At 74.9% G+C, this 228645-nt stretch carries 216 protein-coding genes, 3 pseudogenes and 1 riboswitch (1 of these 220 cut by a window edge); of the genes and pseudogenes, 74 read left to right on the top strand and 145 right to left on the bottom strand.

What is annotated here, in order from left to right; all coding sequences use genetic code 11:
• Together PSED_RS14675 and PSED_RS14670 are read right to left on the bottom strand one after the other, a co-directional pair.
• A protein-coding gene (locus PSED_RS14675) for a FecCD family ABC transporter permease (protein WP_013675037.1) crosses the window boundary here: on the bottom strand, positions 1-222 show its beginning. The gene continues 882 nt to the left of window position 1, outside the view; 222 of the gene's 1104 nt are visible here — the first part of the coding sequence; its start codon is at positions 220-222; its stop codon lies beyond the left edge, outside the window.
• Entirely contained in the window at positions 219-1262 is a 1044-nt protein-coding gene (locus tag PSED_RS14670; RefSeq protein ID WP_013675036.1) for a FecCD family ABC transporter permease, read from the bottom strand. Before PSED_RS14670 ends, PSED_RS14675 begins: the two co-directional genes overlap by 4 nt.
• Positions 1263-1472: 210 nt before the next feature.
• Between PSED_RS14670 and PSED_RS14665 the strand changes: the two genes are divergently transcribed.
• From PSED_RS14665 to PSED_RS14625, 9 genes are all read left to right on the top strand, one after another.
• Positions 1473-2243, top strand: a complete 771-nt coding sequence (locus PSED_RS14665; RefSeq protein ID WP_013675035.1) for a pyrimidine reductase family protein — start codon at positions 1473-1475, stop codon at positions 2241-2243.
• A 181-nt stretch (positions 2244-2424) separates the two neighbouring features.
• Complete coding sequence (locus PSED_RS14660; RefSeq protein WP_013675034.1) at positions 2425-2940, top strand: Asp23/Gls24 family envelope stress response protein; 516 nt, start codon at positions 2425-2427, stop codon at positions 2938-2940.
• A 17-nt stretch (positions 2941-2957) separates the two neighbouring features.
• The gene (locus tag PSED_RS14655; RefSeq protein WP_193788439.1) at positions 2958-3347 is read left to right on the top strand and encodes a hypothetical protein; all 390 of its coding nucleotides are present in this window, start codon (positions 2958-2960) and stop codon (positions 3345-3347) included.
• Positions 3344-3649, top strand: coding sequence for a hypothetical protein (locus PSED_RS14650; RefSeq protein WP_013675032.1), 306 nt, complete (start codon positions 3344-3346; stop codon positions 3647-3649). The genes PSED_RS14655 and PSED_RS14650 overlap by 4 nt, the downstream gene beginning before the upstream one ends.
• Positions 3646-3825 carry a hypothetical protein gene (locus tag PSED_RS14645; RefSeq protein WP_013675031.1) on the top strand — a complete coding sequence of 60 codons (180 nt, stop codon included), beginning with the start codon at positions 3646-3648 and terminating at the stop codon, positions 3823-3825. Before PSED_RS14650 ends, PSED_RS14645 begins: the two co-directional genes overlap by 4 nt.
• 5 nt (positions 3826-3830) lie before the next feature.
• Positions 3831-4232 (top strand): Asp23/Gls24 family envelope stress response protein, encoded by a 402-nt coding sequence (locus PSED_RS14640; protein WP_013675030.1) that lies wholly within the window; start codon positions 3831-3833, stop codon positions 4230-4232.
• 43 nt (positions 4233-4275) lie between these two features.
• Positions 4276-4830 (top strand): DUF6286 domain-containing protein, encoded by a 555-nt coding sequence (locus PSED_RS14635; protein WP_013675029.1) that lies wholly within the window; start codon positions 4276-4278, stop codon positions 4828-4830.
• On the top strand, positions 4827-5510 hold the full coding sequence (locus PSED_RS14630; RefSeq protein ID WP_013675028.1) for a hypothetical protein: 684 nt from the start codon (positions 4827-4829) through the stop codon (positions 5508-5510). The genes PSED_RS14635 and PSED_RS14630 overlap by 4 nt, the downstream gene beginning before the upstream one ends.
• An 82-nt stretch (positions 5511-5592) precedes the next feature.
• On the top strand, positions 5593-7212 hold the full coding sequence (locus PSED_RS14625; protein WP_013675027.1) for an alpha/beta hydrolase: 1620 nt from the start codon (positions 5593-5595) through the stop codon (positions 7210-7212).
• A gap of 43 nt (positions 7213-7255) precedes the next feature.
• Here the strand turns inward: PSED_RS14625 and PSED_RS14620 are convergent, their stop codons facing one another.
• Positions 7256-7489: a hypothetical protein gene (locus tag PSED_RS14620; RefSeq protein WP_013675026.1), complete on the bottom strand. Its 234-nt coding sequence runs from the start codon at positions 7487-7489 to the stop codon at positions 7256-7258.
• Positions 7490-7639: 150 nt separating this feature from the next.
• A complete protein-coding gene (ligD, locus tag PSED_RS14615; protein ID WP_013675025.1) occupies positions 7640-8680 on the bottom strand; it encodes a non-homologous end-joining DNA ligase in 1041 nt (346 codons plus the stop codon).
• A gap of 84 nt (positions 8681-8764) precedes the next feature.
• Between ligD and PSED_RS14610 the strand changes: the two genes are divergently transcribed.
• Both PSED_RS14610 and msrB read left to right on the top strand, forming a co-directional pair.
• Entirely contained in the window at positions 8765-9076 is a 312-nt protein-coding gene (locus PSED_RS14610) for a hypothetical protein (protein ID WP_013675024.1), read from the top strand.
• Positions 9077-9115: 39 nt separating this feature from the next.
• Positions 9116-9574 carry a peptide-methionine (R)-S-oxide reductase MsrB gene (msrB, locus tag PSED_RS14605; RefSeq protein ID WP_013675023.1) on the top strand — a complete coding sequence of 153 codons (459 nt, stop codon included), beginning with the start codon at positions 9116-9118 and terminating at the stop codon, positions 9572-9574.
• A 40-nt stretch (positions 9575-9614) separates the two neighbouring features.
• Here msrB and PSED_RS14600 read toward each other — a convergent pair whose 3' ends face one another.
• Positions 9615-10016: a DUF5997 family protein gene (locus tag PSED_RS14600; RefSeq protein ID WP_013675022.1), complete on the bottom strand. Its 402-nt coding sequence runs from the start codon at positions 10014-10016 to the stop codon at positions 9615-9617.
• Between the two features lie 43 nt (positions 10017-10059).
• On the opposite strand from PSED_RS14600, the gene PSED_RS14595 reads away from it, so the two are divergent.
• Complete coding sequence (locus PSED_RS14595) at positions 10060-10767, top strand: LysR family substrate-binding domain-containing protein (protein ID WP_013675021.1); 708 nt, start codon at positions 10060-10062, stop codon at positions 10765-10767.
• Positions 10768-10813: 46 nt separating this feature from the next.
• On the opposite strand, the gene hemQ is transcribed toward PSED_RS14595, so the two are convergent.
• The 3 genes from hemQ to hemE all read right to left on the bottom strand — a co-directional run bounded on the left by hemQ (position 10814) and on the right by hemE (position 14111).
• Positions 10814-11509, bottom strand: coding sequence for a hydrogen peroxide-dependent heme synthase (gene hemQ, locus PSED_RS14590; RefSeq protein WP_013675020.1), 696 nt, complete (start codon positions 11507-11509; stop codon positions 10814-10816).
• Positions 11510-11586: 77 nt separating this feature from the next.
• On the bottom strand, positions 11587-13041 hold the full coding sequence (gene hemG, locus PSED_RS14585) for a protoporphyrinogen oxidase (RefSeq protein ID WP_013675019.1): 1455 nt from the start codon (positions 13039-13041) through the stop codon (positions 11587-11589).
• Positions 13041-14111, bottom strand: a complete 1071-nt coding sequence (hemE, locus tag PSED_RS14580) for a uroporphyrinogen decarboxylase (protein ID WP_013675018.1) — start codon at positions 14109-14111, stop codon at positions 13041-13043. The genes hemG and hemE overlap by 1 nt, the downstream gene beginning before the upstream one ends.
• A gap of 97 nt (positions 14112-14208) precedes the next feature.
• On the opposite strand from hemE, the gene PSED_RS14575 reads away from it, so the two are divergent.
• The 3 genes from PSED_RS14575 (at position 14209) to PSED_RS14565 (ending at position 17034) form a co-directional block, all read left to right on the top strand.
• Positions 14209-14802, top strand: a complete 594-nt coding sequence (locus PSED_RS14575) for a DUF3000 domain-containing protein (protein WP_013675017.1) — start codon at positions 14209-14211, stop codon at positions 14800-14802.
• 316 nt (positions 14803-15118) lie between these two features.
• Entirely contained in the window at positions 15119-15772 is a 654-nt protein-coding gene (locus PSED_RS14570) for a response regulator (protein ID WP_147109596.1), read from the top strand.
• A 77-nt stretch (positions 15773-15849) separates the two neighbouring features.
• A complete protein-coding gene (locus PSED_RS14565; RefSeq protein WP_013675015.1) occupies positions 15850-17034 on the top strand; it encodes an HRDC domain-containing protein in 1185 nt (394 codons plus the stop codon).
• 30 nt (positions 17035-17064) lie between these two features.
• Here PSED_RS14565 and PSED_RS14560 read toward each other — a convergent pair whose 3' ends face one another.
• From PSED_RS14560 to PSED_RS14525, 8 genes are all read right to left on the bottom strand, one after another.
• Entirely contained in the window at positions 17065-18246 is a 1182-nt protein-coding gene (locus PSED_RS14560; RefSeq protein WP_013675014.1) for a sensor histidine kinase, read from the bottom strand.
• Positions 18247-18257: 11 nt separating this feature from the next.
• On the bottom strand, positions 18258-18923 hold the full coding sequence (locus PSED_RS14555) for a response regulator transcription factor (protein WP_013675013.1): 666 nt from the start codon (positions 18921-18923) through the stop codon (positions 18258-18260).
• Positions 18923-20962: a 1-deoxy-D-xylulose-5-phosphate synthase gene (dxs, locus tag PSED_RS14550; protein ID WP_041759674.1), complete on the bottom strand. Its 2040-nt coding sequence runs from the start codon at positions 20960-20962 to the stop codon at positions 18923-18925. The genes PSED_RS14555 and dxs overlap by 1 nt, the downstream gene beginning before the upstream one ends.
• A 60-nt stretch (positions 20963-21022) precedes the next feature.
• On the bottom strand, positions 21023-22390 hold the full coding sequence (locus tag PSED_RS14545; RefSeq protein WP_013675011.1) for a GGDEF domain-containing protein: 1368 nt from the start codon (positions 22388-22390) through the stop codon (positions 21023-21025).
• A gap of 155 nt (positions 22391-22545) precedes the next feature.
• A complete protein-coding gene (locus PSED_RS14540; RefSeq protein WP_049803408.1) occupies positions 22546-23832 on the bottom strand; it encodes a GGDEF domain-containing protein in 1287 nt (428 codons plus the stop codon).
• 2089 nt (positions 23833-25921) lie between these two features.
• Positions 25922-27229, bottom strand: a complete 1308-nt coding sequence (locus PSED_RS14535) for an MFS transporter (protein ID WP_013675008.1) — start codon at positions 27227-27229, stop codon at positions 25922-25924.
• A gap of 137 nt (positions 27230-27366) precedes the next feature.
• Positions 27367-27996, bottom strand: a complete 630-nt coding sequence (locus PSED_RS14530) for a histidine phosphatase family protein (RefSeq protein WP_013675007.1) — start codon at positions 27994-27996, stop codon at positions 27367-27369.
• A 1-nt stretch (position 27997) separates the two neighbouring features.
• Positions 27998-28426, bottom strand: coding sequence for an HIT family protein (locus tag PSED_RS14525; protein ID WP_013675006.1), 429 nt, complete (start codon positions 28424-28426; stop codon positions 27998-28000).
• A gap of 59 nt (positions 28427-28485) precedes the next feature.
• On the opposite strand from PSED_RS14525, the gene PSED_RS14520 reads away from it, so the two are divergent.
• The 4 genes from PSED_RS14520 to treZ all read left to right on the top strand — a co-directional run bounded on the left by PSED_RS14520 (position 28486) and on the right by treZ (position 35698).
• Positions 28486-28950 carry a PPOX class F420-dependent oxidoreductase gene (locus PSED_RS14520; protein WP_013675005.1) on the top strand — a complete coding sequence of 155 codons (465 nt, stop codon included), beginning with the start codon at positions 28486-28488 and terminating at the stop codon, positions 28948-28950.
• A 345-nt stretch (positions 28951-29295) separates the two neighbouring features.
• Positions 29296-31479 carry a glycogen debranching protein GlgX gene (gene glgX / locus PSED_RS14515; RefSeq protein ID WP_013675004.1) on the top strand — a complete coding sequence of 728 codons (2184 nt, stop codon included), beginning with the start codon at positions 29296-29298 and terminating at the stop codon, positions 31477-31479.
• Complete coding sequence (treY, locus tag PSED_RS14510; protein ID WP_013675003.1) at positions 31476-33917, top strand: malto-oligosyltrehalose synthase; 2442 nt, start codon at positions 31476-31478, stop codon at positions 33915-33917. Before glgX ends, treY begins: the two co-directional genes overlap by 4 nt.
• Positions 33918-33961: 44 nt before the next feature.
• Positions 33962-35698 carry a malto-oligosyltrehalose trehalohydrolase gene (gene treZ, locus PSED_RS14505; RefSeq protein WP_013675002.1) on the top strand — a complete coding sequence of 579 codons (1737 nt, stop codon included), beginning with the start codon at positions 33962-33964 and terminating at the stop codon, positions 35696-35698.
• Between the two features lie 9 nt (positions 35699-35707).
• Here treZ and PSED_RS14500 read toward each other — a convergent pair whose 3' ends face one another.
• The 3 genes from PSED_RS14500 to PSED_RS14490 all read right to left on the bottom strand — a co-directional run bounded on the left by PSED_RS14500 (position 35708) and on the right by PSED_RS14490 (position 38235).
• Positions 35708-36268: a Uma2 family endonuclease gene (locus PSED_RS14500; protein WP_013675001.1), complete on the bottom strand. Its 561-nt coding sequence runs from the start codon at positions 36266-36268 to the stop codon at positions 35708-35710.
• Positions 36269-36436: 168 nt separating this feature from the next.
• Positions 36437-37036, bottom strand: a complete 600-nt coding sequence (locus PSED_RS14495) for a CAP domain-containing protein (RefSeq protein ID WP_013675000.1) — start codon at positions 37034-37036, stop codon at positions 36437-36439.
• A 212-nt stretch (positions 37037-37248) separates the two neighbouring features.
• On the bottom strand, positions 37249-38235 hold the full coding sequence (locus PSED_RS14490; protein WP_013674999.1) for a malate dehydrogenase: 987 nt from the start codon (positions 38233-38235) through the stop codon (positions 37249-37251).
• Positions 38236-38363: 128 nt separating this feature from the next.
• On the opposite strand from PSED_RS14490, the gene PSED_RS14485 reads away from it, so the two are divergent.
• On the top strand, positions 38364-38885 hold the full coding sequence (locus PSED_RS14485) for a hypothetical protein (RefSeq protein ID WP_013674998.1): 522 nt from the start codon (positions 38364-38366) through the stop codon (positions 38883-38885).
• A 16-nt stretch (positions 38886-38901) separates the two neighbouring features.
• Here PSED_RS14485 and PSED_RS14480 read toward each other — a convergent pair whose 3' ends face one another.
• From PSED_RS14480 to PSED_RS14425, 12 genes are all read right to left on the bottom strand, one after another.
• Positions 38902-39402 (bottom strand): CoA-binding protein, encoded by a 501-nt coding sequence (locus tag PSED_RS14480; protein ID WP_013674997.1) that lies wholly within the window; start codon positions 39400-39402, stop codon positions 38902-38904.
• Positions 39402-40703 (bottom strand): O-acetylhomoserine aminocarboxypropyltransferase/cysteine synthase family protein, encoded by a 1302-nt coding sequence (locus PSED_RS14475; RefSeq protein WP_013674996.1) that lies wholly within the window; start codon positions 40701-40703, stop codon positions 39402-39404. Before PSED_RS14475 ends, PSED_RS14480 begins: the two co-directional genes overlap by 1 nt.
• Before the next feature lie 44 nt (positions 40704-40747).
• Positions 40748-41311 carry an OsmC family protein gene (locus tag PSED_RS14470; protein WP_013674995.1) on the bottom strand — a complete coding sequence of 188 codons (564 nt, stop codon included), beginning with the start codon at positions 41309-41311 and terminating at the stop codon, positions 40748-40750.
• Positions 41312-41497: 186 nt separating this feature from the next.
• The gene (locus PSED_RS14465) at positions 41498-42397 is read right to left on the bottom strand and encodes an acyl-CoA thioesterase (protein WP_013674994.1); all 900 of its coding nucleotides are present in this window, start codon (positions 42395-42397) and stop codon (positions 41498-41500) included.
• Between the two features lie 76 nt (positions 42398-42473).
• Positions 42474-43892, bottom strand: coding sequence for a pyruvate kinase (gene pyk, locus PSED_RS14460; RefSeq protein ID WP_013674993.1), 1419 nt, complete (start codon positions 43890-43892; stop codon positions 42474-42476).
• A 243-nt stretch (positions 43893-44135) separates the two neighbouring features.
• Complete coding sequence (locus PSED_RS14455) at positions 44136-44774, bottom strand: DUF2461 domain-containing protein (protein WP_013674992.1); 639 nt, start codon at positions 44772-44774, stop codon at positions 44136-44138.
• A gap of 4 nt (positions 44775-44778) precedes the next feature.
• On the bottom strand, positions 44779-45837 hold the full coding sequence (gene lgt, locus PSED_RS14450) for a prolipoprotein diacylglyceryl transferase (protein WP_013674991.1): 1059 nt from the start codon (positions 45835-45837) through the stop codon (positions 44779-44781).
• 297 nt (positions 45838-46134) lie between these two features.
• Positions 46135-46932 carry a tryptophan synthase subunit alpha gene (gene trpA, locus PSED_RS14445; RefSeq protein ID WP_013674990.1) on the bottom strand — a complete coding sequence of 266 codons (798 nt, stop codon included), beginning with the start codon at positions 46930-46932 and terminating at the stop codon, positions 46135-46137.
• The gene (gene trpB, locus PSED_RS14440; protein WP_013674989.1) at positions 46929-48227 is read right to left on the bottom strand and encodes a tryptophan synthase subunit beta; all 1299 of its coding nucleotides are present in this window, start codon (positions 48225-48227) and stop codon (positions 46929-46931) included. The genes trpA and trpB overlap by 4 nt, the downstream gene beginning before the upstream one ends.
• Positions 48228-48276: 49 nt before the next feature.
• The gene (trpC, locus tag PSED_RS14435; protein WP_013674988.1) at positions 48277-49116 is read right to left on the bottom strand and encodes an indole-3-glycerol phosphate synthase TrpC; all 840 of its coding nucleotides are present in this window, start codon (positions 49114-49116) and stop codon (positions 48277-48279) included.
• Positions 49117-49165: 49 nt separating this feature from the next.
• The gene (locus PSED_RS14430) at positions 49166-49837 is read right to left on the bottom strand and encodes a Trp biosynthesis-associated membrane protein (protein ID WP_013674987.1); all 672 of its coding nucleotides are present in this window, start codon (positions 49835-49837) and stop codon (positions 49166-49168) included.
• On the bottom strand, positions 49834-51426 hold the full coding sequence (locus PSED_RS14425; RefSeq protein ID WP_013674986.1) for an anthranilate synthase component I: 1593 nt from the start codon (positions 51424-51426) through the stop codon (positions 49834-49836). Before PSED_RS14425 ends, PSED_RS14430 begins: the two co-directional genes overlap by 4 nt.
• Before the next feature lie 80 nt (positions 51427-51506).
• On the opposite strand from PSED_RS14425, the gene PSED_RS14420 reads away from it, so the two are divergent.
• Positions 51507-52118, top strand: a complete 612-nt coding sequence (locus PSED_RS14420; RefSeq protein ID WP_233899405.1) for a TetR/AcrR family transcriptional regulator — start codon at positions 51507-51509, stop codon at positions 52116-52118.
• 29 nt (positions 52119-52147) lie between these two features.
• Here the strand turns inward: PSED_RS14420 and PSED_RS14415 are convergent, their stop codons facing one another.
• Positions 52148-52822, bottom strand: coding sequence for a response regulator transcription factor (locus tag PSED_RS14415; protein ID WP_013674984.1), 675 nt, complete (start codon positions 52820-52822; stop codon positions 52148-52150).
• On the bottom strand, positions 52819-54078 hold the full coding sequence (locus tag PSED_RS14410; RefSeq protein WP_013674983.1) for a sensor histidine kinase: 1260 nt from the start codon (positions 54076-54078) through the stop codon (positions 52819-52821). Before PSED_RS14410 ends, PSED_RS14415 begins: the two co-directional genes overlap by 4 nt.
• Before the next feature lie 107 nt (positions 54079-54185).
• Here PSED_RS14410 and PSED_RS14405 point away from each other — a divergent pair, with 107 nt between their 5' ends.
• Positions 54186-55100, top strand: coding sequence for a hypothetical protein (locus PSED_RS14405; RefSeq protein ID WP_013674982.1), 915 nt, complete (start codon positions 54186-54188; stop codon positions 55098-55100).
• A gap of 109 nt (positions 55101-55209) precedes the next feature.
• Positions 55210-56088, top strand: coding sequence for an oxygenase MpaB family protein (locus PSED_RS14400; protein WP_013674981.1), 879 nt, complete (start codon positions 55210-55212; stop codon positions 56086-56088).
• A 12-nt stretch (positions 56089-56100) separates the two neighbouring features.
• On the opposite strand, the gene hisI is transcribed toward PSED_RS14400, so the two are convergent.
• From hisI to nadA, 12 genes are all read right to left on the bottom strand, one after another.
• A complete protein-coding gene (gene hisI, locus PSED_RS14395) occupies positions 56101-56454 on the bottom strand; it encodes a phosphoribosyl-AMP cyclohydrolase (protein WP_013674980.1) in 354 nt (117 codons plus the stop codon).
• On the bottom strand, positions 56451-57221 hold the full coding sequence (gene hisF / locus PSED_RS14390) for an imidazole glycerol phosphate synthase subunit HisF (protein WP_013674979.1): 771 nt from the start codon (positions 57219-57221) through the stop codon (positions 56451-56453). Before hisF ends, hisI begins: the two co-directional genes overlap by 4 nt.
• On the bottom strand, positions 57221-57988 hold the full coding sequence (gene priA / locus PSED_RS14385) for a bifunctional 1-(5-phosphoribosyl)-5-((5-phosphoribosylamino)methylideneamino)imidazole-4-carboxamide isomerase/phosphoribosylanthranilate isomerase PriA (RefSeq protein ID WP_013674978.1): 768 nt from the start codon (positions 57986-57988) through the stop codon (positions 57221-57223). Before priA ends, hisF begins: the two co-directional genes overlap by 1 nt.
• A 49-nt stretch (positions 57989-58037) precedes the next feature.
• Complete coding sequence (locus tag PSED_RS14380; protein WP_013674977.1) at positions 58038-59072, bottom strand: uroporphyrinogen decarboxylase family protein; 1035 nt, start codon at positions 59070-59072, stop codon at positions 58038-58040.
• An 18-nt stretch (positions 59073-59090) separates the two neighbouring features.
• Positions 59091-59450: a hypothetical protein gene (locus PSED_RS14375; RefSeq protein WP_132975449.1), complete on the bottom strand. Its 360-nt coding sequence runs from the start codon at positions 59448-59450 to the stop codon at positions 59091-59093.
• 5 nt (positions 59451-59455) lie between these two features.
• On the bottom strand, positions 59456-60091 hold the full coding sequence (gene hisH / locus PSED_RS14370) for an imidazole glycerol phosphate synthase subunit HisH (RefSeq protein ID WP_041759668.1): 636 nt from the start codon (positions 60089-60091) through the stop codon (positions 59456-59458).
• A 482-nt stretch (positions 60092-60573) separates the two neighbouring features.
• Positions 60574-61176, bottom strand: coding sequence for an imidazoleglycerol-phosphate dehydratase HisB (gene hisB, locus PSED_RS14365; protein WP_013674974.1), 603 nt, complete (start codon positions 61174-61176; stop codon positions 60574-60576).
• Entirely contained in the window at positions 61173-62312 is a 1140-nt protein-coding gene (locus PSED_RS14360; RefSeq protein WP_013674973.1) for a histidinol-phosphate transaminase, read from the bottom strand. The genes hisB and PSED_RS14360 overlap by 4 nt, the downstream gene beginning before the upstream one ends.
• Positions 62309-63628 (bottom strand): histidinol dehydrogenase, encoded by a 1320-nt coding sequence (gene hisD, locus PSED_RS14355; RefSeq protein ID WP_041761231.1) that lies wholly within the window; start codon positions 63626-63628, stop codon positions 62309-62311. Before hisD ends, PSED_RS14360 begins: the two co-directional genes overlap by 4 nt.
• A gap of 178 nt (positions 63629-63806) precedes the next feature.
• Positions 63807-64700, bottom strand: coding sequence for a carboxylating nicotinate-nucleotide diphosphorylase (gene nadC / locus PSED_RS14350; RefSeq protein ID WP_013674971.1), 894 nt, complete (start codon positions 64698-64700; stop codon positions 63807-63809).
• Complete coding sequence (locus PSED_RS14345) at positions 64697-66400, bottom strand: L-aspartate oxidase (RefSeq protein WP_013674970.1); 1704 nt, start codon at positions 66398-66400, stop codon at positions 64697-64699. The genes nadC and PSED_RS14345 overlap by 4 nt, the downstream gene beginning before the upstream one ends.
• Complete coding sequence (gene nadA / locus PSED_RS14340; protein WP_013674969.1) at positions 66397-67392, bottom strand: quinolinate synthase NadA; 996 nt, start codon at positions 67390-67392, stop codon at positions 66397-66399. The genes PSED_RS14345 and nadA overlap by 4 nt, the downstream gene beginning before the upstream one ends.
• Before the next feature lie 174 nt (positions 67393-67566).
• Here nadA and PSED_RS14335 point away from each other — a divergent pair, with 174 nt between their 5' ends.
• The 3 genes from PSED_RS14335 to PSED_RS35305 are packed head-to-tail and all read left to right on the top strand — an operon-like array spanning position 67567 to position 69136.
• A complete protein-coding gene (locus PSED_RS14335) occupies positions 67567-68277 on the top strand; it encodes an NUDIX hydrolase (protein ID WP_013674968.1) in 711 nt (236 codons plus the stop codon).
• 4 nt (positions 68278-68281) lie between these two features.
• Positions 68282-68956, top strand: coding sequence for an LON peptidase substrate-binding domain-containing protein (locus PSED_RS14330; RefSeq protein ID WP_041759667.1), 675 nt, complete (start codon positions 68282-68284; stop codon positions 68954-68956).
• Between the two features lie 45 nt (positions 68957-69001).
• The gene (locus tag PSED_RS35305) at positions 69002-69136 is read left to right on the top strand and encodes a hypothetical protein (RefSeq protein ID WP_267939123.1); all 135 of its coding nucleotides are present in this window, start codon (positions 69002-69004) and stop codon (positions 69134-69136) included.
• A gap of 36 nt (positions 69137-69172) precedes the next feature.
• Here the strand turns inward: PSED_RS35305 and PSED_RS14325 are convergent, their stop codons facing one another.
• From PSED_RS14325 to PSED_RS14305, 5 genes are all read right to left on the bottom strand, one after another.
• Positions 69173-69712: a type II toxin-antitoxin system PemK/MazF family toxin gene (locus tag PSED_RS14325; RefSeq protein WP_086002805.1), complete on the bottom strand. Its 540-nt coding sequence runs from the start codon at positions 69710-69712 to the stop codon at positions 69173-69175.
• 88 nt (positions 69713-69800) lie between these two features.
• Entirely contained in the window at positions 69801-70019 is a 219-nt protein-coding gene (gene bsaP / locus PSED_RS14320) for a biotin synthase auxiliary protein BsaP (protein ID WP_013674964.1), read from the bottom strand.
• Positions 70016-71077, bottom strand: coding sequence for a biotin synthase BioB (gene bioB / locus PSED_RS14315; protein ID WP_049803406.1), 1062 nt, complete (start codon positions 71075-71077; stop codon positions 70016-70018). The genes bsaP and bioB overlap by 4 nt, the downstream gene beginning before the upstream one ends.
• A complete protein-coding gene (gene bioD, locus PSED_RS14310) occupies positions 71056-71754 on the bottom strand; it encodes a dethiobiotin synthase (RefSeq protein ID WP_013674962.1) in 699 nt (232 codons plus the stop codon). Before bioD ends, bioB begins: the two co-directional genes overlap by 22 nt.
• Entirely contained in the window at positions 71751-72890 is a 1140-nt protein-coding gene (locus tag PSED_RS14305; protein ID WP_013674961.1) for an 8-amino-7-oxononanoate synthase, read from the bottom strand. Before PSED_RS14305 ends, bioD begins: the two co-directional genes overlap by 4 nt.
• 120 nt (positions 72891-73010) lie before the next feature.
• On the opposite strand from PSED_RS14305, the gene PSED_RS14300 reads away from it, so the two are divergent.
• Positions 73011-73790, top strand: coding sequence for a class I SAM-dependent methyltransferase (locus PSED_RS14300; protein ID WP_013674960.1), 780 nt, complete (start codon positions 73011-73013; stop codon positions 73788-73790).
• A 105-nt stretch (positions 73791-73895) separates the two neighbouring features.
• On the opposite strand, the gene PSED_RS14295 is transcribed toward PSED_RS14300, so the two are convergent.
• Entirely contained in the window at positions 73896-75209 is a 1314-nt protein-coding gene (locus PSED_RS14295) for an adenosylmethionine--8-amino-7-oxononanoate transaminase (protein WP_013674959.1), read from the bottom strand.
• 53 nt (positions 75210-75262) lie between these two features.
• On the opposite strand from PSED_RS14295, the gene PSED_RS14290 reads away from it, so the two are divergent.
• From PSED_RS14290 to PSED_RS14270, 5 genes and pseudogenes are all read left to right on the top strand, one after another.
• Positions 75263-76126 carry a PaaX family transcriptional regulator gene (locus PSED_RS14290; RefSeq protein ID WP_041761226.1) on the top strand — a complete coding sequence of 288 codons (864 nt, stop codon included), beginning with the start codon at positions 75263-75265 and terminating at the stop codon, positions 76124-76126.
• Between the two features lie 131 nt (positions 76127-76257).
• Entirely contained in the window at positions 76258-77604 is a 1347-nt protein-coding gene (locus PSED_RS14285; protein ID WP_013674957.1) for an MFS transporter, read from the top strand.
• Between the two features lie 45 nt (positions 77605-77649).
• Positions 77650-78537, top strand: a pseudogene (locus PSED_RS35655) (phenylacetaldoxime dehydratase family protein); the annotation flags it as partial.
• Between the two features lie 47 nt (positions 78538-78584).
• Positions 78585-78905, top strand: a complete 321-nt coding sequence (locus tag PSED_RS14275; RefSeq protein ID WP_049803403.1) for a phenylacetaldoxime dehydratase family protein — start codon at positions 78585-78587, stop codon at positions 78903-78905.
• 10 nt (positions 78906-78915) lie between these two features.
• Positions 78916-79371: an ester cyclase gene (locus PSED_RS14270; protein ID WP_049803402.1), complete on the top strand. Its 456-nt coding sequence runs from the start codon at positions 78916-78918 to the stop codon at positions 79369-79371.
• A 238-nt stretch (positions 79372-79609) separates the two neighbouring features.
• Here PSED_RS14270 and dnaE read toward each other — a convergent pair whose 3' ends face one another.
• The 8 genes from dnaE to PSED_RS14230 form a co-directional block, all read right to left on the bottom strand.
• The gene (dnaE, locus tag PSED_RS14265) at positions 79610-83167 is read right to left on the bottom strand and encodes a DNA polymerase III subunit alpha (protein ID WP_013674955.1); all 3558 of its coding nucleotides are present in this window, start codon (positions 83165-83167) and stop codon (positions 79610-79612) included.
• Between the two features lie 285 nt (positions 83168-83452).
• Positions 83453-84634, bottom strand: a complete 1182-nt coding sequence (locus PSED_RS14260; protein WP_013674954.1) for a glycosyltransferase — start codon at positions 84632-84634, stop codon at positions 83453-83455.
• A 61-nt stretch (positions 84635-84695) separates the two neighbouring features.
• Complete coding sequence (locus PSED_RS14255; protein ID WP_013674953.1) at positions 84696-85649, bottom strand: hypothetical protein; 954 nt, start codon at positions 85647-85649, stop codon at positions 84696-84698.
• The gene (locus PSED_RS14250; RefSeq protein ID WP_013674952.1) at positions 85646-86365 is read right to left on the bottom strand and encodes a DUF998 domain-containing protein; all 720 of its coding nucleotides are present in this window, start codon (positions 86363-86365) and stop codon (positions 85646-85648) included. The genes PSED_RS14255 and PSED_RS14250 overlap by 4 nt, the downstream gene beginning before the upstream one ends.
• 96 nt (positions 86366-86461) lie before the next feature.
• A complete protein-coding gene (locus PSED_RS14245; protein ID WP_013674951.1) occupies positions 86462-87142 on the bottom strand; it encodes a hypothetical protein in 681 nt (226 codons plus the stop codon).
• 10 nt (positions 87143-87152) lie between these two features.
• On the bottom strand, positions 87153-88040 hold the full coding sequence (locus PSED_RS14240; RefSeq protein ID WP_049803676.1) for an RluA family pseudouridine synthase: 888 nt from the start codon (positions 88038-88040) through the stop codon (positions 87153-87155).
• A gap of 169 nt (positions 88041-88209) precedes the next feature.
• On the bottom strand, positions 88210-89727 hold the full coding sequence (locus tag PSED_RS14235) for a potassium/proton antiporter (protein WP_013674949.1): 1518 nt from the start codon (positions 89725-89727) through the stop codon (positions 88210-88212).
• A gap of 98 nt (positions 89728-89825) precedes the next feature.
• Positions 89826-91004, bottom strand: coding sequence for an acyltransferase family protein (locus tag PSED_RS14230; protein ID WP_013674948.1), 1179 nt, complete (start codon positions 91002-91004; stop codon positions 89826-89828).
• A 71-nt stretch (positions 91005-91075) separates the two neighbouring features.
• On the opposite strand from PSED_RS14230, the gene PSED_RS14225 reads away from it, so the two are divergent.
• From PSED_RS14225 to PSED_RS14210, 4 genes are all read left to right on the top strand, one after another.
• On the top strand, positions 91076-91810 hold the full coding sequence (locus PSED_RS14225) for a CPBP family intramembrane glutamic endopeptidase (RefSeq protein ID WP_013674947.1): 735 nt from the start codon (positions 91076-91078) through the stop codon (positions 91808-91810).
• Positions 91811-92057: 247 nt separating this feature from the next.
• Positions 92058-93365 carry a sensor histidine kinase gene (locus PSED_RS14220; RefSeq protein WP_013674946.1) on the top strand — a complete coding sequence of 436 codons (1308 nt, stop codon included), beginning with the start codon at positions 92058-92060 and terminating at the stop codon, positions 93363-93365.
• Complete coding sequence (locus tag PSED_RS14215; protein ID WP_013674945.1) at positions 93362-94036, top strand: response regulator; 675 nt, start codon at positions 93362-93364, stop codon at positions 94034-94036. Before PSED_RS14220 ends, PSED_RS14215 begins: the two co-directional genes overlap by 4 nt.
• Positions 94036-94857 carry a DUF4097 family beta strand repeat-containing protein gene (locus PSED_RS14210; RefSeq protein ID WP_013674944.1) on the top strand — a complete coding sequence of 274 codons (822 nt, stop codon included), beginning with the start codon at positions 94036-94038 and terminating at the stop codon, positions 94855-94857. The genes PSED_RS14215 and PSED_RS14210 overlap by 1 nt, the downstream gene beginning before the upstream one ends.
• 6 nt (positions 94858-94863) lie before the next feature.
• On the opposite strand, the gene PSED_RS14205 is transcribed toward PSED_RS14210, so the two are convergent.
• Positions 94864-95622, bottom strand: coding sequence for a class I SAM-dependent methyltransferase (locus PSED_RS14205; protein ID WP_013674943.1), 759 nt, complete (start codon positions 95620-95622; stop codon positions 94864-94866).
• Entirely contained in the window at positions 95619-96431 is an 813-nt protein-coding gene (locus PSED_RS14200; protein ID WP_013674942.1) for an ABC transporter permease, read from the bottom strand. Before PSED_RS14200 ends, PSED_RS14205 begins: the two co-directional genes overlap by 4 nt.
• A 152-nt stretch (positions 96432-96583) precedes the next feature.
• Between PSED_RS14200 and PSED_RS14195 the strand changes: the two genes are divergently transcribed.
• A complete protein-coding gene (locus PSED_RS14195; protein WP_013674941.1) occupies positions 96584-97213 on the top strand; it encodes a DedA family protein in 630 nt (209 codons plus the stop codon).
• A 200-nt stretch (positions 97214-97413) separates the two neighbouring features.
• On the opposite strand, the gene ileS is transcribed toward PSED_RS14195, so the two are convergent.
• The 19 genes from ileS to mraZ all read right to left on the bottom strand — a co-directional run bounded on the left by ileS (position 97414) and on the right by mraZ (position 124033).
• Entirely contained in the window at positions 97414-100704 is a 3291-nt protein-coding gene (ileS, locus tag PSED_RS14190; protein ID WP_013674940.1) for an isoleucine--tRNA ligase, read from the bottom strand.
• 362 nt (positions 100705-101066) lie between these two features.
• Positions 101067-102809, bottom strand: coding sequence for a hypothetical protein (locus PSED_RS14185; RefSeq protein ID WP_013674939.1), 1743 nt, complete (start codon positions 102807-102809; stop codon positions 101067-101069).
• A gap of 64 nt (positions 102810-102873) precedes the next feature.
• On the bottom strand, positions 102874-103734 hold the full coding sequence (wag31, locus tag PSED_RS14180; protein WP_013674938.1) for a DivIVA-like cell division protein Wag31: 861 nt from the start codon (positions 103732-103734) through the stop codon (positions 102874-102876).
• A gap of 46 nt (positions 103735-103780) precedes the next feature.
• On the bottom strand, positions 103781-104068 hold the full coding sequence (locus tag PSED_RS14175) for a YggT family protein (RefSeq protein ID WP_013674937.1): 288 nt from the start codon (positions 104066-104068) through the stop codon (positions 103781-103783).
• Positions 104069-104071: 3 nt separating this feature from the next.
• Positions 104072-104818 (bottom strand): cell division protein SepF, encoded by a 747-nt coding sequence (locus tag PSED_RS14170; RefSeq protein ID WP_013674936.1) that lies wholly within the window; start codon positions 104816-104818, stop codon positions 104072-104074.
• 54 nt (positions 104819-104872) lie between these two features.
• Positions 104873-105613, bottom strand: coding sequence for a YggS family pyridoxal phosphate-dependent enzyme (locus PSED_RS14165; protein WP_013674935.1), 741 nt, complete (start codon positions 105611-105613; stop codon positions 104873-104875).
• 485 nt (positions 105614-106098) lie between these two features.
• Positions 106099-106818: a peptidoglycan editing factor PgeF gene (gene pgeF / locus PSED_RS14160; protein ID WP_041759661.1), complete on the bottom strand. Its 720-nt coding sequence runs from the start codon at positions 106816-106818 to the stop codon at positions 106099-106101.
• 21 nt (positions 106819-106839) lie between these two features.
• Positions 106840-108288, bottom strand: coding sequence for a cell division protein FtsZ (ftsZ, locus tag PSED_RS14155; protein WP_013674933.1), 1449 nt, complete (start codon positions 108286-108288; stop codon positions 106840-106842).
• A 172-nt stretch (positions 108289-108460) separates the two neighbouring features.
• On the bottom strand, positions 108461-109843 hold the full coding sequence (locus tag PSED_RS14150) for a cell division protein FtsQ/DivIB (RefSeq protein WP_013674932.1): 1383 nt from the start codon (positions 109841-109843) through the stop codon (positions 108461-108463).
• Positions 109840-111270, bottom strand: coding sequence for a UDP-N-acetylmuramate--L-alanine ligase (gene murC / locus PSED_RS14145; RefSeq protein WP_013674931.1), 1431 nt, complete (start codon positions 111268-111270; stop codon positions 109840-109842). The genes PSED_RS14150 and murC overlap by 4 nt, the downstream gene beginning before the upstream one ends.
• Positions 111267-112352: an undecaprenyldiphospho-muramoylpentapeptide beta-N-acetylglucosaminyltransferase gene (murG, locus tag PSED_RS14140; RefSeq protein ID WP_013674930.1), complete on the bottom strand. Its 1086-nt coding sequence runs from the start codon at positions 112350-112352 to the stop codon at positions 111267-111269. Before murG ends, murC begins: the two co-directional genes overlap by 4 nt.
• Complete coding sequence (gene ftsW / locus PSED_RS14135) at positions 112349-113722, bottom strand: putative lipid II flippase FtsW (RefSeq protein ID WP_013674929.1); 1374 nt, start codon at positions 113720-113722, stop codon at positions 112349-112351. Before ftsW ends, murG begins: the two co-directional genes overlap by 4 nt.
• On the bottom strand, positions 113719-115116 hold the full coding sequence (gene murD, locus PSED_RS14130) for a UDP-N-acetylmuramoyl-L-alanine--D-glutamate ligase (RefSeq protein WP_013674928.1): 1398 nt from the start codon (positions 115114-115116) through the stop codon (positions 113719-113721). Before murD ends, ftsW begins: the two co-directional genes overlap by 4 nt.
• Positions 115116-116186 (bottom strand): phospho-N-acetylmuramoyl-pentapeptide-transferase, encoded by a 1071-nt coding sequence (mraY, locus tag PSED_RS14125; protein WP_013674927.1) that lies wholly within the window; start codon positions 116184-116186, stop codon positions 115116-115118. The genes murD and mraY overlap by 1 nt, the downstream gene beginning before the upstream one ends.
• Positions 116183-117649: a UDP-N-acetylmuramoyl-tripeptide--D-alanyl-D-alanine ligase gene (locus PSED_RS14120; RefSeq protein WP_013674926.1), complete on the bottom strand. Its 1467-nt coding sequence runs from the start codon at positions 117647-117649 to the stop codon at positions 116183-116185. Before PSED_RS14120 ends, mraY begins: the two co-directional genes overlap by 4 nt.
• Entirely contained in the window at positions 117646-119202 is a 1557-nt protein-coding gene (locus PSED_RS14115) for a UDP-N-acetylmuramoyl-L-alanyl-D-glutamate--2,6-diaminopimelate ligase (protein ID WP_041759652.1), read from the bottom strand. The genes PSED_RS14120 and PSED_RS14115 overlap by 4 nt, the downstream gene beginning before the upstream one ends.
• A gap of 299 nt (positions 119203-119501) precedes the next feature.
• Complete coding sequence (gene ftsL / locus PSED_RS14110) at positions 119502-122288, bottom strand: cell division protein FtsL (protein ID WP_013674924.1); 2787 nt, start codon at positions 122286-122288, stop codon at positions 119502-119504.
• A gap of 79 nt (positions 122289-122367) precedes the next feature.
• Positions 122368-123348, bottom strand: a complete 981-nt coding sequence (rsmH, locus tag PSED_RS14105; RefSeq protein WP_013674923.1) for a 16S rRNA (cytosine(1402)-N(4))-methyltransferase RsmH — start codon at positions 123346-123348, stop codon at positions 122368-122370.
• 253 nt (positions 123349-123601) lie between these two features.
• Positions 123602-124033, bottom strand: a complete 432-nt coding sequence (mraZ, locus tag PSED_RS14100; protein ID WP_013674922.1) for a division/cell wall cluster transcriptional repressor MraZ — start codon at positions 124031-124033, stop codon at positions 123602-123604.
• A 504-nt stretch (positions 124034-124537) separates the two neighbouring features.
• Between mraZ and PSED_RS14095 the strand changes: the two genes are divergently transcribed.
• Genes PSED_RS14095 through PSED_RS14085 form a run of 3 tightly spaced genes read left to right on the top strand, consistent with a single transcriptional unit; the run spans position 124538 to position 129302 of the window.
• Positions 124538-125503 carry an AAA family ATPase gene (locus tag PSED_RS14095; protein WP_233899453.1) on the top strand — a complete coding sequence of 322 codons (966 nt, stop codon included), beginning with the start codon at positions 124538-124540 and terminating at the stop codon, positions 125501-125503.
• 5 nt (positions 125504-125508) lie between these two features.
• Positions 125509-126807, top strand: a complete 1299-nt coding sequence (locus tag PSED_RS14090; protein ID WP_013674920.1) for a DUF58 domain-containing protein — start codon at positions 125509-125511, stop codon at positions 126805-126807.
• Positions 126804-129302 carry a transglutaminase TgpA family protein gene (locus PSED_RS14085; RefSeq protein WP_013674919.1) on the top strand — a complete coding sequence of 833 codons (2499 nt, stop codon included), beginning with the start codon at positions 126804-126806 and terminating at the stop codon, positions 129300-129302. The genes PSED_RS14090 and PSED_RS14085 overlap by 4 nt, the downstream gene beginning before the upstream one ends.
• On the opposite strand, the gene PSED_RS14080 is transcribed toward PSED_RS14085, so the two are convergent.
• Positions 129253-129642, bottom strand: coding sequence for an SCO2097 family morphological protein (locus PSED_RS14080; RefSeq protein ID WP_013674918.1), 390 nt, complete (start codon positions 129640-129642; stop codon positions 129253-129255). The two genes, PSED_RS14085 and PSED_RS14080, sit on opposite strands and share 50 nt — an antisense overlap.
• Before the next feature lie 379 nt (positions 129643-130021).
• Positions 130022-130786 carry a class I SAM-dependent methyltransferase gene (locus PSED_RS14075; protein ID WP_233899403.1) on the bottom strand — a complete coding sequence of 255 codons (765 nt, stop codon included), beginning with the start codon at positions 130784-130786 and terminating at the stop codon, positions 130022-130024.
• Positions 130787-130829: 43 nt separating this feature from the next.
• Between PSED_RS14075 and PSED_RS14070 the strand changes: the two genes are divergently transcribed.
• Positions 130830-131717, top strand: a complete 888-nt coding sequence (locus PSED_RS14070) for a ParA family protein (protein ID WP_013674916.1) — start codon at positions 130830-130832, stop codon at positions 131715-131717.
• A 2-nt stretch (positions 131718-131719) separates the two neighbouring features.
• On the opposite strand, the gene PSED_RS14065 is transcribed toward PSED_RS14070, so the two are convergent.
• From PSED_RS14065 to PSED_RS14055, 3 genes are read right to left on the bottom strand one after another with little or no spacing between them, the layout of a single operon-like run.
• Positions 131720-132418, bottom strand: a complete 699-nt coding sequence (locus tag PSED_RS14065) for an SAV_6107 family HEPN domain-containing protein (protein ID WP_013674915.1) — start codon at positions 132416-132418, stop codon at positions 131720-131722.
• Positions 132418-132555 (bottom strand): hypothetical protein, encoded by a 138-nt coding sequence (locus tag PSED_RS14060; protein ID WP_013674914.1) that lies wholly within the window; start codon positions 132553-132555, stop codon positions 132418-132420. The genes PSED_RS14065 and PSED_RS14060 overlap by 1 nt, the downstream gene beginning before the upstream one ends.
• The gene (locus PSED_RS14055; protein WP_103384017.1) at positions 132552-132869 is read right to left on the bottom strand and encodes a hypothetical protein; all 318 of its coding nucleotides are present in this window, start codon (positions 132867-132869) and stop codon (positions 132552-132554) included. The genes PSED_RS14060 and PSED_RS14055 overlap by 4 nt, the downstream gene beginning before the upstream one ends.
• Before the next feature lie 393 nt (positions 132870-133262).
• Between PSED_RS14055 and PSED_RS14050 the strand changes: the two genes are divergently transcribed.
• On the top strand, positions 133263-133877 hold the full coding sequence (locus PSED_RS14050) for a GNAT family N-acetyltransferase (RefSeq protein WP_013674911.1): 615 nt from the start codon (positions 133263-133265) through the stop codon (positions 133875-133877).
• 51 nt (positions 133878-133928) lie between these two features.
• Positions 133929-134621: an LppM family (lipo)protein gene (locus tag PSED_RS14045; protein ID WP_013674910.1), complete on the top strand. Its 693-nt coding sequence runs from the start codon at positions 133929-133931 to the stop codon at positions 134619-134621.
• 95 nt (positions 134622-134716) lie between these two features.
• On the opposite strand, the gene PSED_RS14040 is transcribed toward PSED_RS14045, so the two are convergent.
• Positions 134717-135619, bottom strand: a complete 903-nt coding sequence (locus PSED_RS14040) for a methylenetetrahydrofolate reductase (RefSeq protein ID WP_013674909.1) — start codon at positions 135617-135619, stop codon at positions 134717-134719.
• Positions 135620-135774: 155 nt separating this feature from the next.
• Between PSED_RS14040 and PSED_RS14035 the strand changes: the two genes are divergently transcribed.
• The 4 genes from PSED_RS14035 to PSED_RS14020 are packed head-to-tail and all read left to right on the top strand — an operon-like array spanning position 135775 to position 141343.
• The gene (locus PSED_RS14035; protein WP_013674908.1) at positions 135775-136986 is read left to right on the top strand and encodes a polyprenyl synthetase family protein; all 1212 of its coding nucleotides are present in this window, start codon (positions 135775-135777) and stop codon (positions 136984-136986) included.
• The gene (gene crtI, locus PSED_RS14030; RefSeq protein ID WP_013674907.1) at positions 136983-138581 is read left to right on the top strand and encodes a phytoene desaturase family protein; all 1599 of its coding nucleotides are present in this window, start codon (positions 136983-136985) and stop codon (positions 138579-138581) included. The genes PSED_RS14035 and crtI overlap by 4 nt, the downstream gene beginning before the upstream one ends.
• A 28-nt stretch (positions 138582-138609) precedes the next feature.
• On the top strand, positions 138610-140355 hold the full coding sequence (mptB, locus tag PSED_RS14025) for a polyprenol phosphomannose-dependent alpha 1,6 mannosyltransferase MptB (protein ID WP_193788438.1): 1746 nt from the start codon (positions 138610-138612) through the stop codon (positions 140353-140355).
• On the top strand, positions 140333-141343 hold the full coding sequence (locus tag PSED_RS14020; protein ID WP_013674905.1) for a phytoene/squalene synthase family protein: 1011 nt from the start codon (positions 140333-140335) through the stop codon (positions 141341-141343). The genes mptB and PSED_RS14020 overlap by 23 nt, the downstream gene beginning before the upstream one ends.
• On the opposite strand, the gene PSED_RS14015 is transcribed toward PSED_RS14020, so the two are convergent.
• The gene (locus PSED_RS14015) at positions 141312-141677 is read right to left on the bottom strand and encodes an Rv2175c family DNA-binding protein (protein WP_013674904.1); all 366 of its coding nucleotides are present in this window, start codon (positions 141675-141677) and stop codon (positions 141312-141314) included. The two genes, PSED_RS14020 and PSED_RS14015, sit on opposite strands and share 32 nt — an antisense overlap.
• A 142-nt stretch (positions 141678-141819) precedes the next feature.
• Between PSED_RS14015 and pknB the strand changes: the two genes are divergently transcribed.
• Complete coding sequence (pknB, locus tag PSED_RS14010) at positions 141820-143577, top strand: Stk1 family PASTA domain-containing Ser/Thr kinase (RefSeq protein WP_013674903.1); 1758 nt, start codon at positions 141820-141822, stop codon at positions 143575-143577.
• Between the two features lie 31 nt (positions 143578-143608).
• Here pknB and PSED_RS14005 read toward each other — a convergent pair whose 3' ends face one another.
• Entirely contained in the window at positions 143609-144997 is a 1389-nt protein-coding gene (locus PSED_RS14005; protein ID WP_013674902.1) for a class II 3-deoxy-7-phosphoheptulonate synthase, read from the bottom strand.
• A gap of 163 nt (positions 144998-145160) precedes the next feature.
• On the opposite strand from PSED_RS14005, the gene PSED_RS14000 reads away from it, so the two are divergent.
• Positions 145161-145304, top strand: a complete 144-nt coding sequence (locus PSED_RS14000; RefSeq protein ID WP_165965732.1) for a GPGG-motif small membrane protein — start codon at positions 145161-145163, stop codon at positions 145302-145304.
• A gap of 58 nt (positions 145305-145362) precedes the next feature.
• Here PSED_RS14000 and PSED_RS13995 read toward each other — a convergent pair whose 3' ends face one another.
• The 3 genes from PSED_RS13995 to PSED_RS13985 all read right to left on the bottom strand — a co-directional run bounded on the left by PSED_RS13995 (position 145363) and on the right by PSED_RS13985 (position 147868).
• Positions 145363-145851: a polyadenylate-specific 3'-exoribonuclease AS gene (locus tag PSED_RS13995; protein WP_013674900.1), complete on the bottom strand. Its 489-nt coding sequence runs from the start codon at positions 145849-145851 to the stop codon at positions 145363-145365.
• A 264-nt stretch (positions 145852-146115) separates the two neighbouring features.
• Positions 146116-147138: a hypothetical protein gene (locus PSED_RS13990; RefSeq protein ID WP_013674899.1), complete on the bottom strand. Its 1023-nt coding sequence runs from the start codon at positions 147136-147138 to the stop codon at positions 146116-146118.
• A 13-nt stretch (positions 147139-147151) separates the two neighbouring features.
• Complete coding sequence (locus PSED_RS13985; protein ID WP_013674898.1) at positions 147152-147868, bottom strand: lysophospholipid acyltransferase family protein; 717 nt, start codon at positions 147866-147868, stop codon at positions 147152-147154.
• Between the two features lie 239 nt (positions 147869-148107).
• Between PSED_RS13985 and PSED_RS13980 the strand changes: the two genes are divergently transcribed.
• On the top strand, positions 148108-148641 hold the full coding sequence (locus PSED_RS13980; protein WP_013674897.1) for a hypothetical protein: 534 nt from the start codon (positions 148108-148110) through the stop codon (positions 148639-148641).
• Positions 148642-148696: 55 nt separating this feature from the next.
• Here PSED_RS13980 and PSED_RS13975 read toward each other — a convergent pair whose 3' ends face one another.
• From PSED_RS13975 to PSED_RS13950, 6 genes and pseudogenes are all read right to left on the bottom strand, one after another.
• Positions 148697-149695 (bottom strand): ROK family protein, encoded by a 999-nt coding sequence (locus tag PSED_RS13975; RefSeq protein ID WP_013674896.1) that lies wholly within the window; start codon positions 149693-149695, stop codon positions 148697-148699.
• Complete coding sequence (locus PSED_RS13970) at positions 149692-150111, bottom strand: hypothetical protein (RefSeq protein WP_013674895.1); 420 nt, start codon at positions 150109-150111, stop codon at positions 149692-149694. The genes PSED_RS13975 and PSED_RS13970 overlap by 4 nt, the downstream gene beginning before the upstream one ends.
• A complete protein-coding gene (locus PSED_RS13965) occupies positions 150108-151364 on the bottom strand; it encodes an ArsA family ATPase (RefSeq protein ID WP_041759648.1) in 1257 nt (418 codons plus the stop codon). Before PSED_RS13965 ends, PSED_RS13970 begins: the two co-directional genes overlap by 4 nt.
• Before the next feature lie 37 nt (positions 151365-151401).
• Positions 151402-151836, bottom strand: a complete 435-nt coding sequence (locus PSED_RS13960; protein WP_013674893.1) for an SRPBCC family protein — start codon at positions 151834-151836, stop codon at positions 151402-151404.
• A 37-nt stretch (positions 151837-151873) separates the two neighbouring features.
• On the bottom strand, positions 151874-152662 hold the full coding sequence (locus tag PSED_RS13955) for a metallophosphoesterase family protein (protein ID WP_013674892.1): 789 nt from the start codon (positions 152660-152662) through the stop codon (positions 151874-151876).
• Between the two features lie 258 nt (positions 152663-152920).
• Positions 152921-153298 (bottom strand): annotated as a pseudogene (locus tag PSED_RS13950) (polyketide cyclase / dehydrase and lipid transport); the annotation flags it as partial.
• 132 nt (positions 153299-153430) lie between these two features.
• Here PSED_RS13950 and PSED_RS13945 point away from each other — a divergent pair.
• Positions 153431-155242 carry an AMP-dependent synthetase/ligase gene (locus PSED_RS13945; protein WP_013674890.1) on the top strand — a complete coding sequence of 604 codons (1812 nt, stop codon included), beginning with the start codon at positions 153431-153433 and terminating at the stop codon, positions 155240-155242.
• Between the two features lie 41 nt (positions 155243-155283).
• Here PSED_RS13945 and PSED_RS13940 read toward each other — a convergent pair whose 3' ends face one another.
• From PSED_RS13940 to PSED_RS13925, 4 genes are all read right to left on the bottom strand, one after another.
• Entirely contained in the window at positions 155284-156426 is a 1143-nt protein-coding gene (locus tag PSED_RS13940; RefSeq protein WP_041759646.1) for a glycosyltransferase family 4 protein, read from the bottom strand.
• A 175-nt stretch (positions 156427-156601) separates the two neighbouring features.
• A complete protein-coding gene (locus PSED_RS13935) occupies positions 156602-157696 on the bottom strand; it encodes an NlpC/P60 family protein (protein ID WP_013674888.1) in 1095 nt (364 codons plus the stop codon).
• 294 nt (positions 157697-157990) lie between these two features.
• A complete protein-coding gene (locus PSED_RS13930) occupies positions 157991-158248 on the bottom strand; it encodes a hypothetical protein (RefSeq protein ID WP_013674887.1) in 258 nt (85 codons plus the stop codon).
• A 107-nt stretch (positions 158249-158355) separates the two neighbouring features.
• Complete coding sequence (locus tag PSED_RS13925; protein WP_013674886.1) at positions 158356-159753, bottom strand: NYN domain-containing protein; 1398 nt, start codon at positions 159751-159753, stop codon at positions 158356-158358.
• Positions 159754-160135: 382 nt separating this feature from the next.
• Here PSED_RS13925 and PSED_RS13920 point away from each other — a divergent pair, with 382 nt between their 5' ends.
• Together PSED_RS13920 and PSED_RS13915 are read left to right on the top strand one after the other, a co-directional pair.
• Positions 160136-161896, top strand: a complete 1761-nt coding sequence (locus PSED_RS13920) for a DEDD exonuclease domain-containing protein (RefSeq protein WP_013674885.1) — start codon at positions 160136-160138, stop codon at positions 161894-161896.
• Positions 161897-161953: 57 nt separating this feature from the next.
• Positions 161954-162232 carry an Lrp/AsnC family transcriptional regulator gene (locus PSED_RS13915; RefSeq protein ID WP_013674884.1) on the top strand — a complete coding sequence of 93 codons (279 nt, stop codon included), beginning with the start codon at positions 161954-161956 and terminating at the stop codon, positions 162230-162232.
• Positions 162233-162285: 53 nt separating this feature from the next.
• Here the strand turns inward: PSED_RS13915 and trpD are convergent, their stop codons facing one another.
• Positions 162286-163389: an anthranilate phosphoribosyltransferase gene (gene trpD, locus PSED_RS13910; RefSeq protein WP_049803400.1), complete on the bottom strand. Its 1104-nt coding sequence runs from the start codon at positions 163387-163389 to the stop codon at positions 162286-162288.
• A 1-nt stretch (position 163390) separates the two neighbouring features.
• Positions 163391-163840: a DNA-binding response regulator gene (locus PSED_RS13905; RefSeq protein WP_233899402.1), complete on the bottom strand. Its 450-nt coding sequence runs from the start codon at positions 163838-163840 to the stop codon at positions 163391-163393.
• Between the two features lie 207 nt (positions 163841-164047).
• Here PSED_RS13905 and ctaE point away from each other — a divergent pair, with 207 nt between their 5' ends.
• The 4 genes from ctaE to qcrB are packed head-to-tail and all read left to right on the top strand — an operon-like array spanning position 164048 to position 168378.
• Positions 164048-164650, top strand: a complete 603-nt coding sequence (gene ctaE / locus PSED_RS13900; protein ID WP_013674881.1) for an aa3-type cytochrome oxidase subunit III — start codon at positions 164048-164050, stop codon at positions 164648-164650.
• Positions 164651-164702: 52 nt separating this feature from the next.
• Complete coding sequence (qcrC, locus tag PSED_RS13895; protein ID WP_013674880.1) at positions 164703-165563, top strand: cytochrome bc1 complex diheme cytochrome c subunit; 861 nt, start codon at positions 164703-164705, stop codon at positions 165561-165563.
• Complete coding sequence (gene qcrA, locus PSED_RS13890; protein ID WP_013674879.1) at positions 165560-166696, top strand: cytochrome bc1 complex Rieske iron-sulfur subunit; 1137 nt, start codon at positions 165560-165562, stop codon at positions 166694-166696. Before qcrC ends, qcrA begins: the two co-directional genes overlap by 4 nt.
• The gene (gene qcrB, locus PSED_RS13885; protein WP_013674878.1) at positions 166693-168378 is read left to right on the top strand and encodes a cytochrome bc1 complex cytochrome b subunit; all 1686 of its coding nucleotides are present in this window, start codon (positions 166693-166695) and stop codon (positions 168376-168378) included. The genes qcrA and qcrB overlap by 4 nt, the downstream gene beginning before the upstream one ends.
• A gap of 124 nt (positions 168379-168502) precedes the next feature.
• On the opposite strand, the gene PSED_RS13880 is transcribed toward qcrB, so the two are convergent.
• On the bottom strand, positions 168503-169288 hold the full coding sequence (locus tag PSED_RS13880) for a FadR/GntR family transcriptional regulator (protein WP_013674877.1): 786 nt from the start codon (positions 169286-169288) through the stop codon (positions 168503-168505).
• Positions 169289-169639: 351 nt separating this feature from the next.
• Between PSED_RS13880 and PSED_RS13875 the strand changes: the two genes are divergently transcribed.
• Positions 169640-169912: a hypothetical protein gene (locus PSED_RS13875; RefSeq protein WP_013674876.1), complete on the top strand. Its 273-nt coding sequence runs from the start codon at positions 169640-169642 to the stop codon at positions 169910-169912.
• 185 nt (positions 169913-170097) lie between these two features.
• Here PSED_RS13875 and PSED_RS13870 read toward each other — a convergent pair whose 3' ends face one another.
• Together PSED_RS13870 and PSED_RS13865 are read right to left on the bottom strand one after the other, a co-directional pair.
• Complete coding sequence (locus PSED_RS13870; protein WP_013674875.1) at positions 170098-171468, bottom strand: FAD-dependent oxidoreductase; 1371 nt, start codon at positions 171466-171468, stop codon at positions 170098-170100.
• A 107-nt stretch (positions 171469-171575) separates the two neighbouring features.
• Positions 171576-172565 (bottom strand): helix-turn-helix domain-containing protein, encoded by a 990-nt coding sequence (locus PSED_RS13865; RefSeq protein ID WP_013674874.1) that lies wholly within the window; start codon positions 172563-172565, stop codon positions 171576-171578.
• A gap of 84 nt (positions 172566-172649) precedes the next feature.
• Between PSED_RS13865 and PSED_RS13860 the strand changes: the two genes are divergently transcribed.
• A complete protein-coding gene (locus tag PSED_RS13860; RefSeq protein WP_013674873.1) occupies positions 172650-172877 on the top strand; it encodes a hypothetical protein in 228 nt (75 codons plus the stop codon).
• 150 nt (positions 172878-173027) lie between these two features.
• Here PSED_RS13860 and PSED_RS13855 read toward each other — a convergent pair whose 3' ends face one another.
• The 4 genes from PSED_RS13855 to PSED_RS13840 form a co-directional block, all read right to left on the bottom strand.
• The gene (locus PSED_RS13855) at positions 173028-174104 is read right to left on the bottom strand and encodes a winged helix DNA-binding domain-containing protein (RefSeq protein WP_143770480.1); all 1077 of its coding nucleotides are present in this window, start codon (positions 174102-174104) and stop codon (positions 173028-173030) included.
• Between the two features lie 44 nt (positions 174105-174148).
• Complete coding sequence (locus PSED_RS13850; protein ID WP_013674871.1) at positions 174149-174928, bottom strand: IclR family transcriptional regulator domain-containing protein; 780 nt, start codon at positions 174926-174928, stop codon at positions 174149-174151.
• Positions 174925-176067 carry a lyase family protein gene (locus tag PSED_RS13845; protein WP_013674870.1) on the bottom strand — a complete coding sequence of 381 codons (1143 nt, stop codon included), beginning with the start codon at positions 176065-176067 and terminating at the stop codon, positions 174925-174927. Before PSED_RS13845 ends, PSED_RS13850 begins: the two co-directional genes overlap by 4 nt.
• Positions 176068-176128: 61 nt before the next feature.
• On the bottom strand, positions 176129-176503 hold the full coding sequence (locus PSED_RS13840; RefSeq protein ID WP_013674869.1) for a nuclear transport factor 2 family protein: 375 nt from the start codon (positions 176501-176503) through the stop codon (positions 176129-176131).
• Positions 176504-176633: 130 nt separating this feature from the next.
• Here PSED_RS13840 and PSED_RS13835 point away from each other — a divergent pair, with 130 nt between their 5' ends.
• From PSED_RS13835 to PSED_RS13820, 4 genes are all read left to right on the top strand, one after another.
• The gene (locus tag PSED_RS13835; protein ID WP_013674868.1) at positions 176634-177416 is read left to right on the top strand and encodes a helix-turn-helix domain-containing protein; all 783 of its coding nucleotides are present in this window, start codon (positions 176634-176636) and stop codon (positions 177414-177416) included.
• Between the two features lie 42 nt (positions 177417-177458).
• A complete protein-coding gene (locus PSED_RS13830; protein WP_013674867.1) occupies positions 177459-178130 on the top strand; it encodes an HAD hydrolase-like protein in 672 nt (223 codons plus the stop codon).
• A gap of 103 nt (positions 178131-178233) precedes the next feature.
• Positions 178234-179004, top strand: coding sequence for a CoA transferase subunit A (locus PSED_RS13825; protein WP_013674866.1), 771 nt, complete (start codon positions 178234-178236; stop codon positions 179002-179004).
• Positions 179004-179630 carry a CoA transferase subunit B gene (locus PSED_RS13820; RefSeq protein ID WP_013674865.1) on the top strand — a complete coding sequence of 209 codons (627 nt, stop codon included), beginning with the start codon at positions 179004-179006 and terminating at the stop codon, positions 179628-179630. Before PSED_RS13825 ends, PSED_RS13820 begins: the two co-directional genes overlap by 1 nt.
• On the opposite strand, the gene PSED_RS13815 is transcribed toward PSED_RS13820, so the two are convergent.
• Together PSED_RS13815 and PSED_RS13810 are read right to left on the bottom strand one after the other, a co-directional pair.
• Positions 179584-180846 (bottom strand): cytochrome P450 family protein, encoded by a 1263-nt coding sequence (locus PSED_RS13815; RefSeq protein WP_013674864.1) that lies wholly within the window; start codon positions 180844-180846, stop codon positions 179584-179586. The genes PSED_RS13820 and PSED_RS13815 overlap by 47 nt on opposite strands.
• 47 nt (positions 180847-180893) lie before the next feature.
• The gene (locus PSED_RS13810; RefSeq protein WP_041759643.1) at positions 180894-182018 is read right to left on the bottom strand and encodes an NAD(P)/FAD-dependent oxidoreductase; all 1125 of its coding nucleotides are present in this window, start codon (positions 182016-182018) and stop codon (positions 180894-180896) included.
• Positions 182019-182663: 645 nt separating this feature from the next.
• On the opposite strand from PSED_RS13810, the gene PSED_RS13805 reads away from it, so the two are divergent.
• Entirely contained in the window at positions 182664-183413 is a 750-nt protein-coding gene (locus PSED_RS13805; protein WP_013674862.1) for a 4'-phosphopantetheinyl transferase family protein, read from the top strand.
• Between the two features lie 24 nt (positions 183414-183437).
• On the opposite strand, the gene PSED_RS13800 is transcribed toward PSED_RS13805, so the two are convergent.
• The 5 genes from PSED_RS13800 to nhaA form a co-directional block, all read right to left on the bottom strand.
• Positions 183438-184802 carry an FAD-dependent oxidoreductase gene (locus tag PSED_RS13800; RefSeq protein ID WP_013674861.1) on the bottom strand — a complete coding sequence of 455 codons (1365 nt, stop codon included), beginning with the start codon at positions 184800-184802 and terminating at the stop codon, positions 183438-183440.
• Positions 184795-185475 carry a VC0807 family protein gene (locus PSED_RS13795; RefSeq protein WP_013674860.1) on the bottom strand — a complete coding sequence of 227 codons (681 nt, stop codon included), beginning with the start codon at positions 185473-185475 and terminating at the stop codon, positions 184795-184797. The genes PSED_RS13800 and PSED_RS13795 overlap by 8 nt, the downstream gene beginning before the upstream one ends.
• A complete protein-coding gene (locus PSED_RS13790) occupies positions 185472-186074 on the bottom strand; it encodes a TetR/AcrR family transcriptional regulator (RefSeq protein WP_013674859.1) in 603 nt (200 codons plus the stop codon). Before PSED_RS13790 ends, PSED_RS13795 begins: the two co-directional genes overlap by 4 nt.
• Positions 186075-186173: 99 nt before the next feature.
• Complete coding sequence (locus PSED_RS13785) at positions 186174-187412, bottom strand: acyl-CoA dehydrogenase family protein (protein ID WP_013674858.1); 1239 nt, start codon at positions 187410-187412, stop codon at positions 186174-186176.
• Positions 187413-187587: 175 nt separating this feature from the next.
• Positions 187588-188949 carry a Na+/H+ antiporter NhaA gene (nhaA, locus tag PSED_RS13780; RefSeq protein ID WP_233899401.1) on the bottom strand — a complete coding sequence of 454 codons (1362 nt, stop codon included), beginning with the start codon at positions 188947-188949 and terminating at the stop codon, positions 187588-187590.
• A 12-nt stretch (positions 188950-188961) separates the two neighbouring features.
• On the opposite strand from nhaA, the gene PSED_RS13775 reads away from it, so the two are divergent.
• Together PSED_RS13775 and PSED_RS13770 are read left to right on the top strand one after the other, a co-directional pair.
• Positions 188962-189519 (top strand): DsbA family protein, encoded by a 558-nt coding sequence (locus tag PSED_RS13775; protein WP_013674856.1) that lies wholly within the window; start codon positions 188962-188964, stop codon positions 189517-189519.
• An 81-nt stretch (positions 189520-189600) separates the two neighbouring features.
• Positions 189601-190926 carry a DNA polymerase IV gene (locus tag PSED_RS13770; RefSeq protein ID WP_013674855.1) on the top strand — a complete coding sequence of 442 codons (1326 nt, stop codon included), beginning with the start codon at positions 189601-189603 and terminating at the stop codon, positions 190924-190926.
• A 112-nt stretch (positions 190927-191038) separates the two neighbouring features.
• On the opposite strand, the gene cobT is transcribed toward PSED_RS13770, so the two are convergent.
• The 9 genes and pseudogenes from cobT to PSED_RS13730 all read right to left on the bottom strand — a co-directional run bounded on the left by cobT (position 191039) and on the right by PSED_RS13730 (position 201732).
• Positions 191039-192784, bottom strand: a complete 1746-nt coding sequence (gene cobT, locus PSED_RS13765; protein WP_013674854.1) for a nicotinate-nucleotide--dimethylbenzimidazole phosphoribosyltransferase — start codon at positions 192782-192784, stop codon at positions 191039-191041.
• Entirely contained in the window at positions 192781-193257 is a 477-nt protein-coding gene (locus PSED_RS13760; protein ID WP_013674853.1) for a hypothetical protein, read from the bottom strand. The genes cobT and PSED_RS13760 overlap by 4 nt, the downstream gene beginning before the upstream one ends.
• A gap of 34 nt (positions 193258-193291) precedes the next feature.
• Positions 193292-193467, bottom strand: a riboswitch (cobalamin riboswitch).
• Positions 193468-193577: 110 nt separating this feature from the next.
• Positions 193578-194042: pseudogene (locus PSED_RS35650) on the bottom strand (histidine phosphatase family protein); the annotation flags it as partial.
• Positions 194043-194046: 4 nt separating this feature from the next.
• Positions 194047-195258: a uroporphyrinogen-III C-methyltransferase gene (gene cobA / locus PSED_RS13755; RefSeq protein WP_013674852.1), complete on the bottom strand. Its 1212-nt coding sequence runs from the start codon at positions 195256-195258 to the stop codon at positions 194047-194049.
• Between the two features lie 305 nt (positions 195259-195563).
• The gene (locus PSED_RS13750; protein ID WP_013674851.1) at positions 195564-195953 is read right to left on the bottom strand and encodes a cobalamin biosynthesis protein; all 390 of its coding nucleotides are present in this window, start codon (positions 195951-195953) and stop codon (positions 195564-195566) included.
• Complete coding sequence (locus PSED_RS13745) at positions 195953-197290, bottom strand: cobyrinic acid a,c-diamide synthase CobB (protein WP_013674850.1); 1338 nt, start codon at positions 197288-197290, stop codon at positions 195953-195955. The genes PSED_RS13750 and PSED_RS13745 overlap by 1 nt, the downstream gene beginning before the upstream one ends.
• Positions 197291-197297: 7 nt before the next feature.
• A complete protein-coding gene (gene cobO / locus PSED_RS13740) occupies positions 197298-197912 on the bottom strand; it encodes a cob(I)yrinic acid a,c-diamide adenosyltransferase (protein ID WP_013674849.1) in 615 nt (204 codons plus the stop codon).
• A gap of 23 nt (positions 197913-197935) precedes the next feature.
• The gene (locus tag PSED_RS13735; RefSeq protein ID WP_041761174.1) at positions 197936-200185 is read right to left on the bottom strand and encodes a VWA domain-containing protein; all 2250 of its coding nucleotides are present in this window, start codon (positions 200183-200185) and stop codon (positions 197936-197938) included.
• A 14-nt stretch (positions 200186-200199) separates the two neighbouring features.
• A complete protein-coding gene (locus tag PSED_RS13730) occupies positions 200200-201732 on the bottom strand; it encodes a cobyric acid synthase (protein ID WP_041761172.1) in 1533 nt (510 codons plus the stop codon).
• A 157-nt stretch (positions 201733-201889) separates the two neighbouring features.
• Between PSED_RS13730 and PSED_RS13725 the strand changes: the two genes are divergently transcribed.
• A complete protein-coding gene (locus tag PSED_RS13725) occupies positions 201890-202810 on the top strand; it encodes an SURF1 family cytochrome oxidase biogenesis protein (protein ID WP_132975441.1) in 921 nt (306 codons plus the stop codon).
• A gap of 10 nt (positions 202811-202820) precedes the next feature.
• Here the strand turns inward: PSED_RS13725 and PSED_RS13720 are convergent, their stop codons facing one another.
• A complete protein-coding gene (locus PSED_RS13720; protein WP_233899400.1) occupies positions 202821-203789 on the bottom strand; it encodes a cobalamin biosynthesis protein in 969 nt (322 codons plus the stop codon).
• Positions 203790-203871: 82 nt separating this feature from the next.
• On the opposite strand from PSED_RS13720, the gene PSED_RS13715 reads away from it, so the two are divergent.
• A complete protein-coding gene (locus PSED_RS13715; RefSeq protein ID WP_013674844.1) occupies positions 203872-204507 on the top strand; it encodes a flavin reductase family protein in 636 nt (211 codons plus the stop codon).
• Positions 204508-204604: 97 nt separating this feature from the next.
• On the top strand, positions 204605-205054 hold the full coding sequence (locus tag PSED_RS13710; RefSeq protein WP_013674843.1) for a DUF1707 SHOCT-like domain-containing protein: 450 nt from the start codon (positions 204605-204607) through the stop codon (positions 205052-205054).
• A 63-nt stretch (positions 205055-205117) separates the two neighbouring features.
• Here PSED_RS13710 and PSED_RS13705 read toward each other — a convergent pair whose 3' ends face one another.
• Entirely contained in the window at positions 205118-206800 is a 1683-nt protein-coding gene (locus PSED_RS13705; RefSeq protein ID WP_013674842.1) for an AMP-binding protein, read from the bottom strand.
• Positions 206801-207070: 270 nt separating this feature from the next.
• On the opposite strand from PSED_RS13705, the gene PSED_RS13700 reads away from it, so the two are divergent.
• Positions 207071-207598 carry a hypothetical protein gene (locus PSED_RS13700; protein WP_013674841.1) on the top strand — a complete coding sequence of 176 codons (528 nt, stop codon included), beginning with the start codon at positions 207071-207073 and terminating at the stop codon, positions 207596-207598.
• Between the two features lie 143 nt (positions 207599-207741).
• Positions 207742-208152 (top strand): SsgA family sporulation/cell division regulator, encoded by a 411-nt coding sequence (locus PSED_RS13695; RefSeq protein WP_013674840.1) that lies wholly within the window; start codon positions 207742-207744, stop codon positions 208150-208152.
• A 76-nt stretch (positions 208153-208228) separates the two neighbouring features.
• On the opposite strand, the gene katG is transcribed toward PSED_RS13695, so the two are convergent.
• The 3 genes from katG to PSED_RS13680 are packed head-to-tail and all read right to left on the bottom strand — an operon-like array spanning position 208229 to position 211673.
• The gene (gene katG, locus PSED_RS13690) at positions 208229-210556 is read right to left on the bottom strand and encodes a catalase/peroxidase HPI (protein ID WP_013674839.1); all 2328 of its coding nucleotides are present in this window, start codon (positions 210554-210556) and stop codon (positions 208229-208231) included.
• Positions 210553-210993, bottom strand: coding sequence for a Fur family transcriptional regulator (locus tag PSED_RS13685; protein WP_013674838.1), 441 nt, complete (start codon positions 210991-210993; stop codon positions 210553-210555). The genes katG and PSED_RS13685 overlap by 4 nt, the downstream gene beginning before the upstream one ends.
• A 38-nt stretch (positions 210994-211031) precedes the next feature.
• Positions 211032-211673 (bottom strand): DUF5709 domain-containing protein, encoded by a 642-nt coding sequence (locus PSED_RS13680; RefSeq protein ID WP_013674837.1) that lies wholly within the window; start codon positions 211671-211673, stop codon positions 211032-211034.
• 525 nt (positions 211674-212198) lie between these two features.
• Between PSED_RS13680 and PSED_RS13675 the strand changes: the two genes are divergently transcribed.
• Positions 212199-212834, top strand: coding sequence for a TetR/AcrR family transcriptional regulator (locus PSED_RS13675; protein WP_013674836.1), 636 nt, complete (start codon positions 212199-212201; stop codon positions 212832-212834).
• Here the strand turns inward: PSED_RS13675 and PSED_RS13670 are convergent.
• The 13 genes from PSED_RS13670 to PSED_RS13610 form a co-directional block, all read right to left on the bottom strand.
• On the bottom strand, positions 212810-213280 hold the full coding sequence (locus PSED_RS13670; RefSeq protein WP_013674835.1) for an ATP-binding protein: 471 nt from the start codon (positions 213278-213280) through the stop codon (positions 212810-212812). The two genes, PSED_RS13675 and PSED_RS13670, sit on opposite strands and share 25 nt — an antisense overlap.
• A gap of 203 nt (positions 213281-213483) precedes the next feature.
• Positions 213484-214725 carry an Nramp family divalent metal transporter gene (locus tag PSED_RS13665; RefSeq protein WP_041761164.1) on the bottom strand — a complete coding sequence of 414 codons (1242 nt, stop codon included), beginning with the start codon at positions 214723-214725 and terminating at the stop codon, positions 213484-213486.
• A gap of 114 nt (positions 214726-214839) precedes the next feature.
• Positions 214840-215625, bottom strand: a complete 786-nt coding sequence (gene cobF, locus PSED_RS13660) for a precorrin-6A synthase (deacetylating) (protein WP_013674833.1) — start codon at positions 215623-215625, stop codon at positions 214840-214842.
• 75 nt (positions 215626-215700) lie between these two features.
• On the bottom strand, positions 215701-216600 hold the full coding sequence (locus PSED_RS13655) for an aldose 1-epimerase family protein (RefSeq protein WP_013674832.1): 900 nt from the start codon (positions 216598-216600) through the stop codon (positions 215701-215703).
• Between the two features lie 115 nt (positions 216601-216715).
• A complete protein-coding gene (locus PSED_RS13650; protein ID WP_013674831.1) occupies positions 216716-217870 on the bottom strand; it encodes an MFS transporter in 1155 nt (384 codons plus the stop codon).
• 253 nt (positions 217871-218123) lie between these two features.
• On the bottom strand, positions 218124-218846 hold the full coding sequence (locus PSED_RS13645) for a hypothetical protein (protein WP_013674830.1): 723 nt from the start codon (positions 218844-218846) through the stop codon (positions 218124-218126).
• Between the two features lie 152 nt (positions 218847-218998).
• A complete protein-coding gene (gene paaE, locus PSED_RS13640) occupies positions 218999-220093 on the bottom strand; it encodes a 1,2-phenylacetyl-CoA epoxidase subunit PaaE (protein WP_013674829.1) in 1095 nt (364 codons plus the stop codon).
• A 2-nt stretch (positions 220094-220095) separates the two neighbouring features.
• Positions 220096-220605: a 1,2-phenylacetyl-CoA epoxidase subunit PaaD gene (gene paaD, locus PSED_RS13635; protein ID WP_013674828.1), complete on the bottom strand. Its 510-nt coding sequence runs from the start codon at positions 220603-220605 to the stop codon at positions 220096-220098.
• Positions 220599-221513, bottom strand: a complete 915-nt coding sequence (gene paaC, locus PSED_RS13630; protein ID WP_013674827.1) for a 1,2-phenylacetyl-CoA epoxidase subunit PaaC — start codon at positions 221511-221513, stop codon at positions 220599-220601. Before paaC ends, paaD begins: the two co-directional genes overlap by 7 nt.
• Positions 221514-221547: 34 nt before the next feature.
• On the bottom strand, positions 221548-221895 hold the full coding sequence (paaB, locus tag PSED_RS13625) for a 1,2-phenylacetyl-CoA epoxidase subunit PaaB (RefSeq protein ID WP_013674826.1): 348 nt from the start codon (positions 221893-221895) through the stop codon (positions 221548-221550).
• Positions 221892-222851, bottom strand: a complete 960-nt coding sequence (paaA, locus tag PSED_RS13620) for a 1,2-phenylacetyl-CoA epoxidase subunit PaaA (RefSeq protein WP_013674825.1) — start codon at positions 222849-222851, stop codon at positions 221892-221894. Before paaA ends, paaB begins: the two co-directional genes overlap by 4 nt.
• A gap of 133 nt (positions 222852-222984) precedes the next feature.
• Positions 222985-223608: a TetR/AcrR family transcriptional regulator gene (locus PSED_RS13615; protein WP_013674824.1), complete on the bottom strand. Its 624-nt coding sequence runs from the start codon at positions 223606-223608 to the stop codon at positions 222985-222987.
• Entirely contained in the window at positions 223605-224399 is a 795-nt protein-coding gene (locus PSED_RS13610) for an enoyl-CoA hydratase/isomerase family protein (protein ID WP_013674823.1), read from the bottom strand. The genes PSED_RS13615 and PSED_RS13610 overlap by 4 nt, the downstream gene beginning before the upstream one ends.
• A gap of 182 nt (positions 224400-224581) precedes the next feature.
• On the opposite strand from PSED_RS13610, the gene paaZ reads away from it, so the two are divergent.
• Complete coding sequence (gene paaZ, locus PSED_RS13605; protein ID WP_013674822.1) at positions 224582-226639, top strand: phenylacetic acid degradation bifunctional protein PaaZ; 2058 nt, start codon at positions 224582-224584, stop codon at positions 226637-226639.
• A complete protein-coding gene (gene paaK / locus PSED_RS13600; RefSeq protein ID WP_013674821.1) occupies positions 226636-227961 on the top strand; it encodes a phenylacetate--CoA ligase PaaK in 1326 nt (441 codons plus the stop codon). The genes paaZ and paaK overlap by 4 nt, the downstream gene beginning before the upstream one ends.
• A gap of 85 nt (positions 227962-228046) precedes the next feature.
• On the opposite strand, the gene PSED_RS13595 is transcribed toward paaK, so the two are convergent.
• Positions 228047-228619, bottom strand: a complete 573-nt coding sequence (locus PSED_RS13595) for a TetR/AcrR family transcriptional regulator (RefSeq protein ID WP_013674820.1) — start codon at positions 228617-228619, stop codon at positions 228047-228049.
• Between the last annotated feature and the right edge of the window lie 26 nt (positions 228620-228645).

Here is a 228645-nt window from a genome sequence, read left to right as displayed (position 1 = left end):
GCCGCCGCCGAACAGGACGCTCAGCACCTCGCCGACACTGATCGGGAACTCGCCGCGGCCGATGTTGAGCGCCGCCCCGACGACGAGCACCGCGGCCGCCACGACGAGGACGACGACGGTCCGTGGCCGCCACACACCGGAGAACCGGCCGAGCCGCAGCGGGTCGCGCCCCGGGACCAGGCCGGGGGTCCGCCCGCGGGCCTTCTCCACGGTCGCGGTCACAGCTGGGCCAGCTTGCGACGGCGCACGAGCGCGATGAAGAACGGCGCCCCGAGCAGCGCCAGCACGATCCCGACCTGCAGCTCCCCGGGCCGGGCCACCACGCGTCCGACGACGTCGGCGGTCAGCAGCAGGACGGCACCCGAGAGCGCGGAGGCCGGGAGCAGCCAGCGGTGGTCCGGGCCGGTGAACGAGCGCACGACGTGCGGCACGATCAGCCCGAGGAACGCGATCGGCCCGCACGCCGCCGTCGCGGAGCCGGCGAGCAGCGTGATCGCGGCGACGCCGAGGACCCGGGTCCGGCGCACCGAGTGCCCGAGCGAGCGGGCGACGTCGTCGCCGAGCGAGAGCGCGTTGAGCGCGGGAGCCGTCGCCAGCGCGATCAGCGCCCCCGCCAGCAGGAACGGCGCCACCTGGCCCGCGATCGCGGGTTCGCGCCCGGCCAGCGACCCGACGTTCCAGAAGCGGTAGGCGTCGAGCGTGCGGACGTCGGTGAGGATCACCGCGGACGTGAGCCCGAACAGCAGCGCCGAGACCGCCGCGCCGGCGACGGCCAGCGTCACCGGGGTCGCGCCGCCGCGGCGGCCGACCGCGCCGAGCGCGAACACCGCGACGCTCGCCCCGAGGGCGCCCGCGAACGCGAACCACACGTAGCCCGACAGCGAGCTGACGCCGAAGACGTAGATGCCGACGACGACCAGGAACGCGGCACCGGCGTTGACGCCGAGCAGCCCGGGGTCGGCGAGGGGGTTGCGGGTGTGGCCCTGCATGAGCGCGCCCGCCAGCCCCAGGGCCGCACCGGCCAGCAGGCCGAGCACGGTCCGCGGGATGCGCAGCGACCGGATGACGACGTCGTCCTCCGTGCCGGTCGGGGCGATCAGCGCGTGCCACACGTGGTCGAGCGGGATCGCCTTGGCGCCGACGGCGACGCTCGCCAGGCACACGAGGAGGACCAGGCACGCCAACACCAGCAGCCCGGTGAGCCGGCGGCGGCGCGGTGTGCGGGACGGCCGCTGGGCGCGCTCGCGCGCGAGCGTCGTCATCCTCGTCCCATCGCCGTCACGCGGGCCTCTCCCGTCCGTCGCGCCACCCGTCGCCCCATCGGCCCGTCGCGCCCACCATAAGTGAGGGCCGCCTGTGCTCAACAGAGGTGTGGCTATCACACTCCCCGCTTGTACGCATCGCGACGGCCTGGTAGCTCCCGGTCACCGACCCGGCGCGACAGGCCCTGCCCGGGATGCTGGGATGGGCGCGTGCGACGACTGTGGCCGCCAGGGCCGGACCTCGGGGACGATCTCGACGCGGCGCTCCTGCGCCACTACGCCTACCCCGACGGGCTGTCGGCGCCGCGGGTGCGTGTCAACTTCGTCGCGAGCCTCGACGGCGCGGTGAGCGTCGACGGGCTGTCCGGCGGCCTGGGCTCCGCCGCCGACAAGGCCGTGTTCGGCGTGCTGCGCCGGCTCGCCGACGTGGTGCTCGTCGGCGCGGGGACGGTGCGGGCCGAGGGCTACCGCGGCGCGCGGCGGCCCACGGTCGGGCGCGCGCTGCCGCCGCCGATCGCCGTCGTCACCGGGTCGGCCGGTCTCGACCCCGGCGCCCGGCTGTTCACCGACACCGCCGTTGCGCCGATCGTGCTCACCACGGCCGGGGCCCCCGGCGAGCGCCGCGACGCACTGCGCGCCGCGGGTGCCGATGTCGTCGAGCTGCCCGACCTCGCCCCCCCGACCCTGCTGGCCGAGCTCGGTCGCCGTGGGCTGCACCGCGTGCTGTGCGAGGGCGGGCCCGCACTGCACGGTGCGCTCGCCGCGGCCGACGCCGTCGACGAGCTGTGCCTGACGCTCTCCCCCACCCTCGTCGGCGGCGACGCCGGCCGGATCGCGACGGGGCCCTCGACGATGCGCCCCATGTGCCTCGCGGGCGCCCTGCTCGACCCCGGTGCCCTGCTGCTGCACTACGTCCGGCCCGACGACTCCGACGATTTCCCGGACGACGTCCCCATCGACCGATCAGGTGACACCGCGTGAGGCGTGGCCCGCGCCGCGCGTCCGACGGAGGTACGCATGGGGCGAGGCCGGTCATCGGCGCCGCGCCCACCGGGAGCGACACGCAGCACCGACCGACACCGAGTACATCGACACAGAGCACATCGAGACAGAGCACATCGACAGGGCATCGACACCGAGCAACGCCGTGAGGAGAAACGCGATGACAGGCGCAACGCCCGCCGCGGCCGCCACCTCGAGCACCGCCACCACGACCGGGGCCGCAGGCACCACCGGCGTCACCGCCGGGTCCCCTGGCCGGCTGGCCGAGGACAGCGGCCAGGGTCGCACCACGATCGCCGCATCGGTCGTCCAGAAGATCGCCGGGATCGCCGCCCGGGAGATCTCCGGCGTGTACGCGATGGGCGGCGGCGTGTCCCGCGCGTTCGGCGCCATCCGCGAGCGCATCCCCGGCGGCGGCACCGGCGCCGCCAACATCTCCGGCGTCCAGGTCGAGGTCGGCGAGAAGCAGGCCGCCATCGACCTCGACATCATCGTCGAGTACGGGGCGTCGATCGTCGAGCTGGCACGGGCGGTGCGGCGCAACGTGATCACCGCCGTGGAGCGGATGACGGGCCTCGAGGTCATCGAGGTGAACATCGCCGTCAACGACATCCACCTGCCCGAGCTCGACGACGCGGACGACGCCCCGGCGACCGTGACCTCGCGGGTCGAGTGACGGCCCGACCGACCCCGGTGACCGACGCCCGCCCCGTGCCGGACGGCCCCGACGACACGGCCGGCCGCGCCGGACCCGACGACACGGCCGGCCGCACCGGACCCGACGACACGGCCGCGCTCGCCACCGAGCTCGCCCGCGTCGTCGCCGCGCATCCCGCCGTCGTCCGCCTCGACGGCGGGGCGTTCGGCGCGGTCGCGACGTACCTGCCCGGGCGCAGGCTGCTCGGGGTCCGGGTCGGGGCCCCCGGGGAGCCGGTCGAGGTCGGCGTCGTCCTGCGCGCCGACCGGCCGATCCCGCAGACGGTCGCCGAGCTGCGCGAGGCCGTCTCCGCGGTGCGTCCGGGGCCGGTCGACGTCACGGTGGCGGACGTGGTCGTCGAGCCCCCGCGCGGGGCCGGCCGATGACGCCCGAGGAGCGGGCCGCGTTCCGCGCGTTCGTCCGCGAGCACCATCCCGATCGAGGCGGGGACCCGGAGGCGTTCGTCACGGGGCTCGCCGCGCTGCGGGCGGGCGACGCCGGGACCGGCCCGTCCCCGGCGCGGCCGCACGGACCGCCGCCCGACGTCGAGTTCGTCCGCGACCTGCCGCTGCCGACGAAGGTCGCGGTCGCGCTCATCCGCACCGTCCGCCGGCACCGGCGCACCAGGGTCGACCGTGCCGACCGCCCCTCAACCGCAGGCCAGACCATCCACAGGAGTGACCCATGAACGCCACCCAGACCGGCTTGCTGGCGGGGCTCGTCCTCGGCGCCGCGGGCGCGATCGGCGGGTTCGGCGCCTTCCTCATCACCCTCGTCGTCGGTGCGGTCGGGCTCGTCGTCGGGCTGGTGCTCGACGGCAGGCTCGACGTCAGCGGGCTCGTCGGCCGCGGCAAGGACAGGTGACGACGGTGACCGCCGCAGGCACCGTGGCCCCGGCCGCCGGGGAGCCGGTGGGCACCGACGCCGACGAGCGCGGCCGCACCGAGATCGCGCCCAGTGTGCTGCGCAAGATCGTCGAGTACGCCGCCGACCAGGTCCCGGGGACGTTGCGCACCGAGCGCCGGGTCGCCGGCTTCGACGTCGGCGACGCCGGCGCCACCGCGAAGGTCAGCGTCGGCGGGCCCGCCGCGGAGGTCGACGTGCGGCTCGAGCTGGCCCTGCGCTACCCCGGCTCGGTCCGCGGGGTCGTCGACGCCGTGCGGTCGACCGTTGCCGAGGAGCTGGGCCGGCTCGCCGGCTACCGGCTGCGGACGATGGCCGTGACCGTCACCGGGCTGCGCGGACTGCCACCACCGCCGCGGCTTCGCTGATCGGCGGACCGACCCGTCCGCCCGCCTACTTCGAGGAGGTCCGGTGCGCGTTCTGCTGCGCGTGCTCGCGCCACTGCTCGGCCTCGCGTTGGCCGCGGTCGGCGTGCTGGTCGTCGTGGAGGTCGTCGCGGCGTGGATCGGCTCCGCCGGCACCACCGGGTCCGACGGGGTGATCGTCCCCTGGCCTTCCTGGCAGCAGACCCTCGACGGCCTAGTCTGGGCGACCACTCCGGTGCGGATCACCGCGATCGTCGTCGCCGTCGTCGGGCTGTTGCTGCTGCTCGTCGCGCTGGCGGCCCGCCGCCACGACGTACCGCTGCGCCCGCCCGCCCCCGACGTCACCGTGACGACGTCGCCGCAGGCGCTCGCCCGCATGGTCGGACGCCGCGTCCGGGCGGCCGACGCGGTGTCCTCGGCCGCGGTCACCGCGTCGCGGCGCGCGATCAGCGTGCGCGCCCAGGGGTGGGAGCCGACCGACGGCGGCACCGGGCTCGCCGAGTCGGTGCGCGGCGACGTGGAGTCGCTGCTCGACGACCTGCCGCTGGCGAACCGCCCGCGCGTCAGCGTCGCGGTGCGCAGGCAGGCGGGCCCCCGATGACGGCCGCGACGCCCGACCCCGCCGCCACCCCGTCGACGGCGGCGCGCGGCTCGGCGGTGGGGCTGGACACCCCTCCCCCGCAGGCCGGCCGGCATGCACGGCGCGCCGTCGCCCGTTCGGCCGGGCGCGACCGGTGGCTCGTCGGGCTCGTGGGCGTGGTCTTGCTGCTCGCCGGCACCGGCGCCGCGCTGCTCGCCTTCGGGATCTTCGGCACGGGGCGCGCGCAGCGCTCGGTCCTCGACCCGATGATCGTCGACGCGCTGCGCGCCCAGCCGTTGCTCTGGCGCATCGTCGCGATCGTCGGGGGGCTGCTGCTGCTCGTGCTCGGCCTGCTGTGGGCGATCCGGTCGCTCTCGCCGGAACGTCGGCCCGACCTGGCGCTGGACGCCGGCGCCGACACGACGCTCACGGTGACGGCCGCCGCGGTCGCCGACGCCGTCGCCGGCCAGGCCCGCGCGCTGCCCGGCATCTCCAGGGCCCGCGCCCGGATGGTCGGCGACGAGCGCGACCCCGCGCTGCGGCTGACCGTCTGGCTGGCCGAGGACGCCGACGTCGGGGAGGTGTGTCGGCGCATCCCCGAGGAGGTGCTGGCCGCCGCCACCGACGCGTTCGGGGGCCGGGCGCTGCCCGTCGCCGTCCGGATCGAGGCGGACACCGAGGAGGGCCCCCGGGTCCGCTGACGGTGCGGCCCGAGCCGCTCACCCCCGCCTCACCCGTCGTGCGACAGGCTGGGGCCGACGGCGGGGAGAGGGGATCGGGCGCGTGGCACGACCAGGACGACACGCGCGTGGCTCCCGCACCCGGCTCCCGTCGCGGCTGCTCGTCGCCGCCCTGCTCGCCGTCCTCGCCGCGGGCTGCGCCGTGGGCCCGTCGCAGCGCCCGCCGGTCGCCGTGCGGGGCGGCGACGCGATGACCCCACCCGCGCCGCCGACGACGCCCGCGGCTCCGGGTGACCTGCCGCAGCCCGACCCCATGCGGCCGTCGATCCGGTTCGCCGACTGCACCGCCGACACGCTCGCCGCGCTCGGCGACCCCGCACCGGCCGCGGGTGTGCCCCTGCGTGTCGACTGCGGCGCCGTCGACGTCCCGACCGACCCCACGCGCGCCGCCGGCGGGCGCAGCAGGCTCGGCGTCGTCCGGGTGGCCGCGGCCGACGCGCCGCAGGACCGGCCACCCCTCGTCGTCGTGGGCGACAGCGCCACCGACCCGTCCGCCCGGCACGCGGCGCTGCTCGCCACCCAGGTGTCCGCCGCGGTGCTCGGCGGCTACCAGCTCGTCGGTCTCGACCGCCGCGGCGCGGGGTCGGACCTGCTCGACTGCTCCGACGAGGACGCCCGGGTCGGGCTCATCGGCGCGGACCCCGGCATCGGCGCGCCGGGCGCCCCCACCGACCAGGTGCTGGCCTCGGTGCTCGACGACGCGCGCTCGGTCGTCCAGGACTGCTATCTCGACGAGCCCGAGGCCCTCGCGACGTACTCGACGGCGGCCACCGCCTCGGACATCGACCAGCTTCGGCAGCGGCTCGGCGTGACGCGGCTGTCGGCGATCGGGATCGGCGACGGGGCCACCGCGCTGACGCTGTGGGCCAGCGCGCACCCCGACGCCGTCGGCCGGCTCGTGCTCGACGGGCCGTCCGATCCCGGCGCCGTCCAGCCCGACCTCACCGAGGCCAGGGCGGCGGGCGCGGAACAGTCGTTCGACGCGTTCGCGGCCGACTGCACCGCCCGCGGCGCGTGTCCGCTCGGCCCCGACCCGCGCGCGACGGTCTCGGCGCTGGTCTCGCGCCTGGGCGCGCAGCCCGTCCCGGCCGCCGACGGCCGCAGGCTGACCGCCGGGGTGGCGGTGAACGCGCTGCTCGCCGCGGTCGGCGAGCCCCGGTCCTGGCCCGCCCTCACCACCGCGCTCGTCGACGCGGGCCGGGGCGTGCCCGGGGCGATGCTCGCGCTCCTCGACCCGTCGATGGGCCGCGAGGGCCATTTCGACTCCGCGCTCGCCACGCTGTGCAACGACTCCAACCGCCGGCTCACGCCCCTCGACGTCGCCGGCCTCGCGCAGCGCTGGCACGACGCCTACCCGCTGTTCGGCACCACGCTCGCGGCGAGCCTGCTCGCGTGCGCGCCGTGGCCGGCCGGACCGGGCCTGCCCGCACCCGGCGCGGTGCCGGGAGCGCCGCCGCTGCTCGTGCTCGCCGCGGCGCACGACCCGCGGGCGGGGGCCGACTCGGTGCGCCGGGCCGCGGCCGGGCTCGCGACCGCCCGGCTCGTCTCGTGGCAGGGCACCGGAACCGGGTCCTACCCCCGCACCCCGTGCATCAGCGGGGTCGTCGACCGGATGCTGGTGCAGGGACAGCTGCCGCAGGCGAACACCGTGTGCCCGCCCTGACCTGTCCGGGCGGGCCGGGCACGGCGGCGCGGGCGGCTCGGCGTCAGCCGCGCACGGCGCGCAGGGTGCGGTGCCGACCGCCGTACGTGCCGGGGAGCCCGCCGTTGCGGATGTCGCTGGCCTCGTCGGCCATCTCCCGCATCATGCACGGCCAGGCCGCCGAGATGCCCGACGAGTCGCGGCACTCGCGGCACTGGCCCCGGCTGTCGGGAGCGTGCTCGATGAGCGTGCGCTCCAACAGGTCCGGCATCCCGGCCAGTACCGCAACGAGACTCATCGTGCTCCCCTCGGGTCCGGGTCGGCTCCGTGGTCGACCGACTACGTGGGGTAGCAAATTACTCTCCCCCTCGACCCTCCCCGATCCGGGGAACCCCTTGCGGCAGAACACAGCCGACGCGCAGGTCCGGCTGTCCGGAGCAGGCCCCGGTCAGCCCGCCGCGTCCTTCCCGGCACGGGCCCGCGAGGGCTGCACCCGCATCGGTTCGCCCGGCATCTTGGGATACTCGGGCGGGTAGGGCAGCTCGCCGAGGCCGCGGTCCCGCTCGTCGGCGGCGAACCACTCCAGGGCGGTCTCGATGCCCCCGACGGCGTCGTCCATCCCGGCGTGCGGGTCGCCGTCGCGCGCGAGCAGGCCGGGCACCGTCAGCAGGTCGAAGTCCTCCGGCTCGACCGATGGCAGCGCCTCCCACGTCAGCGGCATCGACACCGTCGCCCGTGGCAGCCCGCGCACCGACCAGGCCGACGCGATCGTCCGGTCGCGCGCCGCCTGGTTGTAGTCGAGGAACACGCGCTCACCACGCTCCTCCTTCCACCAGTCGACGGTGGCCTGCTCCGGGATGCGCGCACACACCCGCCGGGCGATCGCGATCACGGCGCGGCGGACCTCGATGAACGACCACTCGGGCCGGATCCGGGCGAAGACGTGGATGCCCCGGCCGCCCGACGTCTTGGGCCACCCGACGAGCCCCGCCTCGTCGAGCACCTCGCGCAGCACCGCCGCCACGGCGACGGCGTCGGCGAAGTCGGTGCCGGGCTGCGGGTCGAGGTCGATGCGCAGCTCGTCGGGCCGGTCGGTGTCGGCCGCGCGCACCGGCCACGGGTGGAAGTCGAGCGTGCCGAGGTTGGCCGCCCACGCGATCACCGCGGGCTCCGACGGGGCGAGCGTGTCGGCCTTGCGCCCGCTGGGGAACGTCACCGTCGCGGTCCGCACCCACGGGGGCGCGCCCTTGGGCAGGCGCTTGGCGAAGAAGGGCTCGCCGTCGACCCCGTCGGGGAAGCGCTTGAGGTTGGTCGGCCGGTTCAGCAGGACGCGCGTCATCGGCTCCGACACGGCCAGGTAGTACTCGACGACCTGCCGCTTCGTGATGCCGCGCGCCGGGAAGTAGACCTTGTCCGGGCTCGACAGGCGCACCTCCCGGTCGCCCTCGGGCCCCGGCACTGTCAGCTGCACCACGGTCTTGGCCGCCATGGTCGCGACGCTACCGCCTCGGCCCGACGCACGGACGCGTCCGCGGAGGGGTTCCGCCGACGACGCGACGGCTACCCTCGGGCGATGGCCGTCCTGGAACCGGAGGCGCCCGACCCCGGCCGCGGGTCGCGGCTGTTCGACGACGAGCTGCTCGGCCTCGACCCCGCCGAGCCCGAGGTGCAGGCGTTCGCCGCCCACCTCGACCGGATGCGCCGGGAGCCGTCCTTCACCGTCGAGGCGTCGCTGACGGGGGTGGGCGACTTCGCCGACGCGGCCAACCGCGCCGAGGGCGGGCGCCGCTGGCTGGCGGTGCTGGTCGTGGTCCTGCTGCTCGCGGGCGTCGTCTACGTCGCCTCGACGATCCTGACCGCCGTCGTGGCGATCGTCGCCGGCTGAGCGCCGCCGCGCGCTTGCCGGAACGGTTAGCGTGGAGGCATGGGTCTGTTCAGCCGTGGCCAGGAGGCCAGCACCGACACCGAGCTCGGCGAGGCGCCGGTCACCAAGACCGACGAGCAGTGGCGCGCCGAGCTCTCCCCCGCCGAGTACCAGGTTCTGCGGCAGGCCGGCACGGAGAGGCCCTTCACCGGCGAGTACACCGACACCAAGACCGTCGGCGTCTACCACTGCCGGGCCTGCGGTGCCGAGCTGTTCCGCAGCGAGACGAAGTTCGAGTCGCACTGCGGCTGGCCGTCGTTCTTCAGCCCGAAGGACTCCGACGCGGTCATCGAACGCGTCGACAACAGCCTCGGCATGCGCCGCGTCGAGGTGCTGTGCGCCAACTGCCACAGCCACCTCGGGCACGTCTTCGAGGGCGAGGGCTACCAGACCCCCACGGACCTGCGCTACTGCATCAACTCGATCTCGCTGACGCTGGAGCCCGACGCCGCCTCCTGAGGCGCCCGCCGGGTCGAGCTCGGCGGCGGGGGCGCGGTGGTCATCCCCTGGCCGGACCGCCCCCGCGCGTCGTGGAGCGCTGCGCCCGCAGCCGGGCCTCCTCGCGCTGGGCCTCGGCCCGGGTGAGGCGCTCGCGGCGCAGCCACTCGGGCTGCTCCTCCTTCAACGCCGCGATCTGGGCGGTGGTGAGCGGCTCGGTGATCTCGGCACGGGCCAGCCCGGAGATCGACACGCCCAACCGGTCAGCGACGACCTGGCGCGGGTGCGGGCCGTTGCGCCGCAGCTCACGCAGCCACTCGGGCGGGTCGGCCTGCAGGGCGTCGAGCTCGTCGCGCGAGACCACTCCGGCGCGGAACTCGTCGGGGGTCGCGTCGAGGTACACGCCCAGCTTCTTCGCCGCCGTGGCGGGCTTCATCGTCTGGGTCGCCCTCTGCCGCGTCATGTGCCCAGGATATCGACGCCGGGTCGGCCGATAGCCTGGGCGGGTGACCGGGCCGAGCGACTCCGCAGTCTTCCGGCTCGGCTACGTCCCGGGCGTCACCCCGGGCAAGTGGGCGCGGATGTGGTCCGAACGCCGGCCCCGTGTCCCCCTGGAGCTGGTCACGACGACCCCGGACGAGGCGGCGACGCTGATCCGCCGCGGCGCGGTGGACGCCGCCGTGCTCCGGCTGCCGGTCGACCGCAGCGGGCTGCACACGATCCCGCTCTACACCGAGACCACCGTTGCCGTCGTCCCGAAGGACCACGTCGTCACGGCGACCGAGGAGGCGACGGTCGCCGACCTGGCCGACGAGATCGTCCTGCACCCGCAGGACGACGTGCTCGACTGGCCCGGTGAGCGGCCGGGGCGGCCCGCGGCGTTCGCCCCCGCGACGACGGCCGAGGCGGTCGAGCTCGTCGCCACGGGAGTCGGCCTGCTGCTCGTCCCGCAGTCGCTGGCCCGCCTGCACCACCGCCGGGACCTCACGTACCGGCCGCTGGCCGACGCGCCGGGGTCGGGCGTCGGCCTCGCCTGGCCGGATGCGGAGAACAGCGAGCTGATGGAGGAGTTCATCGGGATCGTCCGCGGGCGGACGGTCAACAGCTCCCGCACTCCCCGCCCGGACGCGACCCCGGCTCCGGGCGGCCCCGCCCCCGCGAGGAAGAAGGGCGGCCGACACCGGCCGGCCCGCCGCGGGACGCACCGTCGCTAGCAGCCGGCCCACCCACCGAGCCGGCGGAGAAGGGCCGGGCGGCGGACTACGGCAGGCTGCTGACGAGGTCGCCGACCTCGACCCGCGGGCCCGTGTAGAACGGAATCTCCTCGCGGACGTGGCGGCGGGCCTCGGTGGCGCGCAGGTGCCGCATCAGGTCGACGATGCGGTGCAGCTCGTCGGCCTCGAAGGCGAGGATCCACTCGTAGTCGCCCAGTGCGAACGCGGGGACGGTGTTGGCCCGCACGTCGGGGTAGTCCCGCGCCTCCTTGCCGTGGTCGGCGAGCATCTTGCGCCGCTCGTCGTCAGGCAGCAGGTACCAGTCGTAGGACCGGACGAACGGGTAGACGCACACGTAGCGGCGCGCCTCCTCGCCGGCGAGGAACGCCGGGATGTGGCTCTTGTTGAACTCGGCCGGCCGGTGCAACGCGACCTGGCTCCACACCGGCACGGAGGCGCGGCCGAGCGCGGTGGTGCGGCGCAGGTCGGCGTAGGCCGCCTGCAGCGCCTCGACGGTCTCGGCGTGCCACCAGATCATGTAGTCGGCGTCGGCGCGCAGGCCGGCGAGGTCGTACACCCCGCGGACGACGACGCCCTTGCCCGCCAGCGCCTCCACGAACTCGGTCGCCTGGCTCGCGACGGCGCCGCGGTCGTCGCCGAGCTTGCCGGCCTCGACGCGGAACACCGACCACATGGTGTAGCGGATCGTGTCGTTGAGCTGCGCGTAGTCGAGGCGTGCCATGCAGCCGAGTCTACGGAGCCGCCCGCCGCGAGGTGCGAGCGCGGGTGCGGCAGGTCACCGTGACCCGGGCGCGCGGGTCACCGGAGGACGGCGAGCGCGCTCGCGACGTGGTCGGCTGCGGCGCGCGCGGTGCCGATGCAGGCCGGCACCCCGACCCCGTGCAGGGCCGCTCCCGCGACGGCGAGCCGCGGCGCCGCGGCGACGGCGGCCTCGAGCGCGGCGACCGTCCCGACGTGTCCGACGCCGTACTGGGGCAACCCGCCGCCCCAGCGCTGGACGTGGACCGCGACCGGTGCGGCCGTGATCGTGTGCAGCGTGGCGAGGTCGGCGCGCGCCCGGTCGACGAGGGTCTCGTCGTCGACCTGCAGCGTGTGCGCCTCGCCGAACCGGCCGAGGGAGGTGCGCAGCCGGTAGTGCCCGTCGGTGGCGTCGGGGGCGAGATGGCCCCACTTCGTCGACGTGTGGGTCGCCGCCTTGATCGACAGCGGCTCGTCGGCCGCGACGAGGACGCCCGAGGTCGGCGGCAGGGCGGCGACGTCGGCGGCCCGGTAGGCCATCGCGACGACGACCGACGAGGCCAGCTCGATCCGCGCGGCGGCGGCCGCCGCGGCGGGCACGGCCTCGGCGAGCAACCTGCGGACGGCGGGCGCGGGCACGGCGAGCACCACGGCGTCGGCGTCGAGGTACTCGGGGGCGGGGACGGGGCCGAGGACGAGGCGCCACCCGGCCGCCGTCCGCTCGAGGGTGCGGACGGTCGTGTCCAGCCGCAGCTCCGGCCGGGCGGCGGCGGTCAGCGCGTCGAGCAGGACCCGGTAGCCGCCCCGGACCGCGCCGAAGACGGGCCCCGCCGCGACCGACGGGGCCGGCGCGGCGGCGTCCGCCGCCGCGGTCAGCGACGAGGCGCCCGCGTCGAGCGCCGCCGCGAGCGCGGGGACGGTGGCGCGCACGCCGAGCGCGTCGACCCGGCCCGCGTAGACCCCGCCGAGCAGGGGATCGGCGACGCGGTCGGCGATCTCGGGGCCGAACCGCTCGCGGAGCAGCCCGCCGAGGGCGACGTCGGCGCCCGGCCGCCAGTGCAGCGGCCGGTGCGGCTCGGCGGCGACGGCGGCCAGGCCCGCGGCCGACAGCACGCCGTCGAGACGTGCGGCGCTGGTCGGGACGCCCATCAGGGTGCCGGCGGGGAGCGGGCCGGTGCGCCCGCCCGCGCGGATCGACGCCGCGGCCCTGGTCGGGTGCACGACGACGTCGGCGAGCCCGAGCTCGGCGAGCAGTGCCGGCACCTCGGGCCGGCGGGCGAGGAAGGCCTCGGCGCCGACGTCGACGGCCACCCCGGCGAGGTCGACGGTGTGCAGCACGCCCCCGATGCGCCCCGAGCGCTCGCAGACGACGATCCGCGCCGCGTCGCCGAGCAGCGTGCGCAACCGGTGGGCCGTGGCGAGCCCGGAGATGCCCCCGCCGACGACCGCGACGGTCGGGCCGGTGCCCGGCGTCGGGCGGGTGCCGTGCGTCGGGCGCGGGACGTGCTCGGCCATCAGCCGGGCAGCGTGTGCACCAGGTCGACCACGCGCGTCACGACGTCCGGGTCGGTCTCGGGCAGCACACCGTGCCCCAGGTTGAAGACGTGGCCGGACGCGGCCCTGCCCTCGGCGGCGATGCGCCGGACCTCGGCCTCGATCGACACCGGATCGGCGAACAGCACCGCCGGATCGAGGTTGCCCTGCACGGCGTGCCTGCCGCCGGTGCGGCGGACGGCCTCGTCGAGCGGGACGCGCCAGTCGACGCCGATGACGTCCGCGCCCGCGTCGGCCATCGCACCGAGCAGCTCCCCGGTGCCGACACCGAAGTGGATGCGCGGGATCCCGCTGCCCGCGAGCGGTTCGAGGACCGCGGCCGAGTGCGGCATGACGTAGCGGCGGTAGTCGCGCTCGGACAGCGCGCCGGCCCACGAGTCGAAGAGCTGCACGGCGTCGACGCCCGCGTCGACCTGGGCCTGCAGGAACGTCGCGGCGTTCGCGGCGAGCCGGGACAGCAGCGCGTGCCAGACGTCGGGGGCGCTGCGCATGAGCGCCTTGGTGCGTTCGTGGTTGCGGCTCGGTCCGCCCTCGACCAGGTAGGACGCCAGGGTGAACGGCGCCCCGGCGAACCCGATGAGGGGCGTCTCACCCAGCGCGGGCAGCAGCAGCCGGATCGCGTCGACGACGGGCGCGACCTGCTCGGGGTGCAGCCGCGGGAGGGCCTCGACGTCGGCCGCGGTGCGGACCGGCCGCGCGACGACGGGCCCGGTGCCGGCGACGATGTCGACCCCCACGCCCGACAGGTACAGGGGCACGACGATGTCGCTGAACAGGATCGCGGCGTCGACCCCGTGCCGGCGCACCGGCTGCATGGTGATCTCGCACGTGAGCTCCGGGTCCAGGCAGGCCTGGATGATGCCGGTGTCCGCCCGCAGCGCCCGGTACTCGGGCAGCGACCGGCCCGCCTGCCGCATGAACCACACCGGCAGCCGCGCCGGTCGGCCACCGCGCGCGGCGACCAGGAACGGGGCGGCGCGCAGGTCCCGGCGGGTGGCGGGAGGGGCGCTGAGATCGGTGCGGGCACTCATCAGAACCCAATGATCCCACAGCTGGGGGCCGGTCCCCCGATCGGATCCCGGCGCGCCTGCCCCGGCGCGGCGCGGGCGCGACCTAGAGTCCCCGGTCGTGCCCGACACGACCTCTCCACCACCGGAGTTCGGCCGCGCGGTGGCGGCGCTGTCGTCGTACCGACCCCGGCCCGAGCTCGTCGTCCGCCCGCTCGAGGCCCCGCCGCGGCTCGCGCCCTTCTCCTGGGCGTACAGCGTCGAGGCCGACATCGGGCACCGCGGCGACGGGCTCGACGACCTCGACGAGCCCGACACCTCCGGCCGGCTGATCCTGCTGCACGACCCGGCCGGGCAGGACAAGTGGGAGGGGACCTTCCGGCTCGTGTGCTTCGTCCAGGCACGGCTGGAGCCCGAGCAGCTCGGGGACGAGATGCTCCCGGTCATCGCGTGGTCGTGGCTGACCGAGGCACTCGAGGCGGGCGGTGCCGGGCACACGGCACTGGGTGGGACGGTGACGCAGACGTCGTCGGTGCGGTTCGGTGACATCGCCGGGCCGCGGCGCGACGACGACGTCGAGATCCGGGCGTCGTGGACCCCGAACGAGGGGGCCGACACGCTCTCCCGGCACTCCGAGGCCTTCGCGACACTCGTCGCGACCGCCGCCGGGCTGCCACCGGTCGGCGTTCCGCGACTTGCGCGCCGAACGGTATAAGCGCGTGCTCACCAGCGGTTTCATGTCGGGGAGTCGATCGGTCACAGACTGTTGATCACCCGATCGGGTGTACACAGCGCGACAACGCTGTAACTTTCACCCGGAGAAGTTCGATCGGATACACGACGTTAGACCGCTTGGGGGGCTACGCTTCCTCCACGACACCTCCTCGGGCGGTCGGGCGCAACTCTCCGTCGGCCCGAGGATCTGGTGCCGGTCGGGGGGCAACGACCGACTCCAGGGAGGTAAGAACGTGGCCGTTGTGGGCCAGGGCGCACCCATGCGCAGTTCCACCGGAGCTGTGCTGTCGCCTGCCATGGTCCCGCACCCGCGGGAAGAGTTGTTCTCGGTGCTGGTGGTCGACGACCACCCGCTCCTTCGCGAGGCGATCGCAGCGCGGCTGCGGTCGATGGGGGCCGGTACGGTGCACGAGGCCGCCTCGGTGGCCGAGGCACGTGCACGGGCACAGGCGAACGGGCCGTGCGACCTCGCGATCCTCGATCTCGGTCTGCCCGACGGCAGCGGGCTCGACCTCGTGACGGAGCTGCGCGCGCTGGGCTGGAACCGGCTCGTCGTGCTGGCCTCGTCCGACGACCCGTACGCCGTCCGCTCCGCGTTCCAGGCGGGCGCCCAGGCGTATCTGCTCAAGTCGGCCTCGCCGGCCGTCGTGACCGATGGTGTGAAGCGGGTGCTCGACGGCGGCGTCTACGCCGACCCGACGGTCGCGCCGCTGCTCGCCACCGGGACGCGCGTCCCGGGCACCGACAACACCCCGCGCGAGCTCTCGGCGCGCGAGGTGGAGGTGCTGCAGCTGGTCGCGGACGGGCAGTCGAACAAGGAGATCGGTGAGGCCCTCAGCCTGTCGGCGCTGACCGTCAAGAGCCACCTGTCGCGGATCGGCCGCAAGCTCGGTACGGGTGACCGGGCCCAGATGGTGGCGCTGGCGATGCGTGCGGGAGTCATCCGCTGACGACGAACCAACCGAGCGCTCCCCCGCGTCACGGGGCGGACGGCACGACCGACGGGCCAGGTCGACCCGACGGACCGGTGCCGCTGCTGCGCCCTGCCGACGGCCTGCCCGACGTGGTGGCCGACGCCGGGGCGTTGGAGCGCACGGCGGCGGCGTTCGCGGCAGGTTCCGGCCCGGTCGCGGTCGACGCCGAGCGCGCGTCCGGCTTCCGCTACTCCCAGCGGGCATACCTGGTGCAGCTGCGCCGGGCGGGCGCGGGATCGGCGCTGATCGACCCGATCCCGCTGGGTTCCGACCTCTCGGCGCTGTCCCCGGCGCTGACGGGGCCGGAATGGGTGCTGCACGCCGCGTCGCAGGATCTCCCGTGCCTGGCCGAGGTCGGGCTCGCCCCGACCTCGCTGTTCGACACCGAGCTCGCCGGCCGGCTGGCCGGGCTCCCCCGCGTCGGGCTCGGGCCGATGGTCGAACAGCTGCTCGGGCTCGCTCTGGAGAAGGGTCACGGCGCCGCCGACTGGTCCCGGCGGCCGCTGCCCGAGGACTGGCTCGTCTACGCCGCGCTCGACGTCGAGGTGCTCATCGAGCTGCGCGACCTGCTCGCCGGGATGCTCGCCGAGCAGGGCAAGTCGGAGTTCGCCGCGCAGGAGTTCGAGGCCGTCCGCACCGCCGCCGCGCCCGCGCCCCGCGCGGAGCCGTGGCGGCGGACCTCGGGCATCCACAAGGTGCGCAAGCCGCGTGCGCTCGCAGTCGTCCGCGCGCTGTGGGAGGCCCGCGACAAGCTGGCCGCCGAACGCGACATCGCTCCCGGCCGGGTCCTGCCCGACGCCGCGATCGTCGACGCCGCCGTCAACGCACCCGCCACACCGGGCGCGCTGGCGGCGATGCCGGTGTTCCGCGGGCGCTCGCAGCGGCGGCTCACGTCGTACTGGTTCGCCGCGCTGGAGCGGGCCGCCCAATTGCCTGCCGAGGAGCTCCCGCGCGCTACGGTGCCCGGTGACGGTCCGCCGCCGGTCGCGCGATGGTCCGACCGCGACCCCGACGCGGCCGCTCGGCTCTCCGCCGCCCGCAGCGCGTTGGCCGACCTCGCCGAGAAGTGGTCGATCCCGGTGGAGAACCTGCTGCTGCCGGATCTGCTGCGCCGGCTGTGCTGGACCCCGCCCGCCGACGGTGACGTCGCCGCCGCGCTGGCTGCCGGCGGGGCCCGGCCGTGGCAGATCGCCCTGACGGCACCACTGCTGGAGAAGGCCGTCGCCGCGAAGGCGTGACACTCGGCGTGCCGGCCCTCGCACGGACGCTCAGTGTCCGCCCCCCGGCGTGTGGGGGATCCGAACGGTCACCGCGAGCCCGCCGCCGGGCACCGCATCGCCGCGGACGCTGCCCCCGTGCGCCAGCACGACGGCCCGCACGATCGACAGGCCCAGCCCCGCACCCCCGGCGTCGCCGGTGCGGTCGCGCGGGCCGCGGCGGAAGGGCTCGAACAGCTCGGCCACCCGCTCCGGGGCGATGACGTCGCCACCCGAGGCCACCCGCAGCTCCGCCCCGCCCGCGACGGGCCCCGTGCAGACCTCCACCCAACCGCCGGACACGTTGTGCCGCACCGCGTTCTCGAGCAGGTTGCCCGCGACCCGGCCGAGCAGGACCGGATCCCCCGCGGCGGGCGCGGGCGCCGCCGACACCGACATCCGCAGCCCGCGCGCCGCCGCCGCGCCCGACACGGCCGCCACGCTCGACGCGGCCAGCTCGGCCAGGTCGACCGGACGGGCGTCGAGATGTCCGACGGCCTGGGTGCGCGCGAGCAGCAACAGCGCGCCCACGAGCTCGTCGGCGCGGCGGGTGGCGTCGCGGACCACCTCCGCCATGCGGCGCAGCTCGTCGAGGTCCGCGTCGGGGTCGGCCAACGTCACGTCGACCTCCGTGCGCAGCACGGCCAACGGCGTGCGCAGCTCGTGGCTCGCATTGGCGACGAACCGGCGCTGGGCGTCGAACGCCGCCTGCAGCCGGTCGAGCATCGCGTCGAACACCGCGGCCAGCTCGGCGACCTCGCCGCGGGCGTCGCGCAACGCGATCCGTTCGTCGAGCGACTCGGCCGAGAGCCGCCGCGCCGTCGCCGTCACCGCGTGCAGCGGCGCGAGCACCCGGCCCACCAGCACCCACGACACGACGGCCGCCGCGACCACGACCAGCGGGAACGCGATCAGCCCGGCCCGCAGCACCTCCGCACGCGCCGCGGCGCCCACCGCCTGGCCGACCTGCTCGGCGGGCACCTCCACGCCGTCGACGCGTACCGTGCCGCCCTCCGGGAACGCGGGCACCGACGACTGGGCGACCCCGCCGACGAGCCACCAGCCCAGCCACAGCAGCAGCGCACTGACCAGCGCGACGAGCACCGTCGCGAGGACCGTCAGCCGCGGCCGCAGGCCCGGCCCCGGCCGCCGCCCGGGGGTCCCCCGGCCGCCGGGAGGTCGCGCCGCGGCCACCCTCGCCCCGGTCAGCCCGCCGCCGGGACCCGGTAGCCGGCGCCGACGACGGTCTCGATGACCCCCGGCTCCCCCAGCTTCTTGCGCAGCGTCATGACGGTGACGCGCACGGTCGTCGTGAACGGGTCGGCGTTCTCGTCCCACACCCGTTCCAGCAGCTCCTCGCTGGACACGACGGCCCCGCGCGCGCCCATCAGCACCTCGAGGACCCCGAACTCCTTGCGGGTCAGCTCGACGACCTGCTCGGCCCGGCGCACCGTCCGCCGCGCCGGGTCGAGCGCGACGTCACCGGCGACCAGCAACGGCGGCGTCGCGGGCGTCGCCCGCCGGCCGAGCGCCCGGATCCGGGCGACCAGCTCGGGGAAGTCGAACGGCTTGGCCAGGTAGTCGTCGGCGCCGCGGGACAGCCCGTCGACCTTGTCGGCCAGCGACCCGCTGGCGGTGAGCATCAGGACCCGCGTCGGCGCGGCGGAGGCGACGATCTCGTCGCACAGCTCGTCGCCCGACATGCCGGGCAGGTCCCGGTCGAGGACGACGACGTCGTACCGGGTGACCGACGTCTTCTCCTGGCCCTCCAGCCCGTCGTAGGCGAGGTCGACGGCCAGGCCCTCCCGGCGCAGCCCGCGGGCCACGGCGTCGGCCAGGGCCCGCTCGTCCTCGACGATCAGCACGCGCATCAGCGCGCCCGGTCCTCGGAACCGCCGGACGGCGCGTCGTCGCGGGTGGTACCGGGCTCGAGGACGCCGTCGTCGACCGCGCCCTGCACGACGCGGCACCCCGGCAGCGCCGAGGCCCACTCGGTGACCCTGCGGGCCACGTCCTGGACGGTGAGACCCGCGGCGACGAGCACGTCGGACCGGCTGCCGTGGTCGAGGAACTGCTGTGGCAGCGCGAGGTCGCGGCTCGGGACGTCGACCTCGCGCGACCGCAGGAGGTCCGAGAGCGCCGAGCCGAAGCCGCCGTGGCGGCCCGCGTCGCTGACGGTCACGACGAGCTGGTGCGCCGCCGCGAGCTCGACGAGCGCCTCGGGTACCGGCAGCACCCAGCGCGGGTCGACGACCGTGACGCCGATGCCCTGGTGCGACAGCCGCTCCGCGGCGGCCACGCCCAGCTCGGCGAAGGCGCCCACGCAGACCATCAGCACCGTCGGCGCGTCGGCGCCCGCGGCCGGTTCGGCCAGCACGTCGACGGTCCCGATGCCGTCAGCACCGGCGGCGGTCCCGATGCCGTCGGCACCGCCGATCGGGCCGCCGATCCGCCGGACGGCCGGGACCGACTCGACGACCGCGCCCTTGGGGAAGCGCAGGGCCGTCGGGCCGTCGTCGACCGCGACGGCCTCGGCCAGCTCCTCGCGCAGCGTCGCCGCGTCGCGCGGCGCGGCCACCCGGATCCCCGGGACGACGCCCAGCAGCGACAGATCCCACATCCCGTTGTGCGACGGACCGTCGCTGCCGGTGACGCCCGCCCGGTCGAGCACCAGGGTCACGGCGTGCCGGTGCAGCGCGACGTCGAGCAGGAGCTGGTCGAACGCGCGGTTGAGGAACGTCGAGTACAGCGCGACGACGGGGTGCAGCCCGCCGTGGGCGAGCCCCGCCGCCGAGGTCAGCGCGTGCTGCTCGGCGATGCCGACGTCGATGCAGCGCTCGGGGTAGGCCTCCGCGAAGGCCGCGAGACCCACCGGGCCCAGCATCGCCGCCGTGATGGCGACGACGTCGGGGCGTCGCGCACCCAGCGCCACCATCTCCTCGGAGAAGACGCTGGTCCAGCCCGCGGTCTTGGGCCCGGTCGGACGGCCGGTCGCCGGGTCGAACGCCGCGGGACTGTGCATCTGCTCGGCCGCGTCGTTCTCCGCGGGCAGGTACCCGTTGCCCTTGCGGGTCACCGCGTGCACGATCACCGGCCCGCCGAAGCGCCGGGCCCGGCGCAGCGCGGACTCCATCGCGGCGACGTCGTGGCCGTCGATGGGGCCGAAGTACTTGATGCCCAGGTCGGCGAACAGCTCCTGCGGGCTGATCGCGTCCTTCACGCCGGCCTTGAGCGCGTGCAGACCCGCGTAGATCGCCGGTCCGACGACGGGCGTGCCGCGCAGCGCGTGCTTGCCCGCGTCGAGGACCCGCTCGTAGCCGGGCTGCAGCCGCAGCGACGCGAGACGGTCGGCCAGGCCGCCGATCGTGGGGGCGTAGGAGCGGCCGTTGTCGTTGACCACGACGACGACGTTGCGGTCCGGCGCCGCGGCGATGTTGTTCAGCGCCTCCCAGGCCATCCCGCCGGTGAGGGCCCCGTCGCCGATGACGGCGACGACGTGCCGGTTCTCCCCGTTCAGCGCGTAGGCGCGGGCCAGCCCGTCGGCCCAGGACAGCGACGTCGACGCGTGGCTGTTCTCCACGACGTCGTGCTCGCTCTCGCCGCGGTTGGGGTAGCCCGAGAGCCCGCCGGTCATCTTCAGCCGGTCCCAGCCGTCGTGCCGCCCGGTGAGCAGCTTGTGGACGTAGGCCTGGTGGCCGGTGTCCCAGATCAGGGTGTCGCGTGGCGAGTCGAACACCCGGTGCAGGGCGATGGTCAGCTCGATGACGCCCAGGTTGGGTCCCAGGTGCCCCCCGGTGCGGGCCACCGCGGCGACCAGGAAACGACGGATCTCCGCCACGAGCTCGGCCAGCTGGTCCGGACCGAGTCCACGAAGATCGCGAGGGCCGTGGATGGAACGCAACAGGCTCACGCCCCCCACCTTACGGTCGCGGGGGATCATCCGACCGCCACGGTGCGGCGCGTGCCGGACTCACTCGGCGAACGGCCCCCCGGCCCGCGCCGAGGGGCGCGCGGCGACCGGGTCAGGAGCGGGCACGGGCGCGGCCGCGTCGTCGGTGGACCGCCGGGCCTGCGGCACGACCGGCCCCGAGGCGATGCGGACCGTGTTGCGCCCGGCGTCCTTGGCCGCGTACAGCGACTCGTCGGCCACCGCGAGGACCTTCTCCAGCTCCTCGCCGTCCTCCGGGAACATCGCGGCGCCGATGGAGATGCTCAGGCCGTCGACGACGACGGGCCCCGCGGCGGCCGGCACCGGAACGCCCAGGCCCGCGACGCGGGCGCGGATACGCTCGGCGACGGCCAGCACCTCGCGACGACCGGCACCGCCCGCCGTCAGGTCGGTCAGCAGGACGACGAACTCCTCCCCGCCGAAGCGGGCGACGAGGTCGTGCTGGCGGACCTCGGCACGCAGCTCGGCGGCGACGGCGGCCAGCACCGCGTCGCCGACCAGATGGCCGTGCGTGTCGTTGACCGACTTGAAGTGGTCGAGATCGGCGATCAGCACCGCCGCGCCGCGGGACCGGTCCGCGCGCTCCAGCCGTCGGGCCGCCGCCGACCGCCAGGCCGCGGTGTTGAGCAGGCCCGTCTTCTGGTCGGTGGTGGCCGCCTCCTCCAGCTGACGCACCTGCACCGCGCGCTGCAGCACCAGCAACGGCGCGAGCGCGAGGGCGGCCGTCCACCGGTCCGCCGTCAGCACCAGTGCCACCATTGCGCCGAGGCACAGGGTGGCCAGCTCGAGCACGTGGTCGTCGAGGCCGCCGAGCAGGGTGCGCGGCTCCCCGAGGCCTTCGCCGAGGGCCACCGCGCCCACGACGAGCATGTTGTTCACGACGAGGTACACCAGCGCGGCCAGCGCGATCCAGCCGAGTGCGGGCAGCTCGTGGGCGGCGGCACCCGCGGCGCGCGCGGCGAGGACGACGGCGTGCGCCGCCACGGCGGCCAGCACGACCGTCGCGGTGGTGTAGACGAGCCGGTAGAGCGGCACCCGGGCCGGCTTCCACACCCGCAGCCACAGGTGCGCGTAGAGGACGACGACCACTCCCGTCGCGACCGCGGCGGGCAGCAGCAGGGCGGCGGCGAAGGTCCAGACCGAACTGAGGTCGAAGTACGCCGTGGCGGTCACCCGCCGCCGGATCCGCTCGATGCCGGTGGCCGCTTCGATGTGGGCCATCCCCAGCAGCAGGATCCAGCCGCCGAGCGCGAGATCGGCACCCGTGGGGGGCCCCGAGGAGAGCGTGGCCACCGCGAGGCCGATCGCGACCGCCTCCACCGCCACAACGAGGAGGCGGACCCGCGCCGGCTCCGACCAGAAGCTCCAGCGAGCCGTCGATCCGAACACGATCGAGCCTCCCCCCGGCCTCCCCGACCCTCGACGAGGTTCGAGATTAGTGAGCCGGAGAACAACTGTCAGTCGGCAGTCGGTCACTCAACGGGGTGGATTCGGCCGCAGTCCGTGACCAAGGGTCACCCGGACGTCGGACGGTGCACGCAGGGTCAGCTCGCGGCCGGCGGCTCGGCCTCGTCGAGCTCGGAGACCCGCGCCGTCCGGTCGCCCCGGTCGCCGCGGGCGTGGGCACCGAGCCGCACGACGTTGCGGCCGGAGCGCTTGGCGGCGTAGAGCGCCGAGTCGGCCGTCTCGAGCAGCCGGGTCAGGTCGGAGCCGTCGGTCGGGAACGCGGCGCCCCCGATCGACACCGTGAGCCCGGTGATCGTGAGCGGCCCGTCGGGCGTCGGCATCTCGACCGCCATGCCCTCGACGCGGCGGCGGATGCGGTCGGCGACCAGCCGCAGCTCCGCGACCCCGTAGTCGCTGTCGTCGACACCGGGCAGCAGCACGACGAACTCCTCGCCGCCGAACCGGCCGACCAGGTCGTTCTCGCGGACCTCGCTGCGCAGCGTCTCGGCCACCGCGGAGAGCACCTTGTCGCCGGCGAGGTGGCCGTGCCGGTCGTTGACCGACTTGAAGTGGTCGAGGTCGAGGATCAGCAGCGACGCGGCGCCGCCCTGCCGGACGGCCCGGGAGACCTCGCGCTGGGCGTGGGCGTGCCACGCCGCGGCGTTGAGCAGCCCCGTCTTGCCGTCGGTGCTCGCGGCCTCCTCCAGCTGGCGGACCAGGACGGCCCGGTGCAGCACCAGCAGTGCCGGCAGCACGAACACCACGAGCCACGGGTTGAACGCCAGCACGACCGCGGTGAGGCCGCCCAGGCACAGCGTCGCGACCTCGAGCGCGTTCTCGTCCCAGTGGCCCAGGACCATCACGACGGTCGGCTTCGGCGAGCTCACCGCGATCGCGCCCGCGATCAGCCCGCTGTTGATCGTCGTGTACGCCAGCAGGGCGAGGACCAGCGCGAACGGACCGGCGCCCGCGCCCAGTCCGACGTCGCGGGCGTGCGGGACGACATGGCTCACGATCGCGCCCGCCGCCTGGCACGCCAGCACGACCGTCGCGGTGCTGAAGACCTGCCGGTAGACCGGCACCCGAGGCCGCCACGCCCGCCACCACAGGTGCGTGAACACCACGACGGCCACGACCGCGGCCAGCAGCGGCGGCAGCAGGACCGCCCCGGCGAACGTCCAGACCGAACTCAGGTCGACGTGCGGCGTCTCGGTGACGCGGCGGCGGACCCGCTCGGCCCTGACCGCGATCTCGGTGTGCGCGACGCCGAGCAGGGTCAGCGTGAGTGCGTCGATCAACGACCGGGTGGTGATTCCGGGGGCGGTGACGTGGGTGAGCAACAGGCCCAGCGCGGTCAGCTCGACGAGAAACACAGGCAGGATCACCCGAGAGGGCACGCTCCACACGGCCCACCGAGTAATTTTCCAGGGGCCGGGAATTGCTCCTTCCGGAGCACCCCCTGCACCCGCTTTGCTAGCCATTCGTACTCTCAGTCATCCGGACGTCACCGGTCGTGAGAATAGTTGATCCACTCGACGGGTGTCATCGGCGGTGAGCCCAACGGCACATGAGAACGTGCGCGGGGTCACCGAGGGTGGCCGCCGACCCGACGAATGCGAGAGGAGGTGCGCGGTGCGTAACAAGAGCTGGCACTGACGCCCTCGCTCCGGGACGCCTGTTGCACGCCCCGTCCGCCCCGCCACCACGGCGGGCCACGGCCGACGACGTGCGCCGACGAGACCACCCGGACGTACCAACGACGAGGGTCGACCCATTTCCGAGCTTCTCGGCGCTTCTCCGGAATTCCGCTCCGAAGCCGGTTCACGAGTCGACGCACTGCTCCGGATCGGCGAACGCCGCCGTTTTGGCGATCGCATTCCGTGATCAAGAAGGGAATGAGTGCATGCGCACCGACCGCCCCTGCATTTCGCCGGGCCGGCCTGCCGTGTCCGCGCCGTCCTCCGGAGCCGCCCGCACTTGCACAACCGCAACACCACGCGCAGTCACCTCCCCCGTCACTTCCGGAGCCCACATATCCACATCGAACGGAGCAGCACGTGCGCAACAAGAGCTGGTGAGAACCACCCGATCCGACCGCCCTCCAGGAAGGACGTCGCCGTGCGCAACAAGAGCTGGTGACCCGAGCCGCCCAGCCGTCCGCCCACCGAACAGGAGTGCCCGTGCGCAACAAGAGCTGGTGACCGCCCTGACCGCTGACCGACGACCCGGAAGGAGTGCCCGGTGCGCAACAAGTCCTGGTGAGGCACCCGCACACACCACCCGCGACCGAGAGGACGCCCCGTGCGCAACAAGAGCTGGTGACCACCGCCCGACCAGCCGCCGACGGAAGGAGCACGCAGGTGCGCAACAAGAGCTGGTGACCCGCCCCGCCACCCCGCAGGCCCAGGACCCGAGGAGGAGCCCGTGAGCAACAAGAGCTGGTGACGACCGAGGCCACCGCCCGACGACCCGGAAGGAGCACGCAGATGCGCAACAAGTCCTGGTGAGACGCCCACGAAACGCCACCCACGACCGAGAGGACGCCCCGTGCGCAACAAGAGCTGGTGACCACCGAGACCACCCGCCCCACGACCCGGAAGGAGCACGCAGATGCGCAACAAGTCCTGGTGAGACGCCCACGAAACGCCACCCACGACCGAGAGGACGCCCCGTGCGCAACAAGAGCTGGTGACCACCGAGGCCACCCGCCCCACGACCCGGAAGGAGCACGCAGATGCGCAACAAGTCCTGGTGAGACGCCCACGAAACGCCACCCACGACCGAGAGGACGCCCCGTGCGCAACAAGAGCTGGTGACCCGCCCGACCACCCCGCAGGCCCAGGACCCGAGGAGGAGCCCGTGAGCAACAAGAGCTGGTGACCACCGCCCGACCACCCGCCGACGGAAGGAGCACGCAGGTGCGCAACAAGAGCTGGTGACCGACCCCGAACAGGCCCGATCCGAGAGGAGCGCGACGTGCGCAACAAGAGCTGGTGAGCAACGCCCGCCCGACCCGCCGACCCACGAGAGGAGCCCGCAGATGCGCAACAAGTCCTGGTGACCCACCCGAGCAGACCCGTCCGAAAGGAGCGCGACGTGCGCAACAAGTCCTGGTGACCGTCCCGACCGCCGACCCGCGACCCGAAGGAGCTCCGGTGAGCAACAAGTCCTGGTGAACACGCCCCACACGACCCACGACCGAGAGGACGCCCCGTGCGCAACAAGTCCTGGTGAACCCCGTCGCGAAAGTCCGCTCCGGACGACCGACCCCGACCCCGCCCCGAACCACCGCGCCCCGAACCGAGGAGTGACCGTGCGGAACAAGAGCTGGTGACGTGCCGATCCCGACCCTTCCCCCGACGGCGTCCGTGAGGGCCCGTCCCGACGGCCCGACCGGACCGGAGACCGAACCTCCGGACGACCGGACGCCGGACCGGCCCGCTCCCCCGGCGGGCACGACCACCGGACGCCCCGTCAGCCCCCCACCCGGGCCGACCGCCACGCGACGGCCCCACCCACCGCGAGAACGGTCCCGACGGCACCCGCGATCGCGACCGTCATCGCGGGCCCGGTGTGGTCGGCGAGCACACCGCCGAGGAACACCGTCACCCCCTGGGCCGCGAGCAGGCACGACGCCGCGACGCCGACGACGCTGCCGCGCCGGGCGTCGGGGGTGGCCCGCACGAACAGCGCCTGCGCCTGGACCATGAACGCGGTGGACAGGGCGCCGGAGACGACCCACAGGGCGACCGACGCCCACAGCCCCGGTTGGGAGACGCAGGCGATCAGCGGGAAGCCGGCGAGCACGGCGAGCACACCGATCAGCCGGGAGCGCAGCCGCGCCGGGACCAGCCGTTGGAACGCGAAGGCCCCGATCACGCTGCCCGCGGGGTCGGCGGCCATGAGCAGGCCGGTGCCGAAGGGGCTGTTGCCCAGCGCCGACGCGTACGGCGCGGCGATCGCCTCCGGGACGACGTAGACGCTGACCAGCAGCACCAGGCCCAGCAGCGTGCGCCGCGCGGGATCGGCGAGGATCTCGCGGATCGCGGTGATGCCGTCGTGCACCACGGAGCGGGGTCCGGTGCCGTCGTCGGCGGGCGGGACCGGAGCGGGCCGCGACGCGACGCCCAGTCGCAGTACGACCCCCGAGATCAGGAAGCTCACGGCGTTGAGCAGCAGCGCCGTGCGCGGGGGCACCGCGACGAGCAGCGCACCACCACCCGCGAAGGCCGCGAGCTGGACCGCCTGCGCGGTGATCTGGCGGACCGCGAGGCCCCGTTCGTACCGTTCGCCGGGAAGCACGAGCGGCAGCAGGGCGGCCTGGGCCGCGCTGTGCACCGACGACAGCAGCACGACGACGACCAGCACCCCGCAGAGCGCGCCCAACGGCAGCCACGGCACCGCCATGAGGACGACCAGCCCGGCGCGCAGGAGGTCGACCAGCACCATGAGCTCGCGCCTGCGGTAGCGGTCGGCGAGGCCGGCCAGAAGGATGCCGCCGAGCATCGCGGGCAGGAAGGTCAGGGCGTAGACCAGGGCGGACAGTCCCGCCGACGAGGTCTGCGCGTAGACGAGGACGGCGAGCGCGAGCCGCGCGAGCTGGTCGCCGACGGCGGAGACGAGCTCGGCGCCCCACAGGCTGCGGAACTCACGTACCGCGAAGACGGAGCGAGCGTGTCTTCCCGAGGGGGCGGCCTCGGGATCGTCGCCGGCCTGCGGGAGTGCCGCGGCGTCGAGTGGCCGGCGGGCGTCCCCGCCGTCAGCCCCGAGCCGACCGGTCATCGCGACGGCACTCTCCCCCCGGGTCCGGCGCCGCCATGGCGACCGGAGATCGTCGGGCACCGAGCGTATTGACCTGAACGCGGCTGGTCACGACCCTGTGACACCGTCGTGCGGGACGTCACCCGACCGCGCGGCCGTCAACCACGCACGGCGGCGACCTCGGCCAGCAGTGGTGCGACGTGTCCGATCTCGTTGACGCTGCGCACCGTCCGGCGGCCGTCGCGCCCGCACAGGACCCTGGTGATCCCGGTGTAGTCCAGCGGGAACGGCAGCTCCCGTTCGACGCCGAGCAGATGCGCGAGATAGATGTTGATCACGCCGGCGTGGGCGACGACGACGGCGGTCGAGACGCCCTGATGGGCCTCCGCGACCGCCTCGATCGCCGCGACGACGCGGGCGCGGAACGCGGGGACGTCGACGTGCGCGGGCAGCAGCCCGGCGCGCAGCCGCTCCCACGTCGCCGGGTCGAGCCGCGCCATCTCGTGGACCGGCACGTAGTGCGGGTCGTCGACGTCGTACTCGGCGAGGTCGGCGCGGCGCACGGGCTCGAGGCCCAGTGCGGCGGCCAGCGGCGCGAGCGTCTGCACGGCCCGGGTCATCGTGCTGCTGTAGACGCCCTCGACGGGCTCGCCGGCGAGCGCCGTGACTAGGGTGGCGGCCTGCCGGTGGCCGAGCTCGGTGAGGGCGGGGTCGGCGGCTCCCGCGACGTTCACCGTGCCGGGCTGGATCCTGGTCGGCAGGGCGTGGCGGACGAGGACGAGCTGCACGTCAGGCGTCGCGCACGTGGGCGCCGTGACCGGCGTCGCGCAGCGCGGCGCGCAGGGATCCGGCGTGCGCGTCCTGCTCGGTGTCGTCGACCGTCTTGGCGGCGTTCGCGAAGTCGAACGCGGCCATGTCCCACGCGGGGAAGACGTGCACGTGCAGGTGCGGGACCTCGAACCCGGCGACGACCAGTCCGACGCGCGGCGGCGCCCACACCGACTGCACCGCCTGCGCGATCGTGTGGGAGACCTGGGTGAGGTGCGCGACGAGCGCGGGCTCGGCGTCGACCCAGTGGTCGACCTCGGCGCGCGGCACGACCAGCGTGTGCCCGGGCCCGAGCGGGTTGATCGAGAGGAAACCGACGCACGTGTCGTCGGACCAGACGAACCGGGCGGGCAGCTCACCGTCGATGATCTTCGTCAACAGGGTGCTCATCACCGCGGACCCTACCCGTCGGCGCGGCGCGGACCGATGGCGCGGCCTAGGCTCGGCCCATGCCGCGCACCATCGCCACGAACACGAGGGTCGACCTCGACGGCCTGCTCGACTTCGTCCGGCCACGGCACCGGTTCGTCCTGCTCACGACGCGTGTCGACGGGTCCCCGCAGCTCTCGCCGGTGACCGGCGGGGTCGATGCCCAGGGCCGGCTCGTCGTCGCGACCTACCCCGAGCGCGCGAAGTCGGTCAACGTCGCCCGGACCGGCAGGGCCCCGGTCATGGTCCAGTCCGACGAGTTCAACGGCCCGTGGGTGCAGATCGACGGGGACGCCGAGCTGGTGACGCTGCCCGAGGCCGTCGAACCGCTGGTCGACTACTTCCGGGCGGTCGCGGGCGAGCACTCCGACTGGGACGAGTACCGCGCCGCGATGGTCTCCCAGGGCAAGGCGCTGATCCGCGTCACGCCGGTCCGCTGGGGCCCGATCGCCACCGGTGGCTTCCCCGCCCGGCTCGCGGGCTGAGCGTCCCGGCCCGCGTCCGCGCCGGACGGCCGGCACCGGCCCGTCCGCCGCCGCGGCGCGGCCCCGGGCGAGCGCCGCCGGCGCGGACCGTGGCGAGCGCTGCCGCTGCGGCCCGCTCGGTTGCGCGCCTCGCTCGGTTGCGCGCCTCGGCGGACACCGGCTCGGGTGCCGCAGGCGCGGCGCGGTGTCGGTCGACACCGGTAGCGTGTCCGCGGACACCCCGAGCACGCCCCGCCGCCCGGCCGTCGCGCCGGTCACACCCCGCGAGCGGCATGGGACGCCGGGTTTCGGGGCACTTGTCAGTCCGAACCGACAGTCCGGCCGCGGCCGGGGAACGAGGAACTCATGCGGCCGTGGCCCGGTAGCGCCTATCCGTTGGGCGCCAGCTACGACGGCGCCGGGACGAACTTCGCGATCTTCTCGGAGGTCGCCGAGCGCGTCGAGCTGTGCCTGTTCGACCACGACGGCGAGGAGACCCGCGTCCGCCTCACGGAGGTCGACGGGTTCGTCTGGCACTGCTACCTGCCGGGGATCGAGCCCGGCCAGCACTACGGATACCGGATCCACGGCCCGTACGACCCGGCTCGCGGCCTGCGCTGCAACCCCAACAAGCTGCTGATCGACCCGTACGCCAAGGCCGTCGACGGGCCGGTGCGCTGGGACGAGGCCGTGTTCGGCTACCGGTTCGGCGAGCCCGACGAGCGCAACGACAGCGACTCGGCGCCCTTCGTGCCCAAGTCCGTCGTCGTGAACCCGTACTTCGACTGGGGTTCGGACCGGCCGCCGCGGGTGCCCTACCACGAGACGATCGTCTACGAGGCGCACGTCCGCGGGCTGACGATCAACCACCCCGACGTCCCCGAGGAGCTGCGCGGCACCTACGCCGGTCTCGCGCACCCGGCGATGATCGAGCACCTGCAGCTGCTGGGGATCACGGCGGTCGAGCTCATGCCCGTGCACGAGTTCATCACCGACCACCATCTCGAGCAGCGCGGTCTGGCCAACTACTGGGGCTACAACACGATCGCCTTCCTGGCCCCGCACCACGCCTACGCGATGGCCTCGGGCCGCGCCGGCAACCAGGTGCAGGAGTTCAAGGCGATGGTGCGCGACCTGCACGAGGCGGGCATCGAGGTCATCCTCGACGTGGTCTACAACCACACGGCCGAAGGCTCGGACATGGGCCCCACGCTGTCCATGCGGGGTATCGACAACCACGCCTACTACCGGCTCGTCGAGGACGACCAGCGGTACTACATGGACTACACGGGCACCGGGAACTCGCTCAACGTCCGCAACCCGCACACCCTGCAGCTGATCATGGACTCGCTGCGGTACTGGGTGACCGAGATGCACGTCGACGGCTTCCGCTTCGACCTGGCCTCGACGCTGGCGCGCGAGTTCTACGACGTCGACCGGCTGAGCGTGTTCTTCGATCTCGTCCAGCAGGACCCGGTGATCTCGCAGGTCAAGCTCATCGCCGAGCCGTGGGACGTCGGCCCGGGCGGCTACCAGGTCGGCAACTTCCCGCCGCTGTGGACGGAGTGGAACGGCAAGTACCGCGACACCGTCCGCGACTTCTGGCGCGGCGAGCCGGGCACCCTCGGCGAGTTCGCCTCCCGCATGACGGGCAGCTCCGACCTCTACCAGGCCGACGGCCGCCGGCCCTACGCGTCGATCAACTTCGTCACCGCGCACGACGGTTTCACCCTCGCCGACCTGGTCTCCTACAACGACAAGCACAACGAGGCCAACGGCGAGGACGGCAACGACGGCGAGAGCCACAACCGGTCGTGGAACTGCGGCGTCGAGGGCCCGACCGACGACGAGGACGTGCTGGCGCTGCGGGCCCGCCAGCAGCGCAACTTCATCACGACGCTCCTGCTGTCCCAGGGCGTGCCGATGCTGCTACACGGCGACGAGCTCGGGCGGACCCAGGGCGGCAACAACAACGTCTACTGCCAGGACAACGAGACGGCCTGGATGGACTGGTCGCTCGCGGGCAAGAACGCCGCACTGGTCGGCTTCACCGGTGGGGTGGCCGCGCTGCGGCACGCGCACCCGGTGTTCCGCAGGCGGCGGTTCTTCGCCGGCAGGCCGATCCGTCCCCGGCGCTCGCGGGGCACACCCGACGTGCGCACCGCGCTGCCCGACATCGCGTGGTTCGCGCCGTCGGGTGAGGAGATGACCGAGCACGACTGGGACTCCGGCTTCGGCAAGTGCGTCGTCGTGTTCCTCAACGGCGACGGCATCACCGAGGCCGACCACCGCGGCGAGCGTGTCACCGACGACTCGTTCCTGATCATGCTCAACGCGCACTGGGAGGACATCGAGGCGACGCTGCCGCCCGCCGAGTTCGGGACCCGGTGGGCCGTCGTGGTCGACTCGGCCACCGGGGAGGTCACGTCGCTCGCGACGGCGCCCGGCACCGTGGCCGCCCAGCCGGACACCGTCGCGTCCGGCGCCGTGCAGGTCGTCCCGGCCCGGTCGGTGCTGGTGCTGCAGCGGGTCGAGGCGGCCACCCGATGACCTCCTCCTCCGAGTCGCCCGTGTCCGAGTCGCCCGTGTCCGAGTCGCCCGTGTCCGGCCGCCCCGCCCGCCACGTCCCGTCGTCGACCTACCGGCTGCAGTTCTCCGCGCAGCAGACGTTCGCGCACGGGGTCGCGCTGCTCGACTACCTCGACGCGCTCGGCGTCGGCGCGCTCTACGCGTCGCCGCTGCTGGAGTCGGGCGCCGGCTCGAACCACGGCTACGACGTCGTCGACCCGACCCGGGTCTCCGCGGAGCGCGGTGGCGAGCTGGGCCGCAAGGACCTGGTCGCGGCGCTGCGCGAGCGCGGGCTCGGCCTGCTGCTCGACATCGTGCCCAACCACGTGGGCGTCGACGTGCCGCTGGCCAACCCGTGGTGGTGGGACGTGCTGACCCACGGCCGCAGCTCCCGGCACGCGGCGAAGTTCGACGTCGACTGGGACGCCGGCCCCGTCCTGCTGCCCGTGCTCGGCGAGGACGAGAACGAGGCGCTCGACGCGCTGGTCGTGTCGCCGGACCGCACCGAGCTGCGCTACTACGAGCACGCCTTCCCCGTCGCGCCCGGTACCGCCGACGGCACGGCGCGGGAGGTGCACGAGCGCCAGCACTACCGGCTCGTCTCCTGGAAGCGCGGCGCCGCCGAGCTGACCTACCGCCGCTTCTTCGACGTGTCGACGCTGGCCGCCGTCCGCGTCGAGGACCCGGACGTGTTCGAGGCGACGCACGCCGAGGTGCTGCGCTGGGTGGCTGCCGGCGAGGTCGACGGCATCCGGGTCGACCACCCCGACGGGCTGTCGCACCCCGGCGAGTACCTGCAGCGGCTGCGCGCCGCGATCGGGCCCGACCGGTGGCTGCTCGTCGAGAAGATCCTCGGGGTCGGCGAGGAGCTGCCCGCGTCCTGGCCCGTCGACGGCACCACCGGCTACGAGGCGCTGCGTCACATCGGCGGGGTGTTCGTCGATCCCGCGGGTGCGGGTCTGCTCACCCAGTTCACGGCCGAGCACGTCGGGTCGAAGGAGTCGGCGCACAGCGGCGAGCACCGGGCCCGGCGTGAGGTCGCGTCGACGATCCTGGCCGCGGAGGTACGCCGCATCGCAGGGGTCGCCGCCGCGGTGCCGGCCGTCGCCGCCGCGCTCGACGGTGCGCCCGAGGACGCGCTGGGCGACGCGGTCGCCGAACTGCTGTGCGGCTTCCCCGTCTACCGCAGCTACCTGCCCGAGGGCCGCGAGGCGCTCGACACGGCGCTGACCGTCGCGCGCACCCACCGGCCCGACCTCGCGCCGGTGCTGCTGGCGCTGCACGCCGCGATGCTCGCCGACCCGCACGGCGAGCTCACCACCCGCGTGCAGCAGACCTCGGGCATGATCATGGCCAAGGGCGTCGAGGACACCGCGTTCTACCGGTGGAACCGGTTCGTCGCGCTCAACGAGGTGGGCGGCGCCCCCGACCGGTTCGGGGTCTCCCCCGCCGAGTTCCACGCCGCCGCCGCGGCCCGCGAGGCGAGCAGCCCCGCGACGATGACGACCCTCTCGACACACGACACCAAGCGCTCCGAGGACGTGCGCGCCCGGCTCGCGGTGCTCTCGGAGATGCCCGCCGAGTGGATCGACGTGGTCCGGCGCTGGTCGGCGCGCCGCCCGCTGCCCGACCGGTCGCTGGAGCTGCTGGCCTGGCAGTGCCTCGTCGGCGCGTGGCCGATCCCGGCCGACCGGATGGCGGCCTACCTGACGAAGGCGTCGAAGGAGGCCAAGCTCGTCACCAGCCACGTCGAGGCCGTGGCCGAGGTCGACGAGACCGTCGCCGCGTGGGCGGGCGAGGTGCTCTCCGATCCCGACCTGGTCGCCGAGATCGAGGCGTTCGTCGCCCGGATCGAGGGCCCTGGCCGGTCGAACTCACTGGGCCAGAAGCTGCTGCAGCTGGCCGGGCCGGGCGTTCCCGACATCTACCAGGGCACCGAGTTCTTCGAGTACTCCCTCGTCGACCCCGACAACCGCCGTCCCGTGGACTTCGCCGCCCGCCGTGCGACGCTCGGCCGTCTCGACGAGGGCGAGCTGCCCGAGATCGGCCCGGACGGCGCCGCGAAGCTGCTGGTGACCGCCACCGCGGCGCGGTTGCGCCGGTACCGGCCCGAGCTCTTCGCCGGGTACCGGGCGCTGCCGGCCTCGGGACCGGCGGCCGAGCACGCCGTCGCGTTCGCGCGTGGCACGGCCTCGCTGCTCGGGCCGGGCGCGCAGGCCTCGGGGATGGTCGCCGTCGCCACCCGGCTCCCGGTGGGGCTGGCGGCCCGCGGGGGCTGGGGCGACACCGTCCTGCCGTTGCCCGACGGCGCCGACGACTGGCACGACATCCTCACCGACACCCCCGTCGACGGCGCCGCGCCGCGGCTGGGCGACCTGCTGCTGCGCTACCCCGTCGCGCTGCTCGTCCGGCCCGCCTGACCCGTATCCCCGACCGCAGACAGCACCGGAAGGAACCGACGCACGTGGCCGAGTACCGGGTCTGGGCGCCCGAGCAGGAGCAGATGCGCGTCGTCGTCGACGGCGAGCCGCACCCGATGTACCCCAGCCCCGGCGGCTGGTGGCACGTCGAGGTCGAGGGTGCCGGCCACGGGACCGCGTACGCGTTCCTCGTCGGCGACGACGAGACCCCGCTGCCCGATCCGCGCTCCTACTGGCAGCCCGGTGGGGTGCACGCCGCGTCCCGGCGCTACGACCACGACCGGTTCCTGTGGACCGACGGGTCCTGGACCGGCCGGCAGCTGCCCGGGTCGGTGCTCTACGAGTGCCACATCGGGACGTTCACCCCCGAGGGGACGTTCGACTCCGCGATCGAGCGCCTCGACCACCTGGCCGAGCTGGGCGTCGACCTCGTCGAGGTGCTTCCGGTCAACGCCGTCGACGGACCGTGGAACTGGGGCTACGACGGCGTCGGCTGGTACGCCGTCACCGAGAACTACGGCGGCCCCGACGGGTTCAAGCGGTTCGTCGACGCCGCCCACGCCCGCGGCCTCGGCGTCGTGCTCGACGTCGTCTACAACCACCTCGGCCCGTCGGGCGCCTATCTCGACCGGTTCGGGCCGTACTTCGCGGGGAGCAACATCTGGGGCCCGTCACTGAACCTCGACGGCCCGTGGTCCGACGAGGTGCGGCGCTTCGCGATCGACAACGCGCTGATGTGGCTGCGCGACTTCCACGTCGACGGGCTGCGCATCGACGCCGTGCACGCACTGCGCGACACCCGCGCGACGCATCTGCTCGAGCAGCTGGCCGTCGAGGTCGAGTCGCTCTCGACGCACCTCGGTCGGCCGCTCTCGCTGGTCGCGGAGTCCGACCTCAACGATCCGCGGCTGGTCACGGCCCGTGAGGGCGGCGGCTACGGCCTGCACGCCCAGTGGGCCGACGACATCCACCACAGCCTGCACGCCGTCCTCACCGGCGAGTCGCAGGGCTACTACGGCGACTTCGCCGCGGCCGGGCTGACCGGGCTGGGGCACGTGCTGTGCCGGGCGTTCCTGCACGAGGGCACCTGGTCGAGCTTCCGGCGGCGGGCGCACGGCGCACCCGTCGACACCCGGCGCATCCCGGGCCACCGGTTCCTCGCCTACCTGCAGAACCACGACCAGATCGGCAACCGCGCGGCCGGCGACCGGCTCACCCAGTCGCTCACCCCCGGGCTGCTCGCGTGCGGGGCGGCGCTGGTGTTCACCTCGCCGTTCACGCCGATGCTGTTCATGGGCGAGGAGTGGGGCGCCCGCACGCCGTGGCAGTTCTTCTCGCACTTCCCCGACGCCGCGCTGCGCGAGGCCGTACGGGAGGGCCGTACGGCGGAGTTCGCCGAGCACGGCTGGGGTGCGGCGGAGGTGCCCGACCCCAACGCCGAGTCGACGTTCCTCGACTCCAAGCTCGACTGGGACGAGTCCTGCCAGGAGCCGCACGCGACGCTGCTCGCGCTGCACCGGGAGCTGATCGCGCTGCGTCGGCAGTGGCCGGAGCTGTCGGACCCGTGGCTCGACGAGGTCGAGATCGACGTGCACGAGGAGGCGCGCGCGCTGGTCGTGCACCGCGGCCGGATCCGCGTCGTGGTCAACCTCGGGCACGACGACGTGACCCTCGGGCTCGGCGCCCGGGTGTCCCGGATCCTCCTCGCGTCCGAGCCCGCGGCCGCCGAGCAGGACCAGATCATCGTCCCACCGGAGGCGTTCGCGATCGCGCTGCTCTGAGCCCCCGGCTCAGCGGCGGCTCGGCGGGTCCACGAACTCCGCCATGTCGATCTGGGCCACCCACGGGTGCGGGACCTCCGCGTTCTCGCAGGGCACCAGCTCGGTGTCGTAGATGTAGTGCCCGTCGCCGAGGGTCTCGTCGAGACGCAGCGCGACGAGCCGCGGCCCCTGGTCGATCCGCCAGAAGTACGGGATGCCGGCCTCGGCGTAGCGCCACGGCTTGAGGATGCGGTCGGCGTGATGGGTGAGCGGGCCCAGCACCTCGACCACCAGCACGACGCCTGCAGCGTCGAACCCGTTGTCGTGGAAGGGCGTGCCCGCGCGGACGACGAGGAGGTCGGGCACGAAGAAGTTGGCCTCGTCGACGTGCACGCCCGTGCTGTGGTGGATCTCCACACCCTCTGGGGCGCTGACGCCGAGCATCAGGTCGAGCAGCCGCACGTGCCAGATCTGGTCCTCGTCGGGCTCGGGCAGCACCCGGATCTCGCCGTCGTGCAGCTCGCGGATGCGGCCGTCGTCCGGCTCGTGGAGCAGGTCGGCGAGAGTGCTTCGGACGGCGGCTGCGGTCACGGACTGGCCTCCACGTGCTCGGACGAGAACCCCGGTGAATACATGGCAATCCTAACCATCCTCCGCCCCCGGGCAAGGCGGCGCCGATGCCCGCCGTCCGGCGCACACGGCCCGGCACCCTCCCGCACCTGGTGCGGGAGGGTGCCGTCCTGCGGTGTCGGTGCAGGGTCAGTGGTCGCCGAAGACCACGGTGTAGTGGGCGCGGGTACGGGTCTCGCCCTCGTAGGCCATCTGGACCGAGAACGTCGTGGCCTGGGCGTTGAGCAGCCACGCGTTGTGCCCGGGCGAGTTCTTCCACCAGGTCAGCGCGGCCTGCCAGCCGGTGTACGCCTGGCTGCCCGTGCCCCAGTAGTTGATCTCACCGACGAAGCCGGTGTAGCCGGAGCAGAACTGGACGCGCTGGGCGATGCCCATGCCGCGGGTGTCGACGTGGTTCGACGGCGAGAAACCCCGGTTGTAGCTGTCCAGGCTCGCCCACATCGCCGGCCGGGCCAGGGTGCGCGAGTACGCCAGGGAGCGCAGGCCCTTCGAGGCCCGGTAGGAGTTGATGGCGTTGGCGAGGTCCTGCTCCCAGTCCATCTGGTTCAGGGCGAGGCCGTCGACGTAGGACCCGTAGCCACCCCGTCCGCCCGGGTTGTACGCGCAGTCGGCGGGGGCGGCGGAGGCCGCGGGGGCGGCGACGGCGGCGATCCCACCGAGGCTCGCGAGGGACAGCACGCCGGCGGTGGCGAGGCGGACGACGTTGCGGCGGAGGCTGGCGGTTCGCATCGGTTTCTCCCGAGGTGGGGGGCGGTTCCGGTTGGTCCGCCGTTGGGAGAAAGCTTCCGAGATCGAGCACTTCGCGACGATGGTGTGATCCCCAGGCGCACCCCTACTTGATCACGGGGGTGCGCCCCCTTCCGCCGAATGCAGCAACGGCACCTTCCCGCAACCGGGTTGCGGGAAGGTGCCGTTGCTGACGTACGGCAGGCGGACCGGCCTCAGAGCAGGCCGAGGGCCTTCACCGCGTCGCGCTCCTCGACGAGCTCGGCGACGCTCGCGTCGATCCGCTCGCGGGAGAAGTCGTTGATCTCCAGGCCCTGGACGATCTCGTACGCACCGTTCGCCGTCGTGACCGGGAACGACGAGATGATGCCCTCGGCCACGCCGTAGGACCCGTCGGACGGGACGGCCATCGAGGTCCAGTCACCGTCGGCGGTGCCGTTGACCCAGGTGTACACGTGGTCGATCGCCGCCGACGCCGCGGACGCGGCCGACGACGCGCCACGGGCCTCGATGATCGCGGCGCCGCGCTTGGCGACGGTCGGGATGAACGTGTCGCGCAGCCACGACTCCTCGACCTGCTCGGCGGCGATCTTGCCGCCGACCTCCGTGTGGTAGAGGTCGGGGTACTGGGTCGCGGAGTGGTTGCCCCAGATCGTCATCTTCGTGATCTCGGAGACCGGGACCGACAGCTTCGCCGACAGCTGCGAGAGCGCGCGGTTGTGGTCGAGGCGGGTCATCGCGGTGAAGCGCTCCGCCGGGACGTCCGGGGCGGCCGACTTCGCGATGAGCGCGTTGGTGTTCGCCGGGTTGCCGACGACGAGGACCTTGATGTCGTCGGCCGCACCCTCGTTGATCGCCTTGCCCTGCGGCGCGAAGATGCCGCCGTTGGCCTCGAGCAGGTCGCCGCGCTCCATGCCCTTGGTGCGGGGCCGGGCGCCGACGAGCAGCGCGACGTTCGCGCCGTCGAAGGCCTTGGTGGCGTCGTCGAAGATGTCGACGCCGGCGAGCAGCGGGAACGCGCCGTCGGCGAGCTCCATCGCGGTGCCCTCGGCGGCCTTCACGGCCTGCGGGATCTCGAGCAGGTTCAGCTTGACCGGGGTGTCGGGCCCCAGGAGCTGCCCGGACGCGATACGGAAGAGCAGCGCGTAACCGATCTGGCCAGCGGCGCCGGTGACTGTGACGGTGACAGGAGGGGTAGACACGCCCGGGAGGCTAGACCCTCCGCGGGCGTGTGCGCCGCGACGGGGATCACCTGCGACGCACCAGAGGCAGTGACGTCCGTCGGCGGTCGGATCGGCGCCCCGAGCGGCGGCTCGGCTAGCGTCGGGCGATGGCCGACTCCAGCCCCGCCACGCCCCCGCCCGACCCCCGCGACGGGGACGGCGGATCCGCTCCGGACGGGACGGTCGAGCGGGACGACACGGCCGAGCGGAACGGGACCGCGGCGCGGTTCGGCTGGGAGGGTGGCGCGCCCGGGTACACCCCCGTCGATCCCGACCGGCTCGTGCCGCACCAGCCCATGCCCGGCGCCCCGCCCTACCCGGCCGCGGAGGAGCTGCCGCCCCCGCCCGTCGGCGAGCGGGCGGCCGGCACCGGGTTCGGCCGTCCGATGCTCGCCGCGGCGCTGTGGGGCGTGGTGAACGTCGTGCTGGTGCTGCTCGTGTCGGGACCGCCGCCGTCGGGGGCCGCCGGCTGGGCGCTCGGCGGCATGATCGTCGCGTCGGTGCTGGTCGCGGGCATCCTGACCTGGGTGGTCGCCCGGCGGCACGCCTGGCCGTTCTGGGTCCTGCTGCTCGTCACCGGGCTGCTGTTCTGGGTCGTGCGGGTGGCGACGACGGCCGGCGTCGCCTGACCTGCCCGCACTCGGCTCAGGCGGTGCGGCGCCTGCTCGAGATCACCCCGGTGTCGAAACCGGCCAGGTGCAGCCCCCCGTGGAAACGGGCGTGCTCGACCTTGAGGCACCGGTCCATCACGACGGCGAGGCCGGCGGCCTCCGCCTTGCGTGCGAGGTCGGCGTCCCACAGCCCGAACTGCAGCCACCACGTCGACACCCCGTCGCCGAGGGCGAGCGTCTCCTCGAGGACACCCGGCAGGTCGGCGGGCTTGCGGAAGACGTCGACCAGATCGGGCACGACGGGCAGGTCGGCGAGCGTCGGGTAGACCGGCCTGCCGAGGACCTCGGTGGCGAACGGGTTCACGAAGTAGACGTCGTAGCGGGTGCTCGACAGCAGGTACGTCGCGACGAAGTTGCTGGCCCGCGCCGGGTTCGGCGACGCACCCACCATCGCCACGGTGCGCGTGCGGTCGAGGATCCGGCGCCGTTCCGACGCGATCGGGTTGCGCCACTCGGTGCTGCTCACCGGGTCCATCAGTTCTCCTTCACGGCGGCGGCCAGCGCCTGGTCGAGATCCCAGAGGATGTCGTCGGCGTCCTCGATCCCGACGCTGATCCGCACGAGGTCCTCCCCCACGCCCGCGGCGACCAGCTGCTCCGCCGAGAGCTGCTGGTGGGTCGTCGACGCGGGGTGCAGCACGAGCGTCCGGGCGTCGCCGATGTTGGCGAGATGGCTGCACAGCTGCACCGACTCGATGAACCGCTGGCCCGCGGCACGCCCGCCCGCGACCCCGAACGAGAACACCGCGCCCGGGCCCTGCGGCAGGTAGCGCTGCGCGCGCGCGTGGTCGGGATGGCTGGGCAGCCCCGCCCAGCGCACCCACGAGACCCGCGGGTCGGCGTCGAGCCACTCGGCGACGGCGCGCGCGTTGGCGATGTGGGTGTCCATCCGCTGCGGCAGCGTCTCCACGCCCTGGATCAGCAGGAACGCCGAATGCGCCGACAGCGTCGCGCCGACGTCGCGCAGCTGCTCGGCGCGCAGCTTGGTGAGGAAGCCGAACTCCTTGAAGTTGCCCCACCAGTCCAGCCCGCCGTACGACGGGACGGGCGTCGTCATCGACGGGAACTTCCCGTTGCCCCAGTCGAACCGGCCGGACTCGACGACGATGCCGCCCAGCGTCGTGCCGTGGCCGCCGAGGAACTTGGTCGCCGAGTGCAGCACGATGTCGGCGCCGTGCTCGAGCGGCCGACACAGGTACGGGGTGGCCAGGGTCGCGTCGACGATGAGCGGCAACCCCTCGGCGTGCGCGACGTCGGCGAGCCCGGCGATGTCGGCGACCTCGCCGCCGGGGTTGGACACCACCTCGGCGTAGACGAAGCGCGTCCGGTCGGTGATCGCCTTCGCGAAGTCGGCGGGGTCGCCGCCCGCGACGAACGTCGTGTCGACACCGAAGCGGCGCATCGTCACGTCGAGCTGGGTGACGGTGCCGCCGTAGAGCCCGGCCGCCGCGACGACGTGGTCCCCCGCGCCGGCGAGGCAGGCGAACGTCAGGAACTGGGCGGCCTGCCCGCTCGCCGCGGCCACCGCGCCGATCCCGCCCTCGAGCGACGCCATCCGCTCCTCGAGCACCGACACCGTCGGGTTCGCGATCCGGCTGTAGATCAGCCCGTACTTCTGCAGCGCGAACAGGCTGGCCGCGTCGGTGGTGTTCTCGAAGACGAAGCTCGTCGACTGGTAGATCGGGACCGCGCGGGCGCCGGTCTCGGCATCGGGCACCGCGCCGGCGTGCACGGCACGCGTGCGGAAGCCCCAGCGTCGTTCCTGCTGCTCGGTCATGACGTCATCCTGCCCTGGGTGGCAACGGTGCGGCGCACGTGCGGTCAGGCCGTGACGTGTTCGACCGTGACCGGCGTCGGGTTGCGGAACAGGTCGAGCACCGGGCAGTGCTCGTCGACGGCCGCGGCGAGCTCGCGGTAGCGCTCCTCCCCCGCCGGGCCGGACAGCGTCACGACGAGCCGCACGTCGCCGAAGCCGGCACGCCCGGAGTCGTCGATGCCGTAGAAGCGGCGCAGGTCGATGGCGCCCTCGACGTCGACCGACACGTCGTCGAGCGGGATGCCGAGCTTCGCCGCCCACAGCCGGTAGGTGACCACCTGGCACGACAGCAGCGCCGCGAGGGCGGTCTCGACCGGGCTGGGCCCGGCGTCCTGCCCGGCGAGGGCGGGCGGCTCGTCGACGACCAGCTCGTGGCGCCCGATGCGGATGTCGGAGCGCACGCCGTCGCCGCCCACCCCGCTCGCCCGGAACCGGACCGTCGCCCGCTCGGGCTGGGCGCTGAACTTCTCACCGACGACGCCGAGGATCCGGCGCAGGTTCTCGTCGCGTTCGGCACCAGGGGTCGGGGTGGCCGTGGTCGAGGCGGTGGGCGTCGCGGGGGTCGGCATCGTCGCTCCAGGGTGTGCGGGTGACCGGGACGGGCTCAGCGGCGGCCCGGACACGCGCACGAGCAGACGTGCCCGTGGTCGACGTGACGACGACGTACGAGCCGCACCGACGGACGCGACCGGCAGGGCATGATCCAAGTCATACCCGACCCGCCCCGGCCCGGTCCAGGCCCGGGCCGGGTGGCGTCAGCGCCGCGGCAGCCGGGTGAGCCCTTCCTGCGCCGTCGTCGCGACCATCCGCCCGTCGCGGGTGAAGAACCGGCCCGTCGCGAGGCCCCGGCCGCCGGACGCGGCGGGCGACCAGCACTCGTAGAGCAGCCACTCGTCGGCCCGGCACGGCTGGTGGAACCAGATCGCGTGGTCGAGGCTCGCCATCTGCACCTGCGTCGCGCTCAGGTCGTGTCGCGCGACGACCGAGCTCAACAACATCATGTCCGACGCCCACGTCAGCAGGCACGTGTGCAGCAGCGGGTCGTCGGACAGCGTCCCGTCGGCACGCAGCCAGGCCCGCAGCGGCTCCTTCGTCGCGACGCGGTCGGCGGTCCAGACGGGCTCGTCGACGAACCGGATGTCGATCGGGCGTTCCGCGCGGCCGAGCCAGTCCCCACCGTGCCCGGCGGCGCGCCGCGTCCCCAGGTCGGGCAGCGACTCGGGCGCGGGGACGTCGGTGGGCGCAGGCTCGGCGTGCACCAGCCCCTCCTGCGGGACCTGGAACGACGCCGACATCATGAAGATCGCCTCGTCGTCCTGCACGGCGAGCACGCGCCGCGTGGTGAACGAGCGTCCGTCGCGGATCCGCTCGGTGCGGTACTCGATCGGCACCCGCGGGTCGCCGCCCCGGATGAAGTACGAGTGCAGCGAGTGCACCGACCGGCCCGCCGGCACCGTCCGTCCCGCGGCGACGAGCGCCTGCCCCGCCACCTGCCCGCCGTAGACCCGGAACCGCCTGCTCTCCGGGCTCGTCCCGCGGAAGGTGTCCGGGCCGGTCTCGTCGAGGTCGAGCAGCGCGACGAGCTCGTCGACGACGGCCTGCCCGCGGGCGACGCCGTCGGCGGCGACGTCGGGTCGGCGGGGAGCGGCGGTCACGGCCGCATCCTCGCAAACGCGCGCCGCGGCCACGCCGCCGGCTCGCCGCGACTCCGGCCGCGGTGCGACCGTGCGGTCAGATGTCCTCTTCGCCCAGCCGGTGCACCCGGATCGAGTTCGTCGACCCGACGGTCCCGGGCGGGGAGCCCGCGACGATGACCACCAGGTCGCCGGGCTGGAACCGCTCGAGCGCGAGCATCGAGTGGTCGACCTGGCGGACCATCGCGTCGGTCGACTCGACGTAGGGCACCAGGAACGTCTCGACGCCCCACGTCATCGCCAGCTGGCTGCGCACCTCCGGCGTCGGGGTGAAGGCGAGCAGCGGCAGCCGGGTGTGCAGCCGGGCGAGCCGGCGCACCGTGTCGCCGGACTGTGTGAACGCGACCAGCGCCCGGGCCGAGAGCCGCTCCCCGATGTCGCGTGCCGCGTACGACAGCACCCCGCGCTTGGTGCGGGGCACGTGGTTGAGCGGGGGCACCGTCGTCGGGCCGGCCTCGACCGCCTCGATGATCTGCGCCATCGTGCGCACCGACTTGATCGGGTAGCGGCCGACGCTCGTCTCGCCGGACAGCATCACCGCGTCGGCGCCGTCGAGCACCGCGTTGGCGACGTCGGAGGCCTCCGCGCGGGTCGGGCGCGAGTTGGTGATCATCGAGTCGAGCATCTGCGTGGCGACGACCACCGGCTTGGCGTTCTCCCGCGCGATCTGGATCGCCCGCTTCTGCACCAGCGGCACGTTCTCCAGCGGCAGCTCGACGCCCAGGTCACCACGCGCGACCATGATCGCGTCGAAGGCCAGCACGATCGCCTCGAGGTTGTCGACGGCCTCGGGCTTCTCCAGCTTCGCGACGACCGGCAGGCGCCCGCCGTGCTGGTCCATGATCTTGTGGACCTGCTCGATGTCGGCGGGGCTGCGCACGAACGACAGCGCCACGATGTCGACGCGCAGGTCCAGCGCGAACGCGAGGTCGGCCGAGTCCTTCTCGCTCATCGCGGGCACCGACACGTTCATCCCGGGCAGCGAGATGCCCTTGTTGTCGCTGACCGGGCCACCCTCGGTGACCTTGCAGACCACGTCGAGGCCCTCGACGGCGACCACCCGCAGGCCCACCTTGCCGTCGTCGACCAGCAGCCGGTCGCCCGCGCGGGCGTCGGTGGCGAGGCCGCCGTAGGTCGTCGACACCCGGTCGTGCGTGCCGGCGACGTCCTCGACGGTGATCCGGACCTCCTCACCGGTGTGCCACTCGGTGGGGCCGGCGGCGAACCGGCCGAGGCGGATCTTCGGACCCTGGAGGTCGGCCAGCACGCCCACCGCGCGACCCTCCGCGTCCGCGGCCTCGCGGACCATCTCGTAGACCCGCTTGTGGTCCTCGCGGTTGCCGTGGCTGAAGTTGAGCCTTGCGACGTCCATCCCGGCCGCGACCAGCTCCCGGATCCGCTCCGGCGAGGCGGTCGCGGGGCCGATGGTGCAGACGATCTTGGTTCGGCGACTCACACGACACAGCCTAGCCCTCTACTGGAACGATACGGACGCCGGAACCGGAGCGCCGGGTGACGACCCGGGAACGGTCCGGCGACGGAGCGGACACGACCACCCGCGCACCGGTGAATCCCCAGGTCACGCGGGTCCGGTGCGCGTGGGGATCCCGATCGTCGGCGCCGCCGGGTGCCCGTCGCAGCCGGGCCGGGGCGCCGGGCGACACGACCGCCGGGTCGGCGGCTCCGTCACGCAGCCGGTTCAGCGCCGAGGGCGGTCGCTGGGGCCCACGTGGTCGGCCAGCCACTCCGCGAGCGGCCGGGCGGCGCGCCAGACGTCGGCGACGCGGTCGAGGCACGCCGGCTCGTGGAGCACGTCGTCGGGCGGGAAGGTGCGCCAGAGGTGCAACGACTTGTGGCGCAGCAGGTCGATGCGCGGATGGTCGGGCGCGACGCCGCGTGGGGCCCGCGTCAGGGTCTGCCCGCCGACCTCCAGGCCGGCGGCGCGGCCCGCGTCGAGCCGGGCGATCAGATCCGCGCCGCGCCGCTCGTCGTCGACGGCGGTGCGGTACCGCGCGACCTGGTCGGACTCCATCCGGTAGTACCCGGCCGCGACCATCAGCCCGTCGGCGGAGAGCTGCACGTAGTACGGCGGGGTGTAGCCGCCGCAGTGGGTCTTGTAGGGCGTCTTGTCCGCGGAGAACCGCACGTCGCGGTAGGGCCGGAACACTTTCCCGGGACCGCCGAACTCCGGCTCGAGCGCGGCGAGGAGCGCGAGCATCGGCTCCCGGACGTCGCTCTCGTAGACGGCGCGCTGGTCGGTCCAGTAGGCCTTCGAGTTGTCGGCGAGCAGACCGTCGTAGAACTCGACCGCGCCCTCGCCGAAACCCTCGAACGTCATGCCCTCATGATCCCGACTCGCGCGACGACCCGTTGGAGACGGCCTCGGCCCCGCCGCCGGTGGCGTCGGAGCCGGTGGCATCGCCGCCCGAACCCGTACCCGAGACGTCGTCTCGGCGGCGGGAGTCGGAGCGGTCGGGCTCGGCCGCGGTGTCCGACGGCGCCGGGTCGACGGGATCGGCGGCAGCGGGACCGGTCAGCACCTCGCGCGGCCCGCGACGGCGGGCCACGATGACGTAGACGACCGCGCAGACGAACACCACCGCCGCCACGACGACGTTGATCCGGATGCCGCCGAACACCCGCGTCGCCGGATCGGTGCGGAGCAGCTCGATGAAGAAGCGGCCCAACGTGTAGCCCGCGACGTAGAGGCCGAACACGCGGCCGTGGCCGAGCCGGAACCGGCGGTCGGCCCACACGATGACGACGGCCACGAGCCCGTTCCAGATGAGCTCGTAGAGGAACGTGGGCTGCACGATCGCGATCGGCGTCTTGTCGAGCGCGATGCCGCCGAGCGGGTCGGGCAGCCCGGTCGACGGGTCGACCCGGTTGTAGATCTCCAGACCCCACGGCGCGTCGGTCGGGCCGCCGTAGAGCTCCTGGTTGAAGTAGTTGCCCAGCCGGCCGACCGCCTGCGCGACGACGATACCCGGCGCGACCGCGTCGGCGAAGAACGGTAGCGGGATCCCGCGGCGGCGACAGCCGATCCAGGCGCCCACCCCGCCGAGGGCGATCGCCCCCCAGATACCCAGGCCGCCCTGCCAGATCTTCAGCGCGTCGATCGGCGTGCCGCCGGGGCCGAAGTAGGTCTCCCAGTCGGTCGCGACGTGGTACAGCCGGCCGCCGACCAGCCCGAACGGGACCGCGAACACGGCGACGTCGACGACGGTGCCCGGCTTGCCCCCGCGTGCGACGAACCGCCGCTCGCCCCACCAGACCGCGACGATGATGCCCGCGATGATGCACAGCGCGTAGGCCCGGATCGGGAGCGGTCCGAGGTGCCAGACCCCGCGGTCGGGACTGGGGATGAACGCCGGCAGCACGGCCGACAGCGCGAGGCTCACGCCGCCACGGTATCGCTCACGCGTGGCGCGACGTCGCGCCGACCCGCCCCCGCCCGCCTCGCACCCGTTCGTCCCGATCCGGGCCCGGCCGCGGGGCCTGCAACGACGGCCCGTGGGCACGACGGGACGGACCGCGCCGGTCCGGCGTGCCCGCGCGCACCCCTGTCGCCGCCCGCGCACCTGCGACGCCCCGAGCGCAACCTCACCGTCCCCCAGCCGCCAGGAGACAACAGCCAGGTTGCGGCCGGCCCCCCGAGCGCAACCCCACCGCCCGCCGCGGCATGCGGGCGGGTGTGGTCAGGCCGGGGCGGGAACCCCGGCGCGGCGGACGCCGTCGGCCAGCTCGGCGGCGAGGTCATGCACGCCGTCGGTGCCGCGGTCGGTGGCGGCGGAGACGAACGCCGAGCCGACGATCACCGCGTCGGCGAACGACGCCACCTGCGCGGCCTGCTCGCCCGACCGCACCCCCAGACCCACGCCGATCGGCAGCCGCGTGTGCGGCCGGGTGCGCGCGACGATCTCCGGCGCCACGTCGGCCACGCTGTCACGGGCACCGGTCACCCCCATGATCGACGTCGCGTAGACGAAGCCGGTGCAGGCGGCGACGGTCGAGGCGATGCGCTCCTCGGTCGAGGACGGCGCGACCAGGAAGATCCGGTCGAGCCCGTGGGCGGTCGACGCCGCGAGCCACTCGTCGGCCTCGTCGGGGATGAGGTCGGGCGTGATCACGCCGAGCCCGCCCGCGGCGGCGAGGTCGCGCGCGAACGCGTCGACGCCGTACCGCAGCACCGGGTTGTAGTACGTCATGACGACGGCCGAGCCCCCGGCGGCGGCGACGCGCTCGACGACGGTGAAGACGTCGCGCAACCGGACCCCGGCGCGCAGCGCGGTCTCGGCGGCGGCCTGGATCGTCGGTCCGTCCATCACGGGGTCGGAGTACGGGATGCCGACCTCGACGAGGTCGCACCCACCGTCGACCATCGCGCTGATCAGGTCGACCGAGCCGTCGACGGTCGGGAACCCGGCCGGCAGGTAGCCGACGAGCGCGCCACGACCCTGGGCGGCGCAGCGGGTGAACACGTCCGAGACCGTCATGCCCGTCCTCCGTCGGCGATCGCGGTGCCGTCGGCGTCCTCGGCGCTCTCGCCCTCGGCGATCATGCCGAACCACTTCGCGGCGGTGTCGACGTCCTTGTCCCCGCGTCCGGAGACGTTGACCAGGATCGTGGCGTCGGGGCCGAGCTCGCGGCCGAGCCGGACCGCCCCGGCGACGGCGTGCGCCGACTCGATCGCCGGGATGATCCCCTCGGTGCGCGACAGCAGCGCGAACGCCTCCATCGCCTCGGCGTCGGTGACCGGCTGGTACTCGGCACGGCCGATGTCCTTGAGCAGCGCGTGCTCGGGACCGACGCCGGGGTAGTCGAGCCCGGCGGAGATGGAGTAGGACTCCGAGGTCTGGCCGTCCTCGTCCTGCAACAGGTACGACATCGCACCGTGCAGCGCCCCGGGCGAGCCCTCGGCCAGGGTGGCGCCGTGGCGGCCGGTCTCGATCCCGTCGCCGCCCGGCTCGAAACCGATGAGGCGCACCGACGGGTCGTCGATGAACGCGTGGAAGATGCCGATGGCGTTGGATCCGCCGCCGACGCAGGCGGCGACGACGTCGGGCAGCCGACCGGTGCGCTCGAGCACCTGCTCGCGCGCCTCCATGCCGATGACGCGGTGGAAGTCGCGGACCATCACCGGGAACGGGTGCGGCCCGGCGACGGTGCCCAGCAGGTAGTGCGTGGAGTCGACGTTGGTGACCCAGTCGCGCAGCGCCTCGTTGATGGCGTCCTTGAGGGTGCGGGAACCGGTGCGGACCGGGATGACCGTGGCGCCGAGCAGCCGCATCCGGGCGACGTTGAGCGCCTGCCGGGCGGTGTCGACCTCGCCCATGTAGACGACGCACTCGAGGTCGAGCAGCGCGCACGCGGTGGCCGTCGCGACGCCGTGCTGGCCGGCGCCGGTCTCGGCGATGACCCGCTTCTTGCCCATCCGCTTGGTGAGCAGCGCCTGGCCCAGGACATTGTTGATCTTGTGCGAGCCGGTGTGGTTGAGGTCCTCGCGCTTGAGCAGGATCCGGGCGCCGCCGGCGTGCTCGCCGAGCTTGGGCGCATCGGTCAGCGGCGAGGGACGGCCCGTGTAGTCGCGGTGCAGCCGGTCGAGCTCGCCGAGGAACTCGTCGTCGTGGCGGGCCTTCTCGTAGGCCGCGGCCAGCTCGTCGAGGGCGGCGACGAGCGCCTCCGGCACGAACCTGCCGCCGTAGCGGCCGAAGTGGCCGCGCTCGTCGGGCTCGTGTCCCGACCTGTTCGCGACACCGTCGCTGGGCTTCACGCCCGTGCTGCTGGCCACCGCACTCCCTCGAACTCGCTGCAGTACGTACGCCGGCCGGTGTCCCGGCTCAGCGCACCATCCGTGAACACGACGGGTGGAAGCCCGCCGCCACCAGACCACGTACGGCGCCCTCGGGGTCGCCGCTGGTCACCAGACCCTCGCCGACGAGCACCGCATCGGCGCCCCACCCGGCGTAGGTGAGCAGGTCGCCCGGCCCGCGCACGCCCGACTCGGCGACGCGCAGCACGTTGTTGGGCAGGCCCGGCGCGATCCGCCCGAAGATCCCGCGGTCGACCTCGAGCGTGTGCAGGTTGCGGGCGTTGACGCCGATCAGCGTCGCGCCGGCCTCGAGCGCCCGGTCGGCCTCCTCCTCGGTGTGCACCTCGACCAGCGCCGTCATCCCGAGGGACTCGACCCGGTCGAGCAGCGACGCCAGGACGTTCTGCTCCAGCGCCGCGACGATCAGCAGGACCAGGTCCGCGCCGTGCGCCCGCGCCTCGTGCACCTGGTAGGGGCTGACGACGAAGTCCTTGCGCAGGATCGGGATGTCGACGGCCGCGCGGACCGCGTCGAGGTCGGCCAGCGAGCCGCCGAAGCGGCGCTGCTCGGTGAGCACGCTGATCACCCGCGCACCACCGATCTCGTAGCGCCGCGCGAGGTCCGCCGGATCACCGATCGAGGCGAGGTCGCCCTTCGACGGGCTGCGGCGCTTGACCTCGGCGATCACCCCGACGCCGGGGGCGTTCAGGGCGGCCATCACGTCGCGCGCCGGCGGTGCCTCGGCGGCACGTCGCTTGATCTCGGCGAAGTCGACGGCGGCCTCACGGACGGCGAGATCCTCGCGGACACCGGCGACGATCGATTCGAGGACGGTGGGTCCGGAGGTCTGCTTCGTGCGCTCGCCCATGGGGCTGTCTCCCCTTTCGGGTTCGGGCCTTCCAGGCGTCGGAACCATGCTAGTCAGCGCGCTCACCGCCCCCGCGACCAGGCCCGTCACGGGGCTCCGGGGCGCGGTCGACGCGGTCGACGCGGTCGAGGGTCGGGTCCCGGCCCGCGTCGAGCTCCTCCCACGCGGTCCGGTCGGGATCGGCGGAACGCTTCGCGCCGGACGGGTCCGCGGTCGCGTAGCGCGCGCCCATCCGCGGCATCCCCTGCTCGCGCAGCGTCAGCAGCAGCCCCGCGACGACGACGAGCACCGCCCCCACCAGGGCGAACACCGGCGCCGCGGTCGCCGTCACAGCCCCGGACGCGCCCGGCGCGGCGGTCGTCCCGGCGAGGACGGCGAGCCGGGCGGCGTCGGGCGGGGACGTCCATGCCGCCACCACGGTCCAGACCGTCACGAGCGCGACCAGCACCAGCAGCACGCCCAGCACCCGGCGCGCGAGGCCGGAGACCGCGACGGCCGCCGCGATACCGGCGAGGGCGAGGACGGCCAGCGCGGTCGGCACCGGGAGCACCTCTGCGCCGGACACGGCGACGTCGGTGCTGCCGCGCGGGGTCGGCACCGTCGCGGAGAACCACGTCAGCCGGCTCGACGCCCACGCCGCGAGCGCGCCCACCAGCAGCGCGGCCGCGACAACCGCGAGGCGTCGCCGCCCCGCGCGCACCGCTGCGGCGGCCACCGTCACGACGGCCGGGCCTCCCCCGCACCCGCGGCACCCGCGACGACGGCATCGGGTGGGCTCAGGGTCGCGGCCGTGGCGACCGCGGACAGCACCGCGCGCGCCTTGTTCAGGCACTCGGTGTCCTCCGCGACCGGGTCGGAGTCGGCGACGATCCCGCCCCCGGCCTGCACGAACGCCCTTCCGTCGCGCACGACGGCGGTGCGGATCGCGATGGCGGTGTCGGCGTCGCCCGCGAAGTCGAGGTAGCCGATGATGCCGCCGTAGAGGCCGCGGCGCGTCGGCTCGAGCTGCTCGATGATCTGCATCGCGCGCACCTTCGGCGCGCCGGAGAGCGTGCCCGCCGGGAAGCACGCGGTGACCGCGTCGAAGGCGTTGCGGTCGGCGCGCAGGGTGCCGGTCACCGTCGACACCAGGTGCATGACGTGGCTGTAGCGCTCGACGGAGAAGAAGTTGTGCACCTTCACCGTGCCGGGCTCGCAGACGCGGCCGAGGTCGTTGCGGCCGAGGTCGACGAGCATGACGTGCTCGGCACGCTCCTTCTCGTCGGCGCGCAGGTCCTTCTCCAGCAGCGCGTCCTCCTCCTCGGTCGCGCCGCGCCAGCGGGTGCCGGCGATCGGGTGGGTGGTGGCGCGGCCGTCGCGGACCGTCACCAGCGCCTCGGGGCTGGAGCCGACGATCGCGAACGGCGAGCCGCCGGAGGCGTCGTCGAGGTGCAGCAGGTACATGTACGGGCTGGGGTTGGTCGCCCGCAGCACGCGGTACACGTCGAGCGGATCGGACGTGCAGTCCATCTCGAACCGCTGGGAGACGACGATCTGGAACGCCTCGCCCGCCCGGATCTGTTCCTTGGCGACCTCGACGGCCGCGCAGTGCTCCTCCTGGGAGCGACGGCGCAGGAACACCGGCTCGGCGGGCCGGTAGGCCCCGACCGTCGACGGCGCCGGCACGGCGAGCTCGGCGGTCATCCGGTCCAGCCGGGCGACGGCGTCGTCGTAGGCGGCGTCGACGCGCTCGTCGGAGCCGTCCCAGTTGATCGCGTTGGCGATCAGCGTGACCGTGCCCTCGTGGTGGTCGACCGCCGCGAGGTCGGTGGCCAGCAGCATGACCATCTCGGGCAGCCGCAGGTCGTCGACGGTGGTCGGGTCGTCGCCGATGCGTTCGAGGCGGCGCACGACGTCGTAGCCCAGGTACCCGACCATCCCGCCGGTCAGCGGCGGCAGCCCGGGCAGGGCCTCGCTGTGCAGCTCCTCGACGACGGTGCGCAGCGCGGCCAGCGGATCGCCCTCGGTGGGCATCCCGGCGGGCACGTCGCCGGTCCAGTGCAGCCTGCCGTCGACGACGGTGAGCGCCGCCGCACTGCGCGCCCCGACGAACGAGAACCGCGACCAGGAGCGCCCGTTCTCCGCCGACTCGAGCAGGAACGTGCCCGGTCGCGAGCCCGCGAGCTTGCGGTAGACCCCGACGGGGGTCTCGTCGTCGGCGAGCAGCCTGCGGGCGACCGGGATGACCCGGTGCCCCGCGGCGAGCGCGCGGAACTCCTCGCGGGTGGGTGTGACCGAGCCGAGGGGCGGGGCGTCGGTGGCGGTCGGCATCCGGCCATTGTCTCAGGCCGGGTCCGATGTCGGAGCGCGCCGGGTGGGCCGCGGGAGGAGCGGGCGGGGAAGATGGCGGTGTGGCCGAGCCGATCGCCTCCGAGAGCCCCCGCAGGCGCGGGCGTCGACGCGCGGGCGCGGACACCCGCGGCGCCCTGCTCGAGGCCGCACGCGCCGAGTTCGGCGAGCGCGGGTTCGACGGTGCGACGGTGCGCCGCATCGCCGAGCGCGCGGGCGTCGACGCGGCGATGGTCAACCACTGGTTCGGCGGCAAGGAGCAGCTGTTCGTCGCGGCACTCGACTTCCCGATCGACATCGCGACGATCCTCGACCGCGTGCTGCCGGGGCCGCCCGAGGAGCTCGGAGCGCGGATCATCCGGACCTTCCTGGGGGTGTGGGACGCGACCGGCGGGGCCCCGCTGGGGACGCTGATCCGCAGCGTCGCCTCGCACGAGACCGCGGCCGGGATGATGCGCGAGTTCGTCGGGACCGCGCTCGCCCAGCGCCTCGTGCGGCCGGTCGCGCCGGACCGCCACGAGCTGCGGGCGGCGTTGTGCGGCTCGCAGATCATCGGGCTGGGCATGATCCGCTACGTGCTCCGGCTGGAGCCGATCGCGTCGGCGGGTCACGACGAGGTCGTCTCCGCGACCGCTCCGACCCTGCAGCGCTACCTCACCGGCCCGCTCGACTGACCGCCCGGCCGACCACGAGGGCCGGCCGCTCACGGCAGGGGGCGCCGGGGGTCGACGAAGCCCGACTCGAACGCCGCCACGACCGCCTGGGTCCGGTCGCGCACACCGAGCTTGGCGAGCACGTTGCCGACGTGGGTCTTCACCGTCTCGACGCCGAGGACCAGCTCGGCGGCGATCTCGGCGTTGGACAAGCCGCGGGCCATGCCGCGCAACACCTCCGACTCGCGGTCGGTGAGTCCGCGGCCCGCGAGCCGGTCGCCGGTGTCCGGTCCGACGGCGGCGACCAGCTCCCGGACGGCGGCAGGGAACAGCAGCGACTCCCCCGACGCGACGGTGCGCACCGCCGAGACGATGTCGGCCGGCCGGGCCCGCTTGAGCAGGAAGCCCGTCGCCCCGGCGCGCAGCGCCTCGTAGACGTGGCCGTCGTTGCCGAACGTCGTCAGCACGAGCACGCGCGGCGGGTCGGGGCGGGCGAGCAGCGCGCGGGTCGCGGTGATCCCGTCGACGGTGGGCATCCGGACGTCCATCAACACGACGGCGGGGCGCAGCCGGGCGACGAGGCCCGGCACCTCGGCGCCGTCGGCGGCCTCACCCAGCACGCGGATCCCGGGCTCGGAGTCGAGGATCGCGCGCAGGCCGGTCCGGACGAGCTCCTCGTCGTCGACGAGCAGGACGCCGATGGTCGTACCGCCGGTCGCGGTCACGGACCCGATCCTGACGCACCCGACCACGGCAGGCGGGCCGCGACGCGCCAGGCGTCGCCCTCGCGTCCGGCTTCGAGCTCGCCGCGCAGCACCCGCACCCGCTCCGCCATCCCGGCGACGCCGCGCCCACCGCTCGTGCGCTCGACGGTCGACCCCTTGTGCCCCAACGGGTTCTCGACGTCGACGGCCAGCTGCCCGGCGCCCGCGTCGAGGCGGACCGCGACCGGGACCGGCCCGGCGTGGCGTAGCGCGTTGGTGAGCGACTCCTGCACGATCCGGTAGGCCTCCCGCGACACCGCGGCCGGGACGGCGCCGAGATCGCCGCGGACGTCGAGGCGGACGTCGACGCCTGCCGTCCGGGCGCCGTCGAGCAGACCGGGGAGATCGGCCAGGTCGGCGGCGGGCGCCGTCGGCGGGCTCTCGCCCGGCCCGTCGCGCAGGATGCCCAGCACGTGGTCGAGGTCGGCCAATGCGCCGCGGCCGGCGTCGGCGATCGCACCGAGCGCGCGGCGGGCGAACTCGGGGTCGCCGTCGAGGACGCGTGCGGCGGCCTCGGCCTGCAGCGTCGTGACGGTGAGGGCGTGCCCGACGGAGTCGTGCAGCTCGCGCGCGAGCCGGTTGCGGACGGCGAGGTCGTCGGCGACGCGCTGCGCGGCCGCGAGCTCGGCGCGCAGCCGCTCCCGGCGGTCCGGCCCCAGCACCCCGGGCGCGAGCCGGCCCAGCACGGCACCGGTCGCCGACACCGCGTGCGCGAGCAGGACCACCAGCAGCACCCCGGCGACCGGGCACCACGCCGCGGCCGCGCCCACCGGCAGGGGCGCGATGTCGCGCCAGGGGGCCGTGACCAGCGCGATCGCCGTCGGTACGACGACGAGCGTCACCAGCACCGTCACCGCGCCGGCGACGACGTTCAGGGCGAGCCAGCCGGCCGCGCGGCGGCGGGCGGACCAGGTGGTCGGCGCCGCGTCGCGACCGTCGGTGCCGGGGACGGCGGCGTCGAGCAGCGCGCGCGCCGCGGTGACCTCCAACGCGCGGACCCCCGGTGCGAACGCCACCGCGGCGCCCGCCGCCACGGCGAGTGCCAGCAGCACCGTCCCGGAGACGACGTCGAGTCCCCCGGAGCCGATCGCGAGGGCGAAGAGCCAGCCCAGCGCCCCGTACGGCAGCGCGACCACGGCGCCGAGCAGCAGGTGCAGCGCGCGTCGCCACGTCGCCCCGTCGGTGAGCGGGGTGAACAGCAGGCGCAGCCATCCCACGTCCCGATCGTCGCAGAGCCCGCGCCGTACCCGCTCCCCCGCGCGAGGGAGCCGGTTCCACCCGCGGCGGGAGTCGCCCGGACGGCGTGGCGGCGACGGTGGAACCCATGACGACCACGACCTCCCCCGCACGCATCCGCAGCCATCCGGCCGACGGCCCTGCCCGCTCCTGGCCGCGCCCGGGCCACCGGCTGCTCGGCCTCGCCGCAATCGCGGGGACCGTGCCCTACCTCGTGCTCAAGGCGATCTGGCTGACGGGCGGCAGCGCGGGCGTGCACGATCCGACGCTGCTGCACGACGCGTCCCTGACGGTGCTCAACGTCGTGACGGTGGCGCTGGACGCGTGCGTCGTCGCCCTCGCGCTCGCCCTGACCACCCGGCGCGGGCTGCAGGCGCCCGCCGTGGCGCTGCTGCTGCCGACCTGGGTCGGCACCGGGTTCCTCGTCCCGATGGCCGTGTCGATCCTGCCCGCGACGCTGCTGTCGCTGGGGACACCGCCCGAGCCGGGCCTGCTCGCGCCGTGGGTGCAGCCGCTGGTCTACGGCGGGTTCGCCTGGCAGGGCGTGTTCCTCGTCGCCGCGCTCGCCGGGTACGCCCGTCAGCGCTGGGGGGCGCAGCTGCGCCATCCCGTCCGGCGGGCGGCGGCCGTCGAGCCGGTGCTGCGCGTCGTCGCCGGCGGCGCCGCGGTGACCGCCCTGGTCAGCGCCGTGCTGCACGTCGCGACGGGGCTGGTGATCGGCGGTGGCGTCACGATCATGACCGAGAGCGTGAACGCGCTGCTCGCCGTGGCCGGGGCATGGGGGCTGGTCGCGCTGGTCCGCCGCCGCGGGCCGCGCAGGCTCGCCGTCACCGCGGCATGGACGGGGTGCGCTGCGATGTTCTCGTGGGGTCTGTGGTCGACGGTCACGACGATGGGCGCCACCGCCCTGGCCACCGGCGGGGTCCCGGCGGCGGGCCTCGCCGCGGTGACCGGGCTGCTCGCGGGCCTGTCCGGCGCGATCGCGGCACTGCTCGCGCTGTGAGTAGCCCGTGAACGCCATGAGCGGCCGTGCGTGGCGATGGTCGCCATGGCGACCATCGCCACTCACGACCGCCGCGCGCCGGGCACGGTGCCGTGCGCATCATGGAGGCATGGGAGTCGCAGGCCTGCGGGCACGGATCGCGGCCGGGCTGTTCGAGAAGGTCGCCGGGGCCGAGGGCGCGGGGCGCCGCGAACGCATCCACGCCACCCCCGGACCGCGCTGGTTCGCCACGGACCGGCCCATCCGCGCCGTCCACGGCGACGCGGCGATGTTCGTCGGCGGGCTGCGAGCGCTGCTGCTGCAGTCGTTGCACCCCTTGGCGATGGCGGGCGTCGCCGGGCACTCCGGGTTCCGTGGTGACCCATGGGGCCGGTTGGCGCGGACCAGCTACTTCATCGCCTCCACGACGTTCGGCCCCGCCGAGCTGGCCGAGGAGACGATCGCCCGCATCCGGTCGGTGCACGAGCGCGTCCGCGGCACCGCGCCCGACGGGCGCCCGTACGCCGCGTCGGACCCGCACCTGCTGGAATGGGTGCACATCGCCGAGATCGACAGCTTCCTGCGTGCCTACCAGGCCTACGGCTCGGCCCGGCTCGACGCGACGGGGCGCGACGCCTACGTCGCCGACGCCGCCGTCGTCGCCCGCGCGCTCGGGGTCGTCGACCCACCGGAGACCGAGGCCGAGCTGGCGGCGCGGATCGAGGCGTTCCGGCCCGAGCTCGACGGCTCGCCCGCGGCCCGCGACACCGCGCACTTCCTGCTCCGCGAGCCCCCGCTGCCCGGCCCCGCCCGGGTCCCGTACGCGTTGCTCGGCGCCGCCGCCGTCGGACTGCTGCCACCGTGGGCCCGTTCTCCGTTGGCGCTGCCCCACCGGCCCCGGCTCGACCGCACCGTCGTCAGGCTCGGCGGCCGGGCGGTGACGTCGGGAATCCGGTGGGCGATGGCATCCGGGCCGCCCTCGCCCGCGCCCGCCGCCACCGCGCGCTGAGCAGGCCGGTTCTCAGCTCAGGAGATCGGCGTCGAAGCACGTCCGGGTGCCGGTGTGACAGGCCGGGCCCTCCTGGTCGACGACGACGAGCACCGCGTCGCCGTCGCAGTCGAGCCGCACCTCGCGGACGTGCTGGACGTGTCCGGACGTGTCGCCCTTGACCCAGTACTCCTCGCGCGAACGCGACCAGTAGGTGCCGCGGCCCGTGGTCAGGGTGCGGTGCAGGGCCTCGTCGTCCATCCACGCGACCATCAGCACCTCGCCGGTGCCGTGCGCCTGCACGACGGCACACACGAGGCCGTCGGCGTTGCGCTTGAGCCGCCCGGCGATGGCGGGGTCGAGCTCGGAGTCGAGAACGCGGGTCATCGCACTTCCACCGCCCCGGCCCGCAGGCCGTTCTTCACCTCGGAGATGCGCAGCGTCCCGAAGTGGAAGACGCTCGCCGCGAGCACCGCGTCGGCACCCGCGCGCACGGCGGGCAGGAAGTCGTCGACCTTGCCCGCGCCGCCGCTGGCGATCACCGGGACGTCGACGACCTTGCGGACCTGCTCGATCATCTCGATGTCGAACCCGGCGCGGGTGCCGTCGGCGTCCATGGAGTTGAGCAGGATCTCCCCGACGCCCAGTTCCTGGCCCCGCGCCGCCCACTCGACGGCGTCGATGCCGGTGCCGCGGCGGCCGCCGTGGGTCGTCACCTCGAAGCCCGAGGCGGTCGGCGGCCCGTCCTGGACGCGCCGGGCGTCGACCGACAGCACGATGCACTGCGACCCGAACCGGCGCGCACACTCGCCCAGCAGCTCCGGCCGGGCGATGGCGGCGGTGTTGATGCTGACCTTGTCCGCACCGGCGCGCAGCAGCGTGTCGATGTCCTCGGGGGTGCGGACCCCGCCGCCCACGGTGAGCGGGATGAAGACCTGTTCGGCGGTGCGGCGCACCACGTCGAGCATCGTGGCGCGCTCCCCCGACGACGCCGTGACGTCGAGGAACGTCAGCTCGTCGGCACCCTCGGCGTCGTAGACGGCGGCCATCTCGACGGGGTCGCCCGCGTCGCGCAGGTCGGCGAAGTTGACGCCCTTGACGACCCGGCCGGCGTCGACGTCGAGGCAGGGGATGACCCGGACGGCGACGCCCATCAGCCCGCCGCCCGACCCTGCGCGCGCACGGCGGCGACGGCGGCCAGCGCCTCGGGCAGGGTGAACCGGCCCGCGTAGAGCGCCTTGCCGACGATCGAGCCCTCGATGTTCGCGCCGTCGGCCTTGGCCTGCGCGAGGGTGACGAGGTCGGACACCTCGGCGATGCCGCCCGAGGCGATCACCGGCGCCGGGGTGGCGGCGGCGACGTCGCGCAGCAGGTCGACGTTGGGGCCCTTCAACGTGCCGTCCTTGCCGACGTCGGTGACCACGTAGCGGGCGCACCCGTCGCCGTCGAGACGGGCGAGGGCCTCCCAGAGGTCGCCGCCGTCGGTGGTCCAGCCGCGCGCCGCGAGCCGGTGCTGCCCGTCCTTGATCTTGACGTCGAGCCCGACGGCGATCTTGTCGCCGTGCTTCGCGATGGCCGCGGCGCACCAGTCGGGGTTCTCGATCGCCGCGGTGCCGAGGTTGACCCGGGCGCAGCCGGTGGCCAGCGCGCGCTCGAGCGACGCATCGTCGCGGATCCCGCCCGACAGCTCCACCTTGACGTCCAGCCGGCCGACGACCCCCGCGAGCAGGTCGGCGTTGGAGCCGCGGCCGAAGGCGGCGTCGAGGTCGACGAGATGGATCCACTCGGCCCCGTCGCGCTGCCAGGCGAGCGCGGCCTCCAGCGGGTCGCCGTAACCGGTCTCGGTCCCGGCCTCGCCCTGGACGAGGCGGACGGCCTGGCCGTCGGCGACGTCGACGGCGGGCAGCAGCGTGAAGCTCACGCGCCGAGCCTACCGAGGCGGCCTTCCGCAACCGCCGAACGGTCCGCGCTCAGCCCAGCTCCGCGCGCAACAACGCCGCTCCTCCCGCGAGCGAGGCCAGCTTGCCCTCGGCCGAGGCCCGCGGCAGGTACTTCATCCCGCAGTCGGTCGCGAGCACGATCCGCTCGGGTGTGGTGTGCGCGAACGCCCGGCGGCCGCGGGCGGCGACGGTCTCGGGCGACTCGACGGCCGGGTCGGACAGGTCGATGACCCCGAGGACGATCGTCTTGTCCGCGAGGTCGGCGAGCACGCCCAGGTCCAGTCCGGACTGGGCGGTCTCGATGGAGATCTGGTCGGCGCTGCACCCCGCGAGCTCCGGGAGGAACGAGTAGCCCTCGGGCCGCTCGTGGACGATCGCGGCGTAGCCGAAGCAGATGTGCACGGCCGTCGTCCCCTCGACACCGTCGAGCGCGGCATCGAGCGCGGCCAGGCCGTAGGCACGGGCGGCATCGGGGCGGGCCTGCATGTACGGCTCGTCGATCTGCACGACGTCGGCGCCCGCGGCGAAGAGGTCGCGGATCTCGGCGTTGACGGCCGCCGCGTAGCCCATCGCGGCCGCCTCGGCGTCGGGGTAGTGGTCGTTCTGGGCCTGCTGGCTCATCGTGAACGGGCCGGGAACGGTCATCTTGACGGTCCGGTCGGTCGCGGCCCGCAGGAACTGCAGGTGGCGCACCTCGATCGGGGCGGACCGGGCGATCGGCCCGACGATGCGCGGCACCGGGTTCGGGTGGCCCGTGCGGTCGATCGCCGTGCCCGGGTTGTCGACGTCGACCCCGTCGAGGGCCGTCGCGAAGTGGTTGGAGTAGCTCTCCCGGCGGATCTCGCCGTCGGTGAGGATGTCCAGACCCGCCCGCTCCTGCGCCCGGATCGCGAGCAGCGTCGCGTCGTCCTGCGCCTGGGCGAGGAACTCCGGCGCGACCCGCCACAGCTCCTTCGCACGGACCCGCGGTGGCAGTCGGCCCGACAGCTTGTCGCGGTCGATCAGCCAGTCGGGCTGGACGTAGCTGCCGACGAGCGACGTCGGCAGCAGCGGCAACGCACTCACAAGGCCTCCTGGTGACGGTCAGCGGGCAGGTTCCTCCGGGGCGGTCCCACCCTGTCCCTCGGCGCGCAGCGCCGCCCGGCCGCGGGCAGCCGCCCACGCGAGCCCCACGACGAGCCCCACGACGATCAGCAGCACCCAGCCCCACCACGGGATCCCGCCGAGCGCGCTCGCCAGCACACCGGCCAGTGCCGCGCCGACGACGCTGCCCACCGTGCTCGCCGACGACGTGCGCCGCCGGGTGGTCGTGCGGCGCCTCGGCGTCCTGCGGGTGGTCGTGCTGCGGGTTGTCGTGCTGCGGGTGCTCGTCCGCCGGGATTTCGGCGTCGAGGCGCCCGACCGGCTGCTCGTCGAGGCGGGCTTGCGCTTACGGGTCGTCACGGGTGTCAGCCGACGACGTCGCGCAGCCAGTTGGACAGCACCGCCGCGCCCGCGTCACCCGACTTCTCGGGGTGGAACTGGGTCGCGGCGAGCGCCCCGTTCTCGACGGCGGCGACGAAGTCCTCGCCGTGGTGAGCCCACGTGACCAGGGGCGGACGCAGCACGTCCGACTCCTCCAGCTCCCAGCGGCGCACGCCGAAGGAGTGGACGAAGTAGAAGCGGGTGTCGGCGGGCAGCCCGGCGAACAGCACGCTGGCCTCGGGGGCGCGGACGGTGTTCCAACCCATGTGCGGCAACACGTCGGCCTTCAACCGCTCGACGGTGCCCGGCCACTGCCCGCAGCCGTCGGTCTCCTCGCCCCACTCGACGCCACGGTCGAACAGCACCTGCATCCCGACGCAGATGCCCAGCACCGGACGGCCGCCGGCGAGCCGCCGCTCGATGATCCGCGGGCCCCCGACCGAGCGCAGCCCGGTCATGCACGCCGCGAACGCGCCCACCCCCGGCACGACGAGCCCGTCGGCCTCGACCGCCAGGTCGGCGTCGGCGGTCACCGTGACGTCGGCGCCGACACGGCGCAACGCACGCTCGGCGGAGCGCAGGTTGCCCGATCCGTAGTCCAGCACGACGATCCGCGACACCCGGCAAGGATAGACGGGCCCGGCCGCGGCCCCGCACCGCGAGGCCCGCTCCGACCCCGCCCCGCCACAGGTGATCACCGAACGGGGGACGTGGGCGCCGTGGAATGCGCTCGAGTCCCGCACATGCTGATCACGAGTGCGGGGCCGGCCCGCTGATGGCCCTCCGCCGCAGGGCAGCGGGCTCGGGTGATTGCCACGGGGCACGGGGCGCCCGCCACCGCGCGACGGACTCGGCCGAGCGAGCGCACCTGCCCCCGGCCCCACCGAGCCACGGACACGCGCACACACCGATCATCCACGCGGCGACCGACGCAGCCATGAGGAAACCCGCCGTGGGCCGTCGGAGGGCGCCGCACGCAGGTCGATCGCTGAACCGGGGACATGAGCGCACGCAGCTGCGCTCATGTCCCCCGAACGCCGATCACCCGCCGTCGCCCGGGCGCGGGACACCTCAGTACCCGAGCACAGCCGGGCGGGCAGGGTCAGAGCGCGCCCTTCGTCGAGGCGATGCCGGTGATCCGGGCGTCGGGTTCGGTGGCGGCACGCAGCGCGCGCGCGACGGCCTTGAACTCCGCCTCGGTGATGTGGTGGGGGTCGCGACCGTCGAGCACCCGCACGTGCAGCGCGAGGTGCCCGTGGAAGGCCAGCGACTCGAAGACGTGCCGATTGAGCACCGTCGGGTAGTGCCCGCCCACGACGAAGCCGCGCATCATCTCCGGCTCCCCGGTGTGCACGGTGTAGGGCCGCCCCGAGACGTCGACGACGCACTGCGCCAGCGCCTCGTCCATCGGGATCCAGGCGTCGCCGAAGCGGCGGATGCCCTTCTTGTCCCCCAACGCCTGCCGGATCGCCTGGCCCAGCACGATCGCGGTGTCCTCGACGGTGTGGTGCACGTCGATGTGGGTGTCGCCGTCGGCGTGCACGCGCAGGTCGAAGGCGCCGTGCTTGCCGAAGGCGTCGAGCATGTGGTCGAAGAACGGCACGCCGGTGTTCACGTCGGCGGTGCCGGTGCCGTCGAGGTCGATCTCGACGCTGATCTTGGTCTCCTTGGTGGCGCGTTCGACGCGCCCGACCCGTCCGGTCATCGGTCGGTCTCCAGTTCGGTCGTGGCGAGCGCCGTGGCGGCCGCGAGGAAGGCGTCGTTCTCCTCGGGGGTGCCGACGGTGACGCGCAGGTGCGCGGGGATGCCGACGTCGCGGATCAGGACGCCGCGGTCGAGGAACGCCCGCCAGGCGCGCGGCGCGTCGGCGAAGCGGCCGAAGAGCACGAAGTTGGCATCGCTGGGGACGACGGCGAAGCCCCCGGCGGCCAGCGCGGCCATGACCCGGTCGCGCTCGGCCGACAGCAGCGCGACCGAGGCGAGAGTGGCGTCGGCGTGTCTCAGCGCAGCGCGGGCGGCGGCCTGCGAGAGCACCGAGAGGTGGTAGGGCAGGCGCACGAGCTGCAGCGCGTCGACGACGGCGGGCGCGGCCGCGAGATAGCCCAGCCGGCCACCCGCGAAGGCGAACGCCTTGCTCATGGTGCGCGACACGATCAGCTTGTCGCCGTGGGTGTCGAGGAGGCGGATCGCGCTGGGGTGCGAGGAGAACTCGCCGTAGGCCTCGTCGACGACGACGATCCCGGGTGCCGCGTCGACCAGGGACGCGACCTCGTCGGGGTCGAGCGACTGGCCGGTGGGGTTGTTCGGGCTGGTCAGGAACGTGACGTCGGGGGCCCGCTCGGTCAGCACCGCGCGGGCGGCGGCGATGTCGATGCCGAACGTCGCGGTCCGGGGCGCGGGCACCCACTCGGTCTGCGTGCCCGAGGAGATGATCGGGTGCATCGAGTACGACGGTTCGAACCCGACGGCGCGCCGCCCGGGGCCGCCGAAGGCCTGCAGGATCTGCTGGAGGATCTCGTTGGAGCCGTTGGCGGCCCACACGTTGGCCGCGGTGAGCGCGACGCCCGTGCGGCGCGTGAGGTACTCGGCGAGGTCGGTGCGCAGGTCGACCGCATCGCGGTCCGGGTAGCGGTGCAGGTCGACGGCGGCGGCCGCGACCGCGCCCGTGACGTCGGAGACCAGCTCGGCGGGCGGCGGGTACGGGTTCTCGTTGGTGTTGAGCCGCACCGGCACGTCGAGCTGGGGCGCGCCGTAGGGGCTCTTGCCACGCAGGTCGGCACGCAGCGGGAGGTCGTCCAGCCGGACCTCAGCGCCCACCACGGGCTGGGACACCGCGGTCATCGGGCGAACCTGGCCGTGACGGCCTCGCCGTGGGCGGGCAGGTCCTCGGCGACGGCCAGCGTCACGACCTGGTCGGCCACGTCGCGCAGCGCGTCCTCGGTGTACTCGACGACGTGGATGCCGCGCAGGAACGTCTGCACCGACAGCCCGCCCGAGTGCCGGGCGCAGCCGCCGGTGGGCAGCACGTGGTTGGAGCCGGCGCAGTAGTCGCCCAGCGACACCGGCGACCAGGCCCCGACGAAGATCGCGCCGGCGTTGCGGACGCGGGCGGCGACCGCGCGGGCGTCGGCCGTCTGGATCTCCAGGTGCTCGGCGGCGTAGGCGTCGACGACGGCGACCGCGTCGTCGAGGTTCGCGACGAGGATCGTGCCGGACTGGGGGCCCGAGAGCGCGGTGCGGATGCGTTCGGTGTGCTTGGTGGACCCGACCATCGGGACGAGCGCGGCGTCGACGGCGTCGGCGAGCTCCTCCGACGTCGTGACCAGGACGGACGCCGCATTGGGGTCGTGCTCGGCCTGGGAGATCAGGTCCGCGGCGACGTGCACCGGGTCGGCCGTCGCGTCGGCGAGCACGGCGATCTCCGTGGTGCCGGCCTCGGCGTCGATCCCGATCAGGCCGCGCAGCAGTCGCTTCGCGGCGGTGAGGTAGATGTTGCCGGGCCCGGTGACCATGTCGACGGGCTCGAGGTCTCCCCCATCGGTGTCGGTGCCACCGTGGGCGAGCAGCGCGACGCACTGCGCGCCACCGACGGCCCACACCTCGTCGACCCCCAGCAGCGCGGCGGCGGCGAGGATCGTCGGGTGCGGGAGGCCGCCGTTGTCGGCCTGCGGCGGCGACGCGACGACGAGCGACTCGACGCCGGCCGCCTGCGCCGGCACCACGTTCATCACCACCGACGACGGGTAGACCGCGAGCCCGCCCGGCGCGTAGAGGCCGACACGGCGGACCGGTACGAACCGCTCGGTGACCGTCCCGCCCGGCACGACGTTCGTGACGACGTCGGTGCGCCGCTGCTCGGCGTGCACCGTCCGCGCGCGCTCGATCGAGGTCTCCAGCGCCGCGCGGACCGCCGGGTCGAGCGCGTCGAGCGCCGCGGCGAGCGCCTCGGCGGGCACCCGCACGCTCGCGGGGCGGACCTTGTCGAAGCGCTCGGTGTACTCCAGCGCGGCCTCGACGCCGCGGTCGCGGACCGCGTCGACGATGGGCCGGACGATCTCGAGCGCGGCGTCGACGTCGATCGCGGCCCTGGGCACGATCCCCCGCAGGACGGCGGGCCGGGGCAGGGTGTCGTGGCGCAGGTCGAGACGGCGAAGCATGGCCATCAGCGTACGGCCAGGAGGGTGCTGGAGAACTCCGGCCGTAGCGAGCGGCGTCCAGGTGGTGTCATCGCACGGCGGGCGGGTGTGGCGATACCGCTGTGGTGTCGACGCACTCGACCAACGCCGCGAGGGCGCCGCCTGGGCGTCGCGCAGTGCGCCCGAGTTCTCCAGCGCACTACTGACGCAGGTCGAGCCCGAGGTCGAGGGCCGTGACCGAGTGGGTCAGCGCCCCGACGGAGATGAAGTCGACCCCGGTCGCGGCGTAGGCCGCCGCGTCCGCCAGCACGATGCCGCCGGAGGACTCGAGCAGCGTCGGCGACGCCCCGCGCCTGCGCACGGCCTCGGCCGTCTGCGCGGGTGTGAAGTTGTCGAGCAGCACGAGTTCCGCGCCGAGGGCGAGGACGTCGTCGAGCTGGTCGAGGGAGTCGACCTCCACCTCGCAGGGCAGGTCCGGGGCGAGGGCGCGGGCAGCCGCGAGGGCCGCCGACACCGAGCCCGCGGCGGCGACGTGGTTGTCCTTGATCAGGACCGCGTCGCCGAGCCCGAGCCGGTGGTTGACCCCACCCCCGCAGCGGACGGCGTACTTCTCCAGCAGCCGCAGGCCCGGCAGCGTCTTGCGGGTGTCGCGGACGCGGGCAGGGGTGCCGGCGAGCGCGTCGACCCAGGCCCGGGTGGCCGTCGCCACCCCGGAGAGGTGGCACAGCAGGTTGAGCGCGGTGCGCTCGGCCGTCAGCAGCCCACGGACGGGGGCACGGACGACGAGCGCGGGCTCGCCCGCGGTCAACGACGCGCCGTCCTCCAGCGCCGCCATCTCCTCCCACTCACCCCCGAGCACCTCGTCCAGCACCGCCCGCGCGACCGGGAGACCGGCCAGGACTCCGGCGCGCCGCGGGGTGAACTCCCCCACTGCCACCGCGTCGGCCGGGACGGTCGCCGCGGTCGTCGCGTCGGGGCCGTAGCGCAGGTCCTCCTCCAGCGCGGTGCGGACGACGCGCAGCAGGTCGTCGCGGTCGGGAACGCCGATCTCGGTGGTGCCGCCGACGCCGGCGGCCAGCCACCCGGCCGTCATGCCACACCCACCAGCACGCCGCCGCCGACGGCGTCGATGCGCCGGCCGTCGCCGGCTGCGTCGATGCGCCGGCCGTCGCCGGCTGCGTCGATGCGCCGGCCGTCGCCGACGACCGGCCTGCCGTCGCCGTCGAGTGCGACGACGAGGCTCTCGCGCTGCCAGACGTCGTCGCGGTCGGGGAAGTCGGTGCGCACGTGGCAGCCCCTCGTCTCGCGTCGGGTGCCCGCGGCGGCCAGCACGGCCTGCCCGAGCAGGGTGAGCGCGGCGTCCTCGACGCCCGCGCGGTCGACGGGCAGGGCCCGGACGGTGGCGGACTCGATCGCGTCGGACGCCGCGGCGAGCCCGGCGGCGTCGCGGCCGATGCCGGCCGAGGCGCTCATCGCCCGCTGCACGACGCGCCGGTCGGCGACGGGTACCGCGGCCCCCCGCGCGACGGGATCGGTGAGGGCCGCCCGGGGTCCGGCGAGGTCGGCCACGACCGCGCGGACGGCGCGCCCGCCGACGACCAGACCTTCCAGCAAGCTGTTGGACGCCAAGCGGTTCGCCCCGTGCAGCCCGGTCCTCGCCACCTCACCCGCCGCGTACAGGCCGGGGACGGCGGTGCGCCCGTCGACGTCGGCGACGACGCCACCGCACGCGTAGTGCGCGGCGGGCGTCACCGGGATCAGGTCGACGCGGGGGTCGATGCCGGCGTCGCGGCAGGAGGCCGAGACCGTCGGGAAGCGGGCGGCGAAGCCGTCGATCGAGGTGGCGTCGAGCCACACGCAGTCGGTGCCGGTCTGCGCCATCCGGCGGGTGATCGCGGCGGCGACGACGTCACGCGGCGCGAGGTCGGCGAGCGGGTGCACGTCGGTCATGAACCGCACGCCGGCGCGGTCGCGCAGCACCGCTCCCTCGCCGCGGACGGCCTCGGTGACCAGCGGCCGGCGCCCGACGGCCGGCCCCGTGTAGAGCACCGTGGGGTGGAACTGCACGAACTCCAGGTCGGCCGCGGTGGCCCCGGCCCGCAGGGCGAGCGCGATGCCGTCGCCGGTCACGGCCGCGGGGTTGGTCGTGGACGCGAACAGCTGGCCGTAGCCACCGGTGGCGAGCAGCACGGCGGGCGCGCGCAGCAGGCCCGGGCGGCCGTGGTCGTCGGCGACCCACAAGCCGACGACCCGCCCGGTCGCGTCGAGCGCGACGTCGAGGCCGACGTGCCCGGCCAGCAGCGGCAGCCCCGCCACTCCACGAGCGGCCGCGACGAGCGCGCGTTCGACCTCGGCACCCGTCGCGTCGCCGCCGGCGGGCACCACCCGGAAGGCGGTGTGCCCGCCCTCCCGGGTGCGCGCCAACCGACCCGGCCCCCCGGACGGGTCGGCGTCGAAGACCGCGCCACGGGCGCGGAGGTGTGTGAACGCCGCCGGACCCGCCTCGACGATCGCGGCGACGGCACGAGCGTCGTTCAGCCCCGCGCCCGCGGCGAGGGTGTCGGCGACGTGCCGGTCGGTGTCGTCGCCGGGCACGTCACCGAGCACGACGGCGATGCCGCCCTGCGCCCAGCGGGTCGACCCGGCGTCGACCTCGTCCTTGGTGACGACGACGACCCGCAGCCCGGCGGCGACCGCGTCGAGCGCGGCCGTGAGCCCCGCGACGCCGCTGCCGACGACGACGAGGTCGGCCCCCGCCTCCCAGCCCGACGACGTCCGTCCCGACGCGGTCATTCCCCACCGCCGGGGCGGCCGATGGCGATCATCCGCTGCACCGCCTCGCGCCCGCGGGCGGCGAGCTCGGGGTCGACGTGCACCTCGTCGGTGCCCTCGCGCAGCGACCGGACCAGCTTCTCCGGGGTGATCATCTTCATGTAGGGGCACGACGCGCGGTCGTTGACGGCCCGGAAGTCGACCTCCGGAGCGGCCCGCCGCAGCTGGTGCAGCATCCCGACCTCCGTCGCGACCAGCACCGACCTCGCCCCGGTCCGGCGGGCGGCGTCGAGCATGCCGCCGGTCGAGAGGATCTTGACGCGCTCGGCGGGGACCGCGCCCGCCGTCGCCAGGTAGAGCGCCGAGGTGGCGCAGCCGCACTCCGGGTGCACGAAGAGCTCGGCCTCGGGGTCGGCCTGCGCCTTGGCGGTGAGCTCGGCACCGTTGATGCCGGCGTGGACGTGGCACTCCCCCGCCCACACGTGGATGTTGTCGCGACCGGTGACCCGGCGGACGTGCGCGCCGAGGAACTGGTCGGGCAGGAAGAGGATCTCCCGGTCGGCGGGGATCGACTCGACGACCTCGACGGCGTTCGACGACGTGCAGCACACATCGGTCTCGGCCTTCACCGCGGCGGTGGTGTTCACGTAGGAGACGACGACCGCGCCGGGGTGCTCGGCCTTCCAGGCGCGCAGCTCGTCTGCCGTGATCGAGTCGGCGAGCGAGCAGCCGGCGGCCGCGTCGGGGATCAGGACCGTCTTCTCCGGAGCAAGGATCTTGGCGGTCTCGGCCATGAAGTGGACGCCGCAGAAGACGATGGTCTCCGCGTCGGCCGCGGCCGCGATCCGCGAGAGCGCCAGCGAGTCGCCCACGTGGTGGGCCACGTCCTGGATCTCGGGCAGCTGGTAGTTGTGCGCCAGGACGACCGCGTTCCGACGGCGGGCCAGCTCGTGGACCTGCTCGACCCAGTCGGCACCCGTGATGGGCGCGTCGACGGCCTGTGTCGGGCTCATCGGTCACCTCCTCCTGTTTTCGCCTATGAATCGAAAACAAGGGGATCGTAGCAGCCGCCGTCGTCCGCCGGCACCGTCGAGGTGACCAGGGACTCACCTGCCGTTCACGCTCCGGAAACACCGGCCCACCCTGTGACGTCCCGGCCGCCGCGCCGGGCCGCATACGCTGGGCGCATGCCCGGCACGTCAGCGCTCCCCACCTGCCACGAGGTCCTCGCGGCGGTGCTGCAGGTGCGCGAGGGGCGCCTGTGCGTGCTGGCCTGGCAGCGTGCCATCGCGCCCGACGAGGGCCGGTGGGCGTTGCCCGGTGGCCGGCTGGGCGACGAGGAGGACGTCGAGGAGTCGGTGCGCCGCCAGCTCGCCGAGAAGGTCGACCTGCGCGACGTCGCGCACGTCGAGCAGCTGGGCGTCTTCTCCGCGCCGCACCGGGTCCCGGGTGCGCGCGTCGTCGCGACCGCGTTCCTCGGGCTCGTCCCCTCCGACGCCGACCCGGCCGTTCCCGGCGACACGGCCTGGCATCTCGTCGACGCGCTGCCGCCCACCGCCTTCGACCACGCCGAGATCGTCACCGACGCGCTCGACCGGCTGCGCGCCAAGCTCTCCTACACCAACATCGGGTTCGCGCTCGCCCCCGCGGAGTTCACCGTCTCGGCGCTGCGCGAGATCTACGCGGGCGCGCTGGGACACCCGGTCTCGGCGACGAACCTGCAGCGGGTACTCACCCGGCGCGGTCAGCTCGAGCCGACCGGCGCGGTCTGCCCGCCCGGTCCCGCCGGCGGGCGGCCCGCGGCGCTGTTCCGGTTCACCCGCCGCAGCCTGCGCGTCACCGACGCCTTCGCCGTGCTGCGGCCGCCAGGCGAGGGTGGACGGGCCGTCGTACCGTAGTCCGGTGCCGACGACCATTCCGCTGTTCCCGCTGGGGACGGTGCTCATGCCGGGGTCGTCACTGCCGCTGCACATCTTCGAGCCGCGCTACCGCCAGCTGACCGTCGACCTCGTGACGGGCGCGGTGCCGGGCAAGCAGTTCGGCGTCGTCGCCGTGCGGGAGGGCTGGACGCCCGACGCGGACGGCCTGGCCGGGCTGCACGGCGTCGGCTGCACCGCCGAGCTGCTCGACGTGCGACGGCTGCCCGACGGCCGCTACGACATCGTCACCCGTGGCGTGCAACGGTTCCGGCTGCTCGAGCTCGACGACGCGACCAAGCCGTACCTGATGGGCACCGTCGAGTACCTGCCCGACGACGAGCCCTCCCACGCCGAGCTGACGCCGGCGCTGTCGGCGGCCGCCCGGGCCGCGCACCGGCGCTACTGCGCGACGGCGTGGAAGAACGGCGAGTGGTCCGAGCCGGGTGGCGACGTCGACCCGCACCTGCTCCCCCACGTCCTCGCGGCCGACTGCCTGCTGCCCATCACCGACCGGCAGCGGCTGCTGGAGCAGACCTGCCCGACCGAGCGGCTGCGGCTCGTCCGGGCGCTGCTCGCGCGCGAGACCGGGCTGCTGTCCCAGTTGCGCGCCGTCCCCGCGCCGATGACGAGCTTCGCCGTCGAGCACAGTTCGAACTAGCGTCCCCCGGCGACGCGGCCCCACCCGACGTCAGGCGGACCGGGCTTGCCTGCCCAGCGGGGCGAGGGCGTCACCCCGGTCATCACCGAGCTGTCGACGGCGTGCATGCCGACCACCGTCGCCACCGGGAACCGGTCGACCTCGCTGACCGCCGGGAGCAGCACCGCGTCGGTGCCCTGACGGACGCGGCCCGGACCCTGAGCGGGTGGCCGGGTGTCAGTGCCAGCCGTAGCGCGACCGCAGCTCGTCGGCGACGCGGTCGAACCGGTCGCGGTCGAGGATCGCGCCCTCGCGGCGGATGTCGTGCTCGCCGACCTCCAGCACCCGGTCGAGCCGGACGAAGGAGTCGCGCCCCTCGCGGTCCCATGCGCCGGTGCCGATCGACACCCAGCCCGGCTCCCCGTCGCGTTTGTGCTGGCTGGAGAGCATGAGCCCCAGCAGCGCTCCGCCGCCCCGGCCGACGACGAGCAGCGGCCGGTCCTTGCCCTGGCTCGCGTCCTCCTCGAACGGCACCCAGGCCCAGACGATCTCGCCGGGATCTGCGGCACCGTCGAGGTCGGGGGCGTAGGCGATCGTGCGGGCGCGCTCGGCCGTCGGGGCGGTGCGGACGCCGCCGTGTCCCTGCGGGCGCCGGACGGGCTCTCGCGAGGCGGGCGCCGGGGCGGGCCCCGGGCGGGTCTGCTGCTGGTTCGAGCTGCTCAGCAGCTTCAGCCCGACGTCGACGACCTGCTTGAGCAGGTTCCCCCAGTTCGCCATGCGCGACAGCATGTCAGGCCGGCCCGCCCGGCTCTCGCAACCCCTGTGCGTGGCAATGGTCGCCATGGCGACCGTTGCCACGGACGACTCAGGAGTGCGTCTCGCCGTGGCGGCTGCAGCGGGCGGTCCAGCCGAAGGGGTCGACCTGCACGACCATCCGCCGCGCACACTGCGGGCAGAAGCGCGGCGGCTCCAGGGTGCGGCGGGCGGCGCAGCGCTCGTGGCCGGGCTCGGCGGCCGGGGCGCCGCACTGGTCGCAGAACTGGGCCGCGCCGTCGGCCGCAGGCTCCTGCACGGGCGCTGTCACAGGGTCTCGTTCAGTGCCTTGATCGGCATCTGCAGCTCGCCGAGCAGGTCGATGTCGGCCTCGGCGGGGCGTCCGAGCGTCGTCAGGTAGTTGCCGACGATGACGGCGTTGATCCCGCCGAGCAGGCCCTGGCGCGCGCCGAGGTCGCCCAGGGTGATCTCGCGGCCACCCGCGAACCGCAGCACCGTGCGCGGCATGGCGAGCCGGTAGGCGGCGACGGTGCGCAGCGCGTCGGGGCCAGACATCTGCTCCAGGTCGCCGAACGGCGTGCCCGGCCGGGGGTTGAGGAAGTTCAGCGGCACCTCGTCGGGGGTGAGCTCGGCGAGCTGCGCGGCGAACTCCGCACGCTGCTCCAGCGTCTCGCCCATCCCGACGATCCCGCCGCAGCACACCTCCATCCCGGCCTCGCGGACCAGGCGCAGGGTCTCCCAGCGCTCCTCCCACGTGTGCGTCGTCACGACGTTCGGGAAGTACGACCGGGCCGTCTCGAGGTTGTGGTTGTAGCGGTGCACGCCCATCTCGGCGAGCCGGGTCACCTGGTCCGGGGTGAGCATGCCCAGCGAGCAGGCCACGTTGATGTCGACGGCGTCCTTGATCGCGGCGACGCCCGCGGCGACCTGGCCCATCAGCCGCTCGTCGGGCCCGCGGACGGCGGCGACGATGCAGAACTCCGTGGCGCCGGTCTTCGCGGTCTGCTTCGCGGCCTCGACCAGCATGGGGACGTCGAGCCAGGCCGAGCGCACCGGCGAGGCGAACAGCCCCGACTGGGAGCAGAAGTGGCAGTCCTCGGGGCAGCCGCCCGTCTTCAGCGAGATGATGCCCTCGACCTCGACCTCGGGGCCGCACCAGCGCATCCGGACGTCGTGGGCCAGCGCGAGGAGGTCGTCGAGCGACTCGTCGGGCAGCTGCAGGACCTCGAGCACCTGCTCCCGGGTCAGTCCTTCGCCCCGCTCCAGCACCTGCTCCCGGGCCACGGCCAGGATGTCGCTGCGACCCGGGTCGCCGGGACGGTCGGACAACGTCGTCGTCGAGATGCTCACGGTTCCGGAGTGTGCCATTCCCCGCCCAGCCGGGGCCCCAGACTGTGACGGGCGACCGGTGCGAAAGCCTGGGCGTCGAGCGCGCCCGCGCCCTCCGGCAGCGCCCCGACCAGGGGAACCCCGGTGACCTCGGGGAGATCGGCCAGGTTGCAGGTCGTCGCCAGATCGGGCGCGGCCGGCATCGCCCCGACGACGATCCCCGCGCACGCCACCCCGGCGGCCCGCAGCGCGCGGGTCGTCAGCTCGGTGTGGTTGAGGGTCCCGAGCCCCGCGGCGGCGACGACGAGCACCGCCGCACCGAGGCCGGCGGCGACGTCGACGAGGGTGCCCTCGGGGGTGAACCGCACGAGCAGCCCGCCGGCACCCTCGACGAGGACGAGGTCGTGGTCGCGCTCCAGCTCGCGGGCGGCCGCGACCGCGGCGCGCGGGGTCACCGGGTCGAGGCCCGCGCGCCGCGCGGCGGTCAGCGGCGCCAACGGGTCCGGGTAGCGGGCGAGCTCACGGGTCCTGACCGCTCCCCCGGTCAGCCGGGCGACGGCGGCGAGGTCACCGGGCTCGCCCGGGGCCACCCCCGTCTGCGCGGGCTTGAGCACGGCGACCCGCTCCCCGCGCGCCGCGGCGACGGCGGCGACCGCGGCGGTGACGACGGTCTTGCCGACGTCGGTCCCGGTCCCGCTGACGACCAGGACGCTCACGAGGCCGCCAGCACCTGCACCAGCACCCGGCGGGCGAGGTCGAAGTCGGCGTCGGTGAGGTCGGCGCGCGCGGTCAGCCGCAACCGGCTCGTCCCCGCGGGCACCGACGGTGGCCGGAAGCACCCGACCCGTACCCCGAGCTCGGCGCAGCGCTGCGCGGCGGCGAACGCACGCTCGGGCTCCCCCAGCACCACCGGCACGACGGCCGACGGCGGGGCCGCCACCCCCGCGGCGTCGGCGAGCGCGGCCGCGGCGGCGAGGACGGCGGCGGGCAGGCCCGGCTCGTCCTGCAGCACCTGCAGGGCCGCCAGCGCGGCGCCGACGGCCGCGGGCGCCAGACCCGTGTCGAAGATCATCGTGCGGGCGGCGTCGACGAGGTGCTCGACGACCCGGCGCGGCCCGAGCACCGCCCCGCCCTGGCTGCCGAGCGCCTTGGACAGGGTCACCGTGAGCACGACGTCGTCGGCGCCCGCGAGACCCTGCTCGGCGGCCAGCCCGCGGCCCCCGGCCCCGCGCACCCCGAGGCCGTGCGCCTCGTCGACGACGAGCACCGCCCCTCGCGCCCGGCACACCGCATGCAGCTCCGCGAGCGGGCAGAGGGTGCCGTCGGCCGAGGTCACGGCGTCGGTGACGACGAGCGCCCGCGGTTCGGCGCGGGCGGCGAGGGCGGCGTCGACGGCTGCGACGTCGGCGTGCGGGGTCACCACGACCCGGGCCCGGGAGAGCCGGCAGGCGTCGACGATCGAGGCGTGGTTGGCCCCGTCGGACACGACGACCGAGCCCGCGCCCGACAGCGCCGTCACGACCCCGATGTTCGCCGCGTAGCCCGAGGAGAAGACGAGCCCGGCCTGGGTCCCGACGAACGCGGCCAGCGCGTCCTCCAGCTGCGCGTGCAACGTCGTGCTCCCGGTGACCAGGCGCGAGCCCGTGGAACCGGCACCCCACGTGCGCAGCGCGGCGACCCCGGCGTCGACGACGCGCTTGTCTCGGGAGAGCCCGAGGTAGTCGTTGCCCGCGAGGTCGAGCAGGGGTTCCTCGGCCGGGCGGTGGCGCAGCGAGCGGCGCAGACCGGCCGCGCGCCGCCGCGTCGCGGCCTCGTCCAGCCAGTCCAGCGGGTGCTCCGGTGCGGCGTCCACGTCGGCGACCCTATGTGCCCGCCGCCGCCCGGCGCATGTGACGTCCGAGGCGTTCGGGTGGGAGTCATACTCACCGGGTGATCGCCCGCGGGCGGGCCCGGGCGGCGGCGAGGGGGTGCGATGAGCTGGCAGATGGTCGACGAGGGCTGGGGCCGCAGGGCCGTCGACTGGGCGACGCTGGCCGAGCCGCACGCCGTGCGGGAGTACGTGTTCGTGCACCGGCTGCTCGACGTCCGCCCCGGCGTGGACCTGCTCGACGTCGCCTGCGGCGCGGGGCTCGCGCTGGAGCTGGCCGGGATCGCGGGGGCGCGGTGCGCGGGCATCGACGCGTCCCCGCGCCTTGTCGAGGTCGCGCGGCTGCGCAACCCGGGCTGCGACATCCGCGTCGGCGACATGGCCGACTCCGGGTTCGCCGACGCCTCGTTCGACATGGTCACGAGCTTCCGTGGCATCTGGGGCACCACCCCTGGCGCGATCGCCGAGGTCGCCCGGGTGCTGCGCCCCGGCGGCACCGTGGCGCTGACGTTCTGGGGCGACATGGCCGCGACGCCGGGTGGCCGGCTGCTGGCCCCGTTCCGGCTCGCGACGCAGGAGCAGGTCGGTCACCAGTCGGCGATGGTCGCGCTCAAGCAGCCCGGCGCCGCCGCCGCGTTCCTCTCGTCCGCCGGGTTGGAGCCCGGTGAGCTGTTCGAGGTCCCGTTCGTCATGGAGTACGCCGACCCCGAGCACTACATCCGCGGGCTCACCGCCAGCGGCCCGGCCTACGAGGCGATCCAGACCGCGGGCGAGGAGGCCTTCCGGGCCGCCTGTCTGGAGGCGGTGCAGCCGTTCGTGCGCGACGGCTTGCCGATCCGGGCGACGGTCCGGCTCTTCGGGATCGTCGGGACCAAGCCGGCCTGATCCCCCGCGCCGTCGCGCCGACGAGGTCCGGCGCTGATGTCCGCCACTCACCGGACCGGGACTCGCGCAGGTTCGGGCAGGCGGCCGTCGGGCCGTGGCCCCGACTCACCCCGCCGCGGCGGCGGCGCACACGCCCGCGGCGATCGTCGCGATCTCGGCGGGGGTGCAGACGTAGGGCGGCATCGTGTAGACGAGGTCGCGGAACGGGCGCAGCCACACCCCGGCGCCGACCGCCGCGGCGGTGGCGGCGGCCACGTCGACCTCGTGGTCGAGCTGGACGACGCCGATCGCGCCCAGTACGCGCACGTCACGCACTCCCGGCAGGGACCGCGCGGGCGCGAGCCCGGCACGCAGGCCGTCGGCGACGGCGCGCACGCGCCCGCGCCAGTCGCCCTGGCGCAGCAGGTCGACCGACGCCTTCGCCACCGAGCACGCCAGCGGGTTGCCCATGAACGTCGGGCCGTGCATCAGGACGCCGGCCTCGCCGTCGGAGATGCCGCGCGCGACCTCGGGGGTGCACAGCGTCGCCGCCAGGCTGAGGTACCCGCCGGTCAGCGCCTTGCCGACGCACATCACGTCGGGCGCGACGCCCGCGTGCTCGGCGGCGAACAGCTCACCGGTGCGGCCGAACCCGGTCGCGATCTCGTCGAAGACGAGCAGCACGTCGTTGGCCAGGCACAGCTCGCGCAGCACGTGCAGGTACCGCGGATCGTGGAAGCGCATCCCGCCCGCGCCCTGCACGACCGGCTCGACGACGACCGCGGCCAGCTCGTCGGCGTGCGTCTCGACGAGCCGGGCCAACTCGGCGACGTAGCCGGTCTCGAACGCGACCGGCGGCGCCGGGGCGAAGACCTGCTGCGGCAGCACGTCGCGCCACAAGGAGTGCATCCCGCCGTCGGGGTCGCAGACGCTCATGGCACCGAAGGTGTCGCCGTGGTAGCCGCCGCGCCAGGTCATGAGCCGGTGCTTGGCGGGTCGCCCGCGCGAACGCTGGTACTGCAGGCACATCTTGATCGCGACCTCGACCGACACCGAGCCGGAGTCGGAGAAGAACACGTGGGCCAGCTCGCCGGGGGCGATCTCGACGAGTGTGCGCGCGAGCGCGACGGCCGGCGCGTGGGTCAGGCCCCCGAACATGACGTGGCTCATCGTGCCCAGCTGGGCGGTGACGGCGGCGTCGAGCGCGGGGTGGCGGTAGCCGTGGATCGCGGCCCACCACGACGACATCCCGTCGACGACCTCGACCGGCCCACCGGCGGTCGCGAGCCGCAGCCGCACCCCGGTGGCCGACTCGACGACGAGCGGCGCCACCGTCGCCGGCATGGGCGCGTAGGGGTGCCACACGAGGTCCCGGTCGACGGTCGAGAGGTCGAGGGCAGAGGGGGCGACGGGGCCGGTGCCGACGTCGTGAGAGGTCACGGCACACGAGCCTAGTGAGCGACGCGGGCGGGGCCGACTACCCTGCACGGACCATGTCCGTCGCAGCCGAGGAGTCGTCCGGAACCCGTCCGGCGTTGTCCCGTCGTCGTGAGCTGGGTGCGGCGAGCGCGCGGTCGATGCTCCTCACCGTGCTCGGCGAGTTCGTGTTGCCGCGCGAGGAGCCGGTCTGGACGCAGGTGCTGGTCGACGTGCTCGGCCGGCTGGGCATCGAGCAGAAGTCGGCACGGCAGGCGTTGGCGCGCACGGCCGCCGAGGGCCTGCTGACCTCCGACCGCGCGGGCCGCCGGGTCCGCTGGTCGCTGTCCGCGGCGGGCCGCAGGCTGCTCACCGACGGCGCCGCGCGCATCTACGGCTTCGGCACCCCCGGTCCGGAGTGGGACGGGCGCTGGCTCGTACTGCTGGTCAGCGTGCCCGAGTCGCGCCGGCAGCTGCGGCACCGGCTGCGCACGCGGCTGGCCTGGGCCGGGATGGGCTCGCCGTCGGCGGGCGTGTGGATCTCCCCCGACCCCGGCAAGCAGGACGAGGTCGCCGAGGTCGTCCGTGATCTGGGGCTCGACGAGGTGACCAGCTCGTTCGTCGGGCCGTTCGGCGCGATCGGCGAGCAGGCCGCGATGGTCGCCCAGGCGTGGGACCTCGCCGAGCTCGAGTCCGCCTACGAGGAGTTCATCGCCGACTTCGGCGACGACGGCCCGGCGGACCCCGACGCGATCATGGTCCGGCAGATCCAGCTCGTGCACGCGTGGCGCCGCTTCCCGTTCCTCGACCCCAAGCTGCCCGGCGAGCTGCTCCCCCGGGCCTGGGCGGGGGCCAGGGCGGCGGAGCTCTTCGAGTCGCTGCACTCACGCTGGGACGGGCCCGCGACCCGGCACTGGCAGCAGCTCTCGGCACTCGACTGACGCGTTTCGTCAGGAAAGCACGTTTCGCCCGACCTTCCGTTTGACACTCGATCGGGTGGCGCTGAGCCTCGCAGCACCCGGCAGCGCCGCCGTGGCCCTGCCGGCTCGTGACAGCTGATCGGGGAGCTGCGATGACCAGTGCGGACGCCGGCCCGACGACGACAGGGCCCCAGACCCTCCACAGAACGCAGCGACGACGCGCAGTCGTCGCCAGCACCGTCGGTACCACGATCGAGTGGTACGACCTCTTCCTCTACGGAACTGCGGCGGCACTCGTCTTCCCACACGTCTTCTTCCCCGGCTCGGAGCCGTACGCCGGGATCATCGCCTCGTTCGGCACCCAGTTCGTCGGTTTCGCCGCCCGGCCGGTCGGTGCCGCGATCTTCGGCCACTACGGAGATCGGATCGGCCGCAAGGCGACGCTCGTCGTGACCCTCCTGATCATGGGGATCGGCACCGCCCTCATCGGGGTGCTGCCCGGCTACGTCGCGATCGGCGTCGCCGCACCGATCCTGCTCACCGTGCTGCGGCTGCTGCAGGGTGTCGCGGTCGGTGGTGAGTGGGGCGGCTCGGTCCTGCTCGCGATGGAGTGGGGCTCGCAGAAGCGCCGCGGGTTCATGGCCAGCTGGCCGCAGCTCGGCGTGCCGCTGGGGCTGTTGCTGTCCACCGGGATGGTGCAGCTGCTCTCGTCGACGACCGGCGAGTCGTTCACGACGTGGGGCTGGCGCATCCCGTTCCTCGCCAGCATCGTGCTCGTCGGCATCGGGCTCTACGTGCGGCTGCGGGTCCTGGAGTCGCCGGAGTTCACGGCGGTCCGGCAGAAGCAGGCCGTGGCACGCCGGCCGTTGCTCGAGGTCATCCGCACCCAGTGGCGCGACATCCTGCTCGCGGCCTTCGTCCGGATGTCGGAGCAGGCGCCGTTCTACCTGTTCGTCACGTTCGTGCTGACCTACGGCACGAGCAAGCTGAAGCTCGAGCGCAGCGGTCTGCTCAACGCCACCCTCGTGGCCGCGGCGATCGGGCTGGTCAGCGTGCCGCTGTTCGGCTACCTGTCCGACCGGATCGGGCGGAAGCTGATGTACGGCATCGGGGTCGTGGCGACGGGCGCCTTCGCCTTCCCCTACTTCGGGCTGCTCGACTCGAAGATCTCCGGGCTGGTGCTGCTCGCGATCGTCGTCTCGCTGATCTTCCACGACATGCAGTACGGCCCGCAGGCCGCGCTGATCGCGGAGGTGTTCGGCACCAACGTCCGCTACTCCGGGGCCGGGCTGGGCTACCAGCTCGCCTCGGTCATCGCGGGCGGCCCCGCGCCGCTGATCGCCGCGGCCATCCTGGCGAGCACCGGGTCGAGCACCGGAATCTCCTGGTACATCGTCGGCTGCGCGGTGGTGTCGATGATCGCGCTGGTCCTCATGCCCGCCGCGGGCGCCACCCGCACACCGGCGCCGGCAGCGCAGGCGGCGACCACGAAGACCTGACGCCGCGACCGCCGTCAGGCGGGCCACCTCCCTCTCCAATGTACGATGTGTCGACAACTATCGACATATGACTCGGACGTGGCTAAGGTCTGCTCGGGGGTGCCGACCCGGCGAGAGCATCCGGTTTCGGCCCCGGGCCACGAGACATCCGACGATCGACGCTCCGACCGCATCGGCGCACGGCACCGTCACCGACCCGCCGTGTGCCGATCCGGCCCGGCTGCGCGACGCGGAGGAGCCCGGCCGCGAGCCCGTCGCGGCCGTCAGAGGGAGGTAGCAATGTCAGACGAGGTCGAAGGTCCCGGCCGGGTCGTCACCTATCCCGCCGGGATGACGACGATGGTCTTCGCCATGTTCGGTGTGCAGTCGGTCGACGACACCCACACCGAACCGTTCGTGGCCGCCCTGCGGCAGCTGTTCGCCGGTGCGCACGGACCTCGCTCCGTCGAGCGCTGCCACCATCACGACGACGTGTCGGGCCACAACACGATCCTCATGGCGTATTGGACCGACCTCGGCGAAGCGACGGCGTTCCTCGAGTCCGCCCCCTTCAGCACCTGGTGGGAGGCACGTCCCACCGACGACGACAGGGCCGGTTACTGGCGCGAGATCCTCACCCCGCAGGTCGGCCGGTTCCACTACTTCGGCGTCGGCCCGCATCGCGTCGGCGCGACGGCAGTCCTGCCGGTCTCCGGCACCGACAAGTTCGGCTACTGGGGCGGCTACCGCGACCGGATGGCCGACTCGCCCGCCGACCCCTTCGACAGCCCGTTGGCCGAGCTGCCCACCCGCGGTCCGACGGTGAGTACCCGGGGCCGCCGCGTCACCGTCGACGCGCCGCACAACCTGTGCTTCGTCCGAGAGGGAGCCGACACGAGCCACATCACCTCCCACGAAGAACAGCAGGTGTGGGACGAGCTGCTGGAGCCGGCGAGCAAGAAGTGGATCACCTATCTGGCCGAGAACCCGCGCACCAGCGGGTGCGCAGCCATCGTCGACACCGTCGAACAGGATCTGAGACGGGTGCCGACCTGCGCAAGGCCAGCCAGCTCGCGTACTTCCTCACCCTCGGCCACCTCGAGCACGCGGCACGCACTCAGCCCTCGCACCTTGCGCTCTACAACACCTTCATGGGCGCGGCCACCGACCTCGCGGACGAGGGCATCGAGATGGGCCTGTTCATCTGGGCCGAGGCGCACATCCTGCGTGCCGGCGAGCTGCGGGCCGAGTACGTCAACTGTCATCCCCGTACCGGGTTGCTGCCCTTCTTCGCCCGGGCCGCCGAGCCGGTGTCGGTCTAGGAGGAGCCCGATGTCCGCGTTCGCCCACAAAGCGCTGCTCTGCTCCCTCTACGACCAGGTGGTCAACTCCGGACGGCTCGACCGACTGCCGGAGTTCGTCGCCCCCGACTTCGTCGGCCACCTCAGCGGGCACGACGAGCCCGTCCGGGGTCCCGACGCGTTGCGAGACGTGATCGTGGGCCTGCGAGCCGCCTTCCCCGACCTCAATACCGCGATCGAGGGAGGCTGGCTGTTGCACGAGCTCGACACCCACGCCGTCGGCAAGGGCCGCACGGTCGACCGGCTCGCCGCCCGCGTCGTGCTGCGCGGCACGCACACGCGGCCGTGGCACGGTGCTGAGCCGACGATGCAGGAGGCCACGTGGTCCGAGGCTGTGTTCGCACACGTCGCCGACGGCCGGCTGGCCGGGCTCGTCACCGTCGCCGAGTGCGTGTCCCGGCCCGCCTATGCCGGGGCCGCTGGATGACCGCCACCGGGTGACCCGTCGCCCGGGTGACTACCCGTCGGCACGGTGACCGCCGCCGGGTGACCACCGCCGGGGACGCCGAGTGCCGGCCTCGGACACGGAGGGCCCCGACGACCGTTCGCGCATCCGCTGGTCCGGGCGTCGGGCGGGCCGCGTCGGCGCCGGCAACCGGGCGAGAACGTCGACCTCCCACGGCTCGTGCCCGGCGTCGGCCACGCCGGGACGAGCCCGGGGGCGCTCAGCCGCCGAGGCAGCCCGGTCCGAGCAGCGCCTTGAGGTCGCCCATCAGCGCGGAGCTCGCGGTGACGCGCAGCGCGTCGTCGAGCCGCAGGACAGTGGTGCGGGTGCCGTTGACCAGGCTCAGGTGCACCGGCCGCGAGCCGGGGTGACTGGAGAGCACGTCCTTGAGCTTGGCGACGACGGGCGGCGTGCACCGGGTGGCCGCGAGGCTCACCGCGACCGGCGAGGAGTTCTCCTCCCCCGCCGCGGCCAGGTCGGGCACCGCGAGGTCGTTGGCGATGAGCGAGACCCGGTCGTCGCGCTTGGAGACGCGGGCCTTGACCAGCACGATCGCGTCCTCGGCCACGTCGATCCCGACGACCTGGTAGCAGCGCGGGAAGAACAGCACCTCGATGCCACCGGCGAGGTCCTCGATCTGCGCCGACGCCCAGGGCTCGCCGTTCTTGTTCACCCTCCGGTTGACGCCCGCGAGGATGCCGCCGACGGTGACCTGCGCGCCGTCGCCGACCGTGCCGTCGAGGATGTTCTGGATCGGGGTGTCGGCCTTCGCCGCCAGCACCCCCTCGACGCCGTGCAGCGGATGCCCCGACACGTAGAGCCCGAGCATCTCGCGTTCGACGGCGAGCCGGTGCTTGGTGTCCCACTCGTCGGTGGGGACCTTGACGTCGAAAATCCCGGCCAGCGCGGGGTCGGAGTCGTCGCCGTCGCCGCCGTCCATCGAGCCGAAGAGGTCGAACTGGCCCATCGACGCGGCCTTCTTCGTGCTCATCACGGCGTCGATCGCGTCGGCGTGGACGAGCAGCAGGCCCTTGCGGGAGTGCCCCAGCGAGTCGAACGCGCCCGCCTTGATCAGCGACTCGATGACCTTCTTGTTGCAGACGACCGCGTCGACCTTGCGCAGGAAGTCGGAGAAGTCGCTGAACGCGCCCTTCTCCTTGCGGGCCGCCACGATCGCGTCGACGACGTTGAAGCCGACGTTGCGGATCGCGCCGAGGCCGAACCGGATGTCGTCGCCGACGGGGGCGAAGTTGCGCACCGACTCGTTGACGTCGGGCGGCAGCACGGTGATGCCCATGCGGCGGCACTCGGCCAGGTAGACGGCGGCCTTGTCCTTGTCGTCGCGGACGGACGTGAGCACCGCGGCCATGTACTCGGCCGGGTAGTTGGCCTTGAGGTAGGCCGTCCAGTAGGACACGACGCCGTACGCGGCGGAGTGCGCACGGTTGAAGGCGTAGTCGGAGAACGGCAGCAGGATGTCCCACAGCGTCTTGACCGCGTCCGCGGAGTAGCCGTGGTCCTTCATGCCCTGGGCGAAACCCTCGTACTCCTTGTCGAGGATCTCCTTCTTCTTCTTGCCCATGGCCCGGCGCAGCAGGTCGGCCTTGCCGAGGGTGTAGCCCGCGAGCTTCTGGGCGATCGCCATGACCTGTTCCTGGTAGACGATCAGGCCGTAGGTCTCGCCCAGGATGTCCTTGAGCGGCTCGGCCAGCTCCGGGTGGATCGGAGTGACCTCCTGCCGCTTGTTCTTGCGGTCGGCGTAGTCGTTGTGCGCGTTGGCACCCATCGGGCCGGGCCGGTACAGCGCGCCGACGGCGGAGATGTCGTCGAACTCGGTGGGGGCCATGCGGCGCAACAGGTCGCGCATCGGGCCGCCGTCGAGCTGGAACACCCCGAGGGTGTCGCCCCGGGCGAGCAGGTCGTAGGTCTTCGGGTCGTCGAGCTCGACGTCCTCGATGACCAGCGGCGGTTTGCCGTTGAGCTCGATGTTCTCCAGCGCGTCGTCGATGATCGTGAGGTTGCGCAGGCCGAGGAAGTCCATCTTGAGCAGCCCGAGCGTCTCGCAGGCGCCCATGTCGAACTGCGTGATGATCGCGCCGTCGGCCTCGCGGCGCTGGATCGGGATGACGTCGAGCAGCGGCTTGCTGGACATGATCACGCCCGCCGCGTGCACGCCCCACTGCCGCTTGAGGCCCTCGAGCCCGCGTGCGGTGTCGATGATCTCGCGGACCTGCGGGTCGGCCTCGTAGAGCGCGCGGACCTCGGTGGCCTCGGAGTAGCGCTTGTGCCCCGGGTCGAAGATGCCCGACAGCGGGATGTCCTTGCCCATGATGGCGGGCGGCATGGCCTTGGTGATCCGGTCGGCCACCGAGTAGCCGGGCTGGCCGAAGAGCACGCGCGCCGAGTCCTTGATCGCGGCCTTCGCCTTGATCGTGGAGTAGGTGATGATCTGCGCGATCCGGTCCTCGCCGTACTTCTCCGTGGTGTAGCGGATCATCTCGCCGCGCCGACGTTCGTCGAAGTCCATGTCGATGTCGGGCATCGAGATGCGCTCGGGGTTGAGGAAGCGCTCGAAGATCAGCTTGTGCTTGATCGGGTCGAGGTCGGTGATCCCGAGGACGTAGGCGACGAGCGAGCCGGCGGCCGAGCCACGCCCGGGCCCGCACCGGATGCCGACCTTCTTGGCGTGCTGGATGAGGTCCGCGGTGACGATGAAGTAGCCGGGGAAGCCCATCTGGATGATGACCGACAGCTCGTACTCGGCCTGCTTGCGGTACTGCTCGGTGACGCCGTTCGGGAAGCGCCGGTGCAGCCCCTTCTCGACCTCCTTGACCAGCCACGACTCCTCCGTCTCCCCCTCGGGGACGGGCGCGCGCGGCATCAGGTCCTGGCCCTCGGTGAACGAGACGTCGACGCGCTCGGCGATCAGCAGCGTGTTGTCGCAGGCCTCGGGGTGGATCGGGTCCCACTGGGCGCGCATCTCGGCGGCGGACTTGAGGTAGAAGTCCTGCGCGTCGAACTTGAAGCGGTTGGGGTCGGCGAGGGTCTTGCCCGTCTGCACGCACAGGAGCACCTCGTGCGGCTTGGTGTCCTCGGCGTAGGTGTAGTGCAGGTCGTTCGTCGCGAGGCCCGGCAGCCCGAGCTCCTTCTTGAGCCGGAACAGGTCCTCCTGGACCCGCTTCTCGATCTCGATGCCGTGGTCCATCAGCTCGCAGTAGAAGTTGTCCCTGCCGAAGATGTCCCGGTAGTCGCTCGCGGCCTGGCACGCGTCGTCGTAGCGGTCCTGCTGCAGCAGGCGCGCGACCTCGCCCGACGGGCAGCCCGTCGTCGCGATGATCCCCTTGCCGTAGGTCTCCAGCAGCTCGCGGTCCATGCGGGGCTTGTAGTAGTAGCCCTCGAGGCTGGCCAGCGACGACAGCCGGAAGAGGTTGTGCATCCCCTCGGTGTTCTCGGCCAGCAACGTCATGTGGGTGTACATCTCACCCGGGTTGTCGTCGCTGACCGTCTGCCCGCCGAGCGTGGCGCGCTTGCGTTCGTGGCGGCTGCCCGGCGACAGGTAGCCCTCCATGCCGATGATCGGCTTGACCCCGGCGGCCTTGGCCTTGCGCCAGAACTCGTAGGCGCCGTAGACGTTGCCGTGGTCGGTCATCGCCAGCGCCGGCATGCCCATCTTCGCCGACTCGCGGAACAGGTCGTCGAGCCGCGCGGCCCCGTCGAGCATCGAGAACTCGGTGTGGGTGTGCAGGTGGACGAAGCTGTCCGTGCTGGCGGCTGTCATGGGGACCCGTCTGCTCCGTCCTCGCGCCGGGGAGCGCGGTGCCGTCGGGCGCCCTCGGGGCGCGTGCCGTGATGCCGTGCGATGACCTCCCGCCGGCGTGCCGGGGCGACCGGTGGAAGGGCTTCAGATTAGCCCCGCGCACCGACGGTTCCGGCCACCCCCGGCGCCGTGGCGGGTATCCCCTGCTGGCGGCCCCGGCCCGCGTGTCGGGGGCGGGCGCCGGCCCCGCACGGCCCCGTCACGGCACCCGGCACGACGCCGTCGGAGCGCCCGTCACCACGCCCGTCACGCCGCCCGGACCGGCATCTCGACGCGCCCGGCGGCCCGCGCGTAGACCTCCTCGAAGCGGTCGAGCGTGGCGTCCAGCGCGTGCCCGGCGACGATCTCGCGGCTCGCCGCGCCCATCCGCGCCCGCGTCGCCGGGTCGGCCAGCAGCGCACCCAGGGCGGCGGCCAGCCCCTCGACGTCACCGGGGGTGTAGAGCCAGCCGTTGCGCCCGGGCCGGACCAGGTGCGGCAGCGCCATCGCGTCGGCGGCGACGACGGGCTTGCCCGCGGACATCGCCTCCAGCGTCACCAAGCTCTGCAGCTCGGCGATCCCCGGCATCGCGAACACCGTGCAGCGGCGGTAGGCCTCGACGAGGGTCGTCTCGTCGACGAACCCGTGGAACATGACCCGCTCCGCGAGGCCGAGCTCGCCGGCGAGCGCGGTCCACGCCGCGCGCCGCGACCCGTCGCCGACGATCTCCAGCCGCGCGCCGAGGCCCGTCGGCAGCGCCGCGACGGCGCGCAACAGCTCGTCGACGCGTTTCTCCTCGTCGAGCCGTCCGACGAACAGCACCGTCGGCGTCGGCGACTCGACCCCGCCCGCGTACCGCGCCGAGTCGATGCCGCAGGAGATCGGGAGTACGCCGTCGATGCCCGCCGCGTCGGCGAGCAGGCCCGCGGCGCGTTCGGTCGGCGCCGTGACGACCGAGGCCCGGGAGAACACGCGGGCCAGGTCACGCCACGCCCAGCGGGCGGCGGCCTGCTGCAGCGCGGCCGGGACCCGGGCGTGGCCGAAGAGGTTCTCCGGCATGAAGTGGTTGGTCGCCACGAGCGGCACCCCGGCCCTCGACGCCGCGACCGCGGTCCCGCGGCCGACGACGAAGTGCGCCTGGACGTGCACGACGTCGGGCGCGAGGTCGGCGACGAGCGCCGCCGTCGCGGGCGAGGCCTGCCAGGGCAGGCAGACCCGGAAGGTCTCGTGCAGCGGGTAGCGGTGCGAGCGGACCCGATGCACCCGCACGCCGTCGGCTCCCGGGCGGGCGGGCTCGCGGTGGGCGGTCGCGTCGGGCGACGGGGCGACGACGTGCACGTCGTGCCCGCGGCCCGCCAGCCCGCTCGCGAGCCGCTCGGCGAAGCGGGCGGCCCCGTTGACGTCGGGTGGGAAGGTGTCGGCGCCGATCAGGATCCGCAGCGGACGCACGGCGGTACCTCGCTCTCTCTCGGATGGTTCTGGACGTCGGTGCAGGTGGGGAGCGCGGGGGTCAGGAGCGACCCGCGGGGACCAGGGAGCCGGACACGGCGGCGCGGGCGACCCGCTGCTGCGCGCGGCGGTGCACGGCGTCGGGGTGGTGGCGGGCCAGTGCGAGCACGCCGGTCGCGGCGGCCACCGCGCACCCGGCCATGCCGAGCGCGGTGCCGGTCGCGGTGGCGGCACCCTCACCGAGCAGGACGACCCCGAGCACGACGGCGACGACCGGGTCGACCACCGTCAGGCACGCGACGACGAGCTCCGGGGGACCGGCCGCGAACGCCTGCTGCACCAGCCACCCGCCGGCGAGCAGCGCGACGGCGATGCCGCCGACGAGGCCGGCGAGGTCGAGGGCCGGCGCACCGGCGGCGACCCGCTCGGCGAGCGCCCGGACGAGCGTCGAGACCAGGCCGAAGGCCGTCGCACCCGCTGCGGCGCAGGACACGCAGCGCACTCCCGGGGTGCGGGCCCGCGCCGCGAGCGCCGCGAGGGCGAGTACGACGATCCCGACCCCGGCACCGGCGATCGCGAGCACCCGCGGGTCGGCGGCGCCGCTGACTGCGCTGCCCGCGGCCAGCGCCACGAAGCCCGCGACGCCGGCGACGCACAGCGCGACGGCCAGGACCACGGCTGTCGGTACCCGGGCCCCGGAGGCCCTGGCGGCGAGCAGGACGGCGATCGGGACCGCCAGCACCCCGATCGGCTGCACCACCGACACCGGCGCGACCACCAGCGCCAGCGCGTGCAGCGCCGCGCCGGCGGCGGCGAGGCCGAGACCCACCAGCCAGCGGGGGCGGCGCAGCAGCGCCGCGAACCCCCTGGGATCGAGCCGCCCGGTCGCCGCGCCGTGACCGGCCGGCACCCGGGCCTCGCCGGCGACCGCGCGGTGCTGCAGGACCCCGCCGACGGCGAAGCACCCCGCCGCGACGACCGCCGCGGCCACGGCGAGGACCGTCAGCGTGCTCATCGCCCCGCCCCCACGGACGACACGGCGGGCACGGTGGCGGCGGGCACGGTGACGGCGGGCCCGGCCGGGAGCAGCGCGGGACGCGGGCGCAGGGCGCGCGCGATCACCGGCAGCAGGACGATCACCAGGGCGTAGAGAACACGCTCCACCAGCCCGAGCAGGGGGAATCCGGGTGAACCCAGCATGACGATCGGGACATGACCGAGCAGGAACGCCGCGTCGAGCGCGGCCGTCGCGACGGTCAGCCGGACCAGTAGCACCGGCCGTTCGCCCCGGGCCACGAGCCCGCGGGCGACGACCAATGCGAGCACCGGGGCGAGCCCGAGCACGAGCGCGCCGCCCCAGCGGTGGACGACCGCGGACACGTCGGCGGGCGCGCCGGCGACGTTCGTCGGGAACGCCGCGACCAGTCCGAGCCCGACGACCCACGCGGCCGTCAGCGCGGCCAGCACCGGCGCCCCCGGCAGCCGGGAACGCCACGCCGCGACCGCGACGAACAGCCCCGCGAACGCCAGCGCCGCGGCCGACACCGCCAGCAGCGCGTAGCCGTCGGGCGCCGCGACGTAGTCACTGACGGTCTGTGCGAGCGGGTTCACCGACCCGGCCCCGACGACGTGCAGCACCAGCACCGGGACGGCCGCGACGAGCGCCGCGACCGTCACCGCGCCGGCGAGGCCGGGTGCGTGCCCGGCCGTCGAACCCCCCCGAATCGCCATGCCGCCGACGCTTCCAGCGGACGGCTCGCTACGACATCCGGGTGACCACCCAGTCGGACTCCGGAATTCCCCCGGTCCGTCTCGGAGGTCCGCTGGTCAGGAGGTCGGGACCGGGCCGTCGTCGGGCAGCGGGTCGGCCCGCTCGGTCTGTTCCGGGAGCAGCGGCGCGAGCGCGAGGTCGGTGAGCCGCGCACCTGCGGGAGCGGCCTGCACCGCACGTACCCCGGGCCGGGTGGCGAGGGCCTCGAGGACCGTCCGGTCGGCCTCCACCACCAGCGCGACGACGCAGCCGCAGCCGGGCCGGGCGAGCGCGGCCTGCTCGGCGGCGGCGACGGCGCCGGGACGTCCGGTGCGGCGGTCGGCGTCGGCCTGCGCGGCCAGCGCCGCGCGCTGCCGCGCGGTGTCGACGGCCGTGGCGGGCGGGACGCCGTCGTCGAGGGGCTCGAAACGCAGCGCTGTCTGCACCCGCGGCAGCGGGACCCGCCACACGACCTCGGCGAGGGTCCCGTCGGCGGCCAGCGCGACGGCCTGCGGACCGGTGACCTCCGCGTCGAGCTGGACCAGCGCGGGGACCGTCACGCCGGGTGCGGGCAGGTCACCGGGCAGCGTCGCGAGGTAGTCGGCGACGGCGGTGCCCGGGTCGGGCCCGAGGCGGACCGAGCCCGTCGCCGACGGCGGCGGACCCGACGACGAGGGCCGCGATCCGGCGTACCACGCCACCCCGAGCAGCACCGCGAGACAGGTGACGTACAGCAGGATGCGACGGCGCGTCGTCACGGCCGGTTCCTCAGTCCTGCAACAGATCCAGGGCGCGAGCGAGGTCGGCCGGGTAGGGGCTGGTGAACTCGACCCGGCGACCGTCGGCGGGATGGGCGAAACCGAGCTCCCGCGCGTGCAGCCACTGCCGGTCCAGGTGCAGGCGCTTCGCGAGCGTCGGGTCGGCGCCGTAGGTCAGGTCGCCGACGCAGGGATGGCGCATCGCCGAGAAGTGCACCCGGATCTGGTGCGTGCGGCCCGTCTCGAGCCGGATGTCGAGCAGCGACGCCGCGCGGAAGGCCTCGATGGTGTCGTAGTGCGTGACGCTGGGCCGGCCGCCCTCGACGACGGCGAAGCGCCAGTCGTGACGGGGATGGCGGTCGATGGGCGCGTCGATCGTGCCGCGGCTGGGATCGGGATGCCCCTGCACCACGGCGTGATAGCGCTTGTCGACGGTGCGTTCCTTGAAGGCGCGCTTGAGCTCCGAGTACGCCGACTCGGACTTGGCGACGACCATCACCCCGGTCGTGCCCGCGTCCAGCCGGTGGACGATGCCCTGCCGCTCGGCCGCCCCCGACGTCGCGACCCGGACGCCCAGTGCCGCGAGCCCGCCGACGACGGTCGGGCCCGTCCAGCCCGGGCTCGGGTGGGCCGCGACGCCGACGGGCTTGTCGACGACGACGATGTCGTCGTCCTCGTGGAGGATCGTGAGCCCGGCGACGACCTCGACCGGACCGGTGATGCCATCGGACTCGCGCTCCGGGTCGGGCAGCTCGATCTCGAGCCAGCCGCCGGCGGCGAGCCGGTCGGACTTGCCCGCGGCGCGCCCGTCGACGGCGACCCGGCCCTCCTCGGCCAGCGTGGCGACGACCGTGCGGGACAGGCCGAGCAGCCGGGAGAGCCCGGCGTCGACCCGCATGCCGTCGAGGCCGTCGGGGACCGGGAGGCTGCGCAGCTCACCCACGGGCACCCCGCGGCACCACGACGGGACCGGCGGCGGCCGGACAGGGATCGCTCACCGGACCATTATCGCCGGGCCCTCCCGTCCGCCCGTCCCCGGCCGTACCCGCGGCCGCCCGGACCCCCCGTCAGCCGCGGCCGTCGGTGCCGTCGGTGGCCCCCGCGGCCGGCTCCTGTCCGACCCCGAACCAGCGCGCCAGCCGGCCGGCCCGGTCGACGGCGCGGATCCGGTCCTCCGCGGCGCGGCGCGCCTGCGCGGTGGTGACGACGAGCAACTGGTCGTGCTCGCGCAGCCGCGTCTCCAGGTCCGGGGTGAAGCCCTGCCCGTCGCGCACGACGAGGCTGACCGTCGCGCCCCGCGGCAGCCGCAGCTCCCGCAGGTAGACCCCGCTCAACTTCGACCCGACGGGCACCCGCACCTGCAGCAGGTCGGCGTCGAGCTCGTCGAGCGGTGCGGAGTCGACCTCGACCTCGCGCATCTCGGTCGACTGCACGACCTTCAGCCGGGCCGCCACCCACGGCAGTGTCGTGCCCTGCAGCAGCGTCAGCACGACGACGAGCACGAACACGACGTCGACCAGCTGCGACCCGCTCGGGGCGCCCTCGACGAGGGTGATCAGCGCCAGCACGATGGGAACGGCTCCGCGCAACCCCGACCAGGACAGGAACGCCTGCTCCCGCCAGGGGACCTTGAACGGCAGCGCCGCGGCGACGACCGACAGCGGCCGACCGGCGAACAGCAGGACCGCTCCGGCGATCAGCGCGGGGACGACGGCCTCGCCGAGCCGCAGCGGTGAGACGTAGAGCCCCAGCAACACGAACAGCCCGATCTGGGCGAGCCAGCCCGTGCCCTCGGCGAACGACAGCACGCCCCCGCGGTGGGGCAGCCGCGAGTTGCCCAGCACGAGCGCGCAGACGTACGTCGCGAGCAGGCCCGACGCGTGCGCGAGCTGCCCGCCCGCGAAGGCCAGCACGCAGACCGACATCGTCGCCAGCGGGTAGAGACCGGTCGACGGCAGCGCGGCACGGCGCAGCGCCCACGCCCCGCCCAGGCCGAGCACCGCGCCGATGGCCCCGCCCGCGGCCAGCTCGTAGACGACGAGCGCCGGGGTCCACCAGTGGATCGGGTCGCCGGAGGCGAGCAGGACGACGGCGAGGACGACGGGGGCGTCGTTGAGGCCGGACTCGAGCTCGAGGGCACCGGCGAGACGCCGGGAGACACCGACGCCGCGCAGGACGCTGAACACCGCCGCCGCGTCGGTGGACGACAACACCGCGCCCCACAGGAACGCGACCCGCCAGTCCAGGCCCAGCAGCAGGTGCAGGAGCACGCCGACGACGCCGATGCTGACGACGACGGCCACCGTCGACAGCGCGATCCCCACCCCGAGCGAGGGACGCACCGCGTCCCACCGGGTGGTCAGGCCGCCCTCGATGAGGATCAGCACGAGGGCGGCGATGCCGAGGTTCTCGGTGAGCAGCGCGTCGGAGAACTGCAGGCCGAGTGCCGACTCGCCGAGCAGGACCCCGATGCCGAGATAGAGCAGCAGCGAGGGCAGGCCGAGGCGCACCGAGACCCGCACCGCCAGTACGCCCACCAGGACGACCGCGGCGACGACGCCGAGTGCCACCTCCAGACCCGCCATCCCCCACCCCTCCGGCGGATCACTCTATTCGGCGCCGCATTCGTCACGTTCGGTGGCCGAACAACGATGGCCCCCATCACATCCCGGGCCAGGTGCGGTCAGGGTGCGGCGACCCGCGGGGAGCCGCCGGTGGGGCGCCGGTGGCCGAAGCGGGCGAACAGCCAGATGACCGGGAGCGTGCAGGCCAGCGACAGCGCGATCCAGAGGGGACGCTGCAGCCACCACGCCGTGTCGGGCACCTGCTTCTCGGCGATCTCGCCGGTCAGGGCGTAGAACAGGCCGCGCCCGATCGCCATGCCCGTGGTGTGGAAGAGGAACACGGGCATGGCGAAGCGGTTGACGACCTCGACCACCCGGCGAGGGCCGGGCCGCTCGAGCCAGCGCTCGAGCGAGGGCCGGGCCATCTCCGCGACCCCGATCTGGAACACGAGCAGCGCGACGATGCACAGCGTCGGCGGCGCCATGTTCGACGTCTCCCCCGGCACACCGACCATCGAGCCGGGGTAGAGCCCGGAGAACACGAGCCCGACCAGCCCGAACAGCCCCGCCCACATCAGCGCCGCGTCGAACTGGCGCGGGGCGCGCACCACCTGCTCGTAGGAGAAGCCCGCCTGGAACGCCAGCCCCCACACGAGGACCATGTTCACGTAGGCGAGCTCGTCCATCCCGGCGCGGAACCGCAGGATGTCGACGACGACCACCATCCCGGCGAACCACACGAGCGGGACCGCGCCGAAGTGCTCGCGCAGCCACAGCCAGGCCGGCATCAGGGCGATCAGCCCGAGGTACACGGCGATGAACCACAACGGGCTGATGACGAGCAGCACCGCGCGCCCGACCCACGCGACGTCGAAGACCGCCCCCAGACCCGCGCCCATCCCGATCCAGACGACCGCGAGCAGCAGCGCCGGCAGCGAGAGCCTGCGGATGTTGCGCCACACGAAGTGGCCGAGGTGCTCACCTCGCGCGCAGGCCCGCTGCCAGGCCCGCAGGTGCACGTAGCCCCCGACGTAGAAGAACAGCGGCAACACCTGGAACAGCCACGTGAGCACCCACAGGCCCGATGTGAAGCCCAGCGGGCTCGTGGCCGACGGGCCGCTCGGGCCCCACACCAGGATCGTGAAGGCCCAGTGCCACAGCACGACGACCAGGATCGAGAACGCCCGCAGGAGGTCGACGTAGCGGTCGCGCGCCACGAGACCCTCCGCGTCGCCCGCCGCGGCGGTGCCGCCGGTACCCCGACCTGCGGTTGCGCCGGCCGGGTCTACCTCGGTCATCGTGCCCGTCCCCCTGCGCGCGCTCGGGTACCGTCGACCGGGATGGCCCCCACCACGGCGGGACGGTCGTGATGGCGACGGTCCTGCGGACGCACCCCGACCAGCCCCTCCGCCCCGGGCGCGCCCTTCGGCGACGGCTGGGTCTGGTCTCGGTGATCACGATCCTGGCAGCGTCGAACGTCGTCAGCAACCGGCTGTGGCCGGAGGCGTACATCCCCTGGAACCTCGCCGTCGCCGCGCTCCTGGTCGTCGTCGCGCGCGGGTGCGGGGTGACGTGGGCCGATCTCGGGCTCTCGCGGGCGACGGTGCGCCGCGGCCTCGGGGTCGGCGCGATCGCGTTCGCGGCCGTCGCGGTGCTCTACCTCGTCGCGCTCGCCATCCCGGCGACCCGCGAGGCGTTCCAGGACTCCCGGGCGGCCGGCCCGCTCGGCGCGATGCTCTTCGCCGCGCTGATCCGGATCCCGCTCGGGACGGCCGTACTGGAGGAGGTCGCGTTCCGCGGGGTGCTGCCCGGGCTCGTCGGCGGGTCGTGGTGGCGGCGGACGCTGGTGTCGTCGGGGCTGTTCGGGCTGTGGCACGTGCTGCCCTCGATCGGGATGGCGGGCGCCAACGCGGCGGTGGCGGCGTCGGTCGGCGGCTGGGGCACGGTCGCGACGTGCGCGGCGGCGGTCGTCGGCACCGCGGCAGCGGGGGTGCTGCTCAGCGCCTGGCGACGTTGGGGCGGCCACCTCGTCACGCCGGTCCTCGCGCACGTCGCCACCAACTCCCTCGGCGTGCTGATCGCCTGGTGGGTCGTCACCCACTGACCGTCGTCGCGGCGGCCGGGACGACCGCGAGGTTGCGCACGAAGACCCGGCCGCAACCTCACCGCTCCGAACCCGACGCCCCACGACCGTCAGGTTGCGCGGGTCGGGGCCGGCGCGACCTCGTGCGTCCTCCGGCGCAGCGCCGGTCGCGGGTCGGTGCTTGACGGGCGACCGGGGGTTGTCCCCCGGGTGGGACCGGGAACCTTCCGGATGGTGCCGCGGCACCGTGGATCAATAGGTTCGTCGCATGTCCACGGCTGTCCCCCCATCGGCGCGGGCCGCAGGCGGCGCCCGGCCGTCCCCGGCCGACCCGCTGCGGGCGTTCGCCTCCCCGGCGACCTGGCTCGGCGCGGCCCACCTGCTGCTCGACGCGTTCATCGGGGCCGCGACCTGCTTCCTCCTGCTGGCCGGGCTGTTCTGGTCGGTCCTGCTGCTGCCGTTCGCGCTGCTCGGGGTGCCGGTCTGGTTGCTCACGGCCTGGGTCGGCGCCGGGCTCGGCGCGATCGAGCGGGCCCGCTACCGGCTGCTGCTCGGGGTCGTCATCGACCCGCAGCCGATGCCGCCCGCACACCGCAACCCGCTGCGCTACGCGGGTGTGCTGCTGCGCGATCCCGGGGTGCAGCGGCGGACGGCCCACCAGGTGCTGGCGGCACCGCTCGGCATGCTCACCTCGGGGATCGTCTACGGGCTGCTGGCCTTCGGCGCGACGCTGCTCGTGCTGCCGGTGGCGGTCCTGATGTCCGGGAACCCCGACGCCCACCTGTTCGGCATCCCGCTGGCCTCCGGCACGGTCCGCGGGCTGCTCGCCGGGCTCGGGCTGATCCTGCTGCTCGTGACGCCCGCCGTCGTGCGCGCGCTGGTGGCCCTCGACGTCGCGGTCGCCCGGGCGCTGCTCGGGCCGGTCCCCGGGGCGCTGGCCGCGCGGGTCGGGGAGCTCGAGCGCAGCCGCGCCCGCGTCGTCGACTCGGTGGAGGCCGAACGCCGCCGCATCGAACGCGACCTGCACGACGGTACCCAGCAGCACCTGGTGTCGCTGGCCATGACGCTGGGCCGGGCCAAGGCGCGCTACCGCACCGAGCCCGACGGCATCGGCGACCTGCTCGACGAGGCCCATCAGCAGGCCAAGGACGCCGTCGTGGAGCTGCGCGGGCTGATCCGCGGACTGCACCCGCCGGTGCTCTCCGACCGCGGTCTCGACGCCGCCCTGCCCGCCCTGGCCGCGCGCTGCCCGGTGCCGGTGGACCTGACCGTCGACGTGCCGGTGCGACCGGCACCCGCCGTCGAGGCGATCGGTTACTTCGTGGTCTCCGAGGCGCTGACCAACGTCGCCAAGCACGCCGGGGCCGCGCGCGCGACCGTCACCGTCGTCGAGTCGGACCGGACGCTGTGGATCACCGTGACCGACGACGGCCGCGGCGGCGCCGACCCCGCCCGCGGGACCGGGCTGCGCGGGCTCGCCGACCGGGTGTCGGGCGTGGACGGCCAGCTGTCGGTCGACTCCCCCGTGGGCGGGCCCACCGTGCTGACCGTCGAGCTGCCGGGCCGGCCCCTGTGACCGTGTCGCCGGGCCTGCAGGACGCGCCGCGCGTCGTCATCGCCGAGGACTCGGTGCTGCTGCGCGAGGGGCTGGAGCGGCTGCTCACCGAGGCCGGGTTCGACGTCGTCGCCGCGGTCGGTGACGCGGAGTCGTTGCTGCGCACCGTCGGCGACGACCAGCCCGACGTCGTCGTCGCCGACGTGCGGATGCCCCCGACCCACTCCGACGAGGGCCTGCGCGCCGCGCTCGTCATCCGGGCCCGCTGGCCGTCGGTGGCGGTCCTCGTGCTCTCGCAGTACGTCGAGGAGCGCTACGCCACCGACCTGCTCGCCGGCGACACCCACGGCGTCGGGTACCTGCTCAAGGACCGGGTCGCCGACGTCGAGAGCTTCGTGGAGGCGCTGCACCGGGTCCGCGGCGGCGGCACCGCGCTCGACCCGGAGGTCGTCTCCCAGATCCTCACCCGGTCCCGGCGCACCGCGCCGCTCGCCGAGCTCACCCCACGCGAACGCGACGTCCTCTCGCTCATGGCCGAGGGGCGTTCCAACAGCGGCATCGCCGAGGCGCTCGTGGTGTCCGACGGCGCCGTCGAGAAGCACGTCAGCGGCATCTTCACGAAGTTCGCGCTGCCCGCCGTCCCGACCGACCACCGCCGCGTGCTCGCGGTGCTGCGCTACCTGGAGAGCTGATGTCCACCCCGACCGTCCCGACCGCCGCCGCGTCCGCGGACCCCGGCGCGCCCCGCCCGCCCGCGCGCCCGCACCCGGTGCTGGTGGTCGTCGCCGTGCTGGTCGTGCTGGTCGCGGCGGTGGGCGGGGTCCTGCAGCTGCTGAGCACCGCTGTGCACGCGACGACGACCACGGACACCACCTACGCGCCCACCTCGCCGAGCCTGGCGGTCACGACGCCCTCCGGCGACGTGTCGCTCGTCCCGAGCGCCGACGGCCTCGTGCACGTCAGGACGCAGGCCCGGCACGGCCTGACCACCCCCGACCTCCAGGCCCACGACGGGCCCGCCGGGCTCGTGCTCGACGCCGACTGCCAGGGCTTCGCCGGTGACTTCTGCCAGGTCACCTACACGATCGCGCTGCCGGCGACCATGGCCGTCACGGTCCGCTCGGGTGGCGGTGACGTCGTCGCGCGCGACCTCACCGGCCGCGTGGCCGTCCAGCTCGGCGCGGGCGACGCGACGTTCACCGGCCTTGCCGGCGACCTCAGCGTGCACACCGTGTCCGGCGACGTCGTCGGGACCGGGCTGCGGTCGCCGTCGGTGCTGGTCCAGACGACGACGGGTGACGTCACACTCGCGTCGGCGACGGCACCGAGCGGCGTGACCGTCACCAGCCGCAGCGGGGACGTCGACGTCGCGGTGCCGGCCGGGAGCAGCTACCGCGTCGTCGCCGACTCGCCCTCGGGCCGCAGCCGGGTGCTGCTGCCGCCCGACCCGGCCGCGACGGCGACACTGTCGGTGACGTCGGACCACGGCGACGTGACGGTCCGCCCTGCCTGAGCGCGTTCAGCTGCGCCAGGTGAGCGTCGCGGCGTGCCGGGGCCGCGGGGGCAGCCCGGCGAGGGCGTCGGCCACCTCGCCGACCCGCTCGGGGGGCAGGCACAGCCGCCGGGTCACCCACTCCGGATCCTGGCGCGGCGGGTTCTCCCGCTCCCAGCGGGCGACGTCCGGCGCGATCCCGAGCTCGGCGAGCACCGCGACGGCGTCGTCGGTGCGGGCCGGCTCGGGCCTGCGCAGGCCGTGGAAGCGCAGCCACAGCGGATCGAGCCAGGCCATCGGGTGCTCGTCGAACATCTCGACGACGACGCCCGTGCGCGCGGCCGCCGTCAGCGCCTCGACGAACGGCGGCAGGTCCACCACGTTGTGCAGCACGTGGTGCGACACGACCACGTCGGCGCGACCGGCCTGGTCGGCGACGTCGGGCCAGCGCCCGGCGACGGTCGTGTACGGGATCCCGCGCCGCCGTGCGCCCTCGGCGAAGATCTCGAGCATGTCCGGCTGATGGTCGACGCCGGTGACCGCCTTGAGCGGGCCGACCAGCGCGAACGCCGCCGCTCCGCCGCCGCAGCCGACGTCGAGGACGGTCCCGGAGTCGCCGAGCAGCGCCAGCGCCGACACGCGCGACGGGGTGTCGGCCGGCTCGTCGGGGGCGGCGAAGTCGCGCGGCTCGTGCGTCCACGGGCTCGCCGACGCCTGCGCGAGGATCTCCGGCGGGATCCCCCGGCCCGACTGCAGGTCGTGCCATCGCCGGGCCGCGTCGATCACCGCGTCACCCTACGGCGCAATCCGGGACGGCGCGGGTGTGACCCCCGTCGCCGACCCGGACGGTCCGCCGTCGCCGGTCGGACGCGGCGGATCACGTCGCGCGCCACGAGCTCGACCGTCACGACGACGGCGATCGTCTCCGCCGCCAGGAGCCCGACCAGCACCAGGACCTGCGCCGCGCCCGCCGCGACGGGACTGCCGCCGCCCAGCAACACGCCCACGAACGCGCCCGGCAGGGTCACCAGACCGACGGTGCGGGTCTGGTCGAGCGCGGGGACGAGCGCCTCGGCACCCGACGGCCGCACCACGATCATGGCCGCGTCGCGCACCCCGAAGCCCAGCGACAGTGCCGCCTCGTACTCGCCGTGCCGCGTGGCCAGCCCGTCGAGCGCCCGGCGCCCGGCCAGCGACGCCGCCGACATCGCACCGCCGACGACGATCCCCGTGATCGGCACGACCGCGATCCCGGTCAGCGGCACCGCGCCCGACCCGAGCACGACGGCGAGTACCGGCAGCGCGCCGGCCAGGATCGCGGCGCCCACGGCGAGGCCGCCGCGGTCGGGCGTCAACCGCCGCGCCGACGTCCAGGTCGCCACCCCCAGCATGAGCAGCATGAACGCCGCGGTCGTCCACCACGAGCGGACGACGGCGAGGATCACCAGCGACACGACGCCCAGCTGCAGCACCGCCCGGACCGCCGCGACGGCGCTCTGCCGCGCCGTCCCGACATGGCCGAGAAGGCTCGCGCCCACGGCCACCGCGACCAGGGCGACGAGCGCGACGGCAAGGGGCCATCCGATCCCGATCACGCCGCCGAGCGTCCCACCTGCCCGTGCCGCGGGGGACGTCCCGCGGGGTCCTTACCGAACGTTTGCCCGCCGCTGGCCGGACCGGAGGGCGCGGGTTCCTACCGTCGACGACGGCCGCCCCGACGCGGCGCACCGCCGACCCCGGAGACCACGTGACCCACGTCCTCGCGCTGAACCCGTTGAGCGCCCACGACCTGCTGTCGTCGTTCGGCACGCTGGGGATCCTGGTCGTGCTCTTCGCCGAGACCGGTCTGCTCGTCGGCTTCTTCCTGCCCGGCGACTCCCTGCTGTTCACCGCCGGCCTGCTGTGCGCAACCGACGGCGGCGTGCAGCTGAGCCTGCCGTGGGTGCTGGTCGCGGCAGCGGCCGGCGCGCTGTCGGGGGCCCAGACCGGCTACCTGATCGGCCGGCGCGCAGGGCGTGCGCTCCGCACCCGGACGACGCGGCCCAGGGTGCAGGCCGGGATGCGCCGCGCGCAGGAGATGTTCGACCGCTACGGGCCGGCCAAGGCCGTCGTGCTCGCGCGGTTCGTGCCCGTCGTGCGGACGGTGCTCAACCCCGTCGCCGGCGCCCTGCACACGCCCCTGGCCACCTTCACGACGTGGCAGGTGGTCGGCGGCCTCGCATGGACCGTCGGGCTCGTGCTGGCCGGGTACGCCCTCGGCGCGAGCGTGCCCGGGATCGACGCCTACCTGCTGCCGGTCGTCGCGCTCGTCGTCGTCGTGTCGCTGGTGCCGCTCGCGCTGGAGATCCGACGCGAACGCCGCCGCGGCGCCGCCTGAGCCCCCGCCCCGGACACCGGCGTCGACCGGTCGCCACCGCCGTCGGGCTGATCGTCTTCTTCCGTCGCGACTGGGCCCGCATCGTCCTCGTGACGAGCGTCGTTCGCCGCGAGGTGTGCTCCACGGTTTCCGGAATGCCAGGAACGGCACTTTCCCGCAACGGGGTTGCGGGAAAGTGCCGTTCCTGCGTGAGGGAAGCGTCAGGCTCGGGCCACGTGCACCGCGACCCGGTGCGAGCCCGTGCCGTCCGCGGCCGCCGCCGCCGTCCCGACGAGCGTCGGCTCGGCCGGCTCGGCGTGCACGACCGACGTCGCCAGCACCTCGCCCGCGACGAACGCCTCGTGGGCCCCGACGGCGGCGAGCACCTCGTCGTCGCCGCCGATCGTCAGCACGATGCGGTCGGAGACGTCGAGGCCCGCGTCGCGCCGGGCCTGCTGCACGACGCGCACGACATCGCGTGCCGCGCCCTCGGCCGCGAGCTCCGGGGTCACCGCGGTGTCGAGGACGACGAGCCCGGTGTTGCCGGGCAGGGCCGCGGTCTCCGCCGGGTCGGCGGCGACGAGCTTCTCGGTGAACTCACCCGGGAGCAGCTGGATGCCGCCCGCGGTGACCGTGCCGTCGGGCTCGGCGGTCCACTCCCCCGCCTTGACGGCCTTGATGACCTTCTGGGTGTCGCCGCCGAGGCGCGGCCCGCAGGCACGCGCGTTGACGGCCAGCTCGAACCGCCCGTAGGTCGCGACGTCGGTCGTCAGCGTGACGTCCTTGACGTTCACCTCGTCGCGCAGGATGTCGGCGAACGGGGCGAGCGTCTCGGCGTCGGCAGCCGCGACGGTCAGCCGGGCCAGCGGCAGCCGGACCCGCTTGTTGCGCGCCTTGCGCAGCGACGACGCCGACGACGCCACCTGTCGCACCCGGTCCATCGCCGTGACCAGCGCCGCGTCGTGCGGGAGCTCGTCGCGGGCGGGCCAGTCGGCCAGGTGCACCGACCGGCCGCCGGTGAGCCCCTGCCACACGCGTTCCATCGCCAGCGGCAGCAGCGGCGCCGCGACGCGCGCGGTCACCTCCAGGACGGTGTGCAGGGTGTCGATCGCGTCTGTGTTGACCGCAGGGTCGCCGTCCCAGAAGCGCTGCCGCGAGCGGCGCACATACCAGTTGGTGAGCACCTCCGCGTGGTCGCGGACCTGCTCGCACGCGCCGGCGATGTCGTAGACGTCGAGCGCGTCGGTCACCCCGTCGACCAGCTCCGCGGTCTTGGCCAGCACGTACCGGTCCAGGACGTGCGTCGAGTCGGTGCGGGTGACGCCCCGGCGCCCGGCCGCGCCCGCATAGAGCGACAGGAAGTACCACGTGTTCCACAGCGGCAGCAGCGCCTGGCGCACCCCCTCGCGGATGCCCTGCTCGGTGACGACGAGGTTCCCGCCGCGCAGGATCGGGCTCGCCATGAGGAACCAGCGCATGGCGTCGGAGCCGTCGCGCTCGAAGACCTCGTTGACGTCGGGATAGTTGCGGCGCGACTTCGACATCTTCGTGCCGTCGTCGCCCAGCACGATCCCGTGCGCCACGCACGAGCTGAACGACGGCCGGTCGAACAGCGCCGTGGCCAGCACGTGCAGCGTGTAGAACCAGCCGCGGGTCTGGCCGTTGTACTCGACGATGAAGTCGCCCGGGTAGTGGTGCTCGAACCAGTCCGCGTTCTCGAACGGGTAGTGCACCTGCGCGTACGGCATCGAGCCCGACTCGAACCAGCAGTCGAGCACCTCCGGCACCCGGCGCATCGTCGAGCGGCCCGTCGGGTCGTCCGGGTTGGGACGCGTCAGCTGGTCGATGAAGGGGCGGTGCAGGTCGGTCGGGCGCACGCCGAAGTCGCGCTCCAGCTCGTCGAGCGAGCCGTACACGTCGACCCGCGGATAGGCCGGGTCGTCGGACATCCACACGGGGATCGGGCTGCCCCAGTAGCGGGTGCGCGAGATCGACCAGTCGATCGCGTTCTCCAGCCACTTGCCGAACTGGCCGTCACGCACGTGCGAGGGCACCCAGGTGATCTGCTCGTTGAGCTCGACCATCCGGTCGCGGAACGCCGTGACCCGCACGAACCAGGAGTCGACGGCCCGCTGGATCAGCGGGTTCCCGCAGCGCCAGCAGTGCGGGTAGGCGTGGTCGTAGGTCTCGCGGCGCAGCAGCACACCGTGGACGTACGGGGCCCCGTTCTTGAGGTCGTCGATGATGTGCGGGTTCGCGTCGAAGACCTGCATGCCCTGGTAGGGCGGCACGGTCGCGTCGAACTTCCCGGCGCCGTCGACGGGGACGACGACGTCGATGCCCGCCGCGTCGGTGACGACCTTGTCCTCCTCACCGAAGGCCGGCGCGATGTGCACGACGCCGGTGCCGTCGTCGGTGGTGACGTAGTCGGCGGCCAGGATCCGGTGGGCGTTCGGACGGCCGACGAAGAAGTCGAACGGCGGCGTGTAGCCCGTCCCGACGAGCTCGGCGCCGCTCAGCGTCCGCAGCACCTCGGGCTCCTCACCCAGCTCGCGGGCGTAGGCGCCGACCCTGGCCGCGGCCAGCAGCCACTTCTCCCCCTTCGCGGCGACCAGCGCGTACTCGACCTCCGGGTTGACCGCCATCGCGAGGTTCGACGGCAGCGTCCACGGCGTCGTCGTCCAGATCAGGGCGAGCGCGCCGTCGAGGTCCGTTCCCGGCGCGGTCAGCCGCAGCCCGACGGTGACGGCAGGGTCCTGCCGGTCCTGGTAGGCGTCGTCCATCTTGGTCTCCGACGCCGACAGCGGGGTGCCGTCGTGCCAGCAGTACCAGAGGACGCGGAAGCCCTGGTAGACGTAACCCTTGTCGTACAAGGTCTTGAACGCCCACATGACGCTCTCCATGTAGGACAGGTCGAGCGTCTTGTAGTCGTTGTCGAAGTCGACCCAGCGGGCCTGGCGGGTGACGTACTCGCGCCACTCGTCGGTGTAGCGCAGCACCGACTCCTTGCAGGCCGCGTTGAACTCGGCGACACCCATCGCGTCGATGTCGGACTTGCCCTTGAGCCCCAGCTGCCGCTCCGCCTCGGTCTCGGCGGGCAGGCCGTGGGTGTCCCAGCCGAACCGGCGCTCGACGTGCTTGCCACGCATCGTCTGGTAGCGGGGGACGACGTCCTTGACGTAGCCGGTGAGCAGGTGGCCGTAGTGCGGCAGGCCGTTGGCGAAGGGCGGGCCGTCGTAGAAGACGAACTCGTTGCTGCCGTTCTCCCCCGCGGGCCGGGCCTCGACCGATGCGCGGAACGTGTCGTCGGCTGCCCAGAAGTCGAGGACCTCACGCTCGAGCGCGGGGAACGACGGGTGCGCCGGGACCGCGGGGTAACCCGTCTCCCGGTCGTCCGGCGCGGGGTGGTTCGGCGCGGGATCGCCCGGCGCGGGATCGTTCGGCGCGGGATCGTTCGGCGCGGGATCGTTCGGCGCGGGATCGTTCGGCGCGGACGCGGGTCGGTCGGCCATCGTGGTGGGGCTCCTCGTGCGGCTCGTGGATCTGCCTGCACGGGGACGACGGCCCGTCACCGGGCGCCGCGGTACCACCCCGCTTGCCTCGTGGCCGCCGTGGTACCGGCGACCGCGTGGCCTCTCGTTCGACGGCTGTGACGGGCCGCACCCGTCCGGTTCTACTCCGGGCCGCGCGTTGCTGCGCGGTACCCGTTTCTTCCGGAGGCTCCCCGGTGATGGCCGGATCGACGCCGCTGGTCGTGCGAGTGAGTCGTGCGTGTAGTGAGTCGTGCGTGTACTGCCAGGGTAGCGTGCCCCGGCCCGCGAATATTCCGCGGTCCCGTCCCCCGGCGCGGTCCTCCCGACGGTGCGGGTACCGGTCAGCGGACCTCGGCGTGGTGGCGGGCCGCGATGGTCCGGCTCGGGCTGCACACACCGCACGGGGTGAACCCGAGCTCGACGGCCTCGCGCACCGGCAGCGGGATCAGTGCCTGCCCGCCGAGCGTCCGGCAGTCGGTGAGGTGGAAGCGGGGCTGCTCGTCGACCACGACGACCTCGTCCTCCAACGTCGCCACCTGGGCCGCGACCGCATTGTCCGGCTGCTCCTCCGGGGGCTCCCCGGCGTCCGCGGCGAACGTCTCGGCACGGGACTGCTCGGCCGGCGGCTGACCGGCACCGACCTGTCCCCCGGGACCCTGACCACCCTGAGCCTCAGCGCCGAGCGGCTGGGTGCCGCCGGGTGCCGCGTTGCCGGGCTGACTGCCGGCCGCCTGACTGCCGGGCTGGTTGCCGGCGGGCTGGCTGCCGGCCACCTGACTGACGGGCTGGTTGCCGGCCACCTGGCTGCCGGGCTGACTGCCGGCCGCCTGACTGCCGGGCTGGTTACCGGCCGCCTGACTGCCGGCCTGGTTGTGGGGCGGCCGGCTACCGGCCTGCGTGGTGGGCTGCTGCCCCGCGGGCCCGCCGACGACGGTGGTCGCCTCGGCGGCCGAGCCGCGCCCCTGGGCAGGGTTGCCCACGCCCTGCCCCGCGAGGGCGGTCGTGGCGGCCACAGCCGATCCGCCGCCACCGGCGACGGGCGATCCCGCGGCGCCCTGGTCCGCGCCGACCCCGCCCGTGTTCGCCTTCCCCGTGGCGCGCGGGTCCGCCGGACCCGTGTCCTCGGTCCCGGCGCCGGCGGTTCCGTCGCGCGCGGCGCCGCTGCCCGCGGGCCCCTGGTCGGCCGAGCTCGTCCCGGTCGGGCGCTCGCCCGCCGAGCCTCTCCCCGACGGGTCCGTGGTGTCCGCGCCCGGCTCACCCGAGGTCCGGCCGGCAGCACGTTGCTCGTCCTCGGCCGGTCCGGACACAGCGGCGGACCGGGCCGCGGCGGCCGCCGCGGCAGGGACGGCCACGGTCGGACCGTCGACGGCCGCCCCGGGAGCGGCCGGGGCCGAGGTGCCCGAGCCGTCCCTGGGTTGCGTCGGTGCCGCGTTCCCGGCGGAGCCCGCAGCCGCGGCGTCGGCCGCACCCGTGGCAACCGCCGCGGACCCACCGGGACCCTTCGGCCCGGCACCGGTCCCGGGGCCGCGATCCGCCTCGGCAGGCGGGCGCGACCCGGCATCGGCACCGCCGCCGGGACCGTGGCCCGCGGCCGGGACGACCGCGGTCTCCTGGCCCGACCCGGGCGGGAAACCCGGACCCGAGCCGACTACGCTGGGTGACGATTTTCCGCTCGATGGAGTGAACCCGCCGTCAGCGCCGGGCGGTCGCCCGCCTGAGCCGGACGGTTGGCCCGACGGCAGCAGGGCCGTCGACCCGCCGTCACCGGCGGGACGACCGCTCGGCGGCACGGGCGGCGGAGCGGACCCTGCCGGCCCGACCACCGGCAGCACCTGCGTGGCGGCGTCCGAACCCTCGAACGAGGGCGGGGTGGGCCCCGCCGCAGCACCCGCGGCGTCGCCCTGACCGGCCACGGGACCGGTGCGTGCGGCCCGTCGTCCGCGCAGCCAGTCGACGAGCAGCACCACTGCGGCGCCCGCGCTGACGGCCACGGACACCCACGCCCAGAGGACGCTGCCCGTCAGCAGGGCGACGACGAGCAGGGCGAACGCGATCAGGACGAGGATCAGGACGAGCAGCAGCACTATTCACTCCCAGGTGGGCGATGCCGAGGCACCGCCCACCGTCCGGGGACCGTTCAGCGGGTCGTCAGCTACCGGCGTCGGCCCGCTGCCCGTACCCGCTGGCGGCGTAGCCACCGTTGGACGCGGAGCGGCCGTCGGCCGGCGCGGCCGAGCCACGGCCCTCGAGGTCGCGCAGCTGCGATTCGAGGTAGGTCTTGAGCCGGGTGCGGTACTCGCGCTCGAAGGTGCGCAGCTCGTCGATCTTCTTCTCCAGCACCGACTTGTCACGCTGGATGGTGCCGATGATCTCCGTCTGCTTGCGCTCGGCGTCGCTGACCAGCGTCGCAGCCTTCTCACGCGACTGCCGCTCGAGCGTCTCGGCCCGGGTGCGCGCGTCGTTGAGCATCGTCTCGGCGCGGGCGCGGGCGTCGTTCACCAGACCGTCGGACTTGGTCCGGGCGTCCGACAGCAGCTGCTCGGACTTGGTCCGGGCGTCGGCCAGCATCGAGTCGGCCTCGTTCTTGGCCTCCGCGGTGAGCCGGTCGGCCATCTCCTGGGCGAGACCCAGGACCTTCGCCGCCTGGACGTGGTGGTCACCGCCGCCCATGTCGCCACCGTCGGCCAGCTGCGGCGCGGGGGCCGACAGCGAGCGCGGGGGCTCCACCGGACGCGGGGGCTCGACCGGCCGCTGGATCTGGGCCGTCGGGGGCGCGAGAGCGGGCTGGGGGCGCGAACGCGCCTCCTCCAGGTCGGCCTGGGCGCTGCCGAGCTGGGACTCCATCTGGGACACCTGCTCGCGCAGGTCGTCGTTCTCCTCGATCAGCCGGGCGAGCTCGGCCTCGACCAGGTCGAGGAACGCGTCGACCTCGTCCTCGTTGTACCCCCTCTTACCAATAGGGGGCTTGCTGAACGCGACGTTGTGAACGTCGGCGGGCGTCAGCGGCATCGGATCACCTCATGCAGTCCTCGGCGGCAAACCGGGTGACTGGGGCTCACTCCGGCCTGACAACGTCCATCAGTATGAACACTGCCAGGAGCAGAACCATAATCGAGAGGTCCAGTCCCACTCCCCCGATCCGGACCGTGGGGATCACTCTCCGCAACAACTTCACGGGCGGATCGGTCACGGTGAAGATCGCTTCGAGAGCGATGGCGCTCTGCCCGGCAGGCCTCCACTTGCGTGCGAAGGCGTGCACGAGCTCGACCACGATGCGCGCGGTCAGCAGCAACCAGAAGACGAACAGGACGTAGTACAGAACGAGGCGAACGGCGTCGGGCACGGCTCAATCCTGGCGGAACAGCTCACGTTCTGCGAGCCTGCGGGCGTCGTCGGCGGACACCTCGACGTCCGCGGGTGTGAGCAGGAAGACGCGGTTGGTCACCTTGTCGATGGAACCGCGCAGCGCGAACGCGAGGCCCGCGGCGAAGTCGACGAGGCGCTTCGCCGACGCCGCGTCGAGCTCGGTGAGGTTCATGATCACGGGCTGGCCGTCGCGGTAGCGCTCGCCGATCGTGCGCGCCTCCTTGTAGCTACGAGGCTGCAGGGTCGTGATGCGCGACAAGGCCGCCGCACCGCGGTCGCGCTGCTCCGGGACGGCCGCACGCTCGTGCGGACGGACCTCGCGCAGGCCGACCGGCTCGCGGGCGGGCTCGCGCAGGACCGGCTCGCGCAGGACCGGGTCCGAGTCGACGGCGAGCGCGCCGCGGACGCTGCCCGTGCCGAGACCGGCCGAGCCCGCACCGGCGGTGCCGACGGCGCGCACCGGCTCGCGGGTGGGACGAGTGTCACGCGGGGTGCGCTCCATGCCGCCGGGGCGGCCGGGGCGGCGCTCCCACGCCTCGCCGACCGACGCCGGGGGCGCGGGACTCTGGTAGGACTCGTCGATCTCGTCGTAGCGGTCCGCGGTGTCGTCCCAGCGTTCCTCACGACGGCGCGGCGACGCGTAGGCCGGCTCGTCGACGAAATCGGTCATCTCGTCGGCGGGCACCATTCCGAAGTAGGCCTTGAGCCGGTACATCGCGCCGCCCATGTCGCAGTCCCCTCGTCGTCGCCCGCGAACCGACGGCCGCCCCGCGACCGGCGATCACCGCGAGGCTAGCCGCCGTTCCCCCACAAGAGCCGTTCCGACACGCACACACGTCGATCCGTGACGGATCGCCACGTCGAGGTCACCGGACATGCCCGCCGACAGGACCGTCGCCGCAGGGTGCTCGGCGCGCAGCACCTCCGCTGCGGCGGCGACGTCGGCGAAGGCCTCCTCGGGGTCGGCGTGCAGCGGCGCCACGGCCATCAACCCGTCGAGCCGCAGTCCCGCACACCCCGCGACGTGCGACGCGAGCGTGAGCAGCCCGTCGCGCGCGACTCCCCCGCGGCCGGGGTCGCCGTCCACGCTGTACTGCAGCAGCACCGGGAGGGGACCGTCGCGCTCGCCGTCGTCCGCTGCGCGGCGGGCCTGCGCGTCGAGCGCGTCGGCGAGCCGGGCCGAGTCGACCGACTCGACGCGTGTCACCCACGGGGCCACCAGCCGCGCCTTGTTCCGTTGCAGTCCGCCGACGAAGTACCAGCGCGGCGCCGCGCCGGCCGGCGGGTTCCCGAGCAGCTCGGCGACCTCCACGACCTTGGCCGCCGCCTCCTGTGCGCGGTTCTCGCCGAAGTCGCGCAGGCCGAGGCCGTGCAACAGCACGACGTCGCGTGCCGGGATCGTCTTGGTGACCGCCAGCATCGCCACCTCGCCGGGGTCGCGTCCGGCGGCGGCGCACGCCGAGGCGATGCGCTCCCGCACCTGCGCGAGCCGACGCGCCAGCTCCTCGCGGCGATCGTCCACCGTGGCTCCTCCCCTCGTTCCCGCCCCCGCCTCCGGGGTGTCCCGATCATCCCCGACTCCCGCCGCGGCCCCGCCCTGCCACCGGGACGGGTTACACCCCATCGTCGGCGCACGTACGACGGACGACCACAGGGTTGCGCCCAGCGACCTCGGCGACGGCGACTCCGCCGTGGGCGCGAGGCTGCAGGACAGCCGTGACGTTGCCCCCCACCCCCGGGCGCAACCTCACCGTCGGCACCCGGCCGCGGGAGAGCACTCAGGTTGCGCCCGACCCCCCGGGCGCAACCTCACCGTCCACGCCCGGCCGCGGGAGAGCACTCAGGTTGCGCTCCGCCCTCCGGATGCAACCTCACCGTCGGCACCCGAGGGCCGCGGGAGAGCGCTCAGGTTGCGCTCGACCCCCCGGGCGCAACCTCACCGTCGACACCCGAGGACCCCGGGAGAGCACTCGGGGTGCGCTCGGGGTGGGTGCGGCGGGACGGGCGTCAGCGGTCGGACGGGTCGAGCCAGATGACACCTGCCTGCCGGCCGGTGCGCTGCTCGCGGCGGTGGCTGTAGAGGTCGGGGTCCTCCATCGTGCAGCGGGGGTCGACGCCCACGCCGTGCACGCCGAGCGCACGCAGCTGCCGGTGCAGCCCGGCGCGGATGTCGAGACCCGGCGTCCCCCGGCGCGTGCGTCCCCCGCTGCCGGGCAGGGCCGCACCGACCTCGTCGCGCATCGCGGCCGGCACCTCGTAACAGCCGCCGCAGACGGCGGGGCCGAGCAGGACGTCGACGTCCTCGACGTGCGCGCCGAGCGCCGTCATCGCCTGCAGGGTCGCCGGGACGATCCCCGCCGCTGCACCGACGCGTCCGGCGTGGGCGGCGCCCACCACCCCGGCCTTCGGGTCGGCGAGCAGTACCGGCACGCAGTCGGCCGCGAGCACCGCGAGCCCCACCCGCGGCTCGGCGGTGACGGAGGCGTCGGTCCCGGGCACGTCCTCGCGACCGGTGGCGGAGGGGTCGGCGCCCACCGTCGCGACCCGGGTGCCGTGCACCTGTTCGAGGAAGACCACGCGGGCCAGCCCCAGCTCGCGGGCGAGCCGGGCACGGTTGGCCCCGACGGCCGCGGGGTCGTCGCCGACCCCGCGGGACAGGTTGAAGCTGGTGAAGGCGCCGGTGGAGCGACCGCCGGCGCGGGTCGTCACGACCCTGCGAACGCGCACGCGTTCAGCGTCGCACGGACCTCAGCGACGCATGAACGGCGGGACGTCCACGTCGTCGTCGAGGTCGTCGAAGTCGTTGTCCGACACCGGCACCGCCGATCCCGCAGGTGCCGCGGACGATCCGGGCAGCGTGCTCATCGCCGGCTCGCTGCGCCCGGCGTCGGGCGTCCGCGGGGCGGGCGGCACGTGCGACGGCGCCGACTGCGACGGGACCGGCGCGGCAGGCGGCAGCGTCCCGGCCTGGTTGTGTCCCAGGCCGTGGGCGGGCGCCTGGGTCACGGCGGCCGGCGGGGTCGCGGGGGCCGAGATCGTCGACGGAGGCGTCGACAACGGGCTCGACGGCGCGCTCGGCGGGTTCTGTCCCGACGGGTGCTGGGCCGACAGGTTCTGGGCCGACAGGTTCTGGGCCGGCGGGCTCTGCACCTGCGGCGTCGGCGCCGCAGGCGCCGGTGCACCCGGGGCGGCGGCCGTCGACGAGCCCTCCGCCCGGTAGGCGCCCGGCTCCAGCTTCTTGTGCGCGGGCGTGCCGCCCTCGAAGCCGGCCGCGATCACGGTGACGCGGACCTCGTCGCCGAGCGAGTCGTCGATGACCGTCCCGAAGATGATGTTGGCCTCGGGGTGCGCGGCCTCCTGGACGAGCGAGGCGGCCTCGTTGATCTCGAAGAGCCCGAGATCGGACCCCCCCGCGATCGACAGCAGGACGCCCTGCGCGCCGTCCATCGAGGCCTCCAGCAGCGGCGAGTTGATCGCCGAGCTCGCGGCCTGCACCGCGCGACCCTCGCCACGCGACGAGCCGATGCCCATCAACGCACTGCCCGCCCCCGACATCACGCTCTTGACGTCGGCGAAGTCGAGGTTGATGAGGCCGGGCGTGGTGATCAGGTTGGTGATGCCCTGGACACCGGAGAGCAGCACCTCGTCGGCGGAGCGGAAGGCGTCCATGAGCGAGACGCCCACGTCGCCGAGCTGCAACAGCCGGTCGTTCGGGATGACGATGAGGGTGTCGCACTCGTTGCGGAGCTGCTGGATGCCGTCCTCGGCCTGCCCGGCGCGACGCTTGCCCTCGAAGGTGAACGGACGCGTCACGACGCCGATCGTCAGCGCCCCGAGCTTGCGCGCGATCGAGGCGATGACGGGCGCGCCACCGGTGCCGGTGCCGCCGCCCTCGCCCGCCGTCACGAAGACCATGTCGGCCCCCTTGAGGACCTCCTCGATCTCCTCGCGGTGGTCCTCGGCGGCCTTGCGGCCCACCTCCGGGTTGGCCCCCGCGCCCAGGCCGCGGGTCAGCTCCCGGCCGATGTCGAGCTTGACGTCCGCGTCGGACATCAGCAGTGCCTGGGCGTCGGTGTTCACGGCGACGAACTCGACGCCCTTGAGACCGACCTCGATCATGCGGTTGACGGCGTTCACGCCGCCGCCACCGATACCGACGACCTTGATCACGGCCAGGTAGTTGTGCGGGGGCGTCATGCGCGGCACCTTCCAGTTGCTCGGGTCCGGTCCAGCTCCGGTTGGTCCGGGCCTTCACGCGAGAACGCTAGGTGCGGGCAGGGTGCGGGTCCATTAGGCGCGCCGCACGTCGGCAACCCCCCAGGCGGGTGCATCGCGTGGTTGTGACCTCTTCGTGACCGGACGTGTGCGGTCAGCGACGGATCGTGGGCAGATCGGGGCTCGCGACGTCGTAGACGGTGCCCTTCTCCGTGAGCAGCGCGGCGAGCACCGCCGCCTTGCGCGGCCCGTTGTCGGGGGTGCCCCAGACGACGCGGCGGCCGTCGGAGAGCGCCAGCTCGATGCGCGGCTGCGCGCCCGTGCTCGCGGGCGGGGTCACCGTGATGGTCTGGACCTGTCCGCGGACGGCGTCGCTCAGCGCGGCGAGGACGTCGAGACCCGCGGTCGTCTGGACGTCGCCGGGGGCGACCGTGCCGGCGATGCCGACGTCGAGCCGCGGCAGCGCGGGCGGCACCTCGGGAGCGACCTCGTACGGCAGACCCGTCTTGTCGACGAGCATGAGGCCCTTCGGGGTGTCGGCCAGCATCACGGCGACGCGCTCGGTGACGGTGATCGCGATCGTGTGCGGCCAGTCGCGGTCGACCGACACCGCCGCGACGCCCGGGAGCGCGGCGATCCGCTTCTCGGCGTCGGAGGTGTCGACGCCCACCAGGGGGCCGCCGGTCGGGATGGCCGCGGCGTCGAGCACCTGCTGGCGGTCGACGGCGAGCGTGCCCTGCACGGTGACATCCTCGACGTCGGCCAGGCCGCTGCCGTAGAGCAGGTACGCCACTCCCGTGGCGAGACCGCCCAGCAGCACCAGCACGACGACGAGCAGCGCGATCCGGCGCCGGCGCAGGATGTGTGGCGCGGGCCGGACGGGACGTGGCCGGGCCGGGATCCGAGCGGCGCCCGAGCCGGTCCCGACCGCGCGACGCACCCGCTCGGAGTCGGTCGCGGTGGTCCCGGACCCGTCGGACGGGTCGGGGGAACCCACGTCCACCCTGTCGCCGGCCGGGTCGACGGCCGGGTCGTCGCCGCGGCCTGGCCGGAGATTCGAGCTGCCGCCGCTGGAGCCGGGGATCGCGGCGATCCCGCCGGCGCCGATGCGGCGACCCCGGCCGTCGGTGTGCGCGGTGCGGCCCCGCGCGGGGCGGGAGCCGGTCGCCGACGCCGCGGACCTGCGGGCGGCCGTCCGGCCGGCGGCGGCGCGGGTGCGGTCGCCGGCCGCACGGGCCGCGGCGGTGCTGCCACCGGCGACGTCACGGTCGGCGTGGCCGGGCTGGGTCGGCACGTCGTGGTGGACGTCCCCGTCGTCGGCACTCGCACCGCGCTCGGCGGCGGCACCCCGGGTCGCCCCGCGGCCCCCGGCGGCACCCCGGTTGGCGCCGCGGTCCGCGGCGGCGCCCCGGGTCGTGCCGGCGTCCGCGGCGGTGCCGCGGGTCGTGTCCTGCCCGGCGTCCGTCCGCCCGGCACCGGCGCGGCGGTCACGACCGCCGCGCTCGCCTGCCGAGCCGGGGGCCGCCGGGCGCTTCACCCGCCGTCCCCGCGGGGGCCGTCCTCGGGCTCCTCGAGCTCGCGGAGCACCTCGGGGCCCAGGACGGTGACGTCACCGGCGCCCATGGTCAGGACCAGGTCGCCGGGGCGGGCGAGGCGGGCCAGCACCGCCGGCACCTGCGACCAGCTCGGGACGTGGTGCACGACCTGCGGCGGGAGCGTGACGGCGTCGGCGACGAGCGCGCCGGTCACGCCGGGCTCCGGGTCCTCGCGCGCGCCGTAGACGTCGAGCACGACGACCTCGTCGGCCAGGGCCAGCGCCCGTCCGAACTCGGTGGCGAACAGCCGGGTGCGGGAGTAGAGGTGCGGCTGGAACGCCACGACGACGCGCCCGGTCGGTCCGGCGACCGACCGCGCGGCACGCAGCGTGGCGGCGACCTCTGTCGGGTGGTGGGCGTAGTCGTCGTACACCGCGACACCGGCCGCGCGGCCCTTGAACTCGAAGCGGCGGCGCACCCCGTCGAACTCCGCCAGGCCGGCGAGCAGCCCGTCGACGGGCGCACCCAGCTCGACACCGGCGAGCAGCGCGGCGAGCGCGTTGAGGGCCATGTGCTCGCCGGGTACGGCCAGCCGCACCGCGAGCTCGGCGTCGCGGTGTCGGGCGCGCATCCGGGCGCCGGGCCCGTCGGGCACGTGGTCGAGCAGGACGGCGTCATCAGGGCCGGTCGCGGTGCGGCCGTAGCGGCGGACGGTGAGCCCGCGCGCCTCGGCCTGCTCCCCCAGCGCGGCCGCGCCGGCGTCGTCGGCACAGACGACGAGCGTCCCCTTCTCCGCGATCCGCCCGACGAACGCCTCGAAGACGGCCCGGTAGGCCTCCTCTGTGCCGTGGTGGTCGAGGTGGTCGGGCTCGACGTTGGTGACGACGGCGACCTCGGGGGCGTAGGCGGTGAAGGACCCGTCGCTCTCGTCTGCTTCGACGACGAACACGTCGCCGCCACCGTGGTGGGCCCCGGCACCGGACGCGGCGAGGTCGCCCCCGATCGCGAACGACGGGTCGAGCCGGCAGTGCTGGAGCGCGACGGTGAGCATCGAGCTGGTCGAGGTCTTGCCGTGGGTCCCGGCGACCGCGGCGACGCGACGGCCCGTGGTGAGGTCGGCCAGCGCGTCGGCCCGGTGCACGACGAGCAGGCCCCGTTCGCGGGCGGCGGCGAGCTCGGGGTTGGTCTCGCGGATCGCGGTGGACACCACGACCGTGGGCGGGCCGCCGAGCAGGTCGAGATTCGCGGCGTCGTGCCCGAGTGCGACCTCGGCGCCGAGGGCGCGCAGCGCCATGACGGTGCGGGAGTCCTTGGCGTCCGACCCCGACACGGCCACCCCGCGGGCCAGCAGGATGCGCGCGATGCCGCTCATCCCGGCGCCGCCGATGCCGATGAGGTGGACGCGCTCGCCCAGCAGAGGACCGCTCATCGTGACCCCGCCCGCTCCGCCACCCCGACCGCGATGCGGGCCAGCCGCTCGTCGGCGTCGGCGTGTCCCGACGCCCGCGCGGCCGCACCCATGGCCGCGAGCCGCTGCGGATCGCGCAGCAGCGGCACCAGCTCCGCCAGGACACGGTCACCGGTGGCTTCGGCGTCGGGCACGAGGATCCCGCCACCGGCGGCGACGACGGGGCGCGCGTTGAGCTCCTGCTCGCCGTTGCCGTGCGGCAGCGGCACGTACAGCGCGGGCAGCCCGACGGCGGTGACCTCGGAGACCGTCGTCATGCCGCAGCGGCCGAGGACGGCGTCGGCGGCGGCGTAGGCGAGGTCCATCCGCTCGATGTAGGGCAGCGGGACGTAGCCGGGCGTCTCGGGGCCCGGTGTGCCGGTCGCGCCGTGGGCGTGCAGGACCGCGATGCCGGCCGACGCGAGCCCGGGCAGGGCGTCGGCCACCGCCGTGTTGAGCGTCCGGGCGCCCTGCGAACCGCCGAACACCAGGAGGACGGGCCCGTCGGCCGGCAACCCGAAGTGGGCCCGGCCCTCGGCGCGCAGCGCCGCCCGGTCGAGGCCGGTGATGCTGCGCCGCAGCGGCATCCCGACGACCTGCTCGTGCGGCAGGCCGGTCCCCGCGACGGCGGTGGCGACGGCCGCGGCGAACCGCGCGCCGACCTTGTTGGCCAGCCCGGCCCGGGCGTTGGCCTCGTGCACGACGACGGGCACCCGGCCCCGGGCGCCCAGGTAGGCGGGCAGCGCGACGTAACCGCCGAACCCGACGACCACGTCCGCGTCGACGTCGCGCAGCACCTCCCGGACGGTCCCGACCGCCGTCCGGACCCGGCCCGGCAGCCGCAGGAGGTCCTTGCTCGGCTTGCGCGGCAAGGGAACCGGCGGGATCAGCCGCAGCGGGTAGCCGCGCGCGGGGATGAGCCGGGTGTCGAGGCCGCGCTCGGTGCCCAGCGCGGTGACGAGGGCGTCGGGGTGTTCGCGGCGCACCGCGTCGGCGAAGGCGAGGGCGGGCTCGATGTGCCCGGCGCTTCCCCCGCCCGCGACGACGACCGACAGCGCGGTCATCGTCGGACCCGCTGGGCCGGGGTGCGCGGCGCGGGCGCACGGTAGGGCTCGGGGGCGGGCAGCCGCAGCAGCCGCGCGATGCGGCCCTGGCCGCCGTTGCGCAGCACCGCGACCGCCTCCGGCTCGTGTCGGGCGGCGTTGGCCAGCACGCCGAACGCGAACATGGTGATCACCAGCGAGGTGCCTCCGGACGAGATCAGGGGCAGCTGCAGCCCGGTCACCGGGAGCAGGCCCACGACGTAGCCGATGTTGATCGCCGCCTGCGACACCATCCACGCGGTCAGCGTCGCGCAGACGAGCCGCAGCCACGGGTCGGCGCTGCGGGTCGCGATCCGCAGGCCCGTGTAGGCGAGCACCGCGAACAGCGCGAGGACGGCGAAGGCCCCGATGAAGCCCAGCTCCTCGCCGATGATCGCGAAGATGAAGTCGTTGTGCGCGTTGGGCAGGTAGCTCCACTTGGCCCGGCCCTGGCCGAGCCCGACGCCGAAGAGGCCGCCGTCGGCCAGCGAGTACAGCGCCTGCGTGGCCTGGTAGCCGGGACCGAGCGGGTCGGATCCCGCCGAGAGGAACGACGTGATGCGGCTCTGCCGGTAGCCCGCCGTCAGACCGAGGATCACCGCGCCGGCCAGGCCGCCGCCGGCCAGCGCGACGAGCAGCCGGCCGCGCGCCCCGGCGAAGTAGAGCAGCGCGATGAGCACGATGCCCAGTGACACGGTCGTGCCCAGGTCGGGCTCGAGCACGAGCAGCGTCGCGAGGACGAGCGCGACCGGGACGACGGGCAGCAGGGCGTGCTTCCACCGGTGCATCACCTTGCGACGCAGCACCAGCACGTGCGCACCCCACAGCGCGAGCGCGACCTTGGCCGGCTCGCCGGGCTGGAACGCGAAGGGGCCCAGGGTGAACCAGGATCGCGAGCCACCGCGCACGGTGCCCAGCCCCGGCACCAGGACCGCGGCCAGCAGCACGGCGCAGACGATCAGCAGCAGCGGGGAGAGCGCGCGCAGCGTCCTGGGCTTGATCCGCAGGCCGACGTAGAACACGACCAGGCCGACCGCGCAGAACAGGACCTGGCGGGTGAACACCGAGTACGACGAGCCGTCGGAGGTCAGCGACTCGACCGACGACGCGGACAGCACCATGACCAGGCCGAACGTCGTGAGCAGGCCGAAGACGCCGAGGATCAGGTGCAGCGACGTGAGCGGGCGGCGCAGCCACTGGGCGAGCGCCGTCCCGGCGCGCCCGACGGCGGCCCGGGCCCCGTTGAGGTCGGCCCGGGCGCTGCGCCGGCCCTTCGCGGTCCGGACCCCGGTGCCCGCTGCCCGGGTGCCGGCTGCACCGGTGCCCGGGGCGACGCGCTCGGCCGGGCTCACCGGGGCGCCCCCGCGGTGAGGGCACGCACGGCGTCGGCGAACGCCCGGCCGCGGTGCGCGTAGTCGCGGAACTGGTCCATCGACGCGGCGGCCGGGGCGAGGAGGACGACGTCGCCCGGTCGGGCGAGGGCGGCGGCGCGGCGCACGGCGGTCGTCATGGGCTCATCGTCGCCCGAGTCGACCTCGGCGACGGGGAGATCGGGCGCGTGTCGCGCGAGGGCCGCGACGATCTCGGCGCGGTCGGTGCCGATGACGACGGCCCCCGCGAGGCCGGGGGCCCGGCGGGCGACGAGGTCGTCGACCGAGGCCCCCTTGAGCAGTCCACCCACGATCCACACGACGCGCCTGCCCTCGCGGGCGGCGAGCGAGGCGTCGGCGGCGTGGGGGTTGGTGGCCTTCGAGTCGTCGACCCAGTCGATCCCGCCGACCGTCCCGACCACCTCGGCGCGGTGCGGCCCGGGCGCGAACCCGCCGAGCCCGGCCGCGACGGCCCCGGCGGCGACCCCGTGCGCGCGGGCGAGCGCGGCGGCGGCCAGCGCGTCGGTGAGCCCGGGCGGGCCGCCGGGCGTGATCGCGGCGGCGTCGACGAGGTCGACCGCGGACGGACCGAACGCCCGGTCGACCAGCACTCCCCCGACGATCCCGAGCTCGCCGGGGCCCGGCTCACCGAGGGTCACCGCGACCTTGCGGGCCGCGGGCGCCGCGGCGAGCAGCGTCGCGGCGCGCGGGTCGTCGACACACGCGACGGCGACCGCGCCGACGAGCGCACGGGCCTTGGCCGCGGCGTAGGCGGTCATGCCGCCGTGCCAGTCGAGGTGGTCCTCCGCGACGTTGAGGACGACGCCCGCGTCGGGCCGCACGGAGGGCGAGCGGTGCAGCTGGAAGCTGGAGAGCTCGACGGCGAGCACCCGGTGGCCGGCCTCGACCGCAGAGACGACGGGCAGCCCGATGTTGCCGCAGGCCACCGCGTCCTCGCCGGCGGCGGCGAGGACGGCGGCGAGCATGCTGGTCGTGGTGGTCTTGCCGTTGGTGCCCGTGACGACGAGCCAGCGCGGCGGCGCGGCCGTGGCCGCGCCGAGGCGCCAGGCCAGCTCGGGCTCGCCGATCAGCTCGATCCCCCGCGCGGCGGTGGCCGCCACGAGGGGATGGTCGGGCCGCAGCCCGGGACTGCTGACGACGAGCTCCGCCCCGTCGAGGTGCGCCTGCGGCAGCCCCTCGCCGGCCCGGGCGCCGACGGGCAGGTCGGTCAGGCGCTCGGGCGAGTCGTCGGTGACGACGACGTCGGCGCCGTGCGCGACCAGCACCTCGGCGGCCGCCAGCCCCGACACGCCGGCACCGGCGACGACGACCCGGCGTCCGCGCACCGGGTCGGGAGCGGGCCCGCGGGCAGCCACTAGACCCCCGCCGAGGCCGTCAGCCACTCGCTGTAGAACAGCCCCAGGCCCAGCGCCGCACACATCGCCGCGAGCAGCCAGAACCGGATGATGACGGTCGTCTCCGCCCAGCCGGCCAGCTCGAAGTGGTGGTGGAAGGGCGCCATCCGGAACAGCCGTCGTCGCGTCGTGCGGAAGACGACGATCTGCAGCGCCACCGACAGGATCTCGACGACGAACACACCGCCGATGACGATGAGCAGCAGCTCGGTGCGGGTGACCATCGAGAGGCCGGCGAGCAGGCCGCCGAGGGCGAGGGAGCCGGTGTCGCCCATGAAGATCCGCGCGGGCGCGGCGTTCCACCACAGGAACCCGATGCACGCGCCCATGGCCGCGGCGGCGACCACCGCGACGTCGAGCGGGTCGCGGACCTCGTAGCAGCCGGCCGCCGCGGTCAGCGCGCAGCTGTTCCGGAACTGCCAGAAGCCGATGATCGTGTAGGTGCCCAGCACCATCGCCGACGTGCCTGCGGCGAGCCCGTCGAGGCCGTCGGTGAGGTTGACCGCGTTGGACCAGGCCGACACGACGAGGTAGCAGAAGATGACGAACCCGATGGACCCGAAGCTCAGCACCGCGATCTCGCGGACGAACGAGAGCTGGTCGGACGCCGGGGTGAGGTTGCGCGCGTTGGCGAAGCGCAGCGCGAGGATCGCGAAGACGACCGCCGTCAGCAGCTGGCCGACGAGCTTGGACGTCTTGTTGAGGCCGAGGTTGCGGTGGCGGCGGATCTTGATGAAGTCGTCGAGGAACCCGACGAGGCCCAGCGCCGTGGTGAGCATCAGCACCAGCAGTGCCGACGCGGTCATCGGCTCCCCGCTGAGCAGGTGCGCGCCGAGGTAGCCGATCCACAGCGCCAGGATGATCGCGACGCCGCCCATCGTCGGCGTCCCGCGCTTGCTCTTGTGGCTGGCGGGGCCGTCGGCACGGATCTCCTGGCCGAACCCCTGCCGGGCGAAGAACCGGATCAGGTACGGCGTCAGCAGGATGGACACCGCCAACGCGATACCGGCGGCGACGAAGACGCTCCTCACCGGGACACCAGCTCGTTCTCCTGTCGATCGTCGGGGCGCAGGTCGTCGAGGAGCGCGGCGGCGACCCGGTCGAGGCCGACCGCGCGCGACGCCTTCACCAGGACGACGTCGCCCGGGGTGACCTCCGCCCGCAGCAGCGCGAGCGCGGCGGCCGGGTCGGCGACGTGCCGTGCCGCCGAACCGTATCCGGGCTCTCCGACGGCCAGGAGCGTGCCCACCCCCAGCTCGCCCGCCGCGGCGGCCACCTCGGCGTGCGCGGCGGCCTCCTGCGCCCCCAGCTCGGCCATCCGGCCGAGGACCGCCCAGGTCCGGCGGCCGCGGCCGAGGTCGGTGAGCGCGGTGAGCGCGGCGCGCATGGACTCCGGGTTGGCGTTGTAGGCGTCGTTGACGACGGTGACGCCGTCGGCCCGGTCGGCCACCTCCATGCGCCAGCGCGACACCGGTCCGGCGGCACCGAGCGACGCGGCCACGGAGTCGGGCGTCGCGCCCAGCTCGAGCGCGACCGCGGCGGCGGCCAGCGCGTTGCCGACGTGGTGGGTCCCGACCAGCCGCAAGGCGACGTCCGCCTCCCCGGCGGGCGAGACGAGCCGGAACCGGGCGCGGCCCGCCTCGGAGCCGACGTCGACGGCGCGGACCGTCGCACCCGCGGACCGGCCCACGGAGACGAGCCGGGCGGCGGTGCGCGGCGCCATCCCGATCACGGCGGGGTCGTCGGCGTTGAGGACGGCGACGCCGCCGTCGCCGCCGGCGGGCAGCGCCTCGACCAGCTCTCCCTTGGCCTGCGCGATCGCCTCCGGCGAGCCGAACTCGCCCAGGTGCGCGCGCCCGACGTTGAGGACCACCCCGATCCGCGGCGGCGCGACCCGGCACAGCGCGGCGATGTGCCCGGGCCCGCGGGCCGAGAGCTCGAGCACGAGATGGCGCGTCGAGGCGTCGGCACGCAGCGCGGTCCACGGGTGGCCCAGCTCGTTGTTGAACGACCCGGGGGGCGCGACGGTCGGGCCCAGCGGGGCGAGGACGGCCGCCAGCAGGTCCTTGGTGGAGGTCTTGCCAGAGCTGCCGGTGACCCCGACGACGGCGAGGCCCGGCGGCCCGCCGGCGGTCAGGGCGTCGACGTTGTGCCGGGCCAGGCGGGCCAGCGCGGCGAGGACCGCGGCGCCCGCACCGTCGGGGTCGTGCTCGGCGAGATAGGTCCCCGCCCCGGAGCGGGCCTCGGCAGGCGGCACCACGACCGCGGGCGCGTCGACGGCCCGGGCCGCCAGCACCCCGGCAGCACCGGCCGCGACGGCCGCCGCGGCGAAGTCGTGCCCGTCGACCCGCTCGCCCGGCAACGCGAGGAACAGGCCACCGGGGCCGATCGCGCGCGAGTCGAACTCGACCGCGGTGACCCGCTCGTCGCCGGAGGCACGGTGCAGTCGGCCCCCGGTCGCCGCGGCGACGTCGGCCAGCCGCATCTCGATCATCCGTGCACCCCGCCGGCGGACCGCAGTGCGGCCCGTACCTCGTCGACGTCGTCGAACGGGTGCTTCACGCCGTCGATCTCCTGGCCCTTCTCGTGTCCCTTGCCCGCGACGACGACCGCGTCGCCGGGCCGGGCCGCCGCGACGGCCGCGGCGATGGCCGCCCGCCGGTCGCCGATCTCGACGATCTCGCCACGGCGCGGCTCGGCCTCCGCGCCCTCCCGCACGGCCCGGCGGATGGCCGCCGGGTCCTCGGTGCGCGGGTTGTCGTCGGTGACGACGAGCAGGTCCGACCCGGCCGCCGCGATCGCGCCCATCAGCGGCCGCTTGCCGCGGTCGCGGTCGCCGCCGCAGCCCAGGACGGTGACGATCCGGCCGCCGACCTGGCCGCGCAGCGCGGCCAGGAGCGCGCCGACGGCGGCGGGCTTGTGCGCGTAGTCGACGACGACGAGGAAGTCCTGTCCCGCGTCGACGCGCTGCATCCGGCCCGGGACGGCGAGCTCGGCCAGCCGCGGCGCCGCGACCTCGGCGGGGACGCCCGCCGCGTCCAGGCACGCGAGAGCCACCAGCGCGTTGGCGACGTTGTAGCGGCCGGGCAGCCGCAGCCGCACCGGGACCGTCCCGCCGGGCCGGGCGGCGACGAACGACTGCGTGCCGTCGTCGTCCTGGTGCACCGACTCCGCGGTCCAGTCGGCCGGGCCGGTCGTCGCGACGGTGACCGCGTCCGGGTGGCGGTCGGCGAGCCGACGGCCCCACTCGTCGTCGACGCACACGACGCGACGGCGCGCGGCGCCCTGCCGCGACGGGTCGAACAGCAGCGCCTTGGCCTCGAAGTAGTCGTCCATGTCGCGGTGGAAGTCGAGGTGGTCCTGCGACAGGTTGGTGAACGCCGCGACGGAGAACCGGGTGCCGGCGACCCGGTCGAGCGCCAGCGCGTGGCTGGAGACCTCCATCGCGACGTCGGTGACGCCGCGCTCGGCCATCACCGCGAACAGCGCCTGCAGGTCGGGCGACTCGGGGGTGGTGAACAGGCTCGGGGCCTCGGCGCCGCGGATGCGCGTGGTGACGGTGCCGAGCAGCCCGGTGGCCCGGCCGCCCGCGGCGAGGCCCGCCTCGAGCATGTGCCCGACCGTGGTCTTGCCGCTGGTCCCGGTGACACCGACGACGTCGAGCCGGGCGGTGGGGTCGCCGTAGATGCGGGCGGCGAGGTCGCCGAGGACGCGGCGGGGCGCCTCGTGCACGAGGACGGGCACCGCGGCCTGCGCGACCGCCTCGCGGGCGGCACCGGCCGGGTCGGTGAGGATCGCGACGGCACCGGCGGCCAGCGCCGCGGCGGTGAAGTCCGCGCCGTGGGCGCGGGACCCGGGCAGCGCCGCGAACAGGTCGCCCGGGCGGACGTCGGAGGCGCGCAGGGTCGCGCCGGTCACGGGGCGCACCGCGGCGGCCGGGTCGCGCAGCTCGGCGTCGGCGGAGGCGGCGAGGACCGCGACGTCGACGGGCCGCACGTGATCGGGCCGCGGCGGTGCGGCGGTCACGGGGGAGCTTGCGGGCGGCACGTCGCGGAAGGCTACCGGCGCACCCGGACGGGCCCGACGGCACGGCCCACCTGCCCGGCACCGCCGACGACCCGCGTGCCACCGGTCGCGGGCAGCGTGCCGGTGGCCGCGTGCCGACGCCGCCGCGGACCCCGTCGCGCGCCGGTCGGCGCCGCCGGCCGACCGACGGTCGACGCGTCGTCGCTGGTCGGCGGGCAGGCGCGCACCCCGGCCCGGCCGGCACCCGACGGGACCGGCGGGCGCACCCGCGTGACCCGTCGCCGTGCCGCGGGCCGGGGCCGGGGCCGGTTCGCTCCCGCTCAGGGCGCGACGAGCTCCTGGTAGGGCGCAGGCGGTCCCACGGGGATCTGCTCGCGCGCGGCGATGTAGCTCGCCATGTCGTGGAACAGCGGCGCCGCGGAGGCCCCGCCCGCGGGCGCGTCGAGCATGATGCCGATGACGAACCGCGGGTCCTGGGCGGGCAGCATGCCGGCGAAGGTGATCCAGTAGGTCGACGACGCGTAGCAGCCACAGGCCGGGTTGACCTGCTGCGCGGTGCCCGTCTTCCCCGCGACCTGGTAGCCCGGCACGGCCGCCGCGGCGCCGGTCCCCCGCTGCACGCCCTTCGCGTCCTGGGTGACCGCGGTCAGCATCGTCCGCAGCGTCGCCGCGGTCTGCGGCGAGACGACCTGCACCGGCTGCGGCGGGGGTGGCACGGTGCGCTCGCCGTTCGGGCCGATCGTCGCGGCCACGATCCGTGGCGGGATGCGCACGCCGTCGTTCGCGACGGCCTGGTACATCCCGGCCATCTGCAGCACCGTCATCGACAGGCCCTGCCCGATCGGCAGGTTGCCGAACGTCGAGCCCGACCACTGGTCGCGCGGGGGCACCCGCCCGGAGCTCTCGCCGGGCAGCCCGATGCCGGTCTTCTGACCCAGGCCGTAGCGGTTGAGCATGTCCCAGAAGCGGTCCTCGCCGACCTTCTGCGCCGTCATGATCGTGCCGACGTTCGACGACTTCGCCAGCACGCCGGTCAGGGTGTAGTGGTCGAGCCCGTGCGACCAGGCGTCGTTGATCGTCCGGTCGGCGACCTTGATGCTGCCGGGCACGTCGAGCACGTCGTCGGGCTTGGCGACGCCGGACTCCAGCGCCGCCGACATCGTCACGATCTTGTTGACCGAGCCGGGCTCGTAGGGCGTGGTGACGGCCTCGTTGCCCATCGACGCTGCGGTCGCGCCCGCGAGGTTCGTCGGGTCGAACGTGTCGCTGTTGGCCAGCGCGAGGACCTCGCCGGTCTTCGCGTCGAGCACGACGGCCGTGCCGTCCTTGGCCTTCGTCTTCGTGACGTAGGCCTGCAGCTGCTGCTGGATCGTGTACTGCATGTCGGAGTCGATCGTCAGCTCGATGTCGGAGCCGGGGACGGCCGCCTGCTGCGCGCGGGTGGTGCCGGGGATGATCGCCGAGCTGCCCTCGGCGGTGTCGACGACCTCGTAGCCGTCGGTTCCCGACAGCAGCGCGTCCTGCGAGCTCTCCAGCCCGACGAGGCCCGTCAGCTTGCCGTCGCCGCTGTTCCACGACGCCGCGCCGATCACGTTGGCCGCCAGGCTGCCGCCGGGGTACTGACGCGCCTCGCGCTTCTCCTCGGCGATCTCGGGGAACCGGGCCTGCAGGTCGCGGGCCGCGGCCGGGTCGGCCAGCGGCGCGAGCACGACGTAGCCCTTGTCGCTGTTCAGCGCCGCCAGCAGGGCGTTGGGGTCGCCTCCGGTGCGCTCCGCGACCGCGGTGGCCAGCTGCTGCTTGTAGGCCGCCGCACCCGCGCCCTTCTGCTGGTTGATCAGCCGTGGGTTGGTCGTGAGCGCGTCGGCCTCGGTGCTGAACGCCAGCGGGGTGCCGTTGCGGTCGAGGATCGAGCCGCGCTCGGCGGGCAACGGGATGCGGGTGGTGCGCTGCTTCTCCGACGACGCCGTGAGCGACGCGGACTGGATCGTCTGCACCCCGACGAGCTTGACCAGCGACAACCCGAGCAGCACGACGAGCAGCAACCGGCCGATCTTCAGCCGGCGCGCCGGGTCCCCCGGCCGCGCGCCGGACTGGCGTGGCGGGAGCGGGCGTCGGGGTGGTGGGGTGCGCGCGGCGCCTGCGGGACGCGACCGCGGCGGGGCGACGGGCATCAGCCCGCCTGGCCGTTCGGTGCGGCGGGCGCCCCGGCGTCGGCCTGCGTCTGGGCGTCCTCGGTGGGGGCGGTGGCCCCGGCCGCGGGCTGACCTGCTGTCTGGCCCGCGGGTTGGCCCGCCGGCTGCCCGGCCGCGGCCTGACCGGCCGTCGGCTGCCCCGTCGTGGCCTGACCTGCGGCCTGCTGCCCGGCGACGGGCTGCCCGGCGGGCTGACCTGCGGCGGGCTGACCTGCCGCGGGGTCGCCCGCTGCCTGGCCCGCGGGCGGTTGACCCGCCGGCGCCGCGCCCGGCTGCGCAGCCGTGGCGTTCGGGTCGGCAGGCGGGGCGGGCGGCGGGGGCGGCGGGGCCGGGGCGGTGGCCGCGGCGGGCCGCGGCGGGTGTCCCGACGACGGTGACCGAGCCGTCGGCCGCGACGACGAGGCGTGCCGGGTCGTCGGCGGGCACCATGCCCAGCTGCGTCGCACGCTGGGCCAGCGCGGGCGCCGCGTCGAGCGCGGCGACCTGCTTGCGCAGCATCTCGCTCTGCTCGGTGAGGTCGCGCGTCCTGGTGCCGGCGTCCTGCAGCCGGTAGGAGTCGGCGGCCGCGGCGGTGGACAGCCACAGCGTGGCGACGAGACCGGCGGCCAGCAACACCATCACCAGCAGGACGAACTGGGCCCGGCCCGCGGGGGCCGCTCCCGTGCGCGGGCCGCGGACGCCGACGACGCGCCGCAGCCGGTCGTCGCGCCGCGCGTAGGCCCGCTGCGCGGCGGTGCGCGGCGCGGCCGCGCGGGTGGTGCGCGGGACGGCCGCCGTCGCGGTCCGCGACCGCTGCGCCGGGACGGTCGCCGCGCGCGCCCGCCGGTCACGGGCGCGCTGGGCGGGGACCTGCGAGGACCGCCGGGCCCGGGCGGGCGCCGCGACGTGCTGGCGTTCGGTGACTGGCGCGCTCATGACGACCCCCCGGTGACGGCGCTGGTGACGACGCTGACGACGGCGACGGCGGACCCGTGGTCGCCCGGACGGCGGGTCGTCATGCCGCCTCCCGGATCCGCTCGGCGGCACGCAGCCGCACGGAGGCGGCCCGCGGGTTCTCGCCGACCTCCTCCTCCGACGCCTGTTGCGAACCGCGGACGAGCAGCCGCAGCTCCGGACCGTGGCCCGGTAGCTCCACGGGCAGGTCCTGCGGTGTCGTCGACACCGACCTGGCCGCCAGCTCCCGCTTGACCAGCCGGTCCTCGAGCGAGTGGTAGGACAGCACGACGATCCGGCCGCCGACGGTCAGCGAGTCGATGGCCGCGGGCACGGCGGCACGCAGCGCATCGAGCTCGCCGTTGACCTCGATGCGCAGCGCCTGGAACGTCCGCTTGGCCGGATGGCCGCCGGTGCGCCGCGACGCGGCGGGCACCGTCTCGTACAGCAGCTCGACGAGCTCGCTGCTGCGGGTGAACGGCCGGCGGTCGCGCGCCCGGCCGATCGCCGCGGCGATCCGGCCCGCGAACCGTTCCTCCCCGTACTCGCGCAGGATCCGCGCGAGCTCGGGAACGGCATAGGTGTTGAGGACGTCGGCCGCGGTGGGACCGGTCGTCGGGTCCATCCGCATGTCGAGGTCGGCGTCGCGCGAGTAGGAGAAGCCACGCTCGTCCGCGTCGAGCTGGAGGGAGGACACCCCCAGGTCGAACAGCACGCCGTCGGCCCCGGGAAGCCCCAGCTCCGCGAGGACGTCGGCGATGCGGTCGTAGACCGCGTGGACGAGGTGGGTCCGGTCGGCGAACGCGACGAGCCGACGGCCCGCGAGCTCCAGGGCCTGCGGGTCGCGGTCGAGACCGACGAGGGTGAGCTCGGGGTGCGCGGCCAGCAGCGCCGCCGAGTGGCCGCCGAGGCCGAGGGTCGCGTCGACCACGACCGCCGGTCGTCCGGCGAGCGCGGGTCCGAGGAGCTCGAGCACGCGGGGCAGCAGGACGGGGACGTGCCTGGCCCCAGCCGGCCCGTCCTCGTCAGGGTGCTGCCCCACCGTCCACCTCGCCCACCGTCGCCGCCACCACGGTCCTGCCGCTGTCGTTCCGCGTATGCCGACGGCCGGGCGCACGAGCCCCCGATCGCCGCCTCTCGGCCCGCACTCCCCAGTCGGGCCGGTGGTCGGCGATGTCCTCTCCCGGGTGCCGGGTGCCCGCCCGTGGGACGACCTGGCGCCGGGGAAGGTGCGTCAGGGCTGTCCCACTCGAGGGGGGCGGCCACGGCCCCCGGGAGGGGGCACCGCCGATAGGTCAGATCAGTCCGGGAAGAACCTCCTCCTGCGCCTTCGCGTAGTCGTCCTCGTGTCGCTGCTGGTAGTCCGCCCAGGCCTGCGCGTCCCAGATCTCGGCGCGGGTGAACGCACCGATCACCACGCAGTCCTTGGTGAGACCGGCATAGCGGCGCAGCTCCGGGGTGATCGCGATCCGGCCCTGCGCGTCGGGGTTCTGCTCGTCGGTGCCGGCGAACAGGTTGCGCTGGAACGCCCTGGCGGCCTCGTTGGTGAGCGGCGCGGAGGCGATCTTGGCTGCCATCTCGCCGAAGGCCTCCCGCGTGAACACGTAAAGGCAGTGGTCCTGCCCCTTCGTGATCATCAGGCCACCTCGGAGGTCGTCACGGAACTTCGCGGGCAGCGTGAGCCGCCCCTTGTCGTCGAGCTTGGGGGTGTAGGTGCCGAGGAACACCGGCACCACCTCCCCCGAGGGCCCGCTTGCTCCAGTGCGCCCCACCCTACCCCACTTCGTCCCACCGTCAACACGAAACGCCTCCTGTCACGCCCCCGATCGGCGGATTCGTGCAGCTCAATGACGGTGGGGCGCGGTGGGGTCCCGGAGCCGGACCGACCGCCGCCGACGCGGCCCGGCCCGGCCGCCGAGCCCCTCCGGGGCCGCGATCACCCGGTCTTCCCGGCCGCGGTGGGGCGTGGTGGGGAACGCGGGGGTGCCCGCCGACGAGACCCATGGGGAAGGGTGGGGAAACGGGGGCGCACCGGCACGGGTGGCGGTCACGGGATGTGACACCACTCGTCCGAGCGAACCTGCGGCGGGTCGTTTGACAGACTGGGGTCGACGACCCGCGCGCATCGCCCCGCCGCGCGCGACCACCCGTGCACGACCGAGAGGACGACGGTGACCACCACGAGCAGCCGGTCCGGGCGGCCCCGCACGGCCTCCGACACCGACACCGACCTGCCCGCCGTCGGCGCGATGGCGGACGTCACGTCCCGCATCGCGGCGAGCGTCGGGCGGGTGCTGGTCGGCAAGCCCGAGGTCGTGCGCGTCGCCCTCGTGACGCTGCTGGCCGAGGGCCACCTGCTCGTCGAGGACGTGCCGGGCGTCGGCAAGACCTCGCTCGCGAAGGCGCTCGCCCGGTCCATCGACTGTTCGGTCAGCCGCGTGCAGTTCACCCCGGACCTGCTGCCCGGCGACATCACCGGCATGTCGGTCTACAACCGGCACACCAGCGAGTTCGAGTTCCGGCCCGGGCCGGTGTTCGCCAACGTCGTCATCGCCGACGAGATCAACCGCGCGTCACCCAAGACGCAGTCGGCGCTCCTGGAGTGCATGGCCGAGGACCAGGTCACCGTGGACGGCGCCACCTACCAGCTGGCCGCACCCTTCATGGTCGTCGCGACGCAGAACCCCGTCGAGATGGACGGCACGTTCCCGCTGCCGGAGGCCCAGCGCGACCGGTTCACCGCCCGCGTCTCGATCGGCTACCCCGACCCCGCCGCCGAGCTGGCCATGGTCGACGAGCACGCCGCGGCCGACCCGCTCGAGACGCTGCGCCCGGTGACCGACGCCCGGACGGTCCGCGGCCTCGTCGACGCCGTGCGACACCTGCACATCGCCCCCGAGGTCCGGCAGTACTGCGTCGACATCGTCGCCGCCACCCGCTCGCTGCCCGACCTGCGGCTCGGCGCCTCACCGCGCGCGACGCTGCACCTCGTCCGCGCCTCCCGGGCACAGGCCGCGCTCGCCGGCCGGCACTACGTCGTCCCCGACGACGTGCAGGCCGTCGCCGTGCCGGTGCTCGCACACCGGCTCATGCTCACCCCCGAGGCGCAGGCCGCCCGACGGTCGGCGGCCGACATCGTGCGCACCCTCGTCGCGGGACTGCCCGTTCCCGTCCCGGCCGCGCGCTCCGGGAGCTGAGGCCGGTGGCGGCTCCCCGCGCGACCGGCTCCGGGGGCAGGTCCGGGCGGCCCCGCTGGTCGTCGGGTCTGACCGTGCGCGGCCGCTGCCTGCTCGCGGGCGGCATCGCGACCGGGGTCAGTGCCGTCGTGCTCGACGAACGCGACCTGCTGCGGCTCGCCCTGTTCGTCGTCGCGCTGCCGCTGCTCTCGCTGCTCGTCGCCGCCGTGACCCGGCGGGTGGTGCGCGCCGACCGGACCGTCGACCCCGCGCGGGTGAGCGTCGGCGCCGAGTGCACCGTCGACGTGCGGCTCTCCGGCGGTCCGCTCGTCGGCGCGCTGCGCGTCGCCGACACGGTGCCCGACGCCGCGGGCCCGCGGCCCTCCGCACCACCGCGGTTCACCGTGCACCGGCTCCCGCCGCGGACCGGTGTGCTGCTGCGCTACCCGCTGCGGCCGGTGCTGCGCGGCGACCACCGCGTCGGGCCGCTCGTCGCGCGGGTCACCGACCCGCTCGGGCTGGCCGAGTTCCCCCGCCGCTACGGCGGCGCCGACCGGCTGCTCGTGCTGCCCGCGACCGTCGACCTGCACGGCCTGCCGTCCGCGCTCGGCGGCGGTGAGGGCACGCCCGGCGCGGTCGTCGCGCACCAGGGCATCGGCGAGCCCGACGTCATGGTCCGGCCCTACCGGTCCGGCGACGAGATCCGCCGCGTCCACTGGCGGGCCACCGCCCGCCACGACGAGCTCATGGTGCGCCTCGAGGAACGACCGTGGCGCGGCGAGATCACCGTGCTGCTCGACCGGCGCGACGGCGCGCACCGCGGCGACGGCCCGTCCTCGAGCCTGGAGTACGCCGTGTCGATGGCCGCGTCGATCGCGCTGCACCTGGTCCGCGCGGGCGAGCCGGTCACCGTCGTGACCGAGGACGGCGCGGCGCTGGCCCCCCGGCTCGGGGGCTCCTCCGGTCTGCCCGCCACGGGCGCCGACGAGCTGCTCGACGCGCTCGCGACGCTCCGGGTCTCGGCCCGGACCACACTCGACGGGCCGCTGCTGGCGCCGTCGGGCGACGTCGTCGCGATCGTGGGCGAGACGAGCTCCGACGACGTCGCGGCGCTGCTGGAACGCCGCCCCGCGAGCGGCCACGCCGTCGTGCTCGACGTCGCGAGCTGGGACGCCGGTGCCACCGCCCGGCCCGCCGACGCCACCGCCGCCGACCTGCGCCGGGCCGGCTGGCACGTCACCGTCGCCCGGGCCGACACCGACCCGCGGACCTGCTGGGCCGACCTGAGCTCCGGACGCCGGCTCGTCCCCGGGGCCGCGCGGTGAGCGCGCCGACCCGGGACCGGCCCGCGCCCACCGCGACGCGGCCGGCGCGCCCACCCGCACCAGGTCGGCCACGGCGCGCCGGGATCGACGTCGCCGTCGCCGCCGGCATCGCCGCGGTGCTCGCGTCCGCGCCCGTGGCCGCCGTCGTGCAGGGCATCGCGTGGCTCGGGCACGCGGCCGGGATCGTCGCGGTCTGCGTCGCGGTGAGTGTGCTGCTGCGCCGGGCGCACGCGGCCGTCGCCACCGTCGTCGCGCTCGCCGCGATGCTCGAGTACCTGGTCGTCGCATTCACCCCCGAGTGGTTCCCCGGGCCGGCGGCGTTCGCGGAGTTCGGCCGGCTCGTCGCGGGCGCGGGTTCCCAGATCAGCACCGGGGTGCCACCGATCGCGTCGACCCCGGAGATCCTGCTGCTCACGACGGCCGGCATCGGCGTCGTCGGGCTGATCGTCCAGCTCATCGCCGTCGTCGGGCAGGCGCCCGCCGCGGCAGGCGTCCCCCTGCTCGCGGTCTACGCCGTGCCGACGGCGCTCACCGGCAGGCTGCTCCCGTGGTGGGCGGTCACCGGCGCGGCCGCCGGCTTCGCACTCCTGCTCCTCACCCGTCGCGGAGCCCGTCGCCAACTTCCCGCGGGCGTGCTGATGACGGCCGTCGCGGTCGTCGTAGCGCTGCTCGCCGGATCCCTGTTCACCGCCGTCGGGACGACGGGCCGGTTCAACAGCGGCAACCTCAGCGCGAGCGGCGCCATCGGGCTCAACCCGTTCACCGCGCTGCGGGGCCAGCTCACCCGTGGCACGCCTGCCGACCTGTTCGAGGTGTCGGGGCTGCCGCAGCCGCAGTACATGCGGGCGCTGACGCTGCGCGACTTCGCCGCCGACCGCGGGTTCGTCGCGACGGCACCCGCGCCCGGGGTCCCCATCGGCGACACCGACCTCCCCGGCGGCGCGCCCGACGGCACCCAGAAGGCGACCGTCGCGGTCGACAACGTCGGGTTCCGCGACTACTGGCTCCCCGTGTACGGCACGCCCCAGCGCGTCGACGGCCTGTCCGGCAACTGGTCCTACGATCCCGTCTCCGGCATCGCCTACAGCACCCGCCAGCGCGAGGAGAGCAGCTGGACGCAGACCGCGCTGCTGCAGCAACCGACGGCCGACGACCTGCGGGCAGCCACCCCCGCGCCGGGGGCCGTCGACGTCGGGTACCTCAACGTGGCGGGCGTCGACCCGCGCGTCGCGGCCCTCACCGCCGACGTCACCCGCGGCCGCACCAACGCCTTCGACAAGGCCATGGCCGTCGTCGACTACTTCACCGGGCCGAACTCGCAGTTCCACTACAGCCTCGCCACCGCGCCGGGAGCAGGCGACGACGCGCTCGTCGAGTTCCTCACCAAGGGCCGCACCGGCTACTGCGAACAGTTCGCGACGGCGATGGCCGTCATGCTGCGCACCACCGGCGTCCCCACGCGCGTCGCCGTCGGGTTCACCGGCGGCACCGTCGACGGCGACCGCAGGCTGATCACCAGCTCCGACGCGCACGCCTGGGTCGAGGTCTACTTCAACAACTACGGCTGGACCTCCTTCGACCCGACGCCGCTCTCGGACGGCCGCACGATCGTCCCGAACTACGTCCAGCAGGCCCACGAGCAGGGCGCGTCCGACGCCGAGCCCGCCACGCCGCAGGACACCGTGCCGCAGGACGGCGACACGCCCGAGCCGACGGCCCCGCAGGACCAGCCCCCGCCGCCCGACCAGCCGCAGCCGACCGCCGACTCGTCGTCGTGGTGGGTCGTGCCGCTCGTCGCGCTCGGCGGTCTCCTGGTGCTGCTCGCGCTCGTCGCCCCCGCGCTGCAACGACGACGGCTGCGCCGCCGCCGGCTCGCCGCCACCGCGGCCGGCGGGCCCGACGCCGCGGAGCAGGCGTGGTCCGAGGTCCTCGCCGAGTCCGCGGACCGGGGGGTGGGCGTGCCGGTCTCCGACACCGTGCGCGCGGCCGCCCGGCGGCTCGTCGAGGAGCACGACCTCGACGAGCCCGCGCGCGACGGCCTGCGCCGGCTCGTGACGGCCGTCGAGACCGCGCGGTTCGCGGCCGGCCCGCGGCCGGTGACGGGCCGACGCTCTCGGCGTCGCTGGCGGCCGTCCGTGCGGGCATCGCCGCCGGCACCCCCCTCGGGCTGCGCGGCCGGCTGCTCCCCCCGTCCGTGCTGCGCCGCCGGTCCGCCGCCGTCCCGGCCCCCCGGACCCCGGCAGGGGTCTGACGCGGTCCCGTCGCGCCGCACGTCGGCGGGCGCGGCGGCCGTCCGAGCCGAACCGCCTGTGAGTGGCGATGGTCGCCAGGCGTTCCCGCCGTGGTCGACGATGCGACCGGGGCGACGGCCGCCGGAAACGACGACGGCGACCCCCGTGGGGCCGCCGTCGTCGAGAACCGGGTACCGAACCCGGCCGCGTCAGGTCATTCCTGTTCGAAGCGCCGCCGGAAACGCTCCTCCATCTTGCCGGTGAAGCCGCCCTTGTCCGGCGGCGGCGCGTTCTTGCCCTGGGCGTTCTGCGCGTTGCCGGCCCCGACGGACGTCACCGCCAGCACCGCACCGCCGAGCATCAGCAGGAAGCCGACGACGCTCAGTACCGGGAAGCTGCTGGCCAGCCACAAGGCGCGGACGGCGACGCCCACGACGAGGAGGACGAGGCCCAGCAGGAACATCAGTACGCCTTGCAGGCGCCTGCGCCGGGTCGGTTTGCGCAGTCGGCCGCCGCGGACGGACGACGCGAACTTGGGGTCTTCGGCGTAGAGAGCACGCTCGATCTGGTCGAGCAGTCGCTGCTCGTGCTCGGAGAGGGGCATGGCTTCGCCTCCGGCACACGATGTTCGGTCGGGTCATCTTCCATGGTGCCGGAACGACACGACGAGCGCCCGGGGTGGACGTCTAGTGCAGAGGATACGAGTCCGGCGCCTGGTCCACTAGCCGGAGTACCGAACACAACGGTCCGATCTTCGAACGGCGGCGGAGATGCGCCTCACGTGCGGGTCGTCAGCGTGTCACAGCGCACGGCGTGTCGGCCACGCCGCGGAGCGACCGCGTCGCGGACGCGACATGGAGTGCCCGCGTCGCGGTCGCGACTCGACGGCTCGGCTGCCGGGGTCGTACGCGTGTCGTGGCACCCACGGTCCGGCGGCCGCCCGGGTGGGCGAGGACGTGCATCCGGGCCGCGAACCGCGCGGGTCAGGGCCGGCGGGCGAGTGCGTGCAGCCGCGCGGCGACCTCGCGCAGGGCCGGCACCCCGGCGGCGAGGGACTCCAGCTCGGCGATCTCGGCGGCACCGGCGCCCGGGGCGTTGCCGTCGCGGACGGCACCCGGCAGCCAGGCGTCGAGCACCCCGTCGCCCTGCACGATCTCGACCTCCAGCCCGGCGCCTGCGAGCAGCTCGCGCAGGCCGGGGCCGTCGAGGCGGCGGCGCAGCTTGTCCCCCGGGCCGAGCCGGCCGTCGGGGTCGGTGAGGACGGCACGGGCCTCGGCGAGCCGCCCGGCGAGCACCCGGCTGAGCACGGCCGCCGTCCGCCCGGTGACCAGCACCGACACCGCCGCGCCGGGAGCCGCCGCCGCGGTGAGCGCCGTGACGGCACCGCGCGCGTCGTCGACCACCTCCAGCAGCCCGTGCCCGAGCACCAAATCGGCGCTGCCGGACTCGACGCAGTCGGTGAGCGCGTCGACGTCGCCCTGCACCGCGGTCACATGTTGTCCGACACCCGCCTCACGAGCCCGGCGCTGGAGGGCGGCCAGCGCGTTCGGGCTCGTGTCGACGACGGTCACCGTGCAGCCGGCCGCGGCGAGCGGCACCGCCCACGCGCCGCTTCCGCCGCCCACGTCGAGGACCAGTGGTCGGAGGCCGGGGCGCGCCGCCCGGACTCGACCCAGCTCCGCCTCGAGCACGCGCCCCACCCGGCTGCCGCCGGACGCACCCAGCAGATCTCCCGCCGCCGCAGTCACGGACCGCAGCGTAGTGGCAGACACGACAGAGTAAGTTGATCGCGTGCATGTCGTCGCCACGTTGAGCCTCAAGGGCGGTGTCGGGAAGACCACCGTTGCCCTCGGGCTCGCGGGTGCCGCGCTCCACCACGGCGTCCGTACGCTGCTGGTCGACCTCGACCCGCAGGCGAACGCCACGATCGCGCTCGACGTCGAGCCGACGACCGCGACGGTCGCCGACGTCCTCGACGATCCGCGACGCTCCGTGCTGCACCGGGCGATCGCCCCCAGCGGATGGGGTGAGGGGCTCGACGTGCTCGTCGGCGCCGAGCAGACGGAGCGGCACAACCATCCCGATCCCGGCCCGAAACAGCTGAACCGGCTCGCCCGCGCGCTGTCGCGGCTGCACGAGCTGCCCGACAACGACGGGGCGGGCGCCCCGGACGACCCGATCGCCCGCGCCGCCGGTCACGACCCGGAGGATCCCGACGCGTACCGGCTTGTCGTCGTCGACTGCCCGCCCTCGCTCGGTCAGCTCACCCGCAGCGCGCTCACCGCGGCGCAGCGCGCCATCCTCGTGACCGACCCGACGATGTTCGCCGTCTCCGGTGTGCAGCGCGCGTTCGACGCGGTGCACACCGAGCGCCATCGCGGCAACCCCGAGCTCCAGCCCCTCGGCGTGCTGATCAACCGGGTCCGCCCCCGCAACGCCGAGCACGAGTACCGCATCGCCGAGCTGCGTGACATCTTCGGCCCGCTGGTGTTCAGCAGCGTGCTGCCCGACCGGTCGGCGGTGCAGCAGGCGCAGGGGGCCTGCCTGCCGATCCAGGCCTGGGACACCCCCGGCGCCCGCGAGGTCTCCGCGGTGTTCACGGCGTTGCTCGGCCGGGTCCTGCGCAGCCGCCGGGCCATGGCCGGGCGACCGGCCGCGGCGCCGCCCCCCATCGTCTGACCTCATCGCGCGGGGATGCCGGCGGCCACGAGGGCGACGAACTGCTCGGCCTGACGCAGCAGGTCGTCCGCGTCGCGCCTGCCGACGAGCCGTGTGAGCCCGGCCTCGGCCGCCGCCCGGGTCGCCGAGCAGGACGCGAAGAACATGGCCCACTCCCCGAACTCCGGGGCGACACCGGCGAGCAGGTCCCACACGTTGCGGGTGCCGCCCCGCCGCGGCTGGGGCCTGGCGCGCATCGCGAGCACCGCCGCGGCGGCGCGCAGCGCGGACAGGTAGGCGGCCGGGTAGCGCAGCAGAGGGTCGTCGAGCCGGTGCGCCTCGGCAAGACCCTCCTGTGCCTGCCGCAGCAGGCTCGTGGCGTGCCGCGACGTCGGCGCGCCCGCCGCGGACGGCCGCCGCGCGGTGGGCCGCGCACCGCGGCCGCCCGCGCGATCGCCACCGGTCCCGTCCGGGACGGGCGGATCCCCGTCCGGCCGACCCGCCGGCCCGACGGTCCGCGACCGGGCTTCCCCACCCGGCCCACGACCCGGCGCCCGGCGCCGCGGCGGCGGCACGAACGGCAGCACCGTCTGCCCGCCCCTGGACCGCGGCGACGGCGAGCCCGCGGGTTCCGCCGCCTCGGCAGCCGGTTCCGCGGCCGGCCTCCCGGGCGACCCCGCCCCCGCCGTCCCGCTCGTCGGCACCACCGCGCTCGACCTCATCACCGCTCCTCCCCGTCGGCCCGGGCTTCCCCGACCCGGGCCCCCGTCGCGCCCTGTCCGTCGATCGCCGGGAGGGCGCGGTCGACGCGCTCCCCCGCCGGCACCGGGCCGGTACCGCGTGCGGGCGGCGCGCTCACCGCTGCACCCGCACGAGGTCCCACACACCCGGCCCGGCCCGCATCCGCAGCACGAACTCCATCTCCGGCGCCTGCGGCTCCTCGGCCGAGCGCGCCGCCACCCGCCAGCACCGGAGCCGATCGCCACCGACCGGCATCGGCGACGGGAACGGCCACGGGGACTCCTCGATCCAGCGCTCGCGGACGTCGGTGACCAGGAACCGCGGACCCTTGCGCACCGGACGGCGCTGGAACTCGACCGGCTCGCCGTCCTGCCAGCGCACCTGCACCGGCGTCGGCGACCGCGACCCGAAGACCCGGCTGAAGGCGTTCACCACGGCATCCCCGCCTCCCGCGCGCCCGGACCCCACCGGCAGCCTGCTGGTGACCTCACGTGAACCACGCTCCTCACGACCTCCGGGCCGGTTCCCGAGCGCTTCCCCTCGCCCGGCCCGCCCTCCGCCATCATATCGAACGCATGTTCGAACAGCCAGTCGTGGTGTCCGCCCTCCCCCTCGGCGACGACCATCACGTCGCCGGACGGCACCGGGACGATCTCCCCGACCCGCCCGAACGCGTCCCTCGAACCGACCCACCCGTCGACCGCCGCTGCGCCCACGCGCCGCGGCGTGATGAGATGGCGCGGTGCACAGCTCGGCCCGGTCGACGGCGTCGTCCCCGCAGGGGGCGCGGCCCCCCGCGGCGCGCCCGCACGACCGGACGCCGCGATGACCGCGGCACCTCCACGCAACCGGCTGGTCAGGCTGAGCCAGGCGGAGTTCACGACGCGGGTCGGTGAGGCGCTGGACGTCTACGTCGCGGCGATGGGCTACCCGCGCAGCACCGCGCGCCAGCGCCGCACCCTGTGGCTCGACCACGGCAGGCGGCCGGGCTGGCGGGCGGTCGGCTGGCTCGACCCCGCCGGCACGCTGCTCGGCATCGCCTACGGCTACGGGGGCGGCGCGGGCCAGTGGTGGTACGACGAGGTGCGCCGGGGCCTGGGGGACGCACCGCACGCCGCGTACTGGCTGTCCGACTACTTCGAGCTCACCGAGCTGCACGTCCGCCCCGACGCGCAGGGCTCACGCCTCGGCGAGGGTCTGCTGCGCGCCCTGCTGACCGACACCGGCTACGCGAAGGTGCTGCTCTCGACGCCGGAGTACGGCGACCGCCCGCCGGGCCGGGCGTGGCGGCTCTACCGGCGCACCGGGTTCGTCGACCTGTTGCGCCAGCACCGGTTCACCGGCGACTCGCGGCCGTTCGCCGTGCTGGGCCGCCCGCTGCCGCTCGACCCGCCGGAGGCCCCGCCCCCGGCGGGCGCGCCGGGACCGGGTCCGGCCTGAGCCTCGGCCCGTCGCGGGGGCGCCGCCGCCACCCGATGGCACGATGACGCCATGCAGTCCCCGCCCGTCACCGGCGTCCGCTCCCCGCGCCGCCGCGCATTGTCCGCGGTCCTGATGGCCGTGCTCGTACTCGGCGCGCTCAGCGGCTGCGCACGGGTCCGGACGGCACTCGCCCTGCAGCCCGACGACACCGTCACCGGCGAGGTCGTGATCGCGACACCGCAGAAGACCCCCGACGACCGGGGACCCACGCTCACCCTGCCCGAGGACCTGCGGTCCGAGGTGGACGTCTCCGACTACCGGCAGGACGGGTACGCCGGGTCGGTGCTGCGGTTCAGCGGGCTCTCGTTCGACCAGGTCGCGCAGCTGACGTCGGTCGCGGGCGCGGCCGGCGAGCAGCGCACCCAGCTCACGTTGCGCCGGGCGGGCAACCGGGTGCTCGTGAGCGGCAAGGTCGATCTCACGACCATTCCCGTCGACAGGGCCGACTTCCAGCTCAAGATCAGCGCTCCAGGCGAGGTGCTCGACACCAACGGGGACACCGACTCCGGGACGATCAGCTGGAACTTCACCCCGGGTGAGGTCGGCGACATCCGGGCCTCGCTGGCCTACGACGACCCGAACGCCCCCTCGGCGACGGCATGGACCCTCGGGCTGGCGCTGCTGGTCGCGGCGGTCTCCGTCGGTGTCGTCGCGTTGGCCCGCCGTGACCGCAACGAGCCGCTCACCCCGGCGGGACGCTGACCGCACGGCCGCGCGCACCCCCGGCACGCGACCTCGCCGGGCACGGCCGAGCGCCGGCGCGGACCCCTCAGCGCGGACCCCTCAGCGCCGTCCTCTCAGCGCGCCGCGGCCAGCCCCAGCCGTCCGACCAGCTCGATCGTCGCCGGAGACCGGTTGAGCGTGTAGAAGTGCAGCCCCCGCACGCCCTCGGCCAGCAGCTTCTCGCAGAGATCGGTCGTGGCGTCCATGCCGGCGGCGCGGAACGCGGCCGGATCGTCGGCGTGGCGCTCGAGCCGTGCGACGAGGTCGGGCGGCAGCGGCGCGCCGGACAGCTCCGGGCCGCGGTGCAGGGTGCGCACGGTGGTCAACGGCATGATCCCGGGCAGCAGCGGCACGAGGCAGCCGGCGGCGTCGAGCCGATCGCGCAGCCGCAGGAACCCCTCGGGTTCCAGGAACAGCTGGGTGATCGCGAAGTCGGCACCCTTGCGAATCTTGGCGACGAGCCGCGCGAGGTCCTCGTCGGGGTCGGTCGAGCGCGGGTGGCCGTACGGGAACGCCGCGACGCCCACGCAGAAGTCACCGAGGCTGCGGACCATCGTCACCAGCTCGTCGGCGTAGGTGAGGCCGTCGGGGTGGGCGACCCACTCGCCCAACGGGTCGCCGGGCGGGTCGCCGCGCACCGCGAGGACGTTCCGGATGCCCGCCGCGGCGTAGGAGCCGATCACGTGCCGCAGCTCGGCACGGGAGTGCGACACCGCGGTGAGGTGGGCCATCGGCACGAGGGTGGTGTCGGACGCGATGCGCGCCGTGGTGCGGACGGTGCGGTCGCGGCTGCTCCCACCCGCCCCGTAGGTCACCGAGACGAACGCCGGGTCCAGGGGCTCGAGACGGCGGATCGCCTGCCACAGCTGGGTCTCGCCCGCCTCGTCCTTGGGCGGGAAGAACTCCACGGAGAACACGGGACGGTCGACGTCGATGCGCTCGACGACGGTCGTGCGGGCGGCGGGGGTGCGAACCACCGCGCCAGCGTACGGGCACTCGCAGCGCAGGTCACGAGGACCTTCGACCGTGCCGATCGACCGTGCCGATCGCGCTCGACGGGCGGAATCGCGGTGGGTCGATAGGCTCGTGACGTGCAGCAGCCGACCGCTCCCGCCGACCGAGGGCCGCGCTGATGGCGCGCTCCGGCGCGGCCGACCTCGCCCCGTCCGCCACCGGCGCCGCCGCGCCCGGCGGACCCGATGCCGTCCGGCCGGCCGCCGTCGGGCCCACCGTCCCCGGGCCCGACGGCGGTCCGCTCGACGGGCTGCGGCGCGTCGACGCCGACGTCGCCGGAGCCGTCGAGCGTGAGCTGGCCGCGGTCCTCGCCGACCGGCTGCGCGACGCCGCCGCCGTCGCCCCGGAGGTCGCCGAGGCGCTCCGGGTGCTGGAGCGCTTCGTCGTCGGGGGCGGCAAACGCATCCGGCCGACGTTCGCCTGGTGGGGCTGGCGCGGCGCGGGCGGCGACCCCGCCGCGGCAGGCGCGGCGCTGCGGGCGGTGTCGGCCCTGGAGCTGCTGCAGGCCTGCGCGCTCGTGCACGACGACCTGATCGACGACTCGGCGACCCGCCGCGGCCGCCCGACCGTGCACGTGGAGTTCGCGGGCCGCCACCGCGACGGCGGCTGGTCGGGCCCGGCCGACCGCTTCGGCGCCGCGGCGGCGATCCTGCTCGGCGACATCGCGCTGGCCTGGGCCGACGACACCCTGCAGTCCTCCGGGCTCGACGCGGCGGCGCTCGCCCGCGCGGGCGCGCCGTGGCGGGCGATGCGCACCGAGGTGCTCTGCGGGCAGTACCTCGACGTCCTGGCGCAGGCCACGGCCGACACGAGCACCGCGGCGGCCATGCGCGTGAACCGCTTCAAGACCGCTGCCTACACCGTCGAACGGCCGCTGCACATCGGCGCCGCGCTGGCCGGAGCGGACGACCGGCTCGTCGCCGCGTACCGCGGCTTCGGCACCGACATCGGCATCGCCTTCCAGCTGCGCGACGACATGCTCGGGGTCTTCGGCGACCCCGACGTGACGGGCAAGCCCGCGGGCGACGACCTGCGCGAGGGCAAGCGGACGCTGCTGGTCGCGCTCGCTCTCGAACGCGCCGCCGAGCGCGGCGACACGGCGTCCGCGCAGGTCGTCACGGGCGCGCTGGGCGACCCGGCCCTCGACGCGGCGGGCGTCGACCGGGTCCGCGACGTGTTGACCTGCCTCGGTGCGGTCGACGCCGTGGAGGAGCGCATCGCCGCGCTGACGGCCTCGGCGCTCGACGCGCTGGCCCGTGCCGAGGTGGCCGAGCCCGCGGCCGCCGCGCTGGCGGGCCTCGCCGTCGCCGCGACCCGCCGCCAGCGGTGAGCCCGCGGACCGTCCCCGGCCGCACCGATCACGTCGTCGTGGTCGGCGCCGGGTTCTCCGGGCTGTGCGCCGCGCTGCACCTGCTCGGTGCCGGCCGCGCGGTGACCGTCCTGGAACGCGCCGACGGCCCGGGCGGCCGCGCCGGTGCGCTGGACCTGGACGGCCCGTCGGGGACGTTCCGCGTCGACACCGGCCCGACCGTGCTCACCATGCCCGACCTGCTCGACGACGCGTTCGCCGCCGTCGGCGACCGGCTGGCCGACCGGCTCGACCTCGTCGCGCTCGACCCCGCCTACCGCGCCCGCTTCGCCGACGGCTCGACGATCGACGTGCACACCGATGCCGACGCGATGGAGGCCGAGGTGCGGCGCACCTGCGGCCCGGCCGCGGCCGCCGGGTACCGCGACCTGCGGGCCTGGCTCACCCGGCTGTACCGCGCGGAGATGGACCGGTTCATCGGGGCGAACCTGGACTCGCCGCTCGACCTGCTCGTCCCCGACCTCGCGCGGCTCGTGGCCGCGGGCGGGTTCGGCCGGCTCGGCCCACAGGTCGCCCGGCGCGTCGCCGACGAGCGGCTGCAGCGGGTGTTCTCCTTCCAGTCGCTCTATGCCGGGGTCGCGCCGCAGCGGGCGCTCGGCGCGTACGGCGTCATCGCCTACATGGACACCGTCGCAGGGGTGTTCTTCCCGCGCGGGGGCATGCGGGCGATCGGCGCCGCGCTGGCCGACGCCGTCGTCGCCGCGGGCGGGGTCGTCCACTACGGCCGCACCGTCACCGGTCTGGACCGGCGCAGCGGACGGGTGGACGCCGTCCGGCACCGCGGCTCCGCCGGGACGGGCGGCGCCGACGCCGCGCGGCTGCCGTGCGACGCCGTCGTGCTCACCCCGGACCTCCCGGTCGTCCACGCGCTCGTCGGCCGCGTGCCGCGCCGCCCGGTGCCGCTGCGCTGGTCGCCGAGCGCGGTCGTGCTGCACGCGGGGCTGCGCCGCACCCGTCCCGAGCTCGCACACCACACGATCTCCTTCGGCGCGGCCTGGGAGCGGACGTTCACCGAGCTGATCGAGGACGGGCGGCTCATGAGCGACCCGTCGCTGCTGGTGACGCGCCCGACCGCGACCGACCCGACGCTCGCCCCGGACGGGCGGGACCTGCTGTTCGTGCTGGCGCCGTGCCCGAACACGGCCCGGTCGTCGATCGACTGGGCGCGGGTCGGGCCCGCCTACCGCGACGAGCTGCTGTCGGTCCTCGCCGGCCGCGGGTTCGACGGGCTCGACGCGGACGTCGAGATCTCCCGGTCCGTCACACCCGCCGACTGGGCCGGGCAGGGTCTGGGCGCCGGGACGCCGTTCTCGCTCGCGCACACGCTCGCCCAGACCGGGCCGTTCCGGCCGCGCAACCTGGTGCGCGGGCTGGAGAACGTCGTGCTCGCGGGCTGCGGCACGACGCCCGGCGTCGGGATACCGCCCGTCGTCGTGTCGGGGCGGCTCGCCGCCGAGCGGATCACCGGCGGGTCCGCACGACGTCGGCGGGCGACCGTTCGTCGGCACACCGGCGACGGGTCCGCGCCGCACCGCAGGGTCCCGACGAGGTCTTGACACTCTCCGTGCGAGCATGGGCGCCGACATGACCGCGCAGCCCTCGACCCCGGTCCCGCGACCGGCGTCCCCCGAGCCGACGGCACCGGACCCGGTGTCGTCCACCGTGTCGTCCGCGGCCCCGTCCTCGGCGCCCTCGGCGGCGCCTGCCGGCGAGGCGGCGTCGACCGGCGGGGCGGCCACCGGTCCGGTGTCGACGTCGCCGGTGACGGCCGTGGTGGCACCGGACGGTCACGACGGGGCGCCCGCGCCCCGCTGGGCCCGGTTCGGCAGCCCGCCCCGCAGGCCCCTGCTCCTGGGCCTCGGCGCGTCGCTGCTGATGCTCGTCGGCGGCTTCGGCGCGGGCGGTGTCCTGGTCCGCGACCCGTGGCTGACCAACAGCCCCATCGGCTTCTGGCGCTACGGCCACGGCTCGGAGCTCGCGACGGCGCTGGTCTACATCGGCGTCGCGCTGCTGGCGTGGGCGTGGGTGCAGCTGGGCCGCGAGGTGATCGCGGGCCGCGTCGGCGGCCGCGCGGTGCTCACGACGGCCGCGGTGTGGCTGGTCCCGATGCTGGTGACGCCGCCGCTGTTCACCCGGGACGTCTTCAGCTATCTCGCGCAGGGCGCGCTGCCGCTGCACGGGTTCGACCCGTACGCGGTCGGCCCCGAGGTGATGCCGGGCGTCTTCACCGACAACGTCCACTACTTCTGGCAGGACACCCCGGCCCCGTACGGCCCGCTGTTCATCCTGCTGGCCAAGGGCACCGCTGCCGCGGTCGGCGGCAACGTCATCGCGGGCGTCATCCTGATGCGGCTGGTCCTGTGCATCGGGCTCGTGCTGCTGGTGTGGGCCCTTCCCGAGCTGACCCGGCGGATGGGCGGGCGGATCCCCGTCGCGCTGTGGGTCGCGGTCGCCAACCCGGTCATGATCGTGCACATGGTCGGTGGTGGCCACAACGACCTGCTGGTAATGGGGCTGCTCGCCGTCGGCGCGCTCTACGCGCTGCGCGGCAGGCCGGTGATCGCGATCGTGCTCGTCACCGCGGCGATGGCGGTCAAGGCGAGCGCGGCGGTCGCGCTGCCGTTCGTGGTGCTGGTGTGGGCCGCCCAGATGTCCGGTCCGTCGCGCACGGTCCGGATCCTCAAGGCCACCGCGGCCGGCGTCGGCGTGTTCGCCGTGACGTTCGCGCTCATCACGGTCGCGGCCCAGGTGAACCTGGGCTGGCTGCCCGCGCTCAGCGCGCCGTCGATGATCGTGAACTGGCTGTCGCTGCCGACGGGCGCGGGCGAGCTCGTGCACTGGGTCCTCAACCTGGTCTTCAACCTGCCCAAGCAGCCGTTCATCAACGTCGCGCGGATCGTCGGCGGCCTGCTGCTGCTGTGGATCGGGGTCAAGCAGTGGCTCGCCGCACGCGACGGCGGGCCCGACGCACTGCGCCGCGCCGGCATCGTGCTGCTCGCGGTGGCGGTCCTGTCCCCCGCGACGCTGCCGTGGTACCTCAGCTGGGGCATCGCGCTGCTCGCGATGACGGCGTGGACGCCCAAGGCGCTGTCGTGGCTGGTCTTCGTCTCGCTGTGGCTGGTGATCGTCTACTACCCCAACGGTGAGGCCGCGCTCTACAACTGGGGCTACCTGGCCGGGTGCGCGCTGGTCTGCGGGCTGGCCGCGTGGTCGCTGCTGCACCCCGACCCGCTGCGGCTGCGACGCCGGAAGGACCCGGCCGCCGGGACGTCCACCACGTCCGCGGACGACGCGCTGACGGCTGCCGGTGCCGGGCAGCGGCAGGGCTGAGCTCGACGCGGCCGGGATCACCGATCCCGGTCTGCGGACGGCCTACGCCGCCTGCCGGGAGCTCAACGCCCGCCACGGTCGCACCTACTTCCTGGCCACCCGGCTCCTGCCCGCGCGCCGCCGACCCGCGGTCCACGCCCTCTACGGCTTCGCCCGCTACGCCGACGAGATCGTCGACGACCTCTCCGACGGCCGTCCCGCCGCCGAGCGCGCCGCCGCGCTCGACGCACTGGCGGACGACCTGGCCGCCGCGCTGGGCGGGGACGCGCCGACCCCTCCGGGCGACGCGCGCGCCGCGGTGCTCGCGGCCGTCGCCGACACCGCCCGCCGCCACGACATCGAGCACCGGCACTTCGCCGACTTCATCGCGTCGATGCGGATGGACACCCACGTCACCGGCTACGCCCGCTACGCCGACCTGGCCCGGTACATGCACGGCTCGGCGGCGGTCATCGGTCTGCAGATGCTGCCCGTGCTGGGCACCGTGACCGACCGGGCGCAGGCCGAACCGCACGCCGCCGCCCTCGGGGTGGCCTTCCAGCTCACGAACTTCCTGCGCGACGTCGGCGACGACCTCGACCGCGGCCGCGTGTACCTGCCCGCCGACGAGCTGGCCGCACACGGCGTCGACCGTGACCTGCTCCTGTGGTGCCGACGCCGGCGCGCCCGCGACCCCCGCGTCCGCGCCGCGCTGGCGCACCTCGTGGCCCGCACCCGTGGCGTCTACCGGCGCGCGGCGCCAGGCATCCCGATGCTGGAGCCGGTCTCCCGGGCCTGCATCGAGTGCGCGGCGGCGCTCTACGGCGGGATCCTCGACCGGATCGCCGACGCCGACTACGACGCCGTGCTGCACCGCCGGGTCCGGGTTCCCACCGCCCGGCGCATCGCCGTCGCGGGGCCGGGACTGCTCCGGGCGGGCCTGGCCCGCGTCGGGGCGGCGGAGCCCCGGACGACCCTCAGAACGCCATCGCCTGGGCCCGGCGCTTGACCTCCTTGTGGCGCCCCTCCTTGAGGGCGGCCACCGGGGTGCCCGGTAGCGACTCGTCGTCGGCGAAGAGCCAGCGCAGGATGTCGGGGTCGGCGTAGCCGCCGTCGCGCAGCACGGTGATCGTGCCGCTCAGTCCTTTCACGACGGCCCCGTCCGCCAGGAAGTCGGCCGGCACGACGGTGACCCCGTCGCGACGCAGGGACAGCAGGTGCCCGTCGCGCACGAGCTGGTGCACGCGGGTCACGGGGACGGACAGCAGTTGGGCGACATCGGGGACCGGCATGGTCTCGACGTCGTCGGAGAGCACCGCAGGGGTGCCCGACACCTCACTCACCGTACGGCCTCGCAGGGCTCGGCCGACGCTTCGCGGGCACACTGTGTCCACGGTTCGCTCGCTGGCGCTCACTCACAGCGCCACACCATGCCACAGCACCGGCCGTGACGGGCAGCCTCCGGACGGACGGTACCGTCGGGGGGTGAACGCCCCGACCGGTTCCGCTGGTGCGCTGCTCGACGCGCGCTACCGCGTCGGTCCGGTGATCGCCCGCGGCGGGATGTCCACCGTGTACCGCGGCCTCGACACCCGGCTCGACCGCCCGGTGGCCATCAAGGTCCTCGATCCCGCCATGGCGGCCGACCCGGCGTTCCGGGTCCGCTTCGAGCGCGAGGCACGGCTGGCCGCCCGGATCGACCACCCGGCCGTCGTCGACGTGCACGACCAGGGCGACGCCCCCGACGGGGCGCTCTTCCTTGTGATGGAGCTCGTCGAGGGCGGCACGCTGCGCGACGTGCTGCGCGCCCGCGGGGCCGTCGGCGTCCCGGCGGCACTCGCGGTGATGGAGCCGGTGCTCGCGGGCCTGGCGGAGGCACACCGGCAGGGCATGGTGCACCGCGACGTCAAGCCGGAGAACGTCCTGCTCTCCGATGCCGGCGAGGTCAAGGTCGCCGACTTCGGGCTGGTCACGGCCGCGGCGCAGGCCGGCGCGAGCCACGTCGGGATGATCATGGGCACGCTCGCCTACCTCTCCCCCGAGCAGGTCGCCAGCGGCGCCGCCGATGCGCGCAGCGACGTCTACGCCGCCGGGATCATGCTCTACGAGCTGCTCACGGGGGCACCGCCCTACGTCGGCGACACGCCGATCTCGGTCGCGATGCGCCACCTCAACGAGGACGTCCCGCCGCCGTCGCTGGTGGCCACGGAGGTCCCCCCTGAGCTCGACGAGGTCGTCCTCGCCGCCACCCGGCGCGACCCCGCGGCCCGCCCGGCCGACGCCGCGGCGTTCCTGGCCGCCCTGCGCCGGGTCCGCGACCAGCTCGCCGTCCCGCGCGTGGCGCCGCCGCGGCCGCCGGTGCGTCCCGTCGAGGAACAGGCGACGGTCCCCGCGGGCCGGCACGCCGCCGCGGTGGCCGCGGCCCCCGGTCCGGGCGGCACCCGCACGATGGAGCGCCCGCCCGGCGCCGACGACGACGCGCCCACCGCCGTCGCCGCCCCCGCCGACCGCGGGATGCCCGACCACCGCGTCGCCCGGCGCCGCAGCCGCCGGCTGCTCGCGCTGTGGATCGTCGTGGTGCTGCTGCTGGGCGCGGTCGTCGCGGGCGCCGCGTGGTGGCTGGGGACGGGCCGCTGGACGGCGATGCCGTCGGTCGTCGGGCTCGACCGTCCGGCCGCGGAGAAGCTGCTGGCCGACTCCGACCTCGTCGTGACCGTCACCGAGGCCCATCACGACACCGTCGCCGACGACGTCGTCGCCGCGGCCGAGCCCGCGCCGCAGTCCCGGCTGCTGCGCGGCAGCGAGGTCCGGCTCACGGTGTCGACCGGCAGACCGGTCGTGCCGGCCGTCGCGCCCGGCGCGGCGGTCGCGGCCGCCGAGCAACAGATCCGCGATGCCGAGCTGACACCGGTGCAGTCGGTGACGGCGACGGAGTTCAGCGAGACCGTGCCGCAGGGCGCCGTCGTCCGGACCAACCCGGCCGCGGGGTCGCCGCTGGCCATCGGCGCGCCGGTGACACTCGTGCTCAGCAAGGGGGCCCAGCCCAAGCAGGTCGAGGTGCCCTACGTCGTCGGCGACCGGCTCCGGGAGGCCCAGCAGACGCTGCGCGACGCGGGTTTCGCCGTCGAGGTCGAGTCCGACTTCCCGTTCGGCGGCCGCGACAACGGCCGCGTCGTCCGTCAGGACCCCGACGCCGGGGAGACCGCGACGCGGGGCGCCACGATCACCCTGACGGTCTTCTGACCCGGTCGTGAGCGGCGGCCGTGGCGCGAGCTCAGCCCCGCAGCATCTCGGCCACGAGGAACGCCAGCTCCAGCGACTGCTGGGTGTTGAGCCGCGGATCGCAGGCCGTCTCGTAGCGACCCGCGAGGTCGGCGTCGGAGATCTCCTGCGCGCCGCCGAGGCACTCCGTCACGTCCTCGCCGGTGACCTCGACGTGGATGCCGCCGGGGTGGGTGCCCAGCGCGCGGTGCACCTCGAAGAAGCCCTGCACCTCGTCGACGATGCGGTCGAAGTGCCGGGTCTTGTAGCCGGTCGTCGACTCGTGGGTGTTGCCGTGCATGGGGTCGCACTGCCAGATGACCTTGTGCCCCGACGCGGTGACCTTCTCCACGATCGCGGGCAGCACGTCGCGGACCTTGCCGTTGCCCATCCGGCTGACGAGGGTGAGCCGGCCGGGCACGTTCTTCGGGTCGAGCCGCTCGACGTACTCGACGGCCTGCTCGGGCGTCGTCGTCGGGCCGAGCTTGAGCCCGATGGGGTTGGCCAGCAGCTCGAAGAGGGCGACGTGGGCACCGTCGAGCTGGCGGGTGCGCTCGCCGATCCACACGAAGTGCGCCGACAGGTCGTAGAGCCGCGGCGTCTCGGTGCGGGAGTCCAGGCGCAGCATCGCGCGCTCGTAGTCGATGAGCAGCGCCTCGTGCGAGGCGTAGAACTCGGTGGTGTGCATGCGGTAGTCCTCGACGCCGCACGCGTCCATGAACTGCAGCGCCCGGCCGATCTCCCCGGCCAACGCCTCGTAGCGCTCACCCGCGGGCGAGGTGCGCACGAAGTCCTTGTTCCAGTCGTGGACCATCGACAGGTCGGCCATGCCGGTGGCCGTCAGCGCGCGCACGAGGTTCATCGCGGCGCTCGCGTTGGCGTAGGCACGGACCATGCGCGACGGATCGGGCACCCGTGCGGCCGGGTCGGCCACGATCGAGTTGACGATGTCGCCGCGGTAGGACGGCAGCCCGAGCGCGTCGGTCGGCGAGCTGCGCGGCTTGGCGTACTGCCCGGCGATCCGGCCGAGCTTGACCACGGGCAACGAGGCGCCGTACGTCAGCACGATCGCCATCTGCAGCAGCGTGCGGATCGTCGCGCGGATGTGCGGCTCGGTGTTGTCGACGAACGTCTCCGCGCAGTCGCCGCCCTGCAGCAGGAACGCGCGCCCGTTGGCGACGTCGGCCAGCCGCTCGTGCAGCCGGTCGACCTCGGCGGGCAGCGTGACGGGCGGGACGCTCTCCAGGACGGTGCGCACGTGCGCGACCTGCTCGGCGTCGGGCCAGTCCGGCTGCTGGGCGGCGGTCCGCGACAGCGCCTCATCGAGACGGGTACGCAGGTCCGCGGGCAGCGGCGGCAGCTCGGGCAGCACTTCGACGGGGGCGTCGACCGACCAGTTCACGTACGCCAGGTTAAGCCGTCACGGAAGGGCGACGGCGCGCGGCCCGACCCCTCGCAGGCGACCGTTCGGCCGGACACCGCCGGGGGTTCGGCTGCTCCGTCCGGGCGCCGTCGTCACCCGGACGGACCGATTCCACATCGGACGCCGTGTGTACTCCCCCCGCATGGCAACTCTCCTGTGGATCCTCGCCGTCGTCCTGGTCGTCGCGGGCATCGTCGCGATCGTGCGCCGCCAGCTGCTGTGGGGCATCGTCCTCATCATCGTCGGGCTGCTCGTGGGCCCCGGCGGGGTGAGCATCTTCACCTGACCCTCCCCCGACGCACGCCCCGACGACAGCCACGGCACGGCGGTGGCGGACCCGCAGCTCAGCGGGCCGCGACCGCCGCTTCGATCGCCTCCCAGCGACGCAGGTTGAGCCGGGCGTCGGCGAGCGCGTCGTGCGCGTCCGACGACGGGGGCGGCAGCGGCGGCCGCCCGGCGTCCTCCCAGCGTTGCCGCAGCTCGCGGGTGAACCGGGGCAGGGCCCGCGGCAGCGCAGGCATCGCTCCCCACAGCTGGCACAGCACGACGTGGTCGTAGGCCGCGATCCACGCCCAGAGCTCGACGTCGCCGGGGGCGCCGGTCAGGAAGGCGAGCAGGTCGGTCCGGATCGCCGCCCGTGAACGCCAGGCCGGGTCGGCGGGCGACGGCAGCTTCGGCAGCACGTTCGCCCGGACCCAGGCACCCGCGCGGCCGGGGTCGAACTCCGTCGAGACGGCGTAGAACTCACGTCCGTCCTCACCGACGACGCCGATCGAGACCAGGTCGATCGTGGTGCCGTCCTCGATGAACTCGCAGTCGTAGAAGAACCGCATTCCGTTCCGTTCCTGCAGGCCGGGCGCGTGTACGCCCTGCGGTACGCACCCGGGTCGCAGCGGCGGACCGGGCGGCCCGCGACGCCGACCGCACCGGGCGACGGCCTGCGGGCCGCAGCCGAGCCTACGGACCGCCCGTCGGCACCGCGTCGCACGGCGTCGCACATCCCCGGCCACGCGCGAGGATGCGCGCGACCCGCGCGCCCGTCGGCCGTCGGCCGTCGTCGCACCCCGGGCGGGCGGCGCGGGCACGGCCGGGCCGGGTCAGCCGCGCGATCCCGCCGGCAGGTCGCCGAGCACGTAGTCCAACAGGTCGCGCCCGTGGTCGGAGGCGACGACGACGTCGTCCGCGGTGACCCGGACCCGGTGCAGCGACTGCATGCGCAGGACGTCGCCGTCGGCCCGGTGGTTGGGGAAGATCCCCGCGTAGGAGACCCCGAGCTCCTCGAGGTGGTCGGCGACGAGGGCGGTCGCGGGGTCGTCGAGCGGCAGGTCGAGGTAGACCGCGTCGGCGCCCCCGCGGCGGAACAGGTGGTGCCGCTCGGCGCGCACCACGTCGGCGAGGTCGGCCCCCGGCGCGGTCACGGTGACGAGCCCGATCGCGTGGTCCCGGTCGACGTCGACGTGCAGCACGCTCCTGGCGGGCAACGCGGCGTCGGCGGGCGGGCGGGCCGGGGCGCCGCGCAGGTCGCACACCTGCAGGGTGCGGGCGACGACCGGCAGGTGCCGCTCCGGGGCGTACACGCTGCGCGGGGTGCCGTCGGCGAGCTTGGTGTAGAAGAACGCGGCCGAGCGCCGCCGTCGCCGCCGGTCGAGGGCCGCGTCGTTGCTGACGCTCGCCGGGATCCAGCCGAGCAGGAAACCGGTCTCGTGCGCGCCGGCGGCGAGGTCGGCCTTCTGGCTGTACGGGTGGACGGCGGTGACCTCGGCGTACATCCCGCACAGGCCGCGCTCGCGCGCCCAGTCGGACAGGAAGCGCTTGGTGCGGGTGAACACGTGCCGGCCGCGCGCGGCGGGCAGCGTCACCGCCTGCCCGCTGTGCGCCACGACGTCGCCGGCCGCCGAGAGGCTCATCCCCATGTGGCACAACAGCTCGCCGGCCCGTGTCTCGGCGACGACCGACACGTAGCGGCCGTCGGCGAGGCGCGCGCACACCTCGTCGACGTCGTAGACCCACCGGACGTCGTAGCTGTCGCCGTAGACGGTCTCGATCAGCGAGACGAGGACGCCGCCCTCCTCGGGCCGCAGCAACCGGAAGACGATCTCGTCGGCAGCAGGGCCGTGCACGGCGGCCGCGTCCTCAGCCGGCCCTGGTGCCGGGCACGCGGTCGGCCGTCGCGGCGGCCGCCTTCTCCTTGACCGACGCCGCATAGAGGTCGACGTAGGTCTGCCCGGACAGCTCCATGAGCGAGTACATGATCTCGTCGGTCATCGAGCGCTCGATGAACCGGTCGCCGGCCATGCCCGCGTAGCGCGAGAAGTCCAGCGGCTCGCCCACCCTGATGTGCACGGGATGCGGCTTCCAGATCCGCGACCCGATCGGGTTGACCTTGTCGGTGCCGATCATCGCGACCGGGACGACGGGCACCCCCGCCTGCAGTGCCATCCGCGCGACGCCGGTCTTGCCCTTGTAGAGCCGTCCGTCGGGCGAGCGGGTGCCCTCCGGGTAGATGCCGAGCAACTTGCCCTCGCGCAGCAGCCGCACCGCGGTGTCCATCGCGTCCTGGGCCGCGGACCCGCCGGAGCGGTCGACCGGCACCTGCCCGACGCCGGTGAAGAACTGCTTCTTCAGGAAGCCGACGACGCCCGGCGCGGTGAAGTACTCGCGCTTGGCCAGGAACGTGATCCGCCGGGGGACGAGCAGCGGCAGGAAGAACGAGTCCACGACGGCGAGGTGGTTGCTGGCGAGGATCGCCGCACCCTTCTCGGGAATGTTCTCCAGACCCTCGATCGTCGGCCGGCACAGCAGGCGCATCAGCGGGCCGAGCAGCACGAACTTCGACCACCAGTACAGCACCGGTGCGGGCTCCCCTCTGCGCGACCGGGGCACAGCCTACGGACGGCCCCGGTGCGTGGCCAGCGGATCGATTCGGGTCCTCCGACAGGCCGTCGACAACAGGACATTCAGAGCCAATCCGGCATCGGTGGGTCACGATGCGGACGAGACGGTCCCATCCGGCGCGGGACGTGTCAGGATGGACGCGAGCGCACCCCGGCGGCCCCGGCCGGGGCGTGCCGAGGGCGGGGAGGTGCCGGATGAACCACGATCCCGACGATCGTTGGGGTCCGGGAACCGGCGACCGGGACCGCGATCCCGATCTCGACGAGTTCGACCGCATCGTCGCCGCATGGCGCGACGAGGGCTCGGTGCCGCAGTGGCCGACGGCCGCGGAGCCCGCCGAACCGCTGTCCGACGACGCGGCGCCCGGCGACCCGGCGTCGCCCCTCGGTCGTCCCGCGTCCGCATCGGGCGACGAGACCTCGACGCCCGCCGTCGGCATCCCTGAGACCGCGCGCGACGACCTCGCCGACCCGCTCGACGAGCACTTCGTCCCGCCCGAGCCGCCGCCGCTGCCGCGCCTGGGGCCACCGGCGATCGTCGGCATCGTCCTGCTGGGCCTGGGGTTGCTGCTGGTCGTGGCGCCCAGCGTGCTGGGCATGTCGTCGGTCTACGGGCTCCCGCTGGGGCTGCTGTCGCTCGCGGCCGGGCTGGGTTGGCTCGTGCTGCGGCTGTGGCCGACCCCGGCCGACGACGAGGACCCGGACGACGACGACGGCGCCGTCCTGTAGGAGCCCCGTCGGCGGGTCACCGGACGGCAAACGGGTCACGCTCCGCAGGTCACGGTCACGCCCTGCCGGTCACGGCCTCCCGGGCCAGCTGCGCGGCCCCCACGACCGCCGCGGCGTCGCCCAGCTGCGCGGTGCGGATGCGCGCGAGCGGCCGGTGCCCCGCCCCGGTGACGACGCGCGCGTAGTGCGCGCGGGCGTCGTCGAGGAACAGCGGCGCCGACTCCGACACCCCACCTCCGACGACGACCAGCTCCGGGTCGAACACGTCGGCGACCAGGGCGAGGCCCTCCCCCAGCCAGCGGCCCAGGTCGGCGACGGCACGGCGGGCGACCCGGTCGCCCTCCCGCGCCGCCGCAGCCACCCGCTGGCCGCTGATCCGCGCCGGGTCGGCCGCCGCCTCGCGGGCCAGCACCGACGACCCCGAACGATCGGCGCCGAGCAGCTCCAGGGCGGTCGTCGCGAGCGCGGTGCCGCTGCAGTAGCGCTCCCAGCAGCCACGTTTGCCACACGGGCAGGGCCGTCCGTCGGGCACCACCCGCAGGTGGCCCAGCTCGGGGGCGACCCCGTGGGCGCCGCGGTAGAGCGCGCCGTCGACGAGCAGCGCGGCGCCGATGCCGGTGCCCAGGGCCACGAACACGACGGTCGACGCCCCTGCCGCCGCACCGAACCGGCGCTCGGCCAGCGCGGCGGCGTTGGCGTCGTGCTCGACGACGACCGGCAGCCCCAGCCGCGACCCGATCCGGTCGGCGACGGGCGCGTCCCGCCACGGCAGGTGCGGCGCGAACCGGACGTGGTCGCGGTCGGCCGCGACGAAGCCGGCCAGCGCGAGACCCACGGCCGCGACCGGGTGCCGGCGCGCCAGGTCGCCGACCATGCCGCTCACCGTGTCCTCCAGCGCCGCCTCGCCCGCCGCCGTCGCGGCCCGGCACGTGTCGAGGATCTGGCCGTCGGCGTCGACGACGCCCGCGCGCACGCTCGTCCCGCCCACGTCCACACCGACGGCGAGGGACGCCGCGGGCGGGCCGTCCGGGCCCGTCCGTCGTGTCGGCGTCATCCGCGGGCGACGGTGATGCGCTGGACCCGCGGCCGCGAGGTGGCCGGGCCGGTGTCGGCGGCGGGCGGGGCGGCGCCCGCGCCCTCCTCGAGCGCGGCGCGCAGCACCGCGACCAGACCGCCCACCTGCTCGGCGAGCCGGGCGGCGAGCTCGGGGCGCTCGCCGCGCAGGACGGCGAGTACCGCGCACACCGGACAGGTCGCACAGGTCGTGGGCGCGGACCGCGGTTCCGCGGCGGCGGCGTCGGCGAGCAACCGGTCGAGGGCGGGCTGCACCCGGTCGAGCACGCCGAGGACGAGGGTGCGCAGCTCACCCGCCATCCCGGCGTGCCCGCCGCAGGCGCCGTCCCCGGCCTCCCCGGCCGTCGTCCCCGTCGTCGTCCCCGTCGTCCCGGTCGTCCCCGTCGCGTCGGTCATCGCATCCACACCGCGGGATCGGGGCGGAACAGCACGCGCAGGGTTGCGGCCTCGCGGGCACCGTCGAGCCGGGCCGACACGACCTCGCAGCGGCGCAGCACCGACGGCAGCGTCACGGGGCGGCGCGCGAGCCCGACGGTGACCACCAGGTCGTCACCCACCCTGGCCAGGTCGAGCCGGCCCTCGTCGGCGCCCGGGAGGTGCAGCGCCAGCTCGAACTCGGAGTCGAGCGCGGTGCCCTCCCCCGCGGTGCGGCGCACGGCCAGCGGCGGGCGCGCGGCGGCGGGCGCGGGGACCGGGTCGTCCTCGCCGTACAGAGCGTCGGCGAGCGTGTGCAGCGCCGCGACCCCGGTCGGCTCCGCCGCCGCGTAGCCAAGGGTGCGCAGGACGACGTCGTCGCCCGCGGCAGATGCGGTGAGCTCGTCGAGGACGGCCTGCTGCTCGGTGTGCCGCTCGCGCAGCCATCGCGCCGCCGGTCCCCGCAGCGACGTCGAGGGCGCCGGCAGCACCCGGTTGACGACGAGCCCGTCGACCCGGATGCCCTGCAGCGCAAGGGCTGTCTGCGTCCGGCGGGTCTCTGCGACGACCACCCGCTCGGGCGTCGTCACCAGGCGGACGCTGCTGCGGGCGGGGTCGACGAGCAGTGCCGCGAGCCCGCTCAGCTGCTCGGCCAACCCGTCGAGCGCGTCCACGGTGCGGTCGAGCCGGGCCGCGGACTCGGCCGCGCCGCGGCCCGTCAGCCCGGCGAGCATCCCCCGGACCGCCCGCCGGTGCGCGGGGAAGAGTCGCTCCAGGTAGCCGGCGAGCGCCTCGGGCAGGGCGAGCAGGCGCAGGGTCTCGGCCGTCGGCCCGCAGTCGACGACGACGACCTCCCACGGGCCCGACTCGGCGAGCCTGCGGACCTCCGCGAGCGCGAGCAGGTCCTCGACGCCGGGCAGGACGGTCAGCTCGTCGGCGACGATCTCGTCGACCCCGATCCCGGCGAGCAGCGTGCGCAGGTGCCCCTGCAACGCCCCCCATGCCCCGTCGAGCAGCACGCGGGTGTCGATGTGCGCGGCGAAGAGCCCCCCGGCCTGCGGCAGCTCGCGGGGATCGCCGTCGAGCGGGGTGTCGAGGGCGTCGCCGAGCGAGTGCGCCGGGTCGGTGGAGACGACGAGCGTCTTGCGGCCGGACCTGGCCAGGTGCGCGGCCGTCGCCGCCGACAGGGTCGTCTTCCCGACCCCGCCCTTGCCGGTGAACAGCACGACACGCACGTCGACGAGGGTAGTCACGAAAGCGGGAGTGCCGGGTTCAGCCCTGCTCGACGCGACGCTTGAGCCCCTTCAGCGCGGTGTCGATGATCACCTTCTCGGCCTTGCGGCGGAGCATGCCGATCATCGGGATGTTCAGGTCGACGGCCAGCGAGTAGGTGACCGTCGTCGAGTCGCCGTCGGCGACCAGCACGTAGGAGCCGTTCTGCGACTTCTGCATCTGGCCCTTGACCAGGTTCCAGCTGACCGAGTTGCCGTCCGGCGCCCAGTCGTAGTCGAGGGTGTAGGAGTCCTTGATCGGGCCGGCGTCCATCGTGAACCGGACGCGGCGGGCGCGGCCGTCGGCCTCGTCGAGGATCTCGACCGTCTTCACCTGCTCGGCCCACTTCGGGTACGCCTCGAAGTCGGCGATGACCGCCATGACCCGCTGCGGGTCCGCGGCGATGGAGATCGAGGAGGTGGTCGCGTCGGCCATGCCGCGGAGGTTACCGCCCCGCCGCCCGCGCGACCCGTCACCACCGCAGCACGTACGGGGTGGGTCGGCGGCGGAAGTAGCCGACGTTGACGCACTCCGTCCGGCCGCGCCGCACGCGCTGCGCGAGCGGCTGGTGGACGTGCCCGGACAGCGCCGCGCGCGGCCGGTCCCGGTCGATCACCTCGACGAGCCCGGGCCCGGTGGCCTCCGGTCCGCGGGTGACGACGTCGTAGGCCAGCTCCGGCAGCGCCGGCGGGACGTGGCTGCACAGGACGTCGACGGCGGAGAACCCGTCGACGACCGTCGCGTAGTCGTCCCACGACACGAGGTTGGGCCGCCACGCCGGGCCGGGGGTGAACGCGACACCGCGCGGCAGCGGCGCACCGCCGACGAACGCGAAGCGCAGGCCGCCGATCTCAGCGACCTTGCCGTCGGGCAGGTGGACGTGCGGCCCCGCGTGCTGCGCCCAGAGGTGCGGGACGTCGACGTTGCCGGGGATCGCCCAGGTCGGTGCGGGCAGCACGGCGAACAGCCGGGCGTACTGTTCGGCCACCGCCTCCTCGACCAGAGCCCGCGGGTTCCCGACCGCCTTCCACGCCTCGGTCGCGTAGGCGCGCAGGGCGTGCCGGTCGGCCGAGCGGCGCAGCCGGGCCAGCTCGGCGCTGACGTCGGCCCCCAGCACCGTCCCGACGATGCCGCCGGTGGGGTCGGCATAGTCGATGAAGTCGATCAGGTCGCCGAGCACGACGAGCGCGTCGGCACCCTCGCCCGCGCGGGCGAGGCCCTCCACGTCGCCGTGGACGTCGGAGACCACGTGCACGCGCATGCCCTGACGCTACCGATCGTGAGTGGCGCCGGTCGCCGGGGCGACCATCGCCACTCACGAGCCGCCGGCACCCGAGTTGCCCCGCGAGCCGCCCGAGCCGCCGGCGTTCGGGCCGCCGGCATTCGGGCCGCCGGCATTCGGGCCGCCGGCATTCGGGCCGCCGGCGCGCGAGCCGTCGGCGGTCGGGCCGTCGGCGGTCGGGCCGTCGTCGGTCGGGCCGTCGTCGGTCGGGCCGTCGTCGGTCGGGGGCGCCGGTTCTCCCGGCGGCCGGCCGTTCTCCAGGCGGCGCTTGAGCGCCAGGGCGAGCGCCTTCGCGTGCCGGTGCCGGCGCCGCGCCTCGGCGGCGGCCCGCCGCGGCGGCAGCGGGACCGGCCCGCCGTCGGCGCCCGCACCGTCGGCGCGCAGGTAGTAGTGCAGGACCGTCCCGTCGAGCACCTCCTCGAGCCACACCTCCATGCTCCCCACCAGGGCGCCCGTGACCGTCCAGCGCACCCCCTGGTCGCCGCGGTCGGTGACGACGGTCAGCCGCAGGTCGGGCCACAGCGCCGGCCACGCGGCGGGATCGGCGAACTCGGCCGCCACCCGCGCCCGTTCGACGACGAGGAAGGTCTCGTCGACCACGTCGACCGTCGGCATCGTGGGGTCCCCCGATCGTGGCTCGGCCGCCCGCGCCGGCCGTGGGTGGCCCCCGGATTCCATGCGGTCCCGGCGTCGATCACGATAGGTTCGACCCCAGGACTTCACCGGTGTGGCGAGGAGGGCGGCGACGTGCGGGAGTACAGCGGGCCGTCGGCGGTCGAGATCGGTGCACGGGAGACCCTGCTCGACGCGGTCCTCGCCGCCGAGCGGGAGCATCCGTCGGACGTGCTGCTGCAGCGCGCCCGCCCGGACGGCGGATGGGCCGACGTCACGTCGGCGGAGTTCGCCGGGCAGGTGCGCGCCGTCGCGCGCGGCCTGGTGGCCGGTGGTGTCGGCGCGGGCGACCGGGTCGCGCTGCTGTCGCGCACCCGTTACGAGTGGACGCTGCTCGACTACGCGATCCTGTCCGCGGGTGCGGTGACGGTGCCGATCTACGAGACGTCGTCCGCCGAGCAGATCGCCTGGATCCTGTCCGACTCCGGCGCGGTCGCGGCCGTCGTGGAGACCGACCGGCACGCCGCGCTCGTCGCCGAGGCGGTCCCCGGGCTCGGTGCCGTGTGGACGATCGAGCCGGCCGAGGGGCCCGGCGCCGTCGACGCCCTCACCGAGCTGGGCGCGGGCACGACCGACGACGAGGTGCGCGCGCGCCACGAGGCCGTCGGTGCCGACGACCTCGCCACGCTGATCTACACCTCCGGCACCACCGGGCGGCCCAAGGGCGTGGAGCTGACCCACCGCAACCTCGTCTCCGAGGTCGCGCAGGTGCGGCAGGTGTTCCCGGAGCTGCTCAACGTCGACGGCTCGGTGCTGCTGTTCCTGCCGTTGGCGCACGTGTTCGGCAAGGTCATCCAGTGCGGGGCGATCGCGTCGCGGACGACGATCGGGCACACCCCCGACACCCGCAACCTCCTGCCCGACCTGCAGACCTTCCGCCCGACCTTCCTGCTCGCGGTGCCGCGGGTGTTCGAGAAGGTGTACAACGGCGCCCGCCAGAAGGCCCGCGACGAGGGCAAGGGCGCGATCTTCGACGCCGCCGCCGACACCGCGATCGCCTACTCGAAGGCGCAGGACACCGGGGGCCCGGGTCTCGTCCTGCGGATCAAGCACGCGTTGTTCGACAAGCTGGTCTACGGCAAGCTGCGCGCGGCCGTCGGCGGCCGGGTGATCGCGGCCGTGTCCGGCAGTGCGCCCCTCGGCGAGCGGCTCGGGCACTTCTTCCGCGGCGTGGGGCTGCCCGTCCTGGAGGGCTACGGCCTCACCGAGACGTCCGCGGGCATCGCCGTCAACGGGCTCACCGCGCAGCGCGTCGGGACGGTCGGCAGGCCGGTGCCCGGCCAGTCGGTGCGGATCGCCGACGACGGGGAGATCCTGCTGTCGGGCTCGATCGTCTTCCGGCGCTACTGGAAGAACCCGGCCGCGACGGCCGAGGCCATCGAGGACGGCTGGTTCCACAGCGGCGACATCGGCGAGCTCGACGACGACGGCTTCCTGACGATCACCGGCCGAAAGAAGGAGATCATCGTCACCGCGGGCGGCAAGAACGTCGCCCCGGCGGTGCTCGAGGACCGGTTGCGCGCCAACCCGTTGGTGAGCCAGTGCATGGTCGTCGGCGACGCGCAGCCGTTCATCGCGGTGCTCGTGACGCTCGACCCCGAGGCCGTGCCCGGTTGGCTCGAGCGCAACGGCCGGCCCGCCGACACCCCGGTCGCGGCGCTGGTCGGGGACCCCGCGATGCGCGCCGAGATCGCCGCGGCCGTCGAGGAGGCGAACAAGGCCGTGTCGCGGGCCGAGCAGATCCGGGAGTTCCGCATCCTGCCCGGCGACTTCACCGAGACCACCGGCGAGCTGACCCCGACGCTGAAGGTCAAGCGCGCCGTCGTGGCCGCGAACCACGCCGACGTGATCACCGACATCTACTCGGGGACCCACCAGCCGGTCTGACCGGCCCCCCGCGCGCGGCCGCTCAGTCGACCGGCGCACCGTCAGCCGGCGACGGGGGCGCCGTCCAGCAGCACGCGCAGCCGCTCGACGGCGGCGGGCCAGGTCCAGCTCGTGAGCATCCAGTCGCGGCCGGCCGCACCCAGCCGCGCGGCGCGGTCGGGGTCGGCGAGCAGCCCGCCGACGGCGGCCACCAGCGCGTCGAGGTCGCGGCCGTCGACGACGTGGCCCGTCCGCCCCTCCAGGACGGTCTCCGGCGCGCCCCCGGAGTTCCCGGCGACGACCGGGACCCCGCAGGCCGACGCCTCCAGCAGCACGATGCCGAGGCCCTCGACGTCGAGGCCCCCGCCACGGGTGCGGCACGGCAGCGCGAACACGTCGGCGACGGCCTGGTGGGCGGCGAGCTCGTCGGCGGGGACGGCGCCGGTGAACACGACGTGCTCCGCGACCCCCGCGGAGACCGCGAGCCGGCGCAGCCGGTCGTGGTCGGGGCCCGAGCCGACGAGCAGCAGTCGGGTCCCCGGCACGCGCCCGCGCAGCGCCGGCAGCGCCCGCACGAGCATGTCCTGGCCCTTGCGGGCCACGAGCCGGGACACGCACGCGACCACCGGCGCCTCCCCCAGCCCGTAGCGGGCCCGCAGCCGCGCCCGTGCAGCCGGATCGGGCCGGAACGTCGCGGTGTCGATCCCCGGCGGCAGGTGCTCGAGCGCCGCCCGCGGGCCGAAGGCGGCGGCGAACCTGCCGCGGGTGTACCGGGAGACGACGGTGAGCACGTCGGCGTCGTTGCCGATGCGGCGCAACGCCTGGCGCGCACCCGGCAGCATCGACCAGCCCACCTCGTGGCCGTGGGTGCTCGCGACGACGCGCCGGATTCCGGCGCGCTCGCGCAGCCCCGGGCCCAGCAGCGCGAGCGGCGCCGCGGCACCGAACCAGACCGTCGTGGCGCCGTACCGGCGGGCGAGCTCCGCGGCGCGGCGGGCGACGTCGGGCGTGGGCAGCATCAGCGACGTCGGATGACGGTGGACGGGGTAGGGCCGGTGGGCGTCGAACGCGGCCGCGCCCTCCCAGGCCGGGGCGTAGACGGCCAGCTCGGACGGGGGCAGCCGATCGGCGAGGGCCTGCAGGTAGGTCTGGATCCCACCGGCTCGGGGCGGGAAGTCGTTCGTCACGAGCAACGTGCGGGCCACGGCGGGTGACCGTACCGACACCGCCGACGGTCCTGCGTGCCCGACCCGCCCCGGCGACGGGACGGGCGGCGGCCGGGGTTCCCCGGCCGCCGCCCGTGCGCGGGGAGCGGACCGTCGCTGCGGCCGACGCGGAGCGTGGCGGCCGGTCGGGGCCGGTTCCTCGGGCTCCGGCGGCTCAGATCCGGCGGGCTCCGGAGAACGTGGCCCGCGGAACGGTCTGGTACTTCACGACATCGCCGGTCTCGGGGGCGTCGATCATCTTCCCGCCACCCGCGTAGATACCGACGTGGCTGACGGGCTTGTAGAAGAACACCAGGTCACCGGGCTGGAGGTCGTTCCACGAGACCGGGGTCCCGACGGTCGCCTGGGCGCTGCTCGACCGCGGGAGGGTCACGCCGATCCGGGCGAACGCCCACGACGTCAGACCCGAGCAGTCGAAGCTGTTCGGCCCGGCGGCGCCCCAGACGTAGGGCCTGCCCAGCTTGGTCGCGGCCATCGCGAGTGCGCGGGCGCCCGCGCCCGTGCCGAGCACGACGCCCTGCGGCGCGCCCTCACCCGGGGGGATCAGCTGGGCGCGCTCGGCCGGGCTGAGGTTGGAGATCATCTTCTCGACGTCGGCGACCCGCGCCTCGGCGGCCTGTTTGCGGGTCAGGATGTCGTCGGCGGCGCGCTGCGCGTCGTCGGCCGCCTGCTGGGCCTGCGCGACGGCGGCGTCGGCGTCGTGGCGCGCCTGCTGGGCGGCGGCGACCCTGGCCTGGAACTCGTCGAGCTGGACGCGCTGCTCGGCGGTCAGCGACTCGAGCGCCGACATCTGGTCGAGGTAGTTCTGCGGGGAGGTACTCGAGAGCAGGGCGTCGAACTGGTCGAGGCGGCCGTTCTCGAAGGTCGCCATGGCCAGCCCGTCGAGCTGGGAGCGGTAGGTCTCCTCGTCGGCGGCGGCCTTCGCCGCGGCGTCCTCGGCGGGCCCGACCGCCGCGCGCGCGGCCTCCGCGGCCTTCTCCTTGGCGTCGTGGTCGTCGGTGGCGGCGTGCCACTGCTCGGTGAGGACCTCGGCGTCGTGCTGGGCCTGCTCGAACTGGGCGCGCGCCTCGTCGGCGGTCGTCGGTGGCGGGGGCAGGACCGGCGCTGCGGGCCGTCCGCCCGCGGCGGGGACGGTCAGCGCGGCCCGTGCCGCCCCCGGCGGAGCGGGGGTGGGGTCGGCGATCGCGGGCGTCGTGACGAGCGCGGTCAGCCCCGCTCCGACGACCGCCGCGACCAGGACCGCCGTCACCGGCCGGGAGGCCGGTCGGGTACCGCTGCGTCGAGGCGCCACCACGCGGACGAGTCCCCTTCTCCGTACCGCGGACCGGGGCGCGGAGCGGGCTCCACGCGGGTCCTGCGGCGACCCTGCGTCGCCGTTCCGGGCGAGCGGCGAACCCACCGCAAGGTCGCGCGGAGATTACGAAGGGGCAGGGCGGGCGGCCAGCATCGGGGGCGCCGGCGCGTCGCGCCGGCCGTCGACGAACGGCCTCACCCACAGGGGCAACAGCAGCCGGGCCCTCGGGACGGCGGCACGGCGTGTCGCTCACCCTGCGTGACGCGACTGGTCCTCCGGAGCCGGCTCCGGCGACCGCGTCGCCACGAGGCGCAACCGGGGAACCAGCCCCTGGTCGGCCAGGACGGCGAGCGCACGCTGTTCCCGAGCGTCGAGCTGCATGACCGGCGCGCCGGACGGCAGCGTGTCGGGGCGTGTCGCCGGGTCCGGCACGCCCAGCAGGACACCCACCACACAGTCCCCGCACGCGTCGCCGCGCACCGCACACGTGTCGCAGTCGATGATCATTCCGGGCCACCCCTCGACGTTGCTCGTCGGACGTCGCGGACGCTAGGGGACGCCACCGACAGTTCCGGGCGAGCAGTCGCGGCCGGGAAGCGGCGGACGCGGTCGTCTCAGCCCCGCAGTCGGCCCAGCAGGATCGCCGACGGCAGCGCGTGGGCGCCGCGGCGGCGCACGGACTCGACGACGGCCCGGTCCGACGTCGCGACCAGGATCGGCCGGCCCTCGGGCTCGGCGGCGACGAGCGCGCGGATGACGTCGTCGGCGATCACCCCGGCGTCGCTGAACAGCACCCGCACCCCGCGGGTCCCCCGCGTCGGCGCGGCGACGACGCCCGCCCCGTCGAAGACGACGGTGACCTCGACCCCCGTGCGGGCCGCCAGCGCCGCGAGCTGACCGACGAGCCGGGTGCGCTGGTCGGCCAGTGGCAGCTCGGGATAGCCCGTCTTGCTGACGTTGTAGCCGTCGACGATCAGGTGCACCGCGGGCAGCGCCAGCAGCGCGTCGAGGGCGGCGAGGTCGTCGACCGGCGCGCCGGGACGCACCGCGCTGGCCCCCGCGACGAGGTCGGCGGGCCGGGGCCCGCCACCGCCGATCGAGAGCTCACGGCGCAGCCCGGCGACCGCGCCGCCGAGCGTCTCCAGCAGCAGCTCCAGCCGGACCTCGTCGGCCTGGCGGGCCTCGCGGGCCGCCTGCCGCGCGGCGGCGACCTGTACGGCCGCGGCGTCGGCGCGCGCCCGTTCCCGGTCGGCGCGCACCCGCTCGCGGTCGCGCTCGGCCAGCGCGTCGGCCAGATCGCGGCGCGCCTCGGCCCGTACCGCCTCGAGGTCGGCGGCCGCGGCGTCGAGCGCGTCGGTCGCCGAGCGCAGCCGCGCGCCCTGCTCCCCCACCCGCCTGCGCAGCTGGGCGAACTCGGCCTCCCTGGCCTGCGCGGACAGCCGCACGTCCTCGCGTGCGGTCGCCAGCTCGTCGCGCAGCCGTTCGAGCTCGGCGGTCAGCTTCTCGACGCGCGAGTTCGCGGCCTCCAGCTCGGCCCGCAGCTCGCCCGCCTCGCCCCGGCGGGCGGCGGCGGCGACGAGGTCGGGCGCATCGGGAGCGCCACCGAGGACGGCGAGCGCGGCGGCGCCGAGCGGGTCCTCGACGTCGGCCGGACCGGGCGTGTGCTCGTGGCACCACGCCAGCACGGCCGCGCGGAACGCCGCCGAGCGTTCGACCTCGTCGAGGAGCGCCCTGGCGCCCAGCCTGGCCCGTTTGGCCGGGGTGAACCGGGCCAGCCGGCGCAGCCGGTGCGGGACGTCGGCGTCGGGCAGGCCGGCGACGGCGGCCGCGGCGAGCTCGGCGACGCGGCCGCGGACGGCCTCGGGCAACCGGTCCCACCGGATCTCCGCGGCCGCCCCGGCCGTGTCGGGGGCCGGGCCGGCGCAGGCGGGGGCGGCGCAGGCGGGGTCGACACCGACGGGCTCCGCGCCGGACCCGGCGGGCCCGGTGGCGAATGCGTCGTCGGTGGACATTCGACCAGGTTATCCGCGCGTGCGCGGGTGCGGCGAGCGCCACCCGGCGGCACCTGCCCCGAAGAACCCCCGCGCCGCACCGCAGCACCGCACCGCACACCGCGGCGCCACTCCGCACACAACCCACACCGCGGCACCGCACCGCATCGCAGCCGGACCGCGCGGCACTCACCCCAGCCGGACCGCGGCGCCGGGACCGGCAGGCCGGGCCGGAGCGCGCCCACCGCACCGCCGGGCCGCCGGGGCGCCGCGGGCTCCGCCCACCACACCCTCGCCCCGCACGCCCGCGGCTCGCCCTGTCGGCGTCGTCGGCCGGGCCCCGCCGCGGCGGGGCCCGGCGGGTAGCCGGTTCTGTCGGTGCGCGCGGCTAGCGTCCCGCGGCGTGCCCGCTCCCCCCGGATCCGCCGGTTCCGGCGGCACCGTCGCGCAGCTGTCGTTCGACGAGCTCGGGACCCCGCTGCGCGAGGTGACGTTCGTCGTGCTCGACCTGGAGACCACCGGCGGCTCGTCGGCGAACCACTCGATCACCGAGATCGGCGCGGTGAAGGTCCGCGGCGGCGAGGTGCTCGGCGAGCTGGCGACGCTCGTCGACCCCGGCACCGGCGTCCCGCCCGGCGTCGTCGCGCTGACCGGGATCACCACGGCGATGGTCACCGGGGCCCCGCGGCTCGCGCAGGTGCTGCCGACGCTGCTGGAGTTCATGGGCGGCGCGGTGCTGGTGGCGCACAACGCCCCGTTCGACGCGGGGTTCCTGCGCGCGGCGTGCGAACGCCACGACCGGCGCTGGCCGCGCCCGCCCCAGCTGTGCACGGCGCGGCTGGCCCGCGCGGTGCTCAGCCGCGCCGAGGCCCCCAGCGTGCGGCTGGGTGCCCTGGCCCGGCTCTTCGGCACGGCGACCCAGCCGACGCACCGGGCGCTGGCCGACGCGCGGGCGACCGTCGAGGTGCTCCACCGCCTACTGGAACGGGTGGGCAACCTCGGCGTGCAGAGCCTGGAGGAGCTGCTCGCGCTGGCCCGCGGCGCCTCGGCGCACCGCCCGCCCGAGCAGGTCCGGCGCCGTCGCACCCTCGCCCGCGACGTGCCGTCGGCCGCCGGGGTCTACCTGTTCCGCGGCGCCCGCGACGAGGTGCTCTACGTCGGCACGAGCGGCGACCTGCGCAGGCGCGTCCGCAGCTACTTCACCGCCGCCGAGCGCCGCCGGCGGATGCGGGACATGGTGTCGCTGGCCGAGCGCGTCGACACCATCGTGTGCGCGCACGCGCTGGAGGCCGGGGTGCGCGAGCTGCGGCTCATCGCCGCGCACCGGCCGCGCTACAACCGGCGCTCGCGCAACCCGGGCCGGGCGTGGTGGGTGGTGCCGACCGACGAGGCGTTCCCCCGCCTCTCGGTGGTGACGACGCCGCGCGCGCCCGCGCTGGGCCCGTTCGGGTCGCGTCGGGGCGCGACCGAGGCCGTGGAGACGCTGCTCGACGCGCTGCCGCTGCGCAGCTGCACGCAGCGGATCCCGGCCCGCTCGCCCGCCGCGAGCCCGTGCGTCCTGCACGAGCTGGGCCGCTGCCGCGCGCCCTGCGCGGGGTTGCAGAGCGTCGCGGAGTACGCACCGGGCGTCCACGCGCTGCAGGGCCTCGTCGCGGGTGCCGACGACGCACCGCTGCGCAGGCTGGCCGACCGGGTCGAGGCGCTGGCCGCCCGGGAGCGGTTCGAGGCCGCCGCCGCGGGCCGCGACCGGCTGGCCGCGCTGGCGACGGCGCTCGCCAGGGCGCAACAGCTGGCGGCGCTCGCGGCCCTGCCCGAGGTGGTCGGCGCCCGGCCCGACGGGCACGGCGGCTGGGAGCTGGCCGTGGTCCGGCACGGCAGGCTCGCCGCGGCCGACGTCGCCCGACGCGGGACGCCGCCGATGCCGGTCGTCGAGTCGCTGCGCGCCACGGCCCGCACCATCCTGCCCGCCGACGGGCCGCTCGCGGGGGCCTCGGCCGAGGAGGTGAACCTGGTCCGCCGATGGCTCACCACGGGCGGGACCCGGCTCGTGCACAGCGAGCCGAGCTGGGCCGAGCCCGCCCGCGGCGCCGCGGCGTGGGAGGGCTGGGCGCGCCGGGCCCGGCAGGCCCCGCTGGGCAGCCCGTCGGAGATCACCCTCGGCTAGTCTTCGACCCCGGCCGGACCGCTCCCGGTCCCGCGTCCGTCCCCGAGGAGGGCAACCGTGATCACCGCGATCGTCATGGTGCACACCGCCGCCGACCGGATCCCCGAGACCGCGCAGGCGATCGCCGACCTCGACGGGGTCAGCGAGGTGTACTCGTGCGCCGGCGACGTCGACCTGATCGCGATCGTGAAGGTCGCCGCGCACGACGAGCTCGCCGACGTCATCGCGGGACGGCTCAGCAAGATTCCGGGTGTGGTCCGCACCGACACCCACATCGCGTTCCGCTCCTACTCGAGCGCGGACACCGACGCGATCTTCTCCGCCGGGCTCGACTGAGCCCGCCGCGCCGCGGCCCCGGGACGGGGCACCCGTCCCGGACCGCGCCGTCGTCAGGCCGGGCGGGGCGCCAGCCGGGTCGAGAACTCCGCCCACCGGGCCAGCAGGTCCGCGGCCGCGCCGGAGTCGATCGCCGCGGCCGCGCGCTCCAGTGCCACCGCCATCGGTGCGTGCAGGTCGGGTCCGTCGGCCGCGACCGCACCCGCGGCGACCAGCGCCCCCGCCGCGTTGAGCAGCACCGCGTCGCGGTGCGGGCCGTGCTTGCCCGCGAGCAGCGCGTGGCAGGCCGCGGCGTTGAACGCGGCGTCGCCACCTCGCAGGTCCTCGCGCGTCGCGGGCGCGACACCCAGCGCGGCCGGGTCGACCGACGTGGCCCGCACCCCGTCGGGTCCAGCCGCCCACACCGTCGAGGTGGTGGTCGTGGTCAGCTCGTCGAGGCCGTCGTCGCCGCGCACCACGAACACCGACATCCCCCGCGAGGCGAACACCTCGGCCAGCACGGGCGCGAGCCGCGCGTCGGCGCAGCCCACCAGGCCCGACGGCGGCTGCGCCGGGTTGGTCAGCGGCCCCAGGACGTTCATCGCCGTCGGCACCCCGAGCTCGGCGCGCGGACCCGCGGTGTGCCGCATGGCGGGATGGAAGACCGGCGCGAAGCAGAACCCGATGCCGACCTCGGCGACGCACGCCTCGACCTGCGCGGCCGGCAGCGCGATCGCCACGCCGACCTCCTGCAGCAGGTCGGCCGCGCCGCACTTCGACGTCGCCGCCCGGTTGCCGTGCTTGACGACGGGGATGCCCGCCGCCGCGACCACCACCGCCGCCATCGTGGAGATGTTGACGGTGTGCGCCTGGTCCCCGCCGGTCCCGACGATGTCGACCGCGGGCCCGCTGACGGTGACGCGCGACGCCCTGGCCAGCATCGCCTCGGCGAGCCCGGCGATCTCGGCCGCCGTCTCCCCCTTGGCCCGCAGGCCGACGAGGAAGCCGGCGAGCTGTGCCGCCGTCGCCTCCTCCGACAGCACCCGGTCCATGATCCAGGCCGTGTCGGCGGTCTCCAGGTCGCGGCCCGCGATGAGGCTGGCCAGCAGCCGCGGCCAGCTGCGGGCCTCGCCGGTGCCGGAGCCGGACGCGGAGCCGGAGCCGGGGGCGGCGGCCACGTCAGCCACGCACGGCGACGTCCGCGGTGCGCCGCAGGACGTCGACGACGGTCTCGGCCGCGGTCAGCGGGTCGAGGGGGTGCACGAGCACCGCGTCGGCCTGCGACCAGGTGGCCAGCCACCGGTCGTCGCGGCGGCGGACGGTCACCACGATAGGCGGGCAGTCGGTGATCTCGTTCTTGAGCTGGCGGGACAGACCCATGCCCCCGGTCGGCTGGGCCTCGCCGTCGAGGACGACGAGGTCGAGCCCGCCGGCGTCGCACGCCGCGAGCACGTCCGCGACCCCACCCACCTCGATGAAGGTGACCCGGCCGAGATCGGGGGCCGGGCGGCGGCCCACGGCCGTCACGATCCCCTCCCGTACCTCCGGGCGGTGGCTGAAGACGAGGACGTTCAGCTGGCTGAGGGGCTCGGACGCCGATCCGGCGTCGCGGGGCGCGGGGCTGGTCACGGGCGACATCGTAATGGGCGCGGTCACACCCCCTCGTGCGCGCGCGGTGGCCGGCTGCGCCGAGGCCCCGACCAGCGCCTCCACCGGCCCGGGAACCACGCCGGGCCGTTCCGCGTTGCCACCCCGGAGGATCGCCGCCCGGGAAGTGACGCAGCTCCCTGGTCCCCCGACAGGCTGTAGAAGTTCGGGTGGGGTCATAATGCCCCGGTGACGACAGCCGCCCCCAACATCAGCGCGCGGATCCACTCGCTGAACCGCCCGAACCTGGTCAGCATCGGCACCATCGTCTGGCTGTCCAGCGAGCTGATGTTCTTCGCCGGGCTGTTCTCGATCTACTTCACCGCGCGGGCCCAGAACGTCGGCGAGTGGCCGCCGCCGCCCACCGAGCTGGACGTGCCGTACGCGCTCGTCGTGACCATCGTGCTGGTCGCGTCGTCGTTCACGTGCCAGTTCGGTGTCTTCGCGGCCGAGCGCGGCGACGTGTTCGGGCTGCGCCGCTGGTACCTGCTCACGTTGATCATGGGCGCGCTGTTCGTCCTCGGGCAGGCCAACGAGTACCGCACGCTGATCTTCGAGCACCACACGACGATCGCGTCCAGCGCCTACGGCACGGTCTTCTACCTCGCGACGGGCTTCCACGCCCTGCACGTCACCGGCGGGCTGGTGGCGTTCGTCTACCTGCTCATCCGCACCAAGCTCAGCAAGTTCACACCGGCCCAGGCCACCGCGGCGATCGTCGTGTCGTACTACTGGCACTTCGTCGACGTCGTCTGGGTGGGCCTGTTCGCCGTCATCTACTTCATCCGCTAGGCCTGCAGCGCAAGCGCCCCGAAAACGACGCGAGGGTTGGACGACGCCGACGATGGAACCCACGACCACCACACCACCTGAGCCGCGGTCCCGCCGCGGCCGACGACCGCACGGCAAGGTGCGGCGCCGGCTCGCCGGAGCACTCGCGCTGGGTATCGGGCTGCTGTCGGTCGGCGCCCTGTACTCGGTCGTCGAGCCGGCCCCGCAGACCGCGGTCGCGCAGGCGGCGGACGCCGCGACGATCGCGAAGGGCCAGGACCTCTACAACAACGCCTGCATCACGTGCCACGGCGCGAACCTGCAGGGTGTGCAGGACCGCGGCCCGAGCCTGGTCGGCGTGGGCGACGCCGCGGTCTACTTCCAGGTCTCCTCCGGCCGCATGCCGCTCGCCCGCCAGGAGGCGCAGGCGATGCGCAAGCCTCCGACGCAGACGTTCGACCCGCACACGCAGGAGGGCGCCGACAACCTGGCGGCCCTGGGCGCGTTCGTGCAGGCCAACGGTGGCGGTCCGCAGCTCCCCGCGGCCACCGGCGAGGCGCTGCGCGGCGACGACCCGGCCCGTGGCGGCGAGCTGTTCCGGCTCAACTGCGCCTCGTGCCACAACTTCACCGGCCGCGGTGGCGCCCTGTCCTCCGGCAAGTTCGCGCCGTCGCTCGACCCGGCCAACGAGGACCAGATCTACGCGGCCATGCTCACGGGGCCGCAGAACATGCCCAAGTTCTCCGACGCGCAGCTCTCGCCGCAGGAGAAGAAGGACATCATCGCCTACATCAAGTCCGTCAGTGACGGCAACAACGACGTGGGTGGTTCCGGGCTCGGCGGCATCGGCCCGACCTCGGAGGGCGTGATCGCCTTCGTCGTCGGCCTGGCCGCGATCGTCGGTTTCGCAATGTGGTTGGGAGCCAAGCAATGAGTGGCGCTACGACGGGTGAGGGCGGCGTCACGTCCGCCCCCACGGCGGCGGAGCTCGAGGAGATGACGCCCGAGCAGCTCGCGCGGCTCGCCGGTGACCTCGACGACGTCGACGTCCAGCACAACGCGCCCAAGTTCCCCGTTCCGGGGACGCGGGCGGAGAAGCGCGCGGAGCGCGCCGTCGCCGGCTGGTTCACGCTGTCGGCGCTCTCGGCACTGGCGTTCGTGATCGCGTTCATCTGGTGGCCGCACGAGTACGTCGCGCCAGACCAGCCCGGCTACCGGATGTACTCGCTCTACACCCCGGTCGTCGGCGTCACGTTCGGCCTCGCCGTGCTGGCGCTGGGTATCGGCGTGATCTCCTACGTCAAGAAGTTCTTCCCGAGCGAGGTCTCGGTCCAGCAGCGCCACGACGGCCCGTCCGACGAGGTCGCCCGCAGGACCGTGATGGCCCAGCTCGCGGCGGCCGGCAAGGACACCACGATCGCCCGGCGGACCGTCATCAAGCGGTCGGCCGGCGCGGCGGCGGGCCTGTTCGGCATCGGGCTTGGGATCGCGGCCATCGGCCCGCTGATCCGCAACCCGTGGAAGGACGGCCCGAACTCGCCGCTGTGGATCACGGGCTGGAAGTCGACCAACGGCGAGACGGTCTACATGCGCGCCGACACCGGCGACCTCGAGGACATCCGGCGTGTCCGGCCCGAGGACATGGAGCCGGGCTCGATGCAGACGGTGTTCCCGTACCGGCTCTCCGAGCAGCACGACGAGGAGGCGCTGCTCAAGGCGCAGAAGGCCGGCGACGCGCCCGTCATGCTGATCCGCCTGCGGCCGGGCACGAAGGTCGTCAAGCGCGCGGGCCAGGAGAACTTCAACTACGGCGACTACTACGCCTTCTCGAAGATCTGCACGCACCTGGGCTGCCCGACCTCGCTGTACGAGGCGCAGGACAACCGCATCCTCTGCCCTTGTCACCAGTCGCAGTTCCTGGCCACGGAGTACGCTCGCCCTGTGTTCGGGCCGGCCACCCGGGCGCTGCCGCAGCTGCCGATCACGGTGGACGACGAGGGCTACTTCATCGCCACGAGTGACTTCCACGAAGCCGTCGGCCCCGCATTCTGGGAGCGCAGATCATGAGTTCGATCACGACGCCCACCACCTCCTCCGGCGGACTGCAGGCCAGGGCCGGGGTGGCACTCGACGAGCTGGACCAGCGGTTCCACCCGGCGGCGGGGCTGCGCAAGCAGTTCAACAAGGTCTTCCCGACGCACTGGTCGTTCATGCTCGGTGAGATCGCGCTGTACAGCTTCATCGTGCTCCTGCTGTCGGGCACGTACCTGGCGCTGTTCTTCGACCCGTCGATGACCGAGGTCACCTACAACGGCGCGTTCGACAACCTGCGCGGCGTGCACATGTCGAAGGCGTTCGAGAGCACCGTCACGATCTCCATGGACGTGCGCGGCGGGCTGTTCGTGCGGCAGGTGCACCACTGGGCCGCGCTGCTGTTCATGGCCGCGATGCTCGTGCACATGTTCCGCACGTTCTTCACCGGTGCCTTCCGCAAGCCGCGGGAGACGAACTGGCTGATCGGCGTGCTGCTGATCCTGCTGGGCTTCTTCGAGGGCCTGACCGGCTACTCGCTCCCCGACGACCTGCTGTCGGGTACCGGCCTGCGGATCATGTCCGGCATCACGATGACGGCGCCGATCATCGGCACGTGGCTGCAGTGGCTGCTCTTCGGCGGCGAGTTCCCGGGCACCGAGATCATCCCGCGCTTCTACATCCTGCACGTGCTGCTGATCCCGGGGATCCTGCTCGCGCTCATCGCCGTGCACGTCGGCCTGGTCTGGTACCAGAAGCACACGCAGTTCCCCGGCCCCGGCCGCACCGAGCACAACGTCGTCGGCGTCCGCATCCTGCCGACGTTCGCCGCGAAGGGTGGCGCGTTCTTCGCCGTCACCGTCGGCGTCATCGGGCTGATGGCGGGCCTGTTCCAGATCAACCCGATCTGGAACTTCGGCCCCTACGACCCGTCGCACATCTCGGCGGGCTCGCAGCCCGACTGGTACGTGCTGTTCACCGAGGGCATGGCGCGCATCTTCCCGCCGTGGGAGCTGTACCTGGGGAACTACACGGTGCCCGCGGCGTTCTGGGGCACGGCGGCGTTCCTGCCGCTGCCCTTCGTCGTCGCGGCGATCTACCCCGCGATCGAGCGGCGGTTCACCAAGGACAACGCCCTGCACAACCTGCTGCAGCGCCCGCGCGACGCGCCGGTCCGCACCTCGCTGGGCGTCATGGCCATCGCCTTCTACGGCTGGCTGGTGCTCTCGGGCGTCAACGACTGGATCGCCTACTTCTTCCACGTCTCGCTCAACGCGACGACCTGGGCCGGGCGCCTCGGCTTGCTGGTGGTCCCGCCGATCGCCTACTGGGTCACCTACCGGATCTGCATCGGCCTGCAGCGGTCCGACCGCGCGGTCCTCGAGCACGGCATCGAGACCGGCATCATCAAGCGGCTGCCGCACGGCGAGTTCATCGAGGTGCACCAGCCGCTGGCCGGTGTCGACTCGCACGGGCACGCCATCCCGCTGGCCTACCAGGGCGCGGCGGTGCCCAAGCGGATGAACCAGCTGGGGTCGGCGGGTGAGGCGGTCCCCGGGTCGCTGCTCACCCCGGACCCGGTCGAGGAGACCGTCGCGCTGGCCAGGGCCCGCGCGGAGGCCCACCACGCCGAGCTCGAGGCCATCGAGCAGCGGTCGGAGGCGCCGGCACTGGCCGGTCGTCCCGACGCCGGTCGGCCGAAGGACACGACCGACTAGCTCCGGTCACCGGACAGACGACGAGGCCCCGCCCGAACGGACACGTTCGGACGGGGCCTTCGTCGTGAGCGGGCTCGGCGGCCGGGCAGGCCCCGGCGGGCCGGGCGGGGGCGCCCCGGCCGGGTCAGCCGAGCAGGTCCAGGACCGTCCGGACGTCCGCGCGCAACAGGTAGTCGCGCGCCTCCTCCAGGTGCTTGCGCCACAACGCCTCCGCGGCGACCGCGTCGCGCGCCTCGATGTAGTCCACGACGAGGTGGTGGGCCCGCAGGCCGCGGCGGATGGCCCGCAGGTGGGCCGGGGTCCCGGCGTCGCTGGACACGTGCGACCAGTTCGCCAGCGCGATGATGTGGTCGATCATCCCGATCAGGACCTGCAGCGTCTGGTTGCGGGTGAGTTCGGTCAGGAGCGTGTGGAACGCCATGTGGGTCCGGATGGTGCGGTCGTGGTCGTCGCGGACCGCGTCGTGCGCCGTGAGGGCCTCACGCAGCCGCGCCACGTCCTGCTCGGTGCGGCGCTCGGCCAGCAGGGCCACGCAGGGCGGCTCGAGGACGAGCCGGGCGTCGTAGACGTCCTCCAGCGTGGTGCCACGGTACTCGAGGATGAACCCCGCGTAGCGCGCGGCGACGTCGGCGTCGGGCACCTGGACGCGCGCGCCCCCGTGGGCGCCGCGGCGCACGCTGATGAGCGACTCCGACTCCAGGACGCGGAACGCCTCCCGCAGCGTCGGGCGCGAGACCTGGAACTGCTCCATGAGCGCGGCCTCCGACGGCAGCGCGTCGCCCGCGGCCAGCTCACCACGGATGATCTGCCGGCGCAGGTGTCCGGCGACGAGCTCGGCCATCTTGGGGACCCGCAGCTGCCGGCCGACAGGCGACCCGGCGCCGTTCCCGGCGCTGTCCTCCGCCGTCACCGAGTGACCTCCCGCAGCTCGATCCGTGGCGACCGCTCGCCGTCCCGCGGCCGTCCTCCGGCCAACCCGGAAACAGGACGACAAATAAACCTGTTGAACCGGATCGTAGACCATCGATCCGACGCCGCCGGACACGCGAAGGGCCGCCGAGGTTGATCGCGGCGGGATGCGTTGCTACGGTCACGTCCGTGCGCCTCGACGAGTTCATCGCTCCGCGCGCTGAGGTAGTAGCCTCGCGCGTCGGCTAGCCAGGTCGCCTGCGCGCTCGTTCCGCCGCCCACCCGCGCGGCGTCCCTCGTTCCGAGACCTGGCTCGGGTTCCCGCTTCCGCGAACCCCGTCCGGAGTCCCCGATGACCCTGCTCGACGACCGCCGCCCGTCCCCCGGTTTCCGCATGCACCGCCGCTACGAGATCGTCGTCTCCGGCGGTCTCACCGGCGCCCTCGCCGCAGCCGAGACGTTGCGCGACTGCGGGTTGCCCGTCCGCGACTTCTCCGTCGAGGTCCGGGAGGGGATCCCCTACAGCTCCGTGTTCGCGACGGTCTCGATGACCGACGCGGAGGCCCCGGCGTTCGCCGACCGGCTGCGCGCGCACCCGTCGGTGCTGGCCGTCGACCCCTCCTGACCCCCCGGGACCGTCACGCGGTGCCGGCCACTCGACGGGCCGGACCGCGTGCGCGAGCCGAGGTCCCCGCCGGAACGTCTCGGCGGGGGCCTCGAGCACCGGACCGGGCACGCGTACCCGACCGGTCGGAGATCGGACCGCTCCGGCCGCCCGCCGCACCGGCACGCGGTGCGGGGGCGGGCGGGTCAGGCGCCCCGGCAGGCCTCGATCATGGCCGCGAGCTCTGCGACCTTGACCCGGTCGGCGCCGCCGCGGACGCCGCCGAGGCGAACCTCCTCGGCGTCGAGCCGCAGCCACGCGGTCCAGTCCACGGGCTCGATGCCGTGGGCCGCCAGGGAGGCCAGGAGGTCCTCCCGGTCGGGCGCCTTCGGGTCGGGCAGGTCGGGCAGGTCCTCCAGGAGCTTCTCGACCGTCTCGACCGCATCGCCCTTGTTGGTGCCGATGACCCCGCTGGGACCGCGCTTGATCCAGCCGGTGACATAGGCACCCGGGACGGGATGCCCGTCCTGCACGACGCGGCCGGCCTCGTTGGGCACGGTGCCGGAACGCTCGTCGAACGGCAGGCCGGGGATCGGCTCGGCCGAGTACCCGATGGCCCGCACGACGAGACCGACGTCGAGCGTCTCCTCCTCGCCGGTCCCGACGACGCGGCCGTCGACGATCTCGTTGCGCTCCACGACCAGCCCGCTCACCCGGCCCGCGGTACCCAGGATGCGGACCGGGCTGCGCAGGAACCGCAGGTGGATGCGGCGCGGCCGGCCCTCCTCGATGTCGGCGGCCGCCCACTCGGTGAGCATGTCGAGGTTCTGGTGCTGGCGCCGGTCGTCGATGCCGGTGCGGTCGGGCCCCTCCCCCGCGAGCAGGTCGTCGTCGTGCACGACCACGTCGGCGTGGGCGAGCTCGCCGATCTGGCGCAGCTCGGCCGGGGTGAACTTGACGTGCTGCGGCCCGCGCCGGATCAGGATGTGCACGTCGCGCACGGCGCTCTCGCGCAGGGCGGCGAGCACGTTGTCGGGGATGTCGGTGGCGGCCATCTCGTCGGCGCTCTTGGCGAGCACCCGGGCCACGTCGAGCGCGACGTTGCCGGCCCCGACCACGGCGACCCCGGGATGGTCGAGCGGCGGCGCCGACCCGAGGTGGTCGGGGTGCCCGGAGTACCAGCTCACGACCTGCCCGGAGCCGACGCTGCCGGCCAGTTCCTCCCCGGGGATGCCGAGGCCGCGGTCGATGGAGCTGCCCGTGGCCCACACGATCGCGTGGTAGTGCTCGCGCAGCACGTCGAGCGGGAGCCCACCGTCGTCACGGCCGACGGGGACGTTGCCGAGGAAATGGACCTCTGCGGGGTCGAACGGGCGCTGCAGCACCCGGATGACCGACTTCATCTTCACGTGGTCGGGAGCGACGCCGTAGCGGACCAGCCCGTACGGCGCGGGCAGACGGTCGAGCACGTCGACGACGACGCCCGTCTCCGATGCGGAGGCGAGCAGGGCGGCCGCGGCGTAGAGGCCGGACGGGCCTGCCCCGATCACGGCGACCCTCGGCTGGGCGGATGTCATTCGATCTCCTCGCAGGCCGGGGGGACGGCCCGGCCACCGCGCTATTTCTACATGACGGGTGCCGCCGCGAACATCGATCGCGCCACTCTGCTGGGCTTCTCCGCAGGTCACGACCCTGCCGAGGCCAACCCGGCGGCGACCTCCGCGGGCCCGCACGCCCGGAAGGAACGCCGGTAGTCCGCGGGCGCCACGCCGAGGCGGCGGCGGAAGTGGTGCCGCAGCAGCGCGGCGCCGCCGAAGCCGGTGTCGCGGGCGATCTCCTCGACCGACAGGTCGGTGTCCTCGAGCAACCGCTGCGCCCGCAGGACGCGCTGCAACGTCAGCCAGCGGACGGGCGTCGTCCCGGTCTCGGCGGCGAACCGCCGGGCGAAGGTGCGCCCCGACATGCCCGCCCGGGCGGCGAGCGCGCCGACGGTGTGGTCCTGGTCGATGTTCTCCAGCATCCACTCCAGGACGGGTGCCAGGGTGTCGATGGTGCACTCCGGGACCGGCTGGTCGACGTACTGACGCTGACCGCCGTCGCGCTGCGGGGGGACGACCATCCGGCGCGCGATGCCGTTGACGACGGCGCTGCCCAGCTCGCGCCGGACCAGGTGCAGGCACGCGTCGATGCCTGCGGCGGTGCCTGCGCTGGTGACGAGGTCGCCGTCGTCGACGAACAGGACGTCCGGGTCGACCTGCGCGAGCGGGTGGCGGGCGCGCAGCTCGTCGACGGCGTTCCAGTGCACCGAGCAGCGCCGCCCGTCGAGCAGGCCCGCGGCCCCGAGGACGAAGACGCCCGAGCACACCGACAGGATCGTCGCGCCGTCGGCGTGGGCCGCGCGCAGCGCGTCGAGGACCTCGTCGGGGAACTCCCGCAGCCGGGTGGCGCCGACGGCGACGAGATCGGCGCCGCGCAGCCCGTCGAGCCCGTGGTCGGGGATGAGCCGGCCCCCCGACGTCGTCCGTAGCGCGACGCCGGCCTCGGGACCGCAGATCCGGAAGTCGAGCACGGGCAGCCCGTCGTCGGAGCGGTCGAGGCCGAAAACCTCGCAGATCACGCCGAACTCGAAGACCGCCATCTCGGGGAGGACGAGGGCGGCGACGCTGCGCAACATGACCACAGTCTATGGCCGAATCTTGTCGAAGGATGACTTCCCGCCATCTGTTGGCAGAAACTCGCTCCGCACACAATTCCTGCCATGATGCTCTCGCTGATCGTCCTGGCCCTGATCGCCCTCGGCGTCGTCGCGTCCGTGCGGGCGCACCGCGACGGCCGCCGTCGTTTCCGGCTCTACCAGTTCCGGCCCGCGGCCCCGTTCTCCGGGATCCTGCCGTCGGGCGGGCACGACCGCGACGTCGAACGGCTCGTCGCCGAGCTGCGCGCCCACGGCGACGCCCCCGCCGACATCCACCTGCGGGTGCGCTGAGCCCACCGGCGACCGGACACGACCCGACACCGCCGATGGCCCGACACCGCCGATGACGGCGAACCCTCCCACCCGCCCGCGCCGGCTCGTACCGGTGCGGGCATCCGACGTCGCGCTGCAGCGAGGGCCCGTCGGACACGGTGGCCGGGATCAGCGGGCGTGGAACGCGGTGAGGCGCTCGGCCTCGTCCGCGACGTCGCGGGCGGCGGCGGACGACAGCGGGACGAACGGCTCGGTCCGCACCCGTCCGTCGTCGAACCGCCAGGCCCCCGCGACCCGGCCGTCGACGAGGAACGTCGGCGTCGAGCGGGGCATCCGGACGTGGAACACGCGGTCGCGGAACTCGGCGGGCAAGATGCCCGCGCGCGTCGCGTGGCCGAGCAGCAGCACGGCGTCGTACGTCGACAGAAAACGGACGGGCGCCTCGACGTCGGCCGCCGGGAGCGGGGCACGCGGCAGGTCGACGAGCTCCTCGCCGTTCTCGGCGCGCAGCCGGCGCAGGTCGAGCCGCGCCAGTACCGCTCGCGTGGCCCCGACGGTGAGTCCGGCGTAGCGGGCGACGTCGCTCGCCGACCCGGGGCCGAACGCCCGCAGGTAGCGCCGGACCAGTAGCTCCTCCCCCGCCGCGACGACCTCCGGCGGCTCGGGTACGGCCGCGGGAGCCGCCGTACCCAGGTGCGCCGCCGCCGGCGCGTAGACGTGCGCCCGCGGCCGCTCCCATGTCCCGGCGGGCGGGACGCGGACCAGGTCCGTCCACAGCTGGGTGCCGGGGAAGACCGCCGGGTCGATCCCCGCGTCGCGCAGCGCGGCGACCAGCGTGGGCTGTGCCGCGGGCCCGGCGGCCAGCACGTCGCGCACGACGGCCGTGGCGGCCACGAGCTGCTCCTCGCGCTGGCCCTTGTGGGTCCGCAGCCAGTCGGCGCGACGCGGCAGCCGGACCGCCGCCGTCAGCGGTGCGTAGTCGGCGCGCGAGACCATGTGGATCGTGCACCGCATCATCCAGCCCTGCACGACCCGGCCGGTCGTCAGCGCCGCGGTGAGGTCCTCGCGGGCGAAGCCCTCGACCCGTGACCACAGCCCGACGTAGGCCGACGGCGCGTGCTGGGTCTGCAGGCCGCCGAAGCGCTCGACCGCCTTCGCGGGGGTGATCAGAGCCCGTTCCAGCAGCCCCTGCCGGGCGAGCAGCGCCCGGTTGAGCTCGCCCCGGGTCAGCACGCGCTCGGCCACCCGCGCAGTCTGCCCTGCGGCGGGGGCGGCGTGCGACGGCGCAGTCAGGCGTGGGCGAGATCGGCCTCGATCGCGGCGGCGCAGGCGCGCAGCGCGGGCAGGACGTCGGCCACCACCTGCTCGGCGGTGCGGCGCGAGGCGTGCGTGCTGACGTTGACCGCCGCGACCACCGAGCCGGTCCGGTCGCGCACCGGGACCGCGATCGAGCGCAGGCCCAGGTCCAGCTCCTGGTCGACGATGCAGAACCCGGACACCGCCGCCTCGGCGACGGCGGCCTCGACCGCCGCGGGGTCGGCGAGCGTGTGCGGGGTGAGCGACTCCGGCGGCCGGGCCGCGAGCAGGCCGGCGCGCTCGTCGGCGGGCAGTGCGGCGAGCAGCACCCGGCCCATCGACGTCGCGAAGGCGGGGAACCGGGTGCCGATCGTGATCGCCACGGTCATGATCCGCGAGGCGGCGACCCGGGCGACGTAGACGATGTCGGGCCCGTCGAGCACCGAGAGCGACGCGGACTCGTCCACCTTGCGCGACAACGCTTCCAGGTGCGGTCCCGCGACCTCGGGCAGGGTCAGCGCCGAGAGGTAGGAGTAGCCGAGCTCCAGCACGCGCGGGGTCAGCGAGAACAGCCTGTCGTCGGTGCGGACGTAGCCGAGGTCGGCCAGCGTCAGCAGGAACCGGCGGGCGGCGGCGCGGGTCAGCCCGGTGGCACGGGCGACGTCGGCCAGGGTCCGGCGCGGATGCGTGGCGTCGAACGCCCGGATCACCGCGAGGCCCCTGGCCAGCGACTGGACGTGGTCGGGCGAGAGCGCCCGGTCCGGGGCGCTCACGGCCGGCGCGCCAGTACCCGGTCGACGAGGTCCCCCGCGTGGCTCGGCGCCGGGTCCGGCGAGGTCAGCGCGAGGTTGCGCGCCATGGCCCCGGGGTGGACGCCCAGCCCGACGAGCGACACCCGCAGCCGGGCGGCGGCCCCGCCGGTGGCGAGCAGCAGGTCGGTCAGCGCGGGCCACTCCGCGTGCCAGGGCCCGGCTGCGCGCTGGTGCTCGTGGTCGGACGCGGCGAGCAGCGTCGCGACGAGCCCCGGGGCGCGGCGCGCCGAGGCCCGCGCGGTGATCGCCGCGATCGGGTTGCGCTTGTGCGGCATGGACGACGAGTCCCCCGGCGCGGCCTCGGCCACCTCGCCGACCTCGGTCGCCGACAGCAGCACGACGTCGGTCGCCACCTTTGCGCAGGCCCCGGCGGCCACGCCGAGCGCGGCCGCGAGCTCGCCGATCCGCGTCCGCTCGGTGTGCCACGGGACGTCCTGGCGGGGCAGGCCGAGCCGGTCGGCGAGCGCGTCGGCCACCGCCGGGCCGTGCGGGTACGACGCCGCGAGCGTCCCCGCCGACCCGCCGAACTGCACGGGCAGCGCGGCGACCACGCTCCCGAGCTGCACCCGGGCCCGGTCGAGCCCGGCGCACCACCCCGCCGCGACGAGGCCGAACGTCGTCGGCAGGGCCTGCTGGCCCAGGGTCCGCGCGATCGCCGGGGTGTCGCGATGGGCGGCGGCGAGCGCGGCGGCGGCGTCCGCGCACGCGGCGAGGTCGTCGCCGATCACGTCCGCCGCCGTCCTGACGAGCAGCACGAGCGCCGTGTCCATGACGTCCTGGCTGGTCGCCCCCGGGTGCACGGCCGGAGCGCCCGGGCCTGCCGCCGCGCGCAGCCGCCGGGCCAGCGGGATCACCGGGTTGCCGCCCTCGACGGCCTCGCCGGCGAGCACCGCGGGATCGAGGTCGGCACGCAGCGCGGCGGCGGCCCGCTCGACGTGCGCGACGGCGGCGGCGTCGACGAGCCCGTGGGCCGCCGCGGCGTGCGAGAGTGCGACCTCGACGTCGATCAGCGCGGTGAGCCACGCGACCGCGTCGACGGTCCGCGCGACGCGGTCGGACCCGAGCAGCGGCGCCAACATCCCGATCCCGGTGTCCGGCATGCGAACGAGCGTACGGGATGCGCCCACCCGTCCCCCGCGCCGCGCCGGGTACCCACCGAGTTCAGGCCGGGACCTTGTCCAGGAAGCCCAGGACCCGCTCGATGCGGCCCTGCTCGTCGGTGACGACGACGTCGAACCCGACGACGAGCGGTTCCTCCCCCGCCGGACCCAGGCCCCAGCAGAAGCGCGCCTGCCGGTGGTGGGCGTCGACGGGTCCGACGGGGGTGAACACGAACCCGGGGAACTGCTCCTGCACCGCCGCGATCGTGGCGGCGACGGCGTCGTGGCCGGTGACGTCGACGAGCGGGTCGGTGTAGGCGGCGTCGGCGGTCCAGTGCCGCTCGAGCAGCGCGCGGCGGGCCTGCGGGTCGGTCTCGTTCCAGCAGGCGAGGTAGTCCCCGATGAGGGTGCCGGTCGTCGTGGTCGTGGCGGTCATCTCGGTCTCCTTCGTTGCGCCGCACCGGACGTCCCGGTGCCGGCACCGATCCTGCGGCGCCCGGCGGCGGCGGGTCGATGACCTCCGAGGTCATCGTCGCGGCGACCTGCGCGCACTACCGTCGGCGCCCGTGACGACCTCGACCGCGCCCGTCGGCGCGCTGCTGCGGGAGTGGCGCGAGCGCCGCCGGCTCAGCCAGCTGGAGCTGTCGAACCGCACCGCGGTCTCGACGCGGCACCTGAGCTGGATCGAGACCGGCCGCAGCCGTCCGACGGCGCAGATGATCCTGCGCCTGGCCGACGACCTCGAGGTCCCGTTGCGCGAGCGCAACGCGATGCTGCTCGCCGCCGGGTTCGCCCCCGCCTACCCCCAGCACGGGCTCGACGACCCCGAGCTCGCCGATGTCCGCGACGCCCTGCGCGCCGTCCTCGCCGCACACCTGCCGCACCCGGCGCTGCTGCTCGACCGGCACTGGGACCTCGTCGAGGCCAACGCCGCGGCCACCGCGCTGCTCGACGGCTGCGCCCCGCACCTGCTCGTCGCGCCCGTGAACGTGCTGCGCGTGAGCCTGCACCCCGACGGGCTGGCCCCGCGGATCGCGAACCTCCCGCAGTGGCGCGCGCACCTGCTGGGCCAGGTCCGGCGCCGTGCCGAGCGGACGGGCGACCCGGCGCTCGGTGCGCTGCTCGACGAGCTGACCGGCTACGGCGGCGGGACGGCCGAGGAGCCCGGGCCGGGCGCGGTCGTCGTTCCGCTGCGGCTGCGGACGGCCGACGGCGAGCTCGCCCTGTTCTCCCTCGCCGCGCACGTCACGACGGCCGCGGACGTCACCGTCGAGGAGCTGGTCGTCGAGACCTTCCACCCGGCCGACGCCGCCACCGCCGCGGCGCTGCGCCGGCTGGGCACGGGGTAGGGCGAGGACCCGCGCCCGGCCGGACGGCCGGGCCGGGCGACGATGGAGGGTGTGACCACGCGCCACGGCTCCGCACCCGAGATCGTCCTGCTCGACCTCGACGGCACCCTCGTCGACTCCGCGCCCGGCATCCTCGGGTCCCTGCACGCCGCGTTCGCCGAGCTGGGCGTCGAGCCGGCCCCGGGCGCGGTGGGCCGTCACCTGCTCGGGCCGCCGCTCTACACGACGCTGCCGGCGATCGTCGGCGACGAGGAGACGGCAGCGCAGGCGCTGGTCACCTACCGCCGGCACTACGCCGACGCGGGCCTCTACGACTGCACCCCCTATCCGGGCATCGACGCGCTGCTGCGGGAGCTGTCCGCCGGCGGGGTGCGGCTGGCGCTCGCGACGAGCAAGGCCGAGGTCTTCGCCGAGGAGGTGCTGGCCCACCACGGCTGGACCGACCTGTTCGCCACGATCACCGGCGACAGCCTCGACGCGCGCCGCCCGACCAAGGCCGACGTCGTCGCCGAGGCGCTGCGCCGCCTGGGCGCCGAACCGGGAGACCACGTGATCATGGTCGGCGACCGCAGCACCGACGTCGTGGGCTCGGCGGCACACGGGATCGCCTGTCTGGGCGTCGCGTGGGGCTACGCCGAGCCCGGCGAGCTGGAGGAGGCGGGCGCCCTGGCCGTCGTCGGAGACGCCACCGAGCTGGGCCACGCCCTGCGCTGAGTGTGCGCTATCCGAACAACTGCACGTCTGACGAACGCCTGACTAGGCTGGGCGCCATGCCCCGACCCGTTGCCCGCGACCTGGTACCCGGTCCGGTGATCGCGTGATCGACAAGGTGGTCGCCACCGCGGCCGAGGCCGTCGCCGACATCCCCGACGGCGCGTCCCTGGCCGTCGGCGGCTTCGGCATGTCCGGCGTGCCGGTGACGCTCGTCGCCGCGCTGCTCGAGCAGGGCGCCACCGACCTGGAGACGGTGAGCAACAACCTGGGCGTCGACGGGTTCGGCCTGGGCACGCTGCTCGCCGCCGGCCGCATCCGGCGCACCATCGGCTCCTACGTCGGCAACAACAAGGAGTTCGCCCGGCAGTACCTGGCGGGCGAGGTCGAGGTGGAACTGACGCCGCAGGGCACGCTGGCCGAGCGGCTGCGCGCGGGAGGCGCCGGGATCCCCGCCTTCTACACCCCGGCCGGCGTCGGCACGCTCGTGGCCGACGGCGGGCTGCCGTGGCGCTACGCCCCCGACGGCAGCGTCGCGGTGCGCTCACCCGCCAAGGAGACCCGCGAGTTCGACGGGACGACCTACGTGCTCGAGCACGCGATCGTCACCGACTTCGCGCTGGTCCACGCCTGGAAGGGCGACCGGCACGGCAACCTCGTGTACCGGCGGAGCTCGCGGAACTTCAACCCGGACTGCGCCACCGCGGGGCGCATCACGATCGCCGAGGTCGAGCACCTCGTCGAGCCCGGCGAGCTCGACCCCGACGAGATCCACACGCCCGGAATCTTCGTCCAGCGCGTCGTGGACGCCGCGGGCGTGGAGAAGCAGATCGAGTTCCGGACGATGCGCCCCACCGCTCCCGACGAGGAGTCCTGATGGCCCTGACCCGCGACGAGCTGGCCGCCCGGGTGGCCCGCGAGCTGCCCGACGGCGCCTACGTCAACCTCGGCATCGGGATGCCGACGCTCGTGCCCGGGCACATCCCGGCGGGCCGCGAGGTCGTCCTGCACTCGGAGAACGGCATCCTCGGCGTGGGCCCGTACCCCACCGAGGCCGAGCTCGACGCCGACCTGATCAACGCGGGCAAGGAGACCGTGACCGTCCTGCCGGGGGCGAGCTTCTTCGGCTCGTCGACGAGCTTCGGGATGATCCGCGGCGGCCACGTCGACGTCGCGGTCCTCGGCGCGATGCAGGTCAGCGCGCGTGGCGACCTCGCGAACTGGGCCGTGCCCGGCAAGCTGGTCAAGGGCATGGGCGGCGCGATGGATCTCGTCCACGGAGCGGCGAAGGTCGTCGTGATGATGGAGCACACCGCGCGCGACGGCGCACCCAAGATCGTCGAGGAGTGCTCGCTGCCGGTCACGGGGCTGGCCTGCGTCACACGCATCGTCACCGACCTCGCGGTCGTCGACGTCACCGACGAGGGCCTGGTGCTGGTCGAGACCTCCCCCGGCGTCACCGAGGACGAGGTCCGCGCCGCGACGGGCGCCGAGCTCCGGTGAGCTGCCCTCCCCCCAGGTCGACCGGCAGCGTGGTGAGCCCGCGGATGAGCGTGCTGCGCCGGTACACGAGATCGTCGACGTCGGCCGCGAGGGTGAGGCTCGGGTAGCGGTCGAGCAGGGTCCGCAGCGCGACCTCGCCCTCGATCCGCGCGAGCTGTGCGCCCAGGCAGAAGTGCAGGCCGTGGCCGAACGCGACGTGGCCGGTGGCGTCGCGGGCGACGTCGAGCCGGTCGGCGTCGGGGAAGCGGTCCGGGTCGCGGTTGGCGGCCCCGATCCCGAGCATGACGACGGAGCCGCCCGGGATCGTCGTGCCCGCGACCTCGACGTCCTCGGTGGTGAACCGCACGGGCGCGGTCCCGACGGGCGAGTCCCAGCGCAGGAACTCCTCGACCGCGCCCTTGGTCAGCTCCGGGCGCTCGCGCAGCAGCGTGAGCTGGTCGTCGTGGGTGAGCAGGCCCAGCAGGGCGTTGCCGATGAGGTTGACGGTGGTTTCGTGGCCCGCGATGAGCAGCAGCATGCCCATCGCGACGAGCTCCTCGCCGGAGAGCCGGTCGTCGTCGTCCGCGGAGACGGCGACCAGCGCCGAGAGCAGGTCGTCACCGGGCTCGGCGGCCTTGCGTGCGGCGAGTTCACCCAGGTAGGCGCCCATCTTCGCCGAGGCCTCGCCCTTGGCCTCCTGCGGGGCGTCGTCGACCATGGTGGCCGACCAGGCGCTGAACTCGTCGCGGTCCTGCGCGGGGACGCCGAGCAGCTCGCAGATGACCCGGACGGGCAGCAGGAACGCGTAGCGCGCGATGAGGTCGACGGTCCCCTCGGCGGGCAGGTCCGCGACGAGCTCGGCGGCGATCTCCTCGACCCGCGGGCGCAGCCCGGCCATCCGACGCGCGGTGAACGACCGGCTGACCAGCTTGCGCAGCCGGGTGTGGTCCGGCGGGTCCATGAGGATCATCATCGGCGTCGACGGCGCGTCGGCCCGCTGCTCGGGCGGCAGCGTCCACCGCCAGTCCTTGGCGAACCGGGGATCGGTGAACGCGGTGCGCACGTCGTCGTAACGGGTGACGAGCCAGACCGGGCCACCGGGCAGGTCGAGCCTGCGCACGGGTGCCCGCTCGCGCAGCGCCGCGTAGGCCGGGTAGGGGTCCGCCCAGAACTCGCCGTCGAACACGGCGGGCAGATCCTGGGCACCGGCGGTGGTGGTCGCGGTCATGGCCCCCATGGTGCCAGCTCTTGTGAGCATCCGCTTACAACGGTCGGGACCGCACGTCAGCCGAGCCGCGTCGGGCTGAACACCCGCGGGTCCACCTCGATGTCCGCAGGGACGGGCGCGCCCGTGACGACGGCCGCGGCCAGTGCCCCGAGCGCCGGCGCCGACTCGATGCCCGACCCGCCCTGACCGGCCAGGAAGTGGAACCCCGGGTGCTCGGGGCGGGCACCGACGACCGGCAGCCGGTCGCCGACGAACGAGCGCAGCCCCGCCCAGGCCGTGCGCACCGAGCGCACCGGCACCGTCACCACCGCGGCGACGCGTTCCAGGGCGAGCGCGACGTCGAGCTCGTCGGGGCGGGCGTCGCACGGCGGCGACGGCGTCTCGTCGCCGGGAGAGACGAGCAGCCCGCCGGGCTCGCTCTTGAAGTAGAAGCTCTCGCCCACCTCGATGACCATCGACCGCCGTCCGCCGGCGGGTACGGCCTCGTCGGCGACCGGGACGATGGCGGCGGTGCGGCGCAACGGGACCAGCCCGATCGGGTCGACGCCCGCGGCCTGCGCGACGACGTCGGCCCACGCCCCCGCGGCGTCGACGACGTCGGGCGCCTCGACGTGACCGTCCGGGACGTCCACCCGCCAGGTCGTCCCCCGGCGCTCGAGCGATCCCACCCGCGCCCCGGAGCGGACCTCCCCGCCCCGGCGGCGCAGCCCGCGCACGTACGCGGCGTGCAACCCCGCCGCGTCGACGTCGGCCGACGCGCTCGTCACCGCCGCCGCGCGCACCACGCCGGGCCGCAGCAGCGGACAGATACTCTGTGCCGCATCGGGATCCACACGTTCCGGGGCGAGCGGCTCCCCTTCCCGCTCGGCCAGCAGCGCCGTGACGCCGCGTTCGCCCGCCCCGTCGAAGCCCGCCCAGACCACCGTGTTCGGGGTGAGCAGCGGCGAGGTGTCGAGCTCGGCCGCGAGCGCGGCGAACCGCGGACCGCTCGCGGCGACCAGGGCCCGGACGGGCGCCGGGCCGTGGCCGGGGATGTAGGTCGCGGCCGACCGGGCCGTCGAGTGCGTGGCCAGCGCGGACTCGCCCTCCAGCAACAGGACCCGGCGGTCCGCGGCCAGCTCGAAGGCGACGGACGCCCCCGCGATCCCGCCCCCGATCACGACGACGTCAGGTGAGCCCACGGGTCCGACGGTAATTCGGTGGCAGCCCGGTCCGCACGATGGCACCCTTTCGGTCATGCGCTTCTTCCTGTGAGCCGACCGCGGGCGACCGCCCGCCGTCGCCCTCGCCCGGGTCGGTCCCGGCGAGGCCGCCCGTCCCAGCCCGCCCGGCCGGCCGTGAGCCGTCCGTCGCTGCGTCGGCCGCTGCTCTCCAGGAGGTCCGTGTGCCTGCCCGTATCCCGTCATCCCGTTCCCTCGCGGCCACCCCCGCGGGACCCGACCACGACCAGCCCGCCCCCAACCGGGCCGCCCGCAGGGCGCGCCGCAAGGGCGGAACAGAGCCGCAGCGCGCGACACCGGATGTGCAGCACGCACATCGGGGAGCGGTGTCGACGAAGCCGGTGCATCCGCGCGCCGACTTCGCCGCGCGACGCAGCGGCTGACACCGCGGCCCGTCGCTGGTGACGGCGGGCCGCGTCGGGGGGCGTGCGCGGGACGCGGTGTGTCGCACCGCGTCCCGCGCGCGGTGCCCCGCTCCTCCCGGTGGCCGCGCCGTCCGCCGCCGCGTGGATCGACGACGGCGGACGCCGGGGCCGGGGCCGGGCCGAGACGTCGCGCCCGTCACGCCCGCTTCGCGCCGGCCCACCGCCGTGCGACGCTGGCGTCGTGCGCGACGCCGTCCCGGGAACCGGCCCGACCACGGGCGAGTGCACCGTGTGGTGGGCGGGCCCGGTCGACCCGGCGCTCCGCCGCGACCTCGTCGCGCTCCTCGACGAGCACGAACGCACCCGGCTGCGCGCGTTCCGGCGCCCCGACGACGCGGGCCGCTACCTCGCCGCCCATGCGCTGACCCGGATCGTGCTCGGGGAACGCACCGCCACCCACCCCGCCGGGGTCCGCTTCGACCGCACCTGCCGCTGCGGCGCGCCCCACGGCAAGCCCCGGCTCGCGCCGGTCGGGGACGGCGGCCCCGAGTTCTCCTTCACCCACTCCGGCGACCTCGTGGGGCTCGCCGTCGCCGACGTCCCGGTCGGGCTCGACGTCGAGCACCACCGCGCGCTCTCCGACGTCGCGGGCATGGCCGAGCACGTCAGCTCCCCCGCCGAGAAGGCCCGCCCCGCGCCCGCGACGACGGGCGAGTTCCTGCGCGTCTGGACCCGCAAGGAGGCGCTGCTCAAGGCCACGGGCGACGGGCTGTCGCGGCCGATGGACTCGATCACCCTCAGTCCGCCGGGACACCCGCCCGCGGTGCTGGAGTGGACCGGCGAGGGCGCGCCTGTCGAGCCGTTCTGGCTGGTCGACCTCGCACCGCGGCTGCACCATCCGGCCGCCGTCGCGGGCGCCGGCGCCGCCGCGCCACGGATCGTCGAGCACGACGGCGACGCCGTCCTGCACGCCCGCGCGGCCCGCGCCTGACGACCCGGCCGCGCCCCGGCCGCGTCAGACCGACAGGCGCGCCCGGCCGGCCGCGCCGGAACCGACCCGCGGGCCGAACCAGCGGCCGAGCGCGTCGTCGAGCCCGAGACCGCCGTCCCACACGAGGTGGCCGTCGGGCCGCACCAGCCGCGGTGCAGGACCCGGACGGGCCTCGACCCGGTCGGCCCACGCCGCCGGCAGGTCGGCACCGACCAGCACCCCGCGCCCGTCGGCCGAGACGGGTTCCTCGGCCCGCCCGAGCACGCCGGGGTACGCGACGGCGAGCCCCGACAGCTCGAGCGCGACGGCCCGTCGGGCCTGCGGGAGCGCGAGCAGCCCGGTCACGATCTCCCGGACGGCGATCGCGTCCGGGTCGGGGATGCCCAGCACCCCCTGGGCCCGCGTGCTCACCAGCACCCGGGCGGCGACGGGATGGCGCTCGTCGTGGTAGCTGTCGAGCAACCCGCCGGGTGCGTGCCCGCGCACCTCGGCGGCGAGCTTCCAGCCGAGGTTCACCGCGTCCTGCAGACCGAGGTTGAGTCCCTGCCCGCCGACCGGGAGGTGGATGTGCGCGGCGTCGCCCGCGAACAGCACCCGCCCGTGCCGGTACCGCTCCAGCTGCCGGGCCGCGTCGCCGAACCGTGAGGCCCACAGCAGCTCACCGATCTCGATGCCGGGCCCGTGCGCGGCGACCAGCCCGCGCCCGACCTCGGCGGCGGTGACCGGCGCGTCGCGGTCGAGGCGCTGCTGCTCCTCGCCCCCGACGACGACGCGGTAGCGCCCGCCCGACAGGGGCAGCAGGAACCCGGACCCGGTCGACGGCAGCTGCCAGTCCTCGGCCAGCCCGGCCGGTTTCGCGGCCAGCGTGACGTCGGCGACGAGCAGCGAGAACCGCGCGGACGACCCGGGGAAGGCCGCCCCGAGGAGCCTGCGGACCGCGCTGTGCCCGCCGTCGGCGGCGACGAGCCACCCCGCCCGGTGCGACCGCCCGCCCGCGGTGACGACGACCCCGCCGTCGTCCTGCGCCACCTCGGTGACCGCCGCGTCGCGCACCACCGGGGCACGCAACCGAGCCTCGACCGCCGCCGCGACGCGGGCCTGCTCGACGCCGAGCTGGAACGGGAACCGCGTCGGCAGATCGGTGTAGTCGATCGGAATCCCGGAGAAGTGCCCGGCCGGGAGGCGGGCCAGGACGTACGGCTCGATCGCGGCGAGCAGCCCCCGGTCGGCGAGCAGCTCCACCGATCGGGGCTGCAGGGCCAGCGCCTTGGACTGGGTGGTCGGCTGCGGGTCCCGCTCCAGGACGAGCACCTCGACACCGGCCCGCTCGAGCTCGAACGCCGTCATCAGACCGGTGGGTCCGGCGCCGGCGACGATCACGTCAGGCATCGATGTCCTCCTTGCGGATGTACCAGACGTGCCACGCGATCAGGCAGCCCAGCACGACGAACCAGACAACCGTCGTGACCAGGGCGATCAGGTCGATCGGGAGCAGGTAGACGAGGACCACGTGAACCACCGCGTTGACCAGCAGGACCGCACCCCAGACGGCGGTGTTCACCCGCAGCCCGCGCCGGAACCGCTCGTCGGTGTCCCAGCGGTCCGCCCACGCGGCCGCGCCCTCGGCGCCGCGCTTGATCTCGGCGATGGTGCGGCCGAGGGTCAGCTGCGCGGGCTTGCCGACGACGACCGTCACCAGCATCCACGCCCCGAACAGACCGCCGAGCGCGGCGGTCCAGCCCTCGCGGATCGCGAGGGTGCGCGGGTCGTCGGACAGCAGTCCGAGCACGACGGAGAGCACCAGAACGCTCAGCGTGACCAGGGCGACGAGGTCGACCCGGCGGTTGCGCACGACCGTCCACACGACGAACGGCGCGGCCACCAGCACCCCGGCCATCAGCGCCCACCACTGGCTCACCCCTGCGGCGCGCAGCCCGTAGAACAGGCCCATCGGCACGAGGACCTCGAACACGACGGCGAGCAGGTTGGCGCGCACGACCCGGCGCAGCCCGGCGTCGCCCCCTGACGACGGCGCGGCGACGGGCTTCTGGTCGATCATCATGATGTTCCCCCCTCGGGACCGGGCGCGGTGGCCCGGGTGTACAGGTCGGCGAGCTCGCGCCCGATCCGGGCGAGCTCCGAAGGCTCCGGGACGTCGGCCGCCATGGTGGCGACGACGGCGTCGAGTCCCGTGGTCAGTGCGAGCGCCGTGATCCGGGGGTCGAACGAGCCGAACTCGCCCGCCGCCTGCCCGGCGCGGAAGTGCTCCTCGAACAGGGCGAGCCGGCCGTTGACGCCCGGGCTGACCGCGCCGACCTTGCGGACCACGTCGATCAGGGCGCGGACCTCGACCGGATGCTCGCCCACCAGCGCGACGTTGGCCTCGACGTAGGCACGCAGCTGCGCCACGTAGCCCTGGGCGGCGTCGATCCACGGCTGCATGAACGCGCCGGTGACCTGTTCGATCTCGGCGACACACGCCGCCAGCAGGTCGTCCTTGCCCGCGAAGTGGTAGCTGATCATGCCGGTGCTGGAGAGGCCGGCGTGCTTGGCGATCCGGCTGAACGAGGCGTTGTCGAACCCGGCCTCGGCGATGACCTCGATCGCAGCGGCCACGATCTGGGCGCGCCGGGTCGTGGTCGTCGCCGTCTTTGCTCGCATGAGCAAAAATTAGCTCGCTCAAGCAAAACCGGCAAGCAGATTCGGCGTGGTCCCCCGTCCGAGTGGTCGGCGACACCGCGGCGACCCGCGGAACGAGCCCTACGCGTCGGCGGTGGCCACCGCGTCGTAGCCCGGGTCGCTGAAGATCTCCTGCAACCGGCGGCGCCGGAAGCCGATGTTGCCGCCGCTGAACAGCGGGTAGGCCAGCGCGTCGGCCATCAGGCCGGCCAGCGGTGACTCGTGCGAGTACGACTGCACACCGACCACGCGCATCAGCTCGGTCAGCGACTGCACCGCCGCCTCCGAGCCGAACACCTTGGCGTGGATGCCGAGCTCCTCGGCGTAGGGCTCCCGACGGTCCGCGGCGTGACAGGCCCGCCAGGTCAGGGCGCGGGTCGCCTTGATGCGCGTCTTCACGTCGGCGAGCACGAACGCGACCCCCTGGTGGTCGATCACCGGGACCGGGCCCCCGCGGCGGTCGCTGCGCGCGAAGTCGAGCGCGTGGGCGAACGCGGCCCGCATGACACCTACCGCGCACGCGCCGACCGCAGCCCCGCCGAACGCCGACGCCAGCAGTGCGGGCCCCTCCCCCGGGCCGCCCAGCACGTTCTCCCGCGGGACGGTCACGCCCACCAGGTCGAACCGCGGCAGCAGGTGCGCGCGGTGGCCGAGCGGGTCGAGCTCGCCCGTGACCCGCAGGCCCTCGACCGGCCCCGGCACCGCGACGACGGCGACGCCGCGGTCGGCCGCCCTGCGCGCCGTGAGCCGGCAGGCGACCGACATCAGGTCGGGGCCGGTGCCGTCCCAGCCCGTCGCGCCGGAGACCCACTGCTTCGTGCCGTCGATGACGAGCGACCCGCCGCGCGCCCGCGCCGTCGTCCGCAGGCCGGTGCCGGGCGCCGTCGAGAGGTAGTTCGCGCTGCCCCCGGGCTCGCTGAACGCCAGCGACGCGACGGGCGCGCCCTCGGTGCGCAGGAACGGTCCGAGGAACCGTTCGTGCTGCTCGGGGGAGCCACCGCGCAGCAGCGGCGCCAGCCCGAGGGACGTCGAGAACAGCGACAGCGCCACGCTCGGATCCCCGCCGATGAGCTCCTCGGCCAGGATCGCGACGGTCACCGCGCCGGTGCCGTCGCCGCCGAGCGCCTGCGGCACGAGCAACCGCAGGAACCCGGCCCGCACCATCTCCTCGTAGAACGGCCGGGTCGCGACGTAGCGCTCGCGCGCGGTCGCCAGCCCGTGGGTCTCCTTCGCGACGCGCGACAGGACGTCGCGGGCGAACTCGCGGGCGCGGGCCCGCACCGCACGCTGCTCGTCGCTCGGGGTGAAGTCGATCGGCACGGGACCCTCCACGATGCGGCTCGGGGGCCCACCCGGCCCGGTGACGCGCGGTCGGCACCCGTTGTACCGAGCCGGCGGCACGATCGGGCCCGGAGTGCGCGGATCGGCGAGAGCCCGTGCACGGATCGGCGAGCCCCGGAGGGGCCCGGCGCGGCGGGCGCGGGCGGCCCGTGGCTCAGGCCGGGGGACGCCAGGGGCGCGGGGGCAGCACCGGCAGCCCGCTCGGCGAGCATTGGCCGCCGCGTTCGCCCAGCAGCCGGAAGATCAGCCAGCCGAGCAGCGCCGCGAGGATCGACCCGGCGAGGATGCCGATCGTCGCCTGGCTCTTGAGGTTCTCGTCGTCGAACGCGAGATCGGTGACGAACAGGGCGACGGTGAACCCGATGCCCGACAGCGCCGCGCCACCGACGAGCTGGCCCCAGCGCAGGGTGTCGGGGACCCGCCCGATGCCGGTGCGCAGCGCGATCCAGGTGCCCGTGGAGACACCGATCAGCTTGCCGACGACGAGCCCCACGACGATGCCCCACGTGATCGGCGAGGACGCCGCAGCGCGCAGCGTCGCCCCGTCGAGCACCACCCCCGCGTTGGCCAGTACGAACAGCGGCACGATCACGTAGCTCGCCCACGGCTGGATGCGCAGCTGCAGGCGTTCGTTGGGCGAGACCGTCTCCACCGCGGCGGCCTGCGCGGCGAGCGCGCGTTCGGGGGTGGGGTCGACGAGCAGGCTGCGACCGACGATCTGCAGGCGGATCAGGTCGCGGCGCTGCGGCGCGTAGGCGTTGACGAGCAGGCCCATCGCGACGCCGACGACGCTCGGGTGCACGCCCGACTCCAGCACCGCCACCCACATCACGACGCCGATCAGCACGTAGATCGGCGTGCGCCAGAAGTGGACGAAGCGCAGCCCGACGATCGCGGCGAACAGCCCGATGGCGATCAGCAGGGCCGTGACGTTCACGTGGTCGGTGTAGAAGATCGCGATCGCGGCGATCGCGCCCACGTCGTCGACGACGGCGAGCGCCAGCAGGAAGATGCGCAGCTGGTCGGGACAGCGGGGCCCGACCAGCGCGAGCACGCCGAGCAGCACGGCGGTGTCGGTGGAGATCGCGATGCCCCACGCGCTCGCGCCCGGGCCGCCCGCGTTGAACGCGAGGTAGAGCGCAGCGGGGATGGTGAGCCCCCCGAGCGCGGCCAGCGCGGGTGCGGCGATCGCCCGGGCGCCGCGCAGCTCACCGAGGGTCATCTCCCGCGAGATCTCCAGGCCGATGCTGAAGAAGAAGATCACCATGAGGCCGTCGTTGACCCAGTGCCGCAGGTCCTCGGTGAGCTCGACGCCGCCGAAGCGCAGCGACAGCTCGGTGTGCCAGAACGTCTCGTACTGGCCCGACACGTTGGCCCAGACCACGGCGATCAGCGCGGCCGAGAGCAGCATCACCGCCGATCCCGACTCCGTGCGCAGGAACTGGCGCGCGGCGCGGCTGAGGTCCCCGCGCTCGGCTAATGTCGTGACGGCCACCCCGGAATCCTGCCCGGCCACGGGTGGACCGCGGTGAGGAGGGCGACCATCAGCACATTTCGGCTCGACCCGCCGATCGGGTCGTACGACCATCTGCGGGGCGTCCTGAGTGCGCCGTACTCGCTCGTGGAGTACGGCGACTTCGAGTGCCCGTACTGCCGGGCGGCCTACCCCGTCGTCGAGGAGGTCATCCACCGGCTGGGCGACCAGCTCGTGTTCGCGTTCCGGCACTTCCCGCTCTACGAACTGCACCCCTTCTCCCTCGCCGCCGCCACCGCCGCCGAGGGCGCCGCGGTCAAGGGCCAGTTCTGGGCGATGCACGCGAAGCTCTACGCGGGCGACGAGCCGCACCTCACCCAGCCCGACCTGCGCCGCTACGCCGAGGAGATCGGCATCCCGCCGGAGAAGGTGCTGTGGCCGAACACGCGGTTCGTCGAGGACCGGGTGGAGTCCGACTTCAACTCCGGCGTTCGCAGCGGGGTCCGCGGGACGCCGTCGTTCTTCGTCAACGGCGTGCTGCACGACGGACCGGTCTCGGTCCGTGGCTTCCTCGAGGCGCTGCAGCGCGACCCGGTCCCCGCCGACAGCTGAGGCACGCCCGGGACCGTCGGTGCGCGGGGTGAGAATGGAGGGGTGACGGGTCCGGGACGGCGCTGGGTGCTGCACCTGGACATGGACGCGTTCTACGCCTCGGTCGAGCAGCTCACCCGCCCGACGCTGGCCGACCGGCCGGTGCTGGTCGGGGGCGCGGGGCCGCGCGGCGTCGTCGCCGGGGCGAGCTACCAGGCACGGGTGTTCGGCGCGCGCTCGGCGATGCCGATGTCGCAGGCCCGCCGTGCCTGCCCGCACGCCACGGTGCTCCCGCCGCGGTTCCCGCTCTACAAGGCGGTGAGCGCCGTCGTCATGGAGGTGCTGGGCGAGGCCGCGCCCGTCCTGGAGCCCGTCTCGCTCGACGAGGCGTTCCTGGAGCCGCCGTCGCTGGCCGGGGCCACGGCCGCGGAGGTCACCGCCTTCGGCGCGGCACTGCGGGCAGAGGTGCGCGCGCGGTCGGGGCTGCCGGCATCGGTCGGAGCGGGGTCCGGGAAGCAGCTGGCCAAGATCGCCTCCGAGCTCGCCAAACCCGACGGGTTGCGCGTCGTCGCCCCCGACGACGAGCGCTCCGTGCTCGATCCGTTGCCGGTGCGCGCCCTGTGGGGCGTCGGCCCGGTCTCCGAGGCCGCGCTGCGCCGCCTCGGTGTGACGACGATCGGCCAGCTCGCCGCCATGGACGGCCGCGAGGTCGCCGGCGTGCTCGGCAGCGCGGTCGGCACCGAGCTGCACCGGCTCGCCCGCGGGATCGACGACCGGCCGGTCGCGCCGCGTGGTGCGGCGAAGCAGGTCAGCGCGGAGACGACGTTCGACACCGACCTGACGACGATGTCCGACGTGCACGCCGCCGTCGCGCGGATGGCGGAGGCCGCGCACCGGCGCCTGCTGGCCTCGGGCCGGGCGGCGCGGACGGTCACGGTCAAGGCGCGCACCGCCGACTTCGCGACGTCGAGCCGCTCGGAGACGACGGCCGTCGCGAGCACCGACCTGGGCACGCTCACCGCGGTGGCGCAGCGGCTGGCGCGCACGGCCGTCGGCGAGGGCGGGATCCGGCTGATCGGGGTGTCGCTCTCGGGCCTCGACGAGAGCCCGCCGCCCGCCCTGTTCGAGGCGGTGGCCTCGGCCGACGGCTGGACCGCGGTCGCGGCGGGCCCGGCCGATCCGGCAGCGGAACCCGTCCCGGGCGCGCCGGAGACGCCGCACCGCGCCCCCGCGCCGGAGGCGCCGTGGCGGGCGGGCGACGACGTCGCCCATCCCGCCCACGGGCACGGCTGGGTGCAGGGGGCCGGGCACGGGCGGGTGACCGTCCGGTTCGAGACCCGGGCCACGGGCCCAGGACCGGCCCGCACCCTGGCCGCCGACGACCCCGACCTGACCCGGGCCGATCCACTGGAGTCCTGGCGCCTGTGAGCGGCGATGGCCGCCATGGCGACCATCGCCGCTCACGACCCGCCGGCGGGCCGGGCCGTCGGCGGCCGGGCGGCCGGTCAGGGCGGCCGGTCAGGCGTGCGGCCGCGCCCCGTCACGCGTCCTTGTCGACGACCCCGGCGGAGTCGAACGTCGCGACGTCGTGCAGGGCGCGGACGGCGCTCTGCGCGACGGGGAGGGCGAGCAGCGCGCCGGTCCCTTCCCCCAGCCGCATGCCCATGTCCAGCAGCGGGACGAGCCCCAGGTGGTCGAGCGCGACGGTGTGCCCGGGCTCGACGGAACGGTGCCCGGCGAGGCAGTAGTCGACCGCCGCGGGCGCGAAGGCGGCCGCGACGAGGGCGGCGGCCCCGCCGGAGACGCCGTCGAGCAGCACGGGAACCCGCAGCGCGGCGGCGCCGAGGACGAGCCCCGCGAGCCCGGCGTGCTCGAGCCCGCCGAACGCGGCCAGGACGCCGAGCGGATCGGCCGGGTCGGGGCGGTGGCGCCCCAGCGCCGCGCGCACGACGCCGGTCTTGCGGGCCAGGGTGTCGTCGTCGACCCCGGTGCCGCGGCCCGTCGCGACAGCCGGGTCGGCGCCGGTGAAGGTACAGATCAGCGCCGCGGCGGCCGTCGTGTTCGCGATGCCCATGTCACCGGTGAGCAGGCAGCGGTTCCCGGCCGCCACGAGGTCACGAGCGGTCTCGATACCCGCCTCCACCGCCGCGCGGGCCTGCTCGCGGGTCAGCGCCGGACCGGCGGTCATGTCGGCGGACCCGGCCGCGACCTTGCGCGGCACCAGCCCCGGGACCGGGTCGAGGTCGGCGGCGACCCCGACGTCGACGACGCACACCTCCGCGCCGAGCTGGCGGGCGAACGCGTTCACCACGGCTCCGCCGGCGAGGAAGTTGCCGACCATCTGGGCCGTGACCTCCTGCGGCCACGGGCTCACACCCTGGGCGTGCACGCCGTGGTCGGCGGCGAAGACCGCGACGACGGCAGGCTCGGGCAGCGGCGGCGGGCACACGCCGGCGATCCCGGACAGCGTGACGGCCACGTCCTCGACCCGGCCGAGCGAGCCGCGCGGCTTGGTCATCCGGTCGAGGTGGTCGCGCGCCGCGGCCCGGGCCTGCGCTGACGCCGGCACGATCGCGTCGACGGTCTCGTTGATGAGGTCCATGGGTTCCTCCCCGGGCAGCCCGCGGCGGCCCCAGGTCTCGTGGTGCACCGCCCAGCCGAGCGGACGTCGTCGTGACCAGCCCGCGGTCTCCAGCTCGGGGGCGTCGGCGAACCCGTCGACGTGCCCGACGCACAGATAGGCGACCACCTCGACGTGCGCGGGCAGCCCGAGCAGCCCGGCCAGCTCGCGCTCGCCGGTGCCGTCGAAGAAGCTCACCCACCCCACACCCAGGCCCTCGGCGCGGGCGGCGAGCCACAGGTTCTGCACGGCCGAGACCGCCGAGTACGGGCCCATCCGGGGCTGGGCGTAGCGGCCGAGGGTGTGCCGGCCGCCGCGGGTGGGATCACACGTAACGACGACGTTGACCGGCGTCTCGAGGATCGCCTCGACCCGCAGCGACGCGAACGCCGCCGCCCGGGCCCTGGGCAGCGACGCGGCGTAGGCGTCGCGGTGGCGGTGGACGAGGTCGCGGACGCGCGCGCGGACCGCGCGGTCGCGCAGCACGACGAAGTCCCACGGCTGCGAGTGCCCCACGCTGGGCGCGGTGTGCGCCGAGGCCAGCACGCGGCGCAGGGTCGCGTCGTCGACGTCGCGGTCGGGCAGGAAGCCGGTGCGCACGTCGCGGCGGGCACGGGCGAGGCGGTGGAAGCCGTCGGGGTCGAGCGCCGACGGTCCGGGGCTCACGCGCCCCGGCCCAGCGGACGGCTGCGCGGCGGCACGAGTGCGGGGCCGCAGCGTTCGACGAGCACCCCCGGCAACCGGGCGGGCAGGGAGTCGACCAGTGCCGCGTCCGCGGCACGGTCCCCGGTCACCAGGACGACCGTGCCCGTGGTCAGTCCCGCGGCCAGCGGCGCGAGGTCGGTACCGAGCCGTTCGACACGCCAGGCCTCGGCGTAGAACAGGACGGTCGGCTCAGCGGCGGCGGTCGTGAAGACGACGTCGGCGCCGTCGAGCCGGTCGATGAGCTCGGAGGCCGCGGCGGGCGGGGGCTCGTCGGGCGGGGCACCGGCCCCGGTCGGGCCGCACGTCAGCACGAGCAGCCGGGCAGGTGCCCGGTCGCCCTGCGTCGTGCGCGGGCACCGGAGCCGGCGCAGGGGTGTGCGCGGGTTCGTCCGGTCGCGCGCAGGGTCGGCCGGGCTTCGACCGTCGCCGGTCATGGTCGCCTCCTCGAGGGTCCTCGCCCTGGAAGTCGGGGTGTCGACGACGGCAGGAAGTCTCCTGGCTCCCGGATCGCCCGCGACGTCGCCCGGCCTTCCCACCCCGGCGTCGGGACAGTGGCCACGCGTGGGGACGCGCTCCCCGGTGACAGTGGCGGGACCGCGCCGGATTCGCACCGGACTTCCTCCACTGCCGTCGGTGACGACTGCACCACAGCGCGGCGACCAGGGTCAAGCGGCGGCGGCGTCCGCCACCCCGCGGCGTCGCCCGCGACGAGCGTCGTCACGGAGCCGTTGGGCGGGACCGGCCCCGCGGCGGTGCCGGTGAGCAGCGCGATCGCGGCGCGCAGCGTCTCGCCGTGGGACACGACGACGATCTCGGCGTGTCCGCCGGCGCGAGCCGACGCCAGTACCGCCGCCAGGGCGCCGGCGACCCGCTCGCGCAGTGCGCGGGTGCTCTCGCCGCCGGGCGGCGGGCGGTCGGGGTCGACGGCGCGCACCGCGCTCCCCTCCCAGGCGCCGTGGCACTGCTCGCGCAGGCCCGGCGTCGCCACGACCGGCAGGCCGTGCGGGGCGGCGACGACCGCTGCGGTGTCGAGGGCGCGGCGCTGGTCGCTGGACACGACGGCGCCGACGCGACGGCCGGCGAGCAGCACGGACACGGCCCGGGCCTGCTCCCGCCCGCGCGGGGTCAGCGGGACGTGCGACGTGCAGCCCTGCAGCAGCCCCGCCACGTTCCAGGTGCTCTCGCCGTGCCGGACCAGGTGCAGGAGCGTGCCGACCACCGGCTCAGGAGCCGTCGGGCGAGAGCCCCGCGACCGGCCCGACGACGACGATCGCGGGCGGGCTGATCTCCTGCTCGCGGATGTCGGCGGCGACGTCGCGCAGCGTGGTGCGCAGCGACCGCTGGATGCGCGTCGTGCCGTCCTGGATCACGGCGACCGGGGTGTCGGCGGGCCTGCCGTGCGTGACGAGCGCGTCGGCGAACAGGGCGATCCGCTCGACGGCCATCATCAGCACGACGGTGCCGCGCATCCGGCCCAACGCCGCCCAGTCGGTGAGGCTGCGCGGGTCGTCCGGGGCGACGTGCCCGGACACCACGACGATCTCGTGCGCGACCCCGCGGTGGCTGACCGGCACCCCCGCGACGGCGGGCGCGGCGAACGCGCTGGTGATGCCGGGGACGACCGTGACGGGGACGCCCGCGGCCGTGCAGGCCTGGACCTCCTCGTAGCCGCGGCCGTAGACGAACGGGTCGCCGCCCTTGAGCCGCACCACGAACCGGCCCGCCTTCGCGTGCTCGACCAGCAGCTCGTTGATCTTCTGCTGGGCCATCGCGCGGCCGTACGGAATCTTGGAGGCGTCGACGACCTCGACGTGCGGAGCCAGGTCGTCGAGCAGGTCGCGCGGCCCGAGCCGGTCGGCGACGACGACGTCCGCGCGCGCCAGCAACCGGCGGCCGCGGACGGTGATCAGCTCGGGATCGCCGGGGCCGCCGCCGACGAGGGCGACGCCGGGCAGGACGGGCCCGGCCGCGTCGTCGACGACACCGGCCTGCAACGCCTCGACCAGCGCCGTGCGCACGGCCGCCGACCGCCGGTGCCGTCCGCCCGCCAGCACGCCGACGGTGAGCCCGTCGTGATCGCCGGTGGCGGGCGTGACGGCCGTACCGGCGCTGCCGTCGTCGGCGCGGACGCAGAAGACCCGCCGCCGCTGCGCCTCGGACCCCACGGCCCGGTTGACGGCCGGGTCGTCGGTGCAGGCGACGGCGTACCAGGCGCCGTCGAGGTCGCCGTCGGCGTAGCCGCGTTCGGTCCAGCTGATCTCACCGGCCGACACCATGCCCTCGACCGCCGGGGTGACCTGCGGGGACACCACCTCGATCGCCGCGCCCGAGGCGATCAGCCGCGGCAGCCTCCGCTGTGCGACCTGCCCGCCCCCGACCACCACGACCCGCCGCCCGGCGAGGTCGAGGCCGACCAGGTAGTGCTCCTCACCCACGCGAGACCCTCCGCCGTGCCGTCGATGGTGGCCACCGGGGAGCGCCGCGGGGACACGCGACGCGGGCGGCGTCCCGTCGTCGGGGTGCTCCGCCGCCGTTCGGTGGACGGCCGAGCATAACCGCCGGTGGGCCCACCTCCGGCCGCCTCCGCCCGGCGTCACACCGGGGACCCGGGTGCCCAGCGGGGCCGCGGCGCGCGCCGGGCGGGGGGCGATCGGGCGCGGCGGCCGCCCTCGCCGATCGCACGAACGGCCCTGTGCCGCCGTCCAGTTGCGGGAAAGTGCCGTTCGTGCAACCACGAGGGTCAGTCCGCGGCGGGGCCGGGCAGGACCTCGGCGACGGCCGCGGTGCACCGCTGTCCCACGGTCTTGGCGACCCGCAGTGCCACCTCGTCGCCCGGTCCGGCCAGCTCGGCGGCGGCGAGCAGAGCCGCGGCCTCGGCGACGCTGCCCGCACCGGTCGCCTCCCGGGCGCGGTCGCCCGGGTGCGGCACCGCGACCGCGTCGAGCGCCGCCGCGGGAAAGGTCCGCAGCGTCGCGGGGGCGATCGCGGCGAGCAGGCCGGGCTCGTCGGCACGGCGGTCGATGCTCGCGTAGGCGACGACCCCACCGACCCCGGGGAGCACCCGCGCGAGCAGCTGCGCGACGGCCGCAGCCGTGACGCCACGGGACGCCCCGAGCCCCACGACCAGCATCAGCGTGCGGCAGCCGCGGCGACGAACGCGGTGACGGCGTCGGGGTCGCCGGCGGGGTGGATGTGCAGGAACGAGGCCTGCACCCCGCCGGCGACGAACCCTTCCGGCTCGCCACCGCGCCAGGCCCAGGCGGGTGTCGCCCCGGCGCGCGGGGTGACCGCGCAGTGGTGGAACTCGTGCCCGGCGACCCGGGCCCCGGCCGGACGCCACGGCGTCGCCGACAGCGCGACCGCGGCCCGGTAACCCAGGGTCAGCCGCCCGGTCATCGACGCCGACCCGGCCAGCACCCCACACATCGGCGCCCCGTCCAGGTCCGCGCACAGATACAGCAACCCGCCGCACTCGGCCAGCACCGGCGCCCCCGACCCGGCCAGCGCCGCCACCGCCGCCCGCAACGACGCGTTCGCCGACAGCTCCCCGAGGTGTTCCTCCGGGAACCCACCCCCCAGCACCAGCCCGGCACAGCCCTCGGGAAGCTCCTCGTCGCGCAACGGGTCGACCACCACCACCCGGGCGCCCGCGGCGGTCAACAACTCGATGTGCTCGGCGTAGCCGAAGGTGAACGCCGCCCCGCCCGCGACGGCGACCACGGGCTCCCCGGCCACCGGCGCGGCCACGACCGGGTCCCACACCGGCCCCGGCGCGACGGGCCGGGCGAGTGCCGCGACCGCGTCCAGGTCCACGTGCGCGGCCACCAGGGCGGCCATCGCGTCCACCGCCGCGCGCGCGGCCGCGCCGTGCTCGGCCGCGGGCACCAGGCCCAGATGCCGCGACGGGACCACCAACCCGTCGTGGCGGGGCAACGCGCCGAGCACGGCCAGCCCCACCTCCTCGGCGGCCGCCCGCAGCACCGCCTCGTGCCGGGGGCTGCCGACCCGGTTGAGCACCACCCCGGCGATCTCGACCGGCCCACCCCCCGGATCGAAACACCGGAACCCGTGCAGCAGCGCGGCCAGGCTGCGCGACTGCCCCCTGGCGTCGACCACCAGCAGCACCGGCGCCCCGAGCAGCCGCGCGACGTGCGCGGTCGAGCCGTGCCCGTCACCGACCCGCCCGTCGAACAACCCCATCACCCCCTCCACCACCGCGACCTGCGCACCGACCGCGCCGTGGCGCAGCAACGGCGCGATCCGGTCCTCCCCGACCAGCACCGGGTCGAGGTTGCGGCCGGCCCGGCCCGCCGCGAGCGTGTGGTAGCCGGGGTCGATGTAGTCCGGGCCGACCTTGAACGGCGCCACCGCGGTCCCCCGCCGGGCCAACGCGGCCATGATCCCCGTCGCGACCGTGGTCTTCCCACTCCCCGACGCCGGCGCGGCGACGACCAGGGCGGCTACCACGCGACCCTCACCATTCGATGCCCCGCTGCCCCTTCTGCCCGGCATCCATCGGATGCTTGATCTTCGTCGTGGCCATCACCAGGTCCGCGGCCTCGATCAGCTCCGGCGCCGCGTCCCGACCGGTGATGATCACGTGCTGGTGGCCCTCCCGGGCGGCGAGGACCTCCACGACCTCGCCGACCTCGACCCACCCCCATTTCATCGGATAGGTGAACTCGTCGAGCACGTAGAGGTCGTGGGCCTGCCGCTGCAGACGCCGCCGGATCTCCGCCCACCCCTCCCGGGCCGCCGCGGCGTGATCGTCCTCGGTGCCGGGCCTACGGGTCCAGCTCCACCCCGCGCCCATCTTGTGCCACTGCACCGGCCCACCCTGCCCGGTCTGCTCGTGCACCCGCCCCAACGCGCGGAACGCCTCCTCCTCCCCGACCTTCCACTTCGCCGACTTCACGAACTGGAACACCCCGATCGACCAACCCTGGTTCCAGCCCCGCAACGCCAACCCGAACGCCGCGGTCGACTTCCCCTTCATCTCCCCGGTGTGCACCACCAGCAACGGCCGATTGCGACGCTGACGGGTCGAGAGCCCGTCATCGGGGACGGTGACGACCTTGCCCTGCGGCACGGAGTTCCTCCAGTTCGTGGTGATCAGGCGGCGCGGGTGACGACGTTCGCGACCGACTCGGCGGTCAGCTCGTCGAGCCGGACCAGCTCGGCGCCGGCGTGGCCCGCGACGGTCCCCGCGAGGCCGAGGCGCACGGGCCCGCTCTCGCAGTCGACGACGACGGTGTGCACCCCGTCGGCCGCGAGCAGGCCGGCGGCGCGGCAGGCGTCGGCCACCGGGTCGCCACCGGGCCGGGCGGCGACGGTCGCGCGGCCGTCGGTCAGCAGCACGACCAGGGCGCGGCGACGGGGGTCGCGGCGGCGTTCGGCGTCGAGGACCCGGCGGGCGCGCAGCAGGCCCTGGGCGAGCGGGGTGCGCCCGCCCGTGCGCAGCGTCGCGAGCCGGGTCTGCGCGGTGGGGACGCTCGACGTCGGCGGCAGCGCGACCTCGGCCGCGCCGCCCCGGAAGGTCACGAGGCCGACCTTGTCGCGGCGCCGGTAGGCGTCGCGCAGCAGCGCGAGCACCGCACCCGACACCGCGCTCATCCGCCTGCGGGCGGCCATCGACCCGGACGCGTCGACGACGAACAGCACCAGGTTTCCCTCGCGGCCCTCGCGCTCGGCACCCCGCAGGTCCGACGACCGCACGACGACCTCGCGCCCGCGGCGGCCGCGCGCGGCCTGCAGGGGCGCCGCCGCGGCGAGGGTGGCGGGAAGGTGCAGATCAGCGGCGCGGCGCGGCGCGGCGGCCGTCGCGCGGACGACCCGGCCGGAGTCGGTACGGGCCCGTGAACGACGGCCCGGGGCGCCGTCGCCGACGCCGGGGACCCGGAACCGGCGGGCAGCCGAGGCGGCGAGCCGCACCGGGGTCGGAACGGGAACGGCCCGGCCCGCGGGGCCGGACGAGCCCGATCCGGACGAGCCCGCACCGTCGGCCGGCGAACCATCGGCCCGCGCCCCGTCCGCCGCCGAACCGTCAGGCCACGAACCATCTGCCTGCGCACCGTCCGGCCGCGAACCGGCTCGCCCGGAGTCGTCGGGGTGCGAGCCGCGGGCCCGGGCGCCGTCGGCTCGCGACGCCTCCGTCCCCGAACCGTCGGCCCCCGCACCAGCTGGCGCCGAACCGGGTGGGCCCGAACCATCCCCGGCCGAACCCTCCGGGCCCGAACCGTCTCGGGCCGAACCGTCTCGGGCCGAACCGTCTGGGGCCGAACCGTCTGGGGCCGAACCGTTCGAGCCCGGACCACCCGGTGACGGCGGATCCGGCTCGTCGTCCAGGTTCTCCGCGGCCGAGCGCAGGGCGTCGTCGAGGGTCTGCTCGTCGATCCCCGGCTCGTCGAACGGATCCCGACGCCGCCGGTGCGGCAACGCCAACCGCGCCGCCACCCGAACATCCAGCTCGGCCACCGACCCGGCCCCCCGCCACGCCGCATGCGCCACCGCCGCCCGCGCGATCACCAGATCCGCGCGCATCCCGTCGACCTCCACCGCCGCACACACCCCCGCGATCCGCCGCAGCTCCCGATCCGCCAACACCACCGCGCCCACCCGCGCCCGCGCCGCCACGATCCGCGCCGCCACCTCCCGCTCCGCCTCGGCCCAGCCCGCCGCGAACCCCACCGGATCCGCCTCGAACGCCAGCCCCCGCCGCACCACCTCCGCCCGCGTCGCGACCTCCCGCGACGCGGCCACCTCCACGGTCAACCCGAACCGGTCCAACAACTGCGGACGCAGCTCCCCCTCCTCCGGGTTCATCGTCCCGACCAGCAAAAACCGCGCCGCATGCGACACCGACACCCCATCCCGCTCCACGTGCGCCCGCCCCATCGCCGCCGCGTCGAGCAACACATCCACGAGATGGTCGTGCAGCAGGTTCACCTCGTCGACATAGAGCACCCCGCGGTGCGCCGCGGCCAACAACCCCGGCTGGTAGGCCCGCACCCCCTCGGCCAGCGCCCGCTCCAGATCCAGCGCCCCGACCAGCCGGTCCTCACTCGCCCCGACCGGCAACTCGACCAACCGCGCCGGACGCCGGCCCACCACCGCACCCGGGCCGTGCGGCCCGTCCGGACAGCCCGGGTCGGGGGCGGCCGGGTCACAGCCGAACCGGCAGCCCTCGACCACCTCCACCGCGGGCAGCAGCGCCGCCAGCGCACGCACCGCCGTCGACTTCGCGGTGCCCTTCTCCCCCCGCACCAACACCCCACCCACACCCGGATGGACCGCGTTGAGCAGCAGCGCCAACCGCAGGTCGTCGTGCCCGACGACGGCCGAGAACGGGAAACGCGCGTGCATGAGGCCCGGGGTGGTCACGGCACGGAGCCTGCCAGACCGGTCGTCAGGGTCGGGAGGTCCGCGGGTGCTCCGTGATTGATGACATGTTCAATCGCGGCGGTGTCGAGGTGGTCGGCGACGAGGTCACCGAGCACGTCCAGCTGCGCGGCCCGCTCAGCAGCGAAATCCGTCCCCGGCGCCACCACGAACCCGTCCCGCCCCGCCAACCCCGCCAGCCGGGTCAACAACACCCGACGGAACCCGTCGTTCTCCAACAACCCGTGCCAGTGCGTGCCCAACACCACCCCGGCATCCGAGCCCTCCCCCGGCTCCTCGACCAGCACCGGATCCCCCGACACCACAACCCGCCCATGATGAATCTCATACCCGCGCACCCGCTGCCCCCACGCCGTCCCCACCGGCGTCCCCAGATGCTTGCCCGCCTCGAACCGCACCTCCAGATCCAGCAACCCCAGCCCCGCCACGTCCGCGCCCCCGACCACCTCCACCCCGCCCGGATCCACGATCCGCCGGCCCAACATCTGATACCCCCCACAGATCCCCAACACCGGCTTGCCCGCCCCGGCATGCGCCACCACCGCCGCGGCCAACCCCGAGCGCCGCAACCACCCCAGATCCGCCACCGTCGCCTTCGACCCCGGCACCACCACCACGTCCACGTCCACCAGCCGCGACGGCTCACTCACATACCGCACCGCCACCCCCGGCTCACACGCCAACGCCTCCACATCCGTGGCATTCGACATCCGCGGCAGCCGCACCACCCCCACCCGCAACCACTCCGCCCCCCACGGCGGCCCCGGCCGACCCACCACCGCATCGGCCACCGCCGACAACGAGTCCTCCGCATCCAGCCACAACCGCTCCGACCACGGCAACACCCCGAACGTCGGCCGCCCGGTCAACGCCCGCAACCGATCCAACCCCGGCGCCAACAGCGCCGGGTCCCCCCGGAACTTGTTCACCACGAACCCCGCCACCCGCGCCTGATCGGCCCGGTCGAGCACCGCCAACGTCCCGAACAGATGCGCCAACACCCCACCCCGGTCGATGTCACCCACCACCACCACCGGCAACCCCGCCGCCTGCGCCAGCCCCATGTTCGTGATGTCACCCGCCCGCAGGTTGATCTCCGCCGGCGACCCCGCCCCCTCACAGACCACCACGTCGAACCGCGCCCGCAACCCCGCCAACGACTCCGCCACCACCGCACCCAACGCCGCCGTCCGCGCCCGATACGACACCGCGCTCACCTGCCCCGCCACCCGGCCCCGGACCACCACCTGCGAGGACCGGTCACTACCCGGCTTGAGCAACACCGGGTTGAACTCCACACTCGGCGCCAACCCACACGCATGCGCCTGCATCGCCTGCGCCCGCCCGATCTCCCCACCATCCACCGTGACCACCGAGTTGTTGCTCATGTTCTGCGCCTTGAACGGCGCCACCGACACCCCCCGCCGCCACAACCACCGACACAACCCCGCCACCACCGCGCTCTTGCCCGCATCCGACGACGTCCCCGCCACCAGCAACGCACCCCGCAAGCCGGGTTCGGACGGAGCGGGGACGGACGGAGCGGGCGTGAGGTGATCGGACACGGACGTCAGTATCGGCGTCGCAGGTCACGGGCAGTGGTGTCGGGTGGGGCACCCCACGGGGTCCGGCGTCGGGTGCCGGCCGGGCGGGGCCTACCGTGAGGCCATGCGCTTCCTGCTGCGACCGGGATGGATCGCCCTCGTCGTGGCGGTCGTCGCCTTCGCGGTGGCCTGCTACGTCTACCTCGCGCCGTGGCAGTTCGGCCGCGAGGCCGAGCGCGACTCGCAGCAGAAGGACATCGACATCGCCGCGACCATCGCGCCGCAGCCGTTCTCGACGCTGGTCCCCCAGGACGCCGTCGACCCGTCGTTGCAGTGGCGGCAGGTCACGGTGACGGGCACGTTCGTGCCCGAGGCCGAGGCGGTCGTGCGACTGCGGGTCGTCGACGGGAAGCCCGCGTTCGAGGTCATGACGCCGCTGCGCACCACCGACGGCCGGGTCGTCGTGATCGACCGTGGCTCGGTCGAGGCGGCCGACGGGCAGGTCGTGCCGTCGTTCCCCGCCGCGCCGGGCGGCGAGGTCACCGTCGTCGGACGGCTGCGCACCGACGAGATCGACCCCAAGGACCGGCCCGCGTTCACCCAGGACGGGCACCTGCAGGTCTACAGCGCGAACTCGCAGACCGTCGCCCGCGCGAGCGGGCTGGCCGCAGTCGCGGGTTACGTCGCCGAGCAGAGCGGCCCGGGCACACTGCGCCCGCTCGCGATCGAGCCGGACACCGGCGCCGCGCCGTTCTCCAACTTCTCCTACGCCCTGCAGTGGCTCACCTTCGGGGCGATCGCGCTCATCGCGCTCGGCTACTTCATCCGGCTGGAGCTGTTGCAGCGCCGGACCCGTCGCGACCGCAGGAGCGAGCGGGCCGCCCTGCGCGACGCCCTCGCCGGCCGCGACGAGCCGCCCGTCACCCAGGAGCCGGGTGTGGGCCAGGAGCCATCCGCGGGTCAGGAGCGCGGCGGGGGCGAGCAGGCGGTCGTGCGCGACGCGCCGTCCGGGCGCGCCCGCGACGAGACCGGCGACCGCGCCTGAGCCGGCGCCCTCACCGGGCCCGGGAGCACGGGCCGGGCCGGCTCGTCCACATCGCCGTGGCCGCGGCGAGGACCGCCGACGCCGCACCGACCGCCGTCGAGAGCACCGCGGCGCGGGCGAGGTCGGGCACCTCGGGTGGGCGGCCCTCACCCAGCACCGGCCGCTCCTGCACCCCGTAGGGGTAGACGGTCGTGCCGCCCAGCCGCACCCCGAGGGCCCCCGCGGCCGCCGCCTCGACCGGGCCGGCGTTCGGGCTGGGATGGGCGCCCGCGTCACGTCGCCAGGCCCGCAACGCAGCCCTCGGCGACCCGCCGACCAGCGGCGCGAGCCCCGCGACGAGACAGGCGGCGACTCGGGCGGGGACGAGGTTGGCGAGGTCGTCGAGCCGGGCCGCGGCCCAGCCGAAGCGCGCGTACCGCGGCGAACGATGCCCGATCATCGCGTCGAGGGTGTTGACGGCGCGGTAGCCCAGCAGCCCCGGGACCCCGGCGACGGCACCCCACAGCAGCGGCGCGACGACCGCGTCGGAGGTGTTCTCCGCCAACGACTCCACCCCCGCCCTGGCCATCCCGGCGGCGTCGAGCGTGTCGGGGTCGCGCCCGCACAGGTGGGGCAGCCTGCGTCGCGCGGCGGCCTCGTCGCCCGCGGCGAGCTCGCGGCCCAGCGCCGTCCCCTCCCCCACGAGCGACCGGCCGCCGAGCACCGCCCAGGTGGCCACACCCGTCGTCACCACGACCGCCGCCGGCGCCCGGGACGCCCGTTCGACCGCGAGGCCCGCCGCGACCACGCCCCCGACCAGCGCGACGACGTGCGCGGCTCCGCGCGCCCTGCTGTCGGCCCGGTCCCGGCGTTCGAGTGCGCCGGCGAGCCGGCCGAACCCGGCGACTGGGTGGCCGCGGCGCGGGTCGCCGACGACCCGGTCGGCGAGGACACCGGCGAGGAGACCGAGGGCGCGGGCGGTGCCACGGGACGATCGCACGGCCGCGACGCTACGGAGCACCCGGTGTGGCCGCGCCCACCGGGGTTCGCCGCCGCCGCGACGACGAGGGAGGATCCGTCGCATGCGCACCGACATGAGTCCTGACGAGATGGGCGCTCGCGCGTTCTACAAGCTGCTGACCTCGTCCGTGCTGCCGCGGCCGATCGCGTGGGTGTCGACGCGGTCGGCGGCGGGCGTCGACAACCTCGCGCCGCACTCGTTCTTCACCGTCGCGTGTGTGGACCCGCCGATGCTGCAGTTCACCTCCTACAGGGTGAAGGACTCGCTGCGCAACGTGCGCGAGACCGGCGAGTTCGTGATCTCGATCGCGACGGAGCCGATGTTCGAGCGGATCAACGCCACGGCGACCGACTTCCCCGCCGAGATCAGCGAGTTCACCGCCGTCGGGCTGACGCCCGAGCCGAGCAAGCTCGTCGCCCCGCCGCGGGTGGCGGAGTCGCCGATCGCGTTCGAGTGCCGGCTGGAGCGCGACCTGACCCTGGGCGACTCGACGGTCGTGATCGGCCGCGTCGTGCACGCCGTCGTCGATCCGGACGTGCTGGAGACCGACGAGCGCGGCAACACGCTGCCGTCGGTGGAGCGGCTGCGGCCGCTGGCCCGGCTGGGCCGCAACGAGTGGGGCCGGCTGGGCGAGGTCGTCTCGATCTCCCGCATCAGCTACCGCGACTGGCCCGGACACTTCGGCGGCACGGACTGACCGCACACGTCGCGTCGATTTCGACATGTCGAACTTGACACGTCAGGGGTGACGCGAGCAGGCTGGGTCACGTCGCACGAACGGACGGAGGACCCCGATGCCCGACCACGACGCACATCCCGGCCTGCGGATCGGCGACGCCGAACGCGAGCACACCGAGGCGCTGCTGCGGACGCACGTCGGCGACGGACGGCTCGACCTCACCGAGTTCGAGTCCCGGCTCGACGCCGTCCACGCCGCCCGCACCCAGGCCGACCTCGACGCGGTCACCCGCGATCTGCCCGTCCTCACGGCCCGCGAGCCCGTCGCGACCGCGGCGCCCACGACGGCCCGGCCGCGGATCGCCGCCGGGCGCGCCGCGGCCTGGGCACCGTGGGCGCTCGTCGGCACGATCTGCCTGGTCATGTGGCTCGCGACCTCGGTGGGGACGGGCAGCGTGCAGCCGTTCTGGCCGGCCTGGGTGATCGGCCCGTGGGGCGCGCTGCTCCTGCTCGGCACCCTCACGGGCCGCCGCTCACCCTGCCCGGCAGGCCGGACCGGCTCCTGACCATCTCAGGCGGTCGTGAGTGGCGTCAGCCGCTGTGACGACTGCTGTGACGACGAACGCCGCTCACAGGGTGTACTCGCCCTGCGCGGTCGCCGCCTCGGAGCCGTGGATGTCCTGCTCGCGCCCGCGCAGCTCGACGCGACGGATCTTGCCGGAGATCGTCTTGGGCAGGTCGGCGAACTCGAGGCGCCGGATCCGCTTGTAGGGCGCCAGGTTGTCGCGCGCGAACTCGAGGATCGAGCGGGCCGTCGCCTCGTCGGGCGTGTGCCCGGCCGCCAGGACGACGTAGGCCTTCGGCACCGCGAGCCGCACCGGATCGGGCGAGGGCACGACGGCCGCCTCCGCGACCGCCGGGTGCTCGATCAGCACGCTCTCCAGCTCGAACGGGCTGATCCGGTAGTCGCTGGCCTTGAAGACGTCGTCGGAGCGGCCGACGTAGGTGATGTAGCGGTCCGCGTCGCGGGAGCCGACGTCGCCGGTGTGGTAGTAGCCGCCGGCCATGGCCTCGGCGTTGCGCTCGTCGTCGCCGTAGTAGCCGACCATCAGCCCCGTCGGGCGGCGCGACAGGTCGATGCAGATCTCGCCCTCGTCGCTCTTCTCGCCCGTCGCGGGGTCGATCAGCTCGATCGGGAAGCCCGGGATGGGCCGGCCCATCGAGCCGGGCTTGACGGTCTGCCCGGGCGGGTTGCCGATCTGCACGCTCGACTCGGTCTGGCCGAAGCCGTCGCGGATCCGCACGCCCCAGGCCTTCTCGACCTGCTCGATGACCTCGGGGTTGAGCGGCTCCCCCGCCCCGACGACCTTCTGCGGCGGGGTGCGCAGCGTCGACAGGTCGGCCTGGATGAGCATGCGCCACACCGTCGGCGGGGCGCAGAAGCTGTCGACGCCGCAGCGCTCCAGCACGCCCAGCACGCTCTCCGCGTCGAACCGTGCGTAGTTCATGACGAGCACGGTGGCCTCGGCGATCCACGGCGCGAAGACGTTGGACCAGGCGTGCTTGGCCCAGCCCGGCGAGGAGATGTTGAGGTGCACGTCGCCGGGCTCCAGCCCGATCCAGTACATCGTCGACAGGTGGCCGACCGGGTAGGACTGGTGGGTGTGCTCGACCAGCTTCGGCTTGGCCGTCGTGCCGGAGGTGAAGTAGAGCAGCAGCGTGTCGTCGGCCCGGGTGACGCCGTCGGGCACGAACGTGTCGGCGACGTCGTAGGCCTCGGTGTAGTCGAGCCAGCCGGACGGCGCGCCCCGCACGGCGATGCGCGTGTAGTCGCCCGCGACGTCGTCGAACTTGCCGGCGTCGGCACCGCCGACGACCACGTGCCGGGCGTTGCCGCGCTCGACCCGGTCGCGCAGGTCCTCGGCGGTGAGCAGCGTCGTCGCCGGGATGACGACCGCGCCGAGCTTCATCGCCGCGAGCAGCGTCTCCCACAGCTCGAGCTGGTTGCCCAGCATGAGGATGATCCGGTCACCGCGCGCGACACCCTGGGCACGCAGCCAGTTCGCCACGCGGTCGGAGCGCGACGACATCTCCGCGAACGTCCAGTACGCCTCCGAGCCGTCGCTCTCGACGATCCACAGCGCCCGGCGGGCGCCACGCTCGGGATCGGCGGCGACGTTGTCGAAGTGGTCGAGGGCCCAGTTGAACTCGGTGAGCTGCGGCCAGCGGAAGTCGCGGACGGCCGTGTCGTAGTCGGTGCGGTGGGTCAGCAGGAAGTCGCGCGCCGCGTAGAAGGCATCCGCCTCGGTCATCTCGCACTCCGTCGTGTTCCTGAGCTCATGTGCCGATGTCTCTGTGTCGACCGGTCTCCGTGTCAACCGGTCTGGTGCCGACCGGTCCCCGTGCCGATCATCTGGCGACACCCTAGCCACGACCGGCCCTGCGCGGCGGCGTCGCGGCGGACCGGGCTGACCGTCCGGCGGGGGCCGTCCGGCGCACCGCGGGGCGCACCCGCACGTCAGCCGGACGCGCCGGAAGCGGACGGCCGCCGCGCAGCCGGTGCGGGGCTAGCGTCCGCCCCCGTGACGACGCACCCCACCGCCGCCGGACCCGTCGACACCGACCACGGTTCCCGCGCCGCAGGTCCCCGCCCCGTCCGCAGGCTGCTGGCGGCCACGGCCACGGCCGCGCTGGCCGTCGCCGTCCTCGCCGGTTGCGCAGGGGGCGCGGCGGGGCCCGACGCCGCCGGCGGCACACCCTCGTCCACGACCCCGACACCGTCCGCGACCCCACCGTCGTCGGGCACGGCCGCCGGCCCGACGGCGCCGGCCGGCGGCCTGCTCTGGCCCGTCACCGACGCCGCCGCCGCGAAGGCGCTGCAGGCCCAGGTCGACAACGGCGCCCAGCCGTGGCTGCTCGACCCGGCCGAGGTGGCGACCAGCTACGCGACGACGGTCCTCGGCTGGCGGGCACCGACCGCGGGCGCGCCCGACTCCGGATCGGTCGTCGTGACCGACCCGGACGCGGGGTCGACGACCGTGACGATGGTCCAGCCGGCCACCACGGGTGCGGCCGGAATCTGGGTCGTGACCGCCGCACGTCGCAACTGAGACTGCGTCGTCCGGCCGATCGACGTCCGTCATCTGATCGAGTGAACCCCGGCGAGAAGTGCAGCGTCCGGGCGGCCGCGGGCGATTCCCTGTGCGAGGCCGGAACACACGGGGACCGGCAACCAGCGCCAGGGAGCACGACGATGACGACCGACTCGGTCCAGCAGGACATGTTCACCGTGCTGCACGGGCAGCCCGCGCCGGTCGTGACGCGCTGGAGCTACGACGCCCGCGACCCGTTCGCCGTCACGTTCGCCGTCCGGACCAGGGGCGATCGGTGGGTCGAGTGGCTCGTGGCCCGCGACCTGGTCGTCGAGTCGCTCGAGGGCCCGGCGGGCCACGGCCACATCCGGATGAGCCCGCAGATCGTCCAGGGCTACGACATCGTCGAGATCGAGATCAGCTCGTTCGACGGCCGCGCGATCCTCGAGGTCGACCGCGACCTGCTCCGCAGCTTCGTCGACGCCACCACCGAGCTCGTCGCTCTGGGTGACGAGCCGACCCGGATGGACCTCGACTCGGAGATCGCGAAGCTCACGCAGGGTTGCCTCTGAGCGACGCGGCACCGCCGCACGACCGGGCCCGGCCGTCCCCGCGCGGGGATCGGCCGGGCCCGTTGCGGTGTGGGGCTCAGGCGAGGTCGAACCGGTCGAGCTCCATCACCTTGGTCCACGCCGAGACGAACGCGTTCAGGAAGCGCTCCCGTCCGGCCTCACCCGCGTAGACCTCCGCGAGGGCCCGCAGCTGGGAGTTGGAGCCGAAGACGAGGTCGACGGCCGTGGCCGTCCACCGCACCTCGTCGGTCGCGACGTCGCGGATCTCGTACACGTTCTCCTCGGACCTCGACGTCGTCCACCGGGTACCGGGCGCGAGCAGGTTGGTGAAGAAGTCGTTGGTGAGCACACCCGGCCGGTCGGTGAGAACGCCGTGCGGGCTCCCGCCGACGTTGGCACCGAGCGCGCGCAGGCCACCGACGAGCACCGTCATCTCCGGCGCGGTCAGGTCGAGCATGTAGGCGCGGTCGACCATGAGCACCTCGGGCTGGAGCTTCTCCCCGGCGCGCAGGTAGTTGCGGAAGCCGTCCGCGCGCGGCTCGAGGACCCGGAACGAGTCGACGTCGGTCTGCTCCTGGGTGGCGTCGGTGCGGCCGGGACGGAACGGCACGGTGAGCTCGACACCGGCGTCGCGCGCGGCCTTCTCGACGCCGGCCGACCCGGCCAGCACGATCAGGTCGGCGAGCGAGATCGACGCGCCGCCGCCGGCGTTGAACTCGTCGCGGATGCCCTCGAGCGTCTCCAGCACCGACGTGAGCTGCTCGGGCTGGTTGACCTCCCAGCTGCGCTGGGGCTCCAGGCGCAGCCGCGCACCGTTGGCCCCCCCGCGTTTGTCCGTGGCCCGGAAGCTGGCCGCGGACGCCCACGCCGTGCCGACGAGCTGGGCCGTGGTGAGTCCGGACCCCAGGATCGTCTCCTTGAGCGCGGCGACGTCGGCCTCGCCCACGAGCTCGTGGTCGACCGCGGGCACCGGGTCCTGCCACAGCTGCGGCTCGGCCACCCACGGGCCGAGGAATCGGCTGACCGGACCCATGTCGCGGTGCAGCAGCTTGTACCAGGCCTTCGCGAACGCGAGGGCGAACTCGTCGGGATTCTCCATGAAGCGCCGCGAGATCGGCCCGTAGGTCGGGTCGAAGCGCAGCGCCAGGTCGGTCGTCAGCATCGTCGGCCGGTGCTTGACGTTCGGGTCGTACGGGTCGGGGATGATCTCGGGCGCGTCCTTGGCGACGTACTGCTTGCCCCCGCCGGGGCTGGTCGTCAGCTCCCACTCGTAGCCGAAGAGGATCTCGAAGAAGCGGTTGCTCCACTCGGTCGGACGGTCGGTCCACGTCACCTCCAGCCCGCTGGTGATCGTGTCGGGCCCCTTGCCCGTCCCGTAGGTGCTCAGCCAGCCCAGACCCTGCGTCTCCAGCGGCGCGGCCTCGGGCTCGGGGCCGACGTGGTCGTCGGCCACCCCGGCGCCGTGGGTCTTGCCGAAGGTGTGCCCGCCCGCGATCAGCGCGACGGTCTCCTCGTCGTCCATCGCCATCCGCGCGAACGTCTCGCGGATGAAGTGCGCCGCCGCCATGAAGTCGGCACTGCCGCGAGGGCCCTCGGGGTTGACGTAGATCAGGCCCATCTCGGTTGCGCCGAGCTCGGGGACCATGTCGCTGTCGGTGACGTAGCGTTCGTCGCCCAGCCAGTCGTCCTCCGGGCCCCAGAAGATCTCCTCCGGTTCCCAGGTGTCCTCGCGGCCGAAGCCGAAGCCGAACGTCTGGAAGCCCATCGATTCGAGCGCGACGTTGCCGGCGAGGACGAGCAGGTCGGCCCAGGAGATCTGCTGCCCGTACTTCTCCTTGACCGGCCACAGCAGCCGACGTGCCTTGTCCAGGTTGGCGTTGTCGGGCCAGCTGTTGAGCGGGGCGAACCGCTGGGCCCCGTCGCCCGCGCCGCCGCGTCCGTCGTAGATCCGGTAGGTGCCCGCGGCGTGCCAGCTCATCCGGATCATCAGCCCGCCGTAGTGGCCGAAGTCGGCGGGCCACCAGTCCTGCGGGGTCGTCAGCACCTCGACGATGTCGCGCTTGAGGGCGTCGACGTCGAGGTTCGCGAACTCGTCGGCGTACCGGAAGTCCGCGCCCAGTGGGTTGCTCCTGGGCGAGTGGGCGCGCAGCACCGAGAGGTCGAGCTGGTTGGGCCACCAGTCGCGGACCGTGTGCGGCCTGCCCGACGACTTCGCGGTCGGCGAGTCGATCGCCGGGTTCTCGCTCTCGCTGCCGTGGGAGGTCACCGAGTCGTGCGCGACGGGGCAGCCCGCCTCGGCCTTCTTGTCCACCCCCTGTGCGCTCGACGGGCCGGTGCCGCTCGTCTCGGATCCTGTGTTCGCCGTGCCGGAGTTCTCGGGGTTGCGGTTCTCGGGGTCGCTCATCGGTGTGCCTTCCGGACTCGCTGTTCTTCACGGCTGCGCTGGGCCGCGCAGGCGGGGCAGATGCCCCAGAAGACGACCTCGGCCTCGTCGATCAGGAAGCCGCGGTCGTCGGAGGCGTCGAGGCAGGGGGCCGGGCCGACGGCGCAGTCGACGTCGGCGATCGCCTCGCAGACCCGGCACACGACGTGGTGGTGGTTGTCCCCGACGCGCGCCTCGTACCGGGCGGTCGTGCCCGCCGGCTGGATGCGGCGCACCAGGCCGGCGTCGGTCAGCGCCCGCAGCACGTCGTAGACCGCCTGGTGCGACACCGTGGGCAGGCTCGCCCGGACCAGCCCGATGACCGTCTCGGTGTCGACGTGTGGGTGGTCGTGCAGGGTGGCGAGCACGGCGAGCCGCGGCCGGGTCACGCGCAACGACACGGCGCGCAGCCGCGCCACGTGGTCCCCGCCGTGCGGGAGTGAACCGGCGGGCGCGGTCAGGACAACCTGCCGTCGGGTCCGGCGTCGTCACGGCCCGAGGCCGCGGCCGCCGCCCCCGCCGCGTCGGGCACCGCGTCGATACCGGCCGCGCGATCCAGGACGCCGCCCGGGTCGCGGTGCTCCTCGTCGCGGCCCGCGATCGGGTCGCCCTCGGCGTCGCGGTGGGCGTCGCGTTCGGCCTGCTCGGCGCGCGGTCCGTCGTCCAGCTGGGCGGCGACCTCGGGGTCGCCGACCGGGCTGTCGTCGACGACCGGTTCGAGCGGGTCGCCGCCGGTGCGGTGCACCGCCGCCTCCTCCGCCGACGCGGCGCCGCCGTCGACCCCGACCTCGACGGCATCGTTGTCGTCGACGGCCCCGCCGCCCGCGTCGGTGTGTTCGGCGACGAGCCGTCCCGCCCGCTCGGCATCCGTCGGCCCGGCGTCGTCGGACAGCTCGCGGGCCAGCCTGTCGTCGTGGCTCTCGCCCGCGCGGGCCCCGGCAGGGGTGACGGTGTCGCCGTCGAGCTCGATCGGCCGGTCGGGCGGCACCCAGCCGGCGTCCAACGGGTCGCCCTCGCCGGTCAGCGTGTAGTCGGCGTTCTCGTGCACCAGCTCCCCGATGTCGGGGGCCTGGGGCTGGGGATCGTCACGGCGGGCCATGTCGCCGGTTCCTCCTCGTCGTACGGGCTGTCGTGCGGGTGGCTGTCGTGCGGGTGGCTGTCGTGCAGGCGGGCCGGTCGGCGTCGCGGCCGGTCGCGGGAGCGGGCGACCTCGCGACCGCGGGCACGAGCCCACCCGGCCGCTGCGCACGGTCCGAAGGCGCATACCCGCGCCGTCCCCGGCTCACACGGGTTACGGTCGGAAAGTCTGCGGGACGGCCCTCGGCCGCCGGACCTGCGGCGTCGTGCTGCTGTGCCGATGCCTCGTCCCGGCACCACGTCCCGGCACCACGTCCCGGCGCGACGCCCCACGGCGACCTGCCGAGGAGGCGGGCCCGGTACGGGCGTCCCGTGCACGCGGCGTCACACGGCCGGGGCAGGTCCGGGCCCGCACGGGCGCGTCGCGCCGCGGCCGCACCCGCCGCGGGGGCCCGATGTGTTGTGATGACCTCGACTCCGCCCGGCACGGTCGTTTCCGACGAACCAGACAGGCCCGGCGGGGCGGGCGGGCCCAGGAGGAGAGCAGATGGCGACGCAGGACACCGGCGAGGCGAGCGCGCGGCGGGCACGGCCCCGCGACGCCGCGGCCACGCGCCGGGCGCTGCTCGTCGCCGCTCGCGAGCTGTTCGCGGCCGTCGGGTACGACGCCACGACGGTCCGCGCCGTCGCCGAGCGCGCCGGCGTCAACCAGGCCCTGCTGTTCCGGCACTTCGGCAACAAGGAGGGACTCTTCGCCGAGGCGCTCTCCGGCGAGGCGATGGCGCTGCTCGAGGACGGGCCGCCAGAGGAGCTGCTCGACCGCGCGCTGGCCGCCATCACCGCCGACGACCCGAGCGGCACCGAGCTGTTCTTCGCGGTCCTGCGCTCGACGGGCAGCACCGAGGCCGGCGCGGCGATGCGCGCGGAGCTGGAGACGCGCTGGGGCGGGACGTTCGCCGGGCTCGTCGACACCGACGACGAGGCCGACGCCGCCCTGCGTGCCGGGTTGATGCTCGCGTGGCTGCTCGGGATCGGGCTGCTGCGCACCGTCATCCCGACGCGGCCGATGTCGGATGCCGATCCGGCCGCGATCCGCGAGCACGTGCTGCGCGGCGCCCGGGCGCTGCTCGGGACGCCGCGCACGTCCGGCGGCGGGGATCAGGCGCCCTCGCCCGCGCGGTGATGCCCCGCCGACTGGTCCGCGGCGGGCAGCGGATGGCGCAGGTGCACCTTGCTGCCGGCGTCGTCGACATGGATCAGCACGGCGCCGACCATGCGCTGCATCAGCCCGATGCCGCGGCCGGGGGTGTCGGTCGGGTGCCAGTTGCCGTGGTCGGTGACCTCGATGCACAGGGCGCCGGGCTCGGTCCAGAGCGTCAGCTCGACGTCGCCGTGCTCGTCGGGGCCGTAGGCGTGCTGCACGGCGTTGGCGGTGGCCTCGTCGACGGCGAGCACGACGTCGTCGACCTCATCGGGGCTCAGCCCGAGCGGGGTGATCCAGTCGACGAGCTCGCGGCGGATGGCGCCGAGCTGTGCGGGCTCGGCGCGCCAGCTGCGGTGGACGAACTCGACGGCGTCGGGCCGGGAGCCGGCGGGGACGGGGTCGGGGTGACGGTCGGGATGGGACATCGGCACCCTCCGGGTGCTCGGGGCGGTCACGAGTCCCTCCCGGGGTTGCACGGGCGCCGCCGGCGCAACCACCATTGAGCGCACGGAGCCCCACGCTCGTCGGGTCGCGGGTCCACCCCGGCCGCCGACGTGAGCGCGAGCAGATGCGCCGACGTCCCGCGAACGCCGATCACCCCGGGCTGCGTCCGCAGGCCCAGAGGTCCCTAGCCCTGCCCGGTCGCCGTCAGGTAGATCAGCACGACGTTGAGCGCGACGATCGCCGTGCACACCACGATGCCGGCCACGACGGTGCCGCGCCGGTTGACGTCCTCGCCCATGACCGAACGGCGCGAGGTGAGGACGACCAGCGGGATCAGCGCGAACGGGATGCCGAACGACAGCACCACCTGCGAGACGATGAGTGCCCACGTCGGGTCGATGCCGATGCCCAGGACGATGAGCGCGGGGATGGCCGTGACGATCCGGCGGGCCACGAGCGGCACCCGGATCTTCAGCAGCCCCGACATCACGACGGAGCCGGAGTAGCAGCCGACCGCCGTCGACGCCAGGCCGGAGAACAGCAGGGCGACCGCGAACCCGATCGCGAACAGCGGCCCGAGCTTGTCGCCGATCGCGGCGTGGACGCCCTCGAGCGTCGCGGTGCGCTGGTCGCCGGTCAGCACCGCGGCGCCGACGAGCAGCAGGCCCAGGTTCACCGCACCGGCGACGGTGAGCGCGACGGCGACGTCCGCGCGGGTCGCGGACAGCAGCCGGCGACGGGCGGGGCCGGGCGCGGGCGAGCCGTGCCGGTCGCGCGAGAGCGACGAGTGCACGTAGATCGCGTGCGGCATGACCGTCGCGCCCAGCATGCCGGCGGCCAGCAGGACGCTGCCGGTGCCCGCGAAGCCCGGGACGATGCCGCCGACGACACCCGCGGCCGACGGCGGCGCGACGAACAGGCTCGCGACGAAGCCCACCCCGACGACGGCCAGCATCGTCGCGACGACCCGCTCGAACCGCTTCTGGCCGTTGCGGTCGGCCACCTTGAGGATCGCCATGGACACGACCGAGGTGATGACGCCGCCCCAGATCAGCGGGAGGTCGAACAGCAGCGCGAGGGCGATCGCCCCGCCGAGCACCTCGGCGAGGTCGGTCGCCATCGTCACCAGCTCGGCCTGCACCCAGTAGGCGACGCGCGTCCCGCGGGGCAGGTGCTCGCGCAGCGACTCCGGCAGGGACCTCCCGGTGACCAGCCCGAGCTTGGCCGACAGGTACTGCACGAGGCCCGCCATCAGGTTGGCGACGAGCACGACCCACACGAGCAGGTAGCCGTAGGAGGCGCCCGCGGCGGTGTTCGTCGCGACGTTGCCGGGGTCGACGTACGCGGCGGCCGCGACGAGCGCGGGTCCCAGGAGCAGCGCCCCCGACCGGGCCCGCGCGACACGCACCTTGACGGCTGCGGTCATCGCGTTCACGTGCTCGGGCCTCCGGGGGTGGGTCCTTCAGGACATGATCGGGCCATCCTGCGTGACGGCCACGGTGATCGCCGTCTCAATCGGAGACGGTCGCCGACCCCGGCCTCAGCGTCGGCCGGGATCGCGGCGCAGCAGGTAGGTGTCCATGATCCAGCCCTTGCGCTCGCGGGCCGCCGCGCGGCGACGGACGATGTCGTCCTTGACCTTCTGCAGGTTGCCCGCGACGAGGATCTCGTCGGGGGTGCCGAGGTAGGCGCCCCAGTAGATGTCGACGTCGTCGTCGGGCAGGGCGGCGAACGCCGTCGAGCCGTCGAGCATGACGACGACGTCGTCCACGTCGCGCGGCATCCCGGCGGCCAGCCGCCGGCCCGTCGTCACCAGCACGGACCCGCCGACGCGGTTGAGGATGAGCCGGTGCGCGGCCGCGAGCGCGGCGACGCTGCTGATGCCGGGGACCGACTCGATCGTGAAGCCCTGGCCACCGGAGGCGACGTCGGCGTCGTGGATGCCGGCGAGCAGCCGCAGCGTGCCGTCGTAGAGCGCCGGGTCGCCCCAGACGAGGAAAGCGCCGACGCCGTCGGGACCGAGCTCGTCGTCGATCATCCCGGCGTAGACGGCGGCGCGGCGGTCCTGCCAGTCGAGGACGGCCTCGCGGTAGCCCGGGCCGGTGGCGTCGCGGTCGCGCTCGGGGTCGGCCGCCTCGACGACGCGGTACGCGCCGGGCCCGACGTGCCGGTCGAGCAGCAGCGTGCGCAGCGCGAGCAGGTCGTCCTTCGCCGACCCCTTGTCGATGGCGAAGAACACGTCGGCACGGCGCAGGGCCGCGACGGCCTGCAGGGTCAGATGGTCCGGGTCGCCCGCGCCGATCCCGATGACGAGCACCGTCCGCATGACGTGACCGTAGTCGACGGCCCGGGCGGGCCGGCGGGCCCGTGACGACACTCCGGTACCGGAACGGCGGGCCGCTCAGCCCAGCGGTCGGAGCCCCCAGCGGGCGCTCCACCGCTCCCCCGGCGCCAGCACCACCAGGCCCTCGCCGGAGTTCAGTGCGTCGGGCGGGCACGTCATCGGCTCGACGGCCACCGCGGGCCCGTGTCCGCCCAGGTCATCGGGGGTGAACACCTGCACCCAGCCGAACGCCGGGTCGGCCCACAGCTCGACGCCGCCGTCCGCGGACGTCAGCCGGTGGCGGACGAGGTCGTCGCCGTCGACGGGCCGGGCACCGCCGAAGCAGTCGTCGAGCCGCGCGTCGCGCAGCGCGATCGTGCGCTCCTCGGCCGCGAGCGGGCGCGGTTCGCCCGCGGGCAGCTGGTCGACGAGCGGGACCGCGGTCGTCGCGCCGAGCTCGAGGGTGCACTCGCGCACCGGGGTCGACCCGACGCGCAGGTACGGGTGCGACCCGACGCCGAAGGGCACGTCGGCCGTGCCGAGGTTCTCGGCCGAGATCGCGACGGTGAGCCCGCCCGCGCCCACGCCGTAGCGCACCGACACCCGGACCGGCTGCGGCCACCCCGGCTGCGGCATCACGGACGCGGTCAGCGTGACGGCGTCGTCGTCGTGCTGGTCGACGACCCAGCAGACGTGGCGCAGCAGGCCGTGGATCGCGTTGCCCGCCGCGGGCTCGGTGAGCGCGAGCTGCTGTTCGGCACCCTGCCAGGCCCAGCGCCCGGCGCGGACCCGGTTGGGCCACGGCGCCAGCAGCGCGCCGCAGCCGCGTGGGGGCCGCTCGGTCTCCGGCCAGGTCTCCGTGTAGGCGACGCCGTTCGCCTCGAAGGCCCGCAGCCCGGCGCCCACCTCCGTGACGACGGCCGTCGTCCCGGCGCCGTCGGAGACGGTCAGCTGTCGTCCGGTGGGTGGCACGCTCACCTGTGTTCTCCTGACCTCACGACGTCCGGGACCCGCACGACGTCCGGGACGCTGATCCTTCCCGACCCGCGACCACCGCCGCCAGCGACCCGCGGTGTGTCCGCGCGGCGGCCCGTCAGCCTCGGCCGTCGCCGCGCAGCAACCTCGGCAGGAGCGCCGCCACCGCGAGGGCCGCGACGACGACCGGCCACACGCCACCCACGGCCCAGGCCGCGAACACCCCGATGCCGACGACCTCCGTCGCGAGCCCCGCGACCGACGTCACCGTCGCCCGCGCGGGGCCGCCGATCCGGTCCTGCAACCGTGCCTGCAGGACGACCAGCACCATCCGGTACGCGCCGTAGAACGCGGCGACCAGCACCATCCCCGCGGGCACGGCCAGGGCGGCGGCGACGGCGAGCGCCGCGCCCGCCCCCGCGACCACCGCGGCGAGCCGCCACCGGCTCCAGCCCGCGACCCGGCCGGCGAGGGCTGCACCAGCGGCGCCGGTGACCGAGGTCGCGACGACGGCGAGCGGCACGAACCCCGTCGGAACGGACCAGTCCGCCGCGAGTAGCGGGAAGTACTCCTCGACGGCGTCGACCCCGGCGAGCACCGCCACCGGGACGAGCAGCGCGCGCACCGCCGGCCGGGCCGCCGCCTCGGCGATCCCGGCCCGCAGCGCGGCGCGGTAGCCGGGCTCGTCATCGTCGGTCCTGCCGTCGGTGCTTCGGTCGGTGCTGCGGTCGGTGCTGCGGTCGGTGCTGCCGTCCGGCCCGCTCCCCGGGTCCGGCCGGGTCTCCGGCAGCCGCGTCGCGACCACGGCGGCGAGCAGGCAGGTCCCCACGCTCGCCCACGCCACGGCCGTGAACCCGCCGACCGACCAGAGCAGCGTCGCCAGCCCGGCCGCGGGCACCTCGGCCAGCAGGCCCGCGGCGGTCGTGGCGCCGATCAGCCGGGCATAGCGGGCCTGCGCCCCCGCCGCTGCCAGCGCGTCGTACAGCAGCGCCTCGCGGGCCCCGGAGTCCAGCGACCCGCCGATCGCCCACAGCGCGAACCCGAGCGCGAACCCGGCGAACGTCGGCCACAGTGCCCACACCGCATAGCCGACGGCCTGGCCGAGGCCGGCGGCGACGACGGCGCCGCGCCGGGAGAACCGGTCGGCCAACGCGCCCGAGGGGACCTCGACGACCAGGCCCACGACCGACCAGATCACGAACAGCGCCGAGATCTGTGCTTCCGAGAGCCCGCTCGCGCCGAACCAGACCGCGTACAGCGCGTACACCGGCACGAGGTCGGTGAGGGTGGCGAGCCCGACCGCCAGCCGGGTCAGCCGGCGCGGATCGGGCGCAGGGGGCGGCGAAGGGCGTCAATCGGGCGGCATGCGGCGATCGTATCCGCGGTGTCCGGCGCTGCCACGCGGTTTCCGACCCACCGCGGTGCGCCGGACGCGGCCGGCACGCACGTGGCCCGTCCGTCGGCCACGACACGCGTGGACGCGGTCGAGGCCACCGGCGCGAGGGACCGCGAGCGGCGGGCGCGGCTCAGCTCGTGGCCGGGACCGTCGTCGAGGTCGCCGAGGCCGAGGCCGAGGTCGAGGTCGAGGAGGTCGGCGATGTCGTGGATGAGGCGGGGGCCGTGGGTGAGGTCGTCGGCGCCGGCGGACGCGGATGGTGGTGCCCGTGGCCGGGGCGCGACGGGTTCGTCGGCGGCGGTGTCGTCGGCGGCGGGGTGGTCGGCGGCGGAGGCGGCGCGGTCGTGCCCTCGGCGCCGCCTGCGGGCGGCACGGCCGGCGGCGGCACGGCCGCGGGCGGCGGGACGGCCGGCGGGGCGACGGCGGCCGGCGGCGCGACGGGCGGCGGGACGGCCGCGGCCGCGGCGATGGCGCGGGCGGGCGGCAGCGCGAGCGCGCGGAGGGGAACGGAGTCGGCGGCGTCGCCGGGCGCCGGTTCGAGAGGGGGTGCGACGGCGGGGGCCGTGGGTGCGACCGGGAAGGTCGGCACCGGCACCGTGGCCGCGTCACCGATGCGCGGCGGCGCCCCGGCGGCCTGCGCGAAGCCGGAGGCCTGCGGGGCCGCCGGGTCGTCGGCGGAGCCCTGGGTGAACGCCAGCCCGACCCCGAGCGCCGCGATGCCGACCGCCGCGAAGGCCGAGGCGGCGGCGAGCTTCACCCGGGCGGGCTTGGTCCGCAGGATCAGCCATGCCTGTGCGGCGGCCCAGCCCAGCAGGGCGAGGGTCGCGATGAGCACGGCCCAGCGCTGCGTCACGGTCGGCACCTCCCTGACAGTCTCGCGGCCCCGGAACGCTCGCGAACCCGATCGCTCGCGACACCGCCATCCTGCGCCCGTGCGTCCCGGATGTCCCGCCGGGGACCCGGTCGTGTCGTGATCGACACGTCACGACGGGTGACGGGAACGCGTCAGACGTCGTAGTCGACCGTGACCGCGTCCGACACCGGCAGCGTCTGGCAGGTGAGCACGAAGCCCGCGTCGACCTCGTCGTCCTCGAGCGCGAAGTTGCGCAGCATCCGCACCTCCCCGTCGGTGACCCGGGCCCGGCAGGTCCCGCACACGCCGCCCTTGCAGGCGAAGGGCAGGTCGGCGCGGACGCGCTGGGCCGAGTCCAGGACGGCGACGTCGCGCGGCAGGGTCAGCGCGGTCGCGCGTCCGTTGAGCACGACGGTGACCTCGCTGGTCTCGCCGTCGGGCAGCGCCTCGTCGGGTCGGTGCAGCTCGGGCGGCGGGGCGTCGACGTAGAAGAGCTCGCGGTGCACCCGCCGACGCTGCACGCCCAGCTCGCCCAGCACGGCGACGGCGTCGTCGGTCATGCGGAGCGGGCCGCAGAGCCACCAGTCGTCGACGGTGTCGACGTCGACCAGCAGGGTCAGCAGCTGCCGGAGCTTCGCGGCGTCGAGCCGCCCGCTGACGACCTCGGACTCCATGGGCTCGCGGGAGAGCACGTGCAGCAGGTGCAGCCGGGGGCCGTAGGCGTTCTTGAGGTCGGCGAGCTCCTCGGTGAACATGACGGTGTCGGTGCGCCGGTTGCCGTAGAGCAGCGTGACCCGGGTGTCGGGGTGGGCCGCCAGCAGCGATCCGACGATCGAGAGCACCGGTGTGATGCCCGAGCCGGCGGCGACGAACCCGTGGTGGGTGCCGGCGGCGAGGTCCGGGGTGAACGACCCGGCGGGCGGCCCGACCTCGATCTCGTCGCCCTCGACGAGCCGGTCGACGAGCCACTCGGAGAACAGCCCGCCGTCGATGCGGCGCACCCCGACGCGGGGCGCGGCCCCCGCGGGCGCGCAGATCGAGTACGAGCGCCGCTCCTCGCCCGCGTCGGTGCGCAGCCTCAGCGTCAGGTACTGGCCGGGCCGGAAGGCGAAGGTGTCGGCGAGCTCGTCGGGGACGTCGAAGGTGACGGCGACGGCGTCGTCGCAGAGCCGCTCGACGGCACCGACCCGCAGCGGGTGGAACGAACCGGCCTCCGGGGCCCGCAGGGACGTGGTCGCGGCGGTCACCGTCAGATCTCCTTCATGTGCTCGAACGGCTCGCGGCACTCGGTGCAGCGGCGCAGGGCGGTGCACGCGGTCGGCCCGAAGCGCGAGAGCTCCTCGGTCGCGGGCGAGCCGCAACGGGGGCAGCGCACGACGGTCGCGGGGCCCGCGAGCGTCAGCGGGACCGGTCCGGGGGCGGGGCGCGGGGCGGCGCCGGGCGGGGCCAGGCCGGCCTCCGCGAGCTTGCGACGGCCGTCGTCGGAGATCCAGTCCGTGCTCCATGCGGGCGCGAGGACCGTGCGCACCTGCACCGGGCCGTACCCGGCTGCGGTCAGCGCCGCGCGCAGGTCGGCCGACATCTCCGCGACGGCCGGGCAGCCGGAGTAGGTCGGGGTGATCGTGACGGTGACGGCGTCCCCGTCGGTCTCGACCGAGCGCACCACGCCCAGGTCGTCGAGGGTGAGCATCGGCATCTCGGGGTCGACGACGCACGCGACGACCGCACGCGCCGCGGGCCGCGCCGGCGCGCTCACCACGTCGCCCCCGGGTGCGCGCGGGCGAGGCTCTGCATCGTCGCGAGGACGTGTCCCAACGCCTCGGTGTGCACGCCCTGCCGGCCGCCCCGCCCGCCGAGCAGCCCCATCGGGGCGCGGTCCGGGCGGGTCAGCGTCGCGGCGGCGAGGACCTGGTCGAGCACCGCGTCGACCTCGGCGCGGGTGTCCGCGGGGTCGACGGCGACACCGACGGCGACGAGGCGGCGCTCGACGTCGGTGGTCCGGAAGAGCTCCTCGACGAAGGGCCACACGGCCTCCAGGCCCGCCTGCATCCGCCGGTGCGACTCGTCGGTGCCGTCGCCGAGCCGGACGGCCCACCTGGCCGCGTGCTCGCGGTGGTAGGTCAGCTCCTTGACGGCCTTGGCCGCGACCGCGGCGACGACGGGGTCGCGCGAGTCGAGCAGCCGCGACATCAGCGCGAGCCGCCACGTCGTGAACACCAGCAGCCGCGCGATCGCCACGCCGAAGTCGAGGTCGTCGCCTCGCTCGGCGAGCGCGACGTTGCGGTACTGCGCCTCGCTGCGCAGGTAGGCCAGCGCGTCCTCGTCGCGTCCCGCGCCCTCGACGTGCCCGGCCCGCGACAGCAGCACCCTGGCCTGGCCGAGCAGGTCCAGCGCGGTGTTCGCGAGCGCGACCTCCTCCTCCAGCTCCGGGGCGTTGGACACCCACTCCGCGATGCGCTGCGCGCAGACCAGCGCGTCGTCGCCGAGCATGAGGCAGTACTCGGCGAGGTCGGCCGCGTCGACCCCGGCAGGGAGGGGCGCCTCGATCTCGGCCTCGACGTCCTCGAATCCCGAGCCGAACGCCCAGCGCGGGTCGTCGATGCCGGCGGTCTCCGACAGCGACTGGTAGGCGTTGGTCGCGTCCTCCTCCTCGGCGTGCGGGCTCATCGTGACTCCTCCCCTCGGCTGCTCGATCGCGCGCTCACAGGTGCGGCACCTCGTCCGGGATCGCGTAGAACGTCGGGTGCCGGTAGATCTTGTCGGCGGACGGGGCGAAGAACGGGTCCTTCTCCGACGGGCTCGACGCCGCGATGTGGTCGGCACGGACCACCCAGATGCTCACGCCCTCGTTGCGCCGGGTGTACACGTCGCGGGCGTTGTGCAGGGCCATCTCGTCGTCGGCGGCATGGATCGAGCCGACGTGGACGTGGTTGAGGCCGCGCTTGCCGCGCACGAAGACCTCGTAGAGCGGCCAGCCCCGGCGCGCGGCGGCCGGGGTCTCGCCTGCGGCGGGCTCGGCGGCGGCGGGTGCGTCGTCGGCCGGGATCACGCGGCCACCTCCTTGCGCGCGGCCTGCTTCTCCGCGTGGACCCGGGCGGCCTCACGGACCCAGGCACCGTTCTCGTGGGCACGCCTGCGGTGGGCGAGCCGCTGCGCGTTGGCCGGGCCGGACCCGGCGAGGACGGCCTTGAACTCGGCCCAGTCGGGCTCGCCGTAGTCGTGGGCGCCCCGGTCGGGGTTCCAGCGCAGCTGCGGGTCGGGCAGCGTCACGCCGAGGACCTCGGCCTGCGGCACGGTCATGTCGACGAAGCGCTGGCGCAGCTCGTCGTTCGTGTGCCGCTTGATGCCCCACGCCATGGACTGCTGCGAGTTCGGGGAGTCGCCGTCGGGCGGGCCGAACATCATCAGCGACGGCCACCACCAGCGGTTCACCGACTCCTGCACCATCTCGCGTTGCGCGTCGGTGCCGTTGACCATCGCCAGCAGCAGCTCGTAGCCCTGGCGCTGGTGGAACGACTCCTCCTTGCAGATGCGGATCATCGCCCGCGCGTAGGGCCCGTAGGAGCAGCGGCACAGCGGCACCTGGTTGCAGATCGCCGCACCGTCGACGAACCAGCCGATGACGCCGATGTCGGCGTAGGACAGCGCCGGGTAGTTGAAGATCGACGAGTACTTCTGCCGGGAGTCGACGAGCCGCTGGGTGAGGTCGTCGCGGTCGACGCCGAGGGTCTCGGCCGCGGCGTAGAGGTACAGCCCGTGGCCGGCCTCGTCCTGGACCTTGGCCAGCAGGATCGCCTTGCGACGCAACGACGGCGCCCGCAGGATCCAGTTCCCCTCCGGCTGCATCCCCATGATCTCGGAGTGCGCGTGCTGGGCGATCTGGCGGATCAGGGTGCGCCGGTACCCCTCGGGCATCCAGTCGCGCGGCTCGATCCGCTGGTCGGCCGCGACGGTCGCGTCGAACTGCGCCTGCAGCTCGGCGTCCTCGGGGGTGCTCGTGTCCACGACGACATCCTCCTTACCGAATGTTCGTTCGGCCAGGATGACGCAGCGGCCGTCCCCGCGCAACCCACCCGGTCGCCGTCGACCCGCGTACCGGCCGGACGCGTCCCCCGCCGTCAGGACGCGTCCCCCGTCCTCAGGCCGGGTCGGCCGCGGGCAGCACGCCCGCGAAGATCGCCCGCGCGACGTCCTCGGGAAGCGAGGCCGTGCCGCGCCGCCCGGGGCGGTACCACTCGGACACGGAGTTGACCAGGCCCGACAGCAGCCGGGCCGCGAGTGCCGGGTCGACACCCGCGCGGATCTCACCGGCATCGACGGCCGCCCGTACCAGCGCCGCGATCTCGGCGTCGTAGGCCTTGCGCCGTTGCAGCGCCCAGCGCTCGGTGGGGGTGTTCCCGCGGACCCGCAGCAGCAGCGTCACGTAGGGCAGGTCGTCCATCAGCACCCGGACCTGCCGGGTGACGATGCGCCGCAGCCGCTCCGACGGGCCCACCGCCGGTTCCACCCCGGGCGGGTCGTCCAGCGCGGAGAACAGGCCGTCGAGCGCGCGTTCGAGCGCCGCCCTGAGCAGCGCCTCCTTGCCCGCGAAGTGGTGGTAGAACGACGACTTCGTGATCCCCGCGGCCCGGGACAGGTCCTCCATGCTCGTGGCGTCGTAGCCGCGGGCGTTGAACTCGAGGACGGCCTTGTCCAGCAACGACTCCGGGCCGCCGCTGGGCCGACGGGGCCGGCGCGCCTCGGCCTGCGCGGAGCTCGTCATCGGCCCTCGAAGGTCGGCTTCTGCTTGGCCAGGAACGCCTCGACCGCACCGGCGTGGTCCGCCGTCGCGACCAGCCGGCTCTGCCCGCGGTCCTCGTTGGCGAGCACCGCGCGCAGGTCGTTGACCGCGCCGAACCGGACGGCCGACTTGATCTCGGCGTAGGCGAGCGTGGGACCGGCGGCGAGTCCGCGGGCGAGCTCCAGTGCCGCCTCGATCGCCTCCCCCGGCGCGATCCGCACCAGTCCCCACGCCGCGGCGTCCTCGGCCGTGAAACGCTCCCCGAGCAGCAGCAGCTCCGTGGCCCGCGCGACGCCGACCATGTGCGCGAGCGACGCCGAGAGCCCGGAGTCGGCGGTGAGGCCGATGCCCGCGAACGCCGTCGAGAACGTGGCACCGGCGGCCGAGACGCGCAGGTCGGCGGCCAGCGCGAAGCCGAGCCCGGCGCCGACGCAGGTGCCGTTCACCGCGGCGATCACCGGCTTGGGCGCCTCGGCGATGGCGAGCGTGATCCGGTTGTAGTGCTCCTCGATCGTCGTGAACTCGGTCCCCGCGCGCAGCGTCTGCGCGTGCTCACCGAGATCCTGGCCGACGCAGAACGACCGCCCCGCACCGGTGAGTACGACCGCGCGGACCGAGGGGTCGGCGGCGGCGGCCTCCAGCGCGTCGCGCAGCGCGACCTTGAGCTCGACGGTGAGGGCGTTGTGCCGGTCGGGGCGGTTCATCGTGACGACGGCGACGGCCGGCTCGGCTCTGTCGCGCTCGACGAGGACGGCGGGGGAATCGGCGACCATCGGCTCATGCTAACGGCTCTCCGACCGAACGATCGGTCAGGCGACGGGTCCCGCGACCGTTCCGTCGGGCCGGGTGGAGGTGCTAGCTTGCCCGCATCGAGCCGAACGATCGTTCGGCAGCAGCACGCTGGAGACCACGCGAGGAACGCCGACGGGACCCGCCGCCGGATGGAGGACCATCGATGACCGCTCCGACCACCGTCCCGACGCTGCGCAGCTACGTCGCGGGTGCCTGGCACTCCCCCGACCCCGCGGGAGCGCGCCCGTTGCACGACGCGGTGACCGGCGAGGAGGTCGCCCGGCTCTCCTCTGCGGGCGTCGACTTCGGCGCCGCGCTCTCCTACGGCCGGGGCGTCGGCGGGCCCGCGCTGCGGGAGCTGACGTTCCACCAGCGGGCGGGTCTGCTCAAGGCGCTGGCCGGGCATCTGCGCGAGCATCGCGACGAGCTCTACGCCGTGTCGGCGCGCACCGGCGCGACGTTGTCGGACTCGAAGTTCGACGTCGACGGCGGCATCGGCGTGCTGCTCGCCTACGCGTCCAAGGGTCGCCGCGAGCTGCCCAACGACACCGTCTACGTCGACGGGGCGGTCGAGCCGCTCGGCCGCGGGGGCACCTTCGTCGGCCAGCACGTCGCGACGCCTTTGCACGGCGTCGCGGTGCAGGTCAACGCGTTCAACTTCCCGGTGTGGGGCCCGCTGGAGAAGCTCGCGCCCGCGTTCCTCGCCGGGGTGCCGAGCCTGGTCAAGCCCGCGAGCCCGACGGCGTTCCTGACCTCGGCGCTCGTCGAGCTGATCATCGACTCGGGGCTGCTGCCGGAGGGCTCGCTGCAGTTCGTCGCGGGCGGCGTCGGCGACCTGTTCGACCACCTGACCGGGCAGGACCTGGTGTCGTTCACCGGCTCCGCGGCCACCGCCGCCACGCTGCGGACGCACCCGACGATCGTGCGCGAGTCCGTCCGCTTCAACGCCGAGGCCGACTCGCTCAACATGTCGATCCTGGGCCCGGACGTCGCGCCCGGCAGCCCCGAGTTCGACCTCTACGTCTCCGGCGTCGTCGCCGAGATGACAATCAAGGCGGGCCAGAAGTGCACGGCCATCCGGCGCGCGTTCGTGCCGGAGCAGCACGTCGAGGCGGTCGTCGAGGCGGTGTCGGCGCGGCTGGCGACGACGGTCGTCGGCGCCCCCGACGCCGAGGGCGTGCGGATGGGCGCGCTCGCGAGCCTCGACCAGCGCGGCGAGGTGCGCCGCAACATCGCCGCCCTTGCCGACGCCGGACGGATCGTGCACGGCGACCCCGGGAAGGTCGACGTCGTCGGCGCCGACGCCGAGCGCGGCGCGTTCCTCTCCCCCGTCCTGCTCACGGCCGACCCCGACCGCGCCGAGCCGCACGCCGTCGAGGCGTTCGGCCCGGTGTCGACGGTCATGGGCTACTCGTCGATCCCGCAGGTGGTGGAGCTGGCCGCGCGCGGCAACGGCAGCCTGGCGGGGTCGGTCGTCACGGCCGACCCGGCCGTCGCCCGCGAGATCGTGCTGGGCGTGGCGCCGTGGCACGGCCGCGTGCTCGTCCTCAACGAGCGCGACGCGAAGGAGTCCACCGGACACGGCTCGCCGTTGCCCGCGCTGGTGCACGGCGGCCCCGGCCGGGCGGGCGGCGGCGAGGAGATGGGCGGCATCCGCGGGGTCCTGCACCACATGCAGCGCACCGCGGTCCAGGCCGACCCCGACACCCTCACGGCGATCACCGGGCGCTGGGTCCGGGGGTCGCAGCGCCGGGAGACCGACGTCCATCCCTTCCGCAAGCACCTCGAGGAACTGCGCCCGGGCGACACGATCGTCGCCGGACCGCGCCGGGTCACCCAGGAGGACGTCGAGCACTTCGCGGAGTTCACCGGCGACACCTTCTACGCGCACATGGACGCCGCGGCGGCGGCCGCGAACCCGCTGTTCGGCGAGCGCGTCGCGCACGGCTACCTCGTCGTGTCGCTGGCCGCGGGGCTGTTCGTCGATCCCGACCCGGGCCCGGTGCTCGCCAACTTCGGTGTCGACGACCTGCGCTTCCTCACCCCGGTCCGCTTCGGCGACGAGCTGACCGTGACGCTGACCTGCAAGCAGCTCACCCCGCGCGACACCGCGGGCTACGGCGAGGTCCGCTGGGACGCCGACGTCACCCGCCAGGACGGTGAGTCGGTGGCCCGCTACGACGTGCTGACCCTCGTCGCCAAGAAGGAGACCGCGTCATGAGTACCGCGACCAGGCGTCTCGGCGACGCTCCCGACCCCACCTTGCTCGACGACGCCGAGCGCATGTCGGTCGACGAGCTGCGCGCCCTGCAGCTGCAGCGGCTGCAGTGGACGCTGCGCCACGCCTACGAGAACGTGCCCTTCTACAAGGCCTCGTTCGACGCCGCGGGCGTGCACCCCGACGACTGCCGCGAGCTCGCCGACATCGCGAGGTTCCCGACCACGACGAAGGCCGACCTGCGCGACAACTACCCGTTCGGCATGTTCGCCGTGCCGCAGGAACAGGTCCGACGGGTGCACGCGTCGTCGGGGACGACGGGCCGCCCGACGGTCGTCGGATACACCGAGCGCGACATCGACACGTGGGCGACGGTCATGGCGCGCAGCATCCGCGCCGCGGGCGGACGCCCGGGCCACAAGGTGCACAACGCCTACGGCTACGGCCTGTTCACCGGCGGCCTCGGCGCGCACTACGGCATCGAGAAGCTCGGCGCGACGGCGATCCCGGTCTCGGGCGGCATGACCCCGCGCCAGGTGCAGCTCATCCAGGACTTCCGGCCCGAGCTGATCATGGTGACGCCCAGCTACATGCTCACCGTCGTCGACGAGTTCGAGAAGCAGGGCATCGACCCGCGCACGTCGTCGCTGCAGGTCGGCATCTTCGGCGCCGAGCCGTGGACCGAGCAGATGCGCCTCGAGATCGAGGACCGCATGGACATGCACGCCGTCGACATCTACGGATTGTCCGAGGTCATGGGCCCGGGCGTGTCGCAGGAGTGCGTCGAGACCAAGGACGGGCTGCACGTCTGGGAGGACCACTTCCTGCCCGAGGTGATCGACCCGGTCGAGGGCACCCCGCTGCCCGACGGCGAGCGGGGCGAGCTGCTGTTCACCTCGCTCACCAAGGAGGCGCTGCCGATCATCCGGTACCGCACCCGCGACCTGACGACGTTGCGGCCGGGCACCGCGCGTCCCGGGATGCGCCGGATGGACAAGATCACCGGCCGCTCCGACGACATGATCATCCTGCGCGGGGTCAACGTGTTCCCGACCCAGATCGAGGAGATCGTGCTGCGTACGGCGGGCCTCGCGCCCCACTTCCAGCTGGTGCTGACGACGCAGGGCCGGATGGACGCGCTCGGCGTCAGGGTGGAGGCCCGGCCGTCGACGCCCGCCGACCGTCGCGACGCCGCCGCCGCCGAGCTGGTGAAGGCCGTCAAGGACACCGTCGGGGTGAGCGTGACCTGCGAGGTCGTCGACCCCGACACGCTGGAGCGCTCCGTCGGCAAGCTGCAGCGACTGATCGACCGCCGGCAGCGCTGAGCGGCCGTCAGCAGGGCTGCCCCGGTGAGCGGCGATGGTCGCCATGGCGACCATCGCCACGCACGGGCCACGACGTGGGCCGACGTCAGGAGCGACGGCGCGCCGCGTCGAGGAGGGTGCGGGCCGCCAACTTCGCGTGCTCCGCGGCCGCAGGGTCGGTGCCGATCGCGGCGACCGTCATCGCGCCCTCGGCCAGCAGCGTGATCGCGCTCGCGAGGACGTCGGGTGAGTCGGTGGGGAACGCGCGGGCCAGGTCGGCGAGGTAGTCGCGGAAGAGGTCCTTGTGCCGCTGCACGGCGGCCAGGATGAGCGGGGACTCGCCGCCGATCTCGCCGAAGGCGTTGATGAACGCGCAGCCCCGGAAGTCGTCCTCGGCGAACCAGAGCCCGAGCCAGTCGAACACGGCCAGCAGCCGGTCCCCCGGGTCGTCGCCCGCGGCGTCGACGTGCGCCGCGACGCGACCGCGCCAGCGCACGTCGCGGGCGTCGAGGTAGGCCGCGACCAGGTGTTCCTTCGAGGGAAAGAGCTGGTAGAGCCGGCGCATCGAGACTCCGGCCTCGGCCCGGACGTCGTCGATCCCGACGGCGGCGATGCCGCGCGAGTAGTACAGCCGTTCCGCCGCGACCAGCAGCCGATCGGATGCTTCGGCGAGATCCACGTCACTCCTCCCCTTGACCGGTAACG

It is taken from the genome of Pseudonocardia benzenivorans CB1190, assembly GCF_000196675.2.
GTDB lineage: Bacteria > Actinomycetota > Actinomycetes > Mycobacteriales > Pseudonocardiaceae > Pseudonocardia > Pseudonocardia benzenivorans.
This window is presented reverse-complemented; position numbering and strand designations above follow the sequence as displayed.

Bases quoted from the DNA above. Each gene is read 5' to 3' on its own strand.
- PSED_RS14670 (WP_013675036.1), bottom strand. From the start codon at position 1,262: ATGACGACGCTCGCGCGCGAGCGCGCCCAGCGGCCGTCCCGCACACCG.
- PSED_RS14660 (WP_013675034.1), top strand. From the start codon at position 2,425: ATGACAGGCGCAACGCCCGCCGCGGCCGCCACCTCGAGCACCGCCACC.
- PSED_RS14650 (WP_013675032.1), top strand. From the start codon at position 3,344: ATGACGCCCGAGGAGCGGGCCGCGTTCCGCGCGTTCGTCCGCGAGCAC.
- PSED_RS14645 (WP_013675031.1), top strand. From the start codon at position 3,646: ATGAACGCCACCCAGACCGGCTTGCTGGCGGGGCTCGTCCTCGGCGCC.
- PSED_RS14630 (WP_013675028.1), top strand. From the start codon at position 4,827: ATGACGGCCGCGACGCCCGACCCCGCCGCCACCCCGTCGACGGCGGCG.
- PSED_RS14620 (WP_013675026.1), bottom strand. From the start codon at position 7,489: ATGAGTCTCGTTGCGGTACTGGCCGGGATGCCGGACCTGTTGGAGCGC.
- ligD (WP_013675025.1), bottom strand. From the start codon at position 8,680: ATGGCGGCCAAGACCGTGGTGCAGCTGACAGTGCCGGGGCCCGAGGGC.
- PSED_RS14610 (WP_013675024.1), top strand. From the start codon at position 8,765: ATGGCCGTCCTGGAACCGGAGGCGCCCGACCCCGGCCGCGGGTCGCGG.
- msrB (WP_013675023.1), top strand. From the start codon at position 9,116: ATGGGTCTGTTCAGCCGTGGCCAGGAGGCCAGCACCGACACCGAGCTC.
- PSED_RS14600 (WP_013675022.1), bottom strand. From the start codon at position 10,016: ATGACGCGGCAGAGGGCGACCCAGACGATGAAGCCCGCCACGGCGGCG.
- hemQ (WP_013675020.1), bottom strand. From the start codon at position 11,509: ATGGCACGCCTCGACTACGCGCAGCTCAACGACACGATCCGCTACACC.
- hemG (WP_013675019.1), bottom strand. From the start codon at position 13,041: ATGGCCGAGCACGTCCCGCGCCCGACGCACGGCACCCGCCCGACGCCG.
- hemE (WP_013675018.1), bottom strand. From the start codon at position 14,111: ATGAGTGCCCGCACCGATCTCAGCGCCCCTCCCGCCACCCGCCGGGAC.
- PSED_RS14570 (WP_147109596.1), top strand. From the start codon at position 15,119: ATGGTCCCGCACCCGCGGGAAGAGTTGTTCTCGGTGCTGGTGGTCGAC.
- PSED_RS14555 (WP_013675013.1), bottom strand. From the start codon at position 18,923: ATGCGCGTGCTGATCGTCGAGGACGAGCGGGCCCTGGCCGACGCCGTG.
- PSED_RS14535 (WP_013675008.1), bottom strand. From the start codon at position 27,229: ATGACCGGTCGGCTCGGGGCTGACGGCGGGGACGCCCGCCGGCCACTC.
- PSED_RS14525 (WP_013675006.1), bottom strand. From the start codon at position 28,426: ATGAGCACCCTGTTGACGAAGATCATCGACGGTGAGCTGCCCGCCCGG.
- PSED_RS14520 (WP_013675005.1), top strand. From the start codon at position 28,486: ATGCCGCGCACCATCGCCACGAACACGAGGGTCGACCTCGACGGCCTG.
- glgX (WP_013675004.1), top strand. From the start codon at position 29,296: ATGCGGCCGTGGCCCGGTAGCGCCTATCCGTTGGGCGCCAGCTACGAC.
- treY (WP_013675003.1), top strand. From the start codon at position 31,476: ATGACCTCCTCCTCCGAGTCGCCCGTGTCCGAGTCGCCCGTGTCCGAG.
- PSED_RS14495 (WP_013675000.1), bottom strand. From the start codon at position 37,036: ATGCGAACCGCCAGCCTCCGCCGCAACGTCGTCCGCCTCGCCACCGCC.
- PSED_RS14485 (WP_013674998.1), top strand. From the start codon at position 38,364: ATGGCCGACTCCAGCCCCGCCACGCCCCCGCCCGACCCCCGCGACGGG.
- PSED_RS14480 (WP_013674997.1), bottom strand. From the start codon at position 39,402: ATGGACCCGGTGAGCAGCACCGAGTGGCGCAACCCGATCGCGTCGGAA.
- PSED_RS14475 (WP_013674996.1), bottom strand. From the start codon at position 40,703: ATGACCGAGCAGCAGGAACGACGCTGGGGCTTCCGCACGCGTGCCGTG.
- PSED_RS14470 (WP_013674995.1), bottom strand. From the start codon at position 41,311: ATGCCGACCCCCGCGACGCCCACCGCCTCGACCACGGCCACCCCGACC.
- PSED_RS14455 (WP_013674992.1), bottom strand. From the start codon at position 44,774: ATGACGTTCGAGGGTTTCGGCGAGGGCGCGGTCGAGTTCTACGACGGT.
- trpA (WP_013674990.1), bottom strand. From the start codon at position 46,932: ATGACGGTCTCGGACGTGTTCACCCGCTGCGCCGCCCAGGGTCGTGGC.
- trpC (WP_013674988.1), bottom strand. From the start codon at position 49,116: ATGGGCGAGCGCACGAAGCAGACCTCCGGACCCACCGTCCTCGAATCG.
- PSED_RS14425 (WP_013674986.1), bottom strand. From the start codon at position 51,426: ATGCCGACCGCCACCGACGCCCCGCCCCTCGGCTCGGTCACACCCACC.
- PSED_RS14405 (WP_013674982.1), top strand. From the start codon at position 54,186: ATGACGACCACGACCTCCCCCGCACGCATCCGCAGCCATCCGGCCGAC.
- PSED_RS14400 (WP_013674981.1), top strand. From the start codon at position 55,210: ATGGGAGTCGCAGGCCTGCGGGCACGGATCGCGGCCGGGCTGTTCGAG.
- hisI (WP_013674980.1), bottom strand. From the start codon at position 56,454: ATGACCCGCGTTCTCGACTCCGAGCTCGACCCCGCCATCGCCGGGCGG.
- hisF (WP_013674979.1), bottom strand. From the start codon at position 57,221: ATGGGCGTCGCCGTCCGGGTCATCCCCTGCCTCGACGTCGACGCCGGC.
- hisB (WP_013674974.1), bottom strand. From the start codon at position 61,176: ATGACCGGACGGGTCGGGCGCGTCGAACGCGCCACCAAGGAGACCAAG.
- PSED_RS14360 (WP_013674973.1), bottom strand. From the start codon at position 62,312: ATGACCGCGGTGTCCCAGCCCGTGGTGGGCGCTGAGGTCCGGCTGGAC.
- hisD (WP_041761231.1), bottom strand. From the start codon at position 63,628: ATGCTTCGCCGTCTCGACCTGCGCCACGACACCCTGCCCCGGCCCGCC.
- nadC (WP_013674971.1), bottom strand. From the start codon at position 64,700: ATGACGGCCGGGTGGCTGGCCGCCGGCGTCGGCGGCACCACCGAGATC.
- PSED_RS14345 (WP_013674970.1), bottom strand. From the start codon at position 66,400: ATGACCGCGTCGGGACGGACGTCGTCGGGCTGGGAGGCGGGGGCCGAC.
- nadA (WP_013674969.1), bottom strand. From the start codon at position 67,392: ATGAGCCCGACACAGGCCGTCGACGCGCCCATCACGGGTGCCGACTGG.
- PSED_RS14335 (WP_013674968.1), top strand. From the start codon at position 67,567: ATGCCCGGCACGTCAGCGCTCCCCACCTGCCACGAGGTCCTCGCGGCG.
- PSED_RS14325 (WP_086002805.1), bottom strand. From the start codon at position 69,712: ATGGCGAACTGGGGGAACCTGCTCAAGCAGGTCGTCGACGTCGGGCTG.
- bioB (WP_049803406.1), bottom strand. From the start codon at position 71,077: ATGGCACACTCCGGAACCGTGAGCATCTCGACGACGACGTTGTCCGAC.
- PSED_RS14300 (WP_013674960.1), top strand. From the start codon at position 73,011: ATGAGCTGGCAGATGGTCGACGAGGGCTGGGGCCGCAGGGCCGTCGAC.
- PSED_RS14290 (WP_041761226.1), top strand. From the start codon at position 75,263: ATGTCCGTCGCAGCCGAGGAGTCGTCCGGAACCCGTCCGGCGTTGTCC.
- PSED_RS14285 (WP_013674957.1), top strand. From the start codon at position 76,258: ATGACCAGTGCGGACGCCGGCCCGACGACGACAGGGCCCCAGACCCTC.
- PSED_RS14270 (WP_049803402.1), top strand. From the start codon at position 78,916: ATGTCCGCGTTCGCCCACAAAGCGCTGCTCTGCTCCCTCTACGACCAG.
- dnaE (WP_013674955.1), bottom strand. From the start codon at position 83,167: ATGACAGCCGCCAGCACGGACAGCTTCGTCCACCTGCACACCCACACC.
- PSED_RS14255 (WP_013674953.1), bottom strand. From the start codon at position 85,649: ATGAGCACGCTGACGGTCCTCGCCGTGGCCGCGGCGGTCGTCGCGGCG.
- PSED_RS14250 (WP_013674952.1), bottom strand. From the start codon at position 86,365: ATGGCGATTCGGGGGGGTTCGACGGCCGGGCACGCACCCGGCCTCGCC.
- PSED_RS14240 (WP_049803676.1), bottom strand. From the start codon at position 88,040: ATGCGGGTCGACGCCGGGCTCTCCCGGCTGCTCGGCCTGTCCCGCACG.
- PSED_RS14235 (WP_013674949.1), bottom strand. From the start codon at position 89,727: ATGGCGGGTCTGGAGGTGGCACTCGGCGTCGTCGCCGCGGTCGTCCTG.
- PSED_RS14230 (WP_013674948.1), bottom strand. From the start codon at position 91,004: ATGACCGAGGTAGACCCGGCCGGCGCAACCGCAGGTCGGGGTACCGGC.
- PSED_RS14225 (WP_013674947.1), top strand. From the start codon at position 91,076: ATGGCGACGGTCCTGCGGACGCACCCCGACCAGCCCCTCCGCCCCGGG.
- PSED_RS14220 (WP_013674946.1), top strand. From the start codon at position 92,058: ATGTCCACGGCTGTCCCCCCATCGGCGCGGGCCGCAGGCGGCGCCCGG.
- PSED_RS14210 (WP_013674944.1), top strand. From the start codon at position 94,036: ATGTCCACCCCGACCGTCCCGACCGCCGCCGCGTCCGCGGACCCCGGC.
- ileS (WP_013674940.1), bottom strand. From the start codon at position 100,704: ATGGCCGACCGACCCGCGTCCGCGCCGAACGATCCCGCGCCGAACGAT.
- wag31 (WP_013674938.1), bottom strand. From the start codon at position 103,734: ATGCCGCTGACGCCCGCCGACGTTCACAACGTCGCGTTCAGCAAGCCC.
- PSED_RS14170 (WP_013674936.1), bottom strand. From the start codon at position 104,818: ATGGGCGGCGCGATGTACCGGCTCAAGGCCTACTTCGGAATGGTGCCC.
- ftsZ (WP_013674933.1), bottom strand. From the start codon at position 108,288: ATGACGCCCCCGCACAACTACCTGGCCGTGATCAAGGTCGTCGGTATC.
- murC (WP_013674931.1), bottom strand. From the start codon at position 111,270: ATGAGCGGTCCTCTGCTGGGCGAGCGCGTCCACCTCATCGGCATCGGC.
- murG (WP_013674930.1), bottom strand. From the start codon at position 112,352: ATGACCGCGCTGTCGGTCGTCGTCGCGGGCGGGGGAAGCGCCGGGCAC.
- PSED_RS14120 (WP_013674926.1), bottom strand. From the start codon at position 117,649: ATGATCGAGATGCGGCTGGCCGACGTCGCCGCGGCGACCGGGGGCCGA.
- ftsL (WP_013674924.1), bottom strand. From the start codon at position 122,288: ATGAGCGCGCCAGTCACCGAACGCCAGCACGTCGCGGCGCCCGCCCGG.
- PSED_RS14080 (WP_013674918.1), bottom strand. From the start codon at position 129,642: ATGCCCCTCTCCGAGCACGAGCAGCGACTGCTCGACCAGATCGAGCGT.
- PSED_RS14065 (WP_013674915.1), bottom strand. From the start codon at position 132,418: ATGAGGTCGAGCGCGGTGGTGCCGACGAGCGGGACGGCGGGGGCGGGG.
- PSED_RS14050 (WP_013674911.1), top strand. From the start codon at position 133,263: ATGACCGCGGCACCTCCACGCAACCGGCTGGTCAGGCTGAGCCAGGCG.
- PSED_RS14045 (WP_013674910.1), top strand. From the start codon at position 133,929: ATGCAGTCCCCGCCCGTCACCGGCGTCCGCTCCCCGCGCCGCCGCGCA.
- PSED_RS14035 (WP_013674908.1), top strand. From the start codon at position 135,775: ATGGCGCGCTCCGGCGCGGCCGACCTCGCCCCGTCCGCCACCGGCGCC.
- mptB (WP_193788438.1), top strand. From the start codon at position 138,610: ATGACCGCGCAGCCCTCGACCCCGGTCCCGCGACCGGCGTCCCCCGAG.
- PSED_RS14000 (WP_165965732.1), top strand. From the start codon at position 145,161: ATGGCAACTCTCCTGTGGATCCTCGCCGTCGTCCTGGTCGTCGCGGGC.
- PSED_RS13995 (WP_013674900.1), bottom strand. From the start codon at position 145,851: ATGCGGTTCTTCTACGACTGCGAGTTCATCGAGGACGGCACCACGATC.
- PSED_RS13980 (WP_013674897.1), top strand. From the start codon at position 148,108: ATGAACCACGATCCCGACGATCGTTGGGGTCCGGGAACCGGCGACCGG.
- PSED_RS13975 (WP_013674896.1), bottom strand. From the start codon at position 149,695: ATGACGCCGACACGACGGACGGGCCCGGACGGCCCGCCCGCGGCGTCC.
- PSED_RS13970 (WP_013674895.1), bottom strand. From the start codon at position 150,111: ATGACCGACGCGACGGGGACGACCGGGACGACGGGGACGACGACGGGG.
- PSED_RS13960 (WP_013674893.1), bottom strand. From the start codon at position 151,836: ATGGCCGACGCGACCACCTCCTCGATCTCCATCGCCGCGGACCCGCAG.
- PSED_RS13955 (WP_013674892.1), bottom strand. From the start codon at position 152,662: ATGCGCGTGCACGTGGTCTCCGACGTCCACGGCGACGTGGAGGGCCTC.
- PSED_RS13930 (WP_013674887.1), bottom strand. From the start codon at position 158,248: ATGATCATCGACTGCGACACGTGTGCGGTGCGCGGCGACGCGTGCGGG.
- PSED_RS13925 (WP_013674886.1), bottom strand. From the start codon at position 159,753: ATGTCCACCGACGACGCATTCGCCACCGGGCCCGCCGGGTCCGGCGCG.
- qcrC (WP_013674880.1), top strand. From the start codon at position 164,703: ATGGAACCCACGACCACCACACCACCTGAGCCGCGGTCCCGCCGCGGC.
- qcrA (WP_013674879.1), top strand. From the start codon at position 165,560: ATGAGTGGCGCTACGACGGGTGAGGGCGGCGTCACGTCCGCCCCCACG.
- qcrB (WP_013674878.1), top strand. From the start codon at position 166,693: ATGAGTTCGATCACGACGCCCACCACCTCCTCCGGCGGACTGCAGGCC.
- PSED_RS13875 (WP_013674876.1), top strand. From the start codon at position 169,640: ATGACCCTGCTCGACGACCGCCGCCCGTCCCCCGGTTTCCGCATGCAC.
- PSED_RS13870 (WP_013674875.1), bottom strand. From the start codon at position 171,468: ATGACATCCGCCCAGCCGAGGGTCGCCGTGATCGGGGCAGGCCCGTCC.
- PSED_RS13865 (WP_013674874.1), bottom strand. From the start codon at position 172,565: ATGTTGCGCAGCGTCGCCGCCCTCGTCCTCCCCGAGATGGCGGTCTTC.
- PSED_RS13860 (WP_013674873.1), top strand. From the start codon at position 172,650: ATGATGCTCTCGCTGATCGTCCTGGCCCTGATCGCCCTCGGCGTCGTC.
- PSED_RS13845 (WP_013674870.1), bottom strand. From the start codon at position 176,067: ATGCCGGACACCGGGATCGGGATGTTGGCGCCGCTGCTCGGGTCCGAC.
- PSED_RS13840 (WP_013674869.1), bottom strand. From the start codon at position 176,503: ATGACCGCCACGACCACGACGACCGGCACCCTCATCGGGGACTACCTC.
- PSED_RS13830 (WP_013674867.1), top strand. From the start codon at position 177,459: ATGGAGGGTGTGACCACGCGCCACGGCTCCGCACCCGAGATCGTCCTG.
- PSED_RS13820 (WP_013674865.1), top strand. From the start codon at position 179,004: ATGGCCCTGACCCGCGACGAGCTGGCCGCCCGGGTGGCCCGCGAGCTG.
- PSED_RS13815 (WP_013674864.1), bottom strand. From the start codon at position 180,846: ATGGGGGCCATGACCGCGACCACCACCGCCGGTGCCCAGGATCTGCCC.
- PSED_RS13800 (WP_013674861.1), bottom strand. From the start codon at position 184,802: ATGCCTGACGTGATCGTCGCCGGCGCCGGACCCACCGGTCTGATGACG.
- PSED_RS13795 (WP_013674860.1), bottom strand. From the start codon at position 185,475: ATGATGATCGACCAGAAGCCCGTCGCCGCGCCGTCGTCAGGGGGCGAC.
- PSED_RS13790 (WP_013674859.1), bottom strand. From the start codon at position 186,074: ATGCGAGCAAAGACGGCGACGACCACGACCCGGCGCGCCCAGATCGTG.
- PSED_RS13770 (WP_013674855.1), top strand. From the start codon at position 189,601: ATGGACGCGTTCTACGCCTCGGTCGAGCAGCTCACCCGCCCGACGCTG.
- PSED_RS13760 (WP_013674853.1), bottom strand. From the start codon at position 193,257: ATGACCGGCGACGGTCGAAGCCCGGCCGACCCTGCGCGCGACCGGACG.
- PSED_RS13750 (WP_013674851.1), bottom strand. From the start codon at position 195,953: ATGCTGGTCGTGGGGCTCGGGGCGTCCCGTGGCGTCACGGCTGCGGCC.
- PSED_RS13735 (WP_041761174.1), bottom strand. From the start codon at position 200,185: ATGCACGCGCGTTTCCCGTTCTCGGCCGTCGTCGGGCACGACGACCTG.
- PSED_RS13725 (WP_132975441.1), top strand. From the start codon at position 201,890: ATGCGCTTCCTGCTGCGACCGGGATGGATCGCCCTCGTCGTGGCGGTC.
- PSED_RS13715 (WP_013674844.1), top strand. From the start codon at position 203,872: ATGCGCACCGACATGAGTCCTGACGAGATGGGCGCTCGCGCGTTCTAC.
- PSED_RS13710 (WP_013674843.1), top strand. From the start codon at position 204,605: ATGCCCGACCACGACGCACATCCCGGCCTGCGGATCGGCGACGCCGAA.
- PSED_RS13705 (WP_013674842.1), bottom strand. From the start codon at position 206,800: ATGACCGAGGCGGATGCCTTCTACGCGGCGCGCGACTTCCTGCTGACC.
- PSED_RS13695 (WP_013674840.1), top strand. From the start codon at position 207,742: ATGACGACCGACTCGGTCCAGCAGGACATGTTCACCGTGCTGCACGGG.
- katG (WP_013674839.1), bottom strand. From the start codon at position 210,556: ATGAGCGACCCCGAGAACCGCAACCCCGAGAACTCCGGCACGGCGAAC.
- PSED_RS13680 (WP_013674837.1), bottom strand. From the start codon at position 211,673: ATGGCCCGCCGTGACGATCCCCAGCCCCAGGCCCCCGACATCGGGGAG.
- PSED_RS13675 (WP_013674836.1), top strand. From the start codon at position 212,199: ATGGCGACGCAGGACACCGGCGAGGCGAGCGCGCGGCGGGCACGGCCC.
- PSED_RS13670 (WP_013674835.1), bottom strand. From the start codon at position 213,280: ATGTCCCATCCCGACCGTCACCCCGACCCCGTCCCCGCCGGCTCCCGG.
- PSED_RS13665 (WP_041761164.1), bottom strand. From the start codon at position 214,725: ATGACCGCAGCCGTCAAGGTGCGTGTCGCGCGGGCCCGGTCGGGGGCG.
- cobF (WP_013674833.1), bottom strand. From the start codon at position 215,625: ATGCGGACGGTGCTCGTCATCGGGATCGGCGCGGGCGACCCGGACCAT.
- paaC (WP_013674827.1), bottom strand. From the start codon at position 221,513: ATGAGCCCGCACGCCGAGGAGGAGGACGCGACCAACGCCTACCAGTCG.
- PSED_RS13615 (WP_013674824.1), bottom strand. From the start codon at position 223,608: ATGACGAGCTCCGCGCAGGCCGAGGCGCGCCGGCCCCGTCGGCCCAGC.
- PSED_RS13610 (WP_013674823.1), bottom strand. From the start codon at position 224,399: ATGGTCGCCGATTCCCCCGCCGTCCTCGTCGAGCGCGACAGAGCCGAG.
- paaZ (WP_013674822.1), top strand. From the start codon at position 224,582: ATGACCGCTCCGACCACCGTCCCGACGCTGCGCAGCTACGTCGCGGGT.
- paaK (WP_013674821.1), top strand. From the start codon at position 226,636: ATGAGTACCGCGACCAGGCGTCTCGGCGACGCTCCCGACCCCACCTTG.